The sequence below is a fragment of the Glycomyces tritici genome (genome assembly GCF_030403505.1).
This window is the reverse complement of the sequence record NZ_JAUEMJ010000005.1, coordinates 1-187,878: the sequence shown is the minus strand read 5'-3', so window position 1 is coordinate 187,878 and position 187,878 is coordinate 1. Positions and strand designations below refer to the sequence as shown.

Annotated in this window: 148 protein-coding genes and 2 pseudogenes; 71 read left to right on the top strand and 79 right to left on the bottom strand. The window is 70.6% G+C overall.

Annotated features, from left to right (window positions below; genetic code table 11):
* Positions 1–92 precede the first annotated feature (92 nt).
* The gene (locus QWI33_RS17715; RefSeq protein WP_289958474.1) at positions 93–2,828 is read right to left on the bottom strand and encodes a beta-L-arabinofuranosidase domain-containing protein; all 2,736 of its coding nucleotides are present in this window, start codon (positions 2,826–2,828) and stop codon (positions 93–95) included.
* A 361-nt stretch (positions 2,829–3,189) separates the two neighbouring features.
* On the opposite strand from QWI33_RS17715, the gene QWI33_RS17710 reads away from it, so the two are divergent.
* On the top strand, positions 3,190–4,227 hold the full coding sequence (locus QWI33_RS17710; protein WP_289958473.1) for a LacI family DNA-binding transcriptional regulator: 1,038 nt from the start codon (positions 3,190–3,192) through the stop codon (positions 4,225–4,227).
* A 24-nt stretch (positions 4,228–4,251) separates the two neighbouring features.
* Here QWI33_RS17710 and QWI33_RS17705 read toward each other — a convergent pair whose 3' ends face one another.
* Complete coding sequence (locus QWI33_RS17705) at positions 4,252–6,051, bottom strand: RICIN domain-containing protein (RefSeq protein ID WP_289958472.1); 1,800 nt, start codon at positions 6,049–6,051, stop codon at positions 4,252–4,254.
* A 211-nt stretch (positions 6,052–6,262) separates the two neighbouring features.
* Here QWI33_RS17705 and QWI33_RS17700 point away from each other — a divergent pair, with 211 nt between their 5' ends.
* Positions 6,263–6,955, top strand: a complete 693-nt coding sequence (locus QWI33_RS17700) for a hypothetical protein (protein ID WP_289958471.1) — start codon at positions 6,263–6,265, stop codon at positions 6,953–6,955.
* Between the two features lie 60 nt (positions 6,956–7,015).
* Here the strand turns inward: QWI33_RS17700 and QWI33_RS17695 are convergent, their stop codons facing one another.
* Entirely contained in the window at positions 7,016–8,707 is a 1,692-nt protein-coding gene (locus QWI33_RS17695; protein WP_289958470.1) for a cellulase family glycosylhydrolase, read from the bottom strand.
* A 432-nt stretch (positions 8,708–9,139) separates the two neighbouring features.
* Between QWI33_RS17695 and QWI33_RS17690 the strand changes: the two genes are divergently transcribed.
* The 6 genes from QWI33_RS17690 to QWI33_RS17665 all read left to right on the top strand — a co-directional run bounded on the left by QWI33_RS17690 (position 9,140) and on the right by QWI33_RS17665 (position 18,333).
* Positions 9,140–11,203 carry a glycoside hydrolase family 36 protein gene (locus QWI33_RS17690; RefSeq protein ID WP_289958469.1) on the top strand — a complete coding sequence of 688 codons (2,064 nt, stop codon included), beginning with the start codon at positions 9,140–9,142 and terminating at the stop codon, positions 11,201–11,203.
* A gap of 232 nt (positions 11,204–11,435) precedes the next feature.
* On the top strand, positions 11,436–13,127 hold the full coding sequence (locus QWI33_RS17685) for a type 2 periplasmic-binding domain-containing protein (protein WP_289958468.1): 1,692 nt from the start codon (positions 11,436–11,438) through the stop codon (positions 13,125–13,127).
* A 77-nt stretch (positions 13,128–13,204) separates the two neighbouring features.
* The gene (locus QWI33_RS17680) at positions 13,205–14,188 is read left to right on the top strand and encodes an ABC transporter permease (RefSeq protein ID WP_289958467.1); all 984 of its coding nucleotides are present in this window, start codon (positions 13,205–13,207) and stop codon (positions 14,186–14,188) included.
* Complete coding sequence (locus QWI33_RS17675; RefSeq protein WP_289958466.1) at positions 14,185–15,126, top strand: carbohydrate ABC transporter permease; 942 nt, start codon at positions 14,185–14,187, stop codon at positions 15,124–15,126. Before QWI33_RS17680 ends, QWI33_RS17675 begins: the two co-directional genes overlap by 4 nt.
* A gap of 232 nt (positions 15,127–15,358) precedes the next feature.
* The gene (locus tag QWI33_RS17670) at positions 15,359–16,075 is read left to right on the top strand and encodes a FadR/GntR family transcriptional regulator (protein WP_289958465.1); all 717 of its coding nucleotides are present in this window, start codon (positions 15,359–15,361) and stop codon (positions 16,073–16,075) included.
* A gap of 206 nt (positions 16,076–16,281) precedes the next feature.
* Positions 16,282–18,333, top strand: a complete 2,052-nt coding sequence (locus QWI33_RS17665; protein WP_289958464.1) for an alpha-galactosidase — start codon at positions 16,282–16,284, stop codon at positions 18,331–18,333.
* A gap of 26 nt (positions 18,334–18,359) precedes the next feature.
* Here QWI33_RS17665 and QWI33_RS17660 read toward each other — a convergent pair whose 3' ends face one another.
* Together QWI33_RS17660 and QWI33_RS17655 are read right to left on the bottom strand one after the other, a co-directional pair.
* Positions 18,360–19,022: a DNA alkylation repair protein gene (locus QWI33_RS17660; RefSeq protein WP_289958463.1), complete on the bottom strand. Its 663-nt coding sequence runs from the start codon at positions 19,020–19,022 to the stop codon at positions 18,360–18,362.
* A gap of 29 nt (positions 19,023–19,051) precedes the next feature.
* Positions 19,052–20,626 (bottom strand): phytoene desaturase family protein, encoded by a 1,575-nt coding sequence (locus QWI33_RS17655; RefSeq protein ID WP_289958462.1) that lies wholly within the window; start codon positions 20,624–20,626, stop codon positions 19,052–19,054.
* 164 nt (positions 20,627–20,790) lie between these two features.
* On the opposite strand from QWI33_RS17655, the gene QWI33_RS17650 reads away from it, so the two are divergent.
* The 7 genes from QWI33_RS17650 (at position 20,791) to QWI33_RS17620 (ending at position 28,550) form a co-directional block, all read left to right on the top strand.
* Positions 20,791–21,810, top strand: a complete 1,020-nt coding sequence (locus tag QWI33_RS17650) for a LacI family DNA-binding transcriptional regulator (protein ID WP_289958461.1) — start codon at positions 20,791–20,793, stop codon at positions 21,808–21,810.
* Between the two features lie 43 nt (positions 21,811–21,853).
* Positions 21,854–23,131: an extracellular solute-binding protein gene (locus QWI33_RS17645; protein ID WP_289958460.1), complete on the top strand. Its 1,278-nt coding sequence runs from the start codon at positions 21,854–21,856 to the stop codon at positions 23,129–23,131.
* A gap of 3 nt (positions 23,132–23,134) precedes the next feature.
* On the top strand, positions 23,135–24,088 hold the full coding sequence (locus QWI33_RS17640; protein ID WP_289958459.1) for a carbohydrate ABC transporter permease: 954 nt from the start codon (positions 23,135–23,137) through the stop codon (positions 24,086–24,088).
* Complete coding sequence (locus QWI33_RS17635) at positions 24,088–24,972, top strand: carbohydrate ABC transporter permease (protein WP_289958458.1); 885 nt, start codon at positions 24,088–24,090, stop codon at positions 24,970–24,972. The genes QWI33_RS17640 and QWI33_RS17635 overlap by 1 nt, the downstream gene beginning before the upstream one ends.
* 27 nt (positions 24,973–24,999) lie before the next feature.
* Positions 25,000–25,956 (top strand): glycoside hydrolase family protein, encoded by a 957-nt coding sequence (locus QWI33_RS17630; RefSeq protein WP_289958457.1) that lies wholly within the window; start codon positions 25,000–25,002, stop codon positions 25,954–25,956.
* Entirely contained in the window at positions 25,953–26,867 is a 915-nt protein-coding gene (locus tag QWI33_RS17625; RefSeq protein WP_289958456.1) for a carbohydrate kinase family protein, read from the top strand. The genes QWI33_RS17630 and QWI33_RS17625 overlap by 4 nt, the downstream gene beginning before the upstream one ends.
* A 153-nt stretch (positions 26,868–27,020) precedes the next feature.
* The gene (locus QWI33_RS17620) at positions 27,021–28,550 is read left to right on the top strand and encodes a glycoside hydrolase family 32 protein (RefSeq protein ID WP_289958455.1); all 1,530 of its coding nucleotides are present in this window, start codon (positions 27,021–27,023) and stop codon (positions 28,548–28,550) included.
* A gap of 108 nt (positions 28,551–28,658) precedes the next feature.
* Here QWI33_RS17620 and QWI33_RS17615 read toward each other — a convergent pair whose 3' ends face one another.
* The 7 genes from QWI33_RS17615 to QWI33_RS17585 form a co-directional block, all read right to left on the bottom strand.
* Positions 28,659–29,240 (bottom strand): suppressor of fused domain protein, encoded by a 582-nt coding sequence (locus QWI33_RS17615; RefSeq protein ID WP_289958454.1) that lies wholly within the window; start codon positions 29,238–29,240, stop codon positions 28,659–28,661.
* Positions 29,241–29,307: 67 nt separating this feature from the next.
* The gene (locus QWI33_RS17610; RefSeq protein WP_289958453.1) at positions 29,308–29,832 is read right to left on the bottom strand and encodes a GH-E family nuclease; all 525 of its coding nucleotides are present in this window, start codon (positions 29,830–29,832) and stop codon (positions 29,308–29,310) included.
* Positions 29,819–30,313: a WXG100-like domain-containing protein gene (locus QWI33_RS17605; RefSeq protein ID WP_353895509.1), complete on the bottom strand. Its 495-nt coding sequence runs from the start codon at positions 30,311–30,313 to the stop codon at positions 29,819–29,821. Before QWI33_RS17605 ends, QWI33_RS17610 begins: the two co-directional genes overlap by 14 nt.
* An 18-nt stretch (positions 30,314–30,331) precedes the next feature.
* Entirely contained in the window at positions 30,332–30,673 is a 342-nt protein-coding gene (locus QWI33_RS17600; protein ID WP_289958451.1) for a type VII secretion target, read from the bottom strand.
* 254 nt (positions 30,674–30,927) lie between these two features.
* A complete protein-coding gene (locus QWI33_RS17595) occupies positions 30,928–31,338 on the bottom strand; it encodes an SHOCT-like domain-containing protein (protein WP_289958450.1) in 411 nt (136 codons plus the stop codon).
* A gap of 13 nt (positions 31,339–31,351) precedes the next feature.
* Positions 31,352–31,612 carry a hypothetical protein gene (locus tag QWI33_RS17590; RefSeq protein WP_289958449.1) on the bottom strand — a complete coding sequence of 87 codons (261 nt, stop codon included), beginning with the start codon at positions 31,610–31,612 and terminating at the stop codon, positions 31,352–31,354.
* Positions 31,609–31,986, bottom strand: coding sequence for a DUF2089 domain-containing protein (locus tag QWI33_RS17585; RefSeq protein WP_289958448.1), 378 nt, complete (start codon positions 31,984–31,986; stop codon positions 31,609–31,611). The genes QWI33_RS17590 and QWI33_RS17585 overlap by 4 nt, the downstream gene beginning before the upstream one ends.
* Positions 31,987–32,207: 221 nt before the next feature.
* On the opposite strand from QWI33_RS17585, the gene QWI33_RS17580 reads away from it, so the two are divergent.
* The gene (locus QWI33_RS17580) at positions 32,208–32,909 is read left to right on the top strand and encodes a GDSL-type esterase/lipase family protein (RefSeq protein WP_289958447.1); all 702 of its coding nucleotides are present in this window, start codon (positions 32,208–32,210) and stop codon (positions 32,907–32,909) included.
* A gap of 139 nt (positions 32,910–33,048) precedes the next feature.
* On the opposite strand, the gene QWI33_RS17575 is transcribed toward QWI33_RS17580, so the two are convergent.
* Positions 33,049–33,876, bottom strand: a complete 828-nt coding sequence (locus QWI33_RS17575) for a phosphotransferase (RefSeq protein WP_289958446.1) — start codon at positions 33,874–33,876, stop codon at positions 33,049–33,051.
* 161 nt (positions 33,877–34,037) lie between these two features.
* Positions 34,038–34,601 carry a M15 family metallopeptidase gene (locus tag QWI33_RS17570; protein WP_289958445.1) on the bottom strand — a complete coding sequence of 188 codons (564 nt, stop codon included), beginning with the start codon at positions 34,599–34,601 and terminating at the stop codon, positions 34,038–34,040.
* Positions 34,602–34,718: 117 nt separating this feature from the next.
* Between QWI33_RS17570 and QWI33_RS17565 the strand changes: the two genes are divergently transcribed.
* Together QWI33_RS17565 and QWI33_RS17560 are read left to right on the top strand one after the other, a co-directional pair.
* Positions 34,719–35,393 (top strand): response regulator transcription factor, encoded by a 675-nt coding sequence (locus QWI33_RS17565; RefSeq protein WP_289958444.1) that lies wholly within the window; start codon positions 34,719–34,721, stop codon positions 35,391–35,393.
* The gene (locus QWI33_RS17560; protein ID WP_289958443.1) at positions 35,386–36,507 is read left to right on the top strand and encodes a sensor histidine kinase; all 1,122 of its coding nucleotides are present in this window, start codon (positions 35,386–35,388) and stop codon (positions 36,505–36,507) included. The genes QWI33_RS17565 and QWI33_RS17560 overlap by 8 nt, the downstream gene beginning before the upstream one ends.
* Here QWI33_RS17560 and vanX read toward each other — a convergent pair.
* Genes vanX through QWI33_RS17545 form a run of 3 tightly spaced genes read right to left on the bottom strand, consistent with a single transcriptional unit; the run spans position 36,504 to position 39,127 of the window.
* Positions 36,504–37,112: a D-Ala-D-Ala dipeptidase VanX gene (gene vanX, locus QWI33_RS17555; protein WP_289958442.1), complete on the bottom strand. Its 609-nt coding sequence runs from the start codon at positions 37,110–37,112 to the stop codon at positions 36,504–36,506. The two genes, QWI33_RS17560 and vanX, sit on opposite strands and share 4 nt — an antisense overlap.
* Positions 37,102–38,157 (bottom strand): D-alanine--(R)-lactate ligase, encoded by a 1,056-nt coding sequence (vanA, locus tag QWI33_RS17550; protein WP_289958441.1) that lies wholly within the window; start codon positions 38,155–38,157, stop codon positions 37,102–37,104. The genes vanX and vanA overlap by 11 nt, the downstream gene beginning before the upstream one ends.
* Positions 38,150–39,127 carry a D-isomer specific 2-hydroxyacid dehydrogenase family protein gene (locus QWI33_RS17545; protein ID WP_289958440.1) on the bottom strand — a complete coding sequence of 326 codons (978 nt, stop codon included), beginning with the start codon at positions 39,125–39,127 and terminating at the stop codon, positions 38,150–38,152. Before QWI33_RS17545 ends, vanA begins: the two co-directional genes overlap by 8 nt.
* A gap of 210 nt (positions 39,128–39,337) precedes the next feature.
* Between QWI33_RS17545 and QWI33_RS17540 the strand changes: the two genes are divergently transcribed.
* Entirely contained in the window at positions 39,338–40,693 is a 1,356-nt protein-coding gene (locus QWI33_RS17540) for a UDP-N-acetylmuramoyl-tripeptide--D-alanyl-D-alanine ligase (RefSeq protein WP_289958439.1), read from the top strand.
* Here QWI33_RS17540 and QWI33_RS17535 read toward each other — a convergent pair.
* Together QWI33_RS17535 and QWI33_RS17530 are read right to left on the bottom strand one after the other, a co-directional pair.
* Positions 40,574–41,491, bottom strand: a complete 918-nt coding sequence (locus QWI33_RS17535; RefSeq protein WP_289958438.1) for a hypothetical protein — start codon at positions 41,489–41,491, stop codon at positions 40,574–40,576. The two genes, QWI33_RS17540 and QWI33_RS17535, sit on opposite strands and share 120 nt — an antisense overlap.
* A 72-nt stretch (positions 41,492–41,563) precedes the next feature.
* On the bottom strand, positions 41,564–42,496 hold the full coding sequence (locus QWI33_RS17530) for an aldo/keto reductase (protein WP_289958437.1): 933 nt from the start codon (positions 42,494–42,496) through the stop codon (positions 41,564–41,566).
* Positions 42,497–42,622: 126 nt separating this feature from the next.
* Here QWI33_RS17530 and QWI33_RS17525 point away from each other — a divergent pair, with 126 nt between their 5' ends.
* Positions 42,623–43,507, top strand: a complete 885-nt coding sequence (locus QWI33_RS17525; protein WP_289958436.1) for a LysR family transcriptional regulator — start codon at positions 42,623–42,625, stop codon at positions 43,505–43,507.
* 16 nt (positions 43,508–43,523) lie between these two features.
* Here QWI33_RS17525 and QWI33_RS17520 read toward each other — a convergent pair whose 3' ends face one another.
* The 4 genes from QWI33_RS17520 to QWI33_RS17505 form a co-directional block, all read right to left on the bottom strand.
* Positions 43,524–44,213 carry a YesL family protein gene (locus QWI33_RS17520; RefSeq protein WP_289958435.1) on the bottom strand — a complete coding sequence of 230 codons (690 nt, stop codon included), beginning with the start codon at positions 44,211–44,213 and terminating at the stop codon, positions 43,524–43,526.
* A 25-nt stretch (positions 44,214–44,238) separates the two neighbouring features.
* Positions 44,239–45,162, bottom strand: coding sequence for a carbohydrate ABC transporter permease (locus QWI33_RS17515; RefSeq protein WP_289958434.1), 924 nt, complete (start codon positions 45,160–45,162; stop codon positions 44,239–44,241).
* Entirely contained in the window at positions 45,159–46,178 is a 1,020-nt protein-coding gene (locus QWI33_RS17510) for an ABC transporter permease (RefSeq protein ID WP_289958433.1), read from the bottom strand. Before QWI33_RS17510 ends, QWI33_RS17515 begins: the two co-directional genes overlap by 4 nt.
* Before the next feature lie 89 nt (positions 46,179–46,267).
* A complete protein-coding gene (locus QWI33_RS17505; protein WP_289958432.1) occupies positions 46,268–47,950 on the bottom strand; it encodes an ABC transporter substrate-binding protein in 1,683 nt (560 codons plus the stop codon).
* Positions 47,951–48,555: 605 nt separating this feature from the next.
* Here QWI33_RS17505 and QWI33_RS17500 point away from each other — a divergent pair.
* Complete coding sequence (locus tag QWI33_RS17500) at positions 48,556–49,659, top strand: PQQ-dependent sugar dehydrogenase (protein WP_289958431.1); 1,104 nt, start codon at positions 48,556–48,558, stop codon at positions 49,657–49,659.
* Positions 49,660–49,662: 3 nt separating this feature from the next.
* Here QWI33_RS17500 and QWI33_RS17495 read toward each other — a convergent pair whose 3' ends face one another.
* The 3 genes from QWI33_RS17495 to QWI33_RS17485 form a co-directional block, all read right to left on the bottom strand.
* Positions 49,663–50,085 carry a hypothetical protein gene (locus tag QWI33_RS17495; RefSeq protein ID WP_289958430.1) on the bottom strand — a complete coding sequence of 141 codons (423 nt, stop codon included), beginning with the start codon at positions 50,083–50,085 and terminating at the stop codon, positions 49,663–49,665.
* Between the two features lie 153 nt (positions 50,086–50,238).
* Positions 50,239–50,994 (bottom strand): SDR family oxidoreductase, encoded by a 756-nt coding sequence (locus QWI33_RS17490; RefSeq protein ID WP_289958708.1) that lies wholly within the window; start codon positions 50,992–50,994, stop codon positions 50,239–50,241.
* Between the two features lie 2 nt (positions 50,995–50,996).
* Positions 50,997–52,034: a zinc-dependent alcohol dehydrogenase gene (locus QWI33_RS17485; protein ID WP_289958429.1), complete on the bottom strand. Its 1,038-nt coding sequence runs from the start codon at positions 52,032–52,034 to the stop codon at positions 50,997–50,999.
* A 112-nt stretch (positions 52,035–52,146) separates the two neighbouring features.
* On the opposite strand from QWI33_RS17485, the gene QWI33_RS17480 reads away from it, so the two are divergent.
* Entirely contained in the window at positions 52,147–53,157 is a 1,011-nt protein-coding gene (locus QWI33_RS17480; protein ID WP_289958428.1) for a LacI family DNA-binding transcriptional regulator, read from the top strand.
* 153 nt (positions 53,158–53,310) lie between these two features.
* On the top strand, positions 53,311–54,630 hold the full coding sequence (locus QWI33_RS17475; RefSeq protein WP_289958427.1) for an L-fuconate dehydratase: 1,320 nt from the start codon (positions 53,311–53,313) through the stop codon (positions 54,628–54,630).
* A 60-nt stretch (positions 54,631–54,690) separates the two neighbouring features.
* Here QWI33_RS17475 and QWI33_RS17470 read toward each other — a convergent pair whose 3' ends face one another.
* The 6 genes from QWI33_RS17470 to QWI33_RS17445 form a co-directional block, all read right to left on the bottom strand.
* Positions 54,691–56,955: a glycoside hydrolase family 127 protein gene (locus QWI33_RS17470; RefSeq protein WP_289958426.1), complete on the bottom strand. Its 2,265-nt coding sequence runs from the start codon at positions 56,953–56,955 to the stop codon at positions 54,691–54,693.
* Between the two features lie 96 nt (positions 56,956–57,051).
* Positions 57,052–58,059: a LacI family DNA-binding transcriptional regulator gene (locus tag QWI33_RS17465; protein ID WP_289958425.1), complete on the bottom strand. Its 1,008-nt coding sequence runs from the start codon at positions 58,057–58,059 to the stop codon at positions 57,052–57,054.
* Positions 58,060–58,089: 30 nt separating this feature from the next.
* Positions 58,090–59,082 (bottom strand): glycoside hydrolase family 43 protein, encoded by a 993-nt coding sequence (locus QWI33_RS17460; RefSeq protein ID WP_289958424.1) that lies wholly within the window; start codon positions 59,080–59,082, stop codon positions 58,090–58,092.
* A 96-nt stretch (positions 59,083–59,178) separates the two neighbouring features.
* Positions 59,179–60,831, bottom strand: a complete 1,653-nt coding sequence (locus tag QWI33_RS17455) for a type 2 periplasmic-binding domain-containing protein (RefSeq protein WP_289958423.1) — start codon at positions 60,829–60,831, stop codon at positions 59,179–59,181.
* A 118-nt stretch (positions 60,832–60,949) separates the two neighbouring features.
* Positions 60,950–61,909: a carbohydrate ABC transporter permease gene (locus tag QWI33_RS17450; protein WP_289958422.1), complete on the bottom strand. Its 960-nt coding sequence runs from the start codon at positions 61,907–61,909 to the stop codon at positions 60,950–60,952.
* 14 nt (positions 61,910–61,923) lie between these two features.
* Positions 61,924–62,817 carry an ABC transporter permease gene (locus tag QWI33_RS17445; RefSeq protein WP_353895507.1) on the bottom strand — a complete coding sequence of 298 codons (894 nt, stop codon included), beginning with the start codon at positions 62,815–62,817 and terminating at the stop codon, positions 61,924–61,926.
* A 529-nt stretch (positions 62,818–63,346) separates the two neighbouring features.
* Here QWI33_RS17445 and QWI33_RS17440 point away from each other — a divergent pair.
* Complete coding sequence (locus QWI33_RS17440; protein ID WP_289958420.1) at positions 63,347–64,747, top strand: glycoside hydrolase family 43 protein; 1,401 nt, start codon at positions 63,347–63,349, stop codon at positions 64,745–64,747.
* A gap of 76 nt (positions 64,748–64,823) precedes the next feature.
* Here the strand turns inward: QWI33_RS17440 and QWI33_RS17435 are convergent, their stop codons facing one another.
* Both QWI33_RS17435 and QWI33_RS17430 read right to left on the bottom strand, forming a co-directional pair.
* Positions 64,824–66,137 carry an RICIN domain-containing protein gene (locus QWI33_RS17435; RefSeq protein WP_289958419.1) on the bottom strand — a complete coding sequence of 438 codons (1,314 nt, stop codon included), beginning with the start codon at positions 66,135–66,137 and terminating at the stop codon, positions 64,824–64,826.
* Positions 66,138–66,398: 261 nt separating this feature from the next.
* Positions 66,399–67,169, bottom strand: coding sequence for a FadR/GntR family transcriptional regulator (locus QWI33_RS17430; RefSeq protein ID WP_289958418.1), 771 nt, complete (start codon positions 67,167–67,169; stop codon positions 66,399–66,401).
* Positions 67,170–67,308: 139 nt separating this feature from the next.
* Between QWI33_RS17430 and QWI33_RS17425 the strand changes: the two genes are divergently transcribed.
* The 6 genes from QWI33_RS17425 (at position 67,309) to QWI33_RS17400 (ending at position 74,670) form a co-directional block, all read left to right on the top strand.
* The gene (locus QWI33_RS17425; RefSeq protein ID WP_289958417.1) at positions 67,309–68,577 is read left to right on the top strand and encodes an ABC transporter substrate-binding protein; all 1,269 of its coding nucleotides are present in this window, start codon (positions 67,309–67,311) and stop codon (positions 68,575–68,577) included.
* 2 nt (positions 68,578–68,579) lie between these two features.
* Complete coding sequence (locus QWI33_RS17420) at positions 68,580–69,536, top strand: carbohydrate ABC transporter permease (protein ID WP_435367593.1); 957 nt, start codon at positions 68,580–68,582, stop codon at positions 69,534–69,536.
* The gene (locus QWI33_RS17415; RefSeq protein WP_289958415.1) at positions 69,536–70,363 is read left to right on the top strand and encodes a carbohydrate ABC transporter permease; all 828 of its coding nucleotides are present in this window, start codon (positions 69,536–69,538) and stop codon (positions 70,361–70,363) included. Before QWI33_RS17420 ends, QWI33_RS17415 begins: the two co-directional genes overlap by 1 nt.
* Position 70,364: 1 nt before the next feature.
* Complete coding sequence (locus tag QWI33_RS17410) at positions 70,365–71,603, top strand: mandelate racemase/muconate lactonizing enzyme family protein (protein ID WP_289958414.1); 1,239 nt, start codon at positions 70,365–70,367, stop codon at positions 71,601–71,603.
* A gap of 37 nt (positions 71,604–71,640) precedes the next feature.
* Complete coding sequence (locus QWI33_RS17405) at positions 71,641–74,043, top strand: RICIN domain-containing protein (protein ID WP_289958413.1); 2,403 nt, start codon at positions 71,641–71,643, stop codon at positions 74,041–74,043.
* Positions 74,044–74,235: 192 nt separating this feature from the next.
* Entirely contained in the window at positions 74,236–74,670 is a 435-nt protein-coding gene (locus tag QWI33_RS17400; protein ID WP_289958412.1) for an RbsD/FucU family protein, read from the top strand.
* A 63-nt stretch (positions 74,671–74,733) separates the two neighbouring features.
* Here the strand turns inward: QWI33_RS17400 and QWI33_RS17395 are convergent, their stop codons facing one another.
* Positions 74,734–76,281 carry a hypothetical protein gene (locus QWI33_RS17395; protein WP_289958411.1) on the bottom strand — a complete coding sequence of 516 codons (1,548 nt, stop codon included), beginning with the start codon at positions 76,279–76,281 and terminating at the stop codon, positions 74,734–74,736.
* A gap of 190 nt (positions 76,282–76,471) precedes the next feature.
* Between QWI33_RS17395 and QWI33_RS17390 the strand changes: the two genes are divergently transcribed.
* Positions 76,472–77,155, top strand: coding sequence for an EF-hand domain-containing protein (locus tag QWI33_RS17390; RefSeq protein ID WP_289958410.1), 684 nt, complete (start codon positions 76,472–76,474; stop codon positions 77,153–77,155).
* 41 nt (positions 77,156–77,196) lie between these two features.
* Here the strand turns inward: QWI33_RS17390 and QWI33_RS17385 are convergent, their stop codons facing one another.
* Genes QWI33_RS17385 through QWI33_RS17350 form a run of 8 tightly spaced genes read right to left on the bottom strand, consistent with a single transcriptional unit; the run spans position 77,197 to position 85,911 of the window.
* Positions 77,197–78,207, bottom strand: coding sequence for a glycosyltransferase family 2 protein (locus QWI33_RS17385; RefSeq protein ID WP_289958409.1), 1,011 nt, complete (start codon positions 78,205–78,207; stop codon positions 77,197–77,199).
* Positions 78,201–79,619, bottom strand: a complete 1,419-nt coding sequence (locus QWI33_RS17380) for a cytochrome P450 (RefSeq protein WP_289958408.1) — start codon at positions 79,617–79,619, stop codon at positions 78,201–78,203. The genes QWI33_RS17385 and QWI33_RS17380 overlap by 7 nt, the downstream gene beginning before the upstream one ends.
* On the bottom strand, positions 79,616–80,710 hold the full coding sequence (locus QWI33_RS17375) for a hypothetical protein (RefSeq protein WP_289958407.1): 1,095 nt from the start codon (positions 80,708–80,710) through the stop codon (positions 79,616–79,618). The genes QWI33_RS17380 and QWI33_RS17375 overlap by 4 nt, the downstream gene beginning before the upstream one ends.
* Entirely contained in the window at positions 80,700–81,932 is a 1,233-nt protein-coding gene (locus tag QWI33_RS17370) for a glycosyltransferase (RefSeq protein ID WP_289958406.1), read from the bottom strand. The genes QWI33_RS17375 and QWI33_RS17370 overlap by 11 nt, the downstream gene beginning before the upstream one ends.
* On the bottom strand, positions 81,929–83,164 hold the full coding sequence (locus QWI33_RS17365; RefSeq protein ID WP_289958405.1) for an MFS transporter: 1,236 nt from the start codon (positions 83,162–83,164) through the stop codon (positions 81,929–81,931). Before QWI33_RS17365 ends, QWI33_RS17370 begins: the two co-directional genes overlap by 4 nt.
* A 4-nt stretch (positions 83,165–83,168) precedes the next feature.
* The gene (locus QWI33_RS17360) at positions 83,169–83,792 is read right to left on the bottom strand and encodes a flavodoxin family protein (RefSeq protein WP_289958404.1); all 624 of its coding nucleotides are present in this window, start codon (positions 83,790–83,792) and stop codon (positions 83,169–83,171) included.
* Entirely contained in the window at positions 83,789–84,385 is a 597-nt protein-coding gene (locus QWI33_RS17355) for an anthranilate synthase component II (protein ID WP_289958403.1), read from the bottom strand. The genes QWI33_RS17360 and QWI33_RS17355 overlap by 4 nt, the downstream gene beginning before the upstream one ends.
* Complete coding sequence (locus QWI33_RS17350) at positions 84,382–85,911, bottom strand: anthranilate synthase component I family protein (RefSeq protein ID WP_289958402.1); 1,530 nt, start codon at positions 85,909–85,911, stop codon at positions 84,382–84,384. The genes QWI33_RS17355 and QWI33_RS17350 overlap by 4 nt, the downstream gene beginning before the upstream one ends.
* 675 nt (positions 85,912–86,586) lie before the next feature.
* On the opposite strand from QWI33_RS17350, the gene QWI33_RS17345 reads away from it, so the two are divergent.
* From QWI33_RS17345 to QWI33_RS17320, 6 genes are read left to right on the top strand one after another with little or no spacing between them, the layout of a single operon-like run.
* Entirely contained in the window at positions 86,587–87,822 is a 1,236-nt protein-coding gene (locus QWI33_RS17345) for an ATP-grasp domain-containing protein (protein ID WP_289958401.1), read from the top strand.
* Entirely contained in the window at positions 87,819–89,528 is a 1,710-nt protein-coding gene (locus QWI33_RS17340) for a carbamoyltransferase N-terminal domain-containing protein (RefSeq protein ID WP_289958400.1), read from the top strand. Before QWI33_RS17345 ends, QWI33_RS17340 begins: the two co-directional genes overlap by 4 nt.
* Positions 89,529–89,561: 33 nt before the next feature.
* On the top strand, positions 89,562–91,301 hold the full coding sequence (locus QWI33_RS17335; protein ID WP_289958399.1) for a carbamoyltransferase family protein: 1,740 nt from the start codon (positions 89,562–89,564) through the stop codon (positions 91,299–91,301).
* A 2-nt stretch (positions 91,302–91,303) separates the two neighbouring features.
* Positions 91,304–92,251 carry a diiron oxygenase gene (locus QWI33_RS17330; protein WP_289958398.1) on the top strand — a complete coding sequence of 316 codons (948 nt, stop codon included), beginning with the start codon at positions 91,304–91,306 and terminating at the stop codon, positions 92,249–92,251.
* Positions 92,252–92,270: 19 nt separating this feature from the next.
* Positions 92,271–93,494 carry an ATP-grasp domain-containing protein gene (locus tag QWI33_RS17325; RefSeq protein WP_289958397.1) on the top strand — a complete coding sequence of 408 codons (1,224 nt, stop codon included), beginning with the start codon at positions 92,271–92,273 and terminating at the stop codon, positions 93,492–93,494.
* Positions 93,491–94,699 (top strand): MFS transporter, encoded by a 1,209-nt coding sequence (locus QWI33_RS17320; RefSeq protein ID WP_289958396.1) that lies wholly within the window; start codon positions 93,491–93,493, stop codon positions 94,697–94,699. The genes QWI33_RS17325 and QWI33_RS17320 overlap by 4 nt, the downstream gene beginning before the upstream one ends.
* Positions 94,700–94,790: 91 nt before the next feature.
* On the opposite strand, the gene QWI33_RS17315 is transcribed toward QWI33_RS17320, so the two are convergent.
* From QWI33_RS17315 to QWI33_RS17305, 3 genes are all read right to left on the bottom strand, one after another.
* On the bottom strand, positions 94,791–96,116 hold the full coding sequence (locus QWI33_RS17315) for an ABC transporter substrate-binding protein (RefSeq protein WP_289958395.1): 1,326 nt from the start codon (positions 96,114–96,116) through the stop codon (positions 94,791–94,793).
* Positions 96,117–96,204: 88 nt separating this feature from the next.
* Complete coding sequence (locus QWI33_RS17310; protein ID WP_289958394.1) at positions 96,205–97,116, bottom strand: carbohydrate ABC transporter permease; 912 nt, start codon at positions 97,114–97,116, stop codon at positions 96,205–96,207.
* A complete protein-coding gene (locus QWI33_RS17305) occupies positions 97,116–98,003 on the bottom strand; it encodes a carbohydrate ABC transporter permease (RefSeq protein ID WP_289958393.1) in 888 nt (295 codons plus the stop codon). The genes QWI33_RS17310 and QWI33_RS17305 overlap by 1 nt, the downstream gene beginning before the upstream one ends.
* 184 nt (positions 98,004–98,187) lie before the next feature.
* Here QWI33_RS17305 and QWI33_RS17300 point away from each other — a divergent pair, with 184 nt between their 5' ends.
* Positions 98,188–99,261 (top strand): LacI family DNA-binding transcriptional regulator, encoded by a 1,074-nt coding sequence (locus QWI33_RS17300; RefSeq protein WP_289958392.1) that lies wholly within the window; start codon positions 98,188–98,190, stop codon positions 99,259–99,261.
* Here the strand turns inward: QWI33_RS17300 and QWI33_RS17295 are convergent, their stop codons facing one another.
* Positions 99,262–101,493 (bottom strand): RICIN domain-containing protein, encoded by a 2,232-nt coding sequence (locus QWI33_RS17295; RefSeq protein WP_353895505.1) that lies wholly within the window; start codon positions 101,491–101,493, stop codon positions 99,262–99,264.
* Between the two features lie 158 nt (positions 101,494–101,651).
* On the bottom strand, positions 101,652–102,500 hold the full coding sequence (locus QWI33_RS17290; RefSeq protein WP_289958390.1) for a deoxyribonuclease IV: 849 nt from the start codon (positions 102,498–102,500) through the stop codon (positions 101,652–101,654).
* Between the two features lie 100 nt (positions 102,501–102,600).
* Between QWI33_RS17290 and QWI33_RS17285 the strand changes: the two genes are divergently transcribed.
* Positions 102,601–102,873 (top strand): glutaredoxin family protein, encoded by a 273-nt coding sequence (locus QWI33_RS17285; RefSeq protein WP_289958389.1) that lies wholly within the window; start codon positions 102,601–102,603, stop codon positions 102,871–102,873.
* Positions 102,874–102,967: 94 nt separating this feature from the next.
* A complete protein-coding gene (locus QWI33_RS17280; RefSeq protein ID WP_289958388.1) occupies positions 102,968–107,560 on the top strand; it encodes an ATP-dependent helicase in 4,593 nt (1,530 codons plus the stop codon).
* Between the two features lie 213 nt (positions 107,561–107,773).
* Here QWI33_RS17280 and QWI33_RS17275 read toward each other — a convergent pair whose 3' ends face one another.
* A complete protein-coding gene (locus QWI33_RS17275; RefSeq protein WP_289958387.1) occupies positions 107,774–109,048 on the bottom strand; it encodes a cellulase-like family protein in 1,275 nt (424 codons plus the stop codon).
* 312 nt (positions 109,049–109,360) lie between these two features.
* Positions 109,361–112,837, bottom strand: coding sequence for a DUF5107 domain-containing protein (locus QWI33_RS17270; RefSeq protein WP_289958386.1), 3,477 nt, complete (start codon positions 112,835–112,837; stop codon positions 109,361–109,363).
* 55 nt (positions 112,838–112,892) lie between these two features.
* Between QWI33_RS17270 and QWI33_RS17265 the strand changes: the two genes are divergently transcribed.
* Entirely contained in the window at positions 112,893–113,795 is a 903-nt protein-coding gene (locus QWI33_RS17265) for an AraC family transcriptional regulator (RefSeq protein WP_289958385.1), read from the top strand.
* Positions 113,796–113,804: 9 nt separating this feature from the next.
* Here the strand turns inward: QWI33_RS17265 and QWI33_RS17260 are convergent, their stop codons facing one another.
* Positions 113,805–114,200, bottom strand: coding sequence for a hypothetical protein (locus QWI33_RS17260; protein ID WP_289958384.1), 396 nt, complete (start codon positions 114,198–114,200; stop codon positions 113,805–113,807).
* 11 nt (positions 114,201–114,211) lie between these two features.
* Positions 114,212–115,102 carry a non-homologous end joining protein Ku gene (gene ku, locus QWI33_RS17255; RefSeq protein ID WP_289958383.1) on the bottom strand — a complete coding sequence of 297 codons (891 nt, stop codon included), beginning with the start codon at positions 115,100–115,102 and terminating at the stop codon, positions 114,212–114,214.
* A gap of 176 nt (positions 115,103–115,278) precedes the next feature.
* Between ku and QWI33_RS17250 the strand changes: the two genes are divergently transcribed.
* The 5 genes from QWI33_RS17250 to QWI33_RS17230 all read left to right on the top strand — a co-directional run bounded on the left by QWI33_RS17250 (position 115,279) and on the right by QWI33_RS17230 (position 119,906).
* Complete coding sequence (locus QWI33_RS17250) at positions 115,279–115,851, top strand: DNA polymerase ligase N-terminal domain-containing protein (RefSeq protein ID WP_289958382.1); 573 nt, start codon at positions 115,279–115,281, stop codon at positions 115,849–115,851.
* The gene (gene ligD, locus QWI33_RS17245) at positions 115,848–116,789 is read left to right on the top strand and encodes a non-homologous end-joining DNA ligase (protein WP_289958381.1); all 942 of its coding nucleotides are present in this window, start codon (positions 115,848–115,850) and stop codon (positions 116,787–116,789) included. Before QWI33_RS17250 ends, ligD (QWI33_RS17245) begins: the two co-directional genes overlap by 4 nt.
* Complete coding sequence (gene ligD, locus QWI33_RS17240) at positions 116,789–117,712, top strand: non-homologous end-joining DNA ligase (RefSeq protein WP_289958380.1); 924 nt, start codon at positions 116,789–116,791, stop codon at positions 117,710–117,712. Before ligD (QWI33_RS17245) ends, ligD (QWI33_RS17240) begins: the two co-directional genes overlap by 1 nt.
* Positions 117,713–117,859: 147 nt before the next feature.
* Positions 117,860–118,375, top strand: coding sequence for a SigE family RNA polymerase sigma factor (locus tag QWI33_RS17235; RefSeq protein WP_289958379.1), 516 nt, complete (start codon positions 117,860–117,862; stop codon positions 118,373–118,375).
* Positions 118,376–118,391: 16 nt separating this feature from the next.
* Complete coding sequence (locus QWI33_RS17230; protein ID WP_289958378.1) at positions 118,392–119,906, top strand: hypothetical protein; 1,515 nt, start codon at positions 118,392–118,394, stop codon at positions 119,904–119,906.
* A 117-nt stretch (positions 119,907–120,023) separates the two neighbouring features.
* On the opposite strand, the gene QWI33_RS17225 is transcribed toward QWI33_RS17230, so the two are convergent.
* Positions 120,024–121,655: a GH39 family glycosyl hydrolase gene (locus tag QWI33_RS17225; RefSeq protein WP_289958377.1), complete on the bottom strand. Its 1,632-nt coding sequence runs from the start codon at positions 121,653–121,655 to the stop codon at positions 120,024–120,026.
* Positions 121,656–121,842: 187 nt separating this feature from the next.
* On the opposite strand from QWI33_RS17225, the gene QWI33_RS17220 reads away from it, so the two are divergent.
* Positions 121,843–122,886 carry a LacI family DNA-binding transcriptional regulator gene (locus tag QWI33_RS17220; RefSeq protein WP_289958376.1) on the top strand — a complete coding sequence of 348 codons (1,044 nt, stop codon included), beginning with the start codon at positions 121,843–121,845 and terminating at the stop codon, positions 122,884–122,886.
* A gap of 64 nt (positions 122,887–122,950) precedes the next feature.
* Here the strand turns inward: QWI33_RS17220 and QWI33_RS17215 are convergent, their stop codons facing one another.
* Positions 122,951–124,372: an endo-1,4-beta-xylanase gene (locus QWI33_RS17215; RefSeq protein WP_289958375.1), complete on the bottom strand. Its 1,422-nt coding sequence runs from the start codon at positions 124,370–124,372 to the stop codon at positions 122,951–122,953.
* A gap of 319 nt (positions 124,373–124,691) precedes the next feature.
* Between QWI33_RS17215 and QWI33_RS17210 the strand changes: the two genes are divergently transcribed.
* From QWI33_RS17210 to QWI33_RS17200, 3 genes are all read left to right on the top strand, one after another.
* Entirely contained in the window at positions 124,692–126,182 is a 1,491-nt protein-coding gene (locus tag QWI33_RS17210; RefSeq protein ID WP_289958374.1) for a non-reducing end alpha-L-arabinofuranosidase family hydrolase, read from the top strand.
* Between the two features lie 217 nt (positions 126,183–126,399).
* Positions 126,400–126,816: a hypothetical protein gene (locus tag QWI33_RS17205; protein WP_289958373.1), complete on the top strand. Its 417-nt coding sequence runs from the start codon at positions 126,400–126,402 to the stop codon at positions 126,814–126,816.
* A gap of 161 nt (positions 126,817–126,977) precedes the next feature.
* On the top strand, positions 126,978–127,829 hold the full coding sequence (locus QWI33_RS17200; protein ID WP_289958372.1) for an SDR family oxidoreductase: 852 nt from the start codon (positions 126,978–126,980) through the stop codon (positions 127,827–127,829).
* 56 nt (positions 127,830–127,885) lie between these two features.
* Here the strand turns inward: QWI33_RS17200 and QWI33_RS17195 are convergent, their stop codons facing one another.
* Positions 127,886–129,118 (bottom strand): alginate lyase family protein, encoded by a 1,233-nt coding sequence (locus tag QWI33_RS17195; protein WP_289958371.1) that lies wholly within the window; start codon positions 129,116–129,118, stop codon positions 127,886–127,888.
* A 234-nt stretch (positions 129,119–129,352) separates the two neighbouring features.
* On the bottom strand, positions 129,353–129,994 hold the full coding sequence (locus QWI33_RS17190; RefSeq protein WP_289958370.1) for a class I SAM-dependent DNA methyltransferase: 642 nt from the start codon (positions 129,992–129,994) through the stop codon (positions 129,353–129,355).
* A gap of 183 nt (positions 129,995–130,177) precedes the next feature.
* Between QWI33_RS17190 and QWI33_RS17185 the strand changes: the two genes are divergently transcribed.
* Positions 130,178–131,155 carry an aldo/keto reductase gene (locus tag QWI33_RS17185; protein ID WP_289958369.1) on the top strand — a complete coding sequence of 326 codons (978 nt, stop codon included), beginning with the start codon at positions 130,178–130,180 and terminating at the stop codon, positions 131,153–131,155.
* A 48-nt stretch (positions 131,156–131,203) separates the two neighbouring features.
* On the opposite strand, the gene QWI33_RS17180 is transcribed toward QWI33_RS17185, so the two are convergent.
* Entirely contained in the window at positions 131,204–131,566 is a 363-nt protein-coding gene (locus tag QWI33_RS17180) for an Imm51 family immunity protein (RefSeq protein ID WP_289958368.1), read from the bottom strand.
* 98 nt (positions 131,567–131,664) lie between these two features.
* Between QWI33_RS17180 and QWI33_RS17175 the strand changes: the two genes are divergently transcribed.
* Both QWI33_RS17175 and QWI33_RS17170 read left to right on the top strand, forming a co-directional pair.
* Complete coding sequence (locus QWI33_RS17175) at positions 131,665–132,084, top strand: hypothetical protein (RefSeq protein WP_289958367.1); 420 nt, start codon at positions 131,665–131,667, stop codon at positions 132,082–132,084.
* A gap of 258 nt (positions 132,085–132,342) precedes the next feature.
* Positions 132,343–133,740 carry an FAD-binding oxidoreductase gene (locus QWI33_RS17170; RefSeq protein WP_353895501.1) on the top strand — a complete coding sequence of 466 codons (1,398 nt, stop codon included), beginning with the start codon at positions 132,343–132,345 and terminating at the stop codon, positions 133,738–133,740.
* A gap of 183 nt (positions 133,741–133,923) precedes the next feature.
* Here QWI33_RS17170 and QWI33_RS17165 read toward each other — a convergent pair whose 3' ends face one another.
* Positions 133,924–135,297, bottom strand: coding sequence for an MATE family efflux transporter (locus QWI33_RS17165; protein ID WP_289958365.1), 1,374 nt, complete (start codon positions 135,295–135,297; stop codon positions 133,924–133,926).
* Positions 135,298–135,408: 111 nt separating this feature from the next.
* On the opposite strand from QWI33_RS17165, the gene QWI33_RS17160 reads away from it, so the two are divergent.
* The 4 genes from QWI33_RS17160 to QWI33_RS17145 are packed head-to-tail and all read left to right on the top strand — an operon-like array spanning position 135,409 to position 139,956.
* Positions 135,409–136,935, top strand: coding sequence for an ABC transporter substrate-binding protein (locus tag QWI33_RS17160; protein WP_289958364.1), 1,527 nt, complete (start codon positions 135,409–135,411; stop codon positions 136,933–136,935).
* Positions 136,932–137,861 carry an ABC transporter permease gene (locus QWI33_RS17155; RefSeq protein ID WP_289958363.1) on the top strand — a complete coding sequence of 310 codons (930 nt, stop codon included), beginning with the start codon at positions 136,932–136,934 and terminating at the stop codon, positions 137,859–137,861. The genes QWI33_RS17160 and QWI33_RS17155 overlap by 4 nt, the downstream gene beginning before the upstream one ends.
* Positions 137,858–138,622, top strand: coding sequence for an ABC transporter permease subunit (locus tag QWI33_RS17150; protein WP_289958362.1), 765 nt, complete (start codon positions 137,858–137,860; stop codon positions 138,620–138,622). The genes QWI33_RS17155 and QWI33_RS17150 overlap by 4 nt, the downstream gene beginning before the upstream one ends.
* A complete protein-coding gene (locus QWI33_RS17145) occupies positions 138,619–139,956 on the top strand; it encodes an ABC transporter ATP-binding protein (RefSeq protein WP_289958361.1) in 1,338 nt (445 codons plus the stop codon). The genes QWI33_RS17150 and QWI33_RS17145 overlap by 4 nt, the downstream gene beginning before the upstream one ends.
* A gap of 106 nt (positions 139,957–140,062) precedes the next feature.
* Here QWI33_RS17145 and QWI33_RS17140 read toward each other — a convergent pair whose 3' ends face one another.
* The 4 genes from QWI33_RS17140 to QWI33_RS17125 form a co-directional block, all read right to left on the bottom strand.
* Positions 140,063–140,887, bottom strand: a complete 825-nt coding sequence (locus QWI33_RS17140) for an alpha/beta fold hydrolase (protein ID WP_289958360.1) — start codon at positions 140,885–140,887, stop codon at positions 140,063–140,065.
* Positions 140,888–140,891: 4 nt separating this feature from the next.
* The gene (locus tag QWI33_RS17135) at positions 140,892–144,200 is read right to left on the bottom strand and encodes a DUF4132 domain-containing protein (RefSeq protein WP_289958359.1); all 3,309 of its coding nucleotides are present in this window, start codon (positions 144,198–144,200) and stop codon (positions 140,892–140,894) included.
* A gap of 262 nt (positions 144,201–144,462) precedes the next feature.
* Positions 144,463–145,479, bottom strand: coding sequence for a hypothetical protein (locus QWI33_RS17130; RefSeq protein WP_289958358.1), 1,017 nt, complete (start codon positions 145,477–145,479; stop codon positions 144,463–144,465).
* A gap of 77 nt (positions 145,480–145,556) precedes the next feature.
* Positions 145,557–146,177 carry a class I SAM-dependent methyltransferase gene (locus QWI33_RS17125; RefSeq protein ID WP_289958357.1) on the bottom strand — a complete coding sequence of 207 codons (621 nt, stop codon included), beginning with the start codon at positions 146,175–146,177 and terminating at the stop codon, positions 145,557–145,559.
* A gap of 91 nt (positions 146,178–146,268) precedes the next feature.
* On the opposite strand from QWI33_RS17125, the gene QWI33_RS17120 reads away from it, so the two are divergent.
* Together QWI33_RS17120 and QWI33_RS17115 are read left to right on the top strand one after the other, a co-directional pair.
* Positions 146,269–146,883, top strand: a complete 615-nt coding sequence (locus tag QWI33_RS17120; RefSeq protein ID WP_289958356.1) for a helix-turn-helix domain-containing protein — start codon at positions 146,269–146,271, stop codon at positions 146,881–146,883.
* Between the two features lie 205 nt (positions 146,884–147,088).
* Positions 147,089–150,091 carry an RICIN domain-containing protein gene (locus QWI33_RS17115; protein ID WP_289958355.1) on the top strand — a complete coding sequence of 1,001 codons (3,003 nt, stop codon included), beginning with the start codon at positions 147,089–147,091 and terminating at the stop codon, positions 150,089–150,091.
* Between the two features lie 73 nt (positions 150,092–150,164).
* On the opposite strand, the pseudogene QWI33_RS29620 reads toward QWI33_RS17115, so the two are convergent.
* The 3 genes and pseudogenes from QWI33_RS29620 to QWI33_RS17105 form a co-directional block, all read right to left on the bottom strand.
* Positions 150,165–151,082 (bottom strand): annotated as a pseudogene (locus tag QWI33_RS29620) (glycoside hydrolase family 43 protein); the annotation flags it as partial.
* A gap of 84 nt (positions 151,083–151,166) precedes the next feature.
* Positions 151,167–151,637: pseudogene (locus QWI33_RS29615) on the bottom strand (RICIN domain-containing protein); the annotation flags it as partial.
* Positions 151,638–151,795: 158 nt separating this feature from the next.
* Entirely contained in the window at positions 151,796–152,704 is a 909-nt protein-coding gene (locus tag QWI33_RS17105) for an AraC family transcriptional regulator (protein WP_289958353.1), read from the bottom strand.
* Positions 152,705–152,995: 291 nt separating this feature from the next.
* Between QWI33_RS17105 and QWI33_RS17100 the strand changes: the two genes are divergently transcribed.
* Entirely contained in the window at positions 152,996–155,185 is a 2,190-nt protein-coding gene (locus QWI33_RS17100) for a family 43 glycosylhydrolase (protein ID WP_289958352.1), read from the top strand.
* Between the two features lie 146 nt (positions 155,186–155,331).
* Here QWI33_RS17100 and rhaS read toward each other — a convergent pair whose 3' ends face one another.
* Genes rhaS through QWI33_RS17080 form a run of 4 tightly spaced genes read right to left on the bottom strand, consistent with a single transcriptional unit; the run spans position 155,332 to position 159,877 of the window.
* Entirely contained in the window at positions 155,332–156,339 is a 1,008-nt protein-coding gene (gene rhaS / locus QWI33_RS17095; protein WP_289958351.1) for a rhamnose ABC transporter substrate-binding protein, read from the bottom strand.
* A gap of 12 nt (positions 156,340–156,351) precedes the next feature.
* Entirely contained in the window at positions 156,352–157,362 is a 1,011-nt protein-coding gene (locus QWI33_RS17090; protein WP_289958350.1) for an ABC transporter permease, read from the bottom strand.
* A complete protein-coding gene (locus tag QWI33_RS17085) occupies positions 157,359–158,360 on the bottom strand; it encodes an ABC transporter permease (RefSeq protein ID WP_289958349.1) in 1,002 nt (333 codons plus the stop codon). The genes QWI33_RS17090 and QWI33_RS17085 overlap by 4 nt, the downstream gene beginning before the upstream one ends.
* A complete protein-coding gene (locus QWI33_RS17080; protein WP_289958348.1) occupies positions 158,357–159,877 on the bottom strand; it encodes a sugar ABC transporter ATP-binding protein in 1,521 nt (506 codons plus the stop codon). The genes QWI33_RS17085 and QWI33_RS17080 overlap by 4 nt, the downstream gene beginning before the upstream one ends.
* 431 nt (positions 159,878–160,308) lie before the next feature.
* Between QWI33_RS17080 and QWI33_RS17075 the strand changes: the two genes are divergently transcribed.
* Both QWI33_RS17075 and QWI33_RS17070 read left to right on the top strand, forming a co-directional pair.
* Entirely contained in the window at positions 160,309–161,745 is a 1,437-nt protein-coding gene (locus tag QWI33_RS17075) for a non-reducing end alpha-L-arabinofuranosidase family hydrolase (RefSeq protein ID WP_289958347.1), read from the top strand.
* 84 nt (positions 161,746–161,829) lie between these two features.
* The gene (locus QWI33_RS17070) at positions 161,830–163,659 is read left to right on the top strand and encodes a BNR-4 repeat-containing protein (RefSeq protein WP_289958346.1); all 1,830 of its coding nucleotides are present in this window, start codon (positions 161,830–161,832) and stop codon (positions 163,657–163,659) included.
* Between the two features lie 128 nt (positions 163,660–163,787).
* Here the strand turns inward: QWI33_RS17070 and QWI33_RS17065 are convergent, their stop codons facing one another.
* From QWI33_RS17065 to QWI33_RS17030, 8 genes are all read right to left on the bottom strand, one after another.
* Positions 163,788–165,086: an RICIN domain-containing protein gene (locus tag QWI33_RS17065; protein ID WP_289958345.1), complete on the bottom strand. Its 1,299-nt coding sequence runs from the start codon at positions 165,084–165,086 to the stop codon at positions 163,788–163,790.
* Between the two features lie 81 nt (positions 165,087–165,167).
* On the bottom strand, positions 165,168–166,847 hold the full coding sequence (locus QWI33_RS17060; RefSeq protein WP_289958344.1) for a type 2 periplasmic-binding domain-containing protein: 1,680 nt from the start codon (positions 166,845–166,847) through the stop codon (positions 165,168–165,170).
* A gap of 236 nt (positions 166,848–167,083) precedes the next feature.
* Positions 167,084–167,893, bottom strand: a complete 810-nt coding sequence (locus QWI33_RS17055) for a GH12 family glycosyl hydrolase domain-containing protein (RefSeq protein WP_289958343.1) — start codon at positions 167,891–167,893, stop codon at positions 167,084–167,086.
* 387 nt (positions 167,894–168,280) lie between these two features.
* Positions 168,281–169,183, bottom strand: coding sequence for a DUF6807 domain-containing protein (locus QWI33_RS17050; protein WP_289958342.1), 903 nt, complete (start codon positions 169,181–169,183; stop codon positions 168,281–168,283).
* Positions 169,180–170,289 carry a Gfo/Idh/MocA family protein gene (locus tag QWI33_RS17045; protein ID WP_289958341.1) on the bottom strand — a complete coding sequence of 370 codons (1,110 nt, stop codon included), beginning with the start codon at positions 170,287–170,289 and terminating at the stop codon, positions 169,180–169,182. Before QWI33_RS17045 ends, QWI33_RS17050 begins: the two co-directional genes overlap by 4 nt.
* A gap of 27 nt (positions 170,290–170,316) precedes the next feature.
* Entirely contained in the window at positions 170,317–171,615 is a 1,299-nt protein-coding gene (locus QWI33_RS17040; protein WP_289958340.1) for an ABC transporter substrate-binding protein, read from the bottom strand.
* A 45-nt stretch (positions 171,616–171,660) separates the two neighbouring features.
* Entirely contained in the window at positions 171,661–172,572 is a 912-nt protein-coding gene (locus QWI33_RS17035; protein WP_289958339.1) for a carbohydrate ABC transporter permease, read from the bottom strand.
* Positions 172,565–173,485, bottom strand: a complete 921-nt coding sequence (locus QWI33_RS17030; protein ID WP_289958338.1) for a carbohydrate ABC transporter permease — start codon at positions 173,483–173,485, stop codon at positions 172,565–172,567. Before QWI33_RS17030 ends, QWI33_RS17035 begins: the two co-directional genes overlap by 8 nt.
* A 178-nt stretch (positions 173,486–173,663) precedes the next feature.
* On the opposite strand from QWI33_RS17030, the gene QWI33_RS17025 reads away from it, so the two are divergent.
* Positions 173,664–174,677, top strand: a complete 1,014-nt coding sequence (locus tag QWI33_RS17025; protein ID WP_289958337.1) for a LacI family DNA-binding transcriptional regulator — start codon at positions 173,664–173,666, stop codon at positions 174,675–174,677.
* A 13-nt stretch (positions 174,678–174,690) separates the two neighbouring features.
* Here the strand turns inward: QWI33_RS17025 and QWI33_RS17020 are convergent, their stop codons facing one another.
* Together QWI33_RS17020 and QWI33_RS17015 are read right to left on the bottom strand one after the other, a co-directional pair.
* Positions 174,691–176,106, bottom strand: a complete 1,416-nt coding sequence (locus QWI33_RS17020; RefSeq protein WP_289958336.1) for an SGNH/GDSL hydrolase family protein — start codon at positions 176,104–176,106, stop codon at positions 174,691–174,693.
* 212 nt (positions 176,107–176,318) lie between these two features.
* Positions 176,319–177,347, bottom strand: a complete 1,029-nt coding sequence (locus tag QWI33_RS17015) for a LacI family DNA-binding transcriptional regulator (protein ID WP_289958335.1) — start codon at positions 177,345–177,347, stop codon at positions 176,319–176,321.
* Positions 177,348–177,453: 106 nt separating this feature from the next.
* Between QWI33_RS17015 and QWI33_RS17010 the strand changes: the two genes are divergently transcribed.
* The 8 genes from QWI33_RS17010 to QWI33_RS16975 form a co-directional block, all read left to right on the top strand.
* Positions 177,454–178,527, top strand: a complete 1,074-nt coding sequence (locus QWI33_RS17010) for a LacI family DNA-binding transcriptional regulator (RefSeq protein ID WP_289958334.1) — start codon at positions 177,454–177,456, stop codon at positions 178,525–178,527.
* Positions 178,528–178,738: 211 nt separating this feature from the next.
* Positions 178,739–179,998 carry a family 16 glycosylhydrolase gene (locus tag QWI33_RS17005; RefSeq protein WP_289958333.1) on the top strand — a complete coding sequence of 420 codons (1,260 nt, stop codon included), beginning with the start codon at positions 178,739–178,741 and terminating at the stop codon, positions 179,996–179,998.
* A 332-nt stretch (positions 179,999–180,330) separates the two neighbouring features.
* Entirely contained in the window at positions 180,331–181,641 is a 1,311-nt protein-coding gene (locus QWI33_RS17000; RefSeq protein WP_289958332.1) for an extracellular solute-binding protein, read from the top strand.
* Between the two features lie 12 nt (positions 181,642–181,653).
* Positions 181,654–183,075: a carbohydrate ABC transporter permease gene (locus tag QWI33_RS16995; RefSeq protein ID WP_289958331.1), complete on the top strand. Its 1,422-nt coding sequence runs from the start codon at positions 181,654–181,656 to the stop codon at positions 183,073–183,075.
* A 3-nt stretch (positions 183,076–183,078) separates the two neighbouring features.
* A complete protein-coding gene (locus QWI33_RS16990; RefSeq protein ID WP_289958330.1) occupies positions 183,079–183,966 on the top strand; it encodes a sugar ABC transporter permease in 888 nt (295 codons plus the stop codon).
* A gap of 98 nt (positions 183,967–184,064) precedes the next feature.
* A complete protein-coding gene (locus QWI33_RS16985) occupies positions 184,065–185,693 on the top strand; it encodes a glycoside hydrolase family 53 protein (RefSeq protein WP_289958329.1) in 1,629 nt (542 codons plus the stop codon).
* Positions 185,694–185,749: 56 nt separating this feature from the next.
* Entirely contained in the window at positions 185,750–186,778 is a 1,029-nt protein-coding gene (locus QWI33_RS16980) for a LacI family DNA-binding transcriptional regulator (protein ID WP_353895500.1), read from the top strand.
* A 181-nt stretch (positions 186,779–186,959) separates the two neighbouring features.
* Positions 186,960–187,878: alpha/beta hydrolase family protein (locus QWI33_RS16975; RefSeq protein WP_289958327.1), on the top strand; the 919-nt coding region annotated here is incomplete at its 3' end.

The window sequence follows — 187,878 nt, the reverse complement described above, 5'->3', positions numbered from 1 at the left end:
CACCCCCCCCCCCGGGGGGGGGCCGCGGGGGGGGGGGGGGGGCCCCCCGGGGGGGGGGGGGGCGGGCGGGGGGCCCGCCCCCGCCGCGGGGGTTAGACGAACCGCCAGAGGTGGTCGGCGGCGCCGGTGTCGTCCCAGGTGACGACCTGGGCGCCTTGGGTCTTCGAGGCGTTCTGGACGCCGAGGACCTTGCCGCCGTTGGCGCACTGGATGCGGAACGCGCCGCCGGAGCCGTAGCGCAGGCGCCAGCGGTGGTCGCTCGTGCCGTTGTCGTCCCATTGCAGGACGCGCGCGCCCGCTGCGGTGGAGGCGTTCTCGACGCCGAGGACCTTGCCGCTGTTGCCGTTGCGCAGCTTGAAGTAGCCGCCGGTGTCGAGCACGGCGGTCCAGAAGTGGTCGGCGGTGCCGGTGCTCCCCCACTGGACGGCGAGGCCGCCGTTGGCGGTGGACATGTTCTGGATGCCGATCACCATGCCGCTGTTGACGTTCTGGATGCGGCGGGCTCCGTCGGGGACGAACCGCCAGAGGTTGTCGGCGGTCCCGTTGTCGGGATCCTGCACGGCCTGGCCGCCGGCGGCGGTGGCGGCGTTGAGGATCGCCAGGAGCTTCCCGGTGTGGGCGTTGCGGATCTTGTGGCGGCCATCGCCGGTGTCGACGAGGGTCCAGAGGTGGTCGGCGGTGCCGCTGTCGTTCCACTGGACGATGCGCGCGTTGTCGGCGGTCGACATGTCCTGCACGCCCAGCACCAGGCCGGAGTTGCGGTTGCGCAGTTTCACGGTCGCGCCGGAGGCCACCACTTCCCATTTGTGGTCGGCGGTGCCGGTGTCGTTCCACTGCAACGCGAAACCGCCTGCGGCCGTTGACATGTCCTGCACGCCGAGGACCAGGTTCGAGTTGGCGTTGTAGAGCTTGAACGCGGGCGCGCCGGTCGACCCGCCTTCGCCGGAGGCGTTCCAGTAGACGGTGTAGTTGTGGCCGTGGGCGTCGAAGAACGGGCCGAGGTTCACGGTGGCGCCGTCGGCGGTGGCCCTGAACGCGAGCGCGGAGGTGCTGGTCCGCTCGATCGAGTCCGGGTCGAGGGAGGGCAGCGTGCCGAGGGCGGTGCTCCCGTAGTTGCCGGAGAGGACCGTGGGGCCGAAGACGACCGCTGCGACGTTCTCGTCGTCGTTGGCCGCCTGCATCTTCACGCTCATCGGGAGCTTGACGGTGACCACGTCGCCGGAGGCCCATGTGCGGGTCAGCACCGCGTAGGTGCCCGGGGTCGCGGTGACGGCCTGGGCCTGGCCGTTGACGCTGATGACCGCGCCCTGGGTCCAGGCGGGGATGCGCAGTCGCATCGTCCAGGACCCGCTCGCGGCGCCGGTGACGGTGAGCGTGCTCGTGTCGCTCACGGGGTACGACGTGGACTGCACGACGGTGATGCCGCGTTCGGTCCAGTTCAGGCGCGAGGGCGTGTAGAGGTTGACGTACAGGGTCGTGTCGGCCTTGAAGTACACCGAGTCCATGAGCTTGGTGAACGTCTCGAGGCCCGTGCCCTGGCAGCACCAGAACGAGTTGTAGTCGGTGCTCCAGGTGCCGCCGCCCCAGGCCGGGCCGACGCCGCGGCGCCCGCCCGGGTTCAGGGGCGTGAAGTAGGTGATGTGCCCGTGCGGGTCGGCCGGGTTCTGCCAGCCGATGAGGTGGTTGAGCAGCGCCCGCTCGTAGTAGTCGAAGTAGGCGGCGTTGTTCGGGTCGAGGAGCCACAGCTCGCGGGTGAGGCGGAGCATGTTGTAGGTGTTGCAGCCTTCGCACGTGTCGGTGTCGAGGTACCCGGCGATGGCGTTCGGGGCGCGGAAGTGCTCGGCCTCGCTGTTGCCGCCGATCACGTAGGTGTGGGCGCCGACCACGATGTTCCAGAAGTTCCGGGCGATGTCGCGGTAGCGGGTCGTGCCGGTGGCCTTGTACTCGCGGGCCGCCCCGATCACCTTGGGCACCTGGGTGTTGGCGTGAAGGCCGTTCAACCGGTCCTGGTTGCTCGCGAGCGGGTCGAAGACCGCCGCGTGGTCGAACCGCTTCGCGGCGGTGAGCCAGCGCTCGGTGCCCGTCTGCTGGTAGAGGTCGGCGAGGACGGTGTTCATGCCGCCGAACTCGACGCGCAGCACGTTCTGCATCTGCGTCGTGGAGAGCCGCGCGGTGCGGGCGTCGACCCATCCCGCGAGGCCCAGGAGCACGTCGCGGGCCTGGGTGGAGCCCATGAGCCGCCACACGTCGAGGAGTCCGGCGAGGGTCTTGTGGATGACGTAGTACAGGACGTCGCCCTTGGTGCCGTTCTCGAGGGCGTCGAAGTTGGACTCGGGGAACCCGCTGAGGTACCCGGCGGCGAATCCGGCGGCGGCGTTGTTGGCCTGGCACTTGGCGAGTTCGGCGACCATGGTGTTCGCCTTGTCGCGGCAGGTCGTGTCGCCGAGCACGGCCCATCCTTGCGCCCACGCGGTGAGGAAGTGGCCTTGCATGTGGGTGCGGAAGGGGAAGTCGGGGGCGTCCCAGCCGCCGTTCGGGGCCGCGCCCCCCGTGGACAGCCGGTGGGTGGCGCGGAAGTTGTAGAGCAGCCGGTTGACGTCGATGAACCGCAGGTACGCGAGGGTGCGGTTCTGGTTGTCGAGCCAGCGGCCCGCGTTCAGGGTGACCTGGCCGAGGGGGAATTCGAAGGCGGCGGCGCCGATGTCGGGCCGGGCCGGCGCGAGTGCGGCCTGCGCGTGGCCGCCGCCGACGCCGGGGGCGGCGGTGGCCACGGCTGCGACGCCGGCGGCCTGGATCAGCCGGCGGCGGCTGAGGGGTGCGGTTGACATGAGGCGTACCTCCAAAAGGGAAATGTTACCGAGAACTTACGTTAGCAGAAATCGACATATATAAATGCGATGGTCAATCCGTCCGACGGGGCGGGGCGGCCGGTTCGGTATCGCTCGGAAGCACCGGCCGCCCCATGGGGAATCAGGCGTTGGCATCGTGGGAGATGTCGGCGAGGACGGCGTCGGCGCCGCAGGTGGAGCCGACCGAGGTGGGGGTGGTACCGGGTCTCGGTCGAACCGAAGCTTTCGATTGATAGATCGAAACTTCGAAATATAAGTTATCGGTAACCATCAATGGATGTCAAGCCTCGGAACGCGCTCGACCCGGCGTTGTCGGTGCCACCGCAGCTAGAATCCACGCATGACCTCCTCCCCCGACTCCCCCGCTGCGCCACCAGGCGAGCCGTTCACCATCGCGCAGCTCGCCGCACGGGCCGGCGTCTCCGTCGCCACCGTCTCCAAGGTCGTGAACGGGCGCATCGACGTCGCCCCCGAGACCCGCGAGCTCGTCGAGACGCTCATCCGCCGGTACGGCTACCGCCGCCAGAAGCGCCCCTCACGCCCCGCGCCGCTCATCGAGGTCCTCTTCCACGAGGTGCGCGGGCTGTACCCGGTCGAGGTCGTCAACGGCGTGAGCGCAGTCGCGCGCGCGAACGGCCTGGGCGTCGTCGTCTCCGAGCTCGGCGGCAGCCACGTCCCCGGCCGCGGCTGGGTCGAGGACGTGCTGGCCCGCCGCCCGGTGGGCGTCATCCCCGTCTTCTGCGGGGTCACCGCGGAGCAGCGGGAGCGCCTGCGCACCAGGGACATCGCGATAGTCGCCGTCGACCCCACCGGGGAGCCCGGCCACGACGACCCCTCGGTGGGCACCAGCAACTGGAACGGCGGCCTGGAGGCCACGCGGCACCTGCTCGAACTCGGGCACCGCCGCATCGCCGTCATCACCGGCCCCGAACGGGTGCTCGCGGGCCGGGCCCGGCTGGACGGGTTCCGCGCCGCGATGGACCTGGCCGGCGTTCCGGTGGACCCCGAGCTGGTGTGCATCGGCGACTTCCAGATCGAGGACGGCCGCGACCACGCCAAGACCCTGCTGCGCCTCCCGGACCCGCCCACGGCGATCTTCGCGTGCAACGACGGCTCGGCGCTCGGCGTCTACCACGCCGCGGCCGAGCTCGGCGTGCGCGTGCCGCACGACCTCAGCGTGGTCGGCTTCGACGACCTGCCGATGGCCACGTGGATGATTCCGCCGCTCACCTCGGTGCGCCAGCCGCTGCACGACATGGCGGCCACGGCGGCGGCGATGCTCCTGGACCTCGCGGCGGGCCGCACGCCGCCCAATCGGCGCGTGGAGATCGCCACCGAACTGCTCCTGCGCTCAAGCACCGCTCCGCCCGCCCGCTGAACCGCGGGCGGGCGGAGCGTGGACTCAGCCTAGGGTCCACCGCTGGTTGGGCTGGCCGTGGCAGGTCCACAGCACCGCCTGGGTGCCGTTCGCCGTGGCCGCGCCGTTGACGTCGAGGCACAGGCCCGAGAGCGCGTTCCTCACGGTGCCGTCGGCTTGCATCGTCCAGCGCTGGTTCGCGCCGCCGTGGCAGGACCAGATGATCACGGCCGTGCCCGCGGTCGTCTGGTTCCCGTACGCGTCGAGGCAGCGCCGCGTCCCTCCGCTGTAGACGGAGAGTTCGCCGCCGGTGCTCAGCGTCCACTGCTGGTTGGCGCCGGTGTGGCAGTCCCAGATCTGGACGCGGGTGCCGTTGGTCGTCGCCGAGTTCGGCACGTCCATGCAGCGTCCGGACGCGGCCGAGCGGAGCTGGCCGGCGTCCTCGCCGCCGCCCCCGGTCGCCGGGGTGAGGTAGACGGAGTACGCGTCGTTGCCGTTCTGGATGTTGAACGGGATCGTGATCGAACCGCTCGCGGTGCTCACGTCCTGGTTGTACACGACCTGCGGCGCGCTCAGCGCCCCCTCGGGCATGCGGTTGACGGTGACGTGGACGTTCCCGCCCTCGGTCAGCCACGGCACCGACGCCAGACCGTTGAAGGTGACCGAGGTGGCCCCGGTGGCGCCGTTGATGTTGCCCAGGACCGCGACCGCCCGGCGCGCGGCCTCGTCCTTCGACGCCGAGATCGCGGTGCCGTTGACCTGGCCGGAGGTCTGCAGGAGCGTTCCGGTCATGTCCGCATAGGACTTCATCGCCCACCAGTTGCCCGTCGGGCCCCAGGTGCCGTTGACCTGCGTCAGCAGCCCGGTCAGGTTCGGGGTGAGGCAGCAGACCCAGTTGCCGCGCATCGCGTTGTCGTAGTCGGACTGCGCGAACCGGGCCAGGTACCAGGCGGTGACGTTGGCGGTCTGCATGTTCTGCGGCTGGTACTCGTTGGCGGAGAGCGGAAGCGCCGGGATGCCGTTGGCGGCCAGCGCTGCGAGCGTGGAGTCGCCCACCCGCACCGGGTCGTCGACGTTGCCGAGGGTGTGGTTGGCGATCATGTCCGGCAGGGTCCCGGCGGCCTTCACGTGCGAGAGGAAGGTCTGCCACTGCTCGGGGCGGCGGTCGGGCGTGTACGCGAAGGAGGGGCCGACGATCTCGGCGTCGGGGTCGACGCGCTGGATGGTGCGGACGGCGGTGTCCCACATCTGGAAGTACTGGGGGCTGTTGACCCCGCGCGTCCAGAAGATGTCGATGTCCGGCTCGTTCCAGATGTCGTAGGCGATCGGCAGTCCGGTGTCGCGCAGCTGCCCGACGACGGTCTCGAGGAAGGTCACCCAGTTCGAGCAGTTGCCGTTGTCGCAGGGGTACATGGTGTTCGCGCCCTGGCCGCCGTACGCGCCGTACATGTCGCTGAGGATGGCCTGGTACTGGGCGTTGTAGGGGGCGGCGGTGAAGCGCCGCGCCTGGGAGGTGATCGAGGCGAGGATGGTCTGGGTGGCCTGGCCGTTGCGGTACCCGTCCTCGATCCAGCCGCGGGTCATGTGGCCGCCCGCGCGGTAGGCGTTCATGCGCAGGGGTTCCAGGAGCGACGCGGGCGGCTGGGAGCCGTCCGCGTTGATGCCGTAGAGGAAGCCGAGTCCGACGCCCTCGGACGGGCCGGCGTTGGAGGCGAGGTTCACGGTGAGCCCGGTCTGCGCTTGCGCCGCTTGGGGCGCGAGCAGTTGGGCGGACAGGACCATCAGGAAGGCTATGAGGAGCGCGGCGACGCCGCGACCTCGTGATGTGAGCGCTCTCAGTCTCATGCGAACTCCAGGTTCGGGTTTTCTGACGGGTCGGGGGGCCGGGGCCGGGATGCGCCGCGGCTGCGGGAGGCGCCGGGGTCGGCGCACACCGCATGTCTCGAAACGTTCGACATTGAGGACGAATGTTTCGTTCTCCCCACCATAGACAGTTGTCGATATCCGGTCAACCCGGAGCGCTCGCCGTGTCGGAGGTGCCGGATAGGCTCCGGCCATGCCGAACTCCTCGTACCTCTGCACCGCCGACCGGGACTCCCTGTACCCCTCGACCACGGTGGCGGGCTTCGCACCCGATACCGGCGTCGTCGCCTACGACGCCCGCTGCGTGCCGCTGCTGTGGCTCGCCCTCTTCCGCCCGGCGGACATCAGGACGCAGACCATCGTGATCGAGGCCGACCCGGACGCCTACGTCGCCGAGTGGGACCCGAAGACCGGCGACTTCGTCGAAGTGCCGGGCGGCAAGGAGGGCGACGTGGTCGAGGCCGTCGCGCCACTGGTCGCCAAGGACCGCGCGCTCACCCAGCTCGACGCCGCCCTGCCCGCGCTGAACCGGCTCTTCGCCGCCGAAGGGCCCCTTGACGACCACGCCGCGATGCTTAGGCAGGCCGTGGCGACCGCGCCGGGCCGGTTCATCACGATCGAGCTCGATGAGATCGAAGGCCTGTGGGAGGAGGGCACCTTCCAGCCGGCGGTCCGCCGCGCACTGACCGGCATGGAGGAGGTCCGCGACCCGGATGCCGAGCGCGCCGACCTCATCGAGATCGCGCAGCTGCGGGCCGGGCGCCCGTTCCCGGCGGCCCGCATGCTCCTGGGCGAGCACGAGCCCGTGGACGACGACTACTGGAACCTCTCCCGCCTCCTCGGCACGTGTTTCAGCGCCGCCGTGCCCTGGGAGCCGAAGGCCTGAACGCGAAGCGGGGCGCAGTCCGTGAAGGACTGCGCCCCTTGGCATTACGAGGTGCGGTTGCTAAGCGACCGCGCCGGTGACGGTCTCGCCGTTGCGGACCACGGTGTACTCGATCGTCTGGCCGCTCCAGAAGTGGAGGGTCAGGAAGACCTGCTCGCCGTCCTTGAGGCTGTCCAGGTACCGCTTGGTCAGCAGGATGGTCCCGTTCTCGTAGTCGGGCCTGAAGTCGTCCCAGAATTCCGGGAACGTGGCCCAGTTGTGGTAGCCGGCCCCGCTGCCGTCCGCGTAGACGGACTCCATGGTGGACATCTGGTCGCCGTTGAACGCCGTGGGGATCGTCAACGACGCGTTGGTGCCCGTGGCGTCCTCGACCGAGGGGTCCTCGGAGTTGATGACGTTGAGCTTCCAGGGCATGCCTTCGGAGAAGAAGATCTTCAGCTGCGCGCTGGAGCCGACCTCGCGGTCGCCGAGGATGCGCTTCAGGACCTTCGCCTTGATCGTCAAGGTCGTGCCGCTCAGCGAGTAGTCCTTGCCGGCTTTCAACGTAGTGGTCCCGAACTTCACCCTGTCGAACTCAAGACCGTTGAGGTTCAAGGTGATCGACTTGTCGGTGATCTTGTCCGAGGCGTCGACGAACAGCAGGTCCGAGGCGGCGGTACCCGAGCGGGTGGTCCAGGCCGTGGAGATGTAGTCGAACTGCTCCTGGTCGCGCCACTCGCGCTTGAAGCGGTCGAAGTGCGTGCCGTTGTCCCACCACATGGTCGTGATGCCGGAGGTGCGGGCCAGGTAGCCGAAGTGCTCGAAGAACTTCAGGACCTCGCCGCGCTCGACCTTGCGGTCGTAGTTGTCGAGCAGGCTGTACTCGCCGATGATGACCGGGATGCCCTTGGAGGTGAAGGTGTCGACATGGGCCTGGAAGGTCGCTTCGAGCATGTCCTGCACCTCCTCGTTGTACGAGGGGTACCCGGCGACGTTGACGCTGAAGGGCCAGAAGCTGTAGTTGTGCGTGGTCGCGGCCAGCATCGGGTCGTCCAGCGCCTCGATCTCGGCGGCGAGCGCGTCCAAGTGGACCTGGTCTGCCGAGGTGTGGAGCGTCTCCAGGACCAGGAGGCGGTCGGCGTTGCCACCGCCGGAACCGCGCACGATCGCGTGGAACGAGCTGTTCAACTCGGCCATGAGCTCGTGGTCGAGATCGTTCCCCGGGGTCAGGGCCTCATCGAAGCCCACCTCGTTGAGGGGCTCGAACGCCAGTTCCTGCGGGTAGTCCTCGAAGGTGTCCGCGATCTGGACCCAGGTGGCGTCGAACTGGGCCTTGACCTGGTCGTGCTGCTCGGGGTCGGCCAGCTTCGTGATCCACTGCCACGAGTCGTGGTGCGTGTTGATCATGACGTAGAGGTCGGCGGCGAGGGCGCGGTCGACGGCCTGCTTGACGCGGGCCATGACGGCGGGGTCGATGGTGTAGTCGGGCGCGGGGCCGGTGTGGTTGCCCCAGCTGACGGGGATGCGGACCGAGTTGAAGCCCTCGGCGGCGATGTCGTCGAAGAAGGTGTCGTCGACCCGCGGGTTGCCCCAGGCGGTCTCGTCGGCGCCGGGGCTGCAGCACATGGCGTCGAAGGAGTTGCCGAGGTTCCAGCCCGGCTGCATGGCCGCGACGATCTCCTCGGCGGTCTGGGGCTCAGCGTCCTGCGCCTGCGATGCGGCCGGGACGGCCAGCATGGAGAGCGCGATCGGGGCTGCCAGGAGCAGCCTCATTGCCTTGCGTATCAACGGAGTTTCCCCTTTCGGCGCACCCTGGGACGGTCCGCGAGCGCGGAGGGGTGCGATGGGCGTGATGCCGGCTCTTCCGCGGACGGGTGACCGCGGGGAGAGATATGGAAAGACTGCTATACCTCACTGGCCGCTGTCAATGTTCGGTCACCCGTTGAAACTAAATTGTCCAAGCCGTGACCTTGCCACTCGGCCAGGGCGAGCGAATAGGTCATATCTATCTTGGCAATCGCGTACCACATCACCGTGGAAATGACCGTTTGATGATGAAATAGCGATATTTCATCCCACTACCGTCTGCAACTTCTGGAAGATTCATCGGCTTTTTTCCGGTGCAGGCCCTTGTACACGGCCGAGCGCCCGGATAGCTTGATTCGTTGACGCATCCATGTATCTCTATCCAGAGTGGAGCCCGCAGTGCCTCCGACCGCCTCGCGCCGCCCCGACGAGCAACCGGCCTTCGAGTGGGCCGCGCCGGGCCTGCACCTCGGTTTCGACCACGCCGACGACCGCCCGGTGCGGCTCGTGCGCCTCGCGACCGGACCCGATGCGCCTTCGGCCGCTGCACCCTGGGCGATCGTGGACGTCTACACCCCCGGCGAGCACCGCGCCCGCAACAACCAGACCCTTCTGCACTCGGGGGCCGGGCAGCGGCTGCGCTACGCCGGGCGCGAATCGCTCGACGGCGAACTGCGGATCACCCAGCACGACCACGAGACCGGCCTCGAGGTGACCAGCGTGTTCCGGGCCGCCGGACCGGGCCTCCAGATCCGGCACACGGTGCGCAACGGGTCCGAGCGCGAACTCGTGCTGCTCTCGGTGAGCTCGGCGGTCGTGGCCGTGCCCGACACGGGCGGGCAGGAACTGCTGTGGGGCGAGAGCGAGTGGCTGGCCGAGGGGCGCTGGCACCAGCGCCCGCTGCACGACCTGCTGCCCGACACCCACCCGGAGCTCCACGGCGGCCAGTACTCGCGCGGCCTGTTCTCGCTGACCAGCCACGGCAGCTGGTCGAGCGGTACGTTCCTGCCGACCGGTGTCCTGGCGAACGCCGACGGCCCCTCGCTGGCATGGCAGGTCGAGACCAGCGCCGGATGGCACTGGGAGACGGCGCTGACCGGCGGGACGGTGACCGTGGGCGTGCACGGCGCGACCGACATGCACCACCAGTTCGCCGCGCGCCTGGCGCCGGGCGAGGCGTTCACCTCGGTGCCCGCCGGCGTCTGCATCGCCGACGGCGGCAGGGACGCGGCCTTCGCGGCCCTCACCGGCTACCGGCGTGCGATCCGTGAGGTGCGCCCGGTCGACGCGCGACTGCCGGTGGTCTACAACGACTTCATGAACACGCTCATGGGCTGGCCGACCACGGAGCGGCTGCTGCCGCTCATCGAGTCGGCGGGCGAGGCGGGCGCGGAGTACTTCTGCATCGACGCCGGCTGGTTCGCCGCCCTGGAGGGCAACTGGTGGACCAACGCCGGCGAGTGGCTCGAGGCGCCCGAGCGGTTCACGGGCGGGCTGCTGTCGGTCATCGACGCCATCCGCGCCAACGGCATGCGGCCCGGGTTGTGGCTGGAGCCGGAGGCGGTGGGCGTCGAGTCGCCGATGGCGAAGCGGCTGCCGGACGAGGCGTTCTTCCAGCGGTTCGGCGAGCGCGTCAGCGAGGCCGGGCACTTCCAGCTCGACCTGCGGCACCCGGCGGCGCGGGCGCATCTGGACGAGACGGTCGACCGGCTCGTGGACGAGTTCGGGATCGGGTTCTTCAAGCTCGACTACAACACGAACACGGGGCTGGGGACCGATGTGGACGCCGCGGGTCCGGGGGCCGGGCTCCTGGGGCACACCCTGGCGTACACGGACTGGCTGCGCGACGCGCAGGAGCGCCACCCGGGCCTGCTGTTCGAGAACTGCGGTTCGGGCGCGATGCGCATGGACTACAACCTCCTCTCCGTGGTGCACCTGCAGTCCACGAGCGACCAGCAGGAGTTCCGGTCGTATGCGCCGATCGCCGCCGCCGCCCCCGCGAGCGTGCTCCCCGAGCAGGCCGGCAACTGGGCGTATCCGGCCGCGTCGATGAGCCTGGAGGAGACGGCGTTCGCGATGACGGCGGGCGTCGTCGGGCGGATCTACCTGTCCGGGTTCCTGAACGAGCTGAGCGCGGAGCAGTCGGCGCTGGTGCGCGAGGCCGTCATGCTCCACAAGGACTGGCGCCACCGCATCGCCGAGGCGGTGCCGACGTGGCCGCTCGGGCTGCCGCGCTGGGAGGACGAGGTCGTGGCGCTGCAGCTCGACGCGGGCCCGCAGTCGCTGCTGGCGGTGTGGTCGCGGGGCGGGGCCGCCGAGATCGCGCTGCCGGAGCTGGAGGGGCGGACCGTGGCGCAGGTGTACCCGGCCGCGCTGCCGCAGTGGACGATCCGCACCGGCGACGGCGCGCCGGTGCTCGAAGTGCCCGCCGGGCCGGCCGCCCGGATCTTCGCGATTCAGTGAGCAATGATCCGATGACTCGTGGCGAACTTCTAGCACGAGGGAGAGAAATGCCAGCGTTTGCCGCATAACGGCTTCGCATCGATCCCGTATGACTACGGAATCATCTGATCTTTAGATTGCTTGAGGTCTTGCCTAACCTGCTCCACCTGGCTTACTTTTGTTTGAAGGCATATCCAAATTTAGATCCCTTGCTGTCTTCATCCCTCATGGCAGCGCGAATGAAAGGCCTACGATGCCCGACTCCTCCTCCGCACCGATGCGGCGCCGCTCCCTCTTCAAGGTCGCCGGTCTCGGCGCCGTCGGCGCTGCGGGACTCCCCTTCGCCGCCGCCTGCTCCGACATCAAGACCGGCGAAGGCTCCACCCAGGCGACCGAGGGCTTCGACTTCCTGCCCGAGTACAAGGAATGGCCGCTCCCGGCCGAGCCCGACCTGATCGGCGACCCGCCGAACCACCCCTCCGCGTTCACCTCGTACCCCGAGCCGGTCGAGGCCATCACCGAGGTGCCCTCGAACAGCGGCACCTACGAGATCACCGTCCCGTTCTGGGGCGAGGCCCCCTCGAACGACGACCCCTACTTCGCGGCGCTGCGCGACGCCTGGGGCGGCACGACCATCAACCTGCGCCAGGCCGACGGCAACACGTACGCCGACACCTCGGTCCAGTGGCTCAACGCCAACGAGTACGGCGACGGCATGCTGCTCTTCAGCTGGATGCTCGGCTCCCACACGAACTTCCCCGAGACCGTGGTCAACACCTTCTACGACCTGACCGACATCCTCAAGGGCGACATCTCCGGGCGCTGGCCGCTCCTGGCCGGCCTGCCGACCCAGTCCTGGGCGCAGTCGGTCTGGTCCACGGACGCGAGCGACCCCGAGACCGCGCGCCTCTACGGCATCCCCGCCACCTTCAGCGGCGGCCCGGGCAACGCCCTGTTCACCCGCGTCGACCTCATGGAGGCCGCGGGCATCGCGATGCCGACCACGGTCGAGGAGCTGCTCGAGGCCTGCCGGAAGTGGTCGGACGACGCCAACGGCAAGTGGGCCTTCGGCGCCGTCGATTGGATCCTCCCGCAGCTCTTCGGCCTCGTCGGCGACGAGGGCTGGTCCTGGGACGAGGAGCAGGGCAAGCTCGTCAACGACTGCGAGAAGCCCGAGTTCACCGAGCTGCTGGAGTTCCGCCGCACCCTGTGGGACGAGAAGCTCATCCACCCGGACGCGCCCACCGGCACGCTGGACAACGGGGCGATGCAGATCGCCGGGACCACGCTGTTCTCCCAGGAGAACCCGGTCCGCTGGTACGAGTACGCGGCCAAGGTCAAGGACGGCACCGCCACGGGCGCGATCGCCCCCGTGCCGCCGATCGGCGCGAAGGGCCGCAAGCCCACGCTCAAGGCCGGCACCTCCGTCGACGGCTGGACCTTCCTGAACAAGGACCTCTCCAGGGAGCAGGTCGAGGAGCTCCTCGACGTCGCCAACTGGTGCTCCGCACCGTTCGGCACCAAGGAGAACGAGCTTCTGGAGTACGGCGTCGAAGGCGAGCACTTCGAGTACGACGCCACCGGCAACCCGGTCCACACCGAGCACGGCCAGAAGGTCGTCCTGGCCCCGGTCAACCTCAAGCAGTACTCCGGCAAGGTCCAGCGGTTCCTCACCGGCATCCCCGAGGTCGTCCAGGCGCACTTCGAGTTCAACGCCTCGTGCCAGGAGTTCATCGTGCCGAGCATCTTCGAGGGCGTGCGCATCGAGGCCCCGGCGGCGGCCAAGTCGGCCTCGCAGACCTTCAACGACCAGCAGAACGACATCGCCTACGGCCGCGCCGACCTCTCCACCATCCCCGACATCGTCGCCACCTTCATGGCGAACGGCGGCGAAGAGGCCCGCGGCTTCTACACCGACATCTACAAGAGCCTCAACGAGCAGTGACGGGCACCGGGCCGCCCGCAGCGCGGGCGGCCCGGCCGCTCACACCCGCCGACCTCGGACTTGAGACTGGAATTCCCATGGCAACTATGCAAAGCGAGGCCCCGCCGACCACGGCCCGGACTCCGAACGCGCGCATCGTCAAGCGCAAGCGGTCCGCCGCCCAGCGGCTGCGGCACGACTGGCCCCTCCTGGTGCTCGCCCTCCCGGTGCTCGTCCAGCTCGCGCTGTTCTTCTACTGGCCTTCGGCCTGGAACATCATCGCGTTCATGGACTACAGCCCCCACCGGCCGTTCTGGGAGAACCCGTTCGTCGGCTTCGCGTGGTTCGAGCGGCTCTTCAACGACCCGTACTTCGTTCCGGCGCTGCTGAACACGCTGAAGTTCGCCGCCGCGCACCTGCTGTTCCTGTTCCCGCTCTCGGTCGTGCTCGCACTGGTCATGCACTCGGTGGTCTCCACCAAGGTCCGCAGCACGTTCCAGTCGATCGTGTACCTGCCGTACTTCTTCTCCTGGGTCCTGGTCGTCACCGTGTTCGTCCAGGTCCTGGGCGCCGACGGGCTCGTCTCCAACTGGCTCATGAGCCTCGGCGGCGACCGCCTCACCTTCACCTCCAACCCGGACACCTTCCTGGTGCTCGCGTGGATGCAGTGGGCGTGGAAGGACGCCGGCTGGGGCATGATCATCTTCCTCGCGGCCCTCGCCTCCATCAACCCGAGCCTCTACGAGGCCGCCGCGGTCGACGGCGCCAACCGCTGGCGGCGGATGTGGCACATCACCCTGCCCGGGATCAGGCCCGTCATCATCCTCCTGCTCATCCTCCAGATCGGCGGCATCCTCTCCGTCGGCTTCGAGCAGTACCAGCTGCAGCGCAACGCCATCGGCTACCAGGCCACCGAAGTGCTGGACACCTACGTGTACTACCGCAGCGTCATCGGCACCGAAGGGGCCTCGTTCGGCACCGCGGCCGGCCTGTTCAAGGGCGCGATCGGACTCGTCCTGATCCTCGCCGCCAACAAGGTCGCGCACCGCCTCGGAGAGCAAGGGATCTACCAGAAGTCATGACCGCCGTAGACATCAAGCCCAAGCCCCGCAAGAGCGCCCGTCCCGTCTGGGACGAGGAGCCCTCCCTCGTCGGCAAGAGCGTGAAGGCCCTGTTCCTGATCGCCTACGCGGCAGCGATCCTGGTGCCGCTCTGGGCGATCGTGGCCACCAGCTTCGCCAGCGAGGACGCCCTCTCCCGAGCGGGCGGGAACCTGCTGCTCATCCCGACCGACCTGAGCCTCAGCGCCTACCAGGAGATCTTCTCCGGCGGCGCGCTCACCGACTCGCTGATCCTCACCGTGGTACTCACGGTGGGCGGCACCGCCTTCAGCATGGTGCTCACGATCTGCGGGGCCTACGCGCTCTCGCGCACCGGCTCGTTCCTGCACCGGCCGATACTCATGCTCGTGCTGTTCACGTTCCTGTTCGGCCCCGGCATGTACCCCAGCTTCCTGGTGGTGCAGAAGCTCGGCCTGTTCAACGACTACCTGTCGCTGATCCTGCCGGTCGCGCTGAGCGCCTTCAACCTGATCGTGCTCCGGGCGTTCTTCATGAACACGATCCCCGGCGAGCTGCTGGACGCGGCCCGCATCGACGGCGCCGGCGAGTTCCGGATCCTCCTGACGATCGTGCTGCCGATGTCGAAGGCGATCCTCGCGGTCGTCGCCCTGTTCTACGCCGTGGGCTACTGGAACATCTACTTCTCGGCCGTGCTCTACACGCCCGGCCTGGAGACCCAGCCGATCCAGGTCGTCCTCCAGCGGATGCTCATGTCCACGCAGGGCCTGCCCGAGGGCGCCTCGGCCACGGCGCAGTACCAGGACCAGGGCGAGGCCGCGCCCACCGCGGCCCTGAAGATGGCGGTCGTGGTCTGCACGGTCCTCCCGATCGTGATCATGTACCCGTTCATCCAGAAGCACTTCACCAAGGCCGTCATCACGGGGGCCATCAAGGGGTAGAGACGTCCCGGGGGCTCGCCTCCGGGACGGCCGCGGGCACGATGTGAGGGTCGGGGGGTCGATTCGCTGTCGTACCGCTCGCGGCCGAGGGCCTTCCGAACCGGGCAACGCAGACTGCACACTGCGCCGGGATCGGAAGGCCCTCTCAGCGTCCCGCCCGTACCACGGGATCGTGACCTGAAAGATCCGACCATTCTTGCGGTTCTGACGCGACTCGGCGATACTTGCACCCATGTCCCGCACGGACGATGTCGTCAACGGCATCAAACACATGATCCTCAACGGCGATCTGCGCCCCGGTGAACGCCTGCCCGTGGAGAAGGAGCTCGCCGAGACCCTGGGCGTCTCCCGCGGCTCCCTCCGCGAAGGCGTCCGGGCCCTGTCGATCCTCGGCATCCTCAACTCGCGCCAGGGCGACGGCACGTATGTGACCGACCTCGACGTCTCGCAGCTGCTCGCGCCGATGGGCTTCGTCGTCGACCTCCAGGGCGACGGGCAGACCCTGCACCTCCACGCGATCCGCCGCCTGCTCGAATGCGAGGCGGCCCGCCTCGCCGCCACCCGGATCACCGACGACGCGCTCAAGGAGGCCGAGACCCTGCTGGACGAGGCCGGCCGCATCCTCGATGAGCACCCCGACGCGCACGAGCGGATCATCGAGATCGACATCGCCTTCCACCGCATCATCGCCGCGCACACGGGCAATCCCGTGCTCACCGGCATGATCGAGACCTTCGCCAGCCGCACCATCAGAGAGCGGTTGTGGCGGAGCCTGCGCGAGGAGGGCATCGACCGGCGCACGCACGGCGAGCACCACGCCATCTGGCGGGCCCTGAAGTACCGCGACCCCGACGCGGCCCGCATCCGCATGGCCAACCACCTCTTGGGCGTCGAGGACTCGCTGCCGTTCCTCCCCACTGAAGACGAGGAATCGCCGCTCGAACCGTGACGGATACGGGCATAGAAACATCATATCTATTGTCATGATCCTGCTTGCTGTGTAGACATTGATGTACCTTTTATGACCAAATGACCGCCATATCCCGCGGCATTCATCGCATAATTTCAAGGGCTCGACCCTTGTGCTCGCCACGCACGGCCACTAGCTTGATTCGTTGACCCTCCGGCACACAACGATCCAAAGTGGAGCAAAAAGTGGCAGTGACGCCCCCTCGGCACCCCGGCCCCGCGACCGCCTTCGAGTGGTCCCGGCCCGGCATGCACCTGCGATTCGAGCACGGCGAGGACCACCCCGTCCGGCTCGCCCACTGGGCGACCGGCCCGGACGCCCCATCGGTGGTCGCGCCCATGCCCGTCGCCGACTACAGCACCGCAGGCGAGCACCGCGCCCGCCCCGACCAGAGCCTCCTGCACTGGGGCTCCGGGCCGCGCCTGCGCTACACCGGCCACGAAGCGGACGGCGACGAGCTGCGCATCAGCCAGCGCGAGCCGGGGTCCGGCATCGAGGTCCACAGCAGTTTCCGCGCCGCGGGGCCGGGGCTCCAGATCCGGCACACCGTCCGCAACGCCACCGCCGAGGAGGTCGTGCTCCTCAACGTGGCCTCCGCGATCGTGGCGGTGCCCGAAGCCGCGCACGACCTGCTGTGGGGCGAGAGCGAATGGCTCGCCGAGGGGCGCTGGCACCAGCGGCCCGTCGAGGAGCTGCTGCCGAACGTCAACCCGGGGTTCCACGGTCGGCGCAACCGGGGGAACTTCGGCGTGACCAGCCACGGGTCGTTCTCCAGCGGCGCGTACCTGCCGACCGGGGTCCTGGCCCTGGAGGACGGGCCCTCGATCGCGTGGCAGGCCGAGACGAGCGCGGGCTGGCACTGGGAGGCCTCGCAGCACGAGGGCACGGTGATCGTGGGGGTGTACGGCCCGACGGATCTGTACCACCAGTTCGCGGCGCGTCTGGCGCCCGGCGAGGCGTTCACGACGGTGCCGGCGGGGTTCTGCGTCGCCGGGGGCGGGCGGGACGCGGCCTTCGGGGCGCTCACGGACTACCGGCGCGCGATCCGGGAGATGCGGCCGATCGATGCGCGGCTTCCCTTGGTGTACAACGACTTCATGAACACGCTGATGGCCGGTCCCTCCACGGAGAAGGAGCTGCCGCTGATCGAGGCGGCCGCGGCGGCGGGCGCGGAGTACTACTGCATCGACGCCGGGTGGTACGGGACCGGGAACTGGTGGACGGACTCGGGCGACTGGCGCGAGGTCCCCGGGCTGTTCACCGGCGGTCTGGTCTCGGTCATCGAGGCGATCCGCGCCAAGGGGATGCGGCCGGGGATCTGGCTCGAGCCCGAAGCGGTCGGCGAGCAGGCGAAGGCGGGGCGGGAGCTGCCCGACGCGGCGTTCTTCCAGCGGTTCGGCAAGCGGGTCTGCGAGACCGGGCACTTCCAGCTCGACTTCCGCCACCCGGCGGCGCGCGCGCATCTGGACGAGGCCGTGGACCGGCTCGTGGCCGAGTTCGGGATCGAGTTCTTCAAGCTGGACTACAACGTGAACTCCGGCGTGGGGACCGATGTGGACGCCGCCGGCCCGGGGGCCGGGCTGCTGGGGCACACGCTCGCGTTCCGGGGGTGGCTGAGCGACGCGCAGGCGCGGCATCCGGAGGTCTTGTTCGAGAACTGCGGTTCAGGCGCGATGCGCATGGACTACAACTTGCTGTCCGTGGCGCACTTGCAGTCGACGAGCGACCAGCAGGACTTCCGGCTGTATGCGGCGATCGCGGCGGCGGCGCCCGCGAGCGTGGCGCCGGAGCAGGCGGGGAACTGGGCGTACCCGGACAAGGCGATGAGCTCGGAGGAGACGGCGTTCGCGATGACGGCGGGCGTGATGAGCCGGCTCTACCTCTCGGGGTTCCTCGGCGGGCTCGGCGAGGAGCAGTTCGCATTGGTGCGCGAAGCGATTGCGCTGCACAAGGACTGGCGGCAGCGGATCGCCGTGTCGCACCCGGTGTGGCCGCTGGGCCTGCCCGGTTGGGACGACGACGTGCTCGCGCTGCAGCTCGACGCCGGGGACGAGTCGCTGCTGGCGGTGTGGTCGCGGGGCGGGGCCGTGGAGGTCGGGCTGCCGGGGCTGCGCGGGCGGACGCTGGAGCAGGTCTACCCGGTCGCGCTGCCGGAGTGGAAGGTCCGCGCGGCCGAGGGCGGGCCGGTCGTGGAGGTGCAGGCCGGTCCGGCGGCCCGGATCTTCGCGGTGCGGTAGCGGGGCGCGGCCGATCGGGTCCGCGCTCAGGCGTTCTGGCGGCGCACGATCTCGTTGATCCAGACGGGCGCGAAGGGCGAGGTGCAGTTCGGCGGCGTCGGGTAGTCCTTGAGCACTTCGAGCCGCTCGCCGATGGCGATGGCGCGCTCGCGGAGGTCGGCGTGCGAGATGCCGATCTGGGCGAGGCACTGGTTCATCGCCCATTGGAGGCGGTCGGGGGCGTCCTTCATCTCGGCTTCGATCACGTCGAGGAGGCCCGTGAGGTCGAGGCCCTCGGGCCGCTTCTGGACGCGTTCGCTCGTCAGCGCCCAGCCGGCGGAGGCGGTCACCGGGTCCGGGTCGTCGATCCAGGCCAGGCGGAGCGCTTCGGCCTGCGGGTGCTTCTTGACCACGTAGTTCACGAGCCAGTCGTGGACCTTCGGGGTCCGCGCCTCGCGCAGCATCGCGTCGAGCTCGTCCTGTTCGAAGGCCTTCGGGCGGCAGATCAGCAGGGCGAGCAGGCGCGCGGCGGTGTCCCCGGTGGCCCAGAGCTCCCGCGCGAGGTCCTGCCGGGTCTTCAGCCGCTTGGCGACGGCGCGGAGTTTGGTGAGGTTCACGCCGTGGTCGTCGCCGTGCCGCTCGTTCACTTCGCGGATCCTCGGGTCCTCGAGTGCGGCCAGCTCGGCCATGACCTCGTCCTTCGTTGGCATCGCCGCCTCCTTCGCCTCTGCCGGGCAGTCTACGTCCGGGGTCCGACGCCCGGCCGGGCTTCGAGGACGGCCATGGCCGCATTGCGCCCGGGGATCCCGCTCACGCCGCCGCCGCGCACGGCCCCGGCGCCGCAGAGGAGCACGTTGGGGTGCTCGGTCTCCACGCCCCAGCGGCCGGTCGCCGCATCGGTGCGGAACGGCCAGGAAAGGTCGCGGTGGAAGATGTTGCCGCCGGGGAGCCTGAGGTCGCGTTCGAGGTCGACCGGGGTCTTCGCCTCGATGCACGGCGCGCCGTCGCCGTCCGTGGCGAGGCAGTCGGCGAGCGGCTCGTCGAGGTACCGGTCGAGCTGGGCGACCGTGGCCGCGAGCAGCCGCGCCCTCTCGTCCCCGGTGCCGTCGAAAAGCCTTGCGGGCGTGTGGAGTCCGAAGAGGGTGAGGGTCTGGTAGCCCGCGCGCGCCAGCTCCTCCCCCAGGATCGACGGGTCGGAGAGGGAGTGGCAGTAGATCTCGGAGGGCGGCTGCGACGGGAGCCGCCCGGAGGCCGCCTCGGTGTAGGCGGCTTCGAGCTGCGCGAAGGATTCGGCGACGTGGAAGGTCCCGGCGAAGGCCTCGCGGGGGTCCGCACCGGCGTCGCGCAGCCTCGGCAGCCGCTTGAGGAGCATGTTGACCTTGAGCTGCGCCCCTTCTGCGGGTTCGGGCCGCTCCCGGCCGAGCAGGTCGGCGAGCGCCTCGGGCGAGGCGTTCACCAGGACGTGCCGGGCGTCGACCGTGCCGCTCCCCCGGTCGTTCTCGTAGGCCACTTCGGCGCGCTCGCCGTCCGTGGCGATCCCCGTGACCTCGTGGCCGGTGAGGATCTCCGCGCCGGCCGCCCGGGCGACGCGGGCGAGTTCGTCGGTGAGGGCGCCCATGCCGCCCACGGGGACGTCCCAGTCGCCGGTGCCGCCGCCGATCACGTGGTAGAGGAAGCACCGGTTCTGGCGCAGGTCCTCGGCCCAGGCGGAGGTGAAGGTGCCGATGAGGCCGTCGGTGAGCACGACACCGCGCACGAGGTCGTCGGTGAACGTCTGCTCGATCGTCTCGCCGAGGGGCCGCCGGAAGAACATGTCCCAGATCCGGTCGTCGCCCACCCGCCGGCGCAGTTCGTCCTCTGTGGGCAGTGGTTCGGTGAGGGTGGGGAAGACCCGGGCCGCCACGTGCGCGGCCTTGCCGTAGAACTCCTGCCAGGCCTCGAATTCGCGTTCGGAGCCGGTGAGCCTCGCGAAGGACTCCCTGGTCCGGGCCGAGTCGCGAGTGACGAGGAGCCCGGTGGAGCGGCCGTCGCGCTCGGTCGGCGTGTAGGAGGAGACGCCGCGCTTGCGCACGGTGAACCGCAGGCCGAGGTCGTCGACGATCATGCGCGGCAGGAGGCTCACCAGGTACGAGTACCGGGAGAGGCGGGCGTCGACGCCGGGGAACGCGGGTGCCGAGATGGCGGCGCCTCCGGTGCGGCCCAGGCGTTCCAGGACGAGGACGCGTCGTCCCGCACGGGCCAGGTAGGCGGCGGAGACGAGGCCGTTGTGGCCGCCGCCGACGATCACGGCGTCGTAGGACTGGTGCTGAGCCATGCCCATTCCTAACACGGGCCCGGCGCGTCGTGACCGAACCGTGACATCAGCGTGGCCGGGTTGTTTCCGAACGGTCGTAGATTCTCCGTTAATCGATTAACGAACTCATGCGGATGAGTTGCGGCACGTTAGTTAATCGATTAACCGATGAAGGGAAGTCAACGGTGACCAAGCAGCCCCGATTGGCCGATGTCGCACGGGCGGCCGGCGTCTCCACGGCCACGGCCTCCATGGCGCTCAACGACACCGGGGGCCGGCGCATCGGCCCCGAGACCCGCGAGCGGGTCCGGGCCGCCGCCGCCGAGCTGGGGTACCGGCCGAACACGGTGGCGCGGGGGCTGCGGACGCGGCGGACCCAGATGATCGGGTTCGTCGGCGACGACGTGGCGACCACGCCGTTCGCGGGCCAGATGATCCGCGGCGCCCACGACGCGGCCCGCGAGGCCGGGTTCCTGCTGCTCATGGTCGACACCTCGGGGGACCCCGCCGAGACCGAGGAGGCGATCGGCGCGCTCCAGGAGCGCCAGATCGACGGCATCCTCCTCGCCACCATGTACCACCAGGTGGTGGCGGTGCCGGACGCGATGGGCTCCACCCCTTGCGTACTGCTCGACGCCCGCACCGCCGACGGCTCGGCCTCCTCGGTCGTGCCCGACGAGCGCGGCGGCACCCTCGGGGTGCTCGCCGAGCTCACCGGCGCGGGGCACGTCAGGATCGGGCACGTCACCACCCGCGAGCAGGTCCAGGCCCGAGCCGTCCGGCTCGAGACCTGGCGCGAGCGGGTCGCCGAGTGCGGCGTCGACCCCGAGCCGCTGCTGGTGGAGGTCGAGCACGCCACCACCCAGCTCGGCTACGAAGGCGCGCTCGTACTGCTCGCCCGGCCCGACCGGCCCACCGCCGTCTTCTGCTTCAACGACCGGATGGCCATGGGCGTCTACCGCGCCGCCGCCGAACTCGGCCTCGCCATCCCCGCAGACCTGTCGGTCGTCTCCTACGACGACCAGGAGCTCATCGCACCGGCACTGCATCCCGGGCTCACCTCGGCCGCCCTCCCCCACTACGACATGGGGCGCTGGGCGGTCGTGGAGCTGCTGCGCCGCCTCGACGACCCCGAGGCCGCGCCCGTCCAGCACCGCATGCCCTGCCCGGTGGCCCGGCGGCAGTCCGTCGCCAAGCCGCGCTAGCCCTTCTCAGCCCTTCCGCCCGAATCACATTGGAGTGAGCACCATGCAACGACGCCACCTCATGAAACTCGCCGCCGCGTCCGGCGGCGCCGCCCTCGCCGGCCCCGCCCTGGCCGCCTGCACCGCCTCCGGCTCCGCCTCCGACGGCGAGCTGCTCCTCTGGAGCCACAACGCCGGCAGCCCGCTCGAAGTCGCGGTCACCGAGGACATCATCAAGGCCTTCAACGGGTCCCACGACAACCTCAAGGCCACCCTCGAACCGTTCCCGCAGGACGTCTACAACGACTCCGTGAACGCCGCCGCACTCTCCGGCGACCTTCCCGACCTGCTCACTGTGGACGGACCGAACGTCCCCAACTGGGCGTGGGCCGGGCACCTCCAGCCAATCGAAGTGCCCGAGGCGATCACCGCGAAGTTCCTGCCCTCGACCCTCGGGGTCTTCCAGGACCAGCTGTACGCCGTGGGCCACTGGGAGGCCGCCTGCTCGGTCTTCGCCCGCCAGTCGGTGCTGGAGACCGCGGGCGTCCGCATCCCCACGATCGAATCCCCCTGGAGCCGCGAGGAGTTCGACGACGCGCTCCTGGCCGTCACCGGCACGGCCGGCTACGAGTACGCGATCGACTTCTCCACCGCCGACACCGGCGAGTGGTACCCCTACGCATTCTCCCCGTTCCTGCAGAGCTTCGGCGGCGACCTCATCGACCGCGGGACCTACCTGAAGTCCGACGGCGTCCTCAACGGACCGGAGGCGCTGGCCTGGGGCGAGTGGTTCCAGGGCCTGTTCACCGCGGGGCTCTCCAACCCGGAGTCCCCCGGCGGTGCCGAGGACTTCATGCAGGGCAAGGCCGCCATGGCCTTCCACGGCAACTGGGGCGCTCTGCCCGCCATCGACCTCTACGACGACATGCTGTTCCTGCCCCCGCCCGACTTCGGCAACGGCCCCAAGATCGGCGGCGGCTCCTGGCAGTGGGCCGTCACCGCCACCGCGGACAAGGCCGGGGCGAACTCCTGGCTCGAGACCGCGCTCTCGGACGAGTACGTCGCCGAGTACGCCAACCAGACCGGCCTCATCCCCGCCACCGACGCCGCCGCCGAGCTCACCGAGCACTACGGCACCGACGGGAAGCTGCGCATGATGGTCGAGTACTCCAAGGCCTACGCGACGCTGCGCCCGGAGACCCCCGCGTACACCGTGATCGCCTCCGTGTTCACCCAGTACGCCGGGGACGTCATCCACGGCGGCGACGTCAAGACCGCCCTGGACGCGGCCGTCGCCGAGATCGACGCCGACATCGACGCGAACTCCGGGTACGGGTTCTAAGCGATGGCGACCGCAACCGCCGAGAGGGCCGCCGCTCCGGCGGCGGCCCCGCCCGGGCCGCCGCGCCGCCGCCGCCGCACCCACTCCCGCACCGAGCAGCGCGCGGGCACCGCCTTCGCGGTCCCCGGAGTCGTGCTCCTCCTCGTGTTCGTCATCGGACCGGCCGTCGTGTCGCTGGTCCTGGCGTTCACCAACGCCAGGCTCATCTCCCCGACCCCGCCCGAGTTCATCGGCCTCGAGAACTTCCGCCGGGCCTTCGCCGACGACGCCACGTTCCACCGCTCGCTGCTGAACACCCTGCTGTTCGCGTGCATCGTCGTCCCGCTCCAAGGCGGGCTCGGGCTCGTCCTCGCGCTCCTGGTCAACCAGAAGCTCGCCGGGCGGAACTTCTTCCGCACCGTGTTCTTCCTGCCCGTGATCACCTCCATGGTGGTCGTCAGCCTCCTGTGGCGCTTCCTCTACCAGGAGGACGGGCTCGTCAACTCGGCCCTGTCGATGCTCACCGGCGGCGCGTGGGCCGGGCAGGCCTGGCTCGCCGACCCCTCGACCGCCATGGGCGCCATCGTGGTCATGAGCGTCTGGCAGGGCGTCGGATTCCACATGATCATCTGGCTCGCGGGCCTCCAGACCATCCCCGAGGAGGTCTACGAGGCCGGCGCACTCGACGGCACCACGCCGTGGCAGCGGTTCCGGCACCTCACCCTGCCGCTCCTCAAGCCCACCTTCGTGTTCGTGCTCATCACCATCACGATCGCCGCGATGAGCCTGTTCGTGCAGGTCAACATCATGACCGGCGGCGGACCCGTCGGATCGACCAGCACCATCGTGCTCCAGATCGTCCAGAAGGGATTCCAGCAGCAGCAGATGGGCTACGGCGCCGCGCTCTCGCTCGTCTTCTTCTGCATCGTGCTCACCCTGGCGCTCGTCCAGCGCCGCCTGACGAGGGACAAGGACTGATGAACGCCGCCACCGCCCGCCGCGGGTGGACCTACCTGCCGATGACCGTGCTCGCGGCCTTCTTCCTCTTCCCCATCGTGTTCATGCTCGCCGCGAGCCTCAAGAGCGACCACCAGATCTTCGCGGACATGAACTCGCTCAAGGCGTTCCTGCCCGTCGGGGACCTCTCCTTCGCGAACTACGCGGCCGTGTTCGACCGGGTCCCGTTCTGGCGCTTCCTCGGGAACACCCTGTTCGTCACCTTCATGGTCACCGCCCTCGGCCTCGTCGTGAACTCCATGTGCGGCTACGCGCTCGCCCGGATGCGCTGGAAGGGCCGCGGCCTGGTCTTCGGACTCATCATCGCCACGCTCATCCTGCCGTTCGACACCACCATCGTGCCGATGGTGTACCTCGTGGCGAACCTGCCGTGGGTGGGCTTCGACGGCCTCACCCCGGTGCTGGAGTTCGGCTGGCTCAACACCTACCGGGTGCAGATCGTGCCGTTCATCGTGAACGCCTTCTCGATCTTCCTGTTCGCCCAGTACTTCAAGAGCCTCCCCAAAGGACTCGAAGAGGCCGCCGCGATCGACGGCGCCGGCTGGCTGCGCACGTACTGGCGCATCATCGTGCCCCTCTCCAAGCCCGTGTTCGCCACCGTCGCGATCCTCACCGTGGTCACCTCCCCCGCCACCTGGAACGCGTACCTCTGGCCCCTCATGACCGTGCAGAGCGAGGAGCTGCGCCCCGTCATGGTCGGCGTCCAGTACTTCTTCCAGCTCGACACCGCCTGGGGCGAAGTGATGGCCTACATCACCATGATCACCGTCCCGATGGTGATCGTGTTCCTCGTCTTCCAGCGCTCGTTCATCCAGTCCATCGCCTCAGCGGGCATGAAGGACTGAACTCCCCACCCACTAGTAAGGACACTCATGCTCAAGCTCGCCGACCACTGGGTCTGGGACTCCTGGTACGCGACCGACGATGACGGCCGCCACCACGTGTTCTTCCTGCGCGCCTCCCGGGCGCTCCAGGAGGAGGGCCGCCGCCACCACCGCGCCTCCATCGGGCACGCCGTCTCCGCCGATCTGCTGGACTGGACGCTCCTGCCCGACGCGCTGGTCTTCGCCGACGCCCCGGCCTGGGACGACCAGGCCACCTGGACCGGCTCCATCGTGCGGGAGGACTCGGGGCGGTGGCGCATGTTCTACACCGGCGTCTCCCGGGCCGAGGGCGGGAACGTGCAGCGGATCGGCTCGGCCGTCTCCGACGACCTCCTCGTCTGGCACCGCGAACCGGGCCCGCAGGTCGAAGCCGACCCGCGCCATTACGAGCGGTTCTCCCCCGCGTCGGACTGGTTCGACGAGGCCTGCCGCGACCCGTGGGTGTTCCGCGCCGAGGACGGCTGGCACATGCTGTTCACCGCCAGAGCCGAAGGGCCCGAACCGACCCGCGAACGCGGCGTCGTCGGCCACGCCCGCTCGGCGGACCTGGAGACCTGGGAGGTGCTGGCGCCCCTGAGCCGCCCCGACGCGCTCGGCTTCGGCCAGATCGAGGTCACCCAGCTGCACCGGGTGGACGGCCAGTGGCTGCTGCTGTTCTGCTGCGGCAAGGCCGAAGCGGGCGACGCGCGCCGGGAACTGGGCGAGACCGGGGACAACTACGTCGTCCCCGTCGACGACCCGACCGGAGGGCTCGACGGCGTCGCCTTCGACATCGCCAAGGCCCGCCCGTTCGCGCACGAGAGCCTGTACGCCGCGAGACTCCACGACGTGGACGGGCAGACGGTTATCATCGGCTTCCGCAACATCGAGGACGGCGAGTTCGTCGGCGAGCTCACCGACCCGATTCCGGTGCGATGGGACGGCGAAAGGCTGGTACGCGCGTGATCGGAGTCATCGGCGAGGCCCTCATCGACCTGAAGGTCGACCAGGAGGACGCCCGCCATCCGGTCGCCCACCCCGGCGGCAGCCCGATGAACGTGGCCGTGGCCCTGGGGCGCCTGGGCGCCGAGGTCGCCTTCCTCGGGCGGCTCTCCGGCGACGCCTTCGGGAAGCTGCTGCGCACGCACCTCGCCGAGTCCGATGTGCACCTGCAATGGATCGTGGACGCACCGGAGCCGACGAGTCTGGCCATCGTCTCGGTCGATCCGGGCGGGTCGGCGAGCTACGCGTTCCATGTCGAGGGCACCGCCGACTGGCAATGGGCCCCGACCGAACTGCCCCCGAACCCGGGCCTGGACGCGGTGCACGCCGGATCGCTCGCGCTCGCCGTCGACCCCGGCGGGCCGGTGATCGCGCGGTGGCTCGAGGAGCTGAGCGCGCGCACCACGATCAGCCTGGACCCGAACGTGCGCCCGGCGCTCCTCGGCGACCGCGAGGCCTACCGGGCGCGCCTGGAGCGCTGGCTCGGGTTCGCGGCGATCGTGAAGGTCTCCGACGAAGACCTGGCATGGATCTGGCCCGGGACCGACCCCGCCGATCACGCCGACGCCTGGATCGCCGAGGGCCGCAAGCTGGTCGTGATCACACGCGGCGGCGAGGGCTCACTCGTGCGGACCGGCGGCGCCTCGTTCGCCGTGCCCGCCGCGCCGGTCGACATGGTCGACACGGTCGGCGCGGGCGACTCGTTCAGCGGCGCGCTGCTGGACTGGCTGGGCCGCAACGGGCGCCTGCGCCCTGACGACCTCGCCCGCCTCACCGCATCCGAGGCACGCGAGGCGGTCGAATTCGCCGCGAAGGTCGCCGCCATCACCTGCTCCCGAGCGGGCGCGAACCCGCCGTACCGATCGGAAATGTGACCTCGAACCATTCGGAATGGCCGATTCACATAGGCGGATCGGCCATTCCGAATTAACCGATATTAACCTCTAATATCGATAGATTTAACTTCGCTTAACTATTTACGCTGTGGACGTCAAGTCCGATTGCAAAAGCACGAGTCTGGAGCGACGATGCTGCGAGCCTCAAGAAGGAACCTCCTGCGCGCCGCCGCCCTCGGCGGCACGGTGAGCCTGATGGGAAGCCCCTCCTGGGCGCAAGACGCGACCTATCGGCCCGTCTACCACTTCTCCGTCCCCGACCACTGGAAGAACGATCCCCAGCGGCCGATCCATGTGGACGGCAAGACGTACTACTACTACCTCTACAACAAGGACTACCCGAATCTCGGCACGGGCACCTCATGGCGGATCGCCGCCTCAGACGACAATGTCGCCTTCACCGACCTCGGCACCGCCATTCCGAAGGAGACGAACCCGAACGGCTCGATCTGGTCCGGCTGCCTCGTCGTCGACGAGGCCGACACCGCCGGGTTCGGCGCGGGGGCGATCATCGCCCTCGCCACCCAGGAGGACCGCTTCGCCCCGGCCCCCCACCGCCAGGCGCAGTTCCTCTTCTACTCCACCGACGGCGGCCGGACCTTCGGCCGCCATGAGCCCGCCGTGCTGCCGAACCCCGGCGTCGTCGACTTCCGCGACCCGAAGGTCGTCTGGGACGCCCAGCGCTCGCAGTGGGTGATGGCCCTCGCCGAGAACGACAAGATCGGGTTCTACCGCTCCGCCGACCTCAAGAGCTGGGCGTACACCGAGGGCTTCATCAAGCAGGGCATCGGCGTGCTCGAATGCCCCGACCTGTTCCGGCTCGAATCCGCCACCGGTCCCGCCCGCTGGGTGCTCGGCGCCAGCGCCAACGCCAAGGGCTCCGGCGGGCCCGCGACCTACGCGTACTGGACGGGCGAGTGGAACGGCACGACGTTCGTCCCGGACCACCCGGACCCGAAATGGCTGGACCACGGCTGGGACTGGTACGGCGCGGTCACCTGGGAGCGGCGCACCGGCGGCCAGGTCGACCCGAGGGTCCGGTACGCCATCGGGTGGATGAACCACTGGGACTACCCGAACAACACCCCCTCGTGGGACGCCGACGGCTTCAACGGCACGGACTCGATCGTCCGCGAGATCTCGCTGAAGTGGACGGGCACTGCATGCGCATTGGTCTCGACGCCGGTTCGCACGCTCGCGGACCGCGCGTCGCGCGTCGTGGAGTTCGGCGATGTGGCGGTGGAGGGCGTCTCGGCGCTCGACTACCGGGGGCGCGCCTACGAGGTCAGGGCCCGCGTCACCTGGGAGCAGCTGAACAACGTCGGCCTGCAACTGCGCCTGTCCTCGGACGGCGCGCGGCACGCCGATGCCGGGGTCTACCTCGCCGGCGGCTACGCGTACCTCAACCGGGCCTTCACCGGGAACCCGGACCCCACGGGTCGGTGGATGGAGAGCCGGACCCCGTTCGACACCGCCCGCAAGGAGGTGCACCTGCGGATCCTCGTGGACAACCTGTCCGTGGAGGTCTTCGTGGACGATGGCCGGTACGTGCACTCGAGTCTGGTGTACGCCCGGCCGGAGGACGACCGCCTGGCCCTGTTCACCGATGGGGGCCGAGCCGTCTTCCGCGGTCTCACCGTCACCGAGTTCCACCAGATCTGAGCACTGTCGAGCTGAGCGCACTTGAAGCGAGCGGCACCGGGGCCGGGCGCGTGATGCGCCCGGCCCCGGTGGCCGTGGATTCGGGGTCCCCTGCCCTGGTCGGGCGGGTCAGACGACGGAGGCGCGCGCCAGGTCGGTCGGTTCGGCGCCGCGGGCCATCATGAGGTCGGTCATCTCGTCGACGCTGGTGCGCATGGCGAGTTCGAGTTCGGCGTTCGAGATCGGCACGGCCTGGAGGAACGCGACCTGGCGGCCCGCCGCGTCGAACGACTGCAGCCGGTCGCCCCACAGGAACGGGCTCATGAAGAGCAGGTGCTTCATCTCCAGGTCCGGGTAGTACCCCTCCACGATGCCGCCGAGGATGCGGTCGGGGTAGACGAACTCGCCGTCGAGGACCTGGAACGCGGCGGAGGCGAGGATGTTCGGGAAGAGGTCGAAGCCGTCGTCCGCGGCGCCGCAGATCTCGACGCCGAAGGGCATCTGCGTGTCGCCGTCCATGAGCGGGGCGGCCGAGAGGCCGAGCGTCGAGTAGGAGGCGATGCCGGGACCCGGCGAGCCGCCGTACTCGGCGACGTCCACGAACGCCGACTCGTCCTCGGTCCAGAACCGGGCGACCCGGTCGAACTCGCCGCCGTCGAAGGCGTCAGCCACCTTGAATCCGACGCGCTGGTCGGCTTCGGAAATCGCCATGTCAGTTCCTTACTGGGAGACAGACTCACTCGGGGACCGGTCGAACCGTACCTTGGCTTCGCGCCCGCTAGGGGGGCGGCGTGCCGTACCGGTTCTTCAGGAGCTTCGCCCACTCGTCGCCCTTGCCCTCGCCCGCGTGGCTCTGGTTGGAGCTGGGCAGTTCGGGGATGACGTGGTCGGGGGTGTTGTAGTCCTTGACGAACTGGCTGCGGGGGTAGATGTTCGTCCCGTACTTCTCCGCTGCGGCCTTGTGCTTGCGGAACTCCCAGTCGGGGGCGTGGCCGCCGTCCCAGCGGTCCTTCTTGTCCATGACCTTGCCGGTGAGCGGGTCGCGGACCTTGCCGTCGGCGCTGGACTTCTCGGCGTTCTCCCAGATCTTGTCCTTGGTGGACTTGTTGAACTTGGGGCGCTGGTAGGGGTCGTTGGCGACGGGCTGGCGCGGCGGGCGCTTGCGCTTCTTGGGCGGCGCGGGCGCCGCCGGGCCTTTGGCGGTCTTGAAGGTGCTGGTGCTGTTGAGCACGCCCGAGAGGAGCTTTCCGCGGGTGGAGGTGGTCTTGCGCGGGGAGGCGCTGCGCGATCTACCGGTTCCCACTGAGCACCGCCTCGGTGGCCATGCCCACGAGCATGTCGATGATCTTGCCGGTGATGGTCTTGAAGATCGGGATCTGCAGCAGCGAGGCGCCGAACGTGATCGCAGCGGTGGCGATCGCGTAGGTGATCTGGACCATGAGGATCACCAGCTGCACGATCACCTGGACCTTCAGGGCGAGGGTCAGGCCCGCTGCCGCCGTGAGGCCGATGCCGATGATGTTCAGCGGGTCGGCGGTGTCGCCGATGTTCCGGTTGGAGGACTCCTCGTCGTCCCACTCCGCGCCGAAGGCGTCGATGTCCTTGCCGGAGTTGGCGTCCAGGACCGTACGCGCGGCCGCGTTCAGCTCCTCGACGGAGCCGGAGATGGTCCCGGCCATCCCGGTCCAGGTGCCGGCCAGCTCGAAGAGCTTCTCCTCGTCGGACTCCGGCCAGCTGTAGCCGAGCATCCCCAGGATCGATACGAGTTCCGACGGCAGTTGCATACCCACGGGCGCGTCTCCTTACTGGACCGGTTGCTGCGGCACGAGCCCGGCGAAGAGCGCGTCGAGCTCCGCGGCGGCGTCGTCGTCGGCGGCCTGGTAGTCGTCGGCGAAGCCGCGCAGGCACTCCGCGTAGTCCGCGAGGCCCTCGATGTTCGTCTCGAAGCACTCTCGGGCCGCTTCGAGGCAGGCGGTGTGGGCCTCGCCGAGGATCGAGCCGATGTCGTCGCCGCCGAACGCGTCGAAGAGGGCCTCGGCCTCGGTGCGGAACTGCTCGTACCGGGCCTGGACGGAGGCCTTGGCCTGGTCCAGCTGCTCGGCGCCCTTCCGCAGCGATTCGGGGTCGATGTCGATGGACTGCATGTCGGTTCCCGCCTTCCGGACCGGCCTCGCGCTGAGGAGGTGAGCTGCAGCCACCCTACAAGACCAGGTTTACGGCGGTTCGCGCAAGTCGCGCGGTCGGGGGCGAGACCATATGGGGCAGAGGCGGAGCGGGAGCTGTCCAACCTGGTCGGTGGGGTCAGGCCCAGCCGGCCCGGCGCAGGCGCCTGCGCCGGGTGGCGGCCCGCCAGCGCGCCCTCGTCACCTTGGCCGCCACTCGGAACCGCCACATCGGACTACTCGCTGAAGACGCGGACCTGGGCATCGGAGCTGTCGATGTCCACGATCACCTCGTCGAGGTGGTTCACGAGCTCTTCGAGCTGCTCGGGCTTGAGCTGGGTCAGGTCGAAGGGCACGCCGGCCTTGGCCATCTCGGTGTTGGCCTTCTCGAGCGCCTGGGGCGGGACGAGGGCCGTGAGCCGCACCCCGGCGCGCAGGAGGGCCAGCGGCACGCGGATGTTGACGCGGCCGGGCTCGCCGTTGTCGACGTATTCGACGGCGAGCCGGAGGTACTTCGCCTTGGGTCGGCCGGCGGCGCTCGGAGCGGGCTCGCCCGCTTCGAGGGCGACCAGCAGCCGTTCGGCGTCGGTCGCGGTGATGGTGCCTTCGGCCAGCATGTCCAGGATGGCTTTGCGCTGTTCGTTCATTGCGGGGCCTCTCTTAGCGGATGGTGACGAGGAAGGCGTTGCGGCCCTGCTCGATGTCGAAGCGGGAGCCGGGGAGCGCGGCGATGACGCGCCAGACGCCGGCGAAGGTCTGCCGTACTCGCATGTGGAAGATCAGGCAGGCGAGGACGCCGCCCAGGACCGCCAGCAGGAGGATCGGCGAAAGCAGGATCACCAGGAGGAGCACGGGTACCCAGAGCCGTATGGTGCGGTGGCCGGGGCGGGTGACCCGGACGGTGACGAGCTGCGGCATCATGCTGTTCCTTCCAGTTCGGACAGTGCCTGGTCGGCGGTGATCTCGCCGCGGCGCAGCCGTTCGATGACGTCGGCGCGGGAGGGCGCCGGGTCGGTCTCGACGAAGTCGAGGGCCTGTGTGATCCGGTTGAGCCGCGCCTTGATGGTGGGGTAGCTGACGCCGAAGGTCCGCTCCATCTCCTTGATGGAGCCGTGGCACCGCACGAACGCGGTGACGAAGACCTGGTCCTCGGCGCTGAGCTGCGCGAGCTGCGGGAGTTCGAACGCGCCCTCGACGGCGACGCCGGTCTCGTCGAGGCGCACCCGCTCGACGGTGAACGACTGCCCGCGGGTCAGGTTGGTGAGCTCCTGCCAGTCCAATGCTTCATCTGCCATACCTTAATTTTTACTCGCATAGATCTTAACTTTCAAGAGTCAAAGATTGATTTTCTTAATTTCTGCGGCGATCGGGCGGCGAGGCGGGCTCATTCGGGCCGAAACCGCGCCCTCCCCGGGGCTCGCGCTCGCGGCACTGGTGTCGCTACGATGCCGTTGGCCCGGCGCAACCGCTTTCCTCCAGGTCTGGGCGCGCGCCACCGCATCGTGAAAGGCAGATCATGATCCACCTCGCAGGCGACTCGACCGTCGCTCCGACCGACGACGGCGCCTCCTCCGGGCACGCCGAACTGCCGCTCCTGGGCTGGGGCGACGAGCTCGCCGCGTTCCTCACCGAGCCGGTGAGCAACCGCGCCTTCGGCGGCGCCACGACCGCGACCTTCCGGGAGCGCGGCAACTGGAAGCTGATCACGGACGAGCTCCAGGCGGGCGACACCGTGGTCTTCGGCTTCGGCCACAACGACCAGAAGGAGCCCGAGACCCTCGCCGCGGAAGGCGGCTACCGCGAGCGCCTCACCGCGTTCATCGAGGAGGTCCGCAGCGCCGGCGCGAAGCCGGTCCTCACCACCAGCGTCGAACGGCGGATGTTCACTCCCGAAGGGGCGCTGCGGTACTCGCACGGCCCGTACCCGGCGGAGGTCCGCCGCCTCGGGCACGAACTGGACGTGCCGGTCATCGACCTCAACGCCTTCACGCGCTGGCTCTACACGTGGCTCGGCGCGGAGGCCTCGGCCGCGCTCTTCGTGCACGGCGCCGCCGCCGAGCGCGGCATCGAGGTGAGCGCCGACCTCAAGAAGGACAACACGCACTACACGACCGCCGGCGCCGCCGCGGTGGCGCGGTTCGTGGCCGAAGCGCTCCGCGCCCTCGACGGCGAAGGCACCGACGCCGTGCCGGCCGGGCTGGAGATGGTCCGCAAGTAGTCGCGGTACGCGACGCGGCAGGATATCGCGGGGCGCGGCCACGGACCGGCAGGCCCGGCCCGGACCGGGCGGAGCAGGCGATGGCCGTGCCGCCGGTCGGCGGCCGCCCCGCAGGCCGGTCGCGCCCGTCGGCGAATCCTCAGCGGTCGAGGGCCGAACGTATGCGGCCCATCCACTCTTCGGCGAGGCGGCGGCCGTCCGGGAGCCGGTCGTCGCGGTCCCAGCGCCAGGTGGTGACCATGGCGAGCATCAGGATGCGGCACTGGCGCACCAGTTCCCGGTCGACGCCCGGGTAGTGGTCGGCCACCTCGTCGGGCGCGTGCGCGAGGTCGAATTCGACGGGCCCGCGGCAGCACGTCTCGAAGTCGATGAACAGCGGCCCTTGCGCGGTGGCGAGCAGGTTGCCCGGGTGCGGCTCGCCGTGCAGCAGCTGGTCCTCGCCGCGCCCGGCGATCGCGCCCCGCAGGTCGCGCAAGGTGTCGGCCAGGATCTTCCGGTCCGGTTCGGCGAGTTCGGGACTGACCTCCCGGTCGGCGAGGATCTGCTGCGCCTCTTCGACCCGGTCGGTGAAGTGCGGCGCGGGCAGGTCGATCGACCGCATGCCTGCGTGCAGCCGCGCGAGGGCGTCGGCGTACTCGGCCGGAGGCATCTCGCGGGCCGAGACGGGGGCGTAGTAGGTCCACAATGTGATGTCGAAGCCGTCGCGCGCGTGGGCGCGCGGCTCCACGCGCGGATCGAGCGCGGCCACGGGGGAACCGGACTCGGCGAGCCGCCGGGCGATGCCGATCTCGAACTGCGCGCTCTGATGCGCCGCGGGGACGACCCGGGCGAGCACGTCGCAGGGCAGGAGCCGCAGTGTGAGAATGTTCGAGTCGTTCAGGACGACCGCGTCGTCGGCCCGCAGGCCGAGGGATGCGGCGGTCGACTTCGCCGCCTTCACCGCCCGCGCGGCGCTCGGAACCTCCATCGTCTTCAGGTTCCTCTCCCCAGCTCGGCCCGCGCACCTTGAACGCGTCCGAAGCGCTGCCCGCATTGCCGTGCACGGGCCTGCCGACATCGTACGGGCGCAGCGGCTTCCGCTCGAACGCGTTTTTTCCGCAGACGTTCGCAGTGGTCCGGAGGCACTGGTCAGCGCCGGTTGCGGGGGTCGACGGAGGGGTTGTCGTACATGGGCGGCGGGCCGTGCACGACCGCTTCGGGGCGCAGTTCGTAGTGCCAGGGCTCGTTCCGGTAGATCTGGCACAGGCCGTAGGCGGCGCCGTGCCGGGCCAGCCACGCCGCGGCGGCGGGCGGGCCGATGTCGACCGCGTGCCCGGCGACGTGGGCCGAGGTCTCCGGTGTGGACACCCAGCGGGAGGCGGCCTCCTCGGAGCCGTACTGGGCGACCGCTTCGCGGCGCAGGTGCCGCTGGTACTCCGGCGAGCGCCAGCCGCTGTTGACGTAGCAGACGAGGCCGTCGCGGGCCGCGTCCGCCGCGGCCCGGCGCACGGCGGCCAGGAGCGCCGGGTCGAGGTTGGCCACGCCCGCGACCGCGTCGTCGAAGACCGTGGTCCGGTACGGGACGGCGCCGTCGGCCACGCCGAGCGCGCCGCGGTCGCGGATGCGGAGGAGCCGGTAGCCGAGCGCCTTGGCGATCGCCGCGAGGACGGCGACGCCGTGGGCGGCCAGCCCCCGGCGGAGCCGGCGGGTCATGGTTCGTGCGGAAAGGCTGTAGGACATGCTCTCCAGTACAGGAGGGGCGGTGTTGTCGGCACGTTAGCGGTTTTCGATATGCCCGCGATAGGTCCGGGCCCGTAGCATCGTGGAACTATGCGCGTGCTGATCGTCGAGGACGAACCCTATCTGGCAGAGGCCATCCGCGACGGACTGCGGCTGGAGGCCATCGCCGCTGACATCGCGGGCGACGGCGACGCCGCCCTGGAGATGCTGAGCGTCAACGCCTACGACATCGCGGTCCTGGACCGCGACATCCCCGGCCCCTCCGGCGACGAGGTCGCCGCGAGCATCGTCGACTCCGGCACCGGCATGCCGATCCTGATGCTCACCGCCGCGGACCGGCTCGACGACAAGGCCTCCGGGTTCGAGCTCGGGGCGGACGACTACCTCACGAAGCCGTTCGCGCTCAAGGAGCTGGTGCTGCGCCTCAGGGCGCTCGACCGCAGGCGGGCCCACCACCGCCCGCCCGTGCGCGAGATCGCGGGCCTGCGCCTGGACCCGTTCCGCCGCGAGGTCTTCCGCGACGGGAAGTACGTCGCGCTCACCCGCAAGCAGTTCGCGGTGCTCGAAGTGCTCGTCGCGGCCGAGGGCGGGGTGGTGAGCGCCGAGGACCTGCTGGAGCGGGCGTGGGACGAGAACGCCGACCCGTTCACGAACGCCGTGCGCATCACGGTCTCCGCGCTGCGCAAGCGCCTGGGCGAGCCGTGGGTGATCGCGACGGTGCCCGGCGTCGGCTACCGCATCGAGACGGGCGCGGACCGTGGATAGGCGGCCCGGCTCGAGCGTCCGCCTCAAACTGACGATCAGCTACGTCGCGCTCCTGCTGCTCGCCGGGGCGCTGCTGCTGGCCGTCATCTGGCTGTTCCTGCTGCGCTACGTGCCCCGCGAGGCGATCACCCTCGGCGAGCCCTGCGCACCGGGCACCGGGGGCCGGTGCCCGCCGACCTTCTTCATCCCGGGCCGCCTGGACCTCTGGCGCGCGTTCGCCCCGAAGGCGGCGCTGATGATGGGCCTCCTGCTCGTGTTCGGCCTCGTCGGCGGCTGGTTCCTCGCCGGCCGGATGCTCGCCCCGCTCAACCAGATCGCGGGCGCCACCCGCATCGCCGCGAAAGGCGCACTCGGGCACCGCATCCGGATGCCCGGCCGCAGCGACGAGTTCCGCGAGCTCGCGGACGCCTTCGACTCGATGCTCGAGCAGATCGAGGCGAACGTGGGCGAGCACCAGCGGTTCGCCGCCAACGCCTCCCATGAACTGCGCACGCCCCTGGCCACCATGCAGACGCTCCTCGATGTGGCGCAGCGCGACCCGGCCGGATGCACGCCGGAACTCGTCGACCGCCTGCACTTCGTGAACGCCAGGGCCATCGACCTCACCGAGGCGCTGCTCATGCTCAGCCGCACCGGTCAGCGCGCCTTCGCCCGCGAGCCCGTCGACCTGTCGCTCACCGCGGAGGAGGCCGCCGAGACGCTCCTGCCCCTCGCGGAGCGGCGCGGCGTGGACGTCCAGGTCTCCGGTGATCTCGCGTCGGCCGCGGGCTCGCCCGCGCTGCTGCTCCAGATGGTCGTGAACCTGCTGCACAACGCGATCGTCCACAATCTCGACGAGGGCGGGGCCGTGTGGGTCACGACCGCCGCCCAGGTGGACGCGGCGGTGCTCACGGTCGAGAACACCGGCGCGGAGATCAAGCCGCACCTGGTCGCGACGCTCACCGAGCCCTTCCAGCGCGGCACGCGCCGCGTCCACGCCGACCATGCGGGGGTCGGCCTCGGCCTGGCGATCGTCGAGAACATCGTCAAGGCCCACGAAGGGCGGCTCACCCTGTCCGCCCGCCCCGAGGGCGGCCTCCGAGTGGAAGTCCGGCTGCCCGCCGCCGCGACCTAGGCGACGGGGAAGTCGAAGTACGTGTCCGGGTACGGCTCGTTCTTGAGCGTGTAGTGCCACCACTCCCACTGGTACGGCAGGAAACCGCAATCCTCCATGATGGATCGCAGGAGTGCGCGGTTGGCGGTCTCGACGCGGGTGATGCCTGACGCGCCGTGGTGCGAGACCGGGTCCATCAGGTCGTGGTGGCCGCCCATGGGGACCGGTTCGCCGGTGTCGGGTCGGCAGAGCGTCAGGTCGACGGTGCTGCCGCGGCTGTGGCCCGACTTGGGGGCGACGTACTGCTTCGCGACCATCTCGGACCGCTCGATGTTCGGGTAGTGCCCCGCTTTCGTGCGGCCGTCCTCCGGCTGCGCCGCCCACCGCAGGAAGTGGTCGACGGCGCGCTGTGGCCGGTAGGCGTCCCAGACGAGCAGGCCGAGGCCGATCGACGCCGCCTTCCCCTGCGCCTCGGTGAGGGCCGCGCACAGCGCCCGCGTGCCGACGACGCGGTCCGTCAGGTAGCCGTCGACCGGTGCGCCGATGAAGTTCTCGGCGGTCGCGTAGGTCGCGTCCCAGCGGATGCCGGGCACCGCGTCGTCCACGTAGGCGAAGTCATCGCGCAACGGCCGTCCCCTCCATCGCCAGTGCGACCATCCGGTCGATCACCTCGGCGAGCGGCAGCCCCGAGGCCGCCATCATTCTCGGATAGCGGCTGTACGAGGTCAAGCCGGGCATGGTGTTCACCTCGTTGAGGACGACCGTCCCGTCCGCTTTCAGGAACAGGTCGACCCGCGCGAGCCCCCGGCAGCCCAGGGCGCGGTAGATCGCCTTGGCCGTCTCCTGGACGAGCGCGCGCGACTCGGCGGGGATGTCGGCGGGGACGATGAACTGCGCGTTCTCCGAGCCGGTCTCGGGCGCGTCCTCCTGGTGGATCCTGAAGAAGCCGTGGGAGAGCGCGACGCGGTCGACCTCGCCGGCGAACAGCTCGGCGCCGTTGCCGAGGACGGCGCAGCCGATCTCGCTCGCGTCGACGGCCTCCTCGATGAGGACCTTCGCGTCGTACCGCCTGGCGGTGTCCATCGCGTCCTCTAGGTCGGCCTCGCGGGTCACCTTGGTGACGCCGAAGGAGGAGCCGGATCGGGCCGGTTTGACGAAGACGGGGTACGGCAGGGCCGCGGCGTCGATCTTCTCGACGTCGCTCTTGTCGTCGGTGTCGACGGTCCAGAAGGCGGGCACGGCGATGCCGGCCTCGCGGACGACGAGGTAGGCGAGGGTCTTGTCCATGCACAGCGCGGAGCTCTGGACGTCGCAGCCCGCGTACGGGATGCCGGCGAGTTCGAGCAGGCCCTGGATCGCTCCGTCCTCGCCGAGCCTGCCGTGGAGCACGGGCACCACCGCGTCGAGCCGGATCGTCTCGTACCGGTCGCCGTCGAGGACGAGCAGTCCGGGCGCGGTGCGGTCGGGCGAGAGCACGGCCGGGCGGCCGTCCTCCCAACCGGGGCCGGGGTCGTCGCAGAGCCGCCACGCGCCGCTCTCGGTGATCCCGATGTAGTACGGCTCGAACCTGGCGAGGTCGAGGCTCCCGGCGACCTCGCGTGCGGATTTGACGGACACGGGGTGCTCCTCGGAGCAGCCGCCGAAGACGATGCCGATCTTCAACTCAGCCATGCTGTTTCCTCTTCTCGAATCGCAGGCAGTTCACAATGGAGTTCTCGACCGTGTCGCGGAGCGCGCGGTCGGTGTAGTAGGCGGTGTGCGGGCTGATGAGCGCATTGGGCAGTTGCTGGAGGCGCAGCAGCGGCTTGCTCTCGACCGGCGAGTCCCGGTGCGCGGTGTAGAAGACGCCCTCCTCGCCTTCGACCACGTCCAGGGCCGCGCCGCCCAGCCTGCCGCTCTCCAGGGCCGAGACCAGGGCCTCGGTGTCGATGAGTGCGCCGCGCCCGGTGTTGACGACATAGGCGTCCCGGCGCATCAGCGCGATGCGCCGGCGGTCGAGGAGGTGGTGGGTGCCCGGGTTGAGCGGGGTGTGGAGGGTGACGACGTCGCTGCGGCGCAGCAGCTCGTCGAGCGGCACGTACTCGGCGGCGGCCTTGGCGGTGTTGTCGTGGGCCAGGATGCGGCAGCCGAAGCCGCGCAGCCGGTCCACGACCGCCGCGCCGATGCGGCCCGTGCCGACCACGCCCACGGTGAGGTCCCGCAGGTCCCTCCCGCGCGACTCGTGGAGCCGGTAGTCGTGGACCTCGGCGCGCAGGACGGTGGACTTGGCGTGCCGTACCGCCATGAGCATGAGCATGAGCGTGTAGTCGGCGACGCTGTCGCTGGAGTACGCGACGTTCCCGACCTCGATGCCCAGGCTCTGCGCGTACTGCACGCTGATGTGGTTGAAGCCGATGCTGCGGGTGGAGATGTAGGCGACGCCGGCGCGGCCGAGCGCGCGCAGCGCGGCGCTGGTGACGCGGGTCTTGTGCCCGATGCTGATGCACCGGTCGCCCGCCGCGAGGTCGGCGTTGGCCTCGGACACCGGTTCGCCGGTGATCGTCGGCGCGACGCCGAAGCGCGGCGCCAGCGCGCGGAACAGCGCGGCCTCGTCCTCGTCGGCGCCGTAGACCGTGATGCCGGCCGGTTCTCTCTTGAGCATGCGCACAGTCAACGGGGCGAAGCGTTGTCGGAGCGTATGGCGTTTTCGATATGCCGACGATAGGCCGGGCGTATCGCGGGCGTATCGAAAAGCGCATACGCCCGTGCAACGGCGGACCGCCTTGACTGTCCCCATGAAACCTGCGCGCATGAAACCTCTGCGGATGACACCTGTGCCGATGCATGGAACCGAACGCAGCGGAGCGCGGTCATGATCGCGCTCCGCCTCAGTGCGATCGCCGCGATCACCGGCGGGACCGTCGCCGGTGAGGACGTGACGGTGACCGCCCCGGCCGTGCTCGACGGCCGCCTCGCCGAACCCGGCGGGCTCTTCGTCGCGTTCGACGGCGAGCACGTGGACGGCCACGACTTCGCCGGTCAGGCCGGCGAGGCCGGTGCGGTCGCGGTGCTCGGCTCGCGGCCCACGGCGCTGCCCACGGTCGTCGTCGCGGACGCGCAGGCGGCCCTGCAGGCGCTCGCCGCGCACGTCGTGGCGCGGCTGCGCAGCAGGCTGGTCGTCGTCGGCGTCACCGGCTCCCAGGGCAAGACCAGCACCAAGGACCTGGTCGGGGCCGTCTTGTCGGGCGCCGCGCCCACGGTCGCCACGGTCGGCTCGATGAACAACGAGCTCGGCGTGCCGATCACCATGCTCCGAGTGGACGCCGACACCCGCTGCCTCGCTCTGGAGATGGGCGCCCGCCGCGTCGGCGACATCGGCGCGCTCGCAGCGCTGGCGCCGCCGGACATCGGCGTCGTCCTCAACGTCGGCCAGGCGCATCTGAGCTACTTCGGAACGCGCGGCGCCATCGCGAAGGCCAAAGGCGAACTCGTGCAAGGCCTTGCGCCCGGCGGGACCGCCGTCCTCAACGCCGACGATCCGGCCGTGGCCGCGATGCGGGCGCTCACCGACGGCCCGGTCCTCACGTTCGGCCGGGCCGGGCACGCCGACGTGCGGGTCCTCGACCTGACGCTGGACCGGCGCGGCCGGCCCACGTTCACGCTCCAGACCGCCGACGCCGCAACGCGTCTCACGCTGCCGTTCGTCGGCGCCCACCAGGCGTGCAACGCGGCGGCCGCCGCGGCCGCGGGCCTCGCCGCCGGGATTGCGCTGGAGGCGTCCGCGAAGGCGCTGGCCGGCGCCGCGCTCTCCAAGTGGCGCATGGAACTGCGCGACCTCCCCGGCGGGGTCGTGCTGCTCGACGACTCCTACAACGCCAACCCGGACTCGGCCCGCGCCGCCCTGGACGCCCTCGCGGCGATCGAGGGGTCGCGCCGCATCGCCGTCCTCGGCGACATGGCCGAACTCGGCGACGCGAGCGAGAGCGAGCACCGCGCGATCGGACGGTACGCCGCGGCACGGGCCGACATCGTGATCGCGGTCGGCGCGACCGCGCGACTGATCGCCGAAGGCGCGGGCGCACGCGCTGTCGCTTTGCGCGACAACGGATCAGCGGTTGGCCGTCTCCGCGGACTCCTCGCCCCCGGCGACGTCGTCCTGGTCAAGGCCTCCCGCGAAGCCCGCCTCGACGAGGTGGTCGAGGCCGTAGCCGCCGAGGAGTCCGAGTGAGACCCGCAGAGGGGCCTGGGCCGCGTTGACCGCCTCGCGGATCTGGGCGGCGAGGGCCATGCGGCCGTCGTCGAAGAGGGCGGTGCGCATGAACGTGAAGGCGCGCAGGCGGCCGTACCGGTCCACGGTGGCGCGGCAGAGCCGGCCGGTGGAGTACGCCTCGCGCCGATAGGCGTCGCCCCTGCCCTTGCCCGATCCGATCTCGGGGAAGTCGTCGTACTGGCCGAGCTCCTTCGCGCGGCGCCAGCGCTGCTTCTCGGCCGCCACCCAGGCGCGGACGAGGCACATGCCGAGCGTCCGGCCGCCGATGCGCTCGACCCCGCGGAGGAGTTCGAGTTCGCGCAGCGTCCCGTCGAGGTTGATCGTCACCTTCACGGCGTGGTGCGGGTCGGTGCCGGTGAACTCGGCGGTCGGCTCCACGATCTCGTCGGCCCGGTCCAGGAAGGCCGGGTGGAGCTTGGCGATCTCGCGGATGACGAGGTGCTGCGCGGTGAGCACCTGGCGCACGCTCATGCCGCCGCTGGAGGTTCCTTCTGCAGTGGAGCGAACGACGCGTCTGACGCCGCCCGCGTACTGCGGGTGTCGGTCGCCGACGCGCTCGACCAGTTCGAGCACCTGCTCCCGGGACGGGTGCCTGCCGAAGTGGTGCGCGAGCGCGGTCTCGAACACGCGGCGCACCAGGGCGTGGTAGGCGAACCGCTCCTTCTCCGGCAGGTCGCGGTAGGCGATGCGGGCCTCGCGGCCGCCGGTGCGGATGTACGTTACGAGCGCCCTCGGGCCGGGCACTGGTGCGGTCATTGGCGTCCTTGTCCTGGGCGGGTCACCGAAACCCGCCCAGTCTACAAACCGGCCACAATTCCTAAATGGATGCTACGGGACGGTGTACCCGGCCGCGCGCACGAGTTCGTACCATTCGGGGCGGGTCAGCGGAATGTCCGAGCCCAGGGCCGAGGCGGCCACGCGCTCGGGGTTGGTGGTCCCGATGACGACCTGCATCTGCGCCGGGTGGCGGGTGATCCAGGCGACGGCGATCGCGATCGGCGGCACGTCGTACTTCGCGGCGAGCCGGTCGATCACGGCGTTCAGCTCCGGGTAGCGCTCCGAGCCGATGAACGGGCCGTCGAAGAAGCCGGCCTGGAACGGCGACCACGCCTGGATCGTGATGCCGTGCAGGCGGCAGTAGTCGACGATGCCGTCGTCGCGCGCCACCGACTGGTCGAGGCCCTGCATGTTCGCGGCCACGCCCTGGGCGATCAAGGGCGCGTGGGTGATCGAGAGCTGCACCTGGTTCGCCACGAGCGGCTGGTTCACGTACTTGCGCAGCAGGTCCATCTGGCGGGCCGTGTGGTTCGAGACGCCGAACGCGCGGACCTTCCCGGCGGCGGCGAGGTCGTCGAACGCGCGGGCGACCTCCTCGGGCTCCACGAGGGCGTCCGGGCGGTGCAGCAGCAGGATGTCGAGGTAGTCGGTGTCCAGCGCGGCCAGCGACTCGTCGACGGACTCGACGATGTGCTCGTACGAGAAGTCGAAGTACGGGCCGGGGTGCATGATGCCGGTCTTGGTCTGGATGACCAGGCGCTCGCGCTCGGCCGGGGTCAGCTTCATGGCCTCGGCGAAGCGGCGCTCGCAGCCGTGGCGGCCGCTGCCGTAGAGGTCGGCGTGGTCCAGGAAGGTGATCCCCGCGTCGATCGCGGTGCTCAGGAGGGTGCGCACCTCCTCGTCGGTCTTGTCCTGGATGCGCATCAGCCCGAGCACCACGTTCGGTGCGGTGATGTCGGTGCCTGGCATGGTGAAGGTCTTCATCGGTCTCTCCTCGCCGGAGCTGGAACGCGGCGCCCGAGGCGGGCCCGCCCCGCTCATGCTAGGGACCGGTAATCTAGAAGTCCAACAACTGTTGATCATGGGATTGAGAAGCGCGGGGCATCGTTCATGGAACTGCGGCAGATGGAGTACCTGGTCGCGCTAGCGGATGAGAGGCACTTCACTCGCGCCGCCGAGCTGACGGGCATCTCGCAGTCGGGCCTGTCGGCCGCGATCCGGGGGCTCGAGGAGGAGCTGGGCACGAGCCTGTTCATCCGGACCACCCGGCGGGTCGAGCCGACCGAGGCCGGGTTCGCGCTGCTGCCGTACGCGAGGGCGATGCTGGAGCAGGCGGCGGGCGCGCGCGACGCGGTCGTCAAGGCCAGCCGCGACCTCGCCGGGTCGCTGCGGATCGGCGCGGAGCAGTGCCTCGGGCTGGTCGACATCGCGGCCCTGCTCGACCGCTTCCACCGGCGCCACCCGCGGGTGGAGACGCACTTCGTGCAGTCCGGTTCGCACGACCTGCTGGGACTGCTGCGGGCCGGTGAGCTCGACGTCGCGTTCGTCGCGACGGAGCGGCACCTGAGCGGCCTGCCGCGCCTGGAGATCGGCCGGGAGCCGCTGCTGGCGCTGCTGCCGCCGGACCATCCGCTCGCGACCCGCGCCTCCGTGCGCTGGGAGGCGCTGGCGGAGGAGGCGTTCATCGACTTCGGGCCGGCGTGGGGGGTGCGGACGCTGAACGACGAGGCGTTCGCCGCGCGGGGCGTGCACCGGCGCGTGCGCTGCTCGGTCAACGACGTCCACACACTGCTGGACCTGGTGTGCAGGGGGCTGGGCATCGCGGTGGTGCCGCGGCATGTGGCCGCGAAGCCGCAGGCGAGCGGGTTGCGGGCCCTGCCGATCGCGGCGGAGGACGCTCCCGAATGGACGGTCTCGGCGGTGTCGTCGGGGCGGGACCGCGCGGACTCCCCCGCCGCGCACCTCCTCGAACTGGTCAAGGAGCCGCGCGGCTAGGGGTCGTCTCAGAGGGTCAGTCGTGCGCGGTGAAGCGCCTGGTGATGTCGGCGACGACCGGTCGCACCACGAGCCACATCAGGGCCGCGAAGGCCCAGCCGAGCACGAGCAGCAGTCCTTCGGAGCTCACGACCACCGCGGCGGTGGCCACGATGAGCAGCGAGAGGAAGCCGAGGGAGGACTTCCAGGAGAGGAAGAACTCCGCCGCCGCCACCCGCAGCACGTCGCGGAAGCGGAACGAGAAGAACGAGGTCACCACGAGCAGGTGCCCCGCCCACACGGCGAGCATCACCAGGAGCACGATGCACACCGGCCGCAGGATGCCGCCGCCGGCGACCTGCCCGGCGAACAGCACGTTCACCGAGAGCACCGTGGCGAGGGCGAGCACCGGCGCCCACCAGGCAAGCGTGTCCCGCAGGTTCATCTTGAGGCCGCGGAAGAGCGGCTTCGCGGGGCTGAGGTCCGGCTCGTCCGCCCACGCCCGCTGCGCGTAGAGCGCCGCCGAGAACGCGGGCGCCAGCGGCAGGAGCGCGGCGACGAACCAGATGACATTGCCGGGGGCAGGGGCGAGCAGCACCCACATCAGCAGCGTCGGCACCCCCGCGACCGCGAGGAACACCCCGAGGACGAGGAAGCGGTAGACCGCGGCGGTGAACCGGGAGAGCACTCCCGGTCCGATCTCGTCCGCCTGCTGCTGCGTGCTCATGCTGCCGCCCCTTCCCTTGCGCTCACTAGCCCTTGACCGATCCAAGCATGACGCCCGACACGAAGTACCGCTGGACGAAGGGGTAGATGGTCAGGATCGGGATGACGGTGAGGATCATCGTCACCGCCTGGATGTTCGCCGAGACCTGCGCGGTCGTGCTGCCCGCGGCCGCCGCCCCTTCGGACGCCGTGGTCGAAGCGCCCGCGATGAGGTTGCGCAGGTACAGCGTGATGGGGAACAGCTCGCTCTTGTCGAGGTACAGGAACGCGGCGAACCAGTCGTTCCAGAACGCGACCGAGTAGAACAGCACCATCGTGGCGATCACGGCCTTCGACAACGGCAGCACGATCCGGCCGAAGATGCCGTACCAGCCGAGCCCGTCGATCTGCGCGGCCTCCTCGAGCTCCTTCGGCAGGTTCTCGAAGAACGCCTTCATCACCAGCAGGTTGAACACCGAGATCGCGCCCGGGAGCACCAGCGCCCACATGGTGTTCTTCATGCCCAGCGCCGAGATCAGCACGTAGTTCGGCACAAGGCCGCCGTTGAAGAACATCGTGAACACCGCAATGCCGATGAGGACCTTGCGGCCCTTCAGGTGCGGCTTCGACAGCACGAACGCGTAGGTCGTGGTCAGGACCATCGCGATGATGGTGCCGACCACCGTGTACAGCACCGTGTTGCCGTAGTTGCGCCAGAAGATGCCGTCCGACATCACGATCGCATAGGTGTCCACATTGAAGTCGACAGGCAGGAAGTTCACCTGGCCGGCCTTGATCGCCCCGGAGGAGCTGAACGACTGCGCGAGCACCGTGATGAACGGGTACAGCATCCCCAGGCACAGCAGGATGAGGAAGGTCGCGTTGAACGCGCCGAAGACGCGCTCGCCCCTCGTCCGATGCGTCGTCCGCGGTTTCACCGACGCGAGGTCGGGCGTGCGAATATCGGTCACCACAGGCTCGTTCCCGTCGTCCGCCGCGAGATCAGGTTCGCGGAAAGCACCATCACGAGACCGATCAGCGCCTGGAACAGGCCGATGGCGGTCGCGTAACTGAGGTTGTTCGACACCAGGCCGACCCGGTAGAGGTAGGTCGAGATGACGTCGGCCGTCTCGTACGTCAGCGGGTTGTAGAGCAGGAAGACCTTCTCGAAGCCCACGTTGAGGAACATGCCGATGTTGAGGATCAGCAACGTGACCATCGTCGGCCGGATGCCCGGCAGCGTGACGTGCCAGGTCTGCCGCCACCGGCCCGCGCCGTCGATCTTCGCCGCCTCGTACAGGGAGTCGTCGATCGAGGTGAGCGCCGCCAGATAGAGGATCGTGCCCCAGCCGATGGTCTGCCACACTTCGGAGCCCACGTAGATGAAGCGGAACCACTCGGCGCGCTGCAGGAACGGGATCTCCTCGGCGCCGAAGGCGCGGACGATCTGGTTCGCCGTGCCCTCCAGCGACAGGATCTGCATGACCATGCCGACGATGATGACGATCGACAGGAAGTGCGGCAGATACGAGATCGACTGCACGAGCTTCTTGAAGTACTGCTGCCGCACCTCGTTCAGCAGGAGCGCCAGCACGATCGGGAGCGGGAAGCAGACCACCATGGTGAGAGCGCCCAGGATCACCGTGTTCGTGAAGACGTGCCAGAACGACGGGTCGTTGATGAACATCTCGATGTAGCGCACGCCGACCCATTCGTCGCCGAAGATGCTGCCGCCGGGGCGGAACCTCCGGAACGCGATGACGTTGCCGAGCATGGGGCCGTACTTGAAGATCACGAAGAAGATCAGCGGCACGATCGCCATGGTGTAGAGCTGCCAGTCGCGCTTGAACGCGGTCTTCCAGCTCAGCTTGCGCTTGCGGGGTCGCGCCTTCGGCTTCGCCGCAGGCGGGCGCGGCGGCGCCGGGGGCGCCGCGGCGCCCCCGCGGGCCTCGGCCCGCGGGGACTGCTCGTCTTGAGTGAGGGACATAGGCACTCCCTCCCGTCCGCACCGGGGTAGAGCGGCTGGTCTGCGAGCTCGGCGAAGCCGTGCTCACCGGCCGCACCCCGGCAGGCGGACTAGGAGTTCTCCTCCTCGAAGCGCTGGCGGGCGGTGTTGATGAGGTCGACGTAGGTCTGGAGACCGGCGGCCTCGAGCTCGCCGACGTAGGCGTCCCATTCGGCGATGTCGCGGTCGCCCAGGATGAACTGCAGCGTGGCGGTGTCCACGGTGTCCTTCAGCGGGGTGGCCTGGAGCGAGGCCTGCTCCAGCTCCATCTCGTCGAGCGGGGCCGGCGGGTTCGGGTCGCGAGGCGTGCGGGTGGAGAGCACGGAGTCGATGTACTCCACGAAGGTCGGGGAGTTGTAGGACTCCTTGAGCGCCCGGGACTCGGTCGAGTCGGCGAACACCGCGTTCGACCAGCCGAGGTCCTTCTGGATGTCGGTCGGCGCACCGGGGTTGATGCCGTAGGCGTCGAGGCGGAACTCGGGCTTGAGGGTGATCTTGCCGGAGGCGTCCTTGGTGTAGGTCTGGTCGAGCACGCCCCAGCGGAGCAGCTCGCGGGCCTCCTGGTTGTAGTACAACCAGTCGAGGAACTGCAGAATCGCGACGAAGTTCTCGGAGTCGGCGATCTCCGCGTTCAGCATGAAGCCGTTCCAGAAGTTGCGCGGCTCGCAGATCTGGCCGGCAGGACCGCCGGGAGGGGCGATCTGCAGGATCTCGTAGTTGCCCTCGCCCACGGTCTCGTTGAGGGCCGTCGCGAACTCGATGGCGGTGCCGGCCGAGCCGGAGGCCGCGAACACGAGGTTGGCCGCGACCTTCTCGGTGACGCTGCCGCCGCCGGTGCCGTCGTTCGCCGCGGTCATCGAGTCGGTGTCGAGCAGGCCGTCCTCGACGAGGCCGCGGAAGAACTCGACCATCTGCTTGTAGCCCTCGGTCGCGGCGGTGTACACCAGGTTGCCGGAGCCGTCGTCGATCATGCCGCTGCCGAAGCCCCAGCCGGCCTGCGCGCCGAACGCGTGCGCGGCGTAGTTGAGCATCGAGGCGCCCTCGAAGCCGTCCGCGAGCGGCTTGGAGTCGGGGTACTCGGCCTTGATCTTGACCAGGGCCTCGCGCATCTCGTCCCAGGTCTGGGGGATGCCGCCGGCGACGGTCTCGAAGACGTCCTTGCGGATGACGAGGGTGAACACGGGCACCGACACCTCCTGGAGGCCCGGCAGCATGTAGTACTTGCCGTCGGCCTGCTTGAGGTTGTCGATCATGTCCGCGAGGTCCCACTCCTCCACGTACTTCTGGAAGTTGGGCATGTGCTCGACGTAGTCGCTCATGGGCAGGATCGCGCCCGAGGAGACGAACGAGTTCTCCTCACCGGTGTAGACCAGCGGGATCACCGTGGGGGCGTCACCGGCGCTGATCAGGAGACTGCGCTTCTCGGTCGCGTCGCTGAACGGGATGTTCGTGACGTCGATCGTGACCTTGGTGCGCTTCTCGATCTCCTTGAAGAACTCCCACTTGTCGGTGATGGGAAGGTCGGGCCAATCCGTCCAGAGCACCGAGAGGTTGAAGGGCTCCGTAGCCGTGAACTGGGTGTCAGCGGCGAAATTCTCCATCGCGCCCTTGGACTGCGCCTCGACGTCGATCTCGTCGCTGCCGCCGTCGTCACTGCACGCCGCGAGCGCGGCCATGCTCGACGCGGCCAGCGAGAATCCGATGACTCCGCGGCGGGTGGCTCCGATGGGCGAACGCCCGAACACACCTGACATGACTCTCCTCCTTGAGATGGACCAAACAGTCCGCCCCTCCGTCCACTCCGGCGGGCAAGATTTCACTGCCGTAACGATCGAAACTTTCGGGGCTATTTCCGATAACTTCCAGAGCTTAGTGAGAACAAGCAGTGATGTCAATGAATCTCTTTTCGTGACCCATGCAACACGGTGTGTAACCAACGGGGAGGCTCGAGCAATGCGGAGGAACGGCTACAAACCGAGCGATCGGACGGACTTTTCCCAGGCAGGAATGGACACGGCGGCGATCCTCCCCCGCTTTTCCGGAACGCCCGCGTTTCGCGCCCGATCGTCGTTTCAGGGTCGAATGCGCCGCTGCCCGGCAAGCCTTCTCCATCGTCGAACACGCGTCGACGGGACCCCGAAACGACCGGAACTTTCAAAGGTCAGACGATTCCGCGGGCGTGCCGCCGCGCCCGCAGAGCCGCCGAGGCCGAGCGACCGGTCCCCGGCCCGGCGGCCATACGGGCCCTGCGGGGCCCGGGGAACCACCGCGCGGCCTGTCGGAACCGTTCGCGCGCACCTAGAGTGGAGACCTCCGAGACGACCGCGCCCGCACGGGCGACGAGAGCAAAGGACGGGCCATGGCCTCCAGACGTCAGACGCTGCGGTACGCGGGAGTCGCGCTCGCCGGGATACCGCTGGCCGCCTGCACGGCGGCACCGGACGAGGAGCCGGATCCGGACACGGGCTCGGCTTCGGCCAACGAGCCGGCGCCGACCACCGCCGCGACCGCGCTCGGTGCACCGGAGGTCGTCGCGAGCGGGCTTGAGGCGCCCTGGTCGATCGCGTTCCACGAGGGCACGCCGCTCGTCAGCGAGCGCGACAGCGGCCGCGTCCTGGAACTGGACGCCCAAGGCGCGACCCGCGAGGTCGCCGTCGTCGACGGCGTGGCCGGGGGCGGCGAGGGCGGGCTGCTCGGGCTCGCGGTGCGCGAGGGGTTCCTGTACGCGTACTTCACCGCCTCGGACGGGAACCGGATCGAGCGGTTCGCGCTCGAAGGCACCGCAGGCGCGCTGGCCCTCGGTGCACCGCAAGAGATACTGTCCGGCATCCCCTCGGCGGGCAACCACAACGGCGGGCGCATCGCGTTCGGACCCGACGGGATGCTCTACGCCACCGCCGGAGACGCCGGGGACCCCGGCAACGCCCAGGACCGCGAATCGCTGGCGGGCAAGATCCTGCGCATGACCCCTGACGGCGCCGTCCCGGACGACAACCCGTTCCCCGGCTCGCTCGTCTACACGTGGGGCCACCGCAACCCCCAGGGCATCGCGTGGGACGAGGACGGCACCATGTGGGCCGCCGAGTTCGGGCAGGACACCTGGGACGAGCTCAACACGATCGAGGCCGGCGCGAACTACGGCTGGCCCGAGGTCGAGGGCATCGCCGGCAACGGGGAGTACGCCGACCCAGTCCAGCAGTGGAGCCCGGACGACGCCAGCCCCTCGGGCATGGCGATCGCGGGCGGCACCGCCTACATCGCGAACCTCCGCGGACGGCGCCTGCGCGCCGTCCCCCTCGACGACCCCGGCACGTCGGTCGAACACTATGTAGAGGAGTACGGCCGCCTCCGGGACGTCGTGACCGCCCCCGACGGGGCGCTGTGGGTCCTGACCAACAACACGGACGGCCGCGGCGACCCCGGCCCCGACGACGACCGCATCCTGCGCATCGCCTTCGAGTAGCGCTCATCCCCCGGGGCAGGTGCGGTCCGAGCCGCTGATCGGGACGCAGTGGTCCGTGCCGGGGTCCTCGACCTCGACCGACGGCGGCACGAAGAGGTGCCGCACCCGCTCCTGGGACACGTTCGCGCACAAGAGGACGAGCGCGATCAGGATGTAGACCAAGGCGGTCCGGGGCCGCTCGACGACGACCGCGAACACGGCGATGAGGACGGGGCCGCCCGCGAACGCGATGATGCGCAGCCGCTCGCGGTTGTCGAGCGCGGCCTGCCGCTCGGGCGACACGGGATCGCCCGAGAAGTCGATGTCGAAACCCCACAGGAACAATGCCAGGCTCACGCCGAGCCACCCGACGGTGGCCGCGGTGATCGCCAGATTCAACCCGGCGTCGACACGTCGGGGCTTCGGTTTCCTTGCGCTGCTTTCCATACGGAGAGTCTCGCGCCCGTGTCAAACCCGTGATCGGGCGAATCGGGCGCGGATTGTCGGGTCCCCACAACGCGGCGGGGCGATTCGGGCGCCGTGCCGGAGTATTTCCTCGGTATCCGCTAAACGGCCGCCGCGAGGCGGCCGTCCGCGTCGCTAGCGGCCGAGCCAGCCGCCGTCCACTGGGATGACCGCGCCCGAGACGTAGTCGGAGGCGGCGCTGGCGAGGAACACCGTCACGCCCGCGAGGTCGCCCGGCCTGCCCCAGCGCCCGGCGGGGATGCGTTCGAGGATCGCCTTCGAGCGGTCCGGATCGTCTTGCAGCGCTTGGGTGTTGTCCGTGGCGATGTAGCCGGGGGCGATCGCGTTCACGGTGACGCCGCGGGCCGACCACTCGTTGGCCAGCGCGCGGGTGAGGCCGGCGATGCCGGATTTGGCCGCCGCGTAGCCGGGCACGTTGATGCCGCCCTGGAAGCTCAGCAGCGAGGCGGTGAAGACGACCTTTCCCCTACCGCGTTCGAGCATGGTGCGGCCGACGGCGCGGGTGAGCGCGAACTGGCTGGTGAGGTTGACCTGGAGGACCTCGTCCCAGTACGCGTCGGGGTGCTCGGCGGCGGGGGCGCGGCGGATCGTGCCGGCGTTGTTGACGAGGACGTCGACCGGTTCGGCGGCGAGGGTGTCGGCGAGTTCGGCGACCTGCTCGGGGTCGTTGAAGTCGGCGCGGATCGCGCGGAAGGTGCGGCCGAGCTCCTTGACCCGCGCTTCGATGGCGGAGCCTTCGGGTTCGATGGTGGCGCTGACGCCGATGACGTCCGCTCCGGCGGCGGCGAGGGCCTCGGCCATGGCGAAGCCGATGCCGCGCTTGGCGCCGGTGACGACGGCGAGGCGGCCGGTGAGGTCGAAGAGGGTCATGGTCACTCACTGTCCTTGGAGGCGCTGTCGGCTTGGACGTCGATGAGGATCTTCATGGCCTCGCCGCCGGTGAGGGCGTCGAAGGCGGCCTGGATGTCGCGCAGGGGGACGGTCTTGGTGATGAGGGCGTCGGCGGGGATCGCGCCGGTGTCCAGGAGCGCGACGGCGGTGTCGAAGTCGTCGCGCTGGTAGACGCGGGCGCCGAGGAGGCGCAGTTCGCGCCAGAAGACGCGCTGGAGGTTCACCGGGCGGGGTTCGGGGTGGATCGCGACGACGACGAGGGTGCCGCGCACTTTGGCGTAGTCGACGGCGCCGAGGACGGCGGCGGCCGCGCCGGAGACCTCGAAGACGACGTCGGCGCCCGCGCCGCCGGTCCACTCCTCGACCCAGGCCACGGTGTCGTCGCGGGGGTCGAGGACGGTGTGGCCGAGGTCGGCGATGGCCTTGCGGCGCTTCGGATCGAGTTCGATCACGACGACGTCGCCGCCGAAGGAGCGGGCGACGGCGGCGATGAGGACGCCGATGGGGCCGCCGCCGATGACGACGGCCTTCTGGCCGGCCTCGAGTTCGGAGCGGCGCACGTCGTGGACGGCGACGGCGGTGGGCTCGACGAGGGCCGCGTGCTGGAGCGAGAGGGTCGCGGGGAGGCGCACGAGCAGGCCGGCGTCGACGTTCCAGCTGGCCTGGAGGGCGCCGGGCGAGTCGATGCCGACGAAGTCGAGGTTCTGGCAGATGTGCGAGTTCCCGGCGAGGCAGGCGGGGCAGGTGCCGTCCCAGGCGAGGGGCATGACGGTGACGGGGTCGCCGGCGGCCCAGCCTTCGACGCCCTCGCCGAGGGCGGCGATGGTGCCGCTCATCTCGTGGCCGATGACGGCCGGGACGTCGACGCGGGCGTCCATGTGGCCGCTGAGGATGTGCAGGTCGGTGCCGCAGATGCCGTTGTAGGCGACGTTGATCTGGACTTGGCCCGGGCCCGGCGGAGCCGGTTCGGCGTCCACCACGGTCATGGTCCGGTTTCCTGCGTAGTGTGCGGCGGGCACGGCTGCCTCCTCGGGGGACGGGGTGCGGGTCGGTCGCCGATGAGGATCGCACACATCCCGCGAATGCGCAATCGTTTGCTCAGCCGCGGCGGGGATAGGCGATACTGGAGCCGTGGCGAAACTCAGCGATGTGGCGGCCCGGGCGGGCGTCTCGGTGTCGGCGGTCTCCAGGGTGCTCTCGGGCGACCCGACGGCCCGGGTCAGCGAGGCGACCCGGGAGCGGGTGCGCAAGGCGGCCGGGGAGGTCGGGTACCACCCGAACTTCGCGGGCCGCGCGCTCAAACTCGCGCGCACCGATGTCATCGCGCTCATCGTCCCCGACGTCACGAACTCGCTGTTCGCCGATCTGACCCGCGGCGTGGAGGACGAGGCGGTCGCGCGCGGCTGCGTCATGCTGCTGGCCCGCAGCGAGGACATGCACCCGGGCGGCGCCATGTTCGACCGGCTCGTGGGCGAGGGCCGGGTGGACGGCATCGTGCTCCAGCCGCGCGACGGCACCGACCCCGAGGAGCTGGCGCAGTCCGTGGGCGAGCGCGCGCCGCTGGTCACGATCCACCAGCGGCTCCCCGGGGCGAGCTCGGTGGTCGTGCCGGACGCGCTCGCGGCGCGCCGGGCCACCGAGCACCTGATCGCGCTGGGGCACCGCCGGATCGGCTTCGCCGGAGGGCTCGCCGGTTCGCCGACCGCGCAGCGCCGCGCGGCGGGGTACGCCGAGGCGCTGGAGGCGGCCGGGATCGCGCGGGACCCGGGCCTGGTCACCTGGCGCGGGTACCGGGAGCCGGACGGGCGGGCCTCCACCGCGGAGCTGCTCGCACTCCCGCAGCGGCCCACGGCGATCGTGGCCGCGAACGTCAACGCCGCGGTCGGGGTGCTCGCCCAGGCGCGGGCGCAGGGACTGGGCGTGCCCGCGGAGCTCTCGGTGGTCGCGGTCCACGACGCGTGGACGGCCGGGCACACGTGGCCGCCGCTCACCTGCGTGCAGCTGCCGCTCTACGAGCTCGGGCGCACCGCGGCCGCCGCCCTCGCGCGGGTCGTCGACGGCGGCCCCGTCGAGCACCTGTCCGTGGAGGACCCCGAGCCGGTGCTCATCACCCGCGAGTCGACCGCGCCGCCGCGCGCCTGACGCTCCTCCCCCTTGCGCCGGGCGGCGACCCCGGATAAGGTCAACGCCTGATCAATCGTTTGCGCAAACGGCGCGGGCCCGCCCCCCTCCGGCACGGCCGCGCCGCGCACCGCCCCGCCGCAGACCACCCGACCAGCACCTGAGGACCACCGCATGACCACCATCGAGGCCGTCGAGGCTCACGATGTCCGCTTCCCCACCTCGCAGACCCTCGACGGCTCGGACGCGATGAACAAGGACGGCGACTACTCCGCCGCCTACGTCATCGTCCGGACCGACGACCCCGATCTCACCGGGTACGGCTTCACCTTCACCATCGGACGCGGCAACGACATCGTCACCGCCGCCGCCCTCCACTGGGCCGTCAGGCTCATCGGCCGCGACCTGGAGACCGTGGTGAACGACCCCGGCGCGCTCTACCGCGAACTCCAGTCCGACTCGCAGTACCGCTGGCTCGGACCGGAGAAGGGCGTCGTCCACATCGCACTCGCCGCGGTCATGAACGCCGTATGGGACCTCACCGCCCGCGCCGCGGGCAAGCCGCTGTGGCGCCTGCTCGCCGACATGACCCCCGAGCAGCTCGTGGACGCCGCCGACCTGCGCTACCTCTCGGACGCCCTCACCCGCGAAGAGGCCCTGGAGCTCCTGCGCGACCAGTACGACACGCGCGGCCGGCGCATCGCCGAGCTCGAGGCCCGCGGCGGCTACCCGTGCTACACCACCAGCGCCGGCTGGCTCGGCTACAGCGACGACAAGCTGCGCCGGCTCCTCCAGGAGGCCGTCGACCAGGGCTACCGCCACGTCAAGCTCAAGGTCGGGGCCGACCTCGAGGAGGACCGCCGCCGCCTGCGGATCGCCCGCGAGGTCATCGGCTGGGACGCCAAGCTCATGATCGACGCCAACCAGGTGTGGGACGTGCCGGAGGCCATCGACTGGGTCAAGGCGCTGGCCGAGTTCGAGCCGCACTGGATCGAGGAGCCGACGAGCCCTGACGACGTGCTCGGGCACGCGGCCGTGCGCCGCGCGGTGGCGCCGATCGGCGTCGCGACCGGCGAGCACGGCATGAACCGGGTCCTGTTCAAGCAGATGCTGCAGGCCGAGGCGCTCGACTACCTGCAGCTCGACTCGGCGCGGCTGGCCAGCGTCAACGAGATCATCGCCGTGTACCTGATGGCCGCCAAGTTCGGCGTGCCGGTGTGCCCGCACGCGGGCGGCGTGGGCCTGTGCGAGCTGGTGCAGCACCTGTCGATCTTCGACTACGTGGCCGTCTCGGGCACGTTGGAGGACAGGGTGACCGAGTACGTGGACCACCTCCATGAGCACTTCACCGACCCGTGCCTGGTCGAGAACGGCAACTACCTGCTGCCGTCCCGGCCCGGTTACTCGGCCGAGATGTACACCGCCTCGATCGAGGAGTTCAGCTACCCCGACGGCGGCTACTGGTCGGGCCGGGACGAGGCCGCAGTGCGCTAGGAGAGGACTCAGGCCCGTCCGGTTCGACCGGACGGGCCTTCTGTCGTCAGTGGACTCGGGTCAGCGCAGCAGCCGCACCATGGTCACGCCCGGCGTCGAACCGCCTTCCGGGGCGGTGAACTCGAGTTCGCGGACCGCAGCGCCGGGCCCGGACTCCGCAGGCAGGGCGTAGTCGACCTCGAAGGCACCGTGCTCGCCCTCCCAGGACTCGGCGGCGACCAGCTCGCCGTCCAGTGTCACCGTGACGCCGGTGGCACCGCCCGCGTGGCGGTATCCGACGCGGAGGGTGCGGCCGGTGCGGCCGGGGTCGTTGAGCCCCACGGACATCCGGGCGGCGGTGGCGCGGGCGCGGCGGCCCTGCGCGTCCACGGCGACCTCGGTAGCCTCGCCGCGGAAGCCGTGGTCGCTCTCGGGCTGCTGCTCGCCGAACGCGACTTTGTCCACCGTCATGGCGTCGAGCGTGAGCGACTCGCTGTCGGCCGCGAGCAGTTCGGCGCGGCGCTCGGCCGTCCGGTCGGCGGCGGCCACGGGCCAGTAGACGGTGTAGCGGGTGTCGTGGACCTCGTGGAACGGCACCAGCTCGATCGAGCCCGCCGGATCGGCGAAGGCCAGCCGGTAGCGCAGGGGCGCTTCGCGGGTGAGCACGTCTTCGGCGGGCGCGTCCGCGATGACCGGGAGGTCGGCGAAGCCGAGCAGCGGGCCGTGCGCGACGTGCCCCATGCGGCTGTCGTCGGCCTCGAGCCCGTCGAGGTGGTGGGCGCCGTCGCGGGAGGCCAGCAGGACGGGCCCGGCGAAGTACGCCTGCCACGGCGAGCCGTCGGGCAGCCGCTCGGCGCGCAGGCGCAGCGGCAGGCGGAACGCCACCGTGTCGCCCGGCAGCCATTCCCGTTCCAGGACGACGGCACCGGGGACTGCGGCGGCCTCGACCGGGTCGCCGTTGACCGTGAGCCCTTCGAGGCCGTCGCTCCAGTCGGGGACGCGCAGCCGCAGCGCGAACGCGCGCGGCGCCTCGAGGTCGAGCGTGAGTCCGATGTGCTCGTCCGCCGGGAACGCGGTCTCCAGGCGGAACCGGCCGCCGAACTCGGGCGCGTCCAGTTCGGCCGGGAGGTACAGGTTGACCGCCAGGGCGCCCTCGTGCTCGCCGAAGACGAACTCGCCGTACTTGGCCTGGGCCTCGATGCCGGTGCCCACGCAGCACCACATGCCGAGGTCGGGCTGCGAGTAGACCCGGTAGTGGCGCGGGCGCATCGGGGTGAAGTACACGAAGCCGCCGCGCTCGGGGTGCTGGGAGGCCAGCTGGTGGTTGTAGACCGCGCGCTCGGTGAAGTCCAGAAGGGACGGTTCGAAGGCGGACTCGGCCAGGTGCTTGGCGAGCTTCAGCATGTTGTAGGTGTTGCAGGTCTCCGGGCCCTCGCGGTCCTCGATCATGGGCGTGAAGTCGCCGAGGGCGTGGAAGTGCTCGCGGACGCTGTTGCCGCCGATGGCCACCGTGCGGTGCCCGACGACCTCGCGCCAGAAGTACCGGGCCGCCTCCAGCAGGTCCTCGTCGCCGCGGACGGCGGCAGCCGCCGCGTACCCGACGGCCTTGGGGATCTGGGTGTTGGCGTGCAGGCCGGTGAGGCCATCGCGGCGCTCCAGGAGCGGGTCGAGGATCGCGCGGTGGGAGAAGCGCCGGGCCATGTCGGCGTAGTCGCCCCGGCCGGTGATCGCCGCCAGGTCGGCGAAGGCCTCGTTCATGCCGCCGAACTCGGTGTCGAGCATGGCTTCGAACGCCTCGTCGTCGAGGGTCGCCGCGACCCCGAGCCACCAGTCCGCCAGCCGCACGACCACGTCGAGCGCCTGCTTGCTGCCGAGCAGGCGGTGCGCGTCGATGAGGCCGGCGAAGGTCTTGTGCAGGTTGTACCAGGGCACCCAGTGCCCGCCGGTCCAGCCGATCGCGGTCGCCGCCGCGGCGCCGCCCCCGCGCAGGGTCTCGAACAGGGCCGCACCGCCCGGGACGCCGCCCACGTAGCCGGTGCCGAGGGCGTCCTGGGCCCGCGCCAGCTCGGCGACCATGTACTCGAGCCGCCGCTGCGGTTCGGCCTCGCCGGTCGCGGCGGCGAGCAGGGCCAGCGCGGAGAGGCAGTGGCCGCCGATGTGGCCGTCCAGGCCGCTGTCCTCCCAGTTGCCGTAGGAGGCCGCGCGTGGCTCCAGGCCCGCTTCGCGCAGGAACGGCGCGAGGAGCCGGTCCGGTTCCAGGGCGAGCACGTACTCGAGGTCGGTGCTCACGGCGCGTGCGAAGGGGCCCTCCAGCAGGGTGACCTGGCTGAGGGAGAAGGTCTTCATCGATGGCTCCTGAATTAGCGAGGTAGGTAGGGCGCCGGTCCCGAGAAATTTACCGGTAAAGATCCAGTCGGCGCAAGCCCTGGTGGCACCCGGGTCTCAGGCCGACTCGCGCCAGAGGATCGACGAGCCGGCCCTCCGGTGGATCGGGTCGAGCCGGGCGAAGTCGGCTTTGGCGACCAGTTCCGCGATGTCCATGGTGTGCGAGGCCAGCGCGCGCACGTCGAGGGCGATCGAGGTCAGCCTCGGGTGGACCGCCTCGCCGAGGGCCAGCCCGTCGATGCCGACGATGCGCACCCGGTCGGGGACGCTGACGCCGTGCGACTGCGCGTGCTGCACCGCGCCCAGCGCCATGAGGTCGTTGAACATCAGGACGGTGTCGACGTCCGGGTGCCGCTCCAGCAGCTCGCCGAAGGCCCGGCTCCCTTCGGGGATGCTCTCGTCCCCGATCGTGACGCCGGCGAGCTGGTCGCCCACGGCGCGCTCGTACCAGCGCCGCTTCGGCGAGGGCCCGTAGACGCCGGGGACCCCGTGGGCGCCGTGGGCCTGGAGCGAGGACGCCGAGTCGACCATGCCGAACCGCCGGGCCCCGCGCGCGCGGAGCTCGGCGACGACCGCATTGATGCCGGACTCGATGTCGAGCGCGACCGAGTGGACGCCGGGCAGGAGGCTCTCGGCCTCCAGGCGCACCACGGGCAGTCCGCCGGCGATCTCGTCCAGCTCGGCCCCGGTGCCGCCGAAGTGGAGGGCCACGACGTCCGCCTGGGAGGCGAGCATGCCGAGCACGGCCTCCGTGTCGTCCTGCGCGGCCGCCATCATCAGCTGCCAGCCGCGCTCGGCGGCGGCGGTGAGCATCTCGGCGGCGATGCTCGTGTAGTACGGGTTGTCGAAGGAGGCCACCACCAGGCCCAGCGCGTGCTGCTTGCGCCGGGTGACCAGGTTGCGGGCGAAGCGGCTCGGCCGGTAGCCGAGGCGCTCGACGGCTTCGAGGACCCGGACGCGGGTCGCCTCCTTGATGTCGTCCCTGTCGTTCATCGCCCGCGTCACGGTCTGGCGCGACACGCCGGCCTCGGCCGCCACATCGTGGATCGTCACCCGCTTGGCCACGGTTCCCCTCCTCCTTCGACCTGCTCGGTCTCACCCCCAGTTGGACTGGAGCCGTTCGTACTCCGCCGCGGTCACGGGCAGGACCACACCATGGCACGGGTCCGCGGGCAGCCGGAAGTCGGTCGAGGGGGTCCACTCGCCGCCGGCGAGGTCGTCGGTCTCGAACGGCACGTAGCGGCGGTCGGCCTTGAACTCGTCGATCCAGAGGTACCACTTGTCCTCGGTGTTCGACTTGTACACGAGCGGCCCTTCGCCCTGGCTGACCGGGCCGAGGCCGATGCCCTCCGCGAGGGGCGTCCATGCGGCGGCCGTGAGGCTCGGGGAAGTCTCGGAGAAGATCGTCTTGCCGTGGGGCACACCGTGGGTGCGGCTGCGCTCGTCTTTGAGGAAGCGGTGGTACAGGCCGTCGTGCTCGATGACGGTGGTGTCGATCGTGTGCCAGCCGCGGTCGATCCACACCTTCGGTGCGGAGAACTCGCGGAAGTCGCGGGTGGTCGCGCACATGATCCGGTTGTGGGTCTCGCCCACGTGGTCGGGGCCGTCGTAGAGCTTGGACGACCAGTGGACGAGGTAGGCCTCCTGCTCGGGGTCCCACACCGCTTCGGGCGCCCAGGTGTTGCCCGCCTCCGGCGGCGACACTTCGACGAGCCGCCCTTCGCCCCAGTCGACGAGGTCGCGCGATTCCCAGACCATGATGGATCGGCTGCCCCAGCGCTGGTGGTGGTCCCAGTCGAGGCTCTTGTAGAGGCAGAGGTCGGTGGCGACCAGGTAGAACCGGTCGCCTTCCGGGGCGCGGACGATGTGCGGGTCGCGGACCCCGCCGTCCCCCAGGGTGGAGCGCAGGACCGGCTCGCCGCCGTTGAGGTCGTCGAAGTGCAGCGGGTCGTTGCCCTCGCTCAGGGCGAAGTAGATCTGCTCGCCGTCGGCGTCCTCGCGTTTGAAGTGCGCGTAGAGGTAGCCGGCGTACGGCGCGGCGTCGTTCGAGGCGGCGTCGTTCGAAGCAGAGCCGGGTGCGGTGGACATGGGTCTCCTGTCGATGGATTGCTGCAGGTGTTCGCGGCGGTGGGCCGCCCCCGGTCTCGACCCCTGGGGCGGCCCACCTGGTGGGGAGGGAAAGGCCTACTTCGAGGCGTCCCATGCCTCTTGGTAGATCTGGACGTACCGCTCGGCGCCGAGGTCGGTGAGGTTCTGCTGGAACTCGGCCCAGTCCTCGTCGCTCTCGATGTCGCGGACGCCGCTCACGAACTCCGCGGCCGCCTGGACCACGAAGCTCTCCACATTGGTCTGGATCGTGGCGAGCTCCTTCGCGGTCTCGCCGGTCACCGCCGCCTCCCAGTAGGGGAACAGCTCGTCGGACTCGTGGCCGGCGTAGAGCTCCGTGGCTTCGAACAGGCGGCGCTCGTAGCCTTCGGGCGTGTCGACGTCGGTCGCGGTGACCTGGGAGTTGCGGAACTCCGCGTCGGTGAAGAACTGCGCGATCGGGCCCCAGGAGTTGTTCAGCCCCTCGCCCTCGGGCAGTGCGAGGACCTTGAAGTTCGGTTCGAGGGTCTCGTCCAGGGCCACGTCGCCCGCCTCGGGCCCGACCCAGTTGACGCCCTCGACGCCGAACTCGCCCTGCACGTGGCCGTCGTAGGAGACCATGAAGTCGACGATCTGCATGAGCTTCTTCTGCTTCGCCTCGCTGGAGCGGTTCGTGATGACGAACGTCGCGCCGGGCGCGGCTCCGGCGGCGCCGCCGGTGTAGGTGGCGTCGCTCCCGTTCGGCCCGGTCAGCGGCGCGACCGCGTCGTACTGCGTGTAGCGCCCGTCCTCGTGGTCGTCGGAGACGAACCACGGGTGCATCATGGCGGCCGATCCGACGATCACGCCCTCGGCGCTGTTGCCCTTCGCCATGATCGCCTCGCCGTTCTGCGTGAAGGCGGCCTCGTCGATCAGGCCGTCCGCGTACAGGGACGCCGCATAGGAGATGCCGTCGCGCCATTCGTCGCGGGTGGGCTGCATGGCGACCTCGCCGCCGACGACGCCGAGCGTGGCCGGGATGGTGCCCTCCGCACCCATCTCCGGGGTGTAGATGAACGGGTTCATCAGGTACGAGAGGAGGGAGCCGCCGCCGGTCGCGGAGAGCGGGATCTCGTCCGCCGCGCCGTTCCCGTTGGGGTCCTGGGTCTTGAAGGCCTCCAGGACCGCGCGCAGCTCCTCAGGCGTGGTGGGCTGCTCCAGGCCGAGCGTGTCGAGCCAGTCGGAGTTCATCCACAGCTTCGAGGGGTAGGAGCAGTGGAAGCAGTCGTTCCAGGCCGGGATGCCCCAGATCTTGCCGTCCGGGGAGGTCGCCAGCTCCTTGAAGCCGGGCTCCTTCTCGAAGGCGGCGACCAGGTTCGGGGTGTCCTCGCCGATGAGGTCGTCGAGCGGCATGAGCACGCCCTGGCCGCCGAGCTTCACCAGCTCGTCGCTGGAGAACTGGTCGATCCACGGGATGAGCATGTACGCGTCGGGGTAGTCGCCGCTGGCGAGGGAGATCTGCCGCTTCTCCCCTGCCGCGGTGCCGTCCCAGGTGGTGGTCTCGAACTGGAGGTCGACGTCGAACTTCGCTTCGAGCAACTTCGTGAACGCGTTCTCGTCCAGGTTCTGCTCTTGGGCGGCGTCCTGGGGGGCGAAGATCGTGATCACGTCGTCCGGAGTGGTCTCCGGTTCCGAGGAGCACGCGGCGAACGCGGTGGCCGATACGGCCAGTGCCGCTCCGGCCGCTGCCGCTCGGACGAATCTGCTGGTCATCGTTGACTGCCTTTCGATTGAGGAGTTGACGGGAATGGAGGGGACTCGCCGGCGAGCCGGTCACGGCGAAGATCGGGAGGCGGGTCAGCCGGCCACGGCGAAGTTTGCGAGCCGTGAATTAGCCCTTCACGGAGCCGAGCATCACGCCCTTGGTGAAGTGCCTGGCCACGAACGGGTAGACGAGGAGCACGGGCACGGTGGAGATGACGATGAGGGAGAACTTCATGAGGTCGGCCATCTGCTGGGCCGCGAGTTGATCGGCGATGTTCGTCCCGGCGCTGTTGTTGACGATCAGGATGTTCCGCAGCACGAGCTGGAGCGGGTACAGCTCTTCGCTTCTGAGGTAGATGAGGGCGCTGAAGTACGAGTTCCACTGGCCGATGCCGTACATGAGGGCGATGACCGCGAGCAGCGGTTTCGACAGCGGCAGCACGACCGACCACAGGAACCGCAGATCGCTGGCCCCGTCGAGCTGCGCCGCCTCGTAGAGCTCGCCGGGGATCGAGGAGCGGAAGAAGGTCATCGCGATGAGCACCTGCCAGGCGCCGACCGCTGCGGGGAGGATGATCGCCCACCGGGTGTCGAGCAGGCCGAGGGCCCGCACCACCATGTAGGTCGGGATCAGGCCGCCGGAGAACAGCATGGTGAACAGGACGCCGCCGATGAGGACCTTGCGGCCCACCAGTTCCGAGCGTGAGAGCGGGTAGGCGATCATCACCGTGAGGGCGACGCTGATGACCGTCCCGACGATCGCGTAGAACAGCGAGTTCCCGAAGCCGGTGAGGACGGCCTTGTTGCCGAGCACCGCTTCGTACCCGACGAGCGTGAAGTCGATCGGCCACAGGAACACCCGCCCGCCGGACACCGCCGCGGGGCTGGAGAACGAGCTGGCGAGGATGTTGACCAAGGGGATCAGGACGATGAGCAGGAAGGTCGTCAGCAGGATGTAGACGCCGACCATGAAGATCCGGTCCACCGGGGTGTCCTGGACCGGGGTGGGGCGGCGGCGCTTGGACTTGCGCGCCTTGGACTCCGGCTCGGTGCCGAGGGCCGCGCCGGTCGCGGTCTCAAGGGTCATTGCAGGGGCTCCCTTCACCACAGTCCGTTGCCGGTCACGCGCTTGGACACGGTGTTGACAACCAGGAGCAGGATGAGATTGATGACGGAGTTGAACAGCCCGACCGCCGTCGCGAGGCTGAAGTCGGCGTTGAGCAGGCCGATCTTGTAGGTGTAGGTCGCGATGATCTCCGAGGTCGAGAGGTTCAGGGGGTTCTGCAGCAGGAACGCCTTCTCGAAGCCGATCGCCATCACCGAGCCGACGCTCAGGACCATCACCACGACCACGGTGGGCGCGATGCCGGGCAGGTCGACGTGCCAGATCTTGCGCAGGCGGCTGGCCCCGTCGAGCCGGGCGGCCTCGTACAGGCTCGGGTCGATGCCCGCGAGCGCGGCCATGTAGATGATCGCGGAGTACCCGGCGGTCTGCCAGATGTCGCTCCAGACATAGACGCTGCGGAACGCGTCGGGCTGGGCGAGGAGGTTCGAGTCCATGCCGAAGAACCCGAGGAAGTCGGCCATGAACCCGATCCGGGGCGAGAAGATCAGGATGAGCATCGACACCACGATCACCGTCGAGATGAAGTGCGGTGCGTACGTGACCATCTGGACGGTGCGCTTGAAGAACCTGGCCCGGACCTCGTTGAGCGCCAAGGCGAGGATGATCGGGACCGGGAACCCCGCGAGGAACCCGTAGAGGCTCAGCATGAGCGTGTTGCGGATCAGGTCCCACGCAACGGGGTTGGCGAAGAACCGCTCGAAGTGGTCGAGCCCTGCCCAGGGGCTGCCCCAGATGCCCTGGACCACGTTGTAGTCCTTGAACGCGATCACGTTGTTGGCCATCGGGATGTATTGGAAGATCACGAAGTACGCCACGGGGAGCACCAGCAGCAGGTAGAGCTGCCAGTGGCGCTTGACGCGGTCCTTCACCGACTTCCGGCGCGGCTTCGGGACGGTCCGCGCCGCTCCCGCACGGCTCGCGACGCTGCCGACTCCGCCTTCGACTCCACCTTGGACCACGGCGCTCACCGCATCGCCGCCTTCGCTCCGCGCGCCTGCCGGGGGCGCTCTCCATTCGTCACTCGCACGCTCGCTCCTTTGCGACCTGGACTTCGTGAACGTTCACGATAGATACGAGGAATCAGATCCGTCAATACATCGAACGCCGAAAGATCTGATCTCTTCTATGGGAGCGATCTTCAATCTCGCCTTGTGTCCGGATTTGGGCGGTGCCTTCTGAATTGACGCGGTCATTGATCAGATCTCTCCGCCCGCATGATGAGACTCCCAGGTCGCGGGCACACGCAACCTCGAGTCAGATATCGACCTATTTACATATCTAGACACTATGGATACCCTGACCTGTAGCCCTTGTTTTCGACACATCAGTCGAAAGTTTCGAGGGCGTCCGAGATTCCTGCGTGACACCTGTGGCGCGCGAGCGCCGGAGAGGTTTCCCATGAAGACCCCGAATGCCACCCGGCGCCGGCCGGCCGCGATCGCAGCGGCCGTCGTCGCCGTGGTCGTCGCGGCCCTGCTGAGCACCGCCGCCGATCCGTCGCCCTCCCCCGCGCGGGCCGACAATCCGATCGTCCAGACCATCTACACCGCCGACCCCGCGCCCCTGGTCCACAACGGCCGCGTCTACCTCTACACCGGCCACGACGAGGACGGCTCGACCTGGTTCACCATGAAGGAGTGGCGGGTCTGGTCCTCCGACGACATGGTCAACTGGACCGACCACGGCTCGCCGCTCAACCTCGACACGTTCTCCTGGGCGCGCCAGGACGCGTGGGCCGGCCAGGCCGTGGAGCGCAACGGCAAGTTCTACTGGTACGTGCCGGTCATCAACGACGCCACCGGCAGGCCCGCCATCGGGGTGGCCGTGGCGGACAGCCCCACCGGGCCGTTCCGGGACGCCCTCGGGCGCCCGCTGGTCCAGAACGGCGAGATCGACCCCACGGTCTTCATCGACACCGACGGCCAGGCCTACCTGTACTGGGGCAACCCGAACCTCTGGTACGTGAAGCTCAACGCCGACATGATCTCCTACTCGGGCTCCCCCACGAAGATCCCGCTCACCACCCAGGGCTTCGGCACCCGCCCGGGGAGCACGGACCGGCCGACGCTGTACGAGGAGGGGCCGTGGGTCTACAAGCGAGGATCGCTGTACTACAACGTGTACGCGGCGCAGTGCTGCTCCGAGCACATCGCCTACTCGACCGCGCCGGGTCCGACCGGGCCGTGGACCTACCGGGGCACGGTGATGCCCACGCAGGGCTCGAGCTTCACCAACCACCCCGGGATCATCGACTTCAAGGGCTCGTCGTACTTCTTCTACCACAACGGCGCGCTGCCGGGCGGCGGCGGTTTCACCAGGTCGGTGGCCGTGGAGAAGTTCACGTACAACCCTGACGGGACGATTCCCCAGATCAACATGACCACGGCCGGGGCGCCGCAGGTGGGGACCCTCAATCCCTATGTGCGCCAGGAGGCCGAGACGATCGCCTGGGCCACGGGGGTCGAGACCGAGCGCTCGAGCGCGGGCGGCATGAACGTCGGCTGGATCGAGAACGGGGACTCGATCAAGGTCAAGGGCGCGGCCTTCGGGACCGGAGCGCGGCAGTTCACCGCGCGGGTGGCCTCGGCGACCGGCGGCGGCACGATCGAGCTGCGGGTCGACGGACCGAACGGCCCGGTCGTGGGCAGGTGCACCGTGTCGGGCACCGGCGGGTGGCAGAACTGGGCGGACGTCTCGTGCCCGGTCAGCGGCGCGACCGGCACCCGTGACCTGTACCTGAAGTTCACCGGCGGCAGCGGATACCTGTTCAATGTGGATCACTGGCGCTTCACCGTCTAAGGCGCGGCAGAACGGGCCTCCCGCGAGGGAGGCCCGTTCACTCATGCGCGGCGCTGAGAGTACGCCGTCGGTGGTGCTAGACGAAGGTCCACTTCTGGCCGTTCGAGCCGTTGCAGCTCGCCAGGACCACGCCGGTGCCGTTGGCGGTGCCGTTGTTCGCGGTCGCCAGGCACAGGCCCGACGCGACGCCGGTGACGGTGCCGTCGGCGTTCACGTTCCACTGCTGGTTCGTCCCGCTGTGGCAGTCCCAGATGATGACCCGGGTGCCGGGGGCCGTGCCCGCGCCTTCAGCGTCGAGGCACTTGTTGCCGTAGACGTTCAGCTGCTTGGCCGAGGTCCGCGTCCACTGCTGGTTCGCACCGGTGTGGCAGTCCCACAGCTGCGTCAGGGCGCCGTTCGAGGTCGACTGGGCCGCAACGTCGAGGCAGCGGTTCGCCGCGTTGTTGCGCACCTGGTCGGTCTCCGTGGGGGTGCTGGTGCCGAACTGGCTGATGAAGTTCCAGACCTCGTTCTTCACCCAGCTGCGGGCGCCGCTCTCGCAGCCCGTGCAGCCGTCCACCGGGCCCTGCTGGTGCCCGCCGTCGAAGGCGGCCCAGCGGACCGGCTCGCCTGCGCGGCAGGAGTAGTTGGAGGTGATGTGGGTGCCGCTGCCCGAGGCGGGCTCGCGCGGGCTCATCGCCGCGCAGCCGTTGTTGGCCACGAACCGGTCGCGCATCGACCGGGCGTTGGGCATGGAGTCGGTGACACCCTGGATGCCGAAGTACGCCACGGAACCCGTGCCGCCGCTGCAGCCGCTGACCGGGCCCGGGACGGCGATGGCGATGACCGCGCGGAACACGTCCGGCCGCGCGCAGGCGAGGGCGTAGCTGATCGCCCCGCCGTAGCTGAAGCCGAGGGAGAACCGCTGCGACTCGTCGACGCAGAGGTCGGCCTCGATGCGGCGGATCATGTCGTCGAAGAAGGTGATGTCGCGGCCATTGGGGTTGGCCCAGGCGTTGTCGAGGCCCTGCGGGGCGACGAAGATCGCCGAGCCGCCCGAGAGCGCGTCGAGCCCGTAGTGGGCGTAGACGGCGCCGTCCGAGCCGCCTCCGGCGACCTGCTGGGCGGTGCCGCCCCACCAGTGGTTGCCGAAGATCAGCTTGTGCGGCTTGTTGCGGTCGTAGTTGGCGGGGACCTTCAGGATGAAGCTGCGGTTCTGGCCGCTGCTCTGGATGGTGTGGGTGCCGCTGTTGAGGGTGGGGGCCTTGCCGCAGCCGGTGCTGGCCGCCGCGGAGACGTCGGCGGCGCCGACGGCCTGGGGCGCTTCGGCGGCCTGCGCCGACGCACCTCCGGCCGTTGCCACGACGATCGCGGCCGCGAGGCACGCGAGAGCGGTTCTGAATCTCGACATAGGACGGAACTCCTTGTGGTCAGGCTCGTTGAGACCTGCGGGGCGGCATCGCATGAGAGGTCCGCTGCTGCGGAGGGTGCGGCCGAGCGCCAGCTGGAATCGCTCCCAGTCGACGCAGGGAATCAGGCCGTGCAGTGCCTTGAATATCGACGATAGTCTATATAAATTGGATCTATGCGGTCAATACCCGGGAGGTTCCAGAAGTTTAGGGTCCAATGTCCTTGCCGCGGAGTGCGATACATCCGATCACTCCGCGGTGGTTCAGCGCGCCAGGCGGTCGGGGTCGCCCTGCGCGCTGCGGCGGACCAGCCAGGCCTCCGTGATGTGGGCGTACATCGCCTCGGCGGCGCCTTCGGGGTCGCGGGCGGTGATGCGCTCGCAGATGCGGCGGTGGCCGCGGTTCGAGGCCTCGCAGAGGGAGCGCTCGGTCCGTCCCATGTAGCTCGAGGTGTTGATGACCTGGCTCTCCAGGGAGCGCACGACGGCGCGCGCGATGCGGTTGCCCGAGGCGCGCATGACCGTGTCATGGAAGGCGCGGTCGTGCTCGTGGTAGGACTCCGGGTCGTCCACCAGCTCGTCCATGCGGTCGACGAGGTCGCGCATGCGGTCGAGGGCGCCCTGGTCCGCGGCGCGGGCGGCCACGTTCGCCATGTCGGACTCGAGGAGGCGCCGGGTGACGACGAGGTCGTCGAGGATGCCGAGGGTCGCGTCGTCGTCGATGGTCGCGGCGAGCACGAGTTCGTCGAGCAGGTTCCAGGAGGTCGAGGGCAGCACGGCGGTGCCCGAGCCCTGGCGGATCTGCACCAGGCCCTTCTCCTGGAGGACCTTCACGGCCTCGCGGACCACGGTGCGGCTCACGGAGAACGTGGCGCAGAGGGCGTGCTCGGCGGGGAGCGCGGACCCGGGCGGGTAGTCGCCGCGCACGACGCGGCGGACCAGCTCCTCGGTCACGGCCTTCGCCAGGTTCGCGGGCCGGCGCGACCAGGCGGGGGGCGCGGGCTCCTGCGCGGCGGGCCGCTGCAATGCCGTCATTCGGTCCTCCGTCCGGCGCTTTCGGGATCGCCGCCAGTATACGGCATGACTCCATTGACGTAAGACGTCATACAAGTTACGTTTACTGGCGACCCTGTGAGCCGGACCCCTCCGGCGCCCCTACAGAGAGTGACCTGCAATGAAGCGACGAGCACTGTGGTCGACCGCCCTGGTAGCGCCCCTCGCGCTCTACGGATGCGGCAGCGCGGCCGGACCGGACTCCTCCGAAGGCGGCGACAGCGGCACCCTCGTGGTCTGGGACTGGAAGTCCGGCGACGAGACCGCCAAGTCCTACATCGAGGAGGCGAAGGCCGACTTCGCCCGGAAGCACCCGGACGTCGAGGTCGAGTTCGTGGCCCAGCCGTTCGACCAGTACTACAACCTGCTGGGCACCGCGATCCAGTCCGGCGAAGGCCCTGACGTGATGCTCTTCAACGGCGGCGGCCAGCTGCGCGACCGCACCGATGCACTGCTGCCCCTTGAGGAGTACCTCGCCGACGACATGGACCGCCTGGCCGGCTGGGAGGCCTTCTCCGCAGACGGGCACGTCTACGCCGCGCCCGTGACCCTGCAGGGCCACCCGATCTACTACAACAAGGCGCTGTACGCCGAAGCCGGGCTCGACCCCGAGGCGCCCGCCGCCACCTGGGAGGAGTTCCTCGCGAACTGCGAGCAGCTCACGGAGGCCACCGGCGCTGACTGCTTCGCCATGGGCAACAAGGAGGGCTTCGGCATCCAGTTCTTCCTCTCGGGCCTCGGCTCGGGCGTGCTCACCCCCGACGAGTACGACGCGTGGATCGAGGGCGACCGCGACTGGACCTCACCGGGCGTGAAGCGGATCTTCGAGCTGTGGGCCGAGACCGACCAGGCCGGGCTCAACAACGACGGCGTGAACTCCACCGCGATGTTCAACGACGAGTTCGCGATCTTCGACGCCGGGGACGCCGCCCACGTCATCGGCCTCATGTCCGATGTGGGCCACTGGAAGGACTTCAGCGAGTTCCTCGGCGCCGAGAACGTCGGCGTCATGCCCGCACCGCTGGTCAATCCCGACGCCGCGCCGAACATGCCGTACGACGGCGGCATCGGGTACGGCGTCGCGGAGTGGACCGCGGACCCCGAGCTGGCGGCCGACCTGGTCCGCTCGCTCTCCTCCACCATGGCGCTCGAGGCGTTCTACGCCGACGCCGGGGCGATCGCCGCCGACACCACGATCGACGCCTCCAGCGCCGGTCCCGCCACGGCCGCCATCGTCGACGAGCTCCCCACGGGCAAGCCCGCACTGCACGTGGCCCTCTCCGCCGAGACCCTCGAACTGATGGGGCGGCTCTCGCAGCAGCTCCTCAGCGGATCGGTCACTGTGGACGACGCGCTCGCCCAGCTCGCCGAGAGCGACCAGGCGGCCTAGGCATGCCCCAGCTCGCCTCGCCGGTCCGGACCAGCGTCCGGACCGGCACCCCGACACCGCGGCGCCGCGTGAGATCCGGGCGCGGCGCCGCGGGCACGTCCCGGTCGGAGCGGCTCGCGCCCTACCTGCTCATCGCGCCCGCAGCGCTCATCATCGGCGTGTTCCGGCTCTACCCGCTGGCCCTCGGCGTGAACTTCTCGTTCACCGGGGACGGCGACCGCAACGGGCAGGCCGTCGGACTGGACAACTACACCGCGCTCTTCGACGACCCGCTGTTCCTGGCGTCCATGAAGAACGTGGGCCTGCTGGTCCTGCTCCTTCCCGTGGCCGTCCTGATCCCAGGGCTCCTCGCCACCTTCATCTACCTGCGGGTGCCCGGGCACCGGGTGTACCGGGGCGTCTACTTCTTCCCCGCGGTGCTCTCCCCGGTGATCATCGGCGCGATCTTCAACCTGCTGCTCGCCTTCGACGGCCCCGCCAACGCGCTGCTGGGCGCCCTGGGCCTGGGACCCGTCGACTGGCTCGGCGACCCGGACATCGCCATGTTCGCCGTCGTTGGCGTGCACATCTGGGCCACCTTCGGCATGGCGCTCGTGGTGTTCCTCGCCGGGTTCGCGACCTTGGACGCGTCGTTGATCGACGCGGCCCGCGTCGACGGCGCCTCCCTGCCGCGCGTGGTGCGGCACGTGATCGTCCCCGGTCTCTCGCGGACCATCCAGTTCGTCGTCGTCACCACCATGATCGGCATGCTCACCTCGATGTTCGGCCTGCTCTACGTCATGACCGGCGGCGGCCCCGAGGGCTCGACCTACCTGCCCGAGTACTACATCTGGTTCCAGCAGGGCCAGATGGGACGCCCGGCCATGGCCTCGGCCGCGTCCACAGTGCTCTTCGGCGTAATGCTCGTCGTCGGACTGGCCCAGATCGCCGTCCTGCGCCGAGCCGGGAGGGAGGACTGATGACACCGCTCCGCGCGGGCCGCTGGCTCGCCGCCGTCCCCATGGCCGCCTTGGCGATCGCCACCGTCTACCCGCTGGTGTTCACGGCCAACGTCGCCATGAAGACCCGGCACGAGTACGTGCTCGACCGCTTCGCCCCGGCCACGGGGCTGCGCTGGGACGCGTTCGCCACCGCCTGGGCCAGCGCCGACATGGGCCGCTACCTCGCCAACTCGCTCCTGGTCGTCACCGGCGCGGTCGCGCTCCTCCTGCTCTTCGGGTCCATGGCCGGATTCGCCTTGAGCCAGTTGCGATTCCGCGGCTCGCGGCTCCTCTTCCTCGCCATCCTCTCGGCGCTGTTCATCCCGTTCCAGGTCATCATGGTCCCGCTCGCCCGCACCATGGGACAGGTCGGTCTCATCGACACCTACCCCGGGCTGATCCTGGCCTACACCGCGCAGTTCCTGCCGTTCACGGTGTTCCTGATGACCAGCTACTACAGCGGCATCCCGCCCGAGATCATCGACGCCGCCCGCATCGACGGCAACTCCGTGTACGGGGTCTACGGCCGGATCATGCTGCCGCTGGGGCGGCCCGCGCTCCTCTCGGTGGGCATCCTCAACGCCCTGTTCTGCTGGAACGACGTGCTCATCGCGCTGCTCCTGATGCCCTCGGCCGAGCACCGCACGCTCATGGTCGGGGTCACCTCGCTGCGCGGCCAGTACTCGGCGGACATCCCCACGTTCGCCGGGGGCGTGCTCATCGCGGCCGTGCCGGTGCTCGCGCTCTACCTCTGCTTCCAGCGCCAGATCACCGCCGGCGTCACCGCCGGCGCCACGAAAGGATGACATGCGGATCACCGGTTACCGCACGCTGACGACGATCCAGGAGTGGGCGCGGCCCGTCGGCGACGCCAACGGCGTCTTCGCCGACGGCGTCACGACCATCCCGCTCGTCATGGTGGACACCGACGACGGCCTCACCGGCGTCGGGATCGGCTCGCATGTGGAGATCGCGACGGTCTTCGCCGCGATCGAGGGCGAGGACCCGCGGAGCGTCACCGCGCTGTACGACCGGATGCTGCGGCACACCTTCAAGGCCGGGCACGGCGGCGCCGTGTTCGCCACCATCGGCGCGCTCGACACGGCCCTGTGGGACCTCAAGGCCCAGGCCGCCGAGGAGCCGCTCTGGCGCTTCCTCGGCGGACGCGACCGGGTCGTGCCCGCCTACGCGTCCGGGCTCGACATCGGCCTCGACGACGAGGACCTGGCCGCGGCCTACCGCGTGTACGCCGAGCGCGGCCTGCGGGCGGCGAAGCTCAAAGGCGGCCTCGACGTCGAGGACGACCGGCGCCGACTCGCCCTGGTGCGGGAGGTCCTGGCCGACGCGGGCGCCGAACGGCCGGGCCTCATGCTCGACGCGAACGAGATGTGGTCGCGCAAGCAGGCCGTGCGCCACGTCGGCGAGCTCGAACGCACCATCGACCTCGCGTGGATCGAGGAACCGGTGCGGCGCTGGGACGCCGAGGGCCTCGCGGCCGTGCACCGAGGCGTGCGCGCCGCCGTGGCCACCGGCGAGAACCTCACCGGGCTGGAGCAGTTCCGGCCGCTCCTCAAAGCGGGCGGGGTCGACATCGTCCAGACCTCCGCGGTCGGCGGCGTCACGCACTTCCTGCGCACCGCCGCGCTGGCGCACGCGTTCGACCTGCCGGTGAGCCCGATCGGGAACGTGCCCGTCGGCCTGCTGCACGCCGCCACCGCGGTGCCGAACCACCTGGTCAGCGAGTTGCAGGACCTGCGCCCGCCCGTCGGCGTCACCGCCGACCTCGACATCGAGGACGGCGCGTTCGTCCTCGGCGACACTCCCGGCCTGGGCGTCCGCGTCCATGAGGGAGCCGTATCCGGACTCGGCCCGAGACCGCGCCACGCGGATCCCGCCGGTCCGGGCGTCCGGCCCGAGCGCGCCGGACTCCACCTGCTCGCGACCGCGCAGCAGGACGACACGACCGACCGATCCCCTACTCGCCGCGGGCAGGAGGACCCCGAGGCATCAGCCGCCGAGCTGCGAGTACCCGTCACCGACCTCTAGGACCACCGCCTCGCCAACGATGGAAAGGCAACACGCCATGCGGCACTCACCCCCGAAGCGACTCGCCCTTGCGGCGGCTCTGCTTCTCGCCGTCGCCGGAGCCCTCGCGGGCCTCGGCGCTTCCCCGGCACAAGCGCAGACCGCCTACGACTTCTACGTCTCCCCCACCGGCAGCGACACCGCCGCGGGCACCTCGAGCCAACCGCTCAAGACCCTGACCGAGGCCCAGAGGCGGGCCCGCCAGGCCGCCGGAGCGGGTGACGGCGACGTGTCGGTCAACCTCCTCAACGGCACCTACCGGCTCTCGAGCCCGCTGCGGTTCAACGCCGGCGACTCGGGCAGGAACGGCCACACCGTGACCTGGCGGGCCGCCGACGGCGCGAGCCCCGTGGTCACCGGCGCGCAAGCGGTCACCGGCTGGACCCTCGACGACGCCGCGACCGGGATCTACCGGGCCGACGTGGGCACCGGCTTCGACACCCGGCAGCTCTACGTGGACGGCGTCCTCGCCCAGCGGGCGCGCACCAGCATCGCGCCCTCGGACATGACGCTGAACGCCAGCGGGTTCACCCTGAACAACGGCAACTTCGACTACCTGGCGTCGCTGCCCGACAAGCAGCGCATCGAGCTCCAGGCCCTGCTCTCCTTCACCAACCGGTTCGCGCCCGTGCAGGGCATCAGCGGCCGGACCGTGACGATGCAGCAGCCCGCGTGGAACAACAACACCTACGGGTACGACGCGATCCAGAACCCGTTCCGCACGCCGAAGTTCTACCTGCTCAACTCCAAGCGCTTCCTCGACCAGGGCGGCGAGTGGTACCTCGACACGGCCGCCGGGCGGCTCTACTACAAGCCGCTGTCGGGCCAGAACATGGCGAACGCCAAGGTCGAGCTCCCGCGCCTGGAGACGCTCGTCGAAGTGGGCGGGACCTACGACCAGCCGGTGCGCGCGCTCGAGTTCGCCGGGCTCACCTTCACCGGCACCAGCTGGCTCGACGCCGGCTCGAACAACGGGTACGCGAACCAGCAGACCGGCACGTTCATCACCGGCGTCCAGCCCAACCGGCCCGCCGACGCGTTCACCTCGTGCCGCTCCGGCTGCAAGGGCTTCGAGGCCGCGCGCAACAGCTGGGCCCAGGTGCCCGCCGCGGTGCAGGTCTCGGCCGCCGACGGCATCACCTTCACCGGCAACACCTTCCGCAACCTCGGCTCCGTCGACCTCGGCATCGGCAACGACGCCAACGCGCACAGCACCGGAGTCGGCCTCGGCGCCAAGAACATCGAGGTCACCGGCAACACCTTCACCGCGGGCGCCGGCGGCGGCATCGTGGTCGGCGGGGTCCGCCCCGACGCCCACCACCCCGGCGACTCCCGGATGATCAACAGCGACATCATGATCAGCGACAACAGCATCCACGACACCGCGGTCGAGTACCTCGACCAGGTCGCGATCCTCGGCACCTACGCCACCCGCCTCACCATCGCCCACAACTACGTGTCCGACATGCCCTACAGCGGCATCAACGTCGGCTTCGGCTGGGGCGCCAACGATCCGGGCGGCAGCCCCGAGTACCTCAACCGGGGGCTCTACGACTTCCAGCCGATCTACCAGACGCCCACGACCTCCCAGTACGTGAACGTCACCGGCAACCACGTCCGCAACGTCGTGGAGACGCTGTTCGACGCCGGGTGCATCTACTCGCTGTCGGCACACCCGAACAGCGCCATCAGCGGGAACTTCTGCGAGAACAGCGGCCAGCTCGGCATGTACTTCGACGAGGGCTCGCGGTACTTCAGCTTGTCCGGCAACGTCTTCCGCAACACGTACGGGCAATGGGCGCACGCCAACAACCAGAGCGGCAACCTCACCGGCAACATGTCCGTCACCGGGAACTACACCACGAACTCGAGCATCACCGGGCTCGTGGACGGCCAGCGCGGCAACACCGTCAGGAACAACACCACGTTCAACGCCGGCTCGCCCCCGGCCGCGGCCTCGCAGATCATGGCGGCCGCCGGTCCGCGCGACGGCGGGAACCCCGGCGGGTCGGGCGCGCTGCGCTCGGCCAGCGCGAACCGGTGCCTGGACGTGCCGAACCAGTCCACGACCAACGGCACGCAGCTGCAGATCTACGACTGCTGGAGCGGCGCGAACCAGCAGTGGACCTTCACGGCCGCAGGCGAGTTCACGGTGTACGCGGACGGGAACCGGCGGTGCCTGGACGCGAGCGGCGGCGGCACGGCCAACGGCACGGCGGCCATCATCTGGTCGTGCCACGGCGGCACGAACCAGAAGTGGAACCGCAACGCGGACGGCTCGATCACCAACGCCGGGTCGGGGCTGTGCCTCGACGTCTCCGGCGCGGCGACCGCGAACGGCTCCAAAGTGGTGCTGTGGACCTGCAACGGCGGCGCGAACCAGCGCTGGACGCTCGGCTGACCACGGCTCGACCGGACACTGATGGCGCGGCCCTCGCGGGCCGCGCCATCGGCGTCGCGATCGAATGCCGATCGCTGTATCAGCGGTGTCCCGCGGCATTGCCGGGGCAATGATCGCTTCGATCGCTCGTATGGATCAGATGTACCTTGGTCAGGGTCGCGGCTCGGCCCGACCGGCTCCGGAAAGGCGAACATGCTCAGATACCCGCTCATCCACCCGCCGCTCCTGGCGGCGCTGGCCGCGGCCGGCCACGGCTCGCGGATCCTCATCGCGGACGGGCACTTCCCGTGCTCGACGCATGCCAATCCGGCGGCGGCGATGATCCACCTCAACCTCCGGGCGAACCTGCTCACCGGGGACCAGGTGCTCGAGACGCTGCTGGACGCGGTGGCGGTCGAGCACGCGGTCGTGATGGCGTCCGACGGGCCGTCCGTGCCCGCCCACGAGGGCTACCGGACGATGCTCGGTGACGTGGTGCCGTTCGAGGCGGTCGAGCGGTTCGCGTTCTACGACCTCGCGAAGGGCGCCGACACCGCCGTGGTCGTCGCCACGGGCGACCAGCGCCAGTACTCGAACCTGCTGCTCACGGTCGGCGTGGTCGGCGTGACGCCCCGAAAGGCCTCCTGAACCCGACGGAAGCGAGGAACGCGGTCGGCCTCGGCCTCGATCATCCACTATGGATGATCCGGTTCAATCCATGAGCGGGGCGAACATGTCGCGGAAGTCCTCGTCGGTGTACTCCGAGGCCATGGACAGGCTGGTGTCGGAGATCTGGACGAAGATGGTGGCGTAGGTGCCGTCGAGGGTGTCCGGGCACGGGTCGCCGATCTCGCGGGCGTACTCCTCGACGAGCTCGCCGGTCTGGAGCGCGTAGGCCTTGATGGTGAAGCGGTGCGCGAAGAAGTAGGCGTAGAAGGTGTCTCCGGAGGGCCTGCGGTACCGGCAGGCCTCCTGGAACTCCCCGGCCTCGGCGTCCGCGCAGACGACCAGTGCGGTCTCGGCGGCGGTCGTCGCGAGCCAGGAGTCGGGGAAGCCGCGCCCTTCCGAGCCCCAGGAGCCGGCCAGCTGCATCGGGTGGGGGCCGGTGCCGCCGGGGTCGGGGGCGCCGCGGTAGGCGACCGGGTCGGCGCAGTACGTGCCTGACGCGAGGACGCCGTCCGCGGCCTCGCCGGCCCGTTCGTGGTCGGGGTAGGCGGTGAGGAACTCGCGGAAGAGCACGGCGCCGTCGCCGCCACCGGCCTCGGCGGTCTCCTTGGCGCAGTCGAGCATCCGCAGCGGCACCTGGTCCACGGCGGCGGCGACCGGCGCGGTGAGCTCCTCCGCTTCCCATGACTGCGCGGCGAGCCAGTCGTCCACGGCGTGGCCGGTGCACGGCGGGGCCTCGGCGAGGCCGGCCATGAACCCCTCCACTGTGGATGCTACGGCCGCGGACTGGCCGGGGTGCTCGTCGAGCGTGGTCGAGAGCTGCGCGAAGGCCTCCTCGAGGACGGTGGGGTTCGGGTGGGAGTCGAGGAGCGCCGCTTCGAGCATGAACTGGGCGCGCTTGGGGCCGGCGCCGTCCCAGAGCGCGCCGGGGTGGCCGAGGTAGGTCTCCATGGTGGCGGCGGCCTCGGTGGGGGCCTCCCGGGACGACTCCAGGGCGGCCAGGAGGAGTGCGCAGGCCTCCCGCTCCTCCTCGCCGCGCAGGACGGCCGGTCCGAAGGCGACGCGGTGGACCGCGTCGAAGCGGTCGAGTGCGGCCGTGGCCTCCTCGCAGTCGCCCGCGGTGTGGGCGGTCTCCGCGTCGTCGGCGATCCGCCACGCGTCGACGCGGAACCAGACCGCGGTGAGCAGGACGAGCGCGGCGGCGGTGACGGCGAAGACCTTGGAGCGCCGGCCCGGATCGGGCTTCGCGGAGCCGAGCAGGGCGGCCGAGTCCGTGAGGTCGACGAGCCGGTCGGGGCGCGAGCGGCGGGTGAGCCACCAGGCGTGGAGGATCATCACCAGGCCCCAGGCGGGCAGCAGGAGCCTCCAGAGCGGGTTCTCGGTCTGGACGGCGGCGGACCACAGCAGGAACCCGGTCCCGCAGAGCGCGAGGACGGCCAGGACCGGGCGGCGCATGAGCATGTAGCCGAGGCCGAGCATGGTGGCGTTCCCGGCGACCGCGGCCACCGGGTCGGTCGCGCGGCGAGGCGGCGCGGGACGCGGCGGCGGCGCCGCGGACTGCGGCGGGAACTGCGGGGCGGGCTCGGGGTACATGGCGCTCCTCGGGGCGTCGGGACCGCCCCAGTGCAGCACCGATCGCTCGGGACCGGTCCCGGCATGCGAGCCGGATCGGCGGTTTCAGTCCCCGGGCCGCGCCCGCCGTGGCACGATCCGACCTGGATAGCGAACCGGACATTCCCGGCCGGGGGTCCGGTCACCGAACACCAGAGGAAACGGGAGATCCATGAAGAAGCAGCGCACCAGGGCACTGGCAGTCGGGGCCGTCGCGACCGCGGTCGCCGCCGGGGCGGCGATCGCCATCGCCGTCAGGTCCCAGCGGCCCGCGAACGTCGGCAGAATCCGCCTGAACAAGTTCGACCGCTGGTTCGACACGCTCGACATCGACGGGAACGGCTACATCACCGAGGCGAACCTGAACGAGGCCGCCGCCCGCGTCCTCGGCGCGCGCGGCATCCCCGTCGACAGCCCGATGGGCCTGGAGCTGCGCGAGGCCACCGAGCGGCTGTGGAGCGAGTTCATCGCCCCGAAGGCCGACGGCGCCGAGGGCCGGGTCGGCCGCCGGGAGCTGCGCGCCGCGCTGGCCGAGCACATGATCGCCGACCAGTTCGCCGCCGCCGCGAAGCTCGCCTCGATCGCGGACGCGTACTTCGCGATCGCCGACGAGGACGGCGACGGCCTCATCGGCTCCGGCGAGTTCGTGCAGCTGCTGCGCAACTGGCACGGCGTGGACTACCAGGAGAGCCACCGCGTGTTCGAGTACCTGGACGCCGACCACGACAACCGGATCTCGCCCGACGAGTGGCGGAGCGCGATCTTCAGCTTCTTCCTCGGCAGCGAGCGCAACCACCCGGCGAACAACCTGCTGGGCAAGGTCGGCAGCCCGATACTGGCACCGGCCCAGTTCTGAGGTACGGCTTCAGGCCCCGGGGGACGCGGTCCCCCGGGGCCTTACCGGTCCCCGTAGAGCGATTCGAGCTCGCGTCGCAGGACCGGGTCCTCCTCGCCTTCGACCAGCTTCAGGAGCCGGTCGGCCTCGGCCAGGGTCATGGCGTGCTCCCAGCGCCGCCGGAACAGGTAGGCGTCGAGCGCGCGGTGCCGCCGGCAGAAGTGGTCGAGGTTGCGCATCAGCTGGGCGCGCATGACCCGCTGCGCCACCATCGGGTTCGGATCGGCCAGCGGGTGGACCTGGTGGTGGTTCACGGCCTCGGTGCGCACCGAGAACCGGATGCCGAGGCGGTGCAGCCGGTAGCTCAGGTCGGTGTCCTCCAGGCCCCAGCCGGTGAAGGACTCGTCGAAGCCGCCGGCCTTCGCGACCGCCTCGCGCGAGACGCCCAGGTTCGCCGTCGTCGCCAGCGCCCATCCGAACCGGAAGCCGTCGAGGCTGGTCCCGTACTCCTCGACGACCGCGTGGTAGTTGTCGGGCTCGTCGCCCAGTTCGACGCGGGCCAGGGCCGCTTCGGGGTCGGCGGCGAGGTCGCCGGGTTCGAGGAGGCGGATCGGTTCGCGCAGCCGCTCGGCGCCGCCGACGCGGTCGGCGAGCCGCAGGAGGTCGTCCTCGCCGACGGGGAGGACGCCGGGCCGCCACCAGGTGAGGGCGCGGCGCTTCCAGCCGATGGCGGCGTGCGAGTCGTCGCCGGCGGCGGCGACGTGGGCGGCGACGAAGCCGGGGGCGGCCATGCGGTCGTCGTCCATGAAGACGACGAGGTCGCCTTGGGCGCGTTCGAGGGCGGCGTTGCGGGCGGCGGCGCGGCCCCGGTTCTCCTGCACCACGAGGGTGAGGTCGAGCCGGTCGCGGAGCGGGTCGACGATGTCGGCGACGCCGCCGGCGGTCCCGTCGTCGCACACGACCACCTCGAACCGCCGGTAGGTCTGCGCCAGCAGGGATTCGAGGGTGAGCGCGAGGTAGTCGCGCTTGTCGCAGGTCGCCATCACCAGGCTGACCTGGGGGTGTTCTACCATCCGAGCCTCCATCGGGTCTCGCCGTCGAGGTCCACCATGTCGTGCAGGTCGCCCGTGACCGCGGTGGGCGGCGGGGCCGGGTCGGCGCGGGGGCGCGCGATCACGGGTACGGGTCCCTTGGGCGCCATCATGAGTCCGACCTGGCGCGAGACGTCGGCGCCGGGGGCCGGGTCGAGCCGGTAGCGGCCGAGGACGGTGGCGAGCACAGTCTTCATCTCCAGGTCGGCGAACGCGGCGCCGATGCAGGCGTGCGGGCCGGCCCCGTACGGCAGGTACTGGTACAGGCTGGGCCGCAGGGTCTCCCACCGGGCGGGGTGGAAGCGGAGCGGCTCCGCGAAGACCTCGGGGTCGCGGTGGGTGGCGAACTTGCTGGTGACGACCTGGCACCAGGCCGGGATCTCGTGGCCGCCGATCTCGGTGGGCTCCACGGCGATCCGGGAGGTGTTGGGTCCGGGCGGCAGGAGCCGCAGGACCTCCTTGAGCACGTGGTCCAGGCCCGCGGGGAACTCGAGCGCGACCGCCCGCCCCTCGGGCCGTTCCGGAAGGGCCGCGAGGAGCCTGTCGAGTTCGGCCGGGTGCTGCGAGAGCAGCAGGAGCGTCCAGGCCAGGGTGTTCGAGGAGGTCTCGTGCCCGGCGACGAGGAGGGTCGTGAGCTGCCCGACGAGCTGGTCGTCGCCGAAGGCGCCGCCGTCCTCGCCGCGGGCGTCCATGAGGGACTGGAGCAGGTCGGGGGCGGCGCCTTCGGGGCGGGCGCCGGCGCGGCGGGTCTCGATGATCTCGGCGAGCGCGCCGTCGAGCCTGCGGATCACGGTGAGCAGCCGCCGGTACGGGGTGCCGGGGAGGTCGAACGGGAAGTACCGGATGGAGGAGGCGAAGTAGCGCAGCGCCAGCATGTCCTGGACCATGCGTCCGATGTGGTCGGCCTGCGCGGCGATGTCGACGCCGAAGAAGCACAGGCACGCGATCCGAAGCGTCAGGCGGCGCATCCGGTCGGTCAGGTCGAACGGCTCGCCGGGCATCCACGAGTCGACCTCTTCGGCGGCGAGGCGGGCGATCAGCTCGCCGTGCGCCAGAGCTGCCTGCGGTCTGAACGAGGGCGTGGCGACGCGGCGGGCCCGGCGGTGCTCGGGGCCGTTCATGTTGAGCAGCCCGATGCCGCGCCTGGCGTCCCGGATGCCCTGCGGGATGGCGTACTCGAGCACGGTGTGGAAGGTGTCGCCGCGGGTGAGGACGGTCCGGTTGTGCTCGGGCCCGAACGCGAAGACCTGGCGCCGGTCCCCGTGCACGAGCCCGCTGACGGGGCCGTACTCGTGGTGGAGGCGGGCGGTGTAGCCGACCGGGTCGACGGCGTACTCGTGGGCGTTGCGCCGCCGCCCGAGCCACCGGTGGGGCGCGGGCCCGGGCACGGTCATCGGGTCTCCTCGTACCAGGCCGGTTGCGGCCGTTCGATGTCGGCGGCGGCGCCGCGTTCGAACGCGGCGGCGGCGAGGCGGCCGGCGCTGCCGCGCAGGGCGTCGACGGTGTCCAGCGGCAGGTAGCGGCGGAACAGGCCGGGGAACGCGGTGGCGAACGCGGCCTCGGCGAACGGGCCGGGCGGGGTTGCGAGCGGTTCGGGCTGGACGAGGCCGAGTGCGAAGTGGACGGTCCAGTACTCGAAGAGGGTCAGTTCGCTCGCCGCCTGCGTCAGCGGCGCGCCGACTTCGGCGAGGTCCGCGCGGAACCGCTCGGCCAGGTCGGTCTTGCGGAAGCCCTCGGGGAGGCGCGTGTCGCCGAACTCCCCGAGCCACGTGTACGCCTCGGGCGACTCGCCGCAGTAGAACCACTCGGCGTGGACCCGCATCCAGGAGGCGTACGGGAGCCGCGTGAGGCCGGTCCCGGCGGCGGGCGTGCCGAAGTCCGGGTCGGCGCCGGCGGGCGCGGTGCAGACGGCGAGCCGCGGACCCTGGAACCCGTTGGCGGTCAGGCTCAACCGGTCGTCGTGCTCGAGCAGGTTCGGCACGGTGACGAGGTTCTCGACGCCGTTCCCGCGCAGGTAGGCGACGAGCGCGAGGTCGTCGGCGCCGCCGGCGTCCTCGGTGGCCGCGAAGGCGAGGGCGGTGTCGCGCGGCATGACGAGGCCCTGCGAGGGCGTGTACATGTCGACCGCGCGGGCCCAGCCCCAGCCGCGGCGGGCCGCGACGCGCGCGAGGGTCGCACTGCGCGAACCCCATTCGCAGAACAGGCTGATCGCGGCGTCCGGGCGGGCGCCGACCGCCCGGCGCACCAGCGCGGTGAAGCCGTCGCAGGGGACGACGTCGTCCTGGAGCACCAGGTGGTGCGTGGCGTCCTCCCCCACTGCGCCCCAGGCGCGCAGGGCGTTGCCGAGGTTGCCCCGGCCGGGTTCGGTGTCGTCCACGAGGACGGCCGGGTTGAGGTCCGGCAGCGATTCGGCGAGCTTGCGCGCGCGGTCCTCGCGGGCCGGGTGGGTCATGATCGCGGTGGAGAGAGCGATGTCAGCGCGCACCGGCGGCCCCGTTCGCCACGCCCGCACGGCTGTGGGCGCGGTACAGTGCCACCGCGCGCTCGACGGTCTCGAGCATCGCGCCCGCGCCGTCGGCGGAGCGCAGCACGGCGGCGAACGCGTCGTGCGGCCCCCGGTCGGCGGCGAGCGCCGCGCGGATCGCGTCGGTGACGGCGTCGGCGGGGTCGTCGTCGGCGACGACCGTCCCGAGGCCGAGCGCGGCCACGCGGGCGGCGTTGCCGCGCTGCTCGGCGGAGTGCGGCGTGAACACCAGCGGCGTCGCGCACAGCAGTCCCTCGATCATCGAGGAGTGTCCACCATGGACGACCGCGGCGGCGCTGCGCGCCATGAGGTCGACCGCGTCGTGCCGGAACGCCGCGATCTCGGTCTCGGCGCCCCCCGCCGCGGCCCGCACCTGGTCGGCGAGCGCGTCGCTGTCGGGGCCTTCCACGCCGAGGGTGACCGCGAGGCGCACCCCGAGGCCGCTCGCGGCGGCCACGACCCGCAGCAGGTCCTTGTCCCCCGCGCCCGAACCGCCGAGCGTGATGTTCAGGACCGGTTCGCGCATCGAAGCGACCGGCGGCGCCAGCAGCTCCTGCGGCACGAGCGGTCCGATGTGGCGGATCTCCGCGGTCAGCTCGGCCATGAGCCCGGCGGTCTCGGCCGGGACGCCGGAGAGCGGGTCCAGCAGCGGCAGGTCCGGCACGAGCACCGCGTCCCCAAGGGGCACACGGTGCTCGGGCTCGACGCCGATCGCCTCCAGGGTCGCCAGGATCTCCGGGAGCACCGCGTGCATCGGGTGCTTGAACAGCCGCAGGTTGTGGCAGGTGAAGCTCGGCAGCCCCCGCATCGAGGCCGCCACGGACGCGGTGTTGCGCATGTCGCTGACCACGGCGTCCGGCCCGAACTCGTCGATGGCGCGCAGCTCGTCGCGCAGGGAGGCCTGCACGTAGATGGGGCTGGCGAGCCGCGTGCGGGCGAACGCGCGCAGGCTCGCGACATCGCTCATGCCGCGCCAGGCCGGGGCGGGCCCGATCTCGTCGATGCCGATCCATGCCAGCCCGGCGTGCTCGATGAGGTGCCGGACCTCCTCGTGGGCGGCGACGGCCACGATGTGCCCGGCGTCGGCGAAGCGCCTGGCGGCCGTGCGCATGCGCGTCACGTGGCCGAGGCTGGAGCGGCTGAAGGCCACGAAGAGCACCCTCAGTGGACGGGATGAGGTCATGTCTCTGCTTTCTCAAGAAGTGCGTTGTCCATGGTGAGCGCGCTGGGGGCGCGCAGAGCGGCGACGAGGCTCGCGAACGCGAACACGCCCAGGGCGGCCAGTGCCCACCGTGGACCGATGAGTTCGGTGAGGCCGCCGCACAGCAGCGTACCGAGCGGCACCGAGCCCCAGACGATCATGCGGCCCACCGCGTTCACCCGGCCCTGGAGCCGCTGCGGCGTCACCGTCTGGCGCACCGAGATGCCCACCACCAGGAAGCAGGTGTGGACGGTGTTCCAGCACAGGAGCAGCACGGCGGCCAGCTGCCAGGACGGCGCGGCGGCGTACGCGAGCAGCAGGACCAGGTCGAGGCCGGTCATCCAGCGGGCCGCCGGGATCGGCGGCACGCCCTTGAAGCGCCGGGCCGCGATCGCGCCCACCAGCGCGCCCACCCCTGACGCGGCGACGATCCACGCCACCCGGTAGTCGTCGCTGGGCAGGCCGAGCGCGCGGGAGGCGAAGACGACCAGCATCCCGTAGACGGCCCCGGCGCTCACCCCGACGCCCACGTTCACCGTGGTGTAGGCCCGCAGCAGCGGGTGTGCGGCCAGGTACTTGACGCCGGCCCAGACCGCGCCGGGCTCGGGCCGGGCGGAGCCGGCCGTGTCCGGGCGCGGCCGGATCGCGGCGATGAGCACCGCCGAGAGCAGGTAGCAGCCCGCGAGGACGGCGAACGTGGGGCCGAGCCGGAGCGCGTCGAGCAGGAAGTAGCCGACCGGGGCGGCGACGGCCGTGAGCACCGTGGTGGTCATCCACAGGTAGCTGTTGGCGCGGAAGACCCCGTCGGCCCCGGCGAGCGCCGGGAGGAGCGCCGCGCTGGCCACGTCGAACCAGACGTATGCGGTCGCGGAGGCGAACCCGATGGCGCACAGGAGGACCGGGCCCGCGCCGATCGTGGCGGCCAGGAGCGGCACGCACAGCAGCACGGCGGCGTTGGCCACTTCCATCCAGGCCATGACCCGCACCGGCGAGGAGCGGTCGACGGCGGCCCCGGCGAAGAGTCCGAAGAGGAGGAACGGGAGCACGTTCGCCGCGGAGGCCAGCGCGGTCAGCACGGCCGAGCCGCTCGCCTGGTAGACGTAGAGCGGCAGCAGGACCCACGAGGTCGCGTAGGCGACGGTGGAGGCGAACTTGCTGCCGATGAGGAGGCCCAGGCCGCAGGGGAGGGCCTGCGGGGCCTGCGTCGTGGTCACTCGGTCAGCTCGTCCTTCCGACGCGTCGTTCGACCTCGGCCGGGCGCGGCAGCCGCGTCCCGGACTCGGCGAGGGCGGTGCCGATGTCGATGATCCGGTCGACGGTGCGGTGCAGCGCCTCCATGCCCTCGGTGTCGGAGAGGACGCCCTGCTCGCCTCCGGAGTGGATGGTCACGGGGAAGCCGCTGCCGACGATGATGAAGCGGTTGAGCAGCAGGTTGTGCAGGAGCTGGGCGTGCACGTCGAGGTGGCCGTAGCGGCGGCCGATGACGACGGCGGCGCCGATGGTGTTGGTGAGGGGCCGCTCGAAGCGCAGGTGCCCGACCCCGGCGCGTTCGACGAAGGTCTGCATGAGCGAGGAGAGGCCGAAGCCGTGCACGGGCGCGGCGAGGAAGACGGCGTCCGCCTCGACCATGGCGGCGACGATCGCGCCCACGTCGTCGTCCACGGGGCAGGGGTCGGGGCGGGAGTTGCAGCGGCCGCAGTCGCAGCGGACGACGCGCTGCTCGGCGAGGTCGACTTCGCGGGTCTCGCAGCCGCGGGCGCGGGCGCGCTCCACGATGGCCTGGACGGCGAGCCAGGTGGAGCCGCGGGAGCGCTCGGAGCCGTTGATCGTCAGGATCTTCATGCGCGGGCCTCTGCGGGCTGCGCGCGGACGGCGGCGGCGAACCCGGCGAAGAGACCCATGCCGGATTCGGTGAGGATCGACTCGGGGTGGAACTGGACGCCTTCGATGAGGTGGCCGCGGTGCCGCACGCCCATGACGTAGCCGTCGTCGGCGGCGCGGGCGGTCACTTCGAGCTCGTCGGGGAGGGTGTCCTCGACGATGATCAGCGAGTGGTACCTGGTGGCGCTGAAGCGTTGCGGCGCATCGGTGAAGACGCCGCGGCCGTCGTGCTCGACGGTGCTGGTCTTGCCGTGCATGAGGTGGCGGGCCGGCCGCACCTGGGCGCCGAAGGCGACGCCGATGGCCTGGTGGCCGAGGCAGACGCCGAGGACGGGTTTGACGCCGGCGAGGGCGCGGACCATCTCGACGTGGCCGGAGTCCTCGGGGGTGCCGGGTCCGGGGCCGAGGAGGACGAAGTCGGCGTCGTGGGCGAGGGCCCCGGCGGGCGCGATGTCGCCGGAGCGGATCACGTCCGTGTCGATGTCGAGGACGCGCAGGTACTGGTAGATGATGTGCGCGAAGCTGTCGTACGCGTCGATGAGCAGTGCCTTCATCGGGTGTCGCCCTCCGGTGCGGAGTCGGTCGCCGCGTCGTGGCCGACGACGGCGTGGATCGATGAGCCGAGTTTCGCGAGGGTCTCGCGCCATTCGCCCTGGGGTGAGGAGTCGGCGACGACCCCGGCGGAGGCCCGGGCCGTGTAGGCGTCGCCGGTGGCGACGATGGTGCGGATGCTCAGGGCGAGGTTGGTGAACCCGCCGAAGCCGATGACGCCGAACGCGCCGGCGTACATGCCGCGGCGGCTGGTCTCGGTGGTCTCGATGATCTCCATGGCGCGCAGTTTCGGGGCGCCGGTCATGGTCCCGGCCGGGAAGGTCGCGCGGATGACGTCGTAGGCGTCGAAGCCGGCGGCGAGGTCGGCCGTGACCGTGGAGACCAGGTGCAGCACATGGGAGTAGGCCTCGACGTTCATGAGGTCGTCGACCTCGACGGAGCCTGGGTCGGCGACGCGGCCGAGGTCGTTGCGGCACAGGTCGACGAGCATGATGTGCTCGGCGATCTCCTTCTCGTCGCCGCGCAGGCGCGCGGCGCGGGCCTCGTCCTCGGCGGCGGTGGCGCCGCGGCGGGCCGTCCCGGCGATGGGGCGCATGGTGAGGTGGTCGGCCTCGATGCGGACGTGGAGTTCGGGGCTGGCGCTCAGGAGCGTGAGGTCGTCGAAGGGCACGAAGCCCATGTACGGCGAGGGGTTGTTGGCCCGCATCCGCAGGTAGACGTCGAGGTCGGAGCGTTTGCCGCGCATGCGGACCTCGTGGCCGATCTGGACCTGGTAGATGTCGCCGGCGCGGATGCGCTCCAGGGAGCGCTCGACGCGTTCGCCGTAGGCCTCGGGGGTGATGGTGAGTTCCGGTTCGACGTCGCTCAGGGGCGGTTCGGGGACCGCGCTCGCCTGCGCGATCTCGGCTGCCAGCGCGGTTTCGATGTGGCGGTGCACGTCGGCCGGGTCGGGCTCGTTCCATTCGGGGCAGTGGGCGACGTAGAGCTGGGCCTCGGCGCGGACCAGGTCGATCTCGATGACGGAGCGGTAGATCCGGAACACCGCGTCGGGGACCCGGTCGTCGGCCTCGATCAGGCGCGGCAGGGTCTCGATGTAGGTCACGGCGTCGTAGCTGAGCAGGGCGACGAACCCGAAGCCGAAGCCCTGGTCGTCGAGGCCGTGGACGTCGAGGCCGCGTTCGAGGTGGCGCAGGGCCTCCCACAGGGCGGTGCGCTCGTGGAGGCGGAAGAACCGCTCGTCCTCGGGCCGCGCGCCGCCGAATCCGGCCATGCGCCGCAGCGCCCAGTCGAGCCAGGGCTCCCGGCCGTCGAACTCGAGGACCCCGTCGCGGACGACGACGTCGAGCAGCGGGGTCGCGCCGATCATGGCGCGGGTCTTGTCGGCGGCGGGGCCGGCGAGCGATTCGAAGAGGAAGACGTTCCGCTCGCCTTCGGCCGCGCGCAGTCGAATGAACGACGTGAAGGGGTCTTCGGCCTTGGAGGTGAAGCGCCGCAATTCGATCTTGGGTCGGTCAGCAGCTGCGCTCATCAATGGGGCCCTTTCGCCGGCTGGGGGATCGGGTCAGATTAGCATCGGCCGCCCAATACCGTTGCGCAACGCTCCCACACCATTGGGCCGACTGGGATGAACTGCATCCATTGAGGCCCCTGGTGCGAAAGTCTTCGAACATGCGGCGACTCCCCACGGTGACGATTGCGGTGCTCAGCGGCGGCGAAATCCACGGTGATCCGGCGTTTGTGACTGTGGTCATAGATCCGGCGTTCGGGACACTCCGCACGCATCGCACGGTGGGTTCCGCCGACGGTGCGACACCTCTGGTCACAATGGAACCATCACGCCTCAGTGTTGCCAGCTCATGCACTCCCACCACTGTGGAAGCGCATTCCAGGACGTGCTTGACACGGGCCCCCGCGTCTCATACGATCGTCACCGGCCCGACACGTCGTGTCACCGCCTGGAACCCGATACCCCTATAGCCGACCCGCTCGCATGCGGGGCCGGACCCCTTCCCCGCGTTCTTCTCGCCATCACAGTAGGGAGACGACTGTGCCTGGAAAAAAGGTGCTCTTCGTCTATTCGCGCGGCGGCGCGCCACTCGAGTACGCCTTTCCGAAAATTGCGTCCAAGGCCGAATTGCACGTACTCGCACTCAAGCCGCCGCCGACTCATACCGAACCACTGTGGAGTCCGCATTGCGCTTCGGTGACCCCCCGCTGGGAGATCGAGCGCACTGGTGACGACCTGGTCGGCCTCATCGTCGACGAGGCCCGGCGGATCGGCGCGGACGCGGTCCTGACGCTCTCGGAGTACGCGGTCATCGCCGTCGCCGAAGCGGCCGAGCGCCTCGGTCTGCGCGGCGCCGGCCCCAATGCCGTCAACTCCCGCGACAAGCGCCGGATGCGGCAGGTGTGGGAGGACGCCGGAGTCCCGGTGCCGCGGTTCCGGCCCGTAGACTCCGCCGCGGACCTCCGCGACGCCTTCCGCGAACTCGACGCCCCGATGCTGCTCAAGCACGCCTGGGGCGCCGGGGCCATCGGCCAGATCGTGCTCGAGACCGAGGCGGACGTCGAACCCGCTTGGGCGCAGGCGAACGAGGCCATGATCCGGGCGCGCGAGCGCGGCTACACCGAGATGCAGGTCGCCGGGGCCGACGCGGACTTCCTCGTGGAGGAGGTCATCCAGTCCGGCACCGAGTCCTGGTGGGACCCCGAAAGCGGCTACGGCGACTACCTGAGCGTCGAGGGCGTGGTCGCCGGCGGGGTCTACCACCCGGTCTGCATCACCTCGCGCATTCCCACGATCCCGCCGTTCACCGAGCTGAGCAACCTCGCGCCGTGCGCGCTTCCCGAAGCGGCCCAACGGGAGATCGAACGCGTCGCCCGCGCCGCGGTGGACGCCCTCGAACTCGACTACTGCGGGACCCACACCGAGCTCAAGCTCTGCCCCGACGGACGGTTGTCGGTCCTGGAGTCGGCCGCGCGGCTCGGCGGCGTCATGGTCGCGGCCGAGATCGAGCACTGCTTCGGCGTCGACATCGTCGGGATGCTCACCGACGCGCTCCTGGGCGAGCCGATCGACCCGCCCGCGCGGATGCTCCTCGACACCGACGCCACGGGCGCGGCCGGATCGCTGTCGCTCATCGCCACCGACTCGGCGGGGCGGCCGTGGACCGACCACTCCGTCTGGGACGAATCCCTCGTGGACTGGACGGGCGTCGTCGACCCGGCCACGACGGTCACCGCCGTCCCCGGCCTCTGCATCCCGGCCGGGACCCCCATGCCCGCCTACGACCTCAGCACCGGCGCACTCGGCTACGGCGGCATCTTCATGCTCCGGGCCGCCTCGGCCGACACCCTCGTCGCGGACGCCTACCACGTCCTCGACAACCTGGAATCCCTGCTCGCCAAGGGCCACGAATCGAGAAGGGCTGACGCATGATCGTCTGCGGCCTCAAACTCACGCACGACGGCGCCGTCGCGCTCATCGACGGCGACCGGCTGGTCTTCAGCGTCGAGATGGAGAAGCTCGGCAACGGCGCCCGGCACGGCCAGGTGGCCGACCTCGCCGTCGTCACCGAGCTCCTCGCCGACTTCGGCTACCGGCCCGACCAGGTCGACCGGTGGGTCGTCGACGGCTGGGACGGCGCCAAGTACGGGCAGGTGAGCCTCGAGTCGGACGGCGAGCCCGTCCTGCTCCAGCTCGCCCCCTACCGCGAGACCGAGGCCGTGCCGAACCTGTTCGAGCCCGGATTCGACGGGACCCTGCCGATCGCGGGCAGGGCGCGGCCCTACACGAGCCATGTCCACGTCGCCGGCCACGTGGCGAGCGCCTACGGCCTCAGCCCCTTCGGGCAGCGGCGCGAGAGCGCGCTGGTCCTGGTGTGGGACGGCGGCAGCTTCCCGCGGCTCTACCACGTCGACCCGGACGGGACGGTCGAGAACGGCGGCGCGCTGTTCCCGCTCACCGGGCACACGTACGCCGTCGCCGCGCACCACTTCGGACCGTTCCACTGGGACGAGCGCCCCGCCTCGGTCAACGAGGACCTCTCGGTGGCCGGCAAGCTCATGGCGTACATCGCGCTCGGATCGCCCAAAGAGGACGTCATCGCCGTGCTGCGGGAGAAGTACGAGGAGAACTTCCTCGGCGCCGAGCCCCTGGCGGTCGGCTACCGCCATGCGGTGGGCGGCTTCGGCTCCACCTCCGAACCGGTGCTCGACTACCTGCACCACTACTTCCGCGAGGTCAAGCGGATCGTGCGCGGCGCCGGCCTCAGCGCCGCCTCCGACGCGGACGTGCTCGCCAGCGTCCACGTGTTCCTCGAACGGCTCCTCTCCGAGGGGCTGCGGGCCAAGGTGCGCGAGTGGCGGGGCGAGGGCCCCTGGAACCTCTGCTTCGTCGGCGGCTGCGCCCTGAACATCAAGTGGAACTCCCGGCTCCGCGCGCTCGATGAGTTCACGGACGTGTGGGTGCCGCCGTTCCCCAACGACTCCGGATCGGCGATCGGCGCGGCGGCCCTGGGCCGTGCGAACCCGGCCGCACCGGTCGACTGGCATGTGAAGCTCGGCCCCGCGCTCAAGCCCACCCCCGAAGTCCCCGCAGGCTGGAGCACCGCCGCGGTGGACGAGGAGGAGCTGGGCCGGATCCTCCACCGCACCGGCGAGCCGTGCGTGGTCCTCGACGGCCGCGCCGAACTCGGGCCGCGCGCGCTCGGCAGCCGGTCGATCATCGCCCCGGCCACCTCGCCGAAGATGAAGGACCGCCTCAACGAGGTCAAGGACCGCGAACCGTACCGGCCCGTGGCGCCGATCTGCCTGGAAGAGGCCGCCCCCGGCGTCTTCACCCCCGGCAGCCCGGACCCGTACATGCTCTTCGACCACGAGGTCCGCCCCGAGTGGCGGGCCCGCATCCCCGCGATCGTCCACCTCGACGGGACGGCCCGGCTCCAGACCGTCGGACGCGGCGACGGCGCCGTGCGGCGCCTCCTCGAGTCCTACTTCGCGGTCAGCGGCATCCCCGTGCTGTGCAACACCAGCGCGAACCTCAAGGGCAGCGGGTTCTTCCCCGACGTCGCCTCCGCCCTCGCCTGGGGCCGCGTCGACCTCGTCTGGAGCGAAGGCACCCTCTACCGCCGCAACAGCGGCTGACCCACACCCCAGCACCGGAAGGAGCGCGCACCGATGACCTACATCCTCGGCGTCAACCTCAGCCACGACCGCTCGGCCGCCATCGTCAAGGACGGCGAGGTCCTCGCCGCGATCGAGGAGGAGCGGCTCGACCGCATCAAGCACTCCGAAGGGTTCCTGATCCAGGGCCACTTCGAGCGCCTCACGAAACTCATCCCGATCAAGTCCATCGCCTACTGCCTCGACGCCGCCGGGATCGGCATCGACGAGGTCGACCTCATCGTCGGCAACCGGCCGCTCGGCGACCGCACGGTCCCGCGCATCCTGCGCGACCTGCCGCTCAAGGACAAGAGCAAGGTGCGGGCCTTCCCGTTCCCCTCGCACCACCTGGCGCACGCCGCCACCGCGTTCTACACCTCGCCGTTCGAGCGGGCGGCCGTGCTCATCGTCGACCAGGCCGGCAGCCGCTCAGGCGAAGGCATGGTCGAGAAGCACACCCTGTTCACCGGCAGCGGCGTCGAACTCACCCGCGTGGCCGAGACGGCGTACCCGGTCGACTACAGCGACATGAGCATCGGGCTGTTCTACGACTTCTTCACCGCCAAGCTCGGGTTCACCACCCGGTACGGGACGCCCGACTTCGGAGTCTTCGAGTGCGGCGGCTACCCCGAGGCCGGCAAGACGATGGGCCTGGCGCCCTACGGCGAGCCCCGGCCCGACTGGGGCCGGTGGCTCACCTTCGACGGCTTCGACATCACCGTCTCCCAGGCGGGTCTCGAGCAGATCTGGAAGGACATCGTCGCCTCAGACGGCGCCGAGTTCGAGTCGCTCACCGAGCGGCGCTGGGACTGCCGGTTCGCCAAGGACGTGGCGCGCAAGGTCCAGGACGAGCTCGAGGAGGCCATGCTGCACCTCGCCGGGGAGGCGCACCGCCGCACCGGCGAGACCAGGCTCTGCCTCGGCGGCGGCGTCATGCTCAACTCGGTCGCCAACCACCGCGTCCTCGCCGAGGGCCCCTTCAAGGAGGTGTTCATCCCGGCCCCGGCCGGCGACTCCGGCGTCGCCATCGGCGCGGCCCTGTACGGCTGGCACCAGATCCTCGAAGGCGGGACCGAGCGGCGCGGGCAGATGACCACCGCCGCCTACGGGCAGCGCTATTCGCAGGAGCGCGTCCTCGAAGCGCTGCAGGCGTACGAAGGCACGCTGGAGTGGCGGCAGGCCCCGATCAGCGAGGTGGCCGACCTGCTGGCCGAGCACCGCATCGTGGCGTGGGTGAACGGCGGCTCCGAGATGGGCCCGCGCGCGCTCGGGCACCGGTCGATCCTCGCCGACCCGCGGCACCCGCGCGTGCGCGACTACCTGAACGACACCGTGAAGCACCGGGAGCCGTTCCGGCCCTACGCGCCCTCGGTGCTCGCCGAGGCCGTCGAGGACTGGTTCGACTTCCGCGGTTCGAGCCCGTTCATGCTGCTGGTCCCCTCGGTCCGCGAGGACCGCCGCGACGGGCTGCCCGCGATCACCCATGTGGACGGCACCGCCCGCGTCCAGACCGTCGACGCCGCAGTGGACCCCGAGTACCACGAGCTGATCGCGCACTTCGCCGAGCGCACCGGTGTGCCGATCGTCCTCAACACCTCGTTCAACGACAACGGCGAGCCGATCGTCGAGACCCCCGAGGACGCGCTGCGGACCTTCGCCCGCACCGAGATCGACCACCTCTACATCGAGGGGTACCTGGTGGGCAAGCCCGGGCGCGAGCTGCCCGCCGACCACCCCGCGCGGACCCGGGAGTAGCCGTGTTCACAGGCGACGCCCCGATGCCGCGGATCGAGGCCTTCCGCAACTGGTACGAACGCGCCGGCGTCCGGGCCGAGCACCGCAAGATGATCGACGCCGAGGACGACATCCACAAGGCGTTCTTCCCCGAGCACCTGGTGCCGCACCTGGACCACCCGCTCCTCGATCAGGACGACCCCGTGCTGCGCCGGTACCTGACGGCGCAGCACGCGTACCAGTGGCTGCGGTTCACGATGCATTTCGAGGTCGCGGTGGTCGTGCGCGCCTCGCAGAAGATCGCGGACGGCTCCAGCGGACTGCACCTGCACGAGACGACCCGCATGGACGCGTACAAGATCGTCGTCGACGAGGGGTACCACTCGCTGTACAGCCTCGACGTCCAGCACCAGCTCGTGAACCGCTCCGGGATCCCGGCGCTGGACTACGACTTCGGGCCGTTCATCGCCGGGCTCGACGCCGTGGGCGAGGAGTTCCCGCAGCACCGCAAGCTCGTGGAACTGCTCCAGGTCGTGGTGTTCGAGACGCTCGTGACCTCGATCCTCTCCGACATCCCGCCGGACGAGAGCGTCGTGACCATCATGCGCGAGACCGTGCGCGAGCACGCGATCGACGAAGGCCGCCACCACGCCTTCTTCAGCGCTTTCTTCAAGCACCTGTGGAGCCGGCTCGAACCGCCGCTGCGGCAGCGGGTCGCGCACTACCTGCCGCCGCTCGTCCTCCGGTCGCTGCGCCCGGCCACCGACCCCGCGCGGGACGCGCTCTTGTCCACCGGGCTCAGCGAGACGCAGGTGAAGGACGTCATCGCCGACTCCTTCTCGAGCGAGCGGGTGCTGGCCGGCATCCGGCACTCGGCGGCGAAGACCCTGCGGCTGTTCGAGGAAGTGGGCGTCCTCGACCAGCCCGGCGCTCGGGACGCGTTCACCGAGCAAGGCCTGATCCTGCCCTGACCAGAATGGAGCGACGCCGATGGACCTGCTGCTGATCATGGGGACCGGGCACGAGCTGTTCCGCGAGTACCTCCTGGCCTCCGCCGCCGCGGACGGGCCCCCCTTGTGGGCGCTCGACCCCGCCGAGCCGACCTGGCAGGCGAAGTACCTCGCCGGGCACACCGTCTGCGACGTGTTCGACCCCGAAGCGGCCCGCGACGCCGTGCGGCGGGTCGCCGCCGAGCACAACGTCCTCGGCGTGTTCTGCTGGCACGAGGCCGCCGTCCAGGCCGCCTCCGAAGCCGCCGCCGAACTCGGCCTGCCCGGCCCCGACCCCGAAGCGGTGCGGGCCGTCCGCGACAAGTCCGCCACCCGCCGGGCCCTCACCGAAGCGGGGCTGCCGCAACCGGCCTTCCACGTCCTCGCCCCGGGTGAAGGCGGGGCTCAGGCGGCCGCCGCGATCGGATTCCCTCTGGTGGTCAAGCCCATCGCACTCGGCGCGAGCCAAGGCGTGATCAAAGTGGACCGGGCCGAGGACCTGGCCGCGGCCGTCGCGGCGGCGAGGCGGACCCGGCAGGCGGGCATGCGCAACGACGGGACGCTGCTCCTGGAGCAGTACCTCACCGGGCCCGAGATCAGCGTGGACGCCGCCGTCATCGACGGCGAGTACCTGCCGTACGCGCTGGCGCGCAAGCAGATCGGACCCGAACCGTACTTCGAGGAGATGGGGCACACCGTCGACCCGCACGACCCGCTGCTGGCCGACGCGGCACTCACCGGCATGCTCGCCGCCGCCCACGAAGCGGTCGGCTGGCGCCACGGCAGCACCCACACCGAGGTCAAACTGACCCCCTCAGGCCCCGTCCTGGTGGAGATCAACGGCCGGCTCGGCGGCGACCTCATCCCCTATCTCGGCATGCTGGCCAACGGGATCGACTCCGGCGTCGCGGGCACCCGGCTCGCCCTCGGCGCACGGCCCGACCTCACCCACCGCCAGGACCGCCACGCCGCCATCCGGTTCCTCGTGCCGCCCTGCAGCGCGGTCGTCGATAAGATCGCGCTCCCGCCCGCGCGCGCCGGCGAACTCGAGACGGTCCAGGTCGCGGCCCCCGGGGACGAGCTCCTCATGCCGCCGGACGGGTACATCGCCCGCTACGGCTGCCTGATCGCCATGGGCGGCAGTGCGAACGAGTGCCAGGAGATCCTCGACCGCGCCGAAGCCGAGACGATCTTCGAGTGCACGCCGCTGCGGGGAGCCGCATGAGCGGGACCCGCGCCCCCGAGGAGGCCGACGACGGCGTCTGGTCCACCCTGCGGGACCTGCCGCCGTCGGTCATCACCCTCCTCGTCGGCATCGCGCTGAGTCGCACCGGCACCTTCATCGCGGTCTTCCTCACGCTCTACCTCACCGATCTCGGCCACTCCCCCGCCGGCGCGGGGCTCGCGCTCACGGTGTTCGGCGTCGGCTCGATAGTCGGGAGCTTCGCCTCGGGCACGGTCACGGCCTGGTGGGGCGCCCGGCAGGTCATCGTCGGGTCGATGCTCCTCTCCGGACTGGCGGTGCTCGGGGTCGCGTTCGCCGACGACTACCGGCTGCTCGTCGCGCTCGCGTTCGCGGCGGGCCTGTTCGGGCAGATGTACCGGCCCGCGGCCGCGGCGATGATGGCCGCGCTGACGCCGCCGCAGCGGCTCGTGATGGTCTCGGCCGCGGCGCGGCTGGGGCTGAACGTCGGCGCGGCGGCCGGGCCGATGCTCGGGGTGTGGCTGCTGACGCATTCGTTCGCGCTGATGTTCGTGGTGAACGCGTTGACGCACATCGCGTTCGGGCTCATCGCGCTGCTCCTGCTCCCGAACGCGCGCGACGGTGAGGAGTCGCCCGACGAAGCGCGGGCGGTGAGCTACCGGGACGTCTTCAAGGACTCGAAGTACGTGCTGGTGATCGTCGCGATGTTCCTGACCGGGTTCATCGAGTCGCAGTACCAGGCGGTGCTGCCGCTGCAGATCCTGAGCGAGGGCCATCCGGCGTGGCTGTACGGGACGATCGTGACCTTGAACGGCGCCATCGTGATCCTGTTCGAGCTGCCGGTGACCCGGTACGCGCAGCGGCTGCCGATGCGGACGACGATCGCGTTCGGCAGCCTCTTCATCGGCGCGGGCCTGGCGCTGTTCGGGGTTCCGGCGGGGATCTGGGTGTGCTTCGCGGGGGTCCTGGTGTGGACGTTCGGCGAGATCATCTCCGCGCCCTCGGTGGTGGCGTACCCGGCGCTCGCGGCCCCCACGGACCGGCACCGCAGCCGCTACATCGGGGCGATCACCACGGCCCAGATCGGCGGCTACGCGCTGGGGCCGGCCGTGGGCACCTACCTGTTCCAGATCGAGCAGTCGTTCGTGTGGATCATGTGCGCCGCAGTGGGTCTCGTGGCGTTCCTCGCGATGTGGAGGGGCGTGCGCGAGCCCGAGGCGGCCTGAAGCCTCACTGGTGCGGCTGGAAGGCTGCGCGGTCGCGGCCGAGACGGATCGCCGCGGCCGCGCAGCGGTCGTACAGGTGCCCGTGCGAGGGTCAGTCCACCTGGAAGCCCTGGGTCTCGCCGTACTCCTGCAGCGACTCCTGCCAGGCCTCGAGCCCGGCGTTGAGGTCGCCCTGCTCGGTGTAGGCGGCGCCGACGGTGTCGGGGAAGACGCTGTTGGCGTAGACCTGGAACGGCAGGTACTGGAAGCCGGTGGCGACGTTCTCGGAGGCGGCGACGCAGACCTCGTTGATCCGCTGGCCGCCGAAGTAGTCGGGGGCGGTGCCGGTGAACTCGGGTGAGGCGAGTTCGGCGGTGGTGGAGGGGAAGCCGCCGTTCTCGAGGAACACGGCGATGCTCTCCGGGGAGCTGTTGAGCCAGCGCAGGAAGGCCGCGGCGAGGGCCGGGTTCGCGGACTGCTTGAGCACGGACTGGGCGCTGCCGCCGTTCTCGGCCGTGACGGGGGTGCCGTCGTAGCTGGGGACGGGGGCGACGCGCCAGTTCCCGGCGCCTTCGGGGACCGAGCCTTCGAGGATGCCGGGCATCCAGGAGCCGCTGATGAGGCTGGCGACGGTGCCGTTGGAGAGTGCCTTCCACCAGTCGTCGCTCCAGGTGGGGATGGGGGCGAGGAGTCCGGGCTGGAGCATCCGGTTCCACAGGTCGGCCCAGCGGCGGGTGCCCTCGTCCTGGAGGTCGATGCCGATGTTCGTGCCGTCGACGGTGTAGGGGCGGCCGCCGGCCTGCCAGATGAGGGGCTGGGCGAAGCCGGGGTCGCCGGCGTCGTTGGTGAGGAAGCGGTTCGGGTCGGCGGCGTGGAGGGTTTCGGCGGCGGCGACGTACTCGTCCCAGGTGGCGGGGACGGTGAGGCCGAACTGGTCGAAGACGGCCTGGTTGTAGAGCAGGACCATGGGTCCGGAGTCCTGGGGCAGGCCGTAGACGCCGCCGAGGTTGACGGCGGCCCAGGTCGAGGCGGTGTACTGGGGTTCGAGGTCGGCGAGGCCGTACTGGGCGAGGTCCACGAGGGCGTCGGAGAGCACGAACTGCTGCAGCGCGTAGTACTCGATCTGGGCGACGTCGGGTGCGCCGGAGCCGGCGGCGACGGCGTTCTGGAGGGCGGTGTACTCGTCGGTGGCGGTGCCGGCGTTGACGACTTCGACCTCGACGTTCGGGTACTGGGCGGTGAAGGCGGCGGCCTGGGCTTCGCCGGAGGGCGTCCAGGTCCAGTAGGTGAGCTTGCCGCCCGCTTCGAGGGCGGCGTCGAGGTCTTCGGGCTTCCCGGCGGCGGCCGGTGCGGCGTCGTCGCCGCAGGCGGCGAGGGCGCCGGTGGCGAGTGCGGCGGGGACGGTGCCGATGACGGTGCGGCGCTTGATGTGCGACATGGTGAGGGTTCCTTCACTTCGTGGTGCGGGGGTGCGGAGACTCCCGGGACGGGGCTGGGCTGGATTGGGCGGGGCCGGAGGGGTCCGGTCAGCCCTTGACGCTTCCGGCGCTGAGGCCGGACTGCCAGAAGCGCTGCAGGAGGATGAAGACCGCGACGATCGGGACGATCGTGAGGAGCGATCCGGTCAGGACGAGGTTGAAGATCGGTTCGGCGGCGACGCCGGAGGCCTGCTCGCTCCACTGGTTGAGCCCCACGGTGAGCGGGTACCAGTTCGGGTCGCTGAGCATGATGAGCGGCAGGAAGTAGTTGTTCCAGGTGGCGACGACCGCGAAGAGCGCGACGGTGACGATGCCGGGGGCGAGGAGCTTCGCCGAGATGGTGAAGAAGATGCGCATCTCGCCGGCGCCGTCGATGCGCGCGGCCTCCAGGAGCTCCTTCGGGACCGATTCGAGGGTGTAGACCCAGATCAGGTAGAGCCCGAAGGGGCTGATCAGCGAGGGGACGATGATCGCCCAGGGGGTGTTGGTGAGTCCGAGCTCGCTGAACAGGAGGAACGTGGGGACGGCGAGGGCGGTGCCGGGCACGGCGATCGCGCCGAGGATGACGGCGAAGTAGGCCTTGCGGCCGGGGAAGGCGTACTTGGCGAGGCCGTACCCGGCGAGGGTGGCGAGGAGCGTCGCACCGCCGGCGCCGGCGACGACGTACAGCAGGGTGTTGCCGAGCCAGCGCAGGAAGATGCCGTCGTCGTAGGTGAAGGTGCGCATGATGTTGTCCCACAGGGCGAAGGAGTCGCCGAAGGCGAGTCCGAAGCCGCTGAAGAGGTCGGCCTGGGTCTTCGAGGCGTTGATGAAGAGCCAGGCGAGCGGCACGAGGGCGTAGGCCAGGAACAGTCCCATGAGGAGGGTGAGGACGAGGGACTTGCGCGGTGAGGCGACCGAGTGGCGCGGCCGGCGGGCCCGGTGGTGGATCGTGCGGTGGTGTCGGGTGGCGAGGGACATCAGCGGTCCTCCCTGCGGGTGCCGCGCAACTGGACCGCGTAGGCGATCGCGGCGGTGATGACGCCCATGACGATCGCGATCGTGGCGGAGTAGTTGTACTGCTGGCCCGCGAAGCTGAGGTTGTAGGCGTACATGTTGGGCGTGAAGTAGGAGTTGACGACGTTGTTGGCCAAGGGCTTGAGGACGTTCGGCTCGTTGAAGAGCTGGAAGCTGCCGATGATCGAGAAGATCGTGGCGATGACGACGGCGCCGCGCACGGCGGGCAGCTTGATCGCCTTGAGGACCTGGACGCCGCGGGCGCCGTCGATCTCGGCGGCCTCGTACAGCTCGAACGGGACCGTCTTCAGGGCGGAGTAGAAGATGAGCATGTTGTAGCCGACGTACTCCCAGGTGACGATGTTGCCGAGGGAGGCGAGCATCCAGGAGGAGGAGAACGGCCGCAGGTCGGTGCCGAGGAGCTCGTTGAGGTCGGCGGTGAGGCCGAAGTGGTCGCCGTAGATGAAGCCCCACATGAGGACCGCGACGACGGCCGGAACCGCGTAGGGCAGGAAGATCACCAGCCGGAAGAGGCCGGTGGCGTAGAGCCGGGCGCCGTCGATCGCGAGGGCCGCGATGAGCGCGAGGGCGAGCATGACCGGCACCTGGACGACCAGGAACAGCAGGACGCGCAGGAAGCCGTCCCAGAACTGGGGGTCGGTCAGCGCGGTGGCGTAGTTCTCCAGGCCCACGAACGCGTTGCCGCCCACGAGCCGGTTCTGGAAGAGGCTCAGCCACAGTGCGTACGCGAGCGGGGCGATGAACACGAATACGAAGACCGCGGCGAACGGTCCGGTGAACTGCCAGCCGCGCCAGTCGCGGCGGCGTCGTCGGAGGGTGTGAGGGGGCATCGCGTTGTCGCTCCGTTGCTGTTTCGGGTGAGGCAGGTGTGTACGCTAACGCAGAATGTTTTCGAAAACAAGACGTGTTTACCAAGATGTTTTCGATAAACTCGATCGTCCGGGCCAGACTGGGCGGCACCGCGCCCGGCGCGGCACAATCAGGTGCACGGGCACCGGACTTCGGAGGTAGTGGATGGCAGTGGACGCGGTCGGCGAGACGACGCCCTCCCCGGGGACCCCCGGCGAGGCGTCCGCGGAGGCGGCCTCGAAACCCGCCACGATCTACGACGTGGCCCGCGCCGCCGGCGTCTCGCACCAGACGGTGAGCCGCTTCCTCAAGGGCTACCAGGGCATCCGGCCGCAGACGCGGGAGAAGGTGGCCAAGGCGCTGGACGAGCTGCGCTACCGCCCGAACCTGACCGCCCGCTCGCTCAAGAGCGGGCGCCCCCACCGCCTCGCCGCCCTCACCCATGAGATCGAGCAGGTCGGCCCCAGCCGGATCATCCAGGGCGCCAGCGCCGCGGCCCGGCAGGCGGGGTACCTCCTCGACATCATCACCTTCGACATGACCGACGCGGACGCGGTCGACGAGGCCGTCCGCCTCGCCGCGAGCCAGGACGTGGCCGGCATCCTCGCGCTGGCCTCCACCGACGCGATGACCGAGGTCTTCGAGCGCACCGACTTCCGGGTCCCGGCGCACATCGCCGCCGAGGAGGACGACGAGGTCACCGGGCACCGCACCGAGTTGAGCGACATCGGGTTCCCGTCATTGATCGCCTACCTGGCCGGGCTCGGCCATGAGCGGTTCCTCCACATCGCCGGGCCGTCCGCGTACTCCGCCGCGCGCAACCGCGCCCGCGCGTACGAGCGCGCGCTCGGCGACCGGGGCCTGGCGTCGGCGGGGACGATCCACGGGGACTGGTCGGCCAAGTCCGGGTACGACGCGGTGATGAGCCGCGGGGCCGGCCTGGGCGCGACGGCGATCGTGGCCGCGAACGACCAGACGGCGCTGGGTGCCATGCTCGCCCTGCGCGAGCTGGGCCTGCGCATCCCCGAGGACGTCAGTGTCACCGGCGTGGACGACATCCCCGAGGCGGCGTACTTCGCCCCGCCGCTGACGACCCTGCGCGTGGACTTCGCCGCGCAGGGCCGTTCAGCGGTGCAGGAGCTGCTCAGCCGGATCGATCAGGCGCCGCCGCCGCGGGTGCCGTCGCTGCAGACCGAACTCGTGATCCGGGCCTCGACGACGTGGGCGCCGGGGCGCTGATCAGGCTGCGGCCCAGGTGAACTGCTGGTTCTGACCGCCGTTGCAGGCGTACTGCTGCAGGCGGGCGCCGTCGGCGGTCGAACTGCTCGGCACGTCCAGGCACTTGCCGCTGTGGCGGGCGACGAGCCGGATGTTGCCGCCTCCGGCGTCGACGACCTCCCACTGCTGGTTGCGGCCGCCGTTGCAGGTCCACTGGACGACTCTGGCGGCGTCGGCGGTCGAGGCGGCGTTCACGTCGAGGCACTTGCCCGAGTGGACCGCCGTGACCTGGTGGTAGCCGTTGCCGAGGCTCTGGAACCGCCAGGACTGGTTCGCTCCGCCGTTGCAGGCGTACTGGGCGGCCTCGGCGCCGTTCACAGTGGAGGCGCCGAACACGTCGGCGCACTTGCCTGAATGGCGCGCCGCGAGGGTCACCGCACCGGCGGTGCCGGCGGTGAGGCGCCACTCCTGCGATCCGTTGCCCGTCAAGGGCTGCAAGGTGGCCGCGGCGCCCTCGGCCCCGCCGGTCAGGTAGAGGCTCGGGTTCGCTGTGGACTGGAACCGGTGGTAGCCGTCGCTGGTGGCGACGAGGTTCCAGGTGCCCGTGGCGGTGTCGTCGACCCACTGGCCGATCCGCTGGCCGGCCGTGGCGCTGCCGGTCCAGATGCCGGCGGCGCGGCCGCCCGACTTGTTCAGCAGGGTCACCGAGTCGCCCCCCTTGGTCGCGAGGTGCCAGTACTGGGTGTCGGGCTCCGGGGTCGCGCCGGCGTCCTCGAGGACCACGTCCGGGACGTCCCCGTTGCCGAGGTTCGCGTCCGTGGTGTTGCCGCCGGTGCCCAGGACCTGGCCGGTCTGGCGGTTCACCAGCTGGTGGTACGCGCCGTCCGAGCCGCCGAGGTCCACTTCGCCGAAGCGGATGACCGCGGCGCTGGTCGGGCCGCCCCACGTGCCCTGCAGGATCACGACGCGGCCGGTGCCCTCCACGTACTGGAGGGTCCGGCTGTACCCGGCGCCGATGTCGGTCTGGTGCTCGGTCCAGGTGCCGGTGCTCGAGCCGGTCTCGTTCACCCAGACGCTGCCGCTGCCCGAGGCGTTGTAGACGATGCGGCCGTCCGGGAGTCCGATGAGGACCGGGCTGCCGCCGGTCGCGAGGGCGCGTGAGCCGCTCGCGACCGGGAGGCCGCCGATCGCCGCGCCCGCCTCGCCGCCCACGGTCCTGAAGTCGAGCGGGCTGCTCGCGACCTTGTAGCGGACGTTCGCGCCGCCGCCCCAGTACTCGTAGGTGATGAGCCACTTGCCGTCCGAGGTGGGCGCGACGGTGGTCATGCCCGGACGGCCGCCGCCGATCACGGTCTTGCCGCCGCCCATGCCCTGCGTGAGGCCTTGCACGTCGACCACGGGGCTGGACCAGGCGGCGCTGGTGCCGTTCCAGGTCTTGTGCACCAGGATCTGCCCGTGCGAGTCGGGCGCGGTGGCGTTGGCCGGGTCGAGGATCGGGACGCCGGCGGCGGTGACGCCGATGTAGTCGTTCTCGTCGGAGTAGTACGCCACCAGCTGTCCGTTGTAGACCATCAGGAACGGCTCCCAGACGGGGTCGACCTGACGGTAGGTGTTGGCGGCGGCGACGTTGACGCCCGTGGCCCCGGCGCTGCCGCCCTGCCAGCCGCCGGTGGCGATGATGTTGACGACCCGCCAGGTCGCGCCCTCGTCATTGCTGGCGTACAGGGCGAGGGCCATGTCGGAGCGGTCGCCGTCGTTGGTGGGCACCCAGTTCGGGTCGGCCGCTTTGCGTTCGAGGTAGTAGTGGTCGTCGCCGGTGACGACGCTGGCGAGCAGCAGCGTTCCGGCGGCGAGGTCGCCGACCCGCTGCGGGAGGGTGTAGAGGTACGGGCTGCCCCAGTGGCTGATGTACCGGTCGTACGCCGGGTCGGCGGAGAGGTAGGCGGGGGCGGGCACCTCGGTGAGGTGGCTCCAGCCGGTGCCGAGGTCGTCGCTCTTGTAGACGGGCAGGGTCTCGCCGTCCGCGCTGCCGGAGGGGGCGACGACGGCGTTCTCGAAGGCCGCGACGAGGCGGCCGCTCGGCAGTTGGGCGGACTTGGGGTAGACCGCGCAGTTCCCCAGGCCCTTCAGGCAGTCCCGGTCGCCGAGGTCGTAGAGGACCCCGCCCGTCGGGTTGTAGGCCTGGGCCGGGGCCGACGGTGCGAGCACCAGCGCCGCCGCCGCGCAGAGCGCGGCCAGCGCCCTCCACCACATGGATCTCTTCGGCTTCATCGCCACTCCTCAAGGGGCATGCTGCGGTGGGGCGGGTTCTGCGCCGGTGCCCGCACCCGTGTTCGTGGCTCAACCTAACAGAAATGTTGTCGAAAACATAGACCGTCGTCGACACGTTCTCGACCGGTGCGGTCGTCGTGTCAGGACGTGCCGGAGGCGGCCTCTCGGACGAGGCGCTTGGCATGGGCCACGTCGCGGGCCTGGGTCGCGGTCTCCACGATCAGCGGGATGCCCGCCAGCGCCGGGCTCGCCGCCACCGCCCGGAGCCCGTCGTCGCCGAGCAGGCCCTCGCCCAGCGCCTCGTGCCGGTCGCGGCGCGAGTCCCGCGGGTCCTTGCTGTCGTTGAAGTGCACCAGGCCGACCCGGCCCGGACCGGCGGCCGCGCTCAGCGCCGCAAGGGACGCCTCGAAGGCGTCCCGGTCCGCCAAGTCCTCCCCGGCGGCGTGCATATGGCAGGTGTCCAGGCACAGGCCGACTTCGGCGATGCCCACGGCCTGCAGGTACTCCCCCGCGCTCACCAATGTGGACGCCATCGAGTTGGCGCCCCCGGCGGTGGGCTCGACGAGGAGCCTGACCGAGGACGGGGCGTCGTCGAGGACGGCGCGGAACGCGGGCGCGAGGCGCTTCAGTGCGGCGGGCCGGTCGCCGTCGATCGACGACCCGGCGTGGACGACGACCCCGGCGGCGCCGATCCGCTCGGCGGAGGCCATCGCGACGCGCAGGTTCTCGACCGAGCGCTGCACGGTCTCGGCCACTGGCGAGGCGAGGTTCAGCAGGTAGGCGGCGTGGACGTAGACGGGCCAGCCGCGCGCGGCGCACTGCTCGCGGAAGTCGTCGGCCACCGCCCGGTCGAGGCGGGGCGGTGCCCAACCTCGCGGTGAGCCGATGAACACCTGCAGCGCTTCGACCTCGAACTCGATCGCGTTGGCGATGCCGCGCCGGACCAGGCCGCCCGCGACGGGCACGTGCGCGCCCACCGGGTGGCCCACTGCACTCTTGACCGCCCCCACCTGGCGCCTCCCGTTCACTCGCTACCGCCTGCGCTCGCAAAGGTCTACGGTAACGGAGGCCGAAAGAAGGGGTACCGACATGGCGAACGCCGAAGGCAGCACTGCGATCCGCGTGTACGGCGCCGAGTGGTGCGGGGACTGCCGCCGCACGAAGCGCCAGTTCAGCGAACTCGCCGTCGACGTCGACTACGTCGACCTGGAGGCCGACCCGGCCGCCGCCGGCGAGGCGCAGCGCATCTCGGGCCGGACGAACATCCCGGTCGTGGTCTACCCGGACGGGACGCACCAGGTCGAGCCGAGCAACGCCGAGGTCGAGGCGAAACTCCGCGAACTCGCGATCCTCGACGCGTAACGGATCCGCCGCCCGGGCGTGAGAACGCCCGGGCGGCGGGACGGATCGCCGAACCGGCCCGGCCGTGTCGGCGGTCCAGGGCACGATTGTCGGTATGGCCTCACCTCGCACGTCCGCGCTCGACCGGTTCTCGCCCGCGACCGCCGCATGGTTCACGGGCGCGTTCGAGGCGCCGACGCCCGCGCAGGAGAGCGCCTGGCGGGCGCTCGCCGAGGAGAAGGACGTCCTGGTCGTAGCCCCCACCGGCTCGGGCAAGACCCTCGCGGCGTTCCTCTCCTCGCTCGACGCCCTCGCCTCCGCGCCGCCGCCCGAGGACCCGAAGCTGCGCTGCCGGGTCCTCTACATCTCGCCGCTCAAGGCCCTCGGGGTCGACGTCGAACGCAACCTCGCCGTCCCGCTCGAAGGCATCCGCGCCGAAGCGGCCCGGCTCGGGCTCCCCGAACCCGAGATCCGCGTCGGCGTGCGGTCGGGCGACACGCCGCCCGCCGAGCGGCGCTCGCTCGCGGTCCGGCCGCCGGACATCCTCATCACGACCCCCGAGTCGCTGTTCCTGATGCTCACCTCGAAGGCGCGGGAGGCGCTGGCCGGCATCGACACGGTCATCCTCGACGAGGTGCACGCCGTCGCGGGCACGAAGCGCGGCGCGCACCTGGCGCTCTCGCTCGAGCGCCTCGACGAGCTGCTGGCCCGGCCCGCCCGCCGGATCGGCCTCTCCGCGACCGTGCGGCCGGTCGAGGAGGTGGCCCGGTTCGTGTCCCCGCAGCGGCGCACCGCGATCGTGCAGCCCCCTTCGGCGAAGGTGTTCGACCTCTCGGTGGTCGTCCCGGTCGAGGACATGGGCGACCTGGCGGAGGCGCCGACCGCGACGAGCTCCCCGTCCGGGTCCGCCCGTGCGGCCCGGTCGATCTGGCCGCACGTGGAGGAGCGCATCACCGATCTGGTCGAGCAGCACCGGTCGACGATCGTGTTCACGAACGCCCGCCGCGTGGCCGAGCGGCTCTCGGGCCGGCTCAACGAGATCGAGTACGAGCGGCGCACCGGCGAGCGCCTGCCGGAGGACCACGGCCCGGCCGAGCTGATGGGCGGCGCCTCCGCGACCCCGGGCGCACCGCCGATCCTGGCCCGCACCCACCACGGCTCGATCTCGAAGGAGCAGCGCAAGCTGGTCGAGGAGGACCTCAAGGCCGGCCGGCTGCGCGCCGTCGTGGCCACCTCCAGTCTCGAGCTCGGCATCGACATGGGCGCGGTCGACCTCGTCGTCCAGGTCGAGGCCCCGCCGTCGGTCGCGTCCGGGCTGCAGCGCGTCGGCCGCGCCGGGCACCAGGTCGGGGCGGTCTCGCGCGGCGTGTTCTTCCCCAAGACCCGCGGCGACCTCGTGCAGTCCGCGGTGGTCGTCGAGCGCATGCGGGAGGGGGCGATCGAGGCGCTCAAGATCCCCGCGAACCCGCTCGACGTGCTCGCCCAGCAGATCGTGGCGATGTGCGCGATGGACGACTGGGCCGCCGCGGACCTGCTCGCGGTGGTGCGCCGCGCCGCCCCGTTCGCCTCGCTCCCCCAGTCCGCCTTCGACGCCACATTGGACATGCTGGCGGGCCGGTACCCCTCGGACGCGTTCGCGGAGCTGCGCCCGCGCCTGGTCTGGGACCGCGCGACCGGGAACCTCACCGCCCGCCCAGGGGCGCAGCGCCTCGCCGTCACCTCCGGCGGCACCATCCCCGACCGGGGGCTCTTCGGCGTCTTCCTGGCGGGCACCGACCCCAAGCGCGGCGGCGGCCGGGTCGGCGAACTCGACGAGGAGATGGTCTACGAGTCGCGGGTCGGCGACGTGTTCTCGCTCGGCACCTCCTCCTGGCGCATCGAGGAGGTCACCCGCGACCGCGTCGTCGTCTCGCCCGCGCCCGGCGTGCCCGGCCGCCTCCCGTTCTGGATCGGCGACACCCTCGGCAGGCCCCTCGAACTCGGCCGCGCCCTCGGCGCGTTCACCCGCGAGATCGCCGCACTCCCGAAGGACCGCGCCCGCAAGCGGCTCAACGCGGCGGGCCTGGACGACTTCGCCGCCCGCAACGCCCTCGCCTACCTCGCAGAGCAGGCCGAGGCCACCCGCCACGTGCCCGACGACCGCACGATCGTCGTCGAGCGGTTCCGCGACGAGCTCGGCGACTGGCGCATCGTCGTCCACTCCCCCTTCGGCGCCCAGGTCCACGCCCCCTGGGCGCTCGCCCTCGGCGCGAGACTGCGCGGACGGCACGGCGTCGACCCGCAGCTCATGCACCACGACGACGGGATCGTCCTGCGCCTGCCCGACACCGAGGACTTCGGCTTCGACCCCGCCGACCTCGTCTTCGACAAGGGCGAGATCACCGGCATCGTCACCGAGGCCGCCGGCGGCTCCGCCCTGTTCGCCTCCCGCTTCCGCGAGGCCGCCGCCCGCGCCCTGCTCCTGCCTCACCGCCAGCCCGGCAAGCGGCAGCCGCTGTGGCAGCAGCGACTGCGCTCCTCGCAGCTGCTCGAGGTCGCCGCGCAATACCCGTCGTTCCCGATCATCCTCGAAGCGGTCCGCGAAGTCCTCCAGGACGTGTACGACGTGCCCGGCCTCGCCGAGCTGATGGGCGACATCGAGGCCCGCCGCGTGCGCCTCATCGAGGTCGCGACCCCCGAGGCCTCCCCGTACGCCCGCTCGCTCCTCTTCGGATACGCCGCGCAGTTCATGTACCAGGGCGACACCCCGCTGGCCGAGCGCCGCGCCGCCGCACTCTCCCTGGACTCCCGGCTGCTCGGCGAACTGCTGGGCCAGGCCGAGCTGCGCGAACTGCTCGACCCTGACGCATTGGCGCAGTTGGAGTCCGAGCTGCAGTGGCTGACCGGGGACCGCCGCGCGAGGGACGCCGAGAGCGTCGCCGACCTGCTGCGCCTCCTCGGCCCGCTCCAGGAAGCCGAACTAGCCGAACGCGGCGCCCCACCCGAATGGGCCGCGGAACTGGAGGCGGCCGGCCGGGCCTTCAAGGTGCGCATCGCCGGCCGGGACCACTGGGCCGCCATCGAAGACGCGGGCCGCCTGCGCGACGCCCTCGGCTCCGCACTGCCCGCCGACGTCCCGGCCGCCTTCCTCGAACCCGTCGCCGACCCGCTCGGCGACCTCCTCGCCCGCTACGCCCGCACCCACGGCCCCTTCACCTCCGGCGACGCCGCCGCCCGCTTCGGCCTCGGCGTCGCCGTCACCGACGGCGCCCTCCAGCGCCTCACCGCCGACGGCCGCCTCACCGGAGGCGAGTTCCGGCCCGGCGGCGAGGGCCGCGAATGGTGCGACGCCGGCGTGCTGCGGCGCCTTCGCCGCCGCTCCCTTGCGGCCCTTCGCAAAGAACTCGAACCCGTGGCACCGGCCGCACTCGCCGGCTTCCTGCCCGAATGGCAGCACCTCGGCGGCGACCTCCGCGGCGTGGACGGCCTCGCCCGCGCCGTCGAACAGCTCCAAGGCGTCCCGGTCCCCGCCTCCGCACTGGAGAAACTGGTCCTGCCCTCACGCGTCGGCGACTACACCCCGGTGCTCCTCGACGAACTCACCGCGTCCGGCGAGGTCCTATGGGCCGGAGCGGGCAGCCTCTCGGGCAAGGACGGCTGGATCGCGCTCTACCCGGCCGAGACCGCGCCGCTGCTCCTCCCGGAGGCGGCACCGTTCGAAGCCGGGCCGCTCCACAACGCACTCCTCGACGCCCTCGCGGGCGGCTTCGGACTGTTCTTCCGCCAGCTCGCCGAGCAGGTCCGCGCCGCCCACCCCGAGGCCTCCGAATCCCAACTCGCCGAAGCACTCTGGGACCTCGTCTGGGCCGGACGCCTCACCAACGACACGCTCGCGCCACTGCGCGCCTACCTCGGATCGGGCAGCTCCCCCGGCGCCACCGCCCACCGCGCCAAGCGCTCGGCCCCGCGCGGGCGCTACTCCCCCGGCGTCGGCTCGGGCTGGCGCGAGCTGCGCGCCGGGACCGGCATCGCCGTCATGCCCACAGTGGCCGGACGCTGGTCGCTGCTGCCCGCACCCGCGAGCGACGCCACGGTCCGCGCCCACGCGCTGGCCACGACGCTCCTGGACCGGCACGGAGTGGTCACCCGCGGCGCGGTCGCGGCCGAGGACATCGAGGGCGGCTTCGCGAAGGTCTACCGGGTGCTCTCGGTCTTCGAGGAGTCGGGGAAGGCCCGACGCGGCTACGTGGTCGAAGGCCTCGGCGCAGCGCAGTTCGCCGCGGACGGCGCCGTCGACCGCTTGCGCGCCATGGCGACCCGCCGCGAGCGCTCGGCAGGGTTCGACGCGGTGGTCCTGGCCGCGGCCGATCCCGCCAGCGCGTACGGTGCGGCCCTGCCATGGCCCGAACCGCCCGCGGGCGCGGCCCACAAGCCCGGCCGCAAGGCGGGCTCGCTCGTCGTCCTGGTCGACGGCGCGCTCGTGCTCTACCTCGAGCGCGGCGGCAAGACGCTGCTCGCCTGGCCCGCAGAGGCATCGGCCGAGGGGGACCACGACGCCCGCCTGCGGGCCGCCGTCGAGGCCTTGGCGGAAGCGGCGCGCGGGGGCGCCACCGGTCCGCTGTCGATCGAACGCGTCAACGACGACCCGGCGCTGTCGGCGCCGCTCGGACCGCTGCTGGAGGCGGCGGGCTTCCGGCCCACGCACAAGGCGTTCCGTCTGCGGCCCTGATCCTCGGTCGGATCTTGGTTCCGGCGCGGCCCCGCCTCGGGCTCGCACCCCGCCTCGCTGTACCGACCGTGGGGCAGGGCTCCTCAGGTCCGCGGCGCCGCCACCTACGAGCGCGGGGCCGATCGGCGGGCAGGGCCGCACCCGGCTCGCAACGGGCGGACCGGCCCTGGCGGCGTCATGCAGGCCGAGGAACCGCGCCTCGACACCTCGCCGTCACTTCACCGGTGCCAGCAGCGCGGCGTTGCATTCGCGCTGCAGCGCCTCGTCACTCCACATGGGATGCTGCGGTGCGGCGTTGGAGCACACGATCGAGCCCCACGCGCCGACCCGCACCGAGTGGGCGATGGCGTCGCGGCAGATCTGGGCGCCGACCGGTCCTTCCTCGAAGCGGCCGTCGCGGGGCGTGTAGCCGACCCAGCCCTCGCCGAAGAGCAGCGGGACGCCGAGGCGGGCGGCGTGGTCGGCCGCGGCGTCGATCCAGTCGCGCAGACGGTTCGCCATCGCGACCCGGTGCGCGCCATACCGGTCGTAGAGCCACCGGTCGAACCGCTCGGGGTCGCACCAGTCGTGGACGTAGATCTCGGCGGGCTGCATGATCGAGGCCTTGAGCTTCCACGCGTGCGCCTGCGGCAGCCGCCACTCGGCGAGCGGCGGGGCGCCGGGGCGGAGCAGTTCGGCGTCGGCGCGCTCCTGCGGGAACCGCGCGGGGTCGCGGCGGAGGCCGAACTCCTCCACGAGATCGTCCAGCACGCCGTAGACGTACGGGTGGAAGGCGAGCGCGGTCGCGTTGCGGGGCAGGCCCCGCAGGGACCCGATCGGGACGCCCCCGTAGTTGGGGGCGCAGAGCACCTCGGGGTGGCGGGCCTGGAAGGCGGCGATGCCGGCTTCGAGTCGGCCCTGGAGCTCGACGACGGCGTCTTCGACGCCGGGCAGGCCGGCCGTGAGGTGTCCGATCTGGACTTCGTTGTGCGGTTCGACGCACGCGAGGACATGGGCGAGGCCGTGTTCGGCGAGCAGGTCGACGAGGTCGGCCTGGGCCTCGGCGAGAACGGTGAGCCGGTCCTCGGGCTCGATCGCGTGCAGCGCTTCGTACCAGGCGGGGTCGTCGGCGAAGGCCGGGCTCTGCTGGTACTCCCAGGACGAGGAGATGACCTTCACCCCGTGGCGGTCGGCGGCGCGGAAGAGGGCGAGGAGGTGGGCCTCGGCGTCGATCACGGTGGTCTCGCGGACGTCGTACCAGCGGACGCGGGAGCCGTAGCCGCCCGGTTCGCCCCCGAGCGGTTCGAGGCGCAGCGCCGTCGTGTCGAGGCCGGACCTGAAGAGCAGGAACGGCATCGCGCAGATGCGCACTGCGTTGTAGCCGAGGTCGACGGCGCGGGCGAGCGCGGCGTCGAGGTCCTCGAACGGCTCGCCGGGTCCGGTGCGCACGTACCAGGAGAAGTCCCAGAGGGTGATCGCGAGGCGTTCGGGAAGATGAGCGGGTGTCACGGTTGCGGCTCCTTGCGGTTGGATGGTGCGGTCAGCGTGCGGTGTTCACGCGGCGGCGTTCGGGCTTCGCACGCAGGCAAGACCCCTGGTCCGGTCGCTGCATGTTGGCTCTGAACTGCGAAAACGCCGCAATGTCGGACCCTCGTGAAAGTGTGGTCCTTTTCGGTTGGTCGGAGGCGGATGCGGGTGGGAAGGGGCATGCCCTACGCACCGCAGCGGCCTCGCGCGCGAGCGTGCGCCTGCGGCAGGCGGACCGCCGCACAGCACCACCGGCAAAGGAAGCGATCGACTCGCGGGGTCCGGCTCGGTCGTTCATGCCGTTCCTTCACTCAGGCCAGCGCGCGGCGCTTCGGCTGCGACGGCTCGCGCCGCGGCGTTGAGCGGTTCCTGCTGCAGCGCCTCCCGGGCGAGCATCGCAGCCCTGTCGGGTTCGCCGTCGAGCATTGCCAGTTGCGCGCGCAGCACCAGTACCCGGACCTCATGGGCGGCTTGGAGGTCGGTGGTGAACAGCAGCATTGAGGGCAGTGAGGTCGCGAAGTAGTCGATGGTCGCGGTCGCGCCGGCCTGCTCGTCGATGTACCGGGCGAGGCCGTCCCGGAGCGCCTGGGCCGCTTCGGATTCACCGAGGCGACGCAGTGCGGTGACCGCGGCGGCGGAGTGCTCGGAGTGGGCCTGCACGCGCATGGTCTGGAAGTCGCCCTGCTGGGAGGCGGCACGTTCCCAGGCGCTTCGGGCGCCGGCGTGGTCGCCGGTCGCGGCCAGGGCGTCGCCGAGCAGGAGGTGGAGGTCCGCCGTGTTCGCGAGCGGGTGCCGGGCCTCGCCGAGGTTCGCGGGCGGCGTCAGCGCGGCCATGGCGTGAGCGACCGCCGATTCGGCTCCTGCCGCGGCGTCTGCCTTCTCAGTTTCCGTCTTCGTCGCGTCGGCCCCGCCGACTGCCATCCGGACGGCCGTGCGCTTCGCCTCCGCCCCCGCCAGGGCTTGGCGCGCGAGTGCCGCCTGCGCGTCCTCCCAGGCCGCGAGCACCCGCCCTTCGCCGCCCTCCCACGGCTGGAAGGCGCGGCCCGCGAGCACGTCGAGTGCGTCGCCGGGACGGCCTGCCGCCGTGAGGAGTTCGGCGAACTGGACCGCGAGGTCGTCGCGCTGGTCGACGAGGTCGCGGCGGTCGGCAAGGGCCGCAAGGCGTTGCGCGGGGTCGACGCCGCGGCGGGCGTCGAGCTGGTCGGCCTCGTAGCGCAGCCGGGCGTCGTCGGGCGCGGCCTCGCGGGCGAGGGCGTACCAGTGGGCGGCGCGCTCGGGGTCGCCTTCGACGTTGTGGGCGGCGACGCCGAGGTTGCGCAGCACCACCGGGTCGTTCGCCTCGGCGGCGGTCTCCCATGCGGCGATCGCTTCGCGGTGGCGGCCCGCCGCGTACAGGCGGTGGCCCGCGAGCGCGGCGAGCACCGGGTCGTCCGGGCGGCGCGTGCGCAGCCGTGCGAGGGCGTCGTCCTCCGTGCGGGTGGGGAAGCACCAGGTGCGGTCGAGTTCGCGGACCCGTTGCAGCGCAAGGTCGGCTGCGGCCTCGTCGCCGCGTTCAAGGGCGAGGTCGGCGCGGTGGAGCCAGGCGAGGGGTGCGACGTTGACCTGGCCGGGGGCCGGCGTGAGGGCCGCAGCGGTCGCGAACGCGGCGATCGCGGGGTCGTCCTCACCGATGAGGCGGTATTCGAGGGCGACGTCGAGCGCGATCGTCGGGTCGTTCGTCGGCGCCGCCTCGACACCAAGTGCCGCGGCGAGGTCGCGGGCCCAGGCGTCGAGCGGGTTGTCGCGCAAGGTCTCCTGGACGATCTCGGCCGCGTCGGCGCGGTCGCCGCGCCGCAGTACCGCGACGGCGAGGAGGTTGCGGGCCTGCGTGTGGCGGGGGCTGCGGGCGACGACCGCGCGGAGGCCGGCCTCGGCGTCGCGGCCGGCGGCGAGGTCGAGCCGGGCGGCGGCGACCGCGGCGGCATCGGCCCATGCGCCGTCCCAGAGGGCTTTCCCCAGGGCCGCTTGGGCTTCGGCGGCGCGGCCTTGGCGGGCGAGCACGATGCCGAGCCGGTAGTGGGCCTCGCCGTCGCGCGGGTTCGGGTTCCGCGCGGTCAAGCGGTCGACCGCGGCGCGCAAGTGCGTCTCGGCCTCCGCGAGCCGCCCGGCGCGGGCGAGGCGCGCGGCCAGCGCGGTGTTGCTGCGGGCGTCGCCGGGGTCGCGGCGCAGGGCCTCGCGCCAGTAGGGCTCGGGCGAGCGGGTCGCGTGCCGGTACTGGTCGAGGTGGAGGCCGGTGAGGTACAGCTCGTCGGTTGACGGGATCGCTTCGGGCGCAGGCGGTTCGGTCGCCGGTGCGACTGCGGTCGGTGCGGCGGGCTCCGGGTTCGGCCGCCATGACACGAGTGTGCGGCCGCCGTGCTCGACGACGAGTTCGCAGTCGGCCGGGTCGAGCGCTGCGGGTCGGTCTCCGGTCCCGCCATCGATGTCGAATGCGGCGACGTGCGGGGCGCCGGGCGCGAGGTCGCCTTCCGCGGCGTAGACGGTTCGGTCGCCGGCGCGGAGGCGGATTTTCGCGCCGGGGCGCGAGGAGGTGGCCGCGGCGGCGATCCGCACGCGGGTGCCGTCGATGTCGAGACGGACGGCGGCGTCCAATGTCGCTTGGTGGACGGGTCCGGTGTCCTGGATCGGGTACCAGTACTGGGAGAAGGTCTTGGTCTCGCCGGGTGCGAGGAACGCGAAGTCGGGCTGGTTGTCGGTGAAGACCCCGGCCATGAGCTCCACATAGGGCCCGTTGTCGTCGGTGAGGTGGGCGTCCCAGGCCCAGCCGAAGGGCGCGTCGCCCCAGGTCCACTGCTTCTTGCCGGGCGCGGTGCGGTGGTCGGCCCAGTGGACGAAGCCGGCGCCGGCGGCGTGGTCGTAGCCGCCGAAGAAGTCGTCTTCGCCGCCCAGGCACATGTACGAGGTCGGCACCGGGATGTTGCGGTACCAGTCGAGGCGGTCGCCGTCCGGCCGCTCGGCGGTGCGGCGGGCCGGGTAGTCGATACCGTAGTACTCGCCTTGCGCCGCAGGGAATGTGGAGGTCGCGCGCTTGGCGTGGTCGGCGACGACGCGGACTTCCGCGGGGAAGAACGACTGGTAGTCCTCCCCTGCTTTGGCGGCCGCGTTGGCCCACCACAGGAAGGTCTGGACCTCGTCGCTGCGGTTCACGAGGCGGCCGCGCAGCTCGATGAGGGCGCTCGCGGGGCGGAGCCTGATGCCGTGCATGCCCTGCATGCGCGCGAAGGGGTCGTGGTCGGAGCACCACACGGTCGCCGATCCGTCCGCTTCGGACTCGATGCGGCTCTCGACGGGCAGGTGGGTGGCGGGCCGATGGTGCTGGGGCCAGTTGAACTCGACGCCGCCGGAGACCCACGGCCCGGCGAGGCCGACGAGCGCCGGTTTGATCACGTCGTTGCGGTAGAAGAAGTCGTGGCCGCGCGTCTTGTCGAATCCGATGTGGATTCTTCCGCCGAGTTCGGGGAGGATCATCAGCCGCACGTACTCGTTCTCGAGGTGGATCGCGTCCCAGTCGCGCGGGGCCTTCTCGCGGGCGACGGCGTCGATGAACGGCAGCGGGTAGACCGCGCCCGATGAGCCCTGGTAGACGCGCTGGTCGAGGTAGGCCGGGTACCGGTCGGGTGCGGCGGGGGCGTAGGAGTCGATCGCGACCGGCTCGCGCCAGGCCTTCACCGGCCGGTCCGCGAGCTTGTCCGGGGCGTGGGGCAGGACGATCCTCGACGCTTCGATGGGCATGGCTCGACCTTATGAGGGCTTGACATGGCTGTCGATGGTCATTTCAATGATGGGCATGGACGAATCGCTGATCGCCGCTGATGAGGAGGGGATCCCCGAGGGCTTCGCGGGGCAGCGGATGCTCGTGGTCCCCCGCGCCGCCGTCGACCGGGCGCTGCGCCACCCGCTCACCGGGAAGCTGCTGGTGACGGACGCGGGACACTTCCCGCACGCCGCGCGCCACGGCCGCTCGCGCCCGCAGGGCGCCGCCGAGCACGTCCTGCTGGTCTGCACCGGCGGGTCCGGCTGGTGCCGCACCGGCGGCACCCGGTTCCCGGTCTCGCGCGGCGGCGTGGTGCTCCTGCCCGCCGACCGCCCGCACGCCTACGGTGCGGCCGAACAGGATCCGTGGACGCTGTGGTGGCTGCACTTCACGGGCGCGGACGCCGCGGACCTCGTCCGGACCGCGCACGAGGCGGCGGGCGGACCGGTGACGCACCTCCGCGATCCGGCCCCGGTGGCGAGCCTGGTCTCGCAGGTCATCGACGCGCTCGACACCGGTCCGACCCTCGCCGCGCTCGTCCGGGGCAGCGGCGCGGCCTGGCACGCCCTCGCCCATGTGGTCGCCACCGGCCGCCGGGCCCCCGGGCCGCAGCCCAGCCCTCTGGAGCGGGCGGTGGCGCATCTGCGGGCGACCGCCCCGCAGCGCACTTCGGTGGCCGCGCTCGCCTCGATGGTCGGCCTGAGCCCGTCGCACCTCAGCGCCCGCTTCCGCGAGCACCTGGGCGTCTCACCGCTGCAGTACCAGGTGCAGCTGCGGATGGCCCGGGCCCGCGAGCTGCTCGACGGCACCGACCTCCCCGTCACCGCCGTCGCCCGCGAGACCGGCTTCGACGACCCCATGTACTTCTCGCGCCAGTTCCACCACCACCACGCCATGACCCCGACCGCCTACCGCGATCGCCCCCAGGGCACTTGACGGCCGTGCTTACGCGACGTAGCGCCGGGCCTGGAGGGCGAGGTGCTGCCGGTAGGCGCGCAGGAGTTCGCGGTAGCGGCCGGGCTCGAGGGTCTCGCCGGGGCGGGTGAGGGCGAGTTGGGCGATGTAGGAGACGAGGATGTCGCCGGGGTAGCTGTAGCCGTCGGTGTCGCAGTCCTGGAGCCAGGCCAGGAGGGGTTCGAGGGCGGTGCGGGCCGCCATGGTGACGTGCTCGGCGTGCTCCCGCAGCGCCGAGGGGCCCTCGTGGCTGGGCCAGCGGTCGGTCTCGGCGGCGATCGCGTCGGCGACCGCCTGCGTCAGCTCCCGCTTGAACTTGGAGTCGACCACCCACTCCGGCAGCGGGTACCGGTCCTGCAGGGCTGCGGTCGCGGGAGCCGGTGCCATGGGGTCACCGCTCAAGCGCTCTTCTGCTTGCGCGCGGCCTTCTTGGCGGTCTGCTCGGCCGTCTGCTTGCGCGCGGTGGCCTTCTTCGCGGCCTTCTTGACGGTCTTCTTCGCCGCCTTCTTCGCGGGCCGGCGCCCGCCCTCCTTCGCCTCGACGCTCTTCTGCAGCGCGTCCATCAGGTTGATGACCTTCGCCTTCGGCGCCTCCTTCTTCGACTTGGCCGGGGTCTTGCGCCCGCGCGCCTTGGCGTCGACGAGGGCCCGCAGCGCCTCCTGGTACTCGTCCTCGTACTCCTCGGGGTCGAAGTCGCCGGTCATGGTGTCGATGAGGGTCGCGGCCATCTCCAGCTCCTGCTTGCGGGCCTCGCCTTCGAGGCCGGCGACCTCGGGGCGGCGGATCTCGTCGGGCCAGAGCATGGTGTGGAGGACCAGCACGTCGTCGCGGGGCCGCAGCGCGGCGAGGCTCTCGCGGCGGCGCAGCGCGACCTTGACGATCGCGACCTTGCCCGAGTCGAGCAGCGCCTCGCGCAGGAGCACGTACGGTTTGGCCGCGGCCTTGCCCGGGTCGGCGTAGTAGGACCGCTCGTAGTGGATCGGGTCGATCTGCTCGCCGCTCACGAACTGGACGACCTCGATCGTCTTCGACGAGCTCACCGGCAGGTCCTCGAGCTCGTCGTCGTCGAGGAGCACGGTCTCGCCGCTCTCGTGGTCCACGCCTTTGACGATGTCCTCGGCCGGGACGACCTCGTCGTCCAGCTCGCAGACCTTCTGGTAGCGAATCCGGCCGCCGTCGGACGCGTGGTACTGGTGCATCGAGACGTCGTGGCTCGATGTCGCCGACCGCAGGCTGACTGGGATGCTCACCAGCCCGAACGCGATCACTCCGGTCCAGATCGCAGGCATGACCACAGCATGGCACCTAGAGTGATCATGTGATCGCTATATGTGATCTTTCTTCGTTCCGTCGCACGAGCCGGCCCGCGCCGGGTCGTGTTTCAGCAGTTCAGGAGGGGTGATCAGGCGTGGGTCGGACGGACGCGGCGGTTTTGCCGGAACGCCGGCCGGGTATCTCAGCCGGCATGGCACGGGGGGATCGGCTGGACGAGTACCGGGCGAAGCGCGACCTGGCGAAGTCCGGCGAGCCCGCGGGCGGGCGCCGCGAAGGGGGCGGCGACCGGTTCGTGATCCAGCGCCACGAGGCCTCGCGCCTCCACTACGACCTCCGCCTCCAAGTCGGGGACGTGCTCGTCTCCTGGGCCGTGCCGAAGGGCCCCTCCCTCGACCCGCGCGACAAGCGGCTCGCCGTCCAGACCGAGGACCACCCGCTCGACTACGCCGAGTTCGAGGGCCGCATCCCCGCGGGCGAGTACGGCGCGGGCACCATGATCGTCTGGGACGCCGGCACCTACCGCAACGCCACCGCCAAGCGCGGCAAGCCGATCGCGATGGCCGACGCCGTCGAGCACGGCCACGTCTCCGTCTGGCTCGAGGGCGAGAAGATCCGCGGCGGCTTCGCACTGTCCCGAATGGGCGAAGGCCGGAACTGGATCCTGATCAAGAAGGACGACGAGGGCGCCGACCGCCGCCGCAAGCCCGCCAAGACCCAGCTCGCGTCCGTGCTGACCGGCCGCACCAACCGGGACCTGGCATGACCGGCTTCCAGGAGCTCATGACGGCGAGCCTCACCGAGCGCCGGTTCTCCAGCGGGGACTGGCTGTACGAGCGCAAGCTCGACGGCATGCGCGCCCTCGCCACCCGCGACGGCGGCCGACCCGAACTCTGGTCGCGCAACGGGAACCGCCTCGACGAGCGCTTCCCCGAACTCGTCGACGCCCTCGAAGCGCTCGGCGGCCCCCGGTTCGCGGCCGACGGCGAGATCGTCGCCTTCGACGGCCGGATGACCAGCTTCGCCCGCCTCCAGCCGCGCATCCACCTCACCGGCGCCGCCCGCATCGCCGCCACCGGCGTCGAGGTCTACTACTACCTGTTCGACCTCCTCTCCTTCGACGGCGAGGACCTGAGACGGGAGCCGCTGCGCGACCGCAAGCGCCTCCTGCGCGCGGCCTTCGACTATCGCGACCCGCTGCGCTACTCGGTCCACCGCAACACCGACGGCGAGGCGTTCTTCAAGCAGGCCTGCGAGCGCGGCTGGGAAGGGCTCATCGCCAAGCGCGCGAACTCGCGGTACCACGCGGGCCGGTCGAAGGACTGGCTCAAGTTCAAATGCGTGCGCGACCAGGAGTTCGTGGTCGGCGGCTTCACCGATCCGCAGGGCTCGCGCGCCGGGTTCGGGGCGCTCCTCGTCGGCTACTACGCCGAACCCGGGACGCTGCGGTACGCGGGCAAGGTCGGCACCGGGTACGACGAGCGCACCCTGCGCGCGCTGCGAAAGCGCATGGACGCCTTGGCACAGGACGAGAAGCCGTTCGCCGACCCCGTGCATGAGAAGGGCGCGCACTGGATCCGCCCCGAGCCGGTGGTGCAGGTGGGGTTCAGCGAGTGGACCCCCGACGGGATGCTGCGCCACCCCCGCTACCGCGGCGAGCGCGTCGACAAGCCCGCCCGCGAGGTAGTGAGGGAGACGCGCTGATGGCACCGGTACTCCACGTCGCCGACCGCGACATCAACGTCTCCAGCCTCGACAAGGAGCTGTTCCCGGACGACCATGTGAGCAAGGGCGACATGCTCCTCCACTACGGCACCGTCGCCGAGGCGATGGTCCCCCACCTGGCCGGACGCCCGCTGACCCTGCGCCGCTACCCGCACGGGATCGGGACCGAGGGGTTCTTCCAGAAGCACCCGGCGGGCCTGCCCGAGTGGATGCACGTGGTCGAGATCGCGCACAAGCGCTCCGAGGGGTCCGACCCCTATGTGGTCTGCGACGAGGCCGCGACCCTGCTGTACCTCGCGAACCTCACCGCCATCGAGTTCCACATCTGGACCGCGACGACCCCCGACATCGAGCGCCCCGACCGGCTCGTGATCGACATCGACCCGCCCGCGGGCGTCACGGTCGCCGAGCTCCGCTCGGTCGCGCGGCGCGCCAGGGACCTCTGCACCGAGATCGGCCTGACACCGTTCCTGCAGGCCACGGGCGGGCGCGGCTACCACGTGGTCACGCCGCTCGACCGCTCCGCCGATTTCGGGTTCGTGCGCGCGCTCGCGGGCGGCATCACCGACCGCCTCGCCGCCGCCGACCCGGAGCGGCTGACCACCGCCTTCCGCAAGAACCAGCGCGGCGACCGGATCTTCCTGGACGCCAACCGCAACGGCTACGGCCAGACCTTCGTCGCGCCCTACTCGCTGCGGGCCCGCCCCGGCGCCGCGGTCGCGACCCCGCTCGACTGGAGCGAACTCGGACGCTCCACTCCGGACGGATACACCACCGCCTCGATCGGCAGGCGCCTCGCCCGCAAGACCGACCCGTGGGCGGACATGGACGACCACGCCGCCGTCCCGGCCGAGGCCCGGGAGCGCCTGGACGCCCTCGACGGCGGCGCGAAGGCGGCCTAGGACAGACCCCGGGGCCGTCCGGAGAAATAATCGGGGCGGATCGACAACGAGACCCCCGCCGGCGGAGTACTGACATCGCCGGGCTTCGCTCCATCCACCTGCAACGGGCGGGGCCGGGCTCCCTACCCGTCATCCGAAAGAGGCCCAGTGAAGAACAGGGAACGGCACGAGGCCGAGTTCGAGGCCTTCGCGCTCGCACAACGCGACGGCCTCCAGCGGTACGCGTACTACCTGTGCGGGGACTGGCACGAGGCCGACGACATCGTGCAGAAGGCGCTGACGAAGCTGTTCACCGCCTGGCACCGCGTCGAGCCCGGCGGCGCCGCCGCCTACACGCGCCGCATCGTGACCAATGTGTTCTTCTCGCAGCGCCGCCTGTCGTGGGTGCGCCGCGAGCGGACCGCGGAAACGGTGCCGGTGCAGGCCGTCGACCGCCCCCAGGAGGAGGTCGACCTGCGGCTCACCATCACCAGATCGCTCCACCTCCTCACGCCGCGGGAGCGGGCCACGCTCGTCCTGCGGTACTGGGAGCAGTTGTCGGTCGCGGAGACCGCCGAGGCCATGGGCTGCTCCGCGGGGACCGTCAAGAGCCAGTCCTCAAGGGGGCTGGCCAAGCTGCGCCGCCTGCTGTCCGAGACCGCCGCCCTCACGCCGACCAGATGAAAGGAATCGTTGCCCAGTGAACCCGCAGGACGACGTCGCAACCGTGTTCGCCGAGGCGAGGCCCGACGACCCGCCGCCAGGCACCCCCCTGGACATCAAACGGGTGATGCGGGACGGCCGCCGAGCGCGCCGGCGGAACCGCGCCGCCGTCGCCGGTGCGGCCGCGGCCGGCGTCTGCGCGGTCGCCGCCGTGCTCGCCCTGTCGATCACCGGGCTGCCGGGCCCCGGTCCCGAAACCGAAGAGCGGCAGGATGTCGCGGCGGACCAGGGCTTCGGGTTCGATCCGGCGCACGCCGGATACCCCGGCGACCAGAGCGGTGAATGGGCTGTGCCCCAACCAGAACTGCAGGAGGCCGCGACCGAGGTGTTCGGCGCCCTCGCGGTCGACGGGGGCTTCCTGGACGCGGCGCGGCTCGACGAGGAGCCGTCTTCGGACGCGACGGTGGAATCCCTGATGGAGGAGTTCGGCATCGGCTACTACGAGGCGCGGTCCGAACTGGGCTTCCACAACCTGCCGCTCCAGTTCGAGCCCTGGACCTCCACGGGCAACGGCGGCCAGGTCCGCCTGCGCGGCTACATCGCCAGGGACGGCGACGAGGAGGCCATGCGCCCCGCCTTCACCGTCACCGCGCTGCAGCCGGGCGGGTGGACCGCCGAGCCCGGCCCCACGGGCGACGTCGGGTTCCCGCAGCACCTCATCAGCGACGAGGCCTCCTGGACCGGTGACGCCCCCGAGTTCACCACTGAGGACCTGGGCGACGGCCGCACGCTCATGGTCGCCGACCACGGCTGCGCACTGGAGGCCGCGGTCGTCTACCCCAACGGGTCGGCGCTGCGGTCCGAGTGGGACCTCGACTGCGAGGGCCAGGGCCGCGACCTCACCGTGGAGGAGCTGCGCGCGGCGATGCTCGCGATGCCCGAGATCGACTACGACACCAGCGAACTCCAGCCGGTGGAGGACCTGCTCGAATTCCCGCCGGGCTGGGAGTACGACGAGGCGTGGGTGACCACGGCCGCCGCGGACGCGCAGGCCAGCCTCGAAGCCGCCACCGACGCGATCGACACGATCCACCCCGGCGTCGAGCTCCTCTCCCAGCAGCCGAACCAGCTCCATTCCGGCGACACCGCGCAGCGCACCTACCTCGCCAGCTACGCCCTGCCGATGGACGACGACACGGGCACCCCCGTGGACGCCTCCGTGCGGTACTACCTGCCCGGCGGCTGGCTGCCGGGGCTCCGGCCCGAGGGGTCGGGCGCCGAGGCGTACCTGCTCGACTGCGGCGGGCCGGGCGACGACAAGGACGACGTCTGCACGGAGACCGAAGTGGACGGACGGCTGGTCGCCACCCGCGTCTTCGGCATCGGCGACAGCGTCTCGACCTGGGTGGTCGTGTACGACCCGGCCGGCTGGGCGGTCTCCTACGAGACGATGGTCGACGGCGAGGTCGACGGGTACGCCTACGACGACCTGGTAGCCCTCGCCGCCTCGCTGCCCGCGCCGGTCTACGACCCGCAGGAGTACGCGCGCTAGCGGACCCGCCTCGGTCGCGTCTGCGGCCGAGGCGGCGACTGCGCTGTGAAGCCGCGTCCTCTCCGCACCAGCCTCATCGGCAGGCCGGACGAGCGCACGCCCGCACCGCCCGAGCGGTCAGTCCGCCTGCCGCAGGGACATCACGGCCCAGGGGGCGAGGTCGACGTCGAGCTCGAGGACGCCGGACTCGGGGACGGTGAGGGTGTCCCGCAGGAGCGCGTCGGCGACCGCGGCCAGGTGCCGGGTCTCGTTGCGGGACAAGTTGACCGGACTGCCCATCGCGAACCAGGCCTCGGCGGGGTTCCCGTGGTCCCAGTCGACGGCCTCGACGAGGAACGTCGTCCCCGGTTCGAGCCCGGCGATCGAGTGGCGGATCCTCCTGCTCGGCCCCTGCCCGGCGAGGTGGCGCGTCTCCTCGTAGGAGTTCGCCGAGCCGATCGACCTCGTCCCCATGTCTTCGGGGTAGTTGAAGAACACGGCCGACACCGCCGAGGTGCGGCCGTCGCGGGTCACGACGCCGTGCGGTGTCGAGAGGAGCAGCCGGTCGCCGAGGCGGTTGAGCATGGTGAAGGCGTGGAAGGTCGGCTTGTGGATGCCGTGCTCGTTGACCAGGCCGAAGCCGCCGTGGAAGGGGCCGATGCCGGCGCCGCCCTCCTCGAAGACGTCGGTGAAGGCCCAGTAGGAGATCGACTCGGCGAGCGTCGCGCACTGCAGGAGCGAGCGGGTGATCGAGGCCGCCGCGAACACGGTGTCGTGCATGCGGTCGCGCGAAGACGGGGAGGTCGACCACTCCGTGATGTGGACTTCCGCGTCGGGGAACGCGCTGTCGGCGATGAGCCCGCGCAGGAGGGCGAGGTCGTCGCGGGTGGCGTCGATGTAGCGCGAGAGGGGCACGCCCACGCCGTTCGCGTCGAACGCGTAGTCGGTCGGGTAGGTGTGGGTCGAGATGAAGTCGATCGGGACCTGCCGCTGCTCGCACCAGGTCATGAACTCCTCGATCCACACCGGGCGCCACTCGAGCGCGTCCACGTCGTCCGCGGCGGCGGTCGCGTGCTCCTTGGAGCGGTCCTGGGTCTCGCCCTTGTACCGGTCGTCGGGCACGAAGACGCTGGTGGAGGGCCCGCCGACCAGCAGGCCGGGGTCGATCTCCTTGATCGCCACCGCGGTCGCCTCGTACAGCTCGAAGTACTGCGTCCGCGTCCCGGTCCAGAAGTGGGGCACGAGGTTCGGCTCGTTCCACACCTCGAACCGCCACTGGCGGACCTCGTCGATCCCGTACCGGTCGATCCAGTGCTCCACGGTCCGGGTCACCAGTTCGACCCAGCGGGTCATGTCCTTGGGCGGGCTGCAGTGCGCGCGCCACCAGAACAGCGTCTCGGTCTGGGTCGCGAGCGCGCGGGGCATGAAGCCGAGTTCCACGAAGGGACGGGCGCCGCTCTCGAGGATGAAGTCGAAGACCTTGTCCACGTAGCTGAACGTGTATGCCGGTTCGTCCAGAGGGGAGTCGGGGCCGAAGCCGCCGCCGTAGCTCTCGCGGTAGACGAACATGTCGTCGTGGAAGACGCCGTGGAAGCGGAGGTACTTGAAGCCGAGGGTGTCGACGGCTTCGGCGAACTGCCGCTGCCAGTCCGCGCGGAGGCCCTCGTTGGCCCTTCCGGCGCCGACGCACTCGCTCCAGACGTGCGGCAGGGCGGTCTCGTCGCACGGCCGGCCGTCGATGGAGATGGGGGGTGTGGGGTCGCTTGTCATGGTGCCACTTCGTTCGGAGCGCAGATCACTCATCGAAACTATTTCGAAAAGTATTCGGTCGCCGACGACGCTACCTTTTACGGCGACGCCCGTCAATGCGCATCCGAGCTGGCGGTTCATCGCAGTGTGCGGCATGCCGGCAGGACTGCTAAGATCGAAATGTTTTCGACCATCGAAAGGATTCCCGGTGAGCCGGCAGCCCCGAACCGAGAAGATCACCCTCGCGGACGTCGCCCTGCGGGCCGGAGTCTCGCCGGCGACCGTCTCGAAAGTCCTCAATAGACGCAGCGACGTGTCGGCGAGCACGCGCGAGCATGTCATGGAGGTGGTCGCCGAGCTCGGCTACCAGCCGACGACCCTGCGGCACGACCGGCCGCGGAAACCGGCGCTCGTGGTCGTGCTCGACTTCGTCGCCTCGCCTTACGCGGGCACCGTGCTGCAGGAGATCCTCACCGCCGCCACCGAGGCGTCGACCGATCTGCTCCTGAGGCTGCCGCCGTACCCCTCGGCCGGGGCGAGCGCCCAGGCCGCTCGCGAGTGGATCGCCCAGCAGCAGGCGTCAGGCGCCATCGGCATGATCGAACTCGCGGTCGCCTCGCCCGGCGCGGTGCTCGCCGCCGCGGACGACGCCGGGCTGCCGGTCGTGATGATCGACCCGATCGGCATGGCGGACTCCCGCGTCGTCACCATCGGCGCCACCAACTGGGCCGGCGCGCGCTCCGCGGCCGACCACCTCATCCGCTTCGGCCACCGCAGGATCGCCTGGATCGGCGGCCCGCTGAACTCGGCCCCCTCGGCCGAGCGCTTCCACGGGTACCGGGCCGCCCTCGACGCGGCCGAGCTCGAACCCGAGCAGGTGCTGATCCGCCACGACGCGTTCACGGTCGAGGCGGGATTCAGGCACGGCCGCGAACTCCTGGCACTCGAGGAGCCTCCGACCGCCGTCGTCTCGGGGAACGACGAGATCGCGATCGGCGTCCTCGCCGCGGCGAAGGAACTGGGCGTCGAGGTCCCGGGCCGGCTGTCGGTCACCGGATGCGACGACACCCCGCAGGCCGAGTGGACCGCGCCCGGCCTCACCTCGGTGCACCAGCCGCTCACGGGCATGGGCCGCATGGCCGTGGACACCGTCCTGGCGATGGCGAAGGGCTCCCGGCCCGCGTCCCGCCACCTGCAGCTGGCGACGGGCCTCACGGTCCGCGACTCGACGGGACCGGCCCCGAAGGACTGACCACAGGGGATCGCCGCCCGGGCGGCACTGCCGTGTCCCGGGCGGCGATCCGTGTGGGTATGGCCTATACGGTCCAGCGCTGGTTGGAGCCGCCGGTGCAGGACCAGAGTTGGACCTTGGAACCGTTCGCCGTGGCGGCGGCCGCCACGTCGAGGCAGAGGCCCGAAGCGGCATTGGTGATCGTGCCGTTCGAGTTCACGTTCCAGCGCTGGTTCGCGCCGCCGTGGCAGGACCAGATGATCGCCGCCGTACCGTTCGCAGTGCCGCCGCCGGAGGCGTCCAGGCACTTCTTGGAGCCCCCGGAGTAGACGGAGATCTCGCCGTTCGCGACCGTCCACTGCTGGTTCGCGCCGGTCCAGCAGTCGTAGATCTGCAGCTGGGTGCCGTTCGTCGTCGACTGGTTCGGCACGTCGAGGCATCGGCCCGAGGCCGCGGAGGTGATGTGCTTGCCGCCGCCACCGCCCGGGTTGCCGTTGTTCAGCGCGGCGAGCACGGTGTGGTAGGCCTGCTTCTTCTGGTAGTTGCCGTCGAAGAGCAGCGGGTTGTCGTCGCGCCAGGAGTACTTGTCGGTGATGCCCCAGACGGTGATGCCCTTGCAGCGGGCGACCGCCATGCAGGCGTTGGTGACCGTGCCGTACGTGGCGGCCTGGCCCGAGCCCTGGCCGACGTCGAGCTCGGTGATCTCCACGTCCACGCCGAGGTCGGCGAAGCGCTGGAGGTTGGCCTGGTAGCTGCTCAGGTTCTCGTTGTGGGCGATGTGGGTCTGGAAGCCGACGCAGTCGATCGGGACGCCGCGGGACTTGAAGTCGCGCACCATGTTGTAGATCGCGGTGCTCTTGGCGTTGATGCTGTCGGTGCCGTAGTCGTTGTAGCAGAGCGTGGCGGTCGGGTCGGCCGCGTCCGCGGCGCGGAAGGCCTCCTCGATCCAGCCGTTGCCGAGCTGCCGCTGGAGGTTCGACTGGCGGCGCGAGCCGTCCCACTCGAACGCCTCGTTGACCACGTCCCAGGCGAACACGTCGCCCTCGTAGTGGTTGGCGACGCCGGCGATGTGGTTCAGCATCGCGTTGCGCAGGTTCTGCCCGGTCAGGTTCTGGGCCCATCCGGGCTGCTGCGCGTGCCAGACGAGGGTGTGGCCGCGGACCTTCATGCCGCGGGCCTGCGCCCAGTTGACGAGCTGGTCGCCGCCGGAGAAGTTGAACTGGCCCGGGTTCGGCTCGGTCGCGTCCCACTTCATGGCGTTCTCGGCCACGACCGAGTTGAACTCGGCCCCGAGGGTGTTGGCGTACGCGGACTCGCTCAGGTACTGCGTGGAGACGGCGGCCCCGAAGTAGCGGCCGCTCTCGGCCGCCGAGGCGCCTAGCGTGGTGCCGGCCTGGGCGGTCCCTGGCAACATCACGAGCGCTGTCGTGGCGGCCAGACTCGCGGTCGCGACTGCGGCGATCGTCGACCAGACGCGGCGCCGTCGCCGCGGTGTACTGGTGATCATGGTGTTCCTCTGATGCTCGCGGGGAGGGTCTTCGAAGAGAGCGAAAGTTTCGGTGTGCAGACCGAAACTTACGTCTTCGAACTATAGATATGTTTCGATATCGCGTCAAGTAGGACAGTGCCCCCGTCCGCAGCACCCGCCGCCCGCCGCCGCCCGCCGCGATCCCGGCCTCGCGAATTCACATCGATCTATTTACATGCGGCGAATCGTCTGGCTATCCTGTGTGTACATCTCACGTTTCGGCCGTCGGGCCGAAACTTTCGCAGACCCTGATGTTGTTAGCGATAACCACACAGATGACCTGATCAGAGAGGCAACAATGAGGCATCCGACTCGATGGCGATCGTGGATCGCGCTGCTGGCGACGACGCTGGCCGCGGCCCTCGCCGCAGCGACCTTGAGCGCAGCCCCGGCACAGGCCGCCCCGCTTCCCTCCTCCTTCCAGTGGAGCTCGACCGGCGCCATCGTCGCCCCCCAGCAGACCGCACCCGGACGGACCCTGGTGTCGCTCAAGGACCCGTCCGTGGTCCAGGAGGACGGCAAGTACTACGTCTACGCCACCACCGCCGACACCAACGGCGGCTGGTCCCTGACCTCCTTCGGCGGGTTCACCGACTGGTCCCAGGCCGGGCAGGCGCAGCAGTACCACCTGTCCCAGACCCCGATCGGCGGCGGCTACCGCGCCGCCCCGCAGGTGTTCTACTTCGAGCCCGACAACCAGTGGTACCTGATCTACCAGACCGGCCTGCCGTCCTTCTCCACCCTGTCCCACCCCGGGCAGCCGCAGAGCGCCTCCGCGCCCAAGAACTTCATGAGCAACCACGGCATCGCCGACGCCGGCTCGTCGTACATCCTCGACTACTGGATCGCCTGCGACGAGGTGAACTGCTACCTGTACTTCAACAACGACAAGCAGAAGTTCTACCGCGCCAAGACGACCGTGGCCGAGTTCCCGAACGGCTTCGGCGACGTCGAGCTGTTCATGGAGGCCCCGAACCAGAGCCTCTTCGAGGCCACCAACGTCTACAAGCTCGGCGACTCCGGCCAGTACCTGCTCGTCGTCGAGGGCATCGGCTCCAACGGCGCCCGCTACTTCCGGTCCTGGACCTCCAACCGGCTCGACGCGAACTTCAGCCAGTGGGTCCCGCTGGCCAACACCCAGTCCAACCCGTTCGCCGGCGCCGCCAACGTCTCCTTCCCAGGAGGGGCCTGGACGCAGGACATCAGCCACGGCGAGGCGGTCCGCGTGGACGGCAACCAGACCATGGAGATCGACCCGTGCAACATCGACTACCTCTACCAGGGCAGAAACCCGAACTCCAACGGCATGGAGTACTCGCAGCTGCCTTACCGGCTCGGGCTGCTGAACCACACCAACCCGACCGCCGACTGCGGGAGCGGCAACCCGGGCGGGGGCGACTCGGGCCAGCTCCGGGGCACCGGATCGAACCGGTGCCTGGACGTCCCGAACCAGTCCACCACCAACGGCACCCAAGTGCAGATCTACGACTGCTGGACCGGTGCCAACCAGCAGTGGACCTACGCCAACGGTGAGCTCTCCGTCTACTCCGGCGGCACCAAGAAGTGCCTGGACGCCAACGGCGGCGGCACCACCAACGGCACGACGGCCATAATCTGGTCCTGCCACGGCGGCGCGAACCAGCGCTGGAACATGAACAGCAACGGCACGATCAGCAACGCCGCTTCGGGCCTCTGCCTCGACGTGGCGGCCGCCGCCACGGCCAACGGCTCCAAGGTCCAGCTCTGGACGTGCCACACCGGCACCAACCAACGCTGGACCCTCACCTAGAACCGATGCAGTCCAAGGGCCCCGGGCGTCTGCTCGGGGCCCTTGCCGTGGAGCGGAACCCGCTCCCGGCGGCGAGTCGGGGGTCAGGGACGCGAATACTTGGCTGACCGCGGCATCGCCTGTGCGCGAGCCGGCCGCGCCCGGCCGGAGGACGATCCCTCCCGGTCCCCCGTTCGCACCCGAAAGCCGAAGACCATCACCGCTTCTGGAGGAAGCCATGTCCCACAAGCACTCGCAGGTGAAGGCCCCGCTCAACGACCGGGTCCTGTTCGTCGGCATCCGCGCCGAGTCGTTCAGCGCTGAAGAGCTGGCGCCGTTGGACTTGACGGTGGAGGAGCTGGCCGCGCAGATCGAGCGCGGCTGGGCGGCGGTCGAGGCCCATGGCGTGGTCGGCGAGTTCTTCGGCATCAGCAAGGACCCCGACGAGGCCGAGGCCCAGCTGCGCAAGCGGTTCGCGGAGGACGTCTTCGGCATCGCGCTCATCGGCGGCGGCGTGCGCCTCCTCCCGGACAACACCGTCCTGCTCGAGCGGATCGTGAACGTGCTCATCGATGTGCAGCCGGACATCCGGCTGAGCTTCAACACCAGCCCGCAGAACGCCCTCGACGCGATCCGCCGCTGGACCGACCGCTAGCCCGGGCCGGACGACCCGCCGACGACGGTCGGGCAGGCGCACCTGCGGCCGGCGTCGGTCACGCCGTGGCGTCGCAGGCGCCGACGGATCCTTTACCGGAGCCTCTTGCGCAGCAGGGATACTGGCGGACGGTCGTGAACGCAGAGGAAAGGGGCCAGCGCATGGAAACCATCGCCGTCACCGGTGCCACAGGACAACTGGGATCGCGGGTCGCGCGGATGCTCGCCGAACGCGGGGTGCGGCAGCGACTGGTCGTGCGCGATCCCTCGCGCGCGCCCGAACTGGACGGCGCGGAGGTCAAGGTCGCATCCTTTGAGGACGAACCTGCGCTGCGCGCCGCACTCAGCGGCGTCCAGACCCTGTTCATGGTCTCCGCGCATGAGAGCCGGGACCGGATGCCCGAGCACCGCAGCGCGGTGCGCGCCGCCGTGGCGGCCGGGGTCGAGCGGGTCGTCTACACCTCGTTCATGGGCGCGTCCCCGCAGGCGACGTTCACGTTCGCGCGCGAGCATTCGCTGACCGAGCGGCTCATCGCCGAGTCCGGGCTGCGGCTCACCGCCCTGCGGAACTCGCTGTACGCCGACATGCTGCCGCTGTTCGTCCAGGACGGCGTGATCCGCGGTCCGGCGGGGCAGGGCAGGGTCGCCTGGGTGGCCCGCCATGACGTGGCCCGGCTCGCGGTGGAGGCGCTGCTGGATCCCGCCCACGCCGACCGCGTGTACGACGTCTCCGGGCCGGAGCCGCTCGATCTGCACGAGTCCGCGCGGATCCTCAGCGCGGTGACCGGCCGCGAGATCGCCTACGTCCCCGAGACCGACGAGGAGGCCCGCGCCTCCCGGGCCGGGGCCGAGGACTGGCAGATCGCCGGGTGGGCGGGGTCGTACCAGGCCCTCGCGACCGGCGAGACCTCGGTGACCAGTCACAGCATCGAGCACGTCACCGGTCGGCGCCCCTGGGGGCTCGAGGAGTTCCTGCGCAGCGAGCCGGAATCGTGGCGCCACCTGGCCGCCTGAGCCGCGCGACCGTGGTCGCGGCCGGGCCGTCGCTCGACGGCCCGGCCGCGCCCGGGTCACTTCACGTAGGCGAGAGTGCCGAATCCGAGCGAGTCGAAGCCGCCGGAACCGGTGCCGTAGTCGCCCCCGCCGCCTTCGGGCCGGATCTTGCGGATCATCTCCAGCACGTTGGGCATGGCGCGGCCCTTCCGGCCGTTGTAGTGGGAGTACAGGAGTTCCCACGCCGGCCTCACGTGGCCTCGCGGCCAGGAGCTGATCACGGTGTGCTCGTTGTAGGTGCAGTTGTGGCCGTTGTACCAGACGTACTTGGTGAAGGGCACGTCGTGGCCGTTGTTGTACCGGGCGACGTACTCGGCGGCCTTGGCGAAGACGCTGTCGCGGGCGGAGTAGAGGTCGATGCCCTGGTTCCAGGCCATCTCCATGAACTCGGCCATCAGTCCGATGCCCATGACCGTGTGGGCCTGGTCGCGGCCGGACTCCTGCCACTGGGCGAGGTCGCCGTGGACGTGCGGGACCACGTGCTGGATCGAACCGTTCCCCTTGCCGTTCCAGAAGTACTCGATCGCTTGGTCGACCTTGGCCTTGTCGTCGTTGAAGATGCCGATGGCCAGGATCGCGGCCATGTTGCACAGGTCCCAGTTCGCCCAGTAGTGGCTGTCGCAGGTGCCGTGGCGGCGGACGAGGAAGTCATTGTTCATCGGGTAGAACACGTTGGCGAGCATGTTCTTGAACCGGCCCCGGTCGAAGCCGGGGGCGTCGCGAACGAGCTCGGCGGCGTTGGCGGCCTGGTAGCCGTAGATGCCGGCCGCCAGGGAGGCATCGGTCCAGCCGCCGATCTCCTTGAGCGTTCCCGACCAGGCGTTGAGGATCCGCACCGCGCAGTCGCGGTGGGCGGTGTCGCCGGTGATCCTCCAGCGCAGCCCGTTCTGGTAGGCCGCGTGCATGTCGTTCATGAGCAGCGGGTAGTTCTCGCGGTCGGTGCCGTTGTCGCCGCGGATGATCCGCTCGACCGCCCGGGGCTGCCAGGTCGGGAAGGAGTGGGAGTTGGCGATCAGCTTGTTCCAGCCGGCGATCAGCGGCTGCCGGTTGCCCCGGACGGCGAGGCGCATCCGTTCGAGGTCGTCGTTCTGGTGCAGCAGACCGGGGTGCGAGTAGGTCTGGGCCTGGGCGATGCCGAGGCCGCCGGCTCCGGCGGCGACGAGGCCGCCCGCGACGATCGCCCCGCGGAGGAGGTGCCGCCGCCCGAGGCTCGGGGTGCGGCGGGGTTCGGTCGAGTGTTCGTTGGGCATGGTGCTCCCTTGCGCCATGCGGTGATCGACGCCGGGGAGCGCCACCGCTGTCCGTGGGCGGTCGCCGCGAGGACGCGCCGCCGTAGAGAACGGTATCTCATGACACTCACACATTTCAATATGTGACCCTGAATTATTCGGGCATTAGCCGCGGAGTCTCGGCGATGGGACCTCGTAGCGGCATGCCGCCTGGCAGATATCGGTTTCTGTTCGTGTCCCGATCATCGCAGGGCCTCAAGCGCTTCGGCGCATCAGCAGATGGCCGCGGCGGTACCGTTCTCCGGCCCGCGGCTCCCGCAGCATCCGGCCGATCTCGACGAACCCGGCCTCGGCGGCGAGCCCAGCGAGCTCGTCGATCGGCCACCGGTAGGCCGGCACCACGCTGGTGTCGTACCTCGTGAGCGGATCGCCCTCCGACTCGAAGAACGCGACCAGCAGGCACCCTTCCGGCGCCAGCACTCGGCGGAACTCGGCGAAGTACGACGCCACGTCCTGCGCCGGGGCGTGGATCACCGAGTACCAGGACACGATGCCGCGCAGCGCGCCTTCGGCCAGGTCCAGCGCGTCCATGGAACCCACCTCGAACCGCAGGTCGGGGTGGGCCTTCCGGGCGAGGTCGATCATCACCGGCGACAGGTCGACGCCGAATGCCTCCAGTCCCAGATCGCGCAGGTGGGCGGTCACCCGCCCTGGGCCGCAACCCAACTCGGCCACGAGCCCCGGGCCGCCCGTCTGGACGTACTCGGCGAACGCGGCCAGCACGGCCCGGTCGAGGGGCAGCCCGGCGAACTCGTCCCGCACGATCTCGGCGTACGCGACGGCGACCCGGTCATAGGCTTCCGTTGTGGCACTGAGGTGTTCAGACGATCCAGCCATGGTCGAGCATCCTACGCTCCCCCGCAGGCCTCGCGTCCGGAACGGGAACGGCGCACTCCCCCGGCGGGGCCTTTGCTCCGGCGCCTGGGACGGCAAAGGGCGTCCGAGCTTCGCGAGCCGCCCTCGGAAAGGGCTTTCAGAGCGGCGTTAGGATGAAGGACCCCCGAACCGCCTGGAGGAACCATGGAGTACACCCAGCTGGGCCGCGCCGGCGTCAAGGTCTCGAGGATCGTCCTCGGCACCATGAACTTCGGTCCCGCCACCGACGAGGACGAGGCGCACCGGATCATGGACCGGGCGCTCGAGCTCGGCGTCAACTTCTTCGACACCGCCAACGTCTACGGGCACAAGCCGAACCAGGGCTGGACCGAGGAGATCATCGGCCGCTGGCTCGCCTCCCGGCCCGAAGCCCGCGACCGGATCGTGCTGGCCACCAAGGTCTACGGGGAGATGCAGCAGGACGACCCGAACGCCCGCGGGCTCTCGGCGTACCACATCCGCGCCCAGATCGAGGCGTCGCTGCGGCGCCTCCAGACCGACCGGATCGACCTGTACCAGTTCCACCACGTCGACCGGACGGTCCAGTGGGAGGAGATCTGGCAGGCCGTGGACGTCCTCGTGGCCCAGGGCAAGGTCGTCTACACCGGCTCCTCGAACTTCGCGGGCTGGACGATCGCGCGCGCCAACGAGCAGGCGGCGAAGCGCGGCGGGCTCGGCCTGGTCTCGGAGCAGTCGATCTACAGCCTCGTCAACCGCCACATCGAACTCGAGGTGATCCCGGCGGCCCAGCACTACGGGCTCGGGGTCATCCCGTGGTCGCCGCTCGCGGGCGGACTCCTCGGCGGGGTCCTCGGCAAAGCCGCCGAATCCGGCCGCCGGGCGAGCCCGCACATGGCCGACGCGATCGAGAAGCACCGTGCGGAGCTCGAGCAGTACGAGGCCCTCGCCGCGTCGAAGGGCATCGCCCCGGCGATCCTCGGCCTGGCCTGGATCCTGCACCAGCCGGGCGTGACCGGCCCGATCATCGGCCCACGCACGCTCTCGCAACTCGAGGACGCCGTCGCGGCCCTCGAAGTCGAACTGAGCGACACCGAGCTCAAGACCCTGGACGAGCTCTTCCCCGGCCCCGGAGGCGCGGCGCCCGAGGCCTACGCCTGGTAGGGACACCCGCGAGCGGGGCGTCCGGCACGCCCGCTCGCCGGTGCACCCCTAGTCGAAGAGGTCGTGCTCGGCGGCGATGGCCAGCGCCTCGACCAGTTGCACCGGGCGCTCGAGCAGCGCCTCCAGGGTCGTCGCGACCTCGCCGAGCGCCTCGCGGTCGGTGCCGTAGGCGCAGAACATGCCCGCCTCGCAGTCGAACGAGAAGCGCTCCAGGAGCGAAGTGCGCTCGAGCAGCGCGGCGTGCACGGCCGACTGCCAGTCGTAGCCGGAGCCCTCGAGCCCGTGGGCGGCGAACACCTCCCGCAGGTGGGCGTCGGCGGGGCCGTTGGGGCTGTAGATCACCGAGTCGCTGGTCTCGCCGTCCACGAACGTGACGTTGGGGAAGCGTGAGAATTCGAGTGGTTCGGACATGCCAGTGAGGGTAGCGGTCACCACCGACAACGCCCGTCGCCACTTCGCGCCGGCATCGAGGCGGTGCGTGAACGCGTTGGGGCAGTAGGGTGAGCGCCATGGGTTCATGGGGAGTCAAGGCGCTTGAGAGCGACGAGGGCCTCGAAGTGCTCGCGATGGTGGAGGCGGCGATTCGCGGCCGGGACCGGGTCACGGCCGATGAGCTGGTGGGCGCCGCCCGCGATGAAGGCCTGCTCGGTGACGACCCTGCGGGCGACGAGTACCTCTACGACATGACCGCGCTGGCGCTCGCCGAGATCCTCACCGGGGACACCGCGCAGCTCGCGGACCCGGGCTTCGGGGGGACCGCCTTCGTCGCGACTCCCGAGGGCACCGCCGCGCTGATCGCCTGGGTGTCGCAGTTGCGGGACGGTGATCCGGACCGCGAGTTCCGGGAGCTGCGGATGGACGATCCGCGGCAGGTCGCGCACGTCGCCGCGGTGCTCGGCATGCTGGGCCGGATGCGGGACGCCCGATAGCCCGCGCCGCGCTCCGCGGGATCCGACATTGGCCGCGCAACCTGCACGAACGTCCGCCGACGGGGTCGTGCATTGTGCCTGAATGCGGGACCGGGTCCGTGTACGTGAAGTAGCGTCGATATTGCCAGGCCGGGGCCGAGACCTGATCAGGTCGCATCGTCGAGGAGCGCACGCGTTCCCGCCCTCCCTGAGCCGAGGCGTACGCGGCGCGATCGGACCGCCGCTCGTCATCCGAACTCCCGATGGAGGCACGCGATCATGGGCAGCATCAGTGGAACGAATCTCGACAGGCTGCGAGGAGACTTGCGCGGACCCGTTGTCGCCCCGGGGGATCCGGGCTACGACGAGGCCCGCAGCATCTACAACGCCATGATCGACCGACGCCCGGCGGCCTTCGCGAAGTGCGCGGACGTCGCCGACGTGCGCGCCACGATCGCCTTCGCGCAGGACGTGGGGGTCGAACTCGCCGTTCGCGGGGGCGGTCACAGCGGACCGGGCCTGTGCCTGGTGGACGACGGCCTCACGCTGGACCTCTCGCCGATGAACTGGGTGCGCGTGGACCCCGGTGCGGGCATCGCGCAAGTGGGGGGCGGCGCTGAGTTGGGCGCGCTCGACCATGCCGCCCACACCTTCGGCCTCGGCATCCCCTCCGGGATCATGTCCACGACCGGGGTCGGCGGCCTCACGCTGGGCGGCGGGCACGGCCACCTGACCCGCAAGTACGGCCTGACCATCGACAGCCTGATATCCGCGGACGTCGTCCTCGCCGACGGCACCTTCGCGACCGCGTCGGAGACGGAGCACCCCGACCTGTTCTGGGCGTTGCGGGGCGGCGGCGGGAACTTCGGCGTCGTCACGTCGTTCACCTTCCGGCTGAGCAAGGTCCGCGATGTCGGCGTCGGATTGACCGTCTGGCCGATGGACCGCATCCAGGAGGTGCTCCGGTGGTACCGGGAGTTCCTCCCCGCCGCACCGGAGGACCTCAACGGGTTCTTCGCCCTCCTGTCGGTGCCGCCCGGGCCGCCGTTCCCCGAGCCGATCCACGGGCAGAAGATGTGCGCGGTGGTCTGGTGCTACACCGGGGACCTGGAGGAAGGGCGCCTGGAGGAGGTCCTCGCCGTGGCGAACGACCCGGCGCCCCCGGCCTTCCACTTCACCGCGCCGATGCCGTACCCCGCCCTGCAGGGCATGTTCGACGAGCAGATCCCGAAGGGACTGCAGTGGTACTGGCGCGGCGCCTTCTTCGACGCGATCTCGGATGCGGCGATCGACGTGCACGAGCGGTACGGCAACGCCCTGCCCACCGAGTCGGCGACCATGCACCTCTACCCCGTGGACGGGGCGGCCCACCGGGTGGGTGCGGACGAGACCGCTTGGGCGTACCGGGACGCCGTGTGGTCCGCGGTGATCGCCGGGATCGACCCCGATCCCGCCAACGCCGACCTGATCCGCCAGTGGTGCGTCGACTACTCGACGGACCTGCATCCGCACTCCATGGGCGGTTCCTACGTCAACTTCCTCGGCGCCAAAGAGGGGCCCGAGCGCGTCCGATCGACGTACCGCGGCAACTACGACCGGCTCGCCTCGGTCAAGCGCGACTACGATCCCGAGAACTTCTTCCGCGCCAACCAGAACATCCCGCCGGCGGCCGGCTGAGGACGCGGGCCGCCCCGGTCGGCTCGGCCGATCGTTCATCGCGGAAATCGACCACGAGTTGGGGAATTTCGACCATCGCAATGCCTGATTTGTCCCGGGACTTAGTTTGGTGCCGCCGCGAGTACTACACCGAGGCGTACAAGGCCGTCAGCGGCGAGTAGAGCCCCGGCCGGGCGGACCCGTTCAGGATTGGGACCTCGGCACCGGGCCGACCGGCCGGACCGCCCCGCGGGTCGCGGCGTGGAATTGGGCGAGCATGAGCGCCGCGCATGCGGCGAGTCCGCAGCCGAGCCCGATCCACAGCCCGACCAGGCCCCAGTCGAAGCCGAACGCGAAGAGCGCGGCGGCTGGGAGGCCGATGGCCCAGTAGCCGATGAGGGTGGCGCGGAAGCCGGCTCCGGCCCGGTCGACGCCCCTGAGGAGGCCGACGGCGATGTTCTGCGCGGCGTCGGCGAACTGGGTGACGGCGGCGGCGATGAGGACGGTGGCGGCGAGCGCGATCGTCGCGTCCGTGGCGTCGGCGGCCAGCGCCCGCGCCAACGGGTCGCCGAAGGCGAGATAGGCGACCGCGACGAGGGCGAGCAGTCCGGCCTGCTGGGTCAAAGCCGTTGCCGCCCAGCGTCGGGCGCTGCGCGGGGCGGCGGCGGCAGTGTCGCGGCTGACGAGGACCGAGGCGGCGTGGGAGGTGCCGACGGCGGTCTGGAACACGATGTACGTGATCTGGTTGACCACGTTGTACGCCGCGAGCGCGGTCGCGCCCAGGCCGCCGGCCAGGAGCGCGAGCACCGAGAACAGGCCCGCTTCCGAACCGTACGTGAGCGCGGTCGGCACTCCCAGGCGCAGGATGCGGCGGGCGACCGAGTCGGTGTCGAGTCCCTGGGGCCCTGACCGGAGCGCGGTGCGGACGATCGGATCGCGGCGCATCAAGGCGAACAGCGCCAGGGCTTGGGCGAGGTGCACGGCGGAGGTGGCGGCGCCGATGCCCGCGAGGCCGAGCGCGGGGAGCGGGCCGATCCCGTTGAGCAGTGCGAAGTTCAGAGCGATGTTGAGCGCGACCGAGCCGAGGGTGACCCACAGCAGTCGCAGGGGGCGCTGCAGTCCCACCGTGGTCTGGCGCAGCACCTGGAACCACAGGCACGGGATCAGCCCGGGGGCCAGGGCGAACAGCATGTGCCGGGCGGCGTGGGCGACTTCATGGCTCTGGCCCAGGGGCTCGAGCAGGAACCCGATGCCGACCAGCACCGCGGCTCCGACCGCGCCGGTGAGGGTGGCGATGACCATGGCGCTCAAGACGATCCGCCGGATCGTTCCGTCCGCGCGGCGGGCGGTGGAGGCCGCGATGAGGTTCGCGGTGCCGGTGAGCAGCCCGACGCCCATGGTACGGACCTGGTTGAACAGCACGATCGCCAGGCCCCCGCCCGCGAGGGCGGTGGTCCCCAGGAAGCCCATCATCACCACATCGGTGGTGGACAGCGCGACCTGCGCCAGCTGCGTCGCCGCCAAGGGCGCGGCGAGCGCGGCGAGCGCGCGGTGGTCTCCTCGGGTGGGTCGTGGCACGCTCGAAGGTTACGAGTCGCAGGTCTGTCACACCTCCCGACCCCCGTGCGGGTGTGCGACGCAAGTGGCGCAAGATATGACCGAAGGTGAGCCTTACCTAAGGAGTCTTGGATGGTTGCTGCGTCGCGACGCGCGTTGCTCGGTTCTTCGCTGGCCGCCGCCACGGTCACGGCGGTCGCCGCTTGCGGCGGCACCGACGAGGGCGGCGCGGGCGGCGCCCCGCGCGAGGGCGGAACGCTCCGCGTCGGCGCGCTCGGCAGTGTCGAAGCACTGACCAAGGACCCGCACGGACTCCTGTCGAACAACTCGGACTTCCTCATCATGTCCCTGGTCTACGACGCGCTCACCGTCCCCGGCGGCGGGACCGGCGTGGCCCCGCGCCTGGCCGCCTCGTGGGCCGTCGCCGACGACGCCAAGACCTGGACGTTCACCATCGCCGAAGGCGCGGCCTTCCACGACGGCACCCCGGTGATCGCCGCGGACGTGGTCGCCTCGATGAAGCGGATCATCGTCGACATGGACGCGGCCTTCAAGGTCCCCGTACCGCCCGAGCAGATCACCGCGCTCGACGACCGCACCGTCCAGATGGTCACCGAGGACCCCAACTCCCAGCTGCCGCTGCTGCTGCGGCTGGTCACCTTCACCACCCGGGAGGGCGCGGACGCGACCGCGTTCAACGGGACCGGCCCGTTCAAGCTCGAGGCCTACGCGGACGGCAACGCCCGCCTGGTCCGGTTCGACGGCTGGCACGGCCCCCGCCCGCTCCTCGACGCGATCGAGGTGACCCGCTTCGAATCGACCGACGCGATGATGAACGCGTTGCAGGGCGGGCAGATCGACCTCGCCACGACCGCCGGCGCGGTCTCGGCGCGCCTCGCCGAGGAGTCCGGAGCGTTCACCGTCCACCGCCGCCCCGACGACGCGGCCCTGCCGATCGTCATGCGCGTGGCCGACGGCCCCTTCGCCGACGTCAGGGTGCGCACCGCGATGCGGCTCGCCGCCGACCGCGACGCCCTCGTCCAGCAGGCGCTGTCGGGCTACGGGAAGGTCGCGAACGACGTGCTCGGCACCGGCGACGCCCTCTACGACACGTCCCTCCCCCAACGCGCCCAAGACCTCGACACCGCCCGGGACCTGCTCGCCGAGGCGGGGTTCGACCTCGACGCGACCTACACGCTGTACACGATCGACGAGGCCTTCGGCGAGGTCGCCGCCGCGAAGCTGTTCGCCGAGCAGGCCGCGAAGGCCGGCGTCCGGATCGAGGTCGTCGAGCAGGACGCGGGCACCTTCTACGACCAGACCTGGTGCAAGGCCGACCTGTACACGATGTTCTGGGGCACCAACGACTCCGTGGCGTTCTACGCCCAGAAGGTCCTCCAGTCCTCTTCGGAGACCAACGAGACCGGCTGGGCCAGCGAGGACTTCGACCGCGCCTACGGCGACCTGCTGGCCGCGACCGACCCGGCCGCGCAGGAGGACGCCTCCCACCGCATGCAGCGCCTCGAATACGACGAATCCGGATACCTGCTGTGGGGCATGGCCGACGGCATCGACATCCACACCCCCGCCGTGAACGGGCTCTCCACCGCGCCCGGGTTCGGGTGGGTCCTCCTCGAAGGCGCCTGGCTGGCCTCTTGACCCGGTTCCTGGCGGCCCTGGCGGTCAGGGCCGGACTCCTCCTCGCCGTGCTGGCCGCGGTGTACGCCGCGGCCGACGCGCTCCCCGGCGACCCGGTGCGACTCGCCATGGGCCCCACCGCCGCTCCCGCCGACGTCGACGCACGGCGGGAGAGCCTCGGCCTGGACCGGCCGCTGCCGGCCCGCTTCGCCGACTGGCTCTCAGGGCTCGTCCAAGGCGACCTGGGGACCACCGTGCGCGGCCAGCCGATCAACGACCTCCTCGGCGACCGCCTGGCCTCGACCGCCCTGCTGACCGGCCTGACGTTCGCGTTCGTGCTCGCCATCGCCCTGGCATGGGCCGCACTGTGGTCGGCGCGCCCCAAGAGCCGCTTCGCCCGCGGCTCGGCCGTGGGCACCTCGATCCTGGTCGCCACGCCCGAATTCGTGCTCGGCACACTCCTGGTCCTCGTGTTCGCCCTGGTCCTCAATCTGCTCCCGGCGACGACCGTGGTCGGCGCGGACGGGCGCCTCGACAACCCGGCGATGCTGGTGCTCCCGGTCCTGGCCCTCGGCCTCCCGCACGCCGCCTGGCAGACCCGCGTCAACCGGGCGGCCATCGCAGAGGCCGCGGCCATGCCCCATGTCGAGCAGGCCCGCCTCGACGGCCTGCCCGAACGCCACGTCGTCACCCGCCACATCCTGCCTTTGGCCGCACCGACGATCGCCGCCTCGCTGGCGACCATGGTCGGCACCCTCCTGGCCGGCGCGGTCGTGGTCGAGACCCTCTTCAACTACCCCGGCGCGGGCCAGCTCGTCGCCGGATCGCTCGAGTCCCGCGACACGACGCTCCTGGTCTCGCTCACCGCGCTCTGCGGCGTCGTCGTCGTGGCCGCACTGATCACCGCCGACGCGATCCGCCTGTGGGCCCTGCGAGGCCGCCGATGACCCGCCGCCTCATCCCCCTCGCCGCCTGGGTCGCGCTGGTCGCCGTCGCACCGCTGCTCCCCGTCACCGCCGGGGAAGGCGCCGTACCGTTCACCGACCCCGGTGCCGGGCACCTGCTCGGCACCGACGCCCTCGGGCGCGACGTGCTCGCCGGCGCGCTCGAAGGCGGACTCCTCCTGCTGGCCGTGGCCGCCGCGATCGCCCTCATCGTCACGACCCTCTCCGCGCTGGCCGGCGCACTCGCGGCGCTGCACCGGCGGGCCGGACGCGCCATCGACGCCGCCGCCGACGCCTTCATCCTCGTGCCGCCGGTGATCGGCGTGCTCCTGGTCGTCCTCGCCTGGCCCGGCGGCGGCCTGCCCGCGCTCCTAGCCGCGACCGTGCTCTTCGGCGTCCCTTACTGCGCCAAGGTGATGCGCTCGGCGGCCTCCGCGGTCGCCGCGACCGGCTATGTCGAGGCCGCGCGCGCCTCCGGCGAAACCACTGCCCGCGTCATCGCCGTCGAGATGCTCCCGAACCTCGCCCCCACCCTCGTCACCCAGCTCGGCCTGCGGTTCACCGAAGGGCTGTACGTCGTCAGCGCCGTCGCGTTCCTGAGGCTCCCGGGCGTCCTCGACGAGGGCAACTGGGCGGTCATGGTCCGCGACAACGCCCCCGGCATGCTCCTCAACCCCTGGGCCGTCGCCGCCCCCGCCGCCTGCCTGCTGATCACCGTGGTCCTGGTCCACACCAGCCTCGGCGCCCGGAGGGAAGCGCCGTGACCGTCACCGCCGAAGCGTTCAGCGTCCGACTCGGCACCCGCACGCTGCTCCCCGCCGTCGACTTCACCGCGGAGGCCGGGCGGCTCACCGTCGTCGCCGCGGCCTCGGGCGGCGGCAAGACCACGCTCCTCCGCGCGCTCTTGGGCGCAGTTCCCCAGGGCGCCAACGTCTCCGGCAAGATCAACGTCGCCGGAGCCGACCCGCTGCACCTGGGCGGAGGGCTGCGCGCATGGCGGCGCGAGTCCATCGCCTACGCCAGCCAGGACCCCGGGGCCTCCTTGTCGCCGATCATGAGCGTGCGCCGCCTGATCGGCGAGGCCGACCCCGCCGCCGACGCGGCCGCGCTCCTCGACCGGCTCGGCCTCGACGCGCGTCTCCTGAACCGGCGCATCGGCGAACTCTCCGGCGGGCAAGCCCGCCGCGTCGCACTCGCCTGCGCCGCAGCCAGAGCGACACCAGTGCTCCTCCTGGACGAACCGACCGCCGGCCTCGATGCCGACGCCCGCGCCCGCGTCACCGACCTGCTCGCCGAACTGCGCGACGCCGGACGCACCCTCCTGGTCGCCACCCACGACCCCGCCACCGCCGAGACCGCCGACCAGACCGTCCGACTCGGCACCCCGCCGAGGACCCGCCCGCAGCGCACCGCCGGCGAGCACACCGGCAGACCGGTCCTGGCCCTGCGGAACCTGAGCGCCGCCCACCGAACCCGAAGTGCGACACCGGTCGTCACCGGATTCGACCTCGACCTCTACCGCGGCGAGATCACCGCCCTCATCGGCGAATCCGGCAGCGGCAAGACCACCATCGCCCGCACCCTCGCAGGCGTCCACCCCCACGCCACCGGCCGCCTGCATCTCGACGGCGCACCGGTCCCCCTGACCGGCAAGCGCCGCCGCGAACACTGCACGCAGATCCAGTACGTCGCCCAGGACCCGCGCTCGGCGCTCAACCCCGCCCGCACCGTCGAGCAGACCCTCACCCGCGCCGTCCGCCTCCACCGAGGCACCGACCGCGCCGGGGCCCGAGAACTCGCCGTCGCGCTCCTGGCCGACGTCGACCTCCCCGCAACAGTCCTCACCGCCCGGCCCGCCACCCTCTCAGGGGGTCAACGCCAACGGGTCGCCATCGCCCGCGCCCTCGCCGCCGAACCGGACGTCCTCGTCGCCGACGAGATCACCTCCGCCCTCGACCACGCCAGCGCCGACCGGGTCCTCGACACCCTCACCGCCCTCGCCGCGAACCGCGGCCTCTCCATCCTCCTGATCAGCCACGACCTGGCCCTGGTCGCCCAATCCGCCAACCGCGTCGTCGACCTGGGAACGCTGCGCTGAGGTCCGGCAATCATGCTCGCCTTTTGGGCTCTGTTCCGTCGTGCTCTGACGGCGGCGAATCGGCCTGGCGAGGGAGCTCAGTGTCCACTGTCCGCCGTTCGCCGGGTCAGCTGCCCGCGGCCTCCTCGACGCGGTCGAGCCATTCGTCCAGGAAGGCGTCGAGCAGCGCGGGCTGCTCGAGTTGGAGGTTGTGCCCGGCCCGGTCGAGGACGGCGAAGGTCGCGCGGGGGTAGTGCTCGAGCAGCGCATAGACATCGGCGTAACCGGTGTTGTCATCCTGCCGACCGGTGACGATCAGCGCGGGCCGCTCGAACGGCGCGCCGGACTCGGGGGCGGTGCTCAGTTCGTACCGCCGCGCCACTCGCACCAGTCCTTCGTCGTCGGCCAGCGCCAGCCCTGGTGCGATCTCTTCACGGAAGCGGCGGAACGTCTCCGGGGACTGCACGACCGCGAGCTCGCCGTAGGAGGCCGCGTCCGCCGGAGGGAGCCCCGCCATGAACGCGGGGTCGGCGGCGATCACGGTGTGAGGTGGGAGGGTCCGTCTGGAATGGCGGGCCTCCTTCCCGATGGGGCACACCAGGGCGAGGCCGATCGCCTGCTCCGGGCGGGAGTTGGCGAGGGCCCGGGCGAGGTAGCCGCCGTAGGATTCGCCGACGACGATGAAGGGCGCGCCGCCGATCATGTGGTCCACGAAGCCCTGGACGGCATCGAGCATGTCGTCCGAGCCCTGGTACTTCTCGGTGATCTCGGTCTGCCCCATGCCGGGAAGGTCGGGGTACAAGCGCCGGTAGGAGCGCCCGCCGGGGCGTGCGGCGGCGCGGCGGGCGAAGAACGGCTCCAGGAAACCGGTCATGAGGCGGTGGTCGGGGGTCCAGCCGTGGAGGGCGAGGACGGGGATGCCGTTTCCGCGCTCGACGAAGTGCATCGGCATGGTCTCAGTCCTTCGCGGTGATTCGGGTGAGGGCGGCCAGGACCTCGGAGGCGGTGACCGGGTCGATGTCCCGCGGGTGGTTCCCGTCCGCGGCGCGGCCGAAGCGACTCCACCAGTAGTCCTCGGTGGCCGAGATGCGGACGCCGTCGAGGGTCTGGATCGGGTTCTCGGCGATCATGCCGACCCAGATGCCCGGATCGAGGGACACGGTGACGTACCCGCCGCCGGGCAGCGGGAAGTAGATCCCGGGCTCGACGCCGCCGTCCTCCGGAGCGGAGCGGTGCCAGCCGCGCGCGGTGAGCCCGAGGAGCTTGCCGACCTCGACCTTCGCGCCCTGGAAGCGTTCGAGCAGGCCGGTCTCCAACTCTTCGGGGGTGAAGGCGAGCACGGGGCGCGAGAGCTGGTCGAACGGCTGGAGGATCTCGTAGTCGGCGAACAGCTCGGCCCAGTCGGCGGCCTTGTCCCCCAGGCGGACCGGGTGGTCGAGGCGGATCACGGCGTCGTCGGGGAGGTCGAACGCGTCGTCGTCCGCGTCGGTGTAGGTGCGGTCCTCGGCGACGCGGAAGCCCGTCACCGCTCCCCCGGCCTCGGCGGACCACACGAGTCGCCGCGCGAGGTGCCAGGTGAGCGGATGGCGCACGTAGTACCGCTCGAACTCGTCCTTGGTCCAGGTGCGGCCGTTGACCATCGCCGCCTCCAGGCGCTGGACCTGGTCGGCGGCCACGGTGCGCAGCTCCTTCTTGAGCGCGGCGAACCGCTTGTAGGCGGCGTCGGCGATCTCGGCGTCGTCCTTCGCCCCGGGCTTGGGGAGGCTCTTGCGGGGCTTCCCCGTCTCGTCCTTGACGAACGGTTTGAGCTGCTCGTCGAAGACCACGGTGAACCGCCGCGGCCCGTAGTCGAGGACGAGGGCGCCCTCCTCGCCGAGGCCGAAGTCCGGCAGGAGCCGGTCGGCGAGCTGGTCGCGGGTGAGCCCGAGGCCTTCGGCGATCGCCGCGATCTGGACGCGCGCTTCTTCCTTGAGCGCCTTGAACTTCACCTTCTCGGCGATGCCCTGGATGGCGCGCAGCGCCGCCTCGGAGCCGATCGCGCCGAGCACGCCCAGGCCGTTGACGGCCCGCTTGTGCTGGGACTGGCCGGGCCATTCGCGGATCAGCGGGGCCAGGAGGCGGACCGTGTCGTCGTCGGCGAAATGCGAGAGCTGGGTGAGCGCCCAGCCGTCCTTCGAGGGCGAGCCCATCGAGAGCCACAGCTGGAACAGGCCCCGGCTGAACCGGGTGAGCGAGTCCCGGTCGAGCGCCTCGGCAACCACGTCGAGACCGGCGTACGGGTACTCCGGTGAGGACAGTGCCAGGACGGTGATGAGGTGGCGCACCGAGTCGGCGGGGATCGCGTGGGTCTTCGCGGCGGTGAGGACCTCGGGGAGCATCGCCGGCGAGGCCCACGCGTCGGGCTTGGGAACCTTGACGCCGCGCGGTTCGAGCGGATCGCCCGCGAGGAGTTCGGCGATCGCCTCGGCCGCTTCGGGACCGTAGGGTTCGGCGGCGCGGGCGACGGCGTCGGTGCCGTGGCGGAGCGCGATGTTCCACAGGGCGCCTTCGGCGTTGCTGCGGAGCTTCTTGTCGGCGCCGAGAGCGTCGGGGACGAGCAGGGCCGCCCCTTCGCCGCCGTGGCGCTCGAACCAGGCGCTGGCGCCGGCGCGGGCGCCCTTGAGGCGGGCGTACCAGTCGGCGGCGAGGCGGGCGGCCTCGACGCTGCGGATCGGGACGAGGGCCTCGTGGTAGTTCGGGTTGGCGCGCAGGGCGGTCACGATCTTGGCGGCGGCCACGGGCCCGAAGCGGGCGGCGATGACCTTGAGGTCCCCGTGCGAGTAGGGGTTGAACCTGCCGTCCCACCGCTCCAGGGCGCGCAAGGCGAACGAGGTGGGCGCGTAGGTGACCATGAGGGAGTAGTTGTGGCGCACGGCGCCGCGGCCCACCCCTCCCCGGTCGAGCATCTGCTCCCAGTCGGCGTCGGTGTAGTTCCGGAAGTAGTTGTATTCCGGCTTGATCCACTGGTCGAGTTCGCCTTCGGCCCAGGCCATGGTCGGGACCGCGGCGGCGCTCAGCTCGATGGCCTTCGCTTTCCGCTTGGGGCCCTTGACGGCCCAGGGCGGGGCGGTGAGGATCTGCGGCAGCTGCGCAGGGTCGGCGACCGGGGTCGGCGAGGGCGCGAGGAGCTCCTCGACTGCGGCTCGGCCCGCGTCGGTGAGGACCGCGCGGTGCTCGGCGGGGATGTCGGCGGCGAGGGCGGCGAGGCGGGGCCGCAGTTCGGTGGCGGTGCGGTCGGTCGCGGCGGCGACCGCTTGGAGGACGCGGCGCGGGAAGCGCTTCGCGGCCTCGGCGGCGGCCTGGTACATGTGCTCCTCGCCCAGGCGTCCCACGAGGTACGACACGGCCTCGTCGCCGGGCAGGAGGGCGATCGCGTCGATGAGGAGGTGCCGCTCGCTGCTCGCGATCTGCTGGTGCAGCGACGCGGTCAGGAACGGGAGGGCGTCGGTGCCGAGGTTGCGCAGGATCGGGCCCACCGTCTCGCGGTTGATGAGCCAGGGCTCGAGGCGCGACAGTCCCGCGGTGGCGAGGAGGTCGGCGCGGTCGATCGTGAGCCACAGCAGCCCGTCGGTGTTGTAGGTCCCGTGGCCCTTGTACTCGCCGCAGACCTCCTCGGTCCAGGCGGTCTCGTCGGGGAAGAGGATGGTGGTGAGGAACCGCTCGCCCGGGTCGCCGCGGAGGGCGGCGGCCGCGGCGGCCGCGTAGTCCGCTTCGGACGCGTGCGCGAGCAGGCCGCGCAGGTCGCGGATGCCGCGATCGACCTCCCAGCGGATCGAGCCGAGCTCGCGGAGGACGAGCGGCCGCAGGGTGGCGTCGCGCATCGTCGCCTTGTAGCCCCGCCAGGCGCGCAGCCCGAGCCGCGTGATCGTCGCGGTGACGGCGAACGGGAGGCCGTGCTCGGTCACCCAGGCGTCGAGTTCGGGGCGCAGCATCGACTGCTGCCCGTTGCCTTCGCGCGCGGACACGATCGCCGTGACCACGCCGGCGCCGACGGGGTCGGGCTCGCCGTCGAGATGCCGCAGCGCCTCCGCGGCCGGGATGCCGGACTGCGAGAGGACGTGGCGGATGTCGGCCTCATTCTCGCGGATGAACCGCTCGATGTCCTTGGCGCCCTCGGGGTCGAGGACGGGCGGTTCGCCGGGGTCGGAGCGGCGCGGGAGGGGCTTCACCGCCCAGGCCGCCGGGAGTTCGATCTGGTCTTCTTGCAGCGCAACGTGTTCAGTCATCAAGGTCTTCCGAGCGTCCGGGGAGGGGTGACGCCCCGAGGATACGGGCCCGGGGCGACACTCCCCCGCGATGCGTGGCCTCACGACGATCCGGGGACGACCGGACGCCTCGGAGCAGCTCCACAGGAGCCGGTTCCAACGCGGCAGGCCCGCCGCCGATCCGTCGCGTCGTCGAGGCTCTCGCCGGCAGCGCTATGCCTTGTTCTCGATATAACTCTGTTGGGTTGCACGGATCGGAGGGCGGGCCAGGACCGCGCAGCCGCTACAGGGCGGTGGGGGCCAGCACCAATCCGTACTGCGGCCACTCGGTCAGGCCGGTGGGGCGGACGGTCCCGACCGGCGACCACGATCCGTCCGCACTGCGGATGGCGTGTTTGATGCTCCTGTCGCCCAGGTGCACACCGGCGAACTGCACGACGCCGCCGACATTGGCGGCGGTGAGGTTGAACAGGGTCCCGTTGGCCTCGGTGAAGACGGCCACCCGCTTGAACGGCCGCCAGGATCCGTCCTCTCTGCGGACGGCGTGCTGCAGCAGGCCGGAGCCGTCCACCGCGAAGAGGTGGAGCGCAGCTCCGACCCCCGCCAAGGCCACCGCGCCGATGTCGCCGATGTCTCCGGCCGCGCGCTTGACGGCGCCCCAGCTGCTCCAGGTGCCGTCCGCAGCCCGAATGGAGTGGAAGAGCTTGCCTTCCGAGAGGACGGCGACATGCAGCGTCGTGCCGACTCTGGTGATGGCGAAATCACTGACGCTTTCGAAGACCCGGATGGGGGTCCAACTGCTCTGCCAGCTGCCGTCCCCGTTGCGGACGGCGTGGTGCACGGTGCCGTTGTTCGTGGCGATGAGGTGCAACTGGCGGTTGAGGGCGGTCATCGCGAGGGAGGTGGTGCCCATGGGGCCCCCTTCCATCGGAATCTCGCTGAACGCCGTCCAGGAGCCGTCGGCGCCGTTGCGGAAGCAGTGCCTCGGATTCCTGCCGGCGTCGCGATCCATCGAAACGACCACGTGGAGGTCCTTGCCGATGCCGGCGGCGGCGACGAACGCGATCGTGCCGGTGCCGTCGGCGACCTCGGTCCAGCGCGGCTGCCAGGAACCGTCTCCGGCCCGCGTCTGGTGCATCAGCTCGCCGTTCAACTGGAGCGCCAGGAACTGCGCGTTCCAGTCGGCGGGAGCGGCCGAGGCCGCTGCGGGGCTGAGCGCGCCGAGGCCGGTGCCGACGAGGGCGGCGGCCGGGACGGCGAGGAGCGAACGGGTGAACTGTCGGCGGTTCAGTGAGGTCATGCCTGCAGTTTGCTGGCAGGAGGGGGTGCCTGCAAGGCGGTACACCGGCGGGAAGGCGGCAGGAGTTCCCCTCTCGGTCAGAGCGGCCGGGTGGCGCGGACGACGGCGTCGCGCAGGACATGGCCGCGGCCGCCGGGGCCGTTGACCGTGCGGGTGTGCTCCTCGGCGGTCTCGATGCGCAAGGGCGCGACGCTCGCGGTGATGTCGGCGAGGGTGACTGCGGCTTCCGTGGGGGGATGGTCGCCGTGCGCGTGAGCGGTGTGGAGGTGGGCGACGATGAGCAGCGTGCCGCCGGGGGCGACCCAGGTCGCGAGGCGCCGGTAGAAGTCGGGGTGCGGCATCGCGGAGTGCGCGTAGGCGGTGGTGACGAGGTCGAAGCCGCGCCCCGGCTCCCAGGTCGTCAGGTCCGCTTCGACCCACCGCACGCCGCCGGGGTTCGGCAGGGTCGCCGCGCGCTCGGCGGCCAGGCGCAGTGCGTGGGCGGCGATGTCGGCGCCGGTCACCTGCCAGCCGTGTGCGGCAAGCCAGAGCGCTTCGGTTCCCGTCCCGCATCCGGCGTCGAGGGCCGTGCCCGGTTCGAGGCCGGCGGTCTCGCGGGCGAGATGGGGATGCGGTGCGCTCTCCCCCGCGCCGTGGCGCTGCGCCCAGTGCCGCTCCCAGTAGTCCTTGTCGAAGTCATGTGTCGGTGCGACCGCCATGTCGGTTCCCTTCCGCTCGCTCGTGCCGGTCGATCCTGACGGATCGGCGCGCAATAGTGCAAGCTGCGTTGCCGAATGGCAAAATCGGAGGATGGAACCAGATCTCGACAGGACGCTCGACGCCGTCGGACCCCGCCTCAAGCGGCTGCGGCTCCGCCGGGAGGTCACCCTCGCCGACCTCGCCGCGCAGACGGGGATCTCCGCGAGCACGCTCTCCCGGCTCGAATCGGGGCTGCGCAGGCCGACGCTGGAGCAGCTGCTGCCGCTCGCACGGGTCCACGGGGTGACGCTCGACGAGCTCGTGGACGCCCCGCCGACGGGCGACCCGCGCGTGAACCTGCGGCCCGTCGCGGGCGCGAACGGTGCGGTGGTCCTGCCGCTCACCCGCAGGCCAGGGGGCATCCAGGCGTACAAGTTCATCCTGCCGACCGGGGACGACGCGGCGGTGCCGCAGCTGCGGACCCACGAGGGTTTCGATTGGGCGTACGTCCTCAACGGCACGCTGCGCCTCGTGCTCGGCGAGCACGACCTCAGGCTGAAGCCCGGCGAGGCCGCGGAGTTCGACACCCGCACCCCGCACTGGTTCGGTGCGACCGGCGCCGGGCCGGTCGAATTCCTGAGCCTCATCGGCAGGCAGGGCGAACGCGCCCACCTCCGCGCCAAGCCCGGACCGCGCGACCGGGACGAGCCGCCCGCGGCCGGGTAGACCGCCTCCCGTTCCCGTCCGCAAGGCGGCCACCGCACATGCCGACGCCTGCTGTGGCATCGGCGTGTTTCGTCCAGGTGGACGGCCGAGCGGTTCGATCGCGACACCCGCCGCACGTTGACTTGCGGCGACTTCCATCGATAGACTTCGATGTAACGTTACATTGCGCTTGTGATGTAAACGTTTCAACTCCCAAGGAGGAACCGTGCCCCTCGAGCAGACCCCTCGTGTCCGAAGAAGATCACTGCTCTGGGGCGCCGCCGCCGGCGCGGGCGCGCTCGCCGCCGGCACCGCGCCCCTCCTGGAGGCGTCGCCCGCGCACGCGGCGACTCCCAGCGGCCGCACGGTCTACAGCCTCAACCCCGACTGGAGGTTCATCAAGGACGACGTCTCCGGCGCGCAGTCGTTCGGATTCGACGACTCCGGCTGGGACGACGTCAGCGTGCCGCACACCTACAACGACGTCGACTCCTTCGACGACTACATCACCTCGTCCGGCGAGTCGGCGGTGGCGATGCAGGTGACCTGGTACCGCAAGCACTTCACCATGCCCGAGGCGCACCGGGGCCGGAAGGTGCTCCTCGAGTTCGAGGGCGTGCGCCAGGCCGCCACGGTCTACGTCAACGGCACCGACGTCGGCCTGTACGAGAACGGCGTCGCGCCGTTCGGCTTCGACGTCACCGACCAGATCCGGTTCGGCGCCGAGAACGTGATCGCGGTCAAGGCCGACAACACCAAGTGGCGGCCCGAAGAGGCCACGAACTTGCCGTTCCAGTGGGACAGCCGCGACTTCAACCCCGAGTACGGCGGTCTCACCCGCAACGTGCGCATGTACGTCGTGCCCGCCACCCACTTCACGCTGCCGCTCTACCACGGCCTGCGGACGGTGGGCACCTACGTCTACGCGAACGCGTTCGACATCGGCGCCCGAACGGCGACCGTCAACGTCGAGCCGCAGATCCGCAACGCCCTCGGCACGGCCCGCACACTCGCGCTGTCGGCCAAGGTGACCGAACTCGACGGCACCGTCCGCGCCGCCATCGCCGGTCCGACGGTGACGCTCGCCGCCGGCGAGACCCGCGTCCTCTCCTTCTCGAAGACCGTCGGCGACCTGCGGTTCTGGTCCCCCGGCGACCCGCACCTGTACACCGTGGAAGTGCTCATCAGCGAAGGCGACACCGTGGTGGACGCCTATGCGGTCACCACCGGCTTCCGCAAGACCGCCTACCGGGGCGGCACCGCCAACGGCGGCGTGTACATCAACGACGAGTACGTCTTCCTCACCGGCTACGCGATCCGCTCGACCAACGAGTGGGCCGCCATCGGCGGCGCGGTGCCCGAGTGGATGACCGAGATCGACGGGAAGATGATCCGCGACTCCAAGGCCAACCTGATCCGCTGGATGCACGTGGCCGCGAACCCCGCCAACATCCGCGCGACCGACAAGTACGGCATCGTCAGCATCCAACCCGCCGGCGACAAGGAGAAGGACGTCACCGGCCGCCAGTGGGACCAGCGGGTCGAGCTCATGCGCGACGTGCTCGTCTACTTCCGCAACAACCCGAGCATCCTGTTCTGGGAGGCCGGGAACAACGCCATCACCGCCGCCCACATGCGGCAGATGGTCGACCTCCGCAAGACCTGGGACCCGAACGGCGGGCGCGGCATGGGGTGCCGGGCGATCTCCGACGACCCGTACTGGGGCGGCAGGGAGTGCGTCGACGCCGCCGAATGGGTCGGCACCATGCTCAACCGCCACTACTCGGTCTACGCCCGCGACCGCAAGGTCATCATCGAGAGCGAGTACACGCGCGACGAGGCGCCGCGGCGCGTCTGGGACAACGCCTCCCCGCCCGACTTCGGCTACCAGACCGGCCCGGACGTGACCTACCGCCTGACCTCCGAGCAGTTCGCCGGCACGCACGCCGCCGCCACCCGCTGGGAGTTCTGGGGGCAGCGGATCCAGGGCCCGGGCGACCGCCGCTACTCCGGGGCCGCCGCGCTGATCTGGGCGGACTCGAACCAGCACGGCCGCCAGTACGGCTGGGAGTGCTGCCGCCTGTCGGGCCGGGTCGACGCCGTCCGCATCCCCAAGGAGTCCATGTTCACCTTCCGGGTCATGCAGAACCCGGCCCCCGACCTCCACATCATCGGCCACTGGACCTACCCCGCGGGCACCCGCAAGACCGTGTACGTCATGGCCTCCGCCCCGGTGCGCCGGGTCCGCCTGCTGGTCAACGGCACCCAGGTGGGCGACAGCAGCACCCGCCAGCAGGACTTCCTGTACACCTTCGCCGGCATCGCCTGGCAGTCCGGCACCATCACCGCGATCGGCTACGACGCGAACGGCGCCGAGATCGTCACCGCCGCCAAGACCACGAGCGGTCCGGCCACCGCACTGCGCCTGACCCCCTACACCGCGCCGGGCGGACTCGCCGCCGACGGGAGCGACATCGCCTTCTTCGACGTGGAGGCCGTCGACGCGCAGGGCAGGCGCATGCCGACGCACCAGGCGCGCGTGGACTTCCAGCTGACCGGGCCCGGCGCCTTCCTCGGCGGGTTCAACCCGCGCATCCGAGGGAGCGTCCACAAGTCCCACGTCCAGACCGAGGCGGGCGTCAACCGCGTGTTCGTCCGCGTCGGCCGCGCCCCCGGCACCATCACCTTGCGCGCCAGCGCGACCGGCTTGACCACGGCCACCGCCGCGGTCGAGTCGTCGGAGTTCGACACCACCGGCGGGCTGGTCACCCTGATCGCCGGCGAGGGCGGCGGCCCGAGTGTTCCCCCGCCGACGACGTACTACCGCCTGGTGGCCCAGCACAGCGGGAAGTACGCCGACATCGACGGCGTCTCCGCCACCGCCGGAGCCCGGCTCCTCCAGTGGACGTCAAGCAGCCGGTCCAACCAGCAGTTCGAATTCATCGACGTCGGCGAGGGCCACTTCACGATCAAGGCACGCCACTCCGGGCTCGTCCTCCAGGTCGCGAGCAACTCGAACGGCGCCGACATCACCCAGCAAGCCGACACCGGCGCCGCAAGCCAGCAATGGCGCCTGACCGACCACGGCAACAACGTCGTCAGCATCATCAACCGCCAATCAGGCCTCGCCATGGACGTCTACGAACGCTCCACCGCCGACGGCGCCCGCATCTCCCAGTACACCCCCAACGGCGCCGCCAACCAGCGCTTCACCCGCCAGCGCGTCTAGAACCGGGACGCTGGCGCGAAGGCGGGGCGGGTCCGATTCCGGGCCCGCCCCGCGTTCGTGCGCGTCGAGTGTCCTAATAGGCGTCCTGCAGGGCCGCGTACTGCGCGGCGGTCAGGGGCAGGACCATGCCGTGGCGCGGTCGCCCCGGCAGGCTGTAGTTCGAGGAGGGCGTCCACTGGCCCCCGGCGAGGTTGGTGGTCTCGAAGGGGAGGTAGCCGCGTCCGCCGTACTCGTCGATGAACATGTACCACTTGTTCTCGGTGTTCGACTTGAACACGAGCGGGCCCTCGCCCTGGTTGACGGTGCCCCTGCCGATGCAGTCGCGCTGGAAGGCCCAGTTGGTGCTCGTGAGGGTGGCCGAGGTCTCGGAGAGGATGAACTTGCCGCAGGTGGTGCCGCTGCGCTCGTCCTTGGTGTAGCGGTAGTAGGTGCCGTTGTACTGGGTCACCGTGGAGTCGATGGTGGAGTAGCCCTTGTCGACCCAGACCTGCGGAGTGCTGAAGGTGCGGAAGTCGGTGGTGGTCGCGTACATCATCCGGTGGTAGGAGCTGCCGGAGTGGTCGGCGTTGGTGTACAGCTTCGAGGCCCAGTAGACGACGAAGGCGTTGCGGGCCGGGTCCCAGTACGCCTCGGGGGCCCAGGTGTTGCCGGCCGAGGGCGGTGAGACCTGCGCCAGGCGGGAGGCGGTCCAGGTGACCAGGTCGCTCGACTCCCATACGACGAGGGAGCGGCTGCCGTGGCGCTGCGCGCGGTCCCAGTCGCCGTTGCCGTAGATCTTCAGGTCGGTGGCGATCATGTAGTACCGGCCGGTGCCCGGGTGCTGGACGATGAACGGGTCGCGGGCGCCCCGTTCGCCCACTGTGGTGGTCGCGACGGGCCGGCCGCCGTTGAGCGCGTCGTAGGCGAGCGGGTTGTCGCCCCGGCTGAGGGCGAAGTAGACCTGCTCGCCGTTGGCGCTGCCTTCGCCGAGCATGTAGGCGAAGAGGTAGCCGTACGGTTCGTCGCCGCCGGGGGTGTCGGCGGGCGTCAGGCGCCACTGCTGGTTGGTCCCGCCGTTCGCGGTGTACTGGGAGATCCGCGATCCCGGGGCGGTCGAGCGTTCCCATACGTCGAGTGCCTTGCCCGAGAAGCGGTTGACGATGGAGTGGTAGCCCTCGGCGTTCTCGGTGAGCCGCCATTGCTGGTTCGTGCCGTTGAGGTCGTTCCACTGCACGATGTCGGCGCCGTTGGCGGCGTTCCGTCCGGAGACGTCGAGGACGTGGCCGGAGTGGCGGACCTGGATGCGGTAGTAACCGCCGCCTGCGTCGACGAAGCGGAACTGCTGGCTGTCGCCGCCGCTGACGGTGTTCTGGATCAACGCCGCGCCGGGCTGCGTCGAGGCGTCGGCGATGTCGAGGGCGAGCCCGGAGTGGCGGGACGCGATGGTGTACCAGGTGTTCGTGTCGATGGCGGCCTGTGCGGGCGGTGCGGCGAAGAAGACGGCGGTCAGGGCGAGCGCCGCGGCTACGGCCAGGCCCGAGAGGCGCCGGCGGAGACGGGTTGGCATGGGTGACTCCCGGTCGTGCGGTGAGGGACGCGCGAGGGCGGGCGGTGCCCGCCGCAGAAGCGTTCATAAATCTACATATATAAAAATATGAGCACCCACAGTGTAAACGTTTCCGCCCGGTCTGAACAGAGCGACGCGAAGTCAGCGGCGGGAGCGGACTAGGCCTGGGCCCCGGAGGAGCGAATCCGGTACGCCGACGGGGCCATGCCGTGGATGCGGGCGAACTGGCGGGAGAAGTACATCGGATCGCCGTAGCCGGTCTCCCGCGCGACGGCGGCGACCGCCAGGTCGGTGCCGTCGAGCAGCTCGCGGGCGCGCTTCATCCGCAGCTCCACCTGGAACTGGAGCGGCGTCACGCCCAGGCGCTCACGGAAGATCGCATTGAGCTGCGAGGGGCTCAGTCCGACCATGGAGGCCAGCGCGGCGACCGAGGTGCGGTGCGGCGAGGTGGCCCGCAGGTGTTCGGCGGCCCGCTCGAGCGGGCTCATGCCGGCGCCGGGGGCGCGGCGGCCGGTGGCGATCACCTGTGCGAGGGCGTGCCAGGCGGCGCCCGCGGCCGTGACCAGGGACGAGGTGGTGAGTCCGGAGTCGAGCGCGTCGATGGCCTGCGAGACCAGGCTCGCCACCGGTGCCGGGTCCCTGAGGTGCGTCACCGGGCCACCGGTCGCCGCGTGCGCAGCGCGGACCAGGTCGGCGGCGTCGGCGCCCGTGAAATGGAACCACCACAGTGTCCACGGGGCGTTCTCGGAGGCGCCGTAGGCGTGCGGCCGGTCCGCCGGGAGCACCATGGCGCCGCCCCGGGAGACGGTGAAGCGGGCGTCGCCGGTCCGGCACCATCCCACGCCGTCGGTGCAGACCAGCAGGAGGTGCTCGCGCGCGCCGCGGGGGCGCTCGCGACCGTGGCGGACCGCGTGGGGGAAGTAGCCGGCGTCGGTGACCGTCAGCTTCGCGGTCACCGGGTGGCGCAGTGCCTTCGCCACCGCCGCGCGCGGGACCGCGAGCATCCGCTGCCCGGTGAACCCGTCCTGGATCATGCCGAGCCCGTCCGCGACCGTGGTTTCGTCCATGCCCACAAGTGAAATGACCATCGACAGGCATGTCAAGCGCTCGTAGGGTCGAGTGCAGGTCATCCGCGCCGTTCGGATACCCGGCCGAACGCTCGGCCCCCCGATCGGCGACGCGACCGCTCACGATTGCACCCGGCACTGCGATCGTGCACGACCGGCGCGTCCCCGGCCTCCGGTACTCCCGCAAGGACTCCGGAGCCGAGCGGACGCCCCTGTTCATGCACCGGCGGCGGCGACAGCGCTGTCTCCGCCTGTCCTGCTGCCGGGCGACACCGAGTGAGAGGCACGACCATGACGCTCATTGCCCGCAGCGCACCGCGACGATGGGGCCCCCTCGTCGCCGCGGCGCTCTTCGCACTGGCCTTGGCGGGACCCGCGTCCCCCGGGTCCGCCGCCGTCGACGAAGGCGCTGACGCAGGCCAGGCGCAGCCGGAACTCCAGACCGCCGCCGCCGACGCGACCAATGCCGACGGCCTGGAGACGCTGGTCTCCGACTACCGGACGCGCGTCCCCACCGAGTACACCACCGCGTCCTGGGCGCCCTTCGCCGAAGCCCTGACCACCGCGACCGAGGTCGTCGAGGACGGTTCGGCGAGCGAGTCCGAGGTCGCGGACGCCAAGACCGACCTGCAGACCGCCGCCGCCGACCTGGAAGTCCTCCAGTCGACGTTCGCGACGATCACCAACAACACGTTCTGGAGGGACACCGCCGGCAACCCGATCTACTCGCAGGGCGGCGGCGTCTTCAAGTTCGGCGACACCTACTACTGGTACGGCGTGCACTACCGGGGCGCCGAGTCCTATCTGGCCAACCCGACGCAGAAGTACGACAACCAGGTCAGCTTCGTGTCGATCCCGGTGTACTCCTCGCAGGACCTCGTGAACTGGAAGTTCGAGAACCGGGTCGCCACGTCCTCGACGAGCCTCGGCAGCCTGGGCGGCACCATGGGCAACGCGGGCTGGATCGGGCGCCTCGGGGTCGCGTACAACGAGAACACCGGCAAGTACGTGCTGCCCGTGCAGATGTGGCACCCCACGCAGGACCACGGCGTCCTGTTCCTCCAGGGCAACTCCCCCACCGGAGCCTTCACGTTCGGCGCCTTCCAGAAGCAGGTCGTGAACTCGCCGACGACCGGCACCGGCGACCAGACCGTCTTCACCGACGAGGACGGGCAGGACTACCTGATCTTCTCCAACCGCGAGGGCCGCTCCCGCGCGTTCGTCTCCAAGCTCCGCTCGTCCGACTCGCTCTATGCGGAGCCGGCGGTCGAGATCGGCCGCAACTCCAGCGGCCGCGAGGGCAACGCGATGTTCAAGCTCGACGGCAAGTACCACATGTGCGCCTCGGACCTGCACGGCTGGAACACCTCGGTCAACTACTGCCTCGACTCCACCCAGGGCAGGGTCCAGGGCGACTACACCGACTACTACACGATGCCCGGCACCCAGATGGACTACAGCCACGTGACCCAGACCGGGTTCTTCATCACCGTGGAGGGGACCGTGCAGGACACGGTGATCTACGCGGGCGACCGCTGGGCCGACTTCGCGTGGAACGGGATCGGCTACAACCAGTGGGTCCCGATCACCAAGGAGGGCACCGGGATCCGCTTCCACTCGATGAGCCAGTGGCAGTTCAACGCGACCACCGGCGAGTTCCGCGTCGCGCCCGGCAACAACTACGTCCTGAACCCCGACATCCAGGCCGACCGGATCATCGTCTCGAACGTGGTCGGGTGGACCAGGACCGGTTCCGGCGGCGTGACCAACGTCAACGGCGGGGTGAACGGCAGCCGGTTCGCACTGCAGGTGAGCAACGGGTCCGGTGTCCGGCAGCAGATGCAGGTGCCCGCGGGCACCTACACGCTCGGCCTGCACACCAAGGGCTCCGGCCGGGTGACCGTCACCGGCGCCGACGGCACCGTGCACACCCTCAACGTCCCGTCCTCGAGCGGCTGGACCAAGCGCGAGCTCACCGGCATCGCACTGCCGGCCGGCACCGCCACGGTGACCGTCACCGGCGGCAGCGGCAACCTCATCGCCGACCAGTTCTCCCTGGTGAGACAAGGCGGCGGCACCGATCCGGGCCAGGCAACGCGCTACGAGGCCGAAGGCTCCGGGGCGACCTGCACCGGCACCGTCGACACCAACCACTCGGGCTACTCCGGGACCGGGTTCTGCAACGGCGGCAACACCGACAGCGCCTTCGCCGAGTTCACCGTGAACGCCTCGGCCGCCGGGACCGCGACCCTGAGCCTCCGGTACGCCAACGGCGGCACCACCGACCGGCCGGGCGACCTCATCGTGAACGGCACCCGCGTGGAGACGACCGCGTTCGCTCCCACCGGCGCGTGGAACACCTGGACCGACCGGACCGTCACCGTCCAGCTGCGCGCGGGCGCCAACACCGTCAGATGGGACCCGACCACCGCGGGCGGCCTGCCCAACCTCGACTACCTCGACGTCACACCGGCGGACTAGCACTCCGGCGGCGGGGGCGGCGCGGAGGCGGAAGCCCTGCGCCGCCCCCGCCGCCGAATCCGGTCCCGTGAAGTCCTGACCGCGGAGCCGAGACATGACGGAGCGCCGGGCGGAGGTCCGCCCGGCGCTCCGTTTCGCGACGCGGTCTAGAAGTCGAAGTCGTCGATGTTCTCCGCGTTGAACCGGAAGGGCTCGCCCAGCAGCACGACCCCGTCGGCGCCGACGGTGTACTCCCCCAGTCGCTCCGTGGTGAACGTGTCGCCCTCCTTGCCTTCGATGTCGCCGTTGACCAGGGCCGCCGCCGCTTGCACGGCGAGATAGCCCAGGTCGTCCGGGTTCCAGAGCGCGAACTCGGCCACCGTGCCGTCGGCGACGTACTCGCGCATCTGGTTCGGGGTGCCGAGGCCCGTGAGCGCCACCTGGCCCTTGAACTCGGAGGTCGACAGGTACCGGGCCGCAGCCGCGATGCCCACAGTGGTCGGTGAGACGATGCCCTTGAGCTCCGGGTACGACTGCAGCAGCGCCGCGGTCTGGTCGAAGGACTTCTGGTCGTCGTCGTCGCCGTACACCGTGTCGACCAGCTCGATGTCCGGGTAGTTCGCCTCGAGCTCGGCCTGCATCAGCTCGATCCAGGCGTTCTGGTTGGTGGCGTTGGCAGAAGCGGAGAGGATCGCGATCTGGCCCGCGCCGCCGATCTGCTCGGCGATCATCTCGATCTGCACCTTGGCGATGCCCGCGGCGTCGGCCTGGCTCACGTACAGGTCGCGGCATTCCGGGTCGGTGTCGGAATCGAAGGTCACGATCTTCGTGCCGGCACCCGACGCCTCCTCCAGCGCACCGCAGATCGCCGTCGGGTCGTTGGCCGAGACGATCAGCGCGTCCACTCCCTGCTGCGCCGCAGTGTTGATGAACGGCACCTGCGCCTCCGGAGAGGCCGCGTCGGGCCCGACCTGCGTCACCGTGACACCGAGTTCATCGGCCGCGCTCTGCGCGCCCACCTCGCTGGTGTCGAAGTACGGGTTGCCGAGGTTCTTGGGCAGGAATGTGAAAGCGGTGCCGTCGTCACCTCCGTCGCCGCCACCGCCGCACGCGGACAGCCCCAGGCTGACCACGAGGGTCGCCGCCACGGCGATCGACTTCTTGTCAAACCTCATTGTTCGTTCCCTTCACTTCTGTTTGCGGGCAGCCCGTTCGGCGGCGACCCGGTTCAAGGCGGGCGTCGCGACGACGGACGCCACCAGCAGCACGCCGATGACGATGTTGATGGCGTTCACGGTCTGCCCTTCGAGCCGCATCGCACTGGCGACGGCCCCGATCAGCAGCACCCCGGCGATCGGGCCGTGCAGCGCGCCGCGCCCGCCGAAGATGGACACCCCGCCCAGCAGGACCGCGGCGATGACCTGGAGTTCCAGGCCGTACGCGTTGTCGCCGCGCGCGCTGCCGTAGCGCAGGGTGAAGTAGACGCCGGCGAGCGCGGAGACCGCTCCGGTGAGGACGAAGAGCAGGAGCTTGGTCCGCTCGACATTGACGCCGGAGAAGTGCGCGGCCTCGCGGTTGAGCCCGATGTCGTAGACGCCGCGCCCGAACGGCGACCAGTGCAGCAGCCACCCCGCCGCCGCCGCGAGCACCGCGAACGGGATGAGCACCATCGGCAGGCTGCCGCCTTCGACGATCCGCATCTTCGCGAAGTCGGTCCAGGAGTCGGGGAAGTCGGTCACGGCCTCGGTGCCGAGGAGGCCGATGGCGATGCCGCGGTACAGCGCGAGGGTGCCGATGGTGACCGCCAGCGACGGCAGCCCCACGTAGGCGACGAGGTAGCCGTTCAGCGAACCGCAGACCGCGCCGACGGCCACGGCCGTGAGCGCCGCGGCCCACATCGGCATGCCGGCGTGGGCGTACAACACTCCGACCAGGACGCTGGAGAGCCCGACGACGCTCGCGACCGAGAGGTCGATCTCGCCGGTGACGATCACCATCGTCAGCGGCAGGGCGATCAAGAGCAGCGGGGTGACGTCGAGGAAGAGGTAGTACAGGGTCAGCGGGCTGTCGAAGTTGCTCACCGCGGCGTTCGCGTACAGCAGGACGACCGCGAGGGCCGCGATGACCGCCGTCTCCCGGGTGAGGAGCCAACGGCGCCAGGCGGGTCGGGCGTGGGCGCGGAAGTGCAGAGTGGTCATGCCAGGCTCCGGGTGTCACGTTCGATGCCCAGCCGTCGTTCCCGGCGCAGGGCCAGGACGCGGTCGAGCACGATGGCGGCGAGGATCAGTCCGCCGACGACGGCGCGCTGCCAGAAGTCGGAGATGCCCACGACGGGCAGGGCGCGGTTGATCGTGACCAGCAGCGCCGCCCCGATCGCGGCGCCCCACACGGTCCCGCTGCCGCCGAAGATCGCGACGCCGCCGATGACCGCGGCGCCGACCGCTTCCAGCTCGATGCCCAGGCCCGCGCCGCTGGAGACCGTGCCGTAGCGGACGGCGTAGACGACCCCGGCGAGGCCCGCCAGCGCTCCGGAGAGGACGAACGCGCCGATCACGCGGCGGGTCACCGGGAGTCCGTAGAGTCGGGCCGCGTCCGGGTCGGAGCCAATCGCGTACATCTCGCGGCCGCCCCTGGAGTAGTAGAGGTGGTACCCGACCGCGATGAGGACGGCGAGGGCCGCGATCGACAGGACCGGGACGGAGGCGATCTGCGCGCTGCCCAAGGCGAGGAAGTCGTCCGGCAGGTCCGAGGCGTTGATCCGGTCGGAGCCCGCCCAGGTCAGGAAGACCCCTCGGTAGATGTAGAGCGTGCCGAGGGTGATCACGAGGGCGGGGACCTTGGCGACGGCCACGATCACGCCGTTGACCAGCCCGAGCACCGCGCCGAGTCCGATCGCGGCGGCCACGACGGCGATGATCGGGATCCCGGGGGCCTCGATGAAGATCCGGCCGGTCATGTACGCGGTGAGTCCGAGGACCGACCCGACGGAGAGGTCGACGTTCCTGGTGATGATGACGGCGGTCTGGCCGACCGCGAGGATCACCAGCATCGACGGGGTCACGAGCAGGTTGCGCCATCCGTCGGCGCTGAACACGAAGCTCTCGGACTTCAAGGCGGTCAGGACCACTGCCGCGAGGAGCACCAGGGCGACGGCGGCCTCGCGGGAGCGGAGCAGGGTGGCTGCTGCGTGCTTCATGCGCCGGCCTCCGAGTGGTGGGTCTGCGTGGCCGCTCGCATCACGGTTTCGGGGGTGGCCCGGTCGCGGTCGAGGTCGGCGGTGATGCGCCCTTCGCAGACCACGAGGACGCGGTCGGCCATGCCGAGGACCTCGGCGAGTTCGGACGAGATCATGACGACGGCCATGCCCTGGCCGGCGAGGTCGGAGAGCAGCCGGTGGACTTCGGCTTTGGTGCCGACGTCGATGCCGCGGGTGGGCTCGTCGACGATCAGGAGGGACGGTTCGGTCGCGAGCCATTTGGCGAGCACGACCTTCTGCTGGTTGCCGCCGCTCATGGTGGTGGCGGGCATGTCGAGGGCGTGCGTCTTCACCTGCAGGCGTTGGGCCCAGGCGTCCGCCGCCCGCAGTTCGGAGCGCGGGGACAGGAAGCCGGCCCGGGCCAGGCCCCGGCGCAGGACCGAGGCGATGTTGCGCGCGATCGAGCCGTCGGTGACCAGGCCTTGCTGGCGGCGGTCTTCGGGGACGAAGGCCATGCCCGCCTTGATGGAGGCCTGCGGGTCGCGCATCGGGACGGCTTCGCCGTGCAGGTGGACGCTGCCGGAGTCGTACCCGTCCACGCCGAAGACCGCGCGGGCGATCTCGCTGCGGCCCGCGCCCACGAGCCCCGCGATGCCGACGATCTCGCCGGCGCGGACCTCGAAGCTCACGTCGTGGAACTTCCCGGTCGAGTGCAGGCCTTCGACGCGGAGCACGGTGTCGCCGATGGAGACGGGGGTCTTCGGGAACAGCTCGCCGACCTCGCGCCCGACCATCTGGGCGACGATGTCGTCGCGGTTCGTCTCGGCGATGGCCTGGGTGGCGACGTAGGCGCCGTCGCGCAGGACGGTGACGGTGTCGCACAAGGCGAAGATCTCTTCGAAGCGGTGCGAGATGAACACCAGGGCGCGGCCTTCGTCGCGCAGGGCGCGGGCGACGGCGAACAGGCGGTCGACCTCGACGCCGGAGAGCGCGGCGGTCGGCTCGTCCATGACGAGCAGGGCCGCGTCCAGGGAGACCGCTTTGGCGATCTCGATGATCTGCTGGTCGGCGATCGACAGGCCGCGGGCGATGCGGCGCGGGTCCAGGTGCACGCCGAGCCGCTGGAACAGCAGTTCCGAGTGCTCGTACATGGCGGCGCGGTCGATGCGGTGGGCGGATTTGCGGGGCTGGCGTCCCATGAAGAGGTTCTCGGCGACGGAGAGGTCCGGGAACAGGGTCGGCTCCTGGTAGATCACGGCGATGCCCGCCGCCTTCGCGTCGGCGGTCGAGGTGAAGTCGACGTCGCGGCCCTGGAAGCGGAAGGTGCCGCCGTCGCGGCGGTGCACCCCCGCGACGATCTTGACCAGGGTGGACTTGCCGGCCCCGTTCTCGCCGACCAGTGCGTGGATCGACCCGGCCTCCACGGTGATCCCGCCGGAGGTGAGCGCCGCCGTCGCGCCGAACGACTTGCGCACCTCGTCCAGGACGAGCACGGCTTCGGGGGCGGGCTCACTCATGCGTCGGCTCCGAGGTCGTCGGGCGGGGGCGGCGGTTCATCGTCGGAGGGCTCCTAGGAACGGGACGTGGGGCGGGGTGCACAAGGGACTGATCGTGTCGGCGCTTCGCCGTGGAGAAACGGACGTTTGTCACCACGAGGCACACTGGAAGCACACCGAATTGAATCGTTTCACTGTGACTCCGACAACATAGATCGCCATCACTGCGCCTGTCAAGCACTCGGTTCGAAATTTTATCGACACAATTTCGCATCGACGACCCCACGGATCGCCTACGGCCACTCGGGCATCGCGAGCGCGCCGCCCGCCGCGCCGAGCCTTGCAAACCAGGGGCGTTTCTGCGACACTCGCATTGAGTATTGAATTATATCGATACATCGAAGTGAACTGTCCCTTGGCGGCGGTACGCGGACACACCTTGAGGAGCGCCCATGAGTCGGTTGGCGAGGTTCACAGCCGTACCCCTGCTCGCACTGGTCGCCACGTTGGCGCTGATCGCGCCGAGCGCCAGCGCGCAGGCGTCGCGGTACGAAGCGGAGGACGCGGCCTGCGAGGGCACGGTCGACTCGAACTACGCCGGGTTCTCCGGGAGAGGGTTCTGCAACACCCCCAACCGCGTCGGGGCGCGGATCGAGTTCACCGTGCACGCCGAAACGGCCGGCACCTTGACGCTGGGCGTCAAGTACGCGAACGGGTCCACCGCCGCACGGCCGGCGGACCTGAGCGTCAACGGCACCCTGGCCCGGTCCGCAGTGGCCTTCGCACCCGTCGGCGCCTGGAGCAGCTGGGCGGTCGAGAACCTCACGGTGCCCGTGCGGGCGGGCGCCAACACGGTCCGGCTCGCGGCCACCAGCGCCGGCGGCCTGGCGAACCTCGACTACCTCGACACGGTGCGGGCCGGCGGCAGCGCCCTGCCGGCGAGTCTCCAGTGGAGCTCCACCGGCCCGCTGGTCTTCCCGAAGTCCGATGCGGCACACAACATCGTCTCGGTGAAGGACCCTTCAGTCGTCTACCACAACGGCCGCTACCACGTCTTCGTCAGCGTCGTGAGCGCCAACCAGGGCTACAGCCTGGCCTACCTCAGTTTCACCGACTGGTCCCAGGCCGGCGCCGCGCCGCTGCGCTTCCTCGACACCACGGCCGTCGGCGCCGGGTACAAGGCCGCGCCGCAGGTGTTCTACTTCGCGCCCCAGCAGCAGTGGTACCTCACCTACCAGATCGGCGACAACGTCGCCTACTCGACGACCGCGAACATCGCCGACCCGGCGTCGTGGAGCGCGCCGAAGCCGTTCTACGCCCGGACGCCGCAGACCGTGCTCGACAACATGGGCGACGGGCAGTGGCTGGACTTCTGGACCATCTGCGACAGCGCCGCCTGCCACATGTACTCCTCTGACGACAACGGCAACCTGTACCGGGCCCAGACCTCGCTGGCGCGCTTCCCCAACGGGTTCTCCGAACCGGTCATCGCCATGCACGACCCCAACCACCACTGGCTCTTCGAAGGCGCCAACGTCTACCGGCTCGCGGGCGAGAACGAGTACCTCCTCATGGTCGAGGCCATCACCGCGGGCGGCCGGATCTTCCGGTCCTGGACCTCGTCGAGCGTCTCCGGGCCCTGGACCCCGCTGGCCGACACCAAGGAGAACCCGTTCGCGGCCTGGAACAACACCGCCTTCAACGGCACCGCCTGGACGAAGGACATCAGCCACGGGGAGCTGATCCGCAGCGGCTTCGACCAGACCCTGACGGTCGGCCCCTGCGACCTGCGCTTCCTCTACCAGGGCAAGGACCCCGACGTGAGCGCGCCGTACAACCTGCTGCCCTGGAGGCTCGGCCTGCTGACGCAGACGAACTCCCCGTGCTGAGGAGACGGCTCGACGCCGGCGGCCGCGACGACCGCGGCCGCCGTCGCAGTGCCACCGCAACGCCGACAACTAGGAGAAACCCGCATGAGACCCCAAGCCGCCGAACGCAAGGCGACCGGCAGGCCGCGCCGCCCACTCGGATTCGCCGTGACGGCGATCGCGATGCTGGCCGCCCTGCTCGCCCTCGCCGCAGTCCCGGCATCCGCGGCCGCGCCCTCCCTCGGATCGCCGAACGTCACCACGCTCACCACCGACGGCCGCACGGCCCTGACGTACACGGGCTACATGAACGGTGAATCGTTCCAGCAGGACGGCATCACCACGTTCAACGGCTATCAGTACACGGCCTGGTGGGACCAGTCCGGCTACGTCAACCTGGCCCGCCGGGCGGTCGCCTCGGGCTCGTGGCAGACCGTCCGCCTCACCGACTACCGGACCACCTCGACCGATTCGCACAACACGATCTCCATCGGCATCTCCGGCCAGGACGGCTCGATCCACCTCTCCTTCGACATGCACAGCTCGCTCCTGAAGTACCGCAAGTCGGTCGCCGGGCTCGCGACCTCGCCGTCGACCGCGAACTGGTCCGCGTCAAGCTTCGGGGCCGTGACCAACACCATCGGCGGCCAGCGCCTGTCGCAGGCGACCTACCCGCAGTTCTTCCGCGCCCCGGACGGGGTGCTGCAGATGAGCATCCGCACGGGCGCCAGCGGCGCGGGCGACGTGGTGCTCTTCGAGTACCGGAACGGGACCTGGAGCCACCTGGGCCAGTTCCTCAACGGCACGCGCGCCGACAACAACGCGTACCTCTTCGGCATCGAGTACGACGACACGGGACTCGACACCAGCGACCTGCTGCACGTCACCTGGACCGTGCGCGAGACGCCGAACGCTAGCACCAACCACGACATCTACTACGCCTACAGCAAGGACCAGGGCCGCACCTGGCGCAACAACAACGGCGACGTCGTGGCGACCACCGGCTCGAACCCGCTCGTGGCCGACTCGGCTTCGCTGCGGGTCGTGGGCATCGGGCAGAACCGCGGGCTCATGAACCAGGAGTCCCAGGTGGTCGACAGCGCCGGCAACGTCCACGTGCTCGCCTCGCACATGGCGCCCTCGGCGGCCAACGACGGCAACTTCGACAGCGCGCGCGGCAAGTCCGTGCTCGTGCACTACTGGCGCGACAAGACCAGCAAGGCCTGGAACCGGCAGGTGCTCTCCTACACGGGCGTGATGACCCGCGCCGACATCGGCGTCGACGGCGACGACAACCTGTACATCGCGAGCGGGAACTCCTCGACCAGGCGGCTGAGCGTCCACACCGCGTCGAAGGCGTCGGGCTGGACCGACTGGGCCACGCGCTACACCTCGACCGTGCAGTACTACTCCGACCCGCTGCTCGACCACGCCCGGCTTCTCGACGGGGTCGTCTCGGTCTTCGCACCCCGCTACGGCGGCAGCCAGATCGACGTCCTGAACTGGACGGTGGGAGGGAGCGGCACGCAGACCACCGACATCGCGAACCGCAACTCCGGCAAGTGCGTCGACATCGTCTCCGGTTCGACCGCCGACGGCGCGGAGGCGATCCAGTGGACCTGCCACGGCGGCGCGAACCAGCTCTGGGAGCTGCAGGACGCGGGCGGCGGCTACTACCGGATCGTCTCCGTGGCCTCGGGCAAATGCCTCGACGTCAACGGCGCCTCGACGGCCGACAACGCCGCGATCATCCAGTGGACGTGCGGCGACCGCGCCAACCAGCAGTGGCAGCTCCGCGCCGGCGGCGACCACTTCCAGATCGCCGCCCGCCACTCCGGCAAGTGCATCGACGTGGCGGGCGCATCGACCGCCAACAGTGCCCGACTCCACCAGGCCGCCTGCTCGAGCAGCACCACGCAGCAATGGTCCCTGTGAGCCCGCGGAACGCGAGCCGTATTCAGCGGCATTGAAGCTCGCGCCGGTGCCAACCGCACCTTGGCGGAGCACACGCCTGTGCGGCCGGACCGGGTCCGGCCGCACAGGGGTCGACCGCCTGGCCGTCGTCAGACGGGTTGGCGGGTGAAGCGCTGGTTGGCGGCGCCGTTGGGGGTGTACTGGGAGATGCGGGCGCCGTCCGCACTGGAGTGGCCCCACACGTCCATCGCCAGGCCGGACTGGCGGTTGATGATGCTGACGACGTTGTTGCCGTGGTCGGTCAGGCGCCACTGCTGGCTGTGCGCTCCCGAGTCCGCCTGCTGCGTGATGTCGGCGCCGGTGCTGTTGCTCGCGACCTGGAGGACGAGGCCGGAGTGGCGGGCCTTGATCTTGAAGTGGCCCTCGCCGGTGTCGATGAATTCGAACTGCTGGTTGGTGCGGCCGGTGCCCGACCACTGGTGCAGCAGTGCGCCGGCGCTGGTGGAGACGCCGTTGATGTCGGCGCACTTCCCGCTGTGCTGCGCGACGAGCCGGTAGGCGCCCGAGCCGCCGGGGGTGCCGCCTCCCAGCGCGGCCTCCCACTTGGTGTTGGAACCGGCCGCGTCGGCGGGCAGTCGGTCGCGGGCGGCGGTGTCGCCGTACATCGTCCATTGCGCCCAGTTGCGGACGGTGTTCCTGAAGCGCTGGTCGTCCCAGAAGCTCGTGTGGCTGCCGCCGACGAAGGTGAGGAACGCTTTCGGCCAGGTGATCTCGTTGTAGGCCTGCCGGCCCGAGGAGTACGCGGTCGTCCCGTCCTGGTCGCCGTGGACGAACAGGACCTTGGCGTTGACCGAGCCGGACGGGGTGCCCATGTCGAGGCACGACTGCGGGTTGGCGGAGATGATGCGGCTGTCGGGCCAGGAGGTGAGCAGGCCGTGGGTGGTCATGCCGCCCATCGAGTGCCCGCAGGCGCCCACGCCGATGTCGGTGCGGACGTGCCCGGCGAGCGGCCCGCTGGTGTTGAGCGCGAGGGTGTTCGTGAGCGCCTGGGAGACGTCGCGGGAGGTGTTGCCGCTGTTGACGTCGTTCAGGGTGTGCTGGAAGTGCGGGGACGGGACGATGAAGCCCGCCGCGGCGAGTCCCGGGGCGAACGTGGAGTTCGCCGGGTTGCCGCCCAGGCCGTGGGTGTAGGCGTAGACGGGGAAGACGCCGTTCGCGACCGGGGCGTTCGCGACCGGGGTGCCGCCGGCGGTGCCGGTGGCCGGGTAGTAGACGTAGGTGGTGACCGGGCGGGTGCCGCGGTACCAGTCGTACCGGCGCACGCCCACGGCGAACGGATCGGCGGGGGCGGGTTCGGCGTTCGCCTGCGCGGTGCCGAGCAGGGACACGCCCGCGCCGAGGACGCCGGCCGCGCCCAGGTTCAGGAACGTGCGTCGTTGCATTGCCATGAGGACTCCTTCTCGGAGGAACAGGGGTAGAGGGAGCGGCCTCGTCCGATCGACGGCGCGCGCCGCTCCCCCGCCTTCGCCTTACTCGCCGTTGACGATCTTGTAAGCGTCGGTGAACGGCGCTCGCGCGGCTTCGCCGCCGTTGGTCAGGAAGGTGTCGACCATGGCAGGGATGTCCGCGATCTCGGAGCGCCCGTAGACCACGTCGGCCTCCTGGTCCTTCAGGGTCTGCAGCGCCGAGACGAAGGCCGCGGGGGCTTCGACGCGGATGCCTTCGAAGATGTCCTTCTCGATGTAGTCCAGCACCGAGGCGTCGTAGTCGAACCGCTGCTGGACGAGCACCGGGTCGCCGGTGTGGAACATCTGGACCTTGCCGGAGAGGCCGTAGTAGCCGCCGATGGTCGCACTGCCGTGGTCGGTCGTGCGCGGGACGCCCTCGGCGTCGAACTCGAAGTGCTCGCCCTCGATGCCGTAGTCGAGCAGCTGGTTCTCGACCGTGCCGAACGGAGCGGCGCAGAAGTTGGCGACGTCCAGGATCTCCTCGACCTGCTCCGCGGAGAGGCTCTTGCTGAGGAACAGCCAGCCCTCGACGTCGGCCGCGCCGAACACCACCGGGGTCCTCCCGCCCGCCGCCACGGGGCCGAGCGGGACGACGGCGCCTTCGATCTCGCCTCTGGTGACGCTGCCGCTGAAGTCGCCCCAGTAGGACATGCCGTCCTGGTGGAACAGGGTCGTTCCGGACTTGTGCAGCTCCTTGGGGTCCAGCGAGGCCGCGGGGGCGTCGGGGTGGATGAGCTTCTCATCCCAGACCGTGCGCCGGAACTCGAGCCACTCGGTGTACTCCGGTCGCTCGCAGTTGTGGACCAGCTTCCCGTCGATCCAGGCCCAGCCGTTGCCGGAGGCCAGACCGAACCACTGGGGGGTGAGGTAGTCGAGCCCGTAGAACGCCCATCTGCCGGCCGCGTCGTCGGACCAGGTGCGGGCGACCTCCAGCACTTCATCCACTGTGGTGGGAACGGCCAGGTCCGCCGCCTCGAGCAGGTCGGTGCGGACGTACATGCCGTTCTGCGGACCGCCGGCCAGACTGCCCGGGATGCCGTAGAGGCGGGCGCTCTCGGGGTCCTCGGGGTCGCTCGACCAGACGGACTTGCCCCAGGCCTCGGTGGCCCGGCCCGCGAGCAGGGGCCAGCGCTCGGAGATGTCGCCGGTGAGGATGTCGGTCAGGTCGTAGAACCGGTTGACGACGGTCTCGCGGAAGTCGGGGTGGGCGCCGAGCATCCAGCTGAACATGTGGATGCCGTCGCCGAACTCGCCGGCCTGGATCCACTGGTTCGAGGTCTCGGCGTAGGTGTTGCCGTCCGCGTGCGCCAGCTCGACGACCGTGCCGCCCCACGCTTCCTGGACCGCCGCGAAGTAGGAGTCGTCGCTGGGAGGCGGGGTGCCCCAGGTCGGGACGGTGATCCGGTAGGTGCCGGTGTTCGCGGGGGGCTCGGGGACGGCCTGCGCCGGCTCGGGGTAGGAGGTGAATCCGGACCGGTGGTGCGGCGGTTCGCCCACCAGGTCGGGTTCGACCGGGAGCGGCCATTCCTTGTACTGCGGCAGGAAGTCGAACCCTTCGGTGATCTGGGAGCTGCCTTCGCTGCTCTGGATGTCGCTGCACGCGGCGACGAGGGGGAGGCCCGCGGCGCCGGCCGCGCCGAGGCCGGCGGCCTTGAGCAGTGATCGGCGTCGGAAGATCGACCCGTTTGAGGGAGTGGCCACGTCGCTGTCCTTTCGGTGGAACTGCGGTTGAGGGATTGCTTGAGATTGCGGGGGTTCGCGGTGCGTGGGCGGCCATCGCGGCGATGGCCGCCTTGGGGGACCGGGGGTTGTGGGGGTGGGGTGGGGTGGGGGGGGGGGGGGGGGGGGGGGGGCCCCGGGGGGGCGGGGCCCCCCCCCCCACCGCACGGGTGCCTCGGACCGGCGCGCTGCGCGCTTGCGGCCCCAGGCGGCCGGTGCTATCGCACGTCGACCCAGTAGCTGTTGGTGTCCAGCTGGCCCTTGCCGGTGAAGACCTCGGTGCCGGCTTGGACGCTGGTGAGGTACTTGCTGCTGCTGAGCCATCCGCGGTTCACCAGGTTGCTCGTGAAGTCGCGCAGGTCGAAGTTCACGGCGTTGGTGTTCGTGGTACGGACGAAGGAGAACACGTTCCAGCCGACTCCGTTCCCCGCGTCGATCCAGCCGCGGTACAGGTCCCAGGTGCCGCCGGCGAGGGTGACGGTGGCCTGCCTGGTGCCGGCCGGACCGGCCCCGCCGATCTTGTAGGGCCAGATCATGATCTCGTCGGTCGGGTTGTTCGACCAGTCGGGATTCGACTGGGTGTGCAGCCACAGGTCGTAGGCGACGTTCATCGTTCCGGACGCGTTCACGCTGTAGTTCCAGCTCGTCGCGACGCTGCGGTTGTCGCTGAGCCGCACCGGCAGTTCAGTGCCGGGGCGCTGCCACCCCCAGTGCCAGCCGAGGACCGAGCTGGAGTAGCTCTTGACCGAGTAGGACGATCCGCTCCACTCCCAGGAAGTGCCCCATCCGATGGTGTCGCCGGACTGCCAGTTGTTCCATGTGCACTGCCAGCCGGTGCCGGAGTTGTTGCCCCACAGGTTGTTGGTGACGTAGTACTTGCCCATGGCGATGGTCTCGCCCTTGTTGCAGGTGCTGGCGGCCTGGGCGGGCGTGGCCGTGACGAGCGTCGACGCCAGGGCGATGCAGAACGCGGCGACGATACCGAGCAGCAGGCGTTTGACAGGCGCCCTTCGGGTCTCGGGAGGCATCTCGTTTTCCTTCCGGTGGTGCGGTGCCGTCGGACCGGGGGCGGTCTCTGGCGAGCAGTTTGTTTGGTCATCTTTCAAAACTACGTTATATCGTCACACTGAAGCCTGTCAATGTCGGGAATTGAGGAGTTTTACGAGTTCAAAGGGCAAATAGGGCAGGCCGGAGCGCGCAACGCCGTATGGCGTTGCGCGAACTCCGGCGGCCTTAAATGGACACGAAATCTGAGCCCGAATACCTCCATGGCGCCGACCCGACGCATTCGATGACCGCTACCACCTGCTATTTGATTCGAATCACGGCATGCATCCGGGCAGCCGCCGCATCTGCACATCAGGAGAGTTCTGCGAACTCGCCTCTTTATCGATACAGACTTGCGCTTCGTCGCCTCAAAGCGACTTGCGCACTGCCACCGCCAATTCCTGAGCCGCCTCCGCATCCGCATCGGCGATGCCCACGCCGTAGCGGAACCGCACTGCCTCCCCATTCGGAATGGTCAGCTCCTCGCTGAAGAACGGGGCGGGGTTGAGGCAGGCGAACTCCTCACTGCGGGCGAACCACTGCGGCGGATGGTGCGGGTTCGACGAGTCGTCGACCATGAGCACCAGCGAGGCGGCGTCGATGTCGTCGTGGCGTCCGGCGAAGCCCATCCACTCGTGGCGCTGGCCGCGCATGTCGTTGCCGGAACCGGAGCCCTCGGCGGTGACGAGGCTGCCGCCGGTGAAAGCCCTTGGCCCGCGCCAGAACAGGCCGCCGTAGCCGGCGTTCTCACGCCCCTTCGTGGTCGGGGAGCCGATCGCGATGTCCGCGCCCGAGACGTTGCGGAGCTCGGTGTCGAAGGTCAGCATCCAGGCCTCGTCCGAGAGCAGCCGCGCGCTCAACGCGCGGCGCTCGGTGATCCACGGGGCTCCGCCCTGGGTGCTCCAGTCCAGTTCGTGGACCAGTTCGGCGGCCCCGTCGACCCGCTCGATGCGGGTGAACCGCCGGTGCGACTGGGTGCCGTTGTTCTCCAGCTGCACGTAGAACTGCCCGTGGACGTAGGTCGGCCCGCCCCAGAAGTTCTCCTCCCCCACATGGGGCAGGGACAGCGCGATGCCCTTGTGCCACACGTGGTCCCAGGGCCGGTACAGGCTCACGAGGTGCCCGGCGCGGGTGCGGATCGGGTGCAGGTACGGCTTGGGCGACTCCAGTTGCGGGGAGTCGGGCCGGTAGACGTACCGGAACAGCTCGGTCCCGCCGTCGCTGACGGTCACCGCGCTGTCGATGTCGTGGCGGATGTCGAGGTGGCTCATGCGAAGGTCTCCTTGATCGGCATCCATGGAACGACGCCGCCGTCCATGCTGCGGTTGAACGGGTCGGCGCCGTCGATCTCACCGGCCGAGACGGGGCGGCCCTGGAACGCCGACGCGTAGGTGGCGGCGGCGAACTCCAGCGTCCGGCGCGCCTCGGCGAGCGAGACGCCCGGCTCGGTCCCGGCCGCGATCGCGTCGAGGACCGCCGCGATCTGCAGGCGGTGGCCGCTCTCGGCATCGGGCTCGTCGCCGGCGGTCCAGACCCCCGCCAGGTGCTCGTGCCCGGGCGCGGCGGTGAAGCGCCAGTCGGCCTCCCGGTAGCCGTAGAGGTGCTCCAGTTCCACAGTGGCGTACTCGAAGTCGAACCGGAGCCGGGAGGTCTCCCGCGGCGACACGACCGAGTTGACCACCGTGGCCATGGCGCCGTTCGCGAAGCGCGCCAGCGCCATCGAGACGTCCTCGGTGTTCGTGGGGCGGGACAGGCGTGCGGCCATCGCCGTGACCTCGGTCCACGGGCCGAGGATCGACAGGAGCAGGTCGAACTGGTGGATGCCGTGACCCATCGTCGGTCCCCCGCCTTCGACCTCCCATCGCCCCCGCCAGGGGACGTCGAAGTAGGCGTCGTCGCGGTACCAGAGCGTCTCGCAGGTCGCCACGAGCGGCCGCCCGAGCTCCCCCGAGGCGACCAGTCGCCGCAGCCGGATCGCGGCCGGACCGTACCGGTGCTGGAACACCGTCAGCACCGGCGTGCCGGTCTCGGCCTCGACCTCGGCGAGCGCGTCCATCTCGGCCAGACTCAGCGCGGTCGGCTTCTCGACCAGCGCCGGGACCCCGGCACGCATGGCCGCGATCGCCAGCGGCACATGGGTTCCCGGCGGCGTGCAGATGTGCACCAGGTCGAGCCGCTCCTCCTTCAGCATGGTCTCGGCGTCGCCGTACACGCCGGGAGCCGGAAAGCGGCCGGTGAACGCCGCGGCGCTGACCGGGTCGATCTCGGCCACGGCCGCCAGTTCGGCGCCCAGTTCGGTCAGGGCGTGGGCATGCGCGTGGGCGATGCCGCCGGTGCCGATGATGCCGCAGCGGAGCGGGGGTCTGGGGACAGGCATGGTGCTCTTCTCTACTCGGATCGCCGGCTACGCGGCGGCGTCGATTTCGGTCTTGAGTTCGTCGATGAAGGCGTCGGCCGCTTCCTGCGGCGTGCGCTCGCCGAACATGACCTCCTGCGTGTAGCGCTGGATCATCGGGTCGAAGCCGCTGCCTCCGGCCGGGGTGACCGCGACCGCGGGGCCGGCGGTGGCCGACTCGATGTAGTCCACGGCCAGCTGCCCGCCCTCGTCGAGGTCGGCCGCGACGTGCTCGCGCATGGCCGGGTTGGCCGGGATGCCGCGCTCGGTGCCGAGGATGTCGGCGGCGGCCTCGTGGTTGACGAGGAAGTCGACCAGGGTCGCGGCCTCGGCGGGGTGCTCGCTCTGGGAGGAGACCGCCCAGTACATCGACGGCTTGATGAAGTTCGCGTCGGCTTCGGCGCTGCCGGGCAGCTGGAGCAGTCTGAGGTCGGCGCCGCTGGCGGCGAGCAGCGGCGTGATCTGCGTGTTGTAGCCGAAGCCCATGGCGATCTTGCCGGTGGCGAGGCTGCCGCCTTCGATGCCGGCGCTCTGGCTCTCGACGGATTGTGCGGCGCTCTCGATCCCGCCGCTCTCGGCCAGGCCCAGGTTGTACTCCCACAGCGAGGCCAGCACCGCCGGGTCGAGGGTGACGTCGCCGTTCTCGCCGTAGAGCTCGTTGCCGTGCAGGCGCGCCCAGTAGCGGATGCTGCCCGCGTCGGTGCCGCCGGTGAGGCCGGAGCCGTTGATGGCCCCGCCGCTCTTCTCGGTGAGTTCGTTGGCGATCGCGGCGTAGTCGTCCCAGGTCCAGGTGGTGTCGTCGGGCAGTTCGACGCCGTACTGGGCGAAGAGGTCGGCGTTGACGATGCTCGCGAGCATGCCCGCGCCGATCGGGATCGCGTACTGCGTGCCGTCGATCTGCCCGGTCGCGAGGGTCGCCGCATCGAACCCCGAGGTGTCGAGGAAGTCGCTCGTGTCGGCCAGGTCGAGGAGGGTGCCCCGGTCGCCGTACGAGGCGAGGTAGAGCTCGTCCATCTGGATCACGTCGGGCGAGTCGTTCGCGGCGGTGGTGGTCGCGAGGGCGTCCCAGTACCCGGCCCAGTCCTTGAACTCGCCCTTGACGGTGATGTTCGGGTGCTCCTTCTGGAACGCGGCGATGGCCTGGTCGGTCAGTTCGGCACGGGTGTCCGCGCCCCACCAGGTCATGCGGATGGTGACCGGCTCGTCGCTCAGTTCCACGTCGCCGCCGCCGCCGGTGCCGCAGGCGGCCAGGCCGGGCAGGGCGACGGCGGAGGCGCCGAGTCCTTTGATGATGAGTCTGCGTTGCATGGGATTGCTCCTTTGTGAAGGGTTGCGGTGAAGGGTTGCGGCGGTTCACTTGCCGCCGGTGGTGGCGATGCCCCTGAGCAGGAATCGCTGCCCGAACAGGAACACCAGGAAGATCGGGACGAGCGAGACCACGCTCATGGCGAGCGCGGCGCCCCAGTTCGTGCCGGACTGGGCGTCGACGAAGGCGCGCAGCGCCAGCGGGACGGTGTAGAGGTCCGGGTCGGTCAGGTAGATCAGCTGGGAGAAGAAGTCGTTCCAGGTCCAGATGAAGGTGAAGATCGCGGTGGTGGCGAGCGCGGGCACCATGAGCGGCAGGATGATCTGGGCGAAGATCCGCGGATGCCCGGCGCCGTCGATGCGGGCGGCCTCGTCGAGTTCGATGGGGACGCCGCGGATGAACTGGACCATGAGGAACACGAAGAACGCGTCGGTGGCCAGCAGCTTCGGCACGATGAGCGGCAGGAAGGTGTTGACCCAGCCGAGCTGGGCGAACAGCACGTACTGCGGGACGATGATGACGTGGATCGGCAGCATGATCGTCAGGAGCATGATCGCGAACCACCACCGCTTGGCGGTGAACTCCAGGCGGGCGAAGGCGTAGGCGGCCATCGAGCACGAGACGAGGTTGCCCAGGATCGCGCCGAGGACCACGATGGAGGAGTTGACCAGGTAGACGCTGAACGGGTCGGCGAAGGCGTTCCAGCCTTCCGCGTAGTTCCCGGTCTCGAGGTCGTTCAGCAGCAGGCTGGGGTCCCGGAAGATGACGTCGTTGGGCCGCAGCGAGCTGACGACCATCCACAGCACCGGGTAGAGCATCACCAGCACGCACAGGATGAGCAAGGCGTGCTTGACGATCGAGCGGACCGGCCGGAAGCCGCTCCGGGACCGCCGCTTCGGGGCCGGGTCCGGTGCGAGCGGCGCGGCGGCCGGGGTGGTCGTTGCGAAGGTGTCAGTCATTGTAGAAGACCCAATACTTCGAAGCCCAGAAGTTGATCGCGGTGAACGCGCCGACGATGAGCAGCAGCAGCCAGGCCAGGGCCGAGGCGTAGCCCATGTCGAAGTTCCCGAACCCGCGCTGGTACAGGTACAGCGTGTAGAAGAGGGTCGAGTCGGCCGGACCGCCGGTGCCCCCGGAGACGATGAACGCCTGGGTGAACGACTGGAACGCGTGGATGATCTGCAGGACCAGGTTGAAGAAGATGATCGGCGTCAGGAGCGGCAGGGTCACCGACGCGAACTGGCGCCAGCGGCTCGCGCCGTCGACCGAGGCGGCCTCGTAGTACATGCGCGGGATCTGGCGCAGCCCGGCCAGGAAGATCACCATCGGCGAGCCGAACGTCCACACGTTCAGCGTGATCAGCGTGCCGAGGGCGGTCTCGGGTTCGGAGATCCAGCCGCGCCCTTCGATCCCGAACAGGGCGAGGCCGTCGTTGAAGAGGCCGTCGGCGCCGAACACCATCCGCCACAGGACCGCGATGGCGACGCTGGCCCCCAGCAGCGAGGGCAGGTAGAACATCGAGCGGTAGAACGCCAGGCCCCGCACGCCGCGGTCCAGCATGATGGCCAGGCCGAGGGCGAGTCCCAGCTGGACCGGGACGGACACGAGGACGTAGGTGAACGTGACGCCGAGGGACCGGTGCAGGCGCTCGTCCCCGAGCATCCGGCTGAAGTTCTCCAGCCCATTGAACTCCGCCGGCTGCAGCAGGTTGTAGTCGGTGAAACTCAGGACCAGTGAGGCGAGCATCGGCCCGATCGTGATGACGAACAGGCCCAGGAACCACGGCAGCAGGAACAGGAAGGCGGTCTTGTTCTGCCGCTTGGCCCTCGCCCCGCCTTGGCCGAGACGGTGCAGCTCCGAGGTCGCGCTCATGGGCCGGTCACCAGCGGGCGCGCGGCGCCCGGGCTGCAGGGGGGATCGGAAACCGGCATCGGCGCTCCTTTGCGTCAAGAAATAGTGATCGTTCACTATTTGAAGTACCACCTAAGATAGTGAACGTTCACTCGTATGTCAAGATGATCACTGGGATCTGCGAGAGGAGACCGTGGGCATGACCGAGCGCTCCACCGAATCGAGGCGGCCGACGATCAAGCAGGTCGCGAGCCTGGCCGGCGTATCGCACCAGACCGTCTCCCGCTACCTGCGGTCCAGGAACGGGTTGAAGCCGGCGACCCTCGCGCGCATCGACGCCGCCGTCAGCGAGTTGAACTACCGCCCGAACCTGGTCGCGAGGTCGATGCGGACCCGCCGGACCGGCCGGCTGGCGATCCTCCTGCCGACCATGGTCTTCAACCCCTCGCGGATGCTGCACGGCGCGACCGAGGCCGCCCACGAGGCCGGCTTCACCGTCGAGGCGATCAGCGTCATCGGCGACACCGAGACCAGGACCGAGCGGATGCTCGAGATCGCCGGCACCGGCCAGGTCGAGGGCATCCTGGCCCTGGCCCCGGTCTCCCCCGGGATCGAAGACCATCTGCCGCAAGGGGAGACGATCGTGGTCGCGGCCGACTTCGACGACCAGATGCGCGGCATCGGCGAACTGGCCGACGCCGCACCCCTGGTCGAGATCATGGAGGGCCTGGTCGCCTTCGGGCACCGCCGGTTCTTCCACGTGGCCGGAAACCTGCAGTTCGCCTCGGCACGGGCGAGGAAGGCCGCGTACCTCGAGACGGTCGAACGGCTCGGACTGGAATCCGCCGGCGTCGTGGACGGCGACTGGTCGGGCAGGTCCGGCTACGACGCGGTGCACTCGCTCGCGGACGAGGCGATGCCCACCGCCGTCATCGCCGCCAACGACGTCGTGGCCGCCGGGGCGATCCGCGCCCTCATCGAGCGGGGCCTGGACATCCCCGGCGACGCCAGCGTCACCGGCTGGGACAGCAACGAGGTGTGCGAGTACCTGCCGCCGAGTCTGACCAGCGTGGAGGTCAACCTGGAAGGCCTGGGCCGCAACGCCATGCTGAGCCTGGTCAAAGCGATCTCCGGACGCGAACTCGAACCCGCACCGCGCCCGCTGCAGCGCGTGGCCTGGCGCGAGTCGACCGGCCCGACGACGCCCCGCTGACCGCCCGGCGCGCTCAGACCCCCCAGACCCGTCCCGTCCCGACCTCGGCGAGACCGGCCAGTCGGGCAGTGAGCACCGGGACGTAGAACTCGGTCATGCCGGCGATGTTCGGATGCGTGCCCGTGCCGCCGGTGCCCGGGAAGCCGCCGACCAGACCGTCGAACGTGTAGGCGACACGATGGCTCGCGATGCGGGTGTCGAGCGTCGCGTCGGCGAAGACGTCGGCGACGGCCACGCCCCACTTCTCGGCGGCAGCCAGGGTCACCGCCCGCAGGGCGATCTGCGTGTTCCAGTCGCGCGAACCCAACTTGTGGACGGGGACGTAGACCAGCGTGGCGGTCGGCCACTTCTGCTTCATGGCGTGGACGGTCGCCTCGAACGACCCGGCGAAGGTGCCGGTGTCGAAACTGCCGGGCTCGTACGAGTCGCCGACGGCGCCGATCTCGTACCCGTCCAGTTCATGAAGGGTGAGCGCGTCGTTCGTGCCGCCGTCGAAGACGACGAAGTCGGGCGCCTGCGCACTCGCCGACCGGACCTGGGTGAGGATCTTCCCGGAGGACGGACCCGACACCGGCCCCACGGTCGCACCGTTCACCGCGTACTTGGTCAGCACCATGCCCTCGCGTTCGGCCACCAGGTTCATGAAGCCGCGTGCATAGCTGTGGCCGTAGACGATGCTGTCGCCGAAGGCGTATACCGACGACCCGGCCAGGGACCCTTCGGCGGCCTGGTCCGGACGGGAGAGCCGGAAGTTGTCGATCGACTGCACGCCGGTGCCGTAGTAGTTGCAGGCCACGAACTTCGCGAGGCGCCGGCCCGTGATCGCCCCGGTCCCGGAGGCCATGACCCGCGGCGACGACTCCTTGGTGGCGATCGTGTACTGGACCCGGCCGAGCGTGAAGTCCATGTGCAGGTCCACCGTGTACCACTTGGAGCGGTCGAACCCGGTTCTGCTCCAGGCCGGATTGAGGGAGTCGGGCGCCGAGGCCGACGACGAGTCGGGTCCGGTGACGGCGTAGCGGAGTTGCGAACCGGTCGCCGCGATCGCGAAGACGAGGCGTCCCGCGTCGTCGCGGAACTCCACACCCGTCTTCATCCCGTCGGAGGCGATCGAGGTCTTCCAGTCGAATCGCAGATCGAGCGTCTTCTCGCTCATGATCGACGAGCCGAACCGGCTGACCGACGCCGTGTAGTCGCGCATGTGCTCCGTGACCCTCAAGACGCCACCGCCGACACTGGCCCCGGTCGGAAAGCCGAAGTTCGCCGGCGCGGTCTGGGCGCCGAAGCGCTCGTCGATCAGCACCGTGCTCGAGGTGGCGGCGGCCGCCGGATGCGGAGCGAGCAGGAGCGAGAGGAGCAGGACGCCGGCGGCGAACAGGCTGACCCGTTTCCGCTGCCGAGAGGCGGTTCTGCGCTTGGCGATGGGCACGGCGTTCTCCCTTGGCGAGGTGTCGTCGTCGGCCGCGGGCGCGCAGCGGGCTTCATTCCCGCCACGGTCCGGCCGGACCTCGAATCATGATGACAACGGTTCCAGACCCTGTCAAGACGCGGCGCTTCGCAACCCGAATCGTCGTTCCACACGCGAAACAGGGCCTCGCTCCGGCCATCGCGCCGCACGTCCCGGTCGGATGCTCCTGCGGCTCAGCGGGTCTCGGTCGTCGCCGCGGTCGTGCTGGCCCGGACGACGAGTCGCCCGGGCAGCACCACGTCCTGCGGGGCATCGGTCGCGAGGGACATCTCCAGAGCCGCCCTCCCGGCCTCCTCGAAGGGAAGCGCCACAGTGGTCAGCGCTGGAGTGACGTCGCGCGCGAGCGGGATGTCGTCGACCCCCGAGAGGGCGATGTCGGTCGGCACGTCGATGCCCAGGCGCCTGAACTCGTTCAATGCGCCGATCGCGAGGACGTCGTTGCCCGCGAGCACGAGATCCGGATGCGGGCGCAGCTGCGACAGGCGGCGGGCCGCCGCCCGACCGCCGTCCCGGCTGAGTTCGCACTGCTCGACGACCAAGGACTCCGGGTCGAAGCCCCGCTCGGACAAGCCCTCCGCGAAACCTGCGGCGCGGGTGTCGAGCGCCGGCTGCCCCGGAGTGGTCAGCACGGCGGCGCGGCGGCGGCCCAGCCCGCCCATATGGCGGCCGACGACCCTCCCGGACTCGAAGTCGTCGAAGCGGACCGCCGGAAACGGCGTGTCGTGCTCGCCGATGAAGACGACACCGCAGCCGTCGTCCCGGAATCGCTCGAGCTGAGGGAGGACCTGCTCCTTCGGCACATCGGCGAAGCTCGCGCTCGTCACGACCAGCGCACGGGGGCGCAATGCGCGCAGCACCTCCAGCGCCGTCCGGTGCGCGGCGGCGCCGCTTCCGACCCCGGTGATGCTCACCAGCGCGCCGCGCTCCCGGCCCGCCGCCTCCATTCCGGCCGCGATCGCGGCGACCGACGCGGTCCTCGGATCGCTCGCGAGCAGCACGACCGCCGTCCGCCGCCCACGCAGCGCCCGAGCCGCCTGGTTCGAGACGTAGCCGAGGGATTCCGCCACCGCGAGGACGCGCGCCGAGAGCCGCTCGCTCACGCGGAGGTCGCCGCCGTTGAGCACTCGGGACGCGGTCGAGGGCGATACGCCGGCCGCCTGGGCGACGTCGCGCAGTGTCGCCCGCTGATACGAACGCCGCATGCATCCTCCAATGTCGAACGCGCACCCGCATGCTCCCGCCGGAACCGGCAAGCGCTCGGGAACGGGGCGGCGCACCCTGGGATGCGCCCAGTGCCAGGATGTCATTGTGACCACCGACCCTGCCACCGACGACCGGTCCCCCGGCGCACCGGACCGACCGTCAGCGGCCACCCTCCGCGATGTCGCCGAGGCCGCCGGGGTCTCCAAGGCCTCGGCCTCCCGCGCGCTCGACCCGGCCTCCCAGTACGTGTCGTCGAGCATGCGCGCGCGCGTCCTGGACGCCGCCGAGCGCCTGGGCTACCGGCCGAACGCGTCGGCTCGGGCCACGACCACGGGTGCGACCGCGATGGTGGCCGTGCTGGTCTCCGACATCCGCGACCCCTACAACGCCGAGATCGTGCACGGCGTGATCGAGCAGGCGGGGGCCTCCGGGCTCGTGGCCACCTTCGCCGGAACCGATCACGGCATCGACGACGAGATCCGGGTCGTGCGCATGATGCGCGGCCTCAGGCCGCACGCCATGATCCTGACCGGCACCCGCAGCGGCTCGACCGTCTCGCGGGCGTCCCTTGAGGAGGAGCTCGCCCGCTACACGCAGGAGGGTGGCCGGGTGGCGATCGCGGGAGACGACGAACTGCCGTTCGACACCGCCGTCGTCCCCCGCCGGCGCGGCGCCTCGGCGCTGGTTGCCGAACTGTTCCGCCTGGGCTACCGCACTCCCGCCCTGATCCGGCCCGACCACGATGCGGAGGCCGCGCGCCAGTGGGAGGACGGCGTCGTCGAAGCCGCCGCCAGGCTGGGGATGCGGATCGGGCGAGGCGCCGTCGTGCGCGCGCCGATGACCCGGGACGGCGGGTACGACGCGGCCGCGGGCCTCGTGGCGGAGCGGCCCGGTCGCTTCGACGTGGTCCTGGCCGCCACTGACGCGATGGCCATCGGCGCGATGACCGCGATGCGCGACGCGGGCCTGACCCCGGGCGCCGAGATCGGCGTCGCCGGGTTCGACGATGCCGTGGGCACCGAGGACGTCACCCCGGGTCTGACCAGTGTGGACCTCGCTCTGGCGCGGGTGGGCGCCGCCGCGGTGGAGCTCGCGCTGACCGGGCCGGGCGACCTCCGAAGGATCGAGTTCGAGCCCCGGGTCGTCGTTCGGGGCACCACCCCCGCCCGCTCCAGCTGACGCCGCACCGGCGGCATGTGCGTTATGAAACCGTTACTTGAATATCGACACATGTAAATTGACAGATTCTGGAACCGTTGTCATTCTGATTTTGCAGTGCCGCGGCGATCGCTGCGCCTCATACAGCGGCACTGCCCGGCGTCCACGGCAAGGGCGCTCCGCTTACTGCCGGCACGTTCCTTGTGCAGGACATCCTCCGAAGGAGACCCTCATGGCTTTCGATCCCAAACGCGTGAAACTCGCCCGCCGCGGCCTGCTCGCAGGCGGTGGCGCCCTCGCCTTGTCGGCGTTGCTGGACGCGCCCGCGTCCGCGGCGGAGATGCCGCCGAACCCGCTCGAGAAGCCGGGGTGGATCCTCGACCGGCACGACGAGTTCAACACCGGCAGCCTGGACACGGACCTGTGGATTCCCAGGTACCTGGAGTCCCGGACCACCGTCGCGCGGTCCACGGCCCGGTACGGGTTCCGGGACGACGCCCTCGTGCTCCGCATCGACGACGACCAGCCCACCTACTACAGCGGCAACCCCATGAAGGTGTCGAGCGTCCAGACCGGACAGCGGACGAACCTGCACAAGGACAACGAGTTCGACCACTCGATCCCCACCGACATGAAGTACACGCCCCAGTACGGCTACTTCGAGGTCCGCGCGAAGAGCTCCGCCAGGAGCGGCATCCACACCGCGTTCTGGCTGACCGGCAGGCAGGACACATGGGAGCAGCGCGGGGAGGTCGACGTCCTGGAGCACGCGGGCATCCACGGGAAGAGCAAGTTCAACTGGAACCTCTTCAGCTGGTCGGACCCGAACCTCTCGACGCACCGGGAACAGGTCGGCGTCGGGTTCGACATGACCGCGGAGATGCACATCTACGCCCTCGAGTGGACGCCCACCCAGTTCAAGCTCTACATCGACAACGTCCTGACCAGGACCATCAACCAGTCCTTCACCTACCCGGCCGTGTTCTACCTCGGCATCTACGAGCACGCCGACTGGACCGGCACGGTCGACCCGAGCGACCCCCGGCCGAAGGAACTGGTCGTCGACTACTTCCGCGCGTACAAGCGCGCCGCCGACGCCGCCGACCCCCGCAGCGGCCAGACCTACCGGGTCCGCAACGTCTCCACCGGGCAGTACCTCGACTCGGGGGCCGCCGGCGCGATCGCGCTGGAGGCGGGAAGCACCTATGACGACCAGCTGTGGACGCTCACCGAGCAGCAGCCCGGCTACTGGACGATCGACAACGTGCGCGAAGGCCGCGGGTACCTCGACACGGATCCCAACGGCAAGGTCATCTGGGGCGAAGCGCGGGTCGGCGACGACACGCTCTGGGCGATCACGCCCGTCTCCGGCGGATTCCGGATCGACAACAAGCAGAGCGGTCGCGGCTACCTCTACGGGACGGGCGCCTCGGTCGCGTGGAACACCGGGGCGGCGGACGCGAACACCGTCTGGGCACTCGAACGGCGGTAGCCCGCTCCGAAAGCGGTCAGCGCCAACGGCACCCGCTCCTCCGCTGGACCTGCAGCAACTGCAGCGACCAGCGCTGGACCCTCCGCTCGACCCGCTACGGGCCCGGCCACGGGGGCCTGGGACGAGGGCGGCACCGCGATGCGGTGCCGCCCTCGAGGACCCAAGTCTGCGGGCACGATTTCTCAACTTTTTATCGTAACAATCATAATGCAAATGCCACATAAGGAATATCTCTCGCTTGCGCCCAGTGATACATGTCGCTACGTTGCTGTAAACGTTCACAGTCGCCGCGGACCGGCGGCGGCATCCCTCACTGAGACAAGGACATGCACATGCGACGCAGAGGAGCTATCGCGCTCGCCGCGGCGGCGGCGCTCGGACTGACCGCCTGCGGCGGCCCCACCGAAGAGGAGCAATCCTCCGAACTGGAGTGGGACGCCGAGACTCGGCAGTACGTCATCGAAGAGGACATCGCCTCGGGCAAGGTGCCGCTGAAGGTCTGGTTCGAGGAGGAGTACCTCGCCGAGGCCGTCATCGCCGCCTTCAAGGAGGAGTTCAAAGACGAGTACCCGGACATGAAGGTCGAGTACGAGCTCGTCGGCAAGCACGACGCGGTCGACAAGATGGCCCTGGCCGGCGAGGCCGGGACCGGCGCCGACGTCTTCATGACCTTCTACAACGAGATCCCCAACGCGATCGACGACGGGACCGCCGCCCCGCTGGGCGAGTACACCGGCGTCCTGAACGAGCGCATCAGCGAGGCCTTCACCAGCGTCGTCACCGCCGAAGACCAGATGCACGCGGTCCCGGTGACCACCGAGTCGCTCGCGCTCATGTACAACACCACCCTCCTCGAAGAGCTGACCGGCTCCCCCGAGCCCGCCGCCACCTGGGAGGAGATCCAGGCGCTCGCCGCCGAGTACAACGACCCGGGCGCCAACCGCTGGACGATCCGCATGTCCACCATGGAGATCTACCGCGCCTACCCGATCCTCTCCGCCATGGGCTGGCAGGTCTACCCCGACAGCAATGTGGACGCACCCGGGTTCGACGACCCGGCGTTGACCGCCGCGCTCGACTACTACGCCGGCCTGCGCGACATCTACAACGTTCCCAGCGCCGACAGCACCTGGGAGGTCATCGAGGAGGGCTTCGCCAAGGGCGAGACCCCCTACGTCATCACCGGCCCCTGGAGCTTCTCGCTCTTCGACACCGGCGCCGCCGAGAACGGCTTCGAGTACGGCGTGACCACCCTCCCCGGCGTCGCGGGCGGCGAGACCCCCGGCGCGTTCGCGGGCATGCACGTCGCCGCCGTCTCCGGATACTCCGAGTACCCGGCCGCGGCCCGCGTCTTCGCCAACTTCATGGCCTCCGACGCCGGCGCCGCCGCCGTCTACGCCTCGAGCGGCCAGATCCCCGCGCTCAACCAGGACCTGCTCTCGGGCATCGAAGGCATCGCGGACGACCCCCACGTGGCGGGCATCGTCGCGCAGTCGGCCAACGCCGAGCTCATCCCGCAGGTGCCGGAGTACTTCTGGGAGGTCGGCGACGCGATGGTCGTCGACGTGTGGGACGACCTGTCCGACTCCGCCGCCGCCCAGGAGAAGGCCGTGACGACCTACGACGAACTGCACGGGCTCTAGGGACCGACCGCTGTGACCACCACTGAGACACCCGCATCCCCGGCCCGGGCCCGCGCACCGCGCGGCCCGGGCCGGGCGGGAGCCGGACTCCCCTCCGCGGTACCGGGCGCCGCCTCGGCACTGGTGTGGGGGGCGGGCCAGCTCCTCAACCGCCAGGCGGGCAAGGCCGCGTTCTTCTTCACGTTCTTCGCCGGCGCGGTCACCTGGGAGATCGCCACCGGCAACTACTACGCGGGCATGGAGTTCACCCCGCGCTCGAACGGCGGATTCTTCATCCGCGGCCTGTGGGGGCTGTTCACGCTCGGGACGCAGCCCCGCGAGATGACGATGACCGGCCTCACCGAGGGCGACAACTCGATCGTCCTCATGGCCAACGGGCTCATCGCCCTCCTGACGCTGGGCCTGCTGGCGATCATCTGGATCTGGAGCATTCGCGACGCGGCCCGCTACCGGGCCGCGCTGAACGCCGGAGACCGGGCCGAGACCTCAGGCGCCTACTTCAAGCGCCTGTGGGAGGGCGCCTTCGCCTTCATCGCGCTCTCGCCCGGCCTGGTCCTCCTGGTCTTCATGTCGGTGCTGCCGGTGCTGTTCGGCATCCTCGTGGCGTTCACCGACTACAGCCGCGACAACCTGCCGCCGAAGAACCTCGTCAGCTGGGTGGGGTTCGACAACTTCGCGACGATCTTCGCCGTCCCCTCGTGGGCCTCGACGTTCGCGGGCATCCTCGGCTGGACCATCGTGTGGGCGGTGATCGCCACGGTCACGACGTACGCGGCGGGGCTGCTCATCGCGGTGATGCTGGCGAGCAAGCGGGTCAAGGTCCCACGCGTGTGGCGCTCGGTGTTCCTCCTGCCGTGGGCCGTGCCCGCGATCGTCTCCGCCCTGGTGTTCCGCTCGATGTTCAACGGCCAGTTCGGACCCATCAGCCAATGGCTGGTCGACGTCGGCCTCACCGACGAGCGCGTCTACTGGTTCACCGACCCGACCAGCCCGAACCTCGCTCGGGCGGTCGCGCTCCTGGTCAACCTGTGGCTCGGGTTCCCGTTCTTCATGGCCCTCGTCGGCGGGGTCCTCGCGAACATCCCCGAGAGCTACTACGACGCCGCCCGCATCGACGGGGCCGGGGCGCTGCAGCAGTTCCGCTACATCACGCTGCCGATCGTCCAGCGGACGGTCACGCCGCTCATCATCCTGTCGTTCGTGCACAACTTCAACAACTTCGGGGTGATCTACTTCCTCACCGAAGGCGGTCCAGACAATGTGGACTACCGCTTCGCGGGAAGCACCGATCTGCTCGTCACCTGGCTGTTCAAGCTCACGCTCGACAACCGCCTCTACAACATCGGCGCCGTGATGAGCCTGGTCATCTTCGTCATCGTCGGCGCCATCTCCGTGGTGAACCTCAACCGCACCAAAGCGATCCGGGAGCTCTGAGCCATGGCCGCCATTCCAAGGAGCACCCGGACCCGCCGCGAGGCGAGCGCCGGAAGCCGCCAGCGCGTGCGCGACGGCGCCACCAGCGCGATCATGCACCTCATCCTCGCCGTCGTCGCGGTCATCGTGATCTACCCGCTCATCTGGGTCGTCGGATCCTCCTTCGGCCCCGGCGGCGGGCTGGCCAACGCCACCCCGATCCCCGAGAACGCGACGTTCGACAACTACGTGCACCTGTTCACGCGGACCGACTACGGGCGCTGGTACCTCAACTCGCTCTACGTCGCCACGATCAACATGATCGGCTCCGTCGCCCTCTCCGCGCTGTGCGGGTGGGTGTTCTCCCGCATCAGGTTCCGGGGCCGCAAGGCCAGCATGCTCGGCATCCTCATCCTCCAGATGTTCCCGAGCTTCCTGACCGCGATCGCCGTCTACATGCTGTTCCTCAACTTCGGCCTGCTCGACTCCCTCACCGGCCTCGCGCTGGTGAGCATCGCCGCGGCCCTGCCGTACAACACGTGGCTTATGAAGGGCTTCACCGACAACCTGCCCGCGAGCCTCGACGAGGCCGCCGCGCTCGACGGGGCCGGGAGGCTCACGATCTTCCGGAAGATCGTGCTGCCGCTCATGCGCCCCATGCTCACCTTCGTGGCGATCACCTCGTTCACGGCGCCGTGGATGGACTTCATCCTCCCCCGGCTCCTGCTGCAGAGCGGCGACAAGCAGACCGTCGCCCTGGGCCTGTTCCAGATGATCACCGACCAGTACAGCAACGACTTCACCACCTTCGCCGCCGGCGCTGTGGCCCTCGCCCTGCCCATCACGATCCTCTACATCGTCCTCCAGCGCCACCTGGTCACCGGGGCCATGGCGGGCGCGGAGAAGGGATGAGCACGCCGAGGCCGCCAGCGGCCACCTCGATGTCGGCGGCCCCGCGCCGCCGCAGCGGGCGCCCCGGCGCCCGACCCACGATCGCAAAGGAGCGACACATGAGACGGATGATCGCGGTGGCCCTCACGGCCGCCATGGGCTTCGTCGCGTTCGCCACGGCCTCCTCCCCGGCCCAGGCCGTGAGGGACGACTTCTACATGGGCGTCGACGTCGGCACCCTCGCCGAGGTCGAGGCCAGCGGCGAACGCTTCTACGACGGCGGCGTCCAAGGCGACGCGCTCGAGATCATGGCCGACAGCGGCGCCAACCTGGTGCGGCTGCGGCTGTGGAACAACCCGTACAGCACCTCGGGCCAGCCGTACGGCGGCGGCACCAACGACCTGGCGAAGACCATCGCGCTCGCGCAGCGCGCCAAGGCCCTCGGCATGGACGTGCTCCTCGACCTCCACTACTCCGACTTCTGGGCCGACCCGGGCAAGCAGATCAAGCCCAAGGCCTGGCAGAACCTGTCCTACAGCCAGCTGACCTCCGCGGTGCGCACCTACTCCCGCGACGTCGTCGCGCAGATGACCGCCGCGGGCGCCAAGCCCGACATCGTCCAGGTGGGCAACGAGATCACCAACGGGATGCTGCAGCCCACCGGCAGCACCTCGAACTGGTCGCAGCTCGGCGGCCTGCTCAAGGCCGGCATCGCGGGCGTCCACGAGGGCGGCACCGGCATCGAGATCGCGCTGCACCTCGACCGCGGCGGGAACAACGCCGCCTACCGCACCTGGTTCGACAACGCCCGCAACCAGGGCGTCCCGTACGACATCATCGCGATGTCGTACTACCCGTACTGGCACGGCACCATGAACCAGCTGCGCACCAACATGAACGACGTCGCCGCGCGCTACGGCAAGGACGTCATGGTCGTCGAGACCGCCTACGCCTGGACCCTCGCGGACGGGGACGGCCGGGGCAACATCTTCACCAGCAGCCATGCCGGCGAATCGGGTTACCCGGCGACCGTGGCGGGCCAGACGCAGTTCCTGCGGGACCTCCAGGACGCCATCGCGGACGTCCCGAACGACCGCGGCCGCGGCCTGGTCTGGTGGGAGGCGGCCTGGACCGGCGACACCACCTGGGCCAAGCCCGCGGGCATGTCGTACATCAACGACCAGGCCGGCGAGAGCAACTCCTGGGACAACCAGACCCTGTTCGACCACAACGGGAACAAGCTGTCGACACTCGACTTCTTCGGCGAGGTCACCGGCGGGGGCGGCAATCCCGGAACCGGCGAGAACGTGCTGACCAACCCGGGCTTCGAGTCCGGCAGCGGCCGGACCGCGACCGGGTGGAGCGTGTGGTCGTCGAGCAGCACGAACCTCGACGCGGCCTTCCGCGAGACGCGCGGCGGCTTCCACCAGGGCAGTGCCAAGGGCACGCACTGGAAGAACAGCGCGTACACCGTCTCGACCTATCAGTCGCGCAGTGTGCCCAACGGGACCTACACGCTCACCGCCTGGGTCATGAACGGCGGCGGTCAGAACGCCGCGCGCATGTACGCGAAGAACCACGGCGGGACCGAGCGGCAGGCCAACCTGCCGGTGACCTCGACATGGACGCAGGTGTCGATCACCGGCGTCCAGGTCACCAGCGGGCAGATCGAGATCGGGTTCTATTCGAACGCGAACGCCGGCAACTGGATCAACTTCGATTCAGTGAGCCTCACTCGCACCGCGTGAGGCGGGAGGGAGGCCGCCCTGCACGGGCGGCCTCCCTCGACATCGTCGGCTCGCCAATGGAACTCACGCAGGGGCTAAAGAACTTGGCACGGAAACGACCCACGATCAACGACGTCGCAGCGGCATCAGGCGTCTCACGCGGCACGGTCTCGCGCGTCCTCAACGGCAGGACCAACGTCTCGCTGGCCGCCGAACTGGCAGTGCGGCGGGCGGTCGCCGAGACCGGATTCGTCGTCAACCGGGCCGCCCGGAGCCTGAAGACCAGCCGGACCGGATCGGTCGTCATGGTGCTCTCGGAGCCGCAGGAGCGCTTGTTCGAGGACCCGAACTTCTCGGTGCTCATGCGGGTGGCGACCAATCAGCTCGCCGAGCACGACATGTCCCTGGTGCTCATGATCGCCGGCGACGACGGGGGCCGCGACCGGGTCGCGCGCTACCTGCGCGGCGGCCACGCCGACGGGGCGCTGCTGATCTCGACCCATGCCGACGATCCGCTCCTGGAGGCCATCGAGCGCTCGCACGTCCCCTCGGTGGCGTGCGGGGCGGTGCTCGGGCAGGAGCGCGTCGTCCCCTACGCCGCGGCCGACGACCGGGGCGGGGCCAGGCAGGCCACGACGTACCTGGTCGAGCAGGGCCGCAAGAAGATCGGCATGATCACCGGCCCCGTCGACACCCCGGGCGGATCGCTGCGGATGGAGGGCTTCACGAGCGTGCTGGGCCGCAGGGTCCACAAGCGCATGGTGGTCCACGGCGATTACACCCAGGCCGGCGGGGAGAAGGCGATGCGCGAGCTCCTGCAGCAGTTCCCGGCCCTCGACGCGGTCTTCGTCGCCTCCGACCTCATGGCCGCCGGCGCACTCCAGGCGCTCCATGCGGCCGGGCGCAGCGTGCCCGGGGACGTGGCCGTCGCAGGGTTCGACGACTCGGCGATCGCCACCGCGACCAACCCGAGGCTCACCACGATCCGCCAGCCGCTGGCCGAGGTCGCCGGAGAGGCCGTGCGCCTGCTGCTCGCCCTGCTCGACGAGCAGGCGGTCGAGTCGGTCGTCCTGCCGACCGAGCTGATCGTCCGCGACAGCGCCTGAACGACACGGCTCGCCGAGCCGGTCATGCTCGGCTGCTCGCAATGCGCAGACGCGGACCAGAAGTACATATCGAAGTTCTTGACTATCTCAAATTGTGACGATATATTAATCCTCGCTGTGCACGTTCACAGTTATCTGCTCAGTGCCGGCGACCCTCACGACTCTCCTTGGAGGAGCACTCATGACAATGCAACGACGGACCTTCCTCGGCCTGGGCATGGCCGGGGCCGTGGGAGTGGGCGCGTCCCTCTTCGGCGCGGGCTCCGCGCTCGCCGATCCGGCGCCGGCCAACCCCTTCCCCGTGGGCGTGCGCCGCTACAACTGGACCCGCGGCAGCCGCGCGGTCACCACCTACGTCTACTACCCGGCGGCCAGCGGCACCGTCGGCGCCAACCCGGTGACGGACGCCCCGGTCGCGAACGGCGTCTTCCCCGTCTACAACTTCACGCACGGCTTCCAGAGCAGCCCGCAGAACTCCCTGTTCATCATCCGGCGCCTGGCCGAGGCGGGCTTCATCGTCCCCGCCCCGCACTTCAACCACAACCCGAGCGACGTGGGCAACGGCGAGACCCCGAAGGACGTCTCGCAGGCCATCACCAACACCCTCGCGCTCAACAACAGCGGTCCGCTGGCCGGGCACATCCGCACCGACATCGGCGTCGGCGTCTCGGGCCACTCCCTGGGCGGCATGACGACTCACGGCCTGCTGACCCGCTGGGCCGACAGCCGCATCATCTCGGCCAACCCGCAGTCCTGCACCGACCAGGGCACGCCGTCCAGTTCGGTCAACGCCAAGGTCCTGTTCGTCCACGGCGACCGCGACGACCTCACCGGGTACAACTCGGCGCGGCAGGCCTACACCGAGATGACCTGGCCCAAGGCGTTCCTCACCTTCGTCGGCGGCAGCCACACGAGCTTCTGGAGCGACCAGCGCTTCCCGCGCACGGTGGTCGACTGGGCCCGCTGGACCATGTACGGCGACACCGCCGCCCGCGACCGCCTGCCCGCCGACGCCTCCGGCTCCGGCACCCGCTGGGAGGCCGCGCTCGGCGACACCACACCCACCGAACCCGGCACCTACCGGCTCGTCGCGCAGCACA

Bases quoted from the DNA above. Each gene is read 5' to 3' on its own strand.
- QWI33_RS17715 (WP_289958474.1), bottom strand. From the start codon at position 2,828: ATGTCAACCGCACCCCTCAGCCGCCGCCGGCTGATCCAGGCCGCCGGC.
- QWI33_RS17710 (WP_289958473.1), top strand. From the start codon at position 3,190: ATGACCTCCTCCCCCGACTCCCCCGCTGCGCCACCAGGCGAGCCGTTC.
- QWI33_RS17705 (WP_289958472.1), bottom strand. From the start codon at position 6,051: ATGAGACTGAGAGCGCTCACATCACGAGGTCGCGGCGTCGCCGCGCTC.
- QWI33_RS17700 (WP_289958471.1), top strand. From the start codon at position 6,263: ATGCCGAACTCCTCGTACCTCTGCACCGCCGACCGGGACTCCCTGTAC.
- QWI33_RS17695 (WP_289958470.1), bottom strand. From the start codon at position 8,707: ATGAGGCTGCTCCTGGCAGCCCCGATCGCGCTCTCCATGCTGGCCGTC.
- QWI33_RS17685 (WP_289958468.1), top strand. From the start codon at position 11,436: ATGCCCGACTCCTCCTCCGCACCGATGCGGCGCCGCTCCCTCTTCAAG.
- QWI33_RS17680 (WP_289958467.1), top strand. From the start codon at position 13,205: ATGGCAACTATGCAAAGCGAGGCCCCGCCGACCACGGCCCGGACTCCG.
- QWI33_RS17675 (WP_289958466.1), top strand. From the start codon at position 14,185: ATGACCGCCGTAGACATCAAGCCCAAGCCCCGCAAGAGCGCCCGTCCC.
- QWI33_RS17670 (WP_289958465.1), top strand. From the start codon at position 15,359: ATGTCCCGCACGGACGATGTCGTCAACGGCATCAAACACATGATCCTC.
- QWI33_RS17660 (WP_289958463.1), bottom strand. From the start codon at position 19,022: ATGCCAACGAAGGACGAGGTCATGGCCGAGCTGGCCGCACTCGAGGAC.
- QWI33_RS17655 (WP_289958462.1), bottom strand. From the start codon at position 20,626: ATGGCTCAGCACCAGTCCTACGACGCCGTGATCGTCGGCGGCGGCCAC.
- QWI33_RS17645 (WP_289958460.1), top strand. From the start codon at position 21,854: ATGCAACGACGCCACCTCATGAAACTCGCCGCCGCGTCCGGCGGCGCC.
- QWI33_RS17640 (WP_289958459.1), top strand. From the start codon at position 23,135: ATGGCGACCGCAACCGCCGAGAGGGCCGCCGCTCCGGCGGCGGCCCCG.
- QWI33_RS17635 (WP_289958458.1), top strand. From the start codon at position 24,088: ATGAACGCCGCCACCGCCCGCCGCGGGTGGACCTACCTGCCGATGACC.
- QWI33_RS17630 (WP_289958457.1), top strand. From the start codon at position 25,000: ATGCTCAAGCTCGCCGACCACTGGGTCTGGGACTCCTGGTACGCGACC.
- QWI33_RS17620 (WP_289958455.1), top strand. From the start codon at position 27,021: ATGCTGCGAGCCTCAAGAAGGAACCTCCTGCGCGCCGCCGCCCTCGGC.
- QWI33_RS17615 (WP_289958454.1), bottom strand. From the start codon at position 29,240: ATGGCGATTTCCGAAGCCGACCAGCGCGTCGGATTCAAGGTGGCTGAC.
- QWI33_RS17605 (WP_353895509.1), bottom strand. From the start codon at position 30,313: ATGCAACTGCCGTCGGAACTCGTATCGATCCTGGGGATGCTCGGCTAC.
- QWI33_RS17600 (WP_289958451.1), bottom strand. From the start codon at position 30,673: ATGCAGTCCATCGACATCGACCCCGAATCGCTGCGGAAGGGCGCCGAG.
- QWI33_RS17595 (WP_289958450.1), bottom strand. From the start codon at position 31,338: ATGAACGAACAGCGCAAAGCCATCCTGGACATGCTGGCCGAAGGCACC.
- QWI33_RS17590 (WP_289958449.1), bottom strand. From the start codon at position 31,612: ATGATGCCGCAGCTCGTCACCGTCCGGGTCACCCGCCCCGGCCACCGC.
- QWI33_RS17585 (WP_289958448.1), bottom strand. From the start codon at position 31,986: ATGGCAGATGAAGCATTGGACTGGCAGGAGCTCACCAACCTGACCCGC.
- QWI33_RS17580 (WP_289958447.1), top strand. From the start codon at position 32,208: ATGATCCACCTCGCAGGCGACTCGACCGTCGCTCCGACCGACGACGGC.
- QWI33_RS17575 (WP_289958446.1), bottom strand. From the start codon at position 33,876: ATGGAGGTTCCGAGCGCCGCGCGGGCGGTGAAGGCGGCGAAGTCGACC.
- QWI33_RS17570 (WP_289958445.1), bottom strand. From the start codon at position 34,601: ATGACCCGCCGGCTCCGCCGGGGGCTGGCCGCCCACGGCGTCGCCGTC.
- QWI33_RS17565 (WP_289958444.1), top strand. From the start codon at position 34,719: ATGCGCGTGCTGATCGTCGAGGACGAACCCTATCTGGCAGAGGCCATC.
- vanA (WP_289958441.1), bottom strand. From the start codon at position 38,157: ATGGCTGAGTTGAAGATCGGCATCGTCTTCGGCGGCTGCTCCGAGGAG.
- QWI33_RS17545 (WP_289958440.1), bottom strand. From the start codon at position 39,127: ATGCTCAAGAGAGAACCGGCCGGCATCACGGTCTACGGCGCCGACGAG.
- QWI33_RS17540 (WP_289958439.1), top strand. From the start codon at position 39,338: ATGATCGCGCTCCGCCTCAGTGCGATCGCCGCGATCACCGGCGGGACC.
- QWI33_RS17535 (WP_289958438.1), bottom strand. From the start codon at position 41,491: ATGACCGCACCAGTGCCCGGCCCGAGGGCGCTCGTAACGTACATCCGC.
- QWI33_RS17530 (WP_289958437.1), bottom strand. From the start codon at position 42,496: ATGAAGACCTTCACCATGCCAGGCACCGACATCACCGCACCGAACGTG.
- QWI33_RS17525 (WP_289958436.1), top strand. From the start codon at position 42,623: ATGGAACTGCGGCAGATGGAGTACCTGGTCGCGCTAGCGGATGAGAGG.
- QWI33_RS17520 (WP_289958435.1), bottom strand. From the start codon at position 44,213: ATGAGCACGCAGCAGCAGGCGGACGAGATCGGACCGGGAGTGCTCTCC.
- QWI33_RS17510 (WP_289958433.1), bottom strand. From the start codon at position 46,178: ATGTCCCTCACTCAAGACGAGCAGTCCCCGCGGGCCGAGGCCCGCGGG.
- QWI33_RS17505 (WP_289958432.1), bottom strand. From the start codon at position 47,950: ATGTCAGGTGTGTTCGGGCGTTCGCCCATCGGAGCCACCCGCCGCGGA.
- QWI33_RS17500 (WP_289958431.1), top strand. From the start codon at position 48,556: ATGGCCTCCAGACGTCAGACGCTGCGGTACGCGGGAGTCGCGCTCGCC.
- QWI33_RS17495 (WP_289958430.1), bottom strand. From the start codon at position 50,085: ATGGAAAGCAGCGCAAGGAAACCGAAGCCCCGACGTGTCGACGCCGGG.
- QWI33_RS17490 (WP_289958708.1), bottom strand. From the start codon at position 50,994: ATGACCCTCTTCGACCTCACCGGCCGCCTCGCCGTCGTCACCGGCGCC.
- QWI33_RS17475 (WP_289958427.1), top strand. From the start codon at position 53,311: ATGACCACCATCGAGGCCGTCGAGGCTCACGATGTCCGCTTCCCCACC.
- QWI33_RS17470 (WP_289958426.1), bottom strand. From the start codon at position 56,955: ATGAAGACCTTCTCCCTCAGCCAGGTCACCCTGCTGGAGGGCCCCTTC.
- QWI33_RS17460 (WP_289958424.1), bottom strand. From the start codon at position 59,082: ATGTCCACCGCACCCGGCTCTGCTTCGAACGACGCCGCCTCGAACGAC.
- QWI33_RS17455 (WP_289958423.1), bottom strand. From the start codon at position 60,831: ATGACCAGCAGATTCGTCCGAGCGGCAGCGGCCGGAGCGGCACTGGCC.
- QWI33_RS17450 (WP_289958422.1), bottom strand. From the start codon at position 61,909: ATGACCCTTGAGACCGCGACCGGCGCGGCCCTCGGCACCGAGCCGGAG.
- QWI33_RS17440 (WP_289958420.1), top strand. From the start codon at position 63,347: ATGAAGACCCCGAATGCCACCCGGCGCCGGCCGGCCGCGATCGCAGCG.
- QWI33_RS17435 (WP_289958419.1), bottom strand. From the start codon at position 66,137: ATGTCGAGATTCAGAACCGCTCTCGCGTGCCTCGCGGCCGCGATCGTC.
- QWI33_RS17430 (WP_289958418.1), bottom strand. From the start codon at position 67,169: ATGACGGCATTGCAGCGGCCCGCCGCGCAGGAGCCCGCGCCCCCCGCC.
- QWI33_RS17425 (WP_289958417.1), top strand. From the start codon at position 67,309: ATGAAGCGACGAGCACTGTGGTCGACCGCCCTGGTAGCGCCCCTCGCG.
- QWI33_RS17420 (WP_435367593.1), top strand. From the start codon at position 68,580: ATGCCCCAGCTCGCCTCGCCGGTCCGGACCAGCGTCCGGACCGGCACC.
- QWI33_RS17415 (WP_289958415.1), top strand. From the start codon at position 69,536: ATGACACCGCTCCGCGCGGGCCGCTGGCTCGCCGCCGTCCCCATGGCC.
- QWI33_RS17410 (WP_289958414.1), top strand. From the start codon at position 70,365: ATGCGGATCACCGGTTACCGCACGCTGACGACGATCCAGGAGTGGGCG.
- QWI33_RS17405 (WP_289958413.1), top strand. From the start codon at position 71,641: ATGCGGCACTCACCCCCGAAGCGACTCGCCCTTGCGGCGGCTCTGCTT.
- QWI33_RS17400 (WP_289958412.1), top strand. From the start codon at position 74,236: ATGCTCAGATACCCGCTCATCCACCCGCCGCTCCTGGCGGCGCTGGCC.
- QWI33_RS17395 (WP_289958411.1), bottom strand. From the start codon at position 76,281: ATGTACCCCGAGCCCGCCCCGCAGTTCCCGCCGCAGTCCGCGGCGCCG.
- QWI33_RS17390 (WP_289958410.1), top strand. From the start codon at position 76,472: ATGAAGAAGCAGCGCACCAGGGCACTGGCAGTCGGGGCCGTCGCGACC.
- QWI33_RS17385 (WP_289958409.1), bottom strand. From the start codon at position 78,207: ATGGTAGAACACCCCCAGGTCAGCCTGGTGATGGCGACCTGCGACAAG.
- QWI33_RS17380 (WP_289958408.1), bottom strand. From the start codon at position 79,619: ATGACCGTGCCCGGGCCCGCGCCCCACCGGTGGCTCGGGCGGCGGCGC.
- QWI33_RS17370 (WP_289958406.1), bottom strand. From the start codon at position 81,932: ATGACCTCATCCCGTCCACTGAGGGTGCTCTTCGTGGCCTTCAGCCGC.
- QWI33_RS17360 (WP_289958404.1), bottom strand. From the start codon at position 83,792: ATGAAGATCCTGACGATCAACGGCTCCGAGCGCTCCCGCGGCTCCACC.
- QWI33_RS17355 (WP_289958403.1), bottom strand. From the start codon at position 84,385: ATGAAGGCACTGCTCATCGACGCGTACGACAGCTTCGCGCACATCATC.
- QWI33_RS17350 (WP_289958402.1), bottom strand. From the start codon at position 85,911: ATGAGCGCAGCTGCTGACCGACCCAAGATCGAATTGCGGCGCTTCACC.
- QWI33_RS17340 (WP_289958400.1), top strand. From the start codon at position 87,819: ATGATCGTCTGCGGCCTCAAACTCACGCACGACGGCGCCGTCGCGCTC.
- QWI33_RS17335 (WP_289958399.1), top strand. From the start codon at position 89,562: ATGACCTACATCCTCGGCGTCAACCTCAGCCACGACCGCTCGGCCGCC.
- QWI33_RS17325 (WP_289958397.1), top strand. From the start codon at position 92,271: ATGGACCTGCTGCTGATCATGGGGACCGGGCACGAGCTGTTCCGCGAG.
- QWI33_RS17320 (WP_289958396.1), top strand. From the start codon at position 93,491: ATGAGCGGGACCCGCGCCCCCGAGGAGGCCGACGACGGCGTCTGGTCC.
- QWI33_RS17315 (WP_289958395.1), bottom strand. From the start codon at position 96,116: ATGTCGCACATCAAGCGCCGCACCGTCATCGGCACCGTCCCCGCCGCA.
- QWI33_RS17310 (WP_289958394.1), bottom strand. From the start codon at position 97,116: ATGTCCCTCGCCACCCGACACCACCGCACGATCCACCACCGGGCCCGC.
- QWI33_RS17305 (WP_289958393.1), bottom strand. From the start codon at position 98,003: ATGCCCCCTCACACCCTCCGACGACGCCGCCGCGACTGGCGCGGCTGG.
- QWI33_RS17300 (WP_289958392.1), top strand. From the start codon at position 98,188: ATGGCAGTGGACGCGGTCGGCGAGACGACGCCCTCCCCGGGGACCCCC.
- QWI33_RS17295 (WP_353895505.1), bottom strand. From the start codon at position 101,493: ATGTGGTGGAGGGCGCTGGCCGCGCTCTGCGCGGCGGCGGCGCTGGTG.
- QWI33_RS17285 (WP_289958389.1), top strand. From the start codon at position 102,601: ATGGCGAACGCCGAAGGCAGCACTGCGATCCGCGTGTACGGCGCCGAG.
- QWI33_RS17280 (WP_289958388.1), top strand. From the start codon at position 102,968: ATGGCCTCACCTCGCACGTCCGCGCTCGACCGGTTCTCGCCCGCGACC.
- QWI33_RS17270 (WP_289958386.1), bottom strand. From the start codon at position 112,837: ATGCCCATCGAAGCGTCGAGGATCGTCCTGCCCCACGCCCCGGACAAG.
- QWI33_RS17265 (WP_289958385.1), top strand. From the start codon at position 112,893: ATGGACGAATCGCTGATCGCCGCTGATGAGGAGGGGATCCCCGAGGGC.
- QWI33_RS17260 (WP_289958384.1), bottom strand. From the start codon at position 114,200: ATGGCACCGGCTCCCGCGACCGCAGCCCTGCAGGACCGGTACCCGCTG.
- ku (WP_289958383.1), bottom strand. From the start codon at position 115,102: ATGCCTGCGATCTGGACCGGAGTGATCGCGTTCGGGCTGGTGAGCATC.
- QWI33_RS17250 (WP_289958382.1), top strand. From the start codon at position 115,279: ATGGCACGGGGGGATCGGCTGGACGAGTACCGGGCGAAGCGCGACCTG.
- ligD (WP_289958381.1), top strand. From the start codon at position 115,848: ATGACCGGCTTCCAGGAGCTCATGACGGCGAGCCTCACCGAGCGCCGG.
- ligD (WP_289958380.1), top strand. From the start codon at position 116,789: ATGGCACCGGTACTCCACGTCGCCGACCGCGACATCAACGTCTCCAGC.
- QWI33_RS17225 (WP_289958377.1), bottom strand. From the start codon at position 121,655: ATGACAAGCGACCCCACACCCCCCATCTCCATCGACGGCCGGCCGTGC.
- QWI33_RS17215 (WP_289958375.1), bottom strand. From the start codon at position 124,372: ATGATCACCAGTACACCGCGGCGACGGCGCCGCGTCTGGTCGACGATC.
- QWI33_RS17210 (WP_289958374.1), top strand. From the start codon at position 124,692: ATGAGGCATCCGACTCGATGGCGATCGTGGATCGCGCTGCTGGCGACG.
- QWI33_RS17205 (WP_289958373.1), top strand. From the start codon at position 126,400: ATGTCCCACAAGCACTCGCAGGTGAAGGCCCCGCTCAACGACCGGGTC.
- QWI33_RS17200 (WP_289958372.1), top strand. From the start codon at position 126,978: ATGGAAACCATCGCCGTCACCGGTGCCACAGGACAACTGGGATCGCGG.
- QWI33_RS17195 (WP_289958371.1), bottom strand. From the start codon at position 129,118: ATGCCCAACGAACACTCGACCGAACCCCGCCGCACCCCGAGCCTCGGG.
- QWI33_RS17190 (WP_289958370.1), bottom strand. From the start codon at position 129,994: ATGGCTGGATCGTCTGAACACCTCAGTGCCACAACGGAAGCCTATGAC.
- QWI33_RS17185 (WP_289958369.1), top strand. From the start codon at position 130,178: ATGGAGTACACCCAGCTGGGCCGCGCCGGCGTCAAGGTCTCGAGGATC.
- QWI33_RS17180 (WP_289958368.1), bottom strand. From the start codon at position 131,566: ATGTCCGAACCACTCGAATTCTCACGCTTCCCCAACGTCACGTTCGTG.
- QWI33_RS17175 (WP_289958367.1), top strand. From the start codon at position 131,665: ATGGGTTCATGGGGAGTCAAGGCGCTTGAGAGCGACGAGGGCCTCGAA.
- QWI33_RS17170 (WP_353895501.1), top strand. From the start codon at position 132,343: ATGGGCAGCATCAGTGGAACGAATCTCGACAGGCTGCGAGGAGACTTG.
- QWI33_RS17160 (WP_289958364.1), top strand. From the start codon at position 135,409: ATGGTTGCTGCGTCGCGACGCGCGTTGCTCGGTTCTTCGCTGGCCGCC.
- QWI33_RS17150 (WP_289958362.1), top strand. From the start codon at position 137,858: ATGACCCGCCGCCTCATCCCCCTCGCCGCCTGGGTCGCGCTGGTCGCC.
- QWI33_RS17140 (WP_289958360.1), bottom strand. From the start codon at position 140,887: ATGCCGATGCACTTCGTCGAGCGCGGAAACGGCATCCCCGTCCTCGCC.
- QWI33_RS17135 (WP_289958359.1), bottom strand. From the start codon at position 144,200: ATGACTGAACACGTTGCGCTGCAAGAAGACCAGATCGAACTCCCGGCG.
- QWI33_RS17130 (WP_289958358.1), bottom strand. From the start codon at position 145,479: ATGACCTCACTGAACCGCCGACAGTTCACCCGTTCGCTCCTCGCCGTC.
- QWI33_RS17125 (WP_289958357.1), bottom strand. From the start codon at position 146,177: ATGGCGGTCGCACCGACACATGACTTCGACAAGGACTACTGGGAGCGG.
- QWI33_RS17120 (WP_289958356.1), top strand. From the start codon at position 146,269: ATGGAACCAGATCTCGACAGGACGCTCGACGCCGTCGGACCCCGCCTC.
- QWI33_RS17105 (WP_289958353.1), bottom strand. From the start codon at position 152,704: ATGGACGAAACCACGGTCGCGGACGGGCTCGGCATGATCCAGGACGGG.
- QWI33_RS17100 (WP_289958352.1), top strand. From the start codon at position 152,996: ATGACGCTCATTGCCCGCAGCGCACCGCGACGATGGGGCCCCCTCGTC.
- rhaS (WP_289958351.1), bottom strand. From the start codon at position 156,339: ATGAGGTTTGACAAGAAGTCGATCGCCGTGGCGGCGACCCTCGTGGTC.
- QWI33_RS17090 (WP_289958350.1), bottom strand. From the start codon at position 157,362: ATGACCACTCTGCACTTCCGCGCCCACGCCCGACCCGCCTGGCGCCGT.
- QWI33_RS17085 (WP_289958349.1), bottom strand. From the start codon at position 158,360: ATGAAGCACGCAGCAGCCACCCTGCTCCGCTCCCGCGAGGCCGCCGTC.
- QWI33_RS17080 (WP_289958348.1), bottom strand. From the start codon at position 159,877: ATGAGTGAGCCCGCCCCCGAAGCCGTGCTCGTCCTGGACGAGGTGCGC.
- QWI33_RS17075 (WP_289958347.1), top strand. From the start codon at position 160,309: ATGAGTCGGTTGGCGAGGTTCACAGCCGTACCCCTGCTCGCACTGGTC.
- QWI33_RS17070 (WP_289958346.1), top strand. From the start codon at position 161,830: ATGAGACCCCAAGCCGCCGAACGCAAGGCGACCGGCAGGCCGCGCCGC.
- QWI33_RS17065 (WP_289958345.1), bottom strand. From the start codon at position 165,086: ATGGCAATGCAACGACGCACGTTCCTGAACCTGGGCGCGGCCGGCGTC.
- QWI33_RS17055 (WP_289958343.1), bottom strand. From the start codon at position 167,893: ATGCCTCCCGAGACCCGAAGGGCGCCTGTCAAACGCCTGCTGCTCGGT.
- QWI33_RS17050 (WP_289958342.1), bottom strand. From the start codon at position 169,183: ATGAGCCACCTCGACATCCGCCACGACATCGACAGCGCGGTGACCGTC.
- QWI33_RS17045 (WP_289958341.1), bottom strand. From the start codon at position 170,289: ATGCCTGTCCCCAGACCCCCGCTCCGCTGCGGCATCATCGGCACCGGC.
- QWI33_RS17040 (WP_289958340.1), bottom strand. From the start codon at position 171,615: ATGCAACGCAGACTCATCATCAAAGGACTCGGCGCCTCCGCCGTCGCC.
- QWI33_RS17035 (WP_289958339.1), bottom strand. From the start codon at position 172,572: ATGACTGACACCTTCGCAACGACCACCCCGGCCGCCGCGCCGCTCGCA.
- QWI33_RS17030 (WP_289958338.1), bottom strand. From the start codon at position 173,485: ATGAGCGCGACCTCGGAGCTGCACCGTCTCGGCCAAGGCGGGGCGAGG.
- QWI33_RS17025 (WP_289958337.1), top strand. From the start codon at position 173,664: ATGACCGAGCGCTCCACCGAATCGAGGCGGCCGACGATCAAGCAGGTC.
- QWI33_RS17015 (WP_289958335.1), bottom strand. From the start codon at position 177,347: ATGCGGCGTTCGTATCAGCGGGCGACACTGCGCGACGTCGCCCAGGCG.
- QWI33_RS17005 (WP_289958333.1), top strand. From the start codon at position 178,739: ATGGCTTTCGATCCCAAACGCGTGAAACTCGCCCGCCGCGGCCTGCTC.
- QWI33_RS17000 (WP_289958332.1), top strand. From the start codon at position 180,331: ATGCGACGCAGAGGAGCTATCGCGCTCGCCGCGGCGGCGGCGCTCGGA.
- QWI33_RS16990 (WP_289958330.1), top strand. From the start codon at position 183,079: ATGGCCGCCATTCCAAGGAGCACCCGGACCCGCCGCGAGGCGAGCGCC.
- QWI33_RS16985 (WP_289958329.1), top strand. From the start codon at position 184,065: ATGAGACGGATGATCGCGGTGGCCCTCACGGCCGCCATGGGCTTCGTC.
- QWI33_RS16980 (WP_353895500.1), top strand. From the start codon at position 185,750: ATGGAACTCACGCAGGGGCTAAAGAACTTGGCACGGAAACGACCCACG.